The following is a 226,288-nucleotide window of genomic DNA, read 5'->3' as shown; positions in this document are numbered from 1 at the left end:
TCAACCTGGTGCTCGCGATCCTGAGGGCTCGTCAGATCTGGGGCGGCACCGCCGCGTTGCCGGGACTGCGCGAGGCGCTCGGGCTCGACGAGTCCGCCGCGACCCGGGTCACCGCCGACGAGGCCGAGGAACGGGCCCGCGCCCTGGTCCAGGCGATGGAGGACGCCGACTGGTCCCCGGACGCCGTCGCCGGGGTGGCGGCCGGACATCCGCAGGCCGTCGCCGACATCCTCGCCTTCGCCGCCCGCGAGGTGGTGCCGAGGCTGGCCGCCACGACCGACGAACTCGACCACGCGCTCCACGCGCTGAACGGCGGATTCGTTCCCGCCGGACCCTCCGGCTCCCCGCTGCGCGGCCTGGTCAACGTGCTGCCGACCGGGCGCAACTTCTACTCCGTCGACCCCAAGGCGGTGCCCTCCCGGCTCGCCTGGGAGACCGGCCAGGCCCTCGCGGACTCGCTCCTGGAGCGCTACCGCGCCGACAACGGCGACTGGCCCACCTCGGTCGGCCTGTCGCTGTGGGGCACCAGCGCGATGCGCACCGCGGGCGACGACGTCGCCGAGGCCCTCGCACTGCTCGGCGTCCGCCCGGTGTGGGACGACGCCTCGCGGCGCGTCACCGGCCTGGAGGCGATCCCGCCCGCCGAACTCGGCCGCCCGCGCATCGACGTCACCCTCCGCATCAGCGGTTTCTTCCGTGACGCCTTCCCGCACACCATCGGCCTGCTCGACGACGCGGTCCGCCTCGTCGCCGCCCTGGACGAACCGGCCGAGCAGAACCACGTACGCGCCCACGCCCAGGCGGACCTGGCCGCCCACGGCGACGAACGCCGCGCCACCACCCGCATCTTCGGCTCCCGCCCCGGCACGTACGGCGCCGGACTGCTCCAGCTCATCGACTCCCGTGACTGGCGCACCGACGCGGACCTCGCCGAGGTCTACACGGTGTGGGGCGGCTACGCCTACGGCCGCGAACTGGACGGCCGCCCGGCCCGCGAGGAGATGGAGACGGCGTACAAGCGGATCGCGGTCGCCGCCAAGAACACCGACACCCGCGAGCACGACATCGCCGACTCGGACGACTACTTCCAGTACCACGGCGGCATGGTCGCCACCGTCCGGGCACTGCGCGGCACCGCCCCGGAGGCGTACATCGGCGACTCCACCCGCCCCGAGACGGTCCGCACCCGCACCCTGGTCGAGGAGACGTCCCGGGTCTTCCGCGCCCGGGTGGTGAACCCCAAGTGGATCGAGGCGATGCGGCGGCACGGCTACAAGGGCGCCTTCGAACTCGCCGCCACCGTCGACTACCTCTTCGGCTACGACGCGACGACGGGCGTGGTCGCCGACTGGATGTACGACAAGCTCACCGAGACGTACGTCCTGGACCCGACCAACCGCGAGTTCCTCCAGCAGGCCAACCCCTGGGCCCTGCACGGCATCGCGGAACGTCTCCTGGAGGCGGAGTCCCGCGGCATGTGGGCCGAGCCCGACCCGGAGATCCTCGCCGCCCTGCGCGAGGCGTACCTGGAGACGGAGGGCAACCTGGAGGGCGAGGACTGACCTCCGCGTGCGCGCCCGGGGCCGCCCGTCCCACCGGACGGGCCCCGGGCGGTCACTCCTGGCCGGAAGTTCCCGTGGTGCGGGTCATGTTGAAGGTGGGGCCGAAGAAGTCTCGCCCCTGGAGCACCGGGCCGTTCTGGGTTCCGCCGCTGACGGAGTTGTGCACCTCGCCGCCCGGGGAACCGGACCGGGCCTGCCGCCACCACTCCTCCAGCAGCACCCGGAACTCCCCGTCCAGGGCCGCCCGTACGCCGAGGGCCGTGGCCAGGGCCTGGGCGCGCAGCGGGTCGGCGGGATCACCCTCCAGCGCGGCGGCTTCCAATTCGCCGGAGCTGATCCGGGGCGCCCCGTCGTCCTCCGCTCCCTGCGCCGAACCCCGCCGGAACGGGCGCCGCACCAGTGCGGTGAGCCCCTGCCAGGTCTGCCGTCCGGCTTCGCTGCCGATACTGCCGGCCAGCGCGGCGAGGGCTGCCGCGGTGATCGGGTCCATGCTGGGGCCTCCTCGGTCGGAGTCGGATCGTCCTCACCCTAGGACGGTCGCCCGGGGCGGTGGAACGGTTCCGGCACATCCGGCACCTCCGGCCCCGGACACGGCCGACGGCGCCCCGACGGAACACCCCCCTCCGGACCAGGGGGTCCAGTACGGTGACCATGGACCGGAGAGGCCCGGGAGGCGGTGGGTTCATGAGCATGCGGAGCGAGCCGGAACACCCCGCGCCGGAGCAGCCTGTTCCGGAACGGCCTGCTCCGGCGGGGATCACCAACAGTTTTCCCGGTACGTCCGACGGACAGCTGGTCCAGGCGGGAAACGTGCACGGCGGCATCACCTTCAACTACCAAGCGGTGCAGGAGAAGCCCGCCGGTCGCCGCCCCGACCAGGTACCGAGACCACCGCGCGGCTTCGTCGACCGCGAGGAGCCCCTGGCGGAGCTGGACGACTTACTCGGCCACGACGATCCGGACGGCTGTCCGATCGGCGTCTTCAACGGGCTCCCCGGAATCGGCAAGACGGCCGCCGCCTGCCAGTGGGCCCACAAGAACCGGCCGCGCTTCCCCGGCGGGCAGCTCTTCGTGGACTTCGCCGGGCTGCGGGCCGGCCCCGGCGCGGACGTCTCGGAGGCGCTCGCCCGCTGCCTGCGCGCCCTGGGCGTGCACGAGCCGTACCTGCCGGCCGGCCTCGCCGACCGCACGGCCCTGTACCGTGACCTGTCCGCCGAGCGGCGGATGCTGGTGGTCCTGGACGACGTGACCCGTCCGGCCCAGGTCACCGCCCTCCTGCCGCAGGGGCCGGGCAGCGCCGTACTGGCGACCAGCACCTGGCGGCTCGGGGAGCTGGTCCTCGACGGAGCGGCCCTGCTGCAACTCGACGTCCTGGACGACGAGAACGCCCTGGAACTGCTGTCGGTGCTCTGCGGCCCCTCGCGGATCTCGGACGAACCGGAGGCCGCGGCCCGACTGGTCGAGCTGTGCGGCGGTCTGCCGCTGGCCCTGCGCATCTGCGCCGCACGACTGGTGACCCACCGCCGTCTGACGGTCGGCGCGCTGGTCGACGAACTGTCCGACGAGCAGAGCCGCCTCGGCCGCATCGTCGTGTCCTCAGCCCACGAGGAGCGCACCGTGTCCGCCACTCTCGAACTGGCCTACCGGGACCTCCCCGTCCCCGCCGCACGCATGTACCGGGCCCTGGGCTTCCTGCCCGGCCTCAGTTTCGACACCGCCGTGGCGGCGGTGGCCGCCGGACTGCGGTCGGCCGACGAGGCCCAGGAAGCACTGGACGTACTGGAAACCGCCAGCCTGCTGGCCGTCATGGACGACCGCAGATACGTGCTGCACGGCCTGGTCCGGCTCCACGCCCGGGAAACCGCCCGAACCCTCGACCCGCCCGGGACCGAACGGGACACGGTCCGCAGGATCGCCGGCCACTACCTCGCGCTGACCACGGCGGCGGACCACGCCATCCGGGCCGACCGGTTCCGGGTCCCCGTACCCGCCGACGAAACCGGCACGGCCGATGTACCCGCGGATCGGACCGGTACGGCCGCCCCGGCCGCCACGGCCGCTTCCGAACCGTTCGCCGACGCGGCCGATCCCGGACCGTTCATCGACGCGGCCGATCCCGGCGGCGCCGCGATCAACTGGATGGAGGCCGAACGGGCCAACATCCTCGCCGTGCTCAGGGCCGCCTCCGGGTTCGGCCTCGACCGGCCGGTGTGGCGGACGGCCGAGGCGTTCACCGCCCTCTTCTTCCACCACCGGCACCTCGCGGACTGGCGGGAGTCGCTCGAACTGGGCGCCGAAGCGGCACGGCGGGACGGGAACCCGGCGGCCGAGGCACGGCTGCGCAGCCTGCTGTCCCGGCCACTGCTCGACCTGGGGCAGGACGATCGGGCCAAGTCGGAGCTGGACAGGGCCGAGCAACTGGCCGTGGAGTCGGGGCAGCCGGTGCTCCAGGCATCGGTGCAGGAGTTTCTCGGCCGTTACTGGGACCTGCACGACCCGGCCCGAGCGGTGGACGCGTACCGCACCTCGCTCGCCCTCAACACCGAGGCGGGGGAGGAGCGGGGCCAGGCCCTGGCCCACTACTTCCTGGGCCGCGCGCAGAGCGCGTCCGGCGACCACACCACCGCCCTGGCCGCCCTCGACCAGGCCCGGGAGGCGTTCCTCGCCCTGCGGGACCGGCGGATGGCGGCCCGGGCGCTGGCCGACACCGGCCGGGTCCTGGCCCGGCAGGGCGCCCGCGTGGAGGCGGTGGCGGCTCTGTCCCGGGCCGCCGACGACCTGAACCGGAGCGAGGCCTCGCACTACGAGGCCCAGGCGCTGGAGGACCTGGCAGACCTGCTGGTGGACGACCCGGACGCCGCCCGGCGCTGCCTGCGCCGGGCCCTCGCGGTCTACGAGGAGGGCGGCAGCCCGAGGGCGGCCGAGGTCCTGGCCCGGCTTGCCCCCGGCTGATCCGAGGCGCCTGCCCGGCTTGCCCCCGGCTGATCCGAGGCGCCTGCCCGGCTTGCCCCCGGCTGATCCGACCGGAGCCGCACCTCGCGGAGCAGCAGCCGCTGCCGGCACGCTCCGTGCCGCAGGACCAGCGCCGTGCCGTCCACCGGCACACCGAGACGCAGACAGGAGTAGACAGCCGCCGCGGCAGTGCCGGGGTCGAGGCCCGGCAGGCCGGTGGCGCGGACATGCACACGCCGTCCGTCACGCAGCCCGAGAACACAGCCGTCCTCACTGGTCAGCGCGGCGATCCGGGCGCCCGGAAAGTCGGCCAGAAGATCCGTCGCGCGAAGGAGGCCCGCCTCCGGGGCGAGGATCTCCGACGCCGAGCTCACGACGGCGGCACTCTCGACGAGACGGGTGTCCGGCTCATCGACATCGCAGGCCAGGTGCCAGAAGGAGGTCTCGTCCTCGGCGGTCTCCTCGGCCAGCGCGGCCGGGAAACGGCGGACCTCCACCTGCAATTCGTCCCCGGCGCTCCGGGCGACGGAGGTGTGCACCATCAGCGACAGGGCTCGCGCGGCGTCCGGGGCGGGGAGGGGGAACACCTGCGGACCCCGGGCGGGCCGCTCGGGCCGGGCCAGCCCGAGCAGGTCGTAGACCAGCGCGCGCAACCGGGGCAGGGCCTTCCCCGGGTCCGCGAAGGCCCCGGCGGTGATCGCCTCGTACCGGTCCGCCCGGTGACCGGCCGTCGCCGCCTCCAGCTGTGCCCGCAACGGCTTTCCCGCCTCCAGCGGTTCCGCGACGGTACGGAGCGCGTGCCCCGCCGTACCGGGAACGGCCTCCGAACCGAACGTGCCGAGCAGGACCGGACGCCCGAGCGCCGCGCCGTAGAGCGTCACCGACCCGTGATCCCCGATCACCAGGTCGGAGGCCACCAGGGTTTGCTGCCAGCCGTCCGTGGGGTCGACGGCGATCAGGCCGGCCTCCAGCGCGCTCTGCTGCATGACCCGGACCTGCCAGGAGCCGTGGCCGGACCAGACGTTCGGATGCAGGACCAGGGCCACCCGGAACTCGTCGGCGGGGAGCTGGGCCAGAAGATCCGCGGGGAGCCCCGGCCACGACCCGGCGAGCGACTCCTCGCCCCAGGTCGAACTCACGAGGACCAGTCGCTGGCCGGGAAGCACCCCGAGGGCGGAGCGGTAGCGCTCCCGCCACCGGACGCTGGCCCGGAGCCGGTCGAGGCAGGGGTCGCCGACGAGCACGGTCCTTCCGGCCGCGCCGGGGTGGGCGGCCGCCAGCTGGGCCTCCTGGTCCGGATGGGACACCGCGAGCCAGGCGCGCCGGGCCGTCAGGAGGTCGTCATGGACCAGACCGGAAAGCCTGGTGCCCGGCCCCGCGGAATCGGGGACCTGTTTGTGGAAGCCGACCCCGTGCGGCAGCACCAGCACCGGATAGTCGCCGGGCGGCACCTTGATGTTCTCGGAGGCGGAGATCAACAGGTCGGGCGAGAGCTCCGCGAGCTGGGGCCATGGCAGGGTGCGGCATCCCGACGCCCGGAGCAGGTCGAGCACGCCGTCGTTGAAGGCGGACGTCGGATCGTACGCGAACACCACGGTGATCCGCGGATCGTCGTGCACGATCTCGGGCACCACGTCCAGCACGCGGACCAGCGAGGTCACCGTCCTCGCGGCGACCACCAGCGTCCGCTCGCTGCCGAAGGTCCGCCAACGCGCGGCGTCGGGCCCCACGGGGACGAGAATGCGCTCGTCGGACTTCATCGCACACCTCCGCCCGACCGCAGGATCGCACACAACCTGGTCGGACGGCTCCCGGCTCCCGGCTCCCGGCTCCCGGCTCCCGGCTCCCGGCTCCCGGCTCCCGGCTCCCGGCTCCCGGCTCCCGGCTCCCGGCTCCCGGCTCCCGGCTCCCGGCTCCCGGCTCCCGGCTCCCGGCCAGCCTTCTAGCATGCCCATGGGTGCTTGGCAACCGTTTCACCACCTTCTTCCCCCGGAAGGCTACTTGCCGGACGGGGCCCGGACAGCCGAAGTACTGAAGCCGAAGCGCCCAACCCGATGGTGGGTCCGTCACATCCGGCGCCGGCCGTCCCGACGGCGGGGTCGGGCGATGACCCAGGTGCCACCGATGACGAGCAGGGCGAACAGCGCATGGGCGACACCCCACGCGCCGATGAGCAGAAGCCGGTCGCGGAGGGAGAAGTCACCGGTCAGCGTCACCTGCAGGGAGCCGACGGCGAAGGCGATGACGGAGGCGAAGAGGGCGACGAGTTCGACCGAACGTACGTGGTTGGCCCGTGCCGATTCCTCGCTCTCCTTGAGCGCCCGGCCCAACTGCTCGTCGCGGCGCCTCATCTCTTCCTCCGCGCGCGCCCATCGTTCCTGGTGGCGGGCTTCCTGGTCGGCGAGCCTCCGGCGGTGCTCCGCGTCGAGTTCGGCGCGGTACCGGCCCTCCAGGATCACCTCCCGCTTGGTGAGGTACTGCTCCTGGATCAGCTTGTGACTGCCCCGGCCTCCGATGGCCGGCAGCAGGCGGAGGGCGGTGTCGATGCTCTTGAGCGCGGCGTCGTGGTCGCGGGTCATGTGCTGGCCGGTCGCGAGCCTGAAGTGGAACATGTGGTCGCCGGGGTGGTCCCGTACGGCCTCGGAGGCGCGGTCGCGCAGCAGCGCGCCATCTCCGTCGAAGGAGGTGGCGAACTGGATGCCGTTGAGGCAGATGTCGATGACGTGGCGGGTGCGGTCGGGGGAGTTCCACGCCTGGTCGAGCAGGCCGATCGCGTACTGGGCGGTGATGGCCGGGCTCCCGAACGCGGCGAAGGCGCGCAGCGCCGTGAAGAGGGCCGACTGCCGGTGCGCGCCGGCGGCGAGCGCGAGCAGCGAGGCGTCGAGGAACTGGTGGAGCTCGTCGGAGGCGAAGTTCGCCCGGAGTTTGCCCGCGTGGTAGAGGGTGGCGAAGTAGGCGACGTCCCCGGCCGAGGTGTCGCCGGAAACGATCTCCTCGATCCCCTGGGAGAGTTCGAAGGCCGACTCGATGCTGTCCTTGGTGATGAAGGCGTACCCCAGCGACCACTTCTCCAGCACTTCGGTACGTGCCTCGCGGGACACGTGCGCGCCGATCCACCGGGAACACGCGGCTGCGGTCCGGATGCCCGGGTGCTCCAGGAACCGCAGCCGCCAGTAGCGGTCGGCACAGATCAGGTACGGATCGGTGGCGAAGTCGGCGGAGGCCACGTCGAAGGGCGGCTCCGTTCCGTCCCGGTGCAGGGCGAGCGCGACCTCCTCGCACACCCGGTCCAGCTCCCGCGAATCCGAGGCCCTCACCTCGTTCAGACGCGTCAGGTACGACCCCGAGTCCATCCGTCTCCCCCCTGCTGCTCGACAGTGCCCTGAACGTGCCTACCACGGCACGGCCGAACGGGTGGACCATATGATCGGATCATGCAGGTAGACGTGGTGACGGCGGTGCACGCCTCCTATGCGGCCTTCCTTCCGGCCGCATGGCGCTCGCTGCTCGACCAGAGCCACACCCAGTGGCGCTGGCTCGTCCAGATCGACGGTCCACCGGACGAGGTACGGGCTGTCCTGGACAACTGCGCCGCCACGGAGGACCCGAGAGTGGTCGTCGCCTCCCACGGCACCTCCGAAGGGCCGGCCGTCACCCGCAACATCGCCCTGGGACGCACCGCAGCACCCCTCGTCCAGAACGTCGACGCGGACGACGAACTCGAACCCGATGCCCTGGCCGTCCTCGCCACCGCGCTGAGCACCCACCCGGACGCCGGCTACGCCGTGGGCCATGCCCGCGACCTGATGGCCGACGGCATGCTGGTCGATCACTCCTTGCCGGTCGGCCCCGGAGTGCTGCCCCGAGGCGCGCTCCTGCCCACCTGGAAGACGACTTCCACCGAATACCGCCTCCCCGTCCACCCGGCGGGAGTGATGTGGAAGCGCCCCCTGCTCCTCGGCCTCGGCGGATGGTCCGCCCTCCAGGGGATGGAGGACACCGGGCTCCTCATGGCCGCCTCGGCAGTCGCGGAAGGGATCCTGGTCGACGCCCCCACCCTCCGCTACCGTCGGCACGCCGCTCAGAGGTCGAAGCAGACCTCGAAATTCGCCGGGGGAGGGGAGCAGATTGCGCTCATCCGGGATCGAGCGGCGTTGTTGAGCTCTCTCCCGCCGTGGAGCCGGTCCTGATCTCCCGGATTCGCCCGCAGATACGAGCCGGCTACTTTGCACCCGATCTTGCGATCCAGCGAGCCACACCTTCGAAGGCATTGAGCACTCGGGTGTCATACGGTCCGAAGTACTCCTGACAGTCACGACCGAGACGGTTGTACAGGGCCGCGGCTCCTCGTGTGTCGCCCGACTGACCGGTGAGTTCGGCATGCTCCATGCGCGTTTCGATCACTGCCTGACCATACGGGCCGAATCGGAGTTCCAATTCGAAGATACGCTGATCCAGTTCCCGAATGCGATCCGAGTGACCCGCATTACTTTCCGTGGCGTCAGATAGGTCTGTCCGCCCCAATGCAGTGGATAAATCCTCGGAGCCCAGGGAATGTTGGATGTCACTCATCGCCCGGGCTACCGCTTCGGCGCTTTGCGGACGCTCTCCCGGATCCTTGGCCAGAAGAATTCGGACGATGTGGTCGATTTGATCGGGCACGCCTGGACGGTGAGCGCTGGGGGGAGCCGGCAAGGTGTCCTGGTGCATTCTGCCCACAGTCATGGAGTCGTCCTGAGGACTGCCGAAGGGCGGGCGCCGCGTCAGCATCTCATACAGGACGCAGCCCACGGAGTACAGGTCACTGCTCACGCTGCCTGCGCTGCCGCACCACCTCTCAGGTGCCTTGTACAGCGCGGTGCCGACCCCCGTGTGGGACTGGGTGGCATCGGCGAAGGACGCGAGTCCGAAGTCCACGATCTTCACTTTGCCCTCATGCGTGATCATGATGTTGTCGGGCTTGATGTCGTGGTGGATCACTTCGCGTGAGTGCGCGGCGTCCAGGCCCTCGCAGATCTCCTGGGTCCATCGCACGGTTCGCTCAAGAGGGAGGGCGGGGCCTTCCCTCAGATGGCCGGCGAGAGATTTGCCCTGGATGTACTCCATGACGATGTAGAGCTCACCCTCATGTTCGCCCGTGTCGTAGATCTGCGCGACGTGGGCATGGCTGACCCGGGCCATGGCCACGCTCTCCCGCTCAAACTTTTTCACCGTCCAATCGGTGAACTCGGTGGGAGCTCCCTGATGGCGGAGGCGTTTTCGTGCGAGGAACTTCAGGGCCACGGTACGGCCGAGCCTCGTGTCCTCGGCCGGCCAGACGTCCCCCATGGCCCCACTGACCGGGCGGTCCTTCACTCTGAAGCGGCCGCCGATCAGTTTGGAGGTATCCATCCGATTCCTTTTTCTGATTTCTTGCCGGATTTCCGCCTCCGGCAGTCACGCTCGCTCGTGGCTCTCTCCCCATCGAGTGAGGAGGTCCAGTTGCTCCGCCGCATCGCGCCAGTCCTCGAGAAGGCATTCGTACTCGCGGAGTGCCTTGTCCATTGTCGTGACGGCCTCATGTCGCAATCGATCCCCGTGATCACGTACGAGTCTCTTACGGAACGGAACGCTCCCGAACTCCCAAATCGCCCCAGCGAACAGGGCGATCGTGAGCATCGCAAAGAACCACCGGGCCGGGCCTTCGACGAAAGGCACCACCAGCGCCAGGGTGAAGACACCGATTGCCGAGGCGGCCATCACGCGTGGCCACCTGCGCACGACAGCGTCCGACTGGACCTGAGTCCGTCGCTCGACGTGGGCTGCGAGCTCCTTGACAAGCCGACGCGGCTGCACAGTCTGCCGGGGGTCCGTGGGGACGGAGCACTTTGAACCGCCCCGGGTGAAGTGGAGACTCGATTTCATGAAAGGATCGAGTCATGGCACGACCTTCCCGTTACCCGCTTGAGCTGCGCCGACGTGCGGTGCGCATGGTCGCCGAGGTCCGCGGCGACCACCCGACCGAGACCGCGGCCTTGCAGGCGGTGGTCGAGAAGCTGGACATCGGCTCCCGCGAGACGCTGCGGAACTGGGTGAAGCAGCACGAGATCGACGCGGGGACCCGTCCGGGGACCACGACGGAGGAGTCCGCCCAGGTCAAGGCTCTGAAGAAGGAAGTCGCCGAGCTGAAGCGGGCCAACGGGATCCTGAAGGCCGCGGCGTCTTTCTTCGCGGCCGAGCTCGACCGGCCACACACACGCTCGTAGCGTTCATCGACGAGCACCGGGACCGCTTCGGCGGCGTCGAGCCGATCTGCCGTGTGCTGAGCGCACACGACTGCAAGATCGCCCCCTCCACCTACTACGCCCACCACAAGCGCCGGACCGTGCCGTCCGCCAGGACCGTGCGGGACGGCGAGCTGAAGGAACTGATCCAGCACGTCCACGACTCCAACTACCGTGTCTACGGGGCGAGGAAGATCTGGAGGGAGCTGAACCGGCAGGGCCACGTCGTGGCCCGCTGCACCGTCGAACGCCTGATGCGCGAGCTCGGCATCGCCGGCGCGGTCCGCGGCAGACGTGTGATCACCACGCTTCCCGGCGGCCAGGCCGAGCGGGCCCCGGACCTGGTGGACCGCGACTTCGTCGCGAGCGCCCCGAACCGCTGCTGGGTCGCGGACTTCACGCATGTAAAGACCTGGGCCAGTGTCGTCTATGTCGCCTTCGTCGTGGACACCTTCTCCCGCCGGATCGTCGGCTGGTCCGCGGCCACCGTGAAGGAGACGGTCTTCGTGCTGGACGCCCTGGAGATGGCGATCTGGCAACGCGACCGCGACCAACACCCCATTCGGCCGGGAGAGTTGATCCATCACAGCGATGCGGGTTCGCAGTACACGAGTTTCCGGCTCGCCGAGCACCTGGACGCCGCCGGCATCGCCGCCTCGATCGGATCGGTCGGGGACGCCTACGACAATGCCCTGATGGAGAGCACGATCGGCCTGTTCAAGACCGAGCTGATCAAGCCCCAGAGGCCCTGGAAGACGCTCTCGCAGGTCGAGCTCGCCACCGCCGAGTACGTCGACTGGTACAACCACCGCCGACTTCACGGTGAGATAGGCCACGTCCCGCCCGCCGAATACGAGGCCAATCACTACATGGAATCCACGAAACCCCAGGTCACAACCACAATCTGAGATCTCTATCGAACCCGGGGCGGTTCACTTCCAGTCCGCGATGCCCAGCGTGATCTGGTGGGGAAGACGGTTCCGCGAGGCGGTGACCAGGCGCTGTGCAGTCTCCTCCAGATCCGGCCAGATGGCCCGCAGGGCCATGCGACGAGCCGGCTGACTGAGCGGCATTTCATCCGGCTCGAAAACAGCCTGGTCGAGGAGCGTCATGAGCGTGACCGGGGCGGAGTCGGGAGCCATGGACGATTCGTTCGCCCTGGCGGCTGCCACAAGGTCGCCGCCGTGCTCGATGACACGCTCAAGCCGTCGCATCTTGTCGCGCATATCCGCTTCATCCGGATCGAGCTGGTCGATGAGGCGTTCGAGGGCGCTTTCCAAGTGGCCGCCGTTGGCAACGGCCGTGTCGGCTCCGGCAGCTCCATCGAAACCATCCGGGAACATGTCATCGAGGTGGGACAAGACCTTGTCAGGCACGGTCGACAGTTCCCAAGCGTTCCGGAGAGCCTCCCACTGGTCGCCACATGTCTTGCGCAGAGCCGCATATCGATTCTGAGCAAGGCGATTGCGCAAGTTCAGCAGTCGGGACTCCAGGTGGGCGCCACCGCGTACGCCGGACGATGCATGTGTGGCGGTTGTTGAGGGGGGCGAGCCGTCCCGGTTCCATCCCGTCATGGCCTGCTGGGTGTAACCAAGCGCCTCCTCCCCGAGTTCCTTGCCGGCGATCGCGTCCAGAACGACCAGAAAGTCCTGGCCCAGTTCATCGGGGTCGAGTGACTGGAGGTACAGGTCCATCCATGCAGCGGCTCCACTCTCGTCTCCGAGCCGAGAACACGTCAACGCGAAGAAGAGGTGGGACTTGGCGGCGTTCAAGGTGCAGGCGTGCGCCTGGGCGCTCTTGCCCTGCTTTTCCTCCTTGCGGAACTTGGCCGCGACCGCCATGGTCGCAGGCGCAAGCCAGTAGGTTGGTTCGAGGAGCAGTCGCTCCTCGGAGCATGCCTGCAACGTGGCTGGATTCACCACCTTTTTGTAGACGGCCTGAGCGGTGAGGGTGTGCACCAGGCTGCGGGCCAGAGCACGGGTCTGCTTTCGCTGTGCGAAGTTCGCGTGCCACTCGGTTGTAAGGCGGGACAGTTCTGCCTGGGCCCTGGAGACCTCGCGGTCGCGCCCGTACTGTTCGATGAAGGTGTCGAGGGCCTGGCGTGTTTCGGTGACCGAGTTCTCCAGCCCTGCGACCTCCTGACGTACCTCACTGACCTCGGCGCCGAGTCTTGCGACGTCCGCCCCCACGCCTTGTAGGACTTCTCTGAAGTTGTCCAGCTTCTCCTCGTGACGGCCTTGCCCTCGGTCCAACTCTTCGATTCGCTCGCCGAGTCGGTCCAGTGCGCAGTCCGGTTCAAGCTCGTCTTCCATGGCGCCCCCGAGATCACCACCGCGTGCAGTTCATGCCGCTCATTGTCGGCTCTGAATGAGCAGCTGGTCCGCAAGTGGCTTGATTTGTGCCGAGATTGAGCTGTTTCGGTCGGTGTCAGAGGTGCGTGGCAGTATGACGTGTCACGTCACCAGCGAACCGGACGGAGTGCCCCTTGCGTGAGATCGTTTACTTGTCGGAGGGCAAGCTGCGGCAGTTCGTGCCCGAGCCTCGTCGTGTACCGCGCGCCGGCGCTCTCCGCGTGACCTCGCCGTTCGGCGGTATCGACATGGACGCGCCTGTGGCGGATTCGGAGCAAGGGCAGCTGCGCCATCTGCGTGACGTCTGCAGGTGCGTTGAGCTTGTGGCGGATTGGTACACAGCGCCTGGCCTCCGTCCTGGCCAGTGGGTGCAATTCGAAGCGCCACTTCGATGCGTGACGCTCAGCGGCGCCCATCAGGATCTCGCTCTGTTCGTGGATCCAGCAGGCGGCAGAGGAACGGATCCTGTGGCTGACGGAGGTTGTCGCCTGCTCATGCACGGGTCGGTCAGGCATTTGAGAGGTTGGACCCCGGTGGCGGTGGACGGCCCTGCGCTGGAAGCGGGGGATTGGTGTTCCAGTCTGGGCACTGCATTCGTCACCAGAGCCGGGCAGGTCGTCGAGGCTCTCACCAGGCACCGCGATCCTCTGCCCGCGGAGCAGACTCCGTCCCGGACAGCCGTGCGGCTGCATGATCGCGGCGTGCAGGAGTTGCTGGATGCGTTGGACGGTGAGGACGGCAGCATCGACATGTCCGCGATGATGGGCGGGTACGCACGTGTCACGGGGGTCCTTCCGAGCACTCCGACCACCCCTCGTTGCGTAGTGGCAAGTCCTCTTGTTGTCGAGTACGCAATGGTCGACTCCCGGTAAGGGCTGGTCGTTCGGAGCGGCGTGGGGTCAGCCCGCGAGGCGGGCTGCCTGCTCGCGGAGTTCCTGAGCTTCCGGCAGCCGCCGTATCGACGGAGACGGACGCGCATGTCCTGGAGTGCGGCCCGAACCTTCACCGAGCGGATGCCGTCGGCGCAGTCCAGGAAGTCGCGCCAGGTGGTCAGGGCGCCGTCGGCGTCGCCCTGACGGAGGCGGACGCCGCCGAGGTCGGCGAGGACGATGGTCAACGCGCTCGGACTTCCCGTGCACCTGGAGTCCTACCTGGCCGAGTTCCTCGACCGCACCACCGGCCTGCGCCCGCCGATCGACCTTATGGCCGTCACCGGCAGCGGCGCCCGGGGCAAGTACCAGCACGGCTGGGGCGACCTCGACATCCTGGTCGTGGCCGAGACCTCCTCCCTCGACGAGATGCGCCAGATCCTCGCGGAACTGGGGACCGAACTCGGCGGGATCAAACTGGGCATGACCGTACTCACCCGGGCCGAGTGCCGGGCCGGCGCCGTCACCTCCCGACTCCTCCACGTCCTCGCGCTCATCGGCCGAGGGGCGCTGGTCCCCCTGTGGTCCACCCCCGGTCTGGCCCTACCCGCTCCGGACGCGGCCACCGATTCGCCGTGAGCCTGCGCGACGGCGTCCAGGCCGCCATCGAGATCCGCCGCCAGCTCCTCAAGGGAAACCCCGACCTCCGCGGCTTCTACAAGGTCACCGAGCTGCTCGCGAAGATCCAGCTCCGCTTCAGCGGGATCGAGTGTCCCTCCGACGGCGACGCCCTCACCGTCCTCCTCGACGCCACACGGCAGGACACGAGCCTGGTCACCACCGCCCGTACCGAGCAGTCCGCTGCCGAAGTGCTCGCGCGCCTCGTTCTCCAGTCTTGGCTGGACACCCTCCCCGGGGAGACACGGTGAGTACCCGACGGTTTTCGACGACAGCGGGCGTCTTCCACAAGCCGGTGGCGACCCGTGAGCAGGCCGAAGCCGAGGTGAAGGGATGGGCGCGGCTTGCTCCCCGCATCGCGGTTCCGGTCCTCCACGGACAGATCGCGTTACCGGACAGGCAGCTCCTCGCCTACGAGGACGTCTTCGCCACCGGCCGGTGCGAGCTGCTCCTGGGCGACGTGATCGCCCTCGCCGCTCGCGACCCGGCCGTGCGGCCCCGCTTGGACCGCCTCGTGGACGGCGTCTGTGCCGACCTGCGGGCGGCGACCGGGAAGAGCGTGCCGCTGGCCGAGTGCGTCCCGGACCTCTACCTCGACCGCATCCGCCCCGGGGGCCGACTGGACCGCTGGTATCTGTGCCGTGACCTGCCGCTCGCCCTGCCCCGCACGATACGACCCTCGCCCTCCGGGAACTGGCCGGCTTCACCCTCACCGCCAACGGCAGACCGCTGACGGTGAACCTCGCCGACACCATCGACAGCCTCCGCCGCACCCTGGCTCCCGACCGCCGTCGGCTCGCCGCTCTGACGCAGGGCGATCCCACGGAACCCAACATTGCCGATCCGCTGTGCTGGCTCGACTTCGAGTTCGCCGGCCGCAACACCGTCGTGGGTGAGGCCGCCAACCTGCTCTGGTACCTGATGGCCCTGGGCGGCTGGCTCGTCCCCCGCTACCAGCCCTACGCGTACGCCCGCACCCTCCGGCTCGCTCTGCTGCCGCTGTCCCGCCCGCACATTGAGCACCTGGAACTGCACCGGGACAGTCGGCACATCGACGTCCGGTACTCCTGGAACATCGGCCCCGGCCGCACCGCGGCCCTCACTCGCGCCCTGCACGGTCTCGCGGCGAGCACGGCGGCGGCCTGGAGGAGATCCGTGCCTTCCTCGCCCTGCGCATCCTCGGCGTCATCCCGCCCTGCCGGCTCACCGGACACGACCTCCTGCTCGTCCTGATCAAGCTCGCCGAGAGCCAGGACCCCCACACGACGCTCGACACCTTCTTCACCACCACGTAGGCCACCCACTCCCACCTCGGTGAACGGAGCAGCAATGTCCCTGCGCCTGCTTGAGACCCCTCTCCGGACCCGGCCGCTCCAGGGCCGCAACGCCCTCGTCACCGGCGGGGCCACCGGCATCGGAGCCGGGATCGGACGGGCGCTCGCCGCCGCCGGAGCGACCGTAGCGGTCAACCACCTCGGCCAGGACCCCGACGCCCACGCCCTCCTCGCCGCCTTCGAACGCGCCGGCAGCCCCGGGATCGCGGTCAACGCCGACCTCACCGACCCGGGCTCCGTCCAGGCCATGGCCGACCTCGTCCGCGCCGAGATCGGACCCGTCGACATCCTGGTGAACAACGCCGGGGCCCACCCCCGCGTGGCCTGGCAGGACACCGACGAAGCCGCCTGGAACCACTCCCTCGACGTCAACCTCACCGCCCACTACCGCACCTGCCACGCGCTCACCCCCGGCATGGTCGAACGCCGCTGGGGCCGGATCGTGAACATCGGCAGCATCAACGCCCGCGTCGGCCGGACGAACCTCGTCGCGTACAGCACCGCGAAGGCCGGGCTGCTGGGCCTGACCCGCTCCCTCGCCCGCGAGCTGGGCCCGTACGGGGTCTGCGTCAACACGGTCATGCCCGGAGCCATCCAGGTCGAGGCCGAGAACGCCCTCCCCACCCGGCACCGGGCACGGCCGGAGGACCAGATCAAGCGCCAGTACGTCCCGCGCCGTGGCCGGCCCGAGGACGTCGCCGCCCTGGTGGCGTTCCTCGGGGGCCCCTCCGCCTCGTTCATCACGGGGCAGTCCGTCCACGTCGACGGCGGCTGGCTGCTGCACTGACACCATCAACAAGCAAGGAGACGAACCGAAATGCTCGAACGAGTCCGTGCCGTCCTCGTCACCGCTGACGACACGATGCTGGTCATCCGCCGCACCAGGCCCGGCATCCCCGAGTACTGGGTCCTGCCCGGCGGTGGCGTCGAACCCGGCGACGAGTCCCGGGAGGCCGCCCTCCACCGGGAGATCCATGAGGAGATCGCGGGAAAGGCCGACATCATCCGCCTCCTCCACACGATGGAGTCCGACGACGAGCGCCAGCTCTTCTATCTCGCCCGCATCGCGACCTGGTCCTTCGACGACCGCACCGGTCCCGAGTTCAGCGCCGAAGGCCGCGGCGAATACGCGCTGGAGGAGGTCCAGCTGACCGCGGAGGGGCTCGACGGCATCGACCTCAAGCCGGAGGAGATCGCCCATGTCCTGCGGGGCGCCCTCAGCGCCGGAAACCTCGGAGTCGAGGCATCGCTCTGAGCCCTCGGGCATCAGCAAGCCACCAGGACCGGAACCGAGACGTGCCGGCCCTGGTGGCTGTCCGCGGTTCATGGCTGGACGCATACTTCGTGCTGTCCCTCCTGACCGGGATCCGCACGGAGGAAACGCGTCCTCTCACCTGGGGCCACGTCCACCTCGCGACCGAGAACGAGGTTCTGCCCCACGTCGCGGTATGGCGGCCCGCCCGACGGCACGGGGACGCCAAGACCCGGAAGAGCTGGCGGACGATCGCGCTGCCGAAACAGGTGGTGGAAGTCCTCGAAGAACACCTGCGCCGGCAGAAGCAGGAGCGAGCAACCCGCGGAATCGAACGGAGTCCGGCAGGCGCGTCTTCACCACCAAGAGTGGGGAGCCTCTGGACGCGGCCAATGTGCGCCGCGATTTCCGGGCCATCGTGAAGAGGACCAGCCTTGAGCCGGAGCGGACGCCCCGGGAACTCCGACACAGCTTTGTGTCACTGCTTCCGGATCATGACATTCCGCTGAAGCGCATCGTCATGTCGGTGAGGCATAGCAGCCAGGCAACGACGGAAGCGGTCTGTCACCGGCAGCCCCGCCCCGTGATCACACAGGGAGCGGAGGCGATGGATGAGATCTTCGAGTACAAGCCCGCCCGTACCACCGACAAGGCTTGATCGAAAGCCTTTGGCCCCCTGTTTGGCGCCCCCGGGCATGACAGAGGCCCATTCGCAATCAAGCGAATGGGCCTCTGACCAGTGTCGGGGTGGCGGGATTTGAACCCACGACCTCTTCGTCCCGAATGAGGTTCGGCCGTGATCACGACCAGGGGTGGTCAATATCCGCGCTGGTCACAGGCTTGGTGAGGGGTGGCCCCGCGTGGTCTTCGAGGGTCTCTGGGAGAAGATCATCTCCCAGATTTCTCCCAGCGAGGGGAGCCCGGGACGCCCTGCTCGGCTTCCGGCGTGGGTTGCGGGAGCGAGTTTGCGCATGGTGGAGCTTCCGTCAGGTCAGGGACTTGCGGTCGGTGCGCAGTCGCACGGCGGCGCTCTGTCACCTGCCAGCGTCGGCGTCGGTGTTCGAGGACTGCCTTCCACAGTTCCAGGCGATGCCGAGAGTCCTTCGGGAACGTGAAGCGGAGGACTCCGAGGACGATGGTGGCCACCAGCACGGATACGGACTCCGGATGGTCGGTGAGAAGCGACACGGATCAGCCCTCCCCCTCGCACAGATCCAGCGAGGCGGTGCCCAACAGTACCCGGAAGGCATCGCCGTGGCGGGTGACTCTCGCGCCCTTGATTCCGGCCTCCCGGTGGGTCAAGGCTCGGGCCAGGTCGTGGGGTTCGGGGTAGCCAGTCCAGTGGAACTCCCACGAATCCCCAGCTCCCCACAGTCGGCGCACGGCACCATCCCGGAGCACAGCCGGCTCCCTCCTGCGCTCGACTCCGGGGCGCTCCAGAGGATCCCAGGACAAGCTGGTCGCCCAGCGCCCCCGTCGGTCCACCAGGTTGTAGCGGGATACGAGGCCGGCCAACAGGGTGGCGGCATCACCCGAGATCGGGGGAACCTCCGCCAGTGCACGACGCTCGTGCGCCATGAGGTCTTGGTCGACGGTGAGAGAGCGGTCCCGGGGCCCGATGCTGCGTTTGTTGCCGCGGGGGCAGCCAGCCGGGTCCCCGGTGATCGTCAGCCGTGCACCAGTCGGCAGATGACGCAGGAGGACAGAGACATGTTCATGGCAGATGTAGGTGTCCTCGTACCGCAGGCCAGGAACACCGCGTGAACTGCCCCTAGCAGCGGGCAGCAGCCGGGTGGCCACGTTCTCCGGGGCGCGCTCCGCCACCATCACCAACCGGTCCCGACGGGGCGACATCACCGGGTCGTACGAGGCGACAACCGCGTAGTTCCACCTCGCCGTCGGGCCTGTGTATACGTTGCCGTTGAAGAGCGCCAGGGCCAACAAGGCTCGAAAGGACCGCTGTTCGTCCGAGCAGTGATCCAGGCCCAGCCCGTGAATACCGCCGCGGATCGCGAACCCGGCGGCGTCCACGCTCTCGCCGGTGTACTGGGCACGGAGCTCAATTCGGTCCTCGGCCGAAAGGCTGTGGATGGGCAGTCCGCCCAACTCCTTGGCGGCGGCCAACCTTGCCCTCTGGTAGGGGACAGTGTTCCGCGACTCGTCCTGGATTTGGCGTGCGAGTTCGGTGATGTCCCTGTCGAGCGTCATGTCCGACTCCTTGCGGGCGCGCCTCAGTGCTCCCGCCCACTGCGCCCCGTAGGAGGACTACAGCTCTAGTTCACGCGCGCCCGACGGCACTTTGCGCCCTCAACCCTGGACGGCTGCGGGAGGAGTCCAGGTCCGACGTAACGGCGAGCGTGATCGCCTCATCGGATTATAGCGCCTTCGTGGCAAGCGGACGGCATGTGGAACTATCCGCAATGATCCCGCAGCTGGCGAATTCTCGAAATCCTCCACCCAGTAGTCGCTCGCCAGTTTGGCGAGTTCGGTAGCGCCGGGCGCGGCGCCGGCAGAGCGCGAGCCCGTATCTCGGCCCCGCGTGAAGTTGACGGCTACTGCTCGTATGCCCAGGCCCTGCCGGTCTGCCGGTACTCCTCGACGGGGATCGGCTCGACGCCGGCCCGCATGCGTGCGGTGTAGAGCAGGCCGTCAAGGTGGTCGATCTCGTGGTGGATGAGGCGGGCGAGGCCGCGTTCGTACGCGGTGGTGACGGTCTCGCCGGTCAGGGTCGTGGTCTGGACGGTGATCTTCAGGGGGCGGGGGACGAGGCCGCGGACGTCGAAGAAGCTCAGGCAGCCCTCGTACTGCTCGTCCAGCTCGTCGGAGCGGTCGGTGATCTTCGGGTTGAGCAGGATGACGGCGGGTGCGTCGCCGGGCGGCTGGACGACGGCTGCGGAGCGGCCGATGCCGATCTGCGTGGCGGCGATGCCCATGCCCTTGGCGAAGGGGTGGACCTGGCCGATCCGTTCCATCGCGGCGAACAGCTCGTCGGTGATGCGCTCGGCCTCGTCGCGCTCGGCGGGCAGAGTGAAGGCGCGGGCCGGTTCGGCCAGGATGCCGGCGCCGTGCTGGACGACTCCGAGGTCGCGCATCTGCTGGCTGGGCCGCACGTCAATCACCTGAAGTCCCCTTGTTCCGTGTTGTGTTCGGGCCGTGCCCGGAACCTCCACTCAAGACGGTACCGAGCGTGGAGGGCGGGCGTGGCCGTGATCCAGGTGAATTGCCTCAGTTCACCGTCGTCGCTGCGGACGGGCGGGGTCCGCAGGGGCGAGGCTTCGGCGGTCATGGAGGTCTCGGTGCCCCACACGACGGGGTCGAGGGCGGCGGGGAAGGCAAGCTGGACTTCGAGCTGTTCGGTGGGCAGACGGACCGCCCGCTGGAACCAGTTTCCCCATTTGTCGTCGCCGACGGTGTAGGCGTACTCGATCCACACGGACTCGCCGGGGTAGAGCGGGAAGCGGCCGTGTTCGTTGTCGAACAGCAGCCAGACTTCCTTGAAGGCGTCGCGGTCGTGCTTGGCCTGCCAGCGCATCGTCTCGCCGCGGCAGGTGGCGGTGAGGTCGAGTTCGTCCCAGGTCAGCGGGTGGACTCGGTAGTGGGCGTTGGACTGCTCGGGGTCGCCGGGGTAGCGGTCGACGGAGATGCGGATCAGGTAGCGGGTCACCGGTTCGTCGCCGGTGTTCCGCAGCAGCCGTCTCATGGTGAGCCGGTAGGAGTGGCCGTCGTACTTCAGGTGGGCGGCGTCGTGTTCGACGACGAGGGCGGACCCGGTGGCGTACGGCTGCTCGGGCCTGCGCTGGGCCGGTGGGGCCGTGGGCTGACGCCGGGACTTCGTCCGGGCCTGTTCGTAGTCGCACCAGCGCCGCCAGATCGCCTTCCCGGCGTTCAGGTGCTCGTCGGCGAGCCGGGCGAACTCCTCGGTGGGCTTGTGACGGCCGGACTCGACGTGGCTGACGTACGACGGGTCGAAGCCCATGGCCAGCGCTAATGCCCGCTTGGACATGCCGCGTACTTCTCGCCATCTGGCTACCTCGGCCGCGAAGTCCTCGGCCGCCTGCTCGACGGTGATCTCTTCGCTGTGCGCGTCCATCGAAAGACCTGCCCTGCGTCATGGTCAGTGAGCATGAATGAACCGTGAGTGATCCAAGTTCATCATCCCGTCACGGCGTGCGTCGCCGTTTTCCTTCCCTCAGCGGCCCGGATCGACCCCCGGGCGGATGAGGGAGGCGACGCAACCATGCGCGTGCTGTACCTGCTCAATATCTCCAACCCCGACCGGCTGTCGGCGGATTCGGGGTGGATCTTCGCGGATCTGCTGGCCCCGTCCCTGGCCGACGCCGGGTCGGAAGTGACCGTCGCGGCCCCGGCTGCGGCCGGGGATGCCCGCTGCGGATTCCACCGGACGAAGGTGCCCGGGACGAAGTACCGGGCCCGCTTCTCGGCGGACATCGACGAGTTGGTGGCTCTGATCGGTTCGGAGAAGCCGGATGTGGTGGTGGCCAACCAGATCGAGGAGGCCCCGGCCATCCGCACGGCTCTGTTGGAGGCCCGGTCGGATGCGCTGCTGGCCGGGTACTGCCACTACCTGCCGTTCTCGTTCGCGGGTGGTGGGCAGATGCTGCTCGACCCGTCGCTGGACGACGCGGGGCTCGGGCGGCCAGTGCTGCTGGCGTTCGCCGCGGGCCTGGCCGCGTGCGACCGGGTGATGGTCCACTCCTCCACGGCTGCCTCGTGGGTGTCGGCCGCTGCTGCCCGGATGACGGTGGACCTCGGCGACCGGCTGCGGGTGGTGCCCGCACCACGTGACGAGAGCCTGGTCCGCGACCCTGCCACGGTCCAGGCCGCCTCCGGCACGGGCGGCGCGATCGGTGTCTACAACCACCGGCTGTACGCGCACTACGGCACCGAGCAGTTCGTGGACCTGGCCCGCCGGCTCAGCGGCTCCGGTGCCGTGCGGCTGCGGGTCATGGACCTGTTCGGGCAGCGCCGGGCCGAGCGCAAGGGCCTGGACGACAGCCCCGAAAAGATGCGCGAGAAGCTCGCCGCGCTGCCGCACGTGCAGGTCGTCTCCGACCGAGGCGACCGCGTCCGCTACAAGAACCTGCTGGCCAGCGCCTGCTTCGGCATCGCCCCGTTCCGGCCCGGCTGCCCCTGGTCGATGAGCGTCATCGACTGCCAAGGCATGGGCCTGCCGGTCATCTCGCCCCGCCTGGGCTGGCTCGCCGAACACATCGACCCCGAGCTGTGCTTCACCACCCCGGACGAAGCCGTCGCCCTGGCCGAACGCCTCGCCACGGACGACGAGTTCCACGCCGTCCACGCCAAGCGGGCGCACGCCTCCACCGCCGACTTCACCCCCGCCCTGGTCGCCGCCCGCTACCTGGAGGCGATCTCGTGACCGGCTTCGACGCCGTGCTCCTCTCCTACGACGAGCCGATGGCCAACTCCCTGCACTCCCGCCTCCAGCGGACGCTCGGCGGCACGGTCAAGCGCCTGCACGGGGTGCACGGGATGCGCCGGGCCTACCGGCTGTGCGCCGAGGTCGTCGAGCGCGAGCAGTTCTTCCTCGCCGACGGAGACTTCGCCATCGACACTGACTTCGATCCGGCCACCGTCGACCCGCTGGACGAGGGCGTCTCCATGCGGGTGTGGCGGGCGGTCAACCCGGTCAACGGCCTGACCTACGGCTACGGCGGCCTGAAACTGATCCGCCGCAGTGCCCTGCGGGAGATGAGCGACGCCGTGGACGTACTCGCTGCCCTGCCCGGCCGGATCGAATTCACCCAGCACACCGCTGGAATCACGCGGTTCAACCAGAGCCCCTTCCACGCCTGGAAGGCCGGTTTCCGCGAGTGCGCGATGCTCGCCCGTGGCAGCGAGTACGGCATGGCCGACGACGACGCCCACCAGCGCGTCGATGCCTGGATGCTCAGCCGCAACGGCGAGTTCGCCTCCTACGCCGCCGCCGGGGCCCGGGAGGGCGTCTCCTTCGCCCGCCAGGCCGCACGTGGCCCGCAGCAGTTCGACCACCTCAACGACCCCACCTGGCTGCGGGAGAGGTTCACCGCCGCCCACGGGGACCAGGCGGTGTCCGGATGACCGGCCCGCTCGTACTCATCGAGCCGTACGCGAACCGCCTGGGCGGGCACCACCAGCGCACGCTGGTGGCCCTCGCCCAGGCCCGGCCCGGCAGCCTCGTCATCGCCCCGCACGGGATCGCCGCCGAGGCGGTACGTGCCTTGCGCGAGGCGGACGCCCGGCTGGTGACCGCACCGGCCGGGCTGGCGGCAACCGTGCTGGGGGCCGTCTCCCGGCTGGCGGCCGGGCTCTCCTCGGCCGGACAGCGTGTGTTCCGCTCGCGCCGCTGGCCCCGCTGTCTGCGGAGGATGCCGCACCAGATCACCCTCGTCGCCCGCTGCCTGACCGAGGCGTCCGCGCTGCGGTCCGCGCGCCGGTTGGAGTCCGGCGCCGACGCGGTGGTGATCCTGACCGCGAGCGAGGCCCTGCACGGGGCCGCCGCCCTCCTCGGCGGGCAGCCGCACCTGAGGTTTGTCCACGAGGCGGTCACTACCGAGGACGCCGTCGTGCGGCTGCTGGGTCGGCTTGCCCGCCGGGGCGAGCAACAGGTGATCGCTGTGTACCCGACGCAGGTTGTCGGCGATCAGTTCGCTTCGACCTTCGCCGACCTGCCCGCGGTGGTGGGTGCCTTCGTGGTCGACGACGGCCGCCGCCTGAGTGCTGCTGAGCGTGATGGAGGCCGGGCCGCGTTCGACATCCCCGCCGCCGAGGTCGTGGTCTGCCTGGTCGGCGGCTGGTGGCCTTACAAGGACATCACCGTCGTCGACGCTGCCCTGGACCGGCTCAAGGAGCCCCTGCACTTGGTGGTCACCGGCTCTCCGCTCGACGAGGCCGTCCTGCAGCGGTGGCGGTCCCTGCCCAATCTGTGGGTGCACACCGTGCCCGGCCCCGTCAGCGAGTCGGTGCTGCGGCTGGTGTACGCCGCCGCTGACGCCGCCCTCGTCACCCGCCGCCCCGGCACCGGCAAGGAGTCCGGACTCGTCATGGACGCCGCCCGCCTCGGCATCCCCCTGGTCATCTCCGAACACGACGACGCCCTCACCGCCCGCCTGCACGGCCAGCCCTGGGCCCTGACGTTCTCCGCCGGCGACCCGGACGCTCTCGCGGACGCCCTGTACACCGTCATCCGTCAGCCGCCCCCTCTGCCCGGCCCGGAGGCCCCGGGCCTGCTCGGGATGCGGTCGGCCGCCGCGCAGGCCGACTTCCTCACCCGCACCTTCGCCCCCTTGCGCATGAAGGAGTCCTGAATGCCGAGCACGCCTCCCGCGCTGATCGCCGTCGTCGGCCCCGTCGAGCCGCCGCTGCTGGCTGCCTGGACCCGCCACTACCGGTGGTTGGGCGTCGAGCGATTCCTGATCGCCTTCCACTTCCCCGACCACGTACCCGACCGGCAACGACATGAGCTCCAGGCCGCGTGCCGGGAGCTGGGCATCATCCCCACCGACACCAGCACCGGCCCGTGGCACGAGCACACCAACACCCAGCTCCGCGACGCCCTGCGGCACCGAGCCGGTCCAGGCTGGCACCTGCTTGCCGACGCCGACGAGTTCCAGCAGTACCCCGCCCCGCTGAACGAGGTGATCGCCCAGGCCGAGAAGTCCGGACACCGGGTGGTGGGCGGTCTGATGCTCGACCGCGTCGCCGCGAGCGGACGCCTGACCGGCTGGCGGCCCGAAGGCGGCCTCGATCTCGCCTATCCCCTCGGTGGTCACCTCACCCACCGGCTTCTGCATGGCGACCCGAGGAAGATCGTCCTCGCCCGCCACGACGTCACCGTCTCCTCCGGCAACCACCGTGCTCCGGGCCACCGGCCGGATGCGGACCGCATCTGCGCGGTTCACCATTTCAAGTGGCGCTCGGGCGTCCTGGACGACCTGCGCCGCCGGGTCCAGCACTTCACCACCGGCACCTGGCAGGAACACACCCCGGCCGTCCGCGACGAAGCCGGACGCCTGCTGGCCCACGTCGGCCAGCAGGGCGGTGCGATCAACACCAGCGATCCCCGGTTCGCCTTCCGCCGGGTGGGCCTGGACCGGATGCCGTTCAGCTGGTCCTCTGAAGCCCGCAGCATCTTCACTACCTGGCGTCCGCACGCCCACAGCGGCCAGGATTGACACACGACGCTCTCACGCGCGGACAGCATGTCGCGGAAGGATGACCACGTGCCCCTCGCCGTACTCCTGGCCGGTCTCGCCGGCTCCGGGAAGACCACCGTCGCCCAGGCCCTGGCCGACCGCGGCTACCTCCGGCTGTCCGTGGACGAGGAGGTCCACCGCCTGCATGGCCGGTACGGCGTGGACTATCCCGAGCACACCTACTTCGAGCGGGAACGGCCCGTGGTCGAAGCGACCCGGGACAGGTTCAGCAAGGAGATCGAAGCCGGGAACGACGTCGTCCTGGACCACGGCCTGTGGCGCCGTGCCGAGCGTGACGCCTGGCGGCAGGCCGCCCGTGAAGCGGGCGGCCTGCCCGTTGTCGTCTACCTCCCCGCCGACCGCGACGAGCTGCTGCGGCGCCTGGCCGAGCGCAACGAACGCGAGGACGCCAACGCGCTGACCGTCACCCCCGAGGCTCTGGATGACTTCTTCGCCCGCTTCGACCTCCCGGCCGACGACGAAGACGTGATTGTCTACACCGGCGACCTGGACGTACTGGTGGCGGCACTCACCGAGGCCCGGGGGCGGTAAGGCCGCCAGGGTCTTGGTCCGGAGGCCGTCAGCGGCACGACCCGTACGAGGCCGGGCCGCTGCGGTCGGCGGGCAGGCGGCGGACGTACCCGACTCCACGTGCGGCTCGTGGTGGGTGTGTCAGCGTCGCCGCGCCTGGGGCGACTGTGCTTGAGCGGCCGGAGCAGCCGGTGGTGAATGCACCGGCGTGCTCGAACGCCGTGCCGCGCTTTGCGCCTGTGCCGCACGCGCGTGGGCGCTGGGCGCCGACCTCGTACTGAGGCGTTCGACGCGCCACGTCAGGACCCGCGCGGGGCGGCGGGCATCGTCGAGCGCGCATTGGTCGACGGCCTGTTGCAGGAGCTGCTTCGGGTCGTGTCCGGCCTTCTGGGCGTCTGCGAGTACGGCTGCGAGTGCGTCGAAGGCCGGGTCCTGCAGGATCTGTTCCGCGCGATCGGGCACTGTCTGCCGGATGAGGAGGATGTGCCGCTCCACCACCTGACTGGGTGGCCTGCGCTGGGCGAGCACGGTCAGTGGCGCGACGGCGGTTTGTTCGTAGACGGCCTGGAGGTGGGCCAGGGCCTGGTGGGCGGCGGCCACCTGTTGGTCGTGGTGGCGGAGCTGGTGCCAGCGGGCGGGCATGGTGTTCCCGGCCGACTACCGGGCCGGATTCGCGAACGCGCAGGTCCGAGTGCCCTCAGCCGCCGCGCTCCAGACGGTCTCACCAGGCACCCTCTGGGAGAAGCCGACCAAGATCTTCTCCCAGATTTCTCCCAAACGATCTCCAGGAACGAGTCAGGGGCCTGATCCACTAAGTGGATCAGGCCCCTGACCTGGTACTTCGGCTGTCGGGGTGGCGGGATTTGAACCCACGACCTCTTCGTCCCGAACGAAGCGCGCTGCCAAGCTGCGCTACACCCCGATCGCCGCCGGTGTCCCGGCGACATCGATTACTTTAGCCCACCCGCGCCCGCAGACGAAATCCGGTTTTCGTGCAGCTGCGGGCGGGGGAGGGAGCGGGGTCAGTCCCGGGCCGTCAGGGTCAGCAGGGTCGCCTCGGGCGGGCAGGCGAAGCGGACCGGGGTGTAGCGGTTGGTGCCGCAGCCCGCGGAGACGTGGAGGTAAGCGCGGTTGTCCCCGACGGAGTGGGTGGACAGGCCCTTGACCCGGTCGGTGTCCAGGTCGCAGTTGGTGACCAGGGCCCCGTAGAAGGGGATGCAGAGCTGGCCGCCGTGGGTGTGGCCGGCCAGGATCAGGGGGTAGCCGTCCCTGGTGAAGGCGTCCAGGGAGCGCAGGTAGGGGGCGTGGACCACGCCGATGGAGAGGTCGGCGCCCGTCTCGGGGCCGCCCGCCACCTCCGCGTAGCGGTCGCGCTTGATGTGCGGGTCGTCCAGGCCGGTGAAGGCGAGCTCCAGACCGTCGATCTTGAGGCGGCCCCGGGTGTTGGACAGGTCCAGCCAGCCCGCCTCGTCGAAGGCGTCGCGCATCGGCTCCCACGGGTTGTGGACGACGCCCACCGCGGGGGCGTTCCCGTTGAGGCCGTGCTTGCCCCGGGCCTTCTCCACCAGGTAGCGGGCGGGGTTGCGGAGCTTGGGGCCGTAGTAGTCGTTGGAGCCGAAGACGTACACGCCCGGGAACTCCATCAGCGGGCCGAGCGCGTCGAGCAGCTCGGGCACCGCCCCGGGATCGGAGAGGTTGTCGCCGGTGTTCACGACGAAGTCCGGACGCAGGCCGGCCAGCGACTGCAGCCAGGCGCGCTTCTTGCGCTGTCCGCTCACCATGTGGATGTCGGAGACCTGGAGCACGCGCAACGGGCGTGCCCCCGGCGGGAGTACGGGGACGGTGATCCGTCGCAGCCGGAACGAGCGGGCCTCGAACCCGGCCGCGTAGGCGAGACCGGCCGCGCCGATCGCCGCGCCGACTGCCGTGACTTTCAGGGGTACTCCGTAGCGTGCGCGCATGCGCCCATCGTCGCAGAAACCGCGCGGCGAGCAGAAAACCGGCGGGCGCGGGCTGCCCCGTACCTGCCACAATCAGCACATGACCACGCTCAAGTCCAGGCTCAAGGAAGACCTCACCTCCGCCATGAAGGCGCGGGACGAGCTGACCTCGTCCACGCTCCGGCTGACCCTCACCGCCATCACCAAGGAGGAGGTCAGCGGCAAGTCGGCGCGTGAACTCTCCGACGACGAGGTGCAGAAGGTGATCGCCAGGGAGGCGAAGAAGCGCCGCGAGGCGGCCGAAGCCTTCGCCCAGGGCGGCCGGGCCGAGCAGGCCGAGCGTGAGAGGGCGGAGGGCGCGATCCTCGACGCGTACCTGCCCAAGCAGCTGAGCGACGACGAGCTGGGCGCGATCGTGTCCGCCGCCGTCGAGGAGGCCAGGGCCGCCGGGGCCGAGGGCCCGCGCGCGATGGGCGCCGTCATGAAGATCGTGAACCCGAAGGTCGCGGGGCGTGCCGACGGCGGCCGGGTGGCCGCCTCGGTGAAGAAGCTCCTCGCGGGCTGACCCGGGGCTCCGGCCCGCGCCCGGCCGGACGCGCGGTCGCCCCGGCGCATGAAGCCCAGCGCATGGAGTCCGGCACATGAGGGTGGGGCCCGGATCGATGCCGATCCGGGCCCCACCCTCGTTCATTCGTGCGGTGTGCGGCTCAGGGGCCCTGCGTGCCGCCGTTGGTCTGGCCGCGGTGACCGCCGCCGTTGTTGCCGCCGATCAGGTCCGGCGTGATGCTGATGCCGGGGAACGGGGTCTTGTCACCGGGCTTCTTGCCGCCCGGGCCCGGCCTTCCCCGGTCGCCGCCCCGGTCCCGGTCCCCCCGGTCGCCCTCGTCCTCTTCGTCCCCTCCGTCCGTCGGGGAGTCGGGGATGTGCACGGTATTGAAGGGGGGAGCGGCCACGCCGGCGAGGGCGCCCGTCATCGCGTCGCGCCAGATGGGTCCGGGGACCTGTCCGCCGTACACCTTGGCCTGGTACACGCCGCCGATCGTGATGTTTTCCATCTCGACGTTCTGGGCCGGGCTGCCGACCCAGACCGCGCCGGACATGTTCGGCGTGTACCCGACGAACCAGGCGTTCTTGCGGGCGTCGGTCGTACCGGTCTTGCCCGCGTTGTCGCGGCTCTGGAGACCCGCCTCCTGACCGGTACCGGAGTCCACCACTCCGCGCAGCAGGGTGTTGATCGTGTCGGCCGTCGTCTGCGACATGGCCTGCGAGCAGGAGGTGCGGGGCACGGGCAGCGAGCTGCCGTCCGCCTTCTTGACCGACAGGACGGCGACCGGCGTGCAGTACGTGCCGCGGTTGGCGAAGGCGGCGTACGCGCTCGCCATCGTCAGGGGCGACAGGCCGTTGGAGCCGAGGGTCAGCGTGGACGGGTTCTGCGGCAGCTTGGTGCCGTCGCCCTGCACCATGCCCAGCTTGTCGGTCATCTTCGAGACCGGGCACATGCCGATGTCCTGGAGCATCTGCACGAAGTAGGTGTTGACCGACATCTCCATGGCCTCACGCAGCGCGTACGGGCCCTTCTCGGACTCGTTCTCGTTCTCCACGTGGTACTTCGGCACGCCGTCGTTGACCCACGGCTTCCCGCAGGACTGCACCGTGTCCGGGTAGTCCATGTCGTACGGCGACGGGTAGACCTGGGTGGCCGGCTTGCCGCCCTCTATGGCGGCGGCGGCGAGGAACGGCTTGAACGTCGAACCGGTCGGGAAGCCGTAGTTCGAGCCGCCCATGCTCTTGTTGACCGAGTAGTTGTACTGCGTCTCGTCGGGCCCGAAACCGTACGGCTTGGACTGGCCCATGCCCATGATCCGGCCGGTGCCCGGCTGGACCAGGGTGACGGCCGTCGCGACCTTGTCCTTCTTGTAGACGTGGCTCTTGATCGAGCTCTGCACCGACTGCTGGGACTGCGGGTCGAGCGTCGTCCTGATCGTCAGGCCGCCCTGGTTCCAGATCTTGGCCCGGTCCTCCTTGGTCTTGCCGAAGACCGGGTCGTTGAGGAAGACGTGGCGCACGTAGTCGCAGAAGAAGCCCGCGCCGTTGACGGCGGTGATGCAGCCGTTCTGCGGCTTCTTGACCTTCAGTTTGACCGGGTTCGCCTTCGCCTTGTCGGCCTCGGCCTGCGAGATGTTCCCGACGTCCGCCATGCGCTGGAGGACGGTGTTGCGGCGCTTGGTCGCCTCGGCCGCGTCGTTGACCGGGTCGTAGCGGCTCGGCGACTGCACGAGGCCGGCCAGCAGTGCGGCCTCCTCCAGAGTCAGGTGCTTCGCCGACTTGGAGAAGTAGCGCTGGGAGGCGGCCTCGATGCCGTACGCCTGCTGGCCGAAGAAGGTGATGTTGAGGTAGTTCTCCAGGATCCTCTTCTTGCCGAGCTCCTCCTCGACCTGGATCGCGTACTTCAGCTCCTGGATCTTGCGGCCCAGGGTCTGCTGGGTGGCCTGGGCGACCTTGTCCGGGTCGTCACCCGCCTCCTCGACGAAGACGTTCTTCACGTACTGCTGGGTGAGGGTCGAGGCGCCCTGCGCGGTCCCGCCCGCCTGTACGTTGCGGTTCAGCGCGCGCAGGATGCCCTTGAGGTCGATCGCCCCGTGCTTGTAGAAGCGGGCGTCCTCGATCGCCACGATCGCCTGCTGCATGTAGGGAGAGATGTCCTTCAGGGGGACCACCGTGCGGTCGCGCGAGTACACCGAGGCGATCGTGCCGCCCTTGCTGTCCAGGATCGTGGTGCGCTGGCTCAGCGGCGGGGTCTTGAGGTTGGCCGGGATCTCGTCGAATCCCTCGACCGTCCCCTTGGTGGCGAGCCCCAGTGCTCCGGCGGCCGGCAGCGCGATGCCCGCGAGTACGACTCCGGAGAGTGCGGCGACACCGAGGAACTTGGCGGCCTGCTGGGTCGTCGAGAGACCCCCGCCCGAGCGCTTCTTTGGCATGGGGGCAGCCTACGTTCTCATTCGCCGGACACACGTATATGCCTTGGCCTAAGCTGCTCCCAACTGTCACAGCAGTCCGGTCCCGCATCAACCCCCGTGCACACCCGACCACGAACCAAGGCGTTCCCGAATTCGCCTCGTGTGTCGTTGAAAGTCCGTTGTGATCCAGGTGAACTGTCCCTATTTCGCCGGGATGGTCGCGCATGTCCTCACCTCACTCCCCTGGGTGATCTGCCGCATACTCATAGTCCGTTCGGGCCATCCAAGATTGGGCCCGACGGGGGTGTTGTGCTGTCGCCACCTTCCGTAACGTCCTCAACTGGCAGCGGTGAATATGCCGCTGCCGCCGTGGGGGAGCCTCGATTCGGGAGAGGACGGCGCCGTGATGGGCTGGGTAACCGACTGGAGTGCGCAGGCAGCCTGCCGCACTACCGATCCGGATGAACTGTTCGTACAAGGAGCAGCGCAGAACAGAGCCAAGGCGGTGTGCACCGGATGCCCGGTGCGGACCGAGTGCCTGGCCGACGCGCTGGACAATCGCGTCGAGTTCGGCGTGTGGGGCGGAATGACCGAGCGGGAGCGTCGTGCGCTGTTGCGCAGACGGCCCACCGTCACGTCCTGGCGCCGGCTGCTGGAGACCGCGCGCAGCGAGTACGAGCAGTCCGCGGGCATCCTGCCCGTGGCGATCGGACTGGACGACGAACTGCACGAGAGGTACGCCGCGGTGGGGTAGCGCGAACGAACGACCGGGCAGCTCAGACCGGGGCGGAACCGGTCGCGAGCCGGTGCCCGACGGCCCGAAGGCCTTCGAGATCATGTACATCACCGGGCAGTGCGGCCACTTCGGTCACGGCGACCTCGGGGTGCAGCGCGGTGAAGCGGTCGCGTGTGTGCTGTTCGCGCGCGACCACCTGCATCCGCTCGGCATGCAGACGCAGCAGGCCGGCGGTCAGCTGATCGACATGGCTCGCGTGGTCCTGGTGGTCCTCGTGGTCCATGTGCTCGGCAGGATCGGGAGTGGTGTCGGTGGTGGTGCCGGCTTCGGGCGGGGCGTCCGACCGGTCGGACGGGTCACGATGTCCAGCCTTCCCGGTCGTCTGATCCACAATGCCGACCCCGTCAAGATTTTCTGCGGCGGCCAGGGCGCGCTCGGCCGAGAGCCGGGCGGCTTCGCTGCCGTGGACGCGGTTGAGCACCAGGCCGGCCAGCGGCATGTCCTCCGCGGCGAGCCGTTCCACGAAGTAGGCGGCCTCGCGCAACGCGTCCCGCTCGGGGGTCGCGACCACGAGGAACGCCGTGCCGGGCGCCTGGAGCAGGGTGTACGTGGCGTCGGCCCGGGTCCGGAAGCCGCCGAACATGGTGTCCATCGCCGCGACGAAGGTCTGTACGTCACGCAGGAGTTGACCGCCGAGCAGCTTGCCGAGGGTGCCGGTCATCATCGACATGCCCACGTTCAGGAATTTCATGCCGGCCCGGCCGCCCATCTTCGCCGGGGCCATCAGCACCTTGATGAACTTCCCGTCCAGGAAGGAACCGAGCCGCTTCGGCGCGTCCAGGAAGTCCAGGGCGGAGCGGGACGGAGGGGTGTCGACGATGATCAGGTCCCACTCGTCCCGGGCGCGCAGCTGCCCGAGCTTCTCCATCGCCATGTACTCCTGCGTGCCCGCGAAACCGGCCGACAGGGACTGGTAGAAGGGGTTCTCCAGGATCGCGCGGGCCCGCTCGGCGTCCGTGTGCGCCTCGACGACCTCGTCGAAGGTCCGCTTCATGTCGAGCATCATGGCGTGCAGCTCCCCGCCGCCCTCGCTCTCGATGCCCGGGACCCGGCGCGGGATGTTGTCCAGCGAGTCGATGCCCATGGACTGGGCGAGCCTGCGGGCCGGGTCGATGGTGAGGACGACGACCTTGCGGCCGCGCTCGGCCGCCCGTACGCCCAGGGCCGCGGCGGTCGTGGTCTTGCCGACGCCGCCCGAACCGCAGCACACGACGATCCGGATGGCGGGGTCGTCGAGCAGCGCGTCGGCGTCCAGCGCGGGCGCGGACAGCGGGGACGGCGGGGACGGCGGGGACGGCGGGGACGGCGGGGGCGGGGCGGTGGCCGCGGAGGAGCTTCGGGGTGCGGAAGAGCCCCGGGTTGCGGAGGAGCTCCGGGGCGTGGACGTGGTCGGTTGCCGGCCCGCGGACGTGGCCGCGTCCGGTCTCGTGCGCTGTGTCATGTACCCACCCCTTGTGCCGCCCCTTGTGCAGGCCCTTCGCCCACGCCCTGCTTGCGCAGTTCGCCCGCCAGGTCGTAGAGACCGGCCGGGTCGATGCCCTCGCCGATCAACGGGAGTTCGTACCCCGGCAGTTCCAGGCCCGCGAGCACCGCGCGCTGATCGCGCTCCAGCTCGACCCGCTGGGCGTGCTCGGCGGCCTGCTCGACCAGGGGGCGCACCAGCGCCGCGGAGCCCGTCACCCCGGCCCGGGTCAGGGCCTTGGCGATCTCCTTGCGGCGGCTGCCCGAGGCGGTGCGCAGGGCGTCCTCGTCCAGCAGGTGCGGCCGCACCATGTTCACGATGACCCGGCCCACCCCGAGCCCGGCGGCCCGCAGCTCCGCGATGCCGTCCGCGGTCTCCTGCACCGGCATCTCCTCCAGGAGCGTCACCAGATGGACCGCGGTCTCGGGCGACTTGAGCACCCGCATCACGGCCTGGGCCTGATTGTGTATCGGGCCGATCCGGGCCAGCCCGGCCACCTCGTCGTTCACGTTGAGGAAGCGGGTGATGCGGCCGGTGGGCGGGGCGTCCATGATCACGTGGTCGTAGACGTACCGGTTCTGCTTGTCCTTGCGGCGGACGGCCTCGCAGGCCTTGCCGGTCAGCAGCACGTCCCGCACGCCGGGCGCGATCGTGGTGGCGAAGTCGATGGCGCCGAGCTTCTTGAGCGCCCGGCCCGCGCTGCCGAGCTTGTAGAACATCTGGAGGTAGTCGAGGAGCGCGCGCTCGGCGTCGATCGCGAGGGCGTACACCTCGCCGCCGCCCGGCGCGACGGCGATCTTGCGCTCCTCGTACGGGAGGGACTCCGTCTCGAAGAGCTGGGCGATGCCCTGCCTGCCCTCGACCTCCACGAGGAGGGTGCGCCTGCCCTCGGCCGCGAGGGCGAGCGCGAGGGCGGCGGCGACCGTGGTCTTACCGGTACCGCCCTTGCCGCTGACGACCTGGAACCTGCTCACGTATTCGAGCCTAACCAGTCGCACCGCGGGCTACGCACGAGGCTGCGCGTGCCGGGGATCACGCAGGCACTACAGTCGGGCCATGACCAAGTGGGAATACGCGACCGTGCCCCTTCTCGTGCACGCGACCAAGCAGATTCTGGACACCTGGGGCGAGGACGGCTGGGAGCTGGTCCAGGTCGTTCCCGGCCCGAACAACCCCGAGCAGCTCGTGGCCTACCTGAAGCGGGAGAAGGCGTAGTGGCGGGCGCAGTCGAGGCGAAGCTCGCCGAGCTCGGGCTGACGCTGCCGGCCGTCGTCCCGCCGCTGGCCTCGTACCAGCCGGCCGTGCAGTCGGGGGTGTACGTGTACACGTCCGGCCAGCTGCCGATGGTGGACGGCAAGCTTCCGGTCACCGGCAAGGTCGGGGCGGAGGTCACGCCCGAGGAGGCCAAGGAGCTGGCGCGGACCTGCGCCCTCAACGCGCTGGCCGCGGTGAAGTCCGTCGCGGGCGACCTGGACCGGATCGCCCGGGTCGTGAAGGTCGTGGGCTTCGTGGCGTCGGCGTCCGACTTCACCGGGCAGCCCGCCGTGATCAACGGCGCCAGCGAGCTGCTGGGCGAGGTGCTGGGCGACAAGGGCGTGCACGCGCGCAGCGCGGTGGGCGTCGCGGTGCTGCCGCTGGACGCGCCGGTGGAGGTCGAGGTCCAGGTCGAGCTGGCCGAGGCCTGAGCCGTACGTTCCGGCCGGGGCCCGAGCTGTACGGGACTGGGGTCCGAGCCGTACGTCGGCCGGGGCCTGAGCAGTACGTTCCGGTCGGGGTCCGAGCCGTACGTCGGCTGGCTACCCGACTTCCGGACCTGTTGATTCCGTTGATCCCGTCCGGTCATGGCGACCGGGCGGGATCAGCCGTGTACAGGGGCGGGCGCCTCCGGGGAGTGGATCAGTGCACCTCTCGAACATCGGCGCGGTTCCGGATAGCCTCCGGCCATGTCCAATGGTCAGTGGTACCCACCGGAATGGCCCGACCGGATCAGGGCACTCGCCGCGGGCGAGCTGAGCGCCGCGACCCCGAAGCGGGCCGCCACCGTGATGCTGCTCCGGAATCCCGTCGCCGACACCGGGGGCGGTCCCGCCGTCCACATGCTGCGCCGCCGCGCCTCCATGGCTTTTGCCGGCGGGGCGTACGCCTATCCGGGTGGCGGGGTGGACCCGCGCGACGACGACCGGCTCGTCGCCTGGGCCGGGCCCGCGCTGGACACCTGGGCCGACCGGCTCGGCGTCGGTACGCCGGCCGAGGCCCAGGCCATCGTCTGCGCGGCGGTGCGCGAGACGTACGAGGAGGCGGGCGTCCTGCTCGCGGGGCCGAGCGCGGACACGGTGGTCGGCGACATCACCGGCGCGGACTGGGAGGCCGACCGGCAGGCGCTGGTGGCCCGGGAGATCTCCTTCGCCGAGTTCCTGGACCGGCGCGGCCTGGTGCTGCGTTCCGACCTGCTGGGCGCCTGGGCGCGCTGGATCACCCCCGAGTTCGAGCCCCGCCGCTACGACACCTGGTTCTTCGTCGCCGCACTCCCCGAGGGCCAGCGCACCCGCAACGCCTCCACGGAGGCCGATCGCACGGTGTGGATCGCTCCCGGCGAGGCGGCCGACGGGTACGACCGGGGCGAGCTGCTGATGATGCCGCCGACCGTGTCGACGCTGCGGACGCTGAGGCCGTACGGGACGGTCGCGGAGGTCCTGAAGGCGGCGGATTCCCAGGACCTCACCCCCATACTCGCACAGGCGAGGCTGGAGGGTGACGAATTGGTGCTGAGCTGGCCGGGGCACGACGAGTTCACCAAGCACATCCCGGGCAGGGCGGACGGCAGCGACGCCGGTGCGGGGGTCGGTTCCGCTTCTGGCGCGGGCGGCGAGGCCGGCGCGGGGGGTGGGGCCATATGAGCGATGCGGCAGCGCTGCCCGGACAGCCGCGCGGTGCGGTCCTGTCCGGCCCCGCCACCACCCGGACCGTCAACGTCCTCGCCCCCAACGCCTCGCCGATGACGCTGGACGGCACCAACACCTGGATCGTCGCCGAACCCGACTCCGATCTCGCGGTCGTCATCGACCCGGGCCCGCTGGACGACGCGCACCTGCGGGCCGTCATGGAGACCGCCGAGCGGGCGGGCCGCCGGATCGCGCTCACCCTCCTCACCCACGGCCACCCCGACCACGCGGAGGGCGCGGCGCGCTTCGCCGAACTGACCCGGACGAAGGTGCGCGCCCTGGACCCGGCGCTGCGCCTCGGCGACGAGGGGCTCACCGCGGGCGACGTGGTCACCACCGGAGGGCTGGAGCTGCGGGTCGTGCCGACCCCGGGACACACCGCGGACTCGCTCTCCTTCCACCTGCCGGCCGACCGGGCCGTGCTGACGGGCGACACGATCCTCGGCCGGGGCACCACGGTCGTCGCGCATCCGGACGGGCGGCTCGGCGACTACCTGGACTCGCTGCGGCGGCTGCGCTCGCTGACCGTCGACGACGGCGTGCACACGGTGCTGCCGGGCCACGGGCCGGTGCTGGACGACGCACAGGGCGCGGTCGAGTTCTACCTCGCGCACCGGGCGCACCGGCTGGCCCAGGTGGAGACGGCGGTCGAGGCCGGACACCGTACGGCGTCGCAGGTGGTGGCGCACGTGTACGCGGACGTGGACCGGTCCCTGTGGCCCGCCGCGGAGCTCTCGGTGCGGGCCCAGCTGGAGTACCTGGGCGAGCACGGCCTGACAGAGACCGCGTGAGGCGTGAGGCCCCGCCGGGCGGCGGGGCCAGGCCCGGTCCGGGCCGACGCGGGCCGGACCGGGACCGCGCTCGGCGGGACCGGGCGGAAGGGCCGGGGGGAAGGGCCGGGGGGAAAGACCCCTCAGCCGGACCGGTCGGAAGGATCAGGCAGCGGGGCCCGTCAGCGGGACCGCTTCGCCAGGCGCTCCACGTCCAGCAGGATCACGGCGCGCGCCTCCAGGCGCAGCCAGCCGCGTCCGGCGAAGTCGGCGAGGGCCTTGTTGACCGTCTCGCGGGAGGCGCCGACCAGCTGGGCCAGCTCTTCCTGGGTCAGGTCGTGGACGACGTGGATGCCTTCCTCCGACTGGACGCCGAAGCGGCGCGACAGGTCGAGGAGGGCGCGGGCGACACGGCCCGGAACGTCCGAGAAGACCAGGTCGGACATCTGGTCGTTGGTCTTGCGCAGGCGACGGGCGATGGCGCGCAGCAGGGCCGCGGCCACCTCGGGGCGGGCGTTCAGCCAGGGCTGGAGGTCGCCGTGTCCGAGGCCGAGGAGCTTGACCTCGGTCAGCGCGGTCGCGGTGGCGGTGCGGGGGCCCGGGTCGAAGAGGGACAGCTCGCCGATCAGCTCGCCGGGGCCGAGGACCGCCAGCATGTTCTCGCGCCCGTCGGGGGAGGTGCGGTGGAGCTTCACCTTGCCCTCGGTGACCACGTAGAGGCGGTCGCCCGGGTCGCCCTCGTGGAAGAGCGCGTCGCCGCGTGCGAGGGTCACCTCACTCATCGAGGCGCGGAGCTCCGCGGCCTGCTCGTCATCGAGCGCCGCGAAAAGCGGGGCGCGCCGCAGAACGTCGTCCACGAGTTCTCTCCTTGTCGGCCTGTTCCGGGAACCGTGGTCCCCATCATGCCGGACGGTAAAACAGTGCGATCAATCACAAACCAGTTTGACGCACGGACGTGCCGAATCGTGCGGCAGGGGGCCGATCGGGGGCGGATGCACGGTGACCGGGGCGGATGTCGGTGCGTGGCTCTAGGCTGGTCGGGTGTCCAAGTCGCCGGTGAGAGCGCAGGCCGAGGGGGCTGATGGGGTGTCGGAAGGCCGTGATTCCGCTGTGGGCGAACAGGGCGTGAATCGTCCGGAACGGGGCGTGATCCGCCCGGGAAAAGCGACAAAAGACCCAGGGGGCGAGTCGATGGGCCTCACGGAGGAGTCGACGCCGAAGCCGAAGCCCGCCGTCGGGCGGGCCGGCCGGAAGCCGGAATCGCGTCTGGCGATGGTCCGCCGTGCCCGCAGGATCAACCGTGAGCTCGCCGAGCTCTACCCGTACGCCCATCCCGAGCTGGACTTCAGGAATCCCTTCGAGCTCCTCGTCGCCACGGTGCTGTCCGCCCAGACCACCGATCTGAGGGTCAACCAGACCACTCCCGCGCTCTTCGCCGCCTACCCCACCCCCGAGGACATGGCCGCGGCCGTCCCGGAGGAGCTGGAGGAGATCATCCGGCCGACCGGTTTCTTCCGGGCCAAGGCCAAGTCGCTGATAGGGCTCTCCGCGGCGCTCCGGGACGACTTCGGCGGCGAGGTGCCGGGCAGGCTCGCCGACCTCGTCACGCTTCCGGGTGTGGGCCGCAAGACCGCCAACGTTGTTCTGGGCAATGCTTTCGGTGTTCCGGGAATCACTGTGGACACCCATTTCGGACGTCTCGTACGCCGTTGGAAGTGGACGGAGCAGGAGGACCCGGAGAAGGTCGAGGCGGAGATCTGCGCGATCTTCCCCAAGAGCGAGTGGACGTTGCTCTCGCACCGCGTCATCTTCCACGGCCGTCGCATCTGCCACGCCCGCAAGCCCGCCTGCGGTGCCTGTCCGATCGCCCCGCTCTGTCCCGCGTACGGGGAGGGCGAGACCGATCCGGAGAAGGCCAGGAAGCTGCTGAAGTACGAGATGGGCGGTCGGCCGGGCCAGCGACTGAGCCCACCGGCGGACTACCCGGGCAGGCCCGCGCCGGCTCCGGGGGCCGACTGACACGCGGCGCCCGCCACGGCGCCGCCGGGGAACGAAACGCGTGACCACAGGCGTTGTGAGACGAGGGGTGCCCATGAGGACGCACGAACAGAGCAAGGAAGCGACAACCGAACCCGCCGTATCCGCAGTATCCGCCGCGGGAAACCGTTCCCCGAACGGTCCCGCGGCCGCCGCGAGGACCGGCACCATGGCCGCCACGACGACCGGCACCGGGGCCACTGCGGCCGGGGCCGGCCACGGCATCGGGCGCGACGCCGGGGTCACCGTCACGGCCGATGGCCTGCCCGCCTGGCTCGACCCCGTGGCCGAGGCCGCACGGACCGTCGCGCCCGATCAGCTCAGCCGCTTCCTGCCGCCCGAGAGCGGGGCCGGCCGGCAGTCCGCCGTGCTCGTGCTCTTCGGCGAGGGTGGGCAGGGCCCCGAGCTGCTCCTCATGGAGCGGGCCGGAAGCCTGCGCTCCCATGCGGGGCAGCCGTCCTTCCCGGGCGGCTCCCTGGACCCGGAGGACGGCGACCCGGCGACGACGGGGCCGCTCAGAGCCGCGTTGCGGGAGGCCCAGGAGGAGACCGGTCTCGATCCGCGCGGGGTGCAGCTCTTCGGAGTGCTGCCCCGGCTCTACATCCCGGTGAGCAGCTTCGTCGTGACGCCGGTCCTCGGCTGGTGGCACTCGCCGAGCCCGGTCGGTGTCGTCGATCCGGGTGAGACGGCCCGCGTCTTCACCGTTCCCGTGGCGGATCTCACGGATCCGGAAAATCGCGCGACCGCCGTCCATCCGAGCGGTCACCAGGGCCCGGCATTTCTGGTCGAATCTGCCTTGGTCTGGGGTTTCACCGCCGGAGTGATCGACCGGATTCTGCACTTCGCGGGCTGGGAGCGCCCCTGGGACACCACCAGGCAGGTGCCGCTCGACTGGCGCGCATGACAGGCTGGCTCCCGTGCTGACCCGTCCGGCCCCGTCCGGACCCAGCCGAAGGAAATGGGCCCGGTGACGAATCTGCGAGGCTATAGACGGTGAACGTGCTGGACATCCTGCTGCTGGCCGCCGCCGTGTGGTTCGCGGTCATCGGCTACAGACAGGGGTTCGTCGTCGGCATCCTGTCGGTGATCGGGTTCCTGGGCGGCGGTCTCGTCGCCGTCTACCTGCTGCCGGTCCTGTGGGACCAGCTGACGAACGGCTCCGAGGTCTCGTCCTCGGCGGCCGTCGTGGCCGTCGTCATCGTGATCGTCTGCGCCTCGGTGGGGCAGGCGTTCACCACCCACCTCGGCAACAAACTCCGCCGGTACATCACGTGGTCGCCCGCGCGCGCCCTCGACGCGACCGGCGGCGCCCTGGTCAACGTCGTCGCGATGCTGCTGGTCGCCTGGCTGATCGGCTCCGCGCTGGCCGGCACCTCGCTGCCGACCCTGGGCAAGGAGGTCCGCAACTCCTCGGTCCTGCTCGGGGTCTCCCGGGTGATGCCCGCGCAGGCGTCCACCTGGTTCACGGACTTCTCCTCCGTCCTCGCGCAGAACGGCTTCCCGCAGGTCTTCAGCCCGTTCGCCAACGAGCCGATCACCGAGGTCCGGCCCCCGGACCCGGCGCTGGTGGGCAGCCCCGTCGCGGCCCGCGCCAAGAAGTCCATCGTCAAGGTCGTCGGCACGGCGCCGAGCTGCGGCAAGGTCCTCGAAGGCACCGGCTTCGTCTTCTCCGACCGCCGGGTGATGACCAACGCGCACGTCGTCGGCGGGGTCGACGAGCCGACCGTCCAGATCGGCGGCCAGGGACGGCTGTACGACGCGAAGGTCGTCCTGTACGACTGGCGGCGGGACATCGCCGTGCTCGACGTGCCGGACCTCGACGCGAAGCCGCTGAAGTTCACCGGCGGTGACGACGACGCCCGCACGGGGAACGACGCCATCGTCGCGGGCTTCCCGGAGAACGGCTCGTACGACGTCCGGTCCGCGCGCGTCCGGGGCCGCATAGACGCCGACGGGCCGGACATCTACCACCGGGGCACCGTCCGCCGCGACGTGTACTCGCTCTACGCGACCGTCCGTCAGGGCAACTCCGGCGGACCGCTGCTGACCCCCGACGGCAAGGTGTACGGAGTCGTCTTCGCGAAGTCGCTCGACGACCCGGACACCGGTTACGCCCTGACGGCCGACGAGATCCGCCAGGACATCGAGCGCGGCCGTTCCGCCAACCAGCAGGTCGACAGCCAGGGGTGTGCCCTGTAGCCGTCCGCCACGGCGCAGCCCAGCGACAGCAGCCTCGCGACCGAAGCCCCGCAACCTCAGCCCTGCGGTGAAGTGGCCGAGCGGCGAAACGGTCGAGCGGTGAAGTGGCCGCGATGAAGTTTCGCGGTGAGGCCCCGCCCGTCCGGTCACCGTTCACCGGGCGGGCGGGGCGGGAGTCATCCGCGTGGATGGCGCAACCGCGCCGAGACCCAACGGGCCCTGCGGCGCAGAATGCGCGGGATTCCGAGCCGGGGATCATGCAGAACATGCATGTCGTGCACCCGGCCCCGGGGACCGTCCCCCTCATGAGTGCTCGGACCAGCCATGGCGGTCGAGCGGCGGTTGCGTGCTGCGTCACCGAAGTCGTGCGTCCAGCCCATACCCGGACGTCTGCCCGGGCCTCATGGTCGGTAACCGCCCATCCGTCAGCCAATTGGCCTATGCGCCGGGCAAGTGGCTGTCCGCCGGACATGTGTGCGCACAAGGCTACCGATCGGGCTCGGGATCCTTGAGCCAGTCGATGAGTTCGGTCGAGAAACCGACCGGGTCCTCCTCGTGGGGGAAGTGCCCCAGACCGTCGAAAAGTCGCCAACGGTACGGCGCTTCGACGTACTCGCCGGACCCCGCCGCACTGCGCGTCCGGATCGCCGGATCGAGTGAACCGTGCAGGTGCAGCGTGGGCACCCGTACTGGTCGCTTCATCCGGCGGTTGAACTGGATCCCGTCCGGACGGGCCAGGGAACGCACCATCCAGCGGTAGGGCTCTATCGAGCAGTGCGCCGTCGACGGGATGCACATCGCGTGCCGGTAGACGTCCACCGTCGCGTCGTCGGGGAACTCCGGGGTGCGGGGGCCCGCCCAGTCGTGGATCAGCCGGCCGACCAACGCCGCGTCGTCCGCCATGAGCTGACGCTCCGGCACCCAGGGACGCTGGAAGCCCCAGATGTGCGAACCCGCCCGGGTCTGGGCGAAGTCGGAGAGCATCGAGGAGCGCCAGCGGCGCGGATGCGGCATCGAGGAGACCACGAGGCGGCGCACCAGCTTCGGCCGCATCACCGCAGCCGTCCAGGCGAGGTAGCCGCCCATGTCGTGGCCGACCAGCGCCGCGTCCGGTTCGCCGAGCGAGCGGATCACGCCGGTGACGTCGAGCGCCAGGTTGGCGGGGTCGTACCCGCGCGGCGTGCGGTCGCTGCCGCCGACGCCGCGCAGGTCCATCGCGACGGCACGGAAACCGGCGTCGGCGAGTGCGGTGAGCTGGTGGCGCCAGGTCCACCAGAACTGCGGGAAGCCGTGCAGCAGCAGCACCAGCGGTCCCTCGCCGAGCTCGGCGATGTGGAAGCGGGCGCCGTTGGCGGCCACGTCCCGGTGGGTCCACGGCCCGTCGATCCGCACGGGGCCCCCGGGCAGGACCGGGCCGGGAGCGGTGGGCGGGGCATCTGCGCCGGACGAGGAGAGGGAGATCGGCCGCCGGGACGATCCGGACGAGCCCGGTCCATCCGCAGCCGCCGAACCGTCGCCGACGCCGGGACTCGAACCGCTGCCCGCGGGCCTCGAACCGCCCTCCGGGTCGGGCTCCGGAGCAGGAACGCCGTCCGGGGCCGAAGAGCCGTCCGTACCCGAGCCCAGGTCCGCACTCGTGCTCGTGTCCGAGCCCAGGCCCGTACCCGCACCCGTGCTCGTGCCCAGGCCCTCCGTACCCGTACCCGTGCCCGAGCCCGAGTCCGAGGAGCCGTCCGGGCTGGAAGAACCGTGCGGGCCGGGACGGCCGACCGGACTCGCCGGGCCGGCTGAATCTTCCGGACTTACTGGACCCACGGGGCTCAGTGGGCTCAGTGGGCCGAATGCGCTGGAATCGGGGACCGTCATGTGGACGAGCGTGCCACAGCGGACGCCTTGTCCTGGACCGGCGCCCTCTCCACGGCCCGGTCGGCCGACGTGCTGCCGACGGCGGCCGGGCGGCTCGCCCCCGCCGCGACCTCCGGACGCGGATGCGGCTTGACGCCCTGCAGCACGGCCGCAGTCTGCTTCGCCGAGGCGATGGACTTCTGCGGCGGCTTCACCTTCTTGAACTTGGCGACGGCGAACAGCGCGAGCAGCCCGCCCAGGATGACGAAGGCGCTGCCCACGATCAGGAACGACCAGGCCAGCCCGAGCCCCAGGTTGTGGATGCCGTACGCCGCCGCAAAACTCAGCACCGGGATCGCGAACAGGACCAGCACGCCCGCGATGATGAGCACAATGCTGCCGACGACGCCGCGCTTGACGTCCTGTCGTACTTCCGCCTTGGCCAGGGCGATCTCGTCGTGCACCAGTGCGGACATCTCGGCCGTCGCTGCGGCGACCAGTTGTCCGAGACTGCGCTCGGCACCGCCCGCGTTGTTGCCGGGGTCGCTCATCCCTGACTCCCTCTCCAGTCCTGCTGCTCAACACATCTGGTGTCAGATCATGCCGGACTGTCCGGCTCGTTGCGCGTTGCCCCCGCCAGTTCGGCAAGGCGGCGGTGTTCGGCCGCCTTCCTCTCGTGTATCGCGGCCATCCGCAGGTGGTACTCCGGGTCACCCTGCTCGTAGATGTCGGGCACCCCGTCCTCGTCCTCGTCGCGCTCCTCCGCCTCGTGCAGTGCCCGGTACCTGCGGACCCGGAGCCTGAGCAGTACGGCGGAGAACAACGCGGCCGTCAGCGAACCGATCAGCACCGCGGCCTTGATCTCGTTGATCGTCTCCTCGTCACCGGCGAAGGCCAGCTCGCCGATGAGCAGCGAGACGGTGAAGCCGATTCCGGCGAGCGAGGAGACCGCGAAGACATCCGCCCAGGCCAGCTCCTTGTTCAATTCCGCCTTGGTGAAACGGGTGGCCAGCCACGTACCGCCGAAGATGCCCAGCGCCTTGCCGACGACGAGGCCCAGGACGACGCCGAGCGTCTCGGGCCGGGCGAAGACGTTCGCCAGCGCGCTGCCGGAGAGGGAGACCCCGGCCGAGAAGAGCGCGAACACCGGAACGGCGAAACCGGCCGACAACGGGCGGACGAGGTGCTCGATGTGCTCGCCGGGGGACTGGCTCTCGTCCTCCCGCCGGGTGCAGCGGAGCATCAGGCCCATGGCCACACCGGCGATCGTGGCGTGGATGCCGCTGTTGTACATCAGGCCCCAGATGACCAGGGCGAGCGGTACGTAGATGTACCAGCCGCGCACGTTCTTGCGCAGCAGCAGGTAGAAGACGGCGAGACCGACGAAGGCACCGCCGAGGGCCAGGAAGTCGATCTGCTCGGTGAAGAAGACCGCGATGATCAGGATCGCGAAGAGGTCGTCGACGACGGCGAGGGTCAGCAGGAAGGCGCGCAGCGCGTTCGGCAGCGAGGCGCCGATGACGGCGAGCACGGCGAGCGCGAAGGCGATGTCGGTGGCGGTGGGTACGGCCCAGCCGTCCATCGAGCCTCCGCCGATCACGTTCACCAGCGTGTAGACGAGGGCCGGAGCCGCCATTCCGCACAGCGCGGCGACGACCGGGAGGGCGGCAGCCTTGGGGTCGCGCAGTTCGCCCGCGACCAGTTCCCGCTTGAGCTCGACACCCGCGACGAAGAAGAAGATCGCGAGCAGTCCGTCCGCCGCCCAGTGCTCCACGGAGAGGTTGAGGCCCAGTGACGCCGGTCCGAAGTGGAAATCGCTGACGGCCTCGTAACCGGAACCGAAGATGTTCGCCCACAGCAGGGCGGCTATCGCGGCGACGAGCAGGATGACGCCGCCGACGGTCTCGGTGCGCAGGGCCTCCGTGAGGTAGTTCCGCTCGGGCAGGGACAGACGGCCGAGCAAGGTGCGGCGGGGCGGGGGGGGCGCGGGGGCGGGCGCGGGCACGAGTGAAGACCTCCGGGTCGGTACGGCAGCGATGACATGGCTGATGCACTTGCCGACCAGACTTCCCGGCACACCCTGGGGTTTTTCTATGCGTCCTGTTCTGCTTTTTCTGCTCGCTCTGCTCTGTTTATGTAACAACCACCTTACCCGGGGTGCGCGCGGGACTCTATGCGGTGATCTTCACCCCGGACGCCCGAGGGGCGCCCGGCGCGTTGCCGGACGCCCCTCGGGGACGCACAAAATCGCAGGTGAAGGCGCGTGGTGCGTGCGTACGCGGCGTACGCGCGTGCGGACGCCCGACGCCGTCGGTCCTTCGACGCCGTCAGTCCTCGGAGGAGGTGGACGGCAGCTGGTTCTGGATGAGGTCCATCACCGAGGAGTCGGTGAGCGTCGTCACGTCGCCCAGCTCGCGGTTCTCGGCGACGTCGCGCAGCAGACGCCGCATGATCTTGCCGGAGCGGGTCTTCGGCAGCTCGGCGACGGGCAGGATCCGCTTCGGCTTGGCGATCGGGCCGAGCGTGGCCCCGACGTGGTTGCGCAGCTCGGCGACGAGCTCGTCGGAGGCGTCGGCCGTACCGCGCAGTATCACGAAGGCGACGATGGCCTGGCCGGTCGTCTCGTCGGCGGCACCGACCACGGCGGCCTCGGCGACCGACGGGTGCGACACGAGCGCCGACTCGACCTCGGTGGTCGAGATGTTGTGCCCGGAGACGAGCATCACGTCGTCGACCCGGCCGAGCAGCCAGATGTCGCCGTCCTCGTCCTTCTTGGCGCCGTCGCCCGCGAAGTACTTGCCCTCGAAACGCGACCAGTAGGTGTCGATGAAGCGCTGGTCGTCGCCCCAGATGGTGCGGAGCATCGACGGCCACGGCTCGGTGAGGACGAGGTAGCCGCCCCCGCCGTTCGGAACCTCGTTGGCCTCGTCGTCGACGACGGTGGCCGAGATCCCGGGCAGGGCGCGCTGGGCGCTGCCCGGCTTGGTGGCCGTCACGCCCGGCAGCGGGGCGATCATCATGGCCCCGGTCTCGGTCTGCCACCAGGTGTCCACGATCGGGCACTTGTCGGCGCCGATGTGCTTGCGATACCACATCCACGCCTCGGGGTTGATCGGCTCACCGACCGAACCGAGGACCCGGAGGCTACTCAGGTCGAACTTGGCGGGGATGTCGTCACCCCACTTCATGAACGTCCGGATCGCGGTCGGCGCGGTGTAGAGGATCGTGACGGCGTACTTCTGCACGATCTCCCAGAACCGCCCCTGGTGCGGGGTGTCGGGCGTGCCCTCGTACATGACCTGGGTCGCGCCGTTGGCCAGCGGGCCGTAGACGATGTACGAGTGGCCGGTCACCCAGCCGATGTCGGCGGTGCACCAGAAGACGTCGGACTCCGGCTTGAGGTCGAAGACCGCGCTGTGGGTGTAGGCCGCCTGCGTGAGGTAGCCGCCGGAGGTGTGCAGGATGCCCTTCGGCTTACCCGTGGTGCCGGAGGTGTAGAGGATGAAGAGCGGCTGCTCCGCCTCGAAGGCCTCGGGGGTGTGCTCGGCGGACTGCCGGGCGGTGATCTCGTGCCACCAGACGTCGCGGCCCTCGGTCCACGCGGTGTCCTGGCCGGTGCGCCGCACCACGAGGACGTGCTCGACACCGTCGATGCGGGAGACCGCGTCGTCCACGGCGGGCTTGAGCGCGGACGGCTTGCCGCGACGGTAGCCGCCGTCGGCGGTGATGACGACCTTGGCGTCCGCGTCCTGGATGCGGGCGGCGATGGCGTCGGCGGAGAAACCGCCGAAGACCACCGAGTGGGCGGCGCCGATGCGGGCGCAGGCCAGCATCGCGATGGCCGCCTCGGGGATCATCGGCAGGTAGACCGCGACCCGGTCGCCCTTGCCGACGCCGAGCTCGGTGAGCGCGTTGGCCGCGCGGGAGACCTCGTCCTTGAGCTGGGCGTAGGTGATGGTGCGGCCGTCGCCGGGCTCGCCCTCGAAGTGGATGGCGACCCGGTCGCCGTTGCCGGCCTCGACGTGCCGGTCCACGCAGTTGTACGCGACGTTGAGCTTGCCGTCCGCGAACCACTTCGCGAAGGGCGGGTTGCTCCAGTCGAGCGTCTCGGTCGGCTCCGTGGCCCAGGTCAGGCGCCGGGCCTGCTCGGCCCAGAAGCCCAGCCGGTCCGCTTCGGCCTGCTCGTACGCCTCCGCTTTGACGTTGGCATTGGCGGCCAGATCGGCAGGCGGTGCGAACCGCCGCTCCTCCTTGAGCAGGTTGGAGAGGGAAGGACTTTCGTTGCTGGCCATGCTGGGCACCGTCCCGAGTGGTGTAGACCAATAGCTAGTGGGCAATTCTCTGGCGGCCAAGGGGGCGGGTCAAGCCCCCCTTCGGGCCGATCCTCGCACTGCTCGCCGCCCTCCAGGAAGCACGACAGCCCCTGAACGAAAGTTCAGGGGCTGTTGCCTGGCGCTCACGGCTCGCGACCACGGCGTCAGATTTGCAGTGAATCATGCTGGCCAAGATCGATCAATATACGGTTCCCTGTAACGACAAATGATCATGGTCCGCAGACCATCAGACTGTGCGCCCCCATCCGCCCTCCGACCGCGCGGCCTACCGGCGCCACGTCGGCGAGCAGATCCGTGCCCACCGGCTCGCCGCGAACCTCACGCAACAGGCCCTGGCCGAGTCGGCCGGCCTCGAAAAACAGACGGTCTCCCTCATCGAGAACGGCCACCAGTCGCCGAGGATCGATACCGTGTGGCGTATCGCGCGGGCGCTCGGTGTCAGCGTGGCCGACCTCGTGCGCGAGTAGGGCCCCGCAGGTGCGTCCTGCGAGGCCCCGGCTGGTACTACTCGACGTTCCCGCAACCCCCGCACACGAACTGTGTCTCGCTCGTCGGGACGCCGTTGTCGTCGGTCTCGACCGTCTTGTACATCGTGCCGCCGCACCTGGAACAGCCGCGCGTCTGGATCATCTGGCCCATTCTGGCCTCCATCTCGTCGGTGATCGTCCGGTCGTGCTTCCGCTGCTCGTCCGTGTGGGCGAGAGCGGCGTCCAGGAGCGACAGGGCGGCCCGTCGCTCGGCTTCGCGCTGCTCAATCACATCAGGGGGGTCGCCGGCCCTGGCAACGCACGAACAGGTCGCGCACTGCCAGTAATCGCCGCCCCCGCCGGGGTGCATGCCGGTGTGGCAGTGGGGACACATCACAGCCTGTTCCTACCTGTTCTCCGTGTCTCGCATGCCTCAAGGGCGGCTGCCATTGCCATGCTGGTGCTCCCCGAGAGCTGAGCTGGGTATATCAGCCCAGCTCCCGGGGAGCGTCCGCGCGGCCCGGCCCGCCGGGAGTTGAAGCAGCGGGGCGGGCGCGCGGAGTCTCAGAGGGTGAGCGCGAGAGCGACCACGAGAACACAGGCCGCGGTCATGGTGGCGGCGAAAAGGGGGCCGGCATACCGGCCGACGGCCTTCACCTTGTACCCCGGGTGCAGCGCATGTTGCTCAAGGCGGCACACAGGTCGTTGTGCAGCTCTTCAGCCTCAAGGCGGCTCATCCATAGGCCGCTGTCGGGGGCCCGCAGGTGCCCGTTGTAGAACACCATGAGCGGGAGCCGTAGCCTCTCAAGAGCATCAAGCCCAGCCACGCCGGAGTACAGCTCGAAAGTAGTGGAGGGGATGCGGTCGACCCGCCATCCATTCGCGGGGTCAAACGCAGTGGTGCGGGGGATCATCACTGGCCTCTCTTTGTCCCGGGGGAGCGGACAAGTCGGGGAGGGGCAGTTGCACGGCCCGAGGTCGGACCGGCCAGGTACCCAATCCCCTTCGGGAGAGCCGCGTAGCAGGCCGCGGCCGGGAGGCGCAACAGTGGCATATCGAGCCAGCTGAGCGCGGGCGGTAGACCGGGCCATGTCTCCTGCTCCTTCTACCCGAGGGGGGATGCCCCGGTAGGCGGACGGGGGCGTCCATGCGTACTGCGCCTACCGGGGCGGGGTGTGCCCGGCTCCGGGTGGGATTGCTGCCGGGCACATCACAAGAGTGGCCCCCGCTGGGTACGCTCGGAAGCCGGTGCGTGTTTACAGTCGCTGGTAAACGGGAGATCACGTGGTGTTTGCTTCGAAAGAACTGGACCCGACCGAGAGCCCGTTCAAGTTCCTGGGGAGCGAGATTCGCCGCGTGCGCGGCGACCGAGGCCTGACAGTCGAGCAGTTAGCGGACCTGGTGTTCGTATCGAAGGGCTACATCAGTCAGTTCGAAACCGCGGCCCGTACGCCAGACCAGCCCATGATCCAGCGAATCGACGCCGCGCTACAGGCAGAAGGCCATCTGCTGGTCGTCTACCGGATGGCGACGCGGGCGGGCGCCGCGACCGGCATGGCCGACTACTTCGCGGCCGTCGGCGAGTTGGAGCCGACAGCCAAACGCATCGACTGGTACGGCGGGTCGCTGTTCCCTGGCCTGCTCCAAACACCGGAGTACGCCACGGCGATCACGCGGGCGGCCGGTCCGTTCCGAACGCCCGAGGAGGTTCAGGATCTGGTCGACGCCCGACTGAAGCGGGCGCAGATACTCGACCGCGCGGGGGGCCCGCAACTCCTCACGATCCTCGACGAGTCCGTTCTGAAACGGCGCATCGGCACCCCGGCCGTGATGCGCGGCCAGCTGCTGCACGTCGCCTCGCTCATCAGGGCTTCCAAAGTGGTGCTACAGGTACTTCCGTTCGCTGCTGGGGCACATCCGTTGCTGAGTGGCCAGCTCATCATCATGCGGTTCCGGGATGCCCCGCCGATCGCTTACGTGGAGGCCCCCCACACTGGGACGATGATGGAGAAGGAGGAGACGGTAGACGCCTGTCTCCTGTCATACGATCTCGCGAGGGCCGCCGCTCTGTCGCCGGAGGCGTCCCTACAGCTCATCGAGTCGGCGGCGGAGGAGTACAGATCATGATCGAAACCCCCGACCTCACCGCGGCTGCATGGCGGAAGTCGACCTACAGCGACGGCAACGGCGGCGCGTGTGTGGAGGTGGCCGACGGCTTTACCGGCATCATCCCCGTCCGCGACTCGAAGGTGGCCGACGGCCCCGCCGTGATTTTCGGCAACTCGGCCTGGACGGCGTTCGTCGCCACCCTCTGACCGCTGCACGGCGGGCGCCCCTGGAACGCGAGAAACCGCCCCCTCCCGCATGGTGCGGGAGGGGGCGGTGCTGTTTCGCATCCCCGCAGGTGCGGGGTCAACTGCTTCGTGAAACAGAGAAGCAGATCATCCCCGCTCATGCGGGGACAAAGCGCCTGACATGTGCCGCACGTGCACGCGCCGGGCCAACTCCGCTCGCGCGGAGAGACCGCCCCCGCAGGAACGGGGCCGATGGGAAAACCGTACCCCACAGGGGCCTGCGCGCGCAGAACTTCCGGAGAGTCTGCCGCCCTCTGTACCCCACACATGACGAAACCGCCCCCCTCCCGCACGGCGCGGAAGGGGGGCGGTTTCGTCGGGGTCAGGTGTCGGTACCTGCTGCGATCTGCTGTGTCCGGGCGTCGACTCGGTCGACCGCATCCCGCAAGCTGCGGCCGGAATTGGGATGCAGCTCATGCTCGATCCGGTCTAGCCGCTCCATCACCCCCGGACGGGCCGGTACTCCCGGCCGGGATGGCGTCCCCTGCCAGTCGTCGATGAACTCGTCGACCCGCGACACGATGCGCCGGGCACCGCGGGTGATCCGCCACAGCAGGCCGAGCCCGGCCGCAACGGCGGCGGCGGCCACGGACCAGATAACCGCCGCGTCCACAGCCGCGATGCCGGTGGTGCCCTCGCTCACTCGCGGCCCTCCTCTGCGTGCAGGCCGATGCCGAGCAGGTCGAGCCATTGCTCGACGACCGGGAGCGCCATCACGCGGGAGATGCCGGCCGCGATAGCGAGCGCACCCGCGACCCACGGCAGGGACTCGGGCACACCGGTCGCGGCGACGATCGCGGGGAGCGCGGCGGCCAGACCGACAGCGGCCTGAATGGCGGTACGGATGGCGCGCTTGGTGGTCGGGGTCACCGTAGTCACCGCCCCCGCGTGACGGTGCCGAGAGCCCGCTCGATACGGGCGGCGGCAGCTTCGACCCGCACGGCGGCGGCCTCGGCCCGGATGGCGTAGGAGGCCGCGTCACGGAGCACGGACTCGGCCGCCCAGGTGGGGTTGTCCTTTGTGGCGCGTCCTTCCGGCGGGGTCATCCGGTCGGTACGCCACACGGCGTCGTAGATCTGCTCTCGGGTCAGGCCTGCCATGGGGTCCTCTTCCGTGCTCGGCGTGGTGGGGGTGGTGGGGGTGGTGGGGGTGGGCGACCACCCGGCGGGGTGCTTCAGCCGCTCGGCCACGTCGGCGCGCAAATCGGCCATCGAGAACCCGCGGGGGTCGACCTTGTCGCTCGACCACTCCAGGTGGCCGATCACGGACTTCGCCGACCAGCCGTGCGCCCGGCACAACGCGGCCTGCACCCGGACGATCGCCTCGTACTGCGCCTTGGGCCAGGGGTCCTTGCCGTCGCCGAGGTTCTCGCACTCCCAGCCGTAGAACCGGGCGTTGCCGTCGACCCCGTTCGCGTTGCCCTTCGTGGGCGGGGTCGGGCGTGTGCCGTAGGACTCGGCGATGACCTGGTCCAGGACCCGCGGGTCGCCGCCGCCGGCGTGGTTGGCGCGGCCCCAGCCGACCATGTGCACCCGGCCGTCCTTCGCGATCATCCCGTGGCACAGCGGGCCGGGCAGGCCTGAGTAGCCGTCGCGGACCATGGCGACGGTGGACGCGGTGCCCTTGGTGACGGTGTGGTGGACGATGCTGCCGTTGACCGGCCCCCACGCACCCTTCTGGTTGCGGTTGTGGGTGCGCCAGTTGCCGACTTCGACGACGCGTACACCCTCCGCGCGGAGGGCCGCGAGGACAGCGGCTGCGGTGAGGGGGGTGGCCATATGGTCTCCAGACGTGGAAGAGCCCCGGCCGGGCGGCGCGGGGCTGAGGGGTGAGGGGCGGGTCAGACCAGGGCCAGGGCCATGACCGGCACGTCGTGGTCGGTGAGGACTCCGGCGGCGGACTGGTTGAGCGTGGGCGGGGTGGTGGTTTGCCCCGCGAGGTACCAGGCCCTGGCGAACGGGGTGCCCAGGAAGAAGTTCGCGGGCGCCACCGGCGATTCGTTCTGCACGTGGAAGAACGCGTAATCGCTCGTACTGCCGGTGGTGAGTACCCACGTGATCCAGTACCGGCCGGGGGCCAGGGTGACGGTCGACGGCATCGGGATGGCCGTGGCGCCGATGTGGCTGCTGATCATCTGCGGCGGACTGCCCGCCGTCTGCCCGGCCGCGGCGAGCGCCACGGGGGCCGTGGTTGCGGTGACGTTGCTGCCGTCCTCGCGGTAGATGCCGGCCGCGAACCGGGCCGACGGGACGCCGCCGTACCCGCGCGCGAACATCACTACCGAGTTGACGTCGGTCGGTTCGGTGATGTTGATGCCGCACACGTAGAGCCGTTGCAAAGTCAGGTACTTCGTGGTCGGGTTCGCGACGGTGTACGGGTCGCAGGTCCACGCCTGAAACCCGAGGCTCTGCGGGGTCCAGGTGTTCTGTGGGGCGCTGCCCACGGTGACGGTCCGGCCGTCGCTCTGGAGAACGCGGAGCCGTCCGGCCTGCGAGTAGGCGACGACGCCGGAGGCCGGTGTGGTCGTGGGCACGGTGGCGGCGTTCTGCATGCCGAGCACGTACGTGCCGCCGCCGAACGGGGCACTGGTGGGGCCGATGCCGAGGTTGTAGACGGTGTTCGCGGTGGCGTCGCTGTAGATGCTGCCGCTCGGCAGCACCGAGAACCGGGATCCGCCCGACGGCGCCCCGTAGACGGTCAGCGGGGGGTTCGTACCGCCGCCCCGGATGATGGTCCATACCCCGGTCAGGGTGCCCACCGTCGGCCATCCGCCCGTTCCGGCGGGGCCGCGGATGTTTGCCTTCAGCGCCCACGCCGTGCCGTCGTAGGAGAACAGGTCACCAGTGGTCGTGTTCAGGTAGATGTCGCCCGCCACCGGCGTGATCCCGGTGGCGTCCTCGGGCGAGCCCGCACCGAAATGCCAGTGCGCGCCCGGGTCGCCGGGCTCGCCCTTGCCGCCGCTGTGTGCGTACAGCCAGGCGCGGCGTCCGCCCCCGGCATCCGCCCACATTCCGAAAACGTCGTCGGGGCCCTGGAATCCGGGAAGTTGGCCCATGTCGTCGCTGGTGACCGAGGTGACCGGTGTGCCGCCGAGGTCGAGCAGATCGGTGTACTGGGTGCCGTCGACCGGGGCGGTCCAGAATGTGACCGTGGTGTTCGGGGCCACCATCCAGATGCCGTCCGCCGGGGCCACCACGAAATCGGCGACACCTCGGCCGAAGTCGAACCTTGCCACGTCAGCTCACCACCCAACTCACTGTGGAGCCAAGCACGTTCTGACCGGTGCTGACGCCGGGGTGCTGGGACAGCCACACCTGCCCCGGTCGATCGCTGGCCTTCGAGTAGATGGTGACTCTCCCGATCTGTGAGCCGGTGATGTAGACGATCCCGTATTGGTCACGGGTGGGGTGCCGGTACGCGGCCGGCACGAGCATGGGTAGACGGCTCTCTCCGCCGGCCGCCAAGTTGCCGGCCGCCCGAGTGCAGGACCCAAGCCGCATGTGGACGTTGCCGGAGTGGGCTTCGATGACGGCCTGTGTGCCGAGCGTCCACGCGGATAGCGCCGAGTCGACGGTCACCGGGTCGGCCCGGTCGTAGAGGCTGCGCCAGGCCGCCCCGTCCCAGACCCGTACCCGGCCGGTGTCCGTCTCGTAGGCCATCTCGCCCCGGGCCGGGCGGGGGTTGAGGCGGGTCGACAGCGACGGGCGGACCCGGGCCCCGACGTACAGCTCGGCGCGGGACACGGTCACGGTGCCCGCGCCGTTCGCGACAGTGACCGTGGCGAGCGGGATTTCCCACACCCCGGTCGGGCCCGCGCTCTGCGTGGGCGCCGGGGCCGTGGCCCCGGTGCCCTGCTTGACAACGGCGCGTACGGTCCAGTCGGCGCGGTCAAGGCGCAGCACTACCGCGTCTGCCCGCGTCGAGCCGGACGAGTTCGCGGCGATGGTGAGGGTGTCGGCGGTGGTGCCGGACGACCAGGCGTGCCCGCGCAGCGAGGCGTACACCCCGGCCCGGACCGTGACCGTCAGCCCCGTGCCCGCCGTCACCACCGCGGCGTCGGCCGGTGACCCGTACACCCCGTCGCCGGAGAACGCGGCGGCCAGCTGCTCGTACTCGGCGTCGGTCACCGCCCGGGAGTTGTGGGCCGGTGAGGGCCAGGAGTCCTGAGCCATCTGCTACCTCGCTTCGAGCCGCCCGAGGCGGCGGGTCAGGGTGCGCACCAGGCGCACCATCTGGGGGTCGGTCGTGGCAGCCGGGGACCCGATGACGGCAGACACGTACTCACCGGAATCAGGCGTAGCTTGCAGGTGGATGGAGCGCACCACGTCGGTGACCTCCAGACCGTGCGGCAGAGCGACCGTGACCCGGTCGCCGAGGTCGTAGTCGAGCCCGGCCCGCAGATCCTCGGTATCGACGGTGACCGTAGCCAGCTCGACCGTCGGTCCGGACTCCGCCAGCTCCGCGTCTCCGGCTGCGGACAGTTCGCTGTCGGCGTCAGTGTCGGCGCCGCCGTCGAGATACTGCTCGACCCGCCACCAGGCCGCAGCCGATGCGGGGTCGGTCCGCTCCAGGTAGATGCGGGTCGAGCTCGACTCGGTCTCGGTCCCGGCCACCAGCACGTGTGTGGCCGTCGGCGCCGACAACTTGTACTGGAGAGAGCGCAGGTTACCGAGCCCGGTCGAGAACCGAGCGACCTGGGTGAGGTCGGCGGGGGCGTAGGTCTCGAACAGGATCTGCCCGCCGGACTGGACGGTGCGGAACCCGAGGCCGCCGAAGACGGCGACGCGGCGGCAGAACTCCAACAGCGGCTCGAACCGGGTGGTGGCCGACCAGGTGACGCCGGCTCCGGCGGCCGGGGCGAGCGCGAGGGACGGGATGCGGCGCTCGCTCCGCGCGCCGGGCCCGCACGTCTCGTTCACGATCGCCCGTACGGCCGTCTCGCTGTTGGTGCTGCGGAACTCCCTGCGGGTGTGCGCGGGCTGCGCCGACCAGGCCGCGGCCGGGTTGGGCCAGGTGATGTATCCGGCGAGGCGCGCCAGGTCGTCACTGAACGACACCTCGACCGTGCCGACTCCGGCCCCGACCGACCATGAGTAGTCGGTCGGGATCTCCAGCGGGCCGGCCATCCAGATTTGCCCGTCCCGGATCACGACCAGCCGGGCCCCGGGCTGAAGCTGCGCCATCACCTCTGGGGTGGCGGGCATCTGCACCGCGCCGGTGCCGGGCTCGTTGAACCGGCGCGTGACGTCCAGGGACGTCCAGTTTACGATCGGGTCGCCCTGCACCGTCAGGTTCTCGTCGGTGATCAAGAGGTGGATCATGCGGTCTCGTACCTCGGGTGAAAGGTGAGGTCCACGGCCGACCCTGCCGCGGCACCGTCGAGCTGGAACACGACCGGGGTCTCGCCCGGCGGCAGGGCCCACAGGACCGCGGTCGGCCAGTTGAGGCCGCCGATCAGGTTTTCGCCGGTGTCGGAGCGGACACGGGGCGGGTCGGTCGAGACGGTCACGGTCTCGCCCGCGAGGAGCGGGCCATGCACGGTGTCGGCCATGTCCAGGGTGAAGGACTCGTTGGTGTCCTCCCGGGTGAACGTGATGACCGACGCGGGGCCCGTGATGACCCACGTCGGCCATACCTCGACATCGCCCGGATTCGTCACCGCGCTGGCGCCGAGCACCTGACCGGACGACAGCGACGGGTACGGCACCAGGAAATCGACCTGCGCGCCGGTCTCGCGGTGCACCACCACCGGCACCGCGTCAGCCCAATACGGGTCCTCACACCACAGGGTGACTACCGCACTGTCCCAGGTGATGCCGGTGGCATGCTGGCCGCGCCCGTCCCACCCGTCCGAGTAGTACACGGCGATGCGCCGCGTCGACCCGGACGGCCGGGTGATCTCCAGCGTGCCGGGCCCGTCCCTCAACGTCCTGGTGAACGCCCGCGCCAACCGCCGCCAGTTCGTAGTGAACCGGCTGTGGTCGGCGCCCTTTACGAGCACCGGCCACACGATCGTGCGGGGCTGCGGCTGGGCATGCCGCAGCCGGGCGCCGCCCCGCGGGTGCGGGTCCGACGTCAGCGTGTACGGCGCCGCACCCATACCGGACACCCCGTCGGCCAGGGCGTACCAGTCGGCCGACACGTCCGTCATCGGCCACCGGCCGCCCACCGGATCGATGTACGTAATCGACGCATAGCCGACCTCCGGAATCTCTACCGGGGGTGGTGTCTCCGGTCCCCCCGGTCCCTCTACCGGCGCTGCGATCAGGGGCATTTATCGGGGCCTCCCCACGCGCTGCCGCGCTTCTTCCTGCCGCTGAATCAGCCGCAGGTCATCCACGTTGATTACCGACTGCCGGGGGTAGACGTTGTACGTCACCGCCTGCCGGTCGCTGCCCGTGCCGGGTGCCGGTGCCGGCACGGCTGCCGGGCGGCCGGGCGACGGCGCGCCCCGGCCCACCGGCAACCGGCCCTCGTTGAGGGCGTCCATGAACTTGGTGCCGTACTTCTGCACGGAGCTGGCCTTGATCATGTATTCGCCGGTCGAGCCCCACAGCAGGATGCTGTCGGACGTCGTGGTACCCGGCCCGTGCAGCAGACCACCGCCCGGGTACCCGGGGATGGGGCCGCCTGCTGCCCGGCGGATCAGGCCGCCGTCCGCGCGGGCCTGCGCGGGCAGACCGCCCAGCGCAAGAATCGCGGCCTGCGCGGCGGCGAAACCGGCGGTCCGGACGGAGACCGTGACGGTCTTGCCGTGCAGGCCATTGATGTCCGCCTGCGCAATGCTGAGCTTGCGCTGTAGGTCCCGGATCTCACCGCGGATGTGGGCCTTCTTCTCGCTCGGCGCCTTCCGCAACCGCTCCTTGGCGTCGGCGATCTTCTGCTCCAAGTCCTTGATGTCGCCCCGCAGAAACGCGGTCTTGTTCGGGGTGGCGAGGATCTGGTCGGCAAGGGCCTTGGCCTGGTCCCGGTTGAGGCCCATCTGGTCGGCGTTCCGGATGAGTTGCTGCCGGCCGCGCTCGTAGATGCCGGACACCTCGGACCAGGACGCGCCCGACTCGCGGGCAGCCCCGGTCGCCGCGTCGGTCTTCGCCGCCAAGTCGTTCAACGCGGTTGCGGCGGCGCGCTGTTTCTCCGTGTTGAGAACGAGCTGCCCGCCCTGCATGGTGAGCACACCCGCGTTCTCCTTCGCGGCCTTGGTCGCGGCGTCGAGCGCGGCCTCGAACCCGATCATCCCGGACAGACCCTGACGGTTCACGTCGTTCAGGGCCTGGATGCTCTGCCTCAGCCCGTCGGCGCTGGACTTCTGCGCGTCGAGCCTCGCCTGTACCTCCTGCGCCTGGCGGCCGAACAGGCCCATGGACTCGGCGGCCAGCTGCTGTTCCAGCGCCTGGCCCTTCAACGCGTTCTGGTAGTCGTCGAGCTGGGCGGTGATCTCCTTGCTGGAGAGACCCTGTTCTTTCATGCCCGCGACGATGCGGTCCAGGGCGGCGGCGGCCAAGTCGGCCTTCCCGCCGGACACCATGCCGGCCAGAGCTTCATCCAGGGCCTGGACGTCCTCCTTCGCGTTCTTCACCGGCGTGGAGTCCATGCCGATCAGTGACGTCAGCGACTGCTGGACCTGGTCCCACCCCGTGGGATCGATGGCCAGCTGCATCGCCTCGGTCAGACCGGCGAGGTCTTTGCCCCACGCCTGGAGCGCTTCACCGGAGACGGCGCCCGTACGGCCGAGCGTGGCCAGTGACGTGCTGAGCTTGTCGACGTCCGGCGGGGTGTGCCTGCTCTTCGAGCCGATCGCGTCGAGCCCGATCAGCAGCAGCCCGATACCGGTGCCGGCCATCGCCAGCTTCGCGCCGCGGGACAGACCGCTGATCGCTGCGGTCACCCCACCGATCGCACCGGGCGCTCCGGCCGCCGCCGTGCGCATGGCCATGATCTGTGTGCCCATGACCATCAGCCCGGCCTGCGCCGCGGCCCCGGCCGCCGCCGCCAGGCGCACGGCCTTGATGGCGATGGCCAGTTGCAGCAGCGTCGCGATCGCGTCGGGCGGCACCGCGGCCACGACGCCCGACAGGACGTTGATGACTTCCAGCATGCCGATGCCCACACCGGACCCGGCCTCAAGGATGTGGGCCAGTGCCTCGGCGACGTTTTCCAGGGTGTCCCATACCACCGGGCCGGCCGACTGGGCGTAGTCGAAGAACTGGGCGAGGGGGCCGCCGTCGACCTCGCCTGCTTGCAGCCGGGCGAAGAAGAGCGTCAGGCCGTCGATTCCCTTCCGCAGGGTCCGTTCGGTGAAGTTGGTGAAGCGCTGGTTCAGGGCGTCGAACCCCGGGGTGCTGATGGCGCCGCCCACCATCGTGATCAGCCGGTCGAACTGGGCAGAGCTTCCCTTGACCAGGCCGGTTGTACGGGGAAGCAGCGCGTTGGCGACGGCGATGCCCTTGTTGAAGGGCCCCATGACGTCACCGGCGAGACTGTCCGACCAGTCCTGGTAGGCGTCCTTCAGCAGGCCGACCGCGGCGGCGGCCTGCTGCGTCTCAGGCGGCAGTTTGGCCAGTTGCTTTTGGTAGGCCACCTGCGCTTTCACGGCTTCTTGTGACGCGGCCCCCGACTCGGCGACCGCGTCCTGCCACTTCTTCTCCGCCTCGGCGGCCTCGCCGATCGCGCTGATCTGCGGACCGAGAGCGAGCGCGTAGACGCCTGCGGCCACGGCGACCGCACCGAACTGGGCGGCGACCGCCGCAGCCGATCCGGCCAGCCCTGCCGCGGCGGGAATGGCTGCCGGGGCGAGGCTGATGAGATTGGCTTTCAGCGCCTCGCCCAGCTTGCCCGCGGCGTCGGACATGTTGGCGAGCGAGTCACGCGTGCCGTGCGACGAGTCGGTGAGGCGGCGGGCCGCATCGTCCGCGCCGAGGAACCGCCCGCGCAGGTCCCGCAGCTGCCCGTCGGAGTCGGCGGTGATCCCGGACAGCCGCAGCCGCAGCCGGTCCGCGCTGTCGGCAGTGCCGTTCAGGACGCGGGACAGTTCGTCGCGGCCGGTCAGGGTGAAGGTAAGACGCTCCGCCACCGGTCCACCCCCTATCGTCTGGTGCTACTGGGTAGCCGACCGGATGTGCTGGTCGAGCCACGCGACCGCCGAATGCAGCTCGCCAGGCGACAGGTGGCGGATTTCCCACGGGCGGATGTGCAGGTAGTGCGCGAGGAGCCACCGGTACTCCGTGATCAGTCCCCGGATTCCGTCAGGCCCTGCACCAGGTGGCCTTTTCCCAGATCGTTCAGGGCCCGGTCGACGTCGGCCCGGTCGGCCGCCAGCTTCCGCAGGTGCGGCACCACCGAGTCGATCGCGGCGTCTTCGGACTTGGCCAGAGCTTCGGCGAGGATGTTGGACAGGACTTCGTCGATCTCGGCCCGCTCGATGCGCGCGCTCAGCCGCCGCCGCCACCCCGGCACGTCGAACGTGGCGAACTCCAGGTCCTTCTGTTCCCGGCGCCGGTGCGCCCACAGGACCGCGCGCATTGCGGTGGGGTCCTGCGCGCGCAGCAGGTCTTCGACCCGCCGCCACTGAGTGCCGTCCATCGCTTCCTCGATGGCGGCGGCCTCGATCGCGGACAGGTCATCCGTCGACACCCGCTCTACGGTGCCGTCGTCCTGCGTGTACGAAACGATCACGGTGGTGCTCTCCTATTCCAGGTCTCTGCGTACGTCGCGCAGGACTCTTTCGATCTCGGCCCGCATCCGCGGGGTTCCTGCCTGCACGGTGCGCGACCACCATCCGGTCGGCCGCGCCCACTGAGTCGCCCATCGGCGCCGGTTCCCGAACACCGGGTGCCGCACTCGGCCGTTCTCGATGACCCACGGCATGTTCCGCAGGTCGGCCGGCAGCCGGGTCCGGTCCATCCACACCCGTGCGCCCGGACTGGCGCCCTGGCGGACGCTGATCCGTACTCCGCGCGCGAGCGTCGCCCGCAGCGGGCGTGTGGTCGGCGACGGGCCGCCCCGGGTGCTGCGGCCCGGTCCGGGCAGCTGCACGTTCCGGATCGCCTGTTGCAGGTCCCGGTGCAGGGGCTCGGCCGCGCGCCGGATACGGCGGGAGGTGTTCTGCCGCAGCCGGGCACCGCCCGCCGCCCGCATCCGGCGCGACAGCTCGATCAGCTGCCCCGTTCCCAGGATCTGAACGCTGCCAGCCATCAGCCGCCGGCCGCGGCCGGGATCGTGACGTTCTCCGCAGGCTCGGACGTGATCGCGACCTGCACCATGATCTGCGCGGCCTGGTCGAGTTCCCTCACCTTGGCCTGCGAGGTGATCGTCACCGGGTAGACGTCCATGGTCTGAGTGGGCACGTCGCCCTCGTCCATCCACACGACGAACCCGGCCGACTCGCGGACCAGGAGCGACCGCACGTCGTCGCCGTCCTTCGACGCCCAGAACGTGAGGCTGGAGTCGGCGGCGGTGATCGCGCCGCCCACCACTGCGGTGAACCGGCTACCGAGCACCGGGGTCGGGACCGTCTCTGAGGTGGTCTGCCACCCCGCCATTGCCCCGGTCTCGCCCTCCAGCGCCGTACCCGCGTCCAGCTCGGCCCGCGTCGGGGCCGCCTTGTTCGCGATCGTCGGCACCCACAGAACCCGGGTGATGCCGCGGCGGTAGTACCTCGTCGACGGGTTGATCGGAGTCGCCATCAGTCCTGCTCCTTCTCGGTACGCCGACGGCCCTTTGCCGCGGCCGTGGTCATGCCGGGCTGGCCGTCAACGACCTGCCAGCCCGACCGCTCGTAGTGGGTTACCGAGATCTCCGGGACCTCGATTTCCTGCTCCACTCCGACGCGTCGCATCCGCACACTCACCGCGTGCTCCGTTCTCTATGTGAAGGCGCGGCCGGCCACCGTCAGCAGCAGCGTGGCCTGGGCGCCCTGGGTCGTCTGGTCCTGCATCAGCTGTGTGGCGACGATGGCGGCCTCCACCGACCGGAGTCCGAGGCCCGGGTCGGTGCGCAGCCACGTTTCGACGTGGGCGGCGATCTCGTACGCCCGCCGCCGCGCGGCTGGCACGTCGGTGTCGCCGCGCTGCGCGATTGCCGCGACGGTGACCTGCCACTCCTCCTCGCGGCCGGTGCCGAGGTCGGCCCAGCCGCCCACGGTCTGCGCCGCCTGAAAGTCGCCGCCCGGGTCGCCGTCGAACCCGACGATCAGCCAGTCCGGTGCGGTGTCGCCGGTGACCTCGGGCCCGTCGGACACCCGCACGTCGAGCAGGCCCTGATCGGCCGTGCCAAGTTGCACCAGGCGCTCGATGACCTCGGGTACTCGTGATCCCATCTACGCCACTCCCGGGGGAAGTCGGTCCGGCTCCAGCAGCTGCAACGCCCGGTTGGGGACGGCGTAGCCGAGCCCCGGAATGGGCTCTGTGACGCTGTAGTCCTGGCCGCCGCCGGCCAGGCCCCCGCGGCTGCCGCGTTGGGTGAGCCAGAGGTGTTCGAGGATGATCCGGGCCCCGGCGGTGATGTTCTCCGTGACGGCGGTGCGCCCGGCCCGGTAGGTGATGCGCAGCCGCCCGGCCATCCGCCCGCCGTCGAGCCGGAACAGCTCCCCGGTGCTCTCGTCCACGGCCAGGCCGTCGACCGGGTAGGCGGCACCGGACGGCACCGAGTCGACCGCGGTCACGGCGATGACGGGGGTGCGCAGCAGCACGACGGCCGCGGCGTCCCGTACGTCGTGCTGCTCGATGAACACCCTGGGGACCACGGGCCCTACGTAGTACTCCACCGCCCGGGTGGTGGCCGCGTTCCAGAACTGGACCTCGGCGTCATCCCGGCCGGTGGTGAGGTTGAGGTGCTGCCGGGCGTCGGCCAGCGACAGGATCGTGGCCGGGGTCTCGTCCTGGACGTCGAGCACGTCGACCACCGCAGCGGCCGGGCCGGTGAAGACCCAGCGCACCGCGTGCCGGCCAGGCACCGTGGTGACGTAGTCGGCCTGGTAGCGGCCGGTGTCCGTCTCGACGGCGGCCGGGGTGGCGGTCGTACCGTCCGGCAGGGTGACCGTCACGGCCGCGGTGACGGCGGTGGTGAGGGTGCCGCCCGGGTCACGGCACTCTCCGGTCAGGCGCACCGTGGCGCCGAGCGCGTACGGCACGGCCCGCCCCCTACTTGCTGGAGCGGCTGCCGCGCGGGCGCCGCGACGGCTTGCCGTCGACCAAGGTCAGGTTGCGCTGCTCGCCGGGCTCGGCCGTGGCCTGCTCGACCTGCGGGCGCCGCGAGGCCAGATGGGCGTCCACGGATTCGAACGCGGTCTCGCGGCCCTTCACGATCGGGTCGTTGTCCTCGACCAGCTGCCCCGCCCGCACGACGCGCGGGGCGCCGTTGGCGTAGGCCGAGAACGAGCGCGTGCACCGAAGTGCCATGGGTGTACTCCTCTCCGGGCATGCTGCAGGCCCCACCCCGGAGTCGTGGGATGGGGCCCGCAGCAACAGCCCTTGATCAGACCGTGGTCGCGACGTTGAGCATCCGGAACGCACCGTCGAGAACGCTGTCGGCTCCGACGCGGTACCAGGCGTACCAGCCGCGCTGACCGGTCGGGCGCCGGTTCGCGCCGACCAGGTGCGGCAGGAACTCGATCGACATGCCGATCCGGTCCGCGATCACGTAGTTCTGGAAGTCGCCGTAGATTGCGATGCGGTTGTCACCGGCGGCGGCCGGGTCGAACCCGGCCGCCATGGCCTCGGCCTCCAGCGCCGGACGGCCGAGCAGCTGCGGCGGCACGTCCGCGCCGATCCGCTCCCACAGGTCCGCACCGCCCTGCGTGTCGAACTGCCGGACCAGGTTGTAGATGCTGCGGTTCGCCAGCCACGACGCCCCGGCACGGTGGCGGGCGGGCAGCGCCCCGTCCATCGCGTAGATGTCCGCGGCGCCGAACGTCTCCGCCGTCGCCGGGCCCATCTCGGCGGCGGTACCAGCCAGCGCGGTCACGATGCCGGTGGGCTGACCGGTGCCCGTGCCGTTGATGAACGCGGCGGCCTCCAGCGAGTCCTTACCGAACGCCAGGAGCCGGCCGACCTCGGTCGTCACGTTCTCGGCGTCGTCCATCGCCTCGATGCTGATCGGCACGAACCCGTCCGCCTTGTGGACCGGAACGCTCGGCTGCCCGAACTCCGGGGCGTTGTCCCCGGCCTCGGTGCCCTCTGCGGCCCACCGCCACTGAACGGAACCGGCGGAAACGCCGTGCCACACATCGCCGGTGGCGACCACCTGCCGGGCAGCCTGGCGGATCTGGTTCCGGGAGCCGTCCGACGTGATGATGACGGTCGGGTCGAGCTGGAACGGCACCAGGTAGCCGCCCTGGTTGTCCGTGAGGGACATCGCCCGCTCCAGGGCCCGCTGCTCCTCCGGGCTCACCATGTGCGATCGGCCGGACGCCAGCTTGGACCAGGCGCGCATGTACTCCGGCGAGGACGTCGCCAGGGCCTGCCGAGCGATCGAACCGCGCTTGTCGTCCCACCGCTCGATGATGTCCGTCGCGGCCGACCGGATGCGGTCGTTCGTGCCGGCCATCTTCTCGATGGCACACAGCGCGCGGGCCCGCAGCTCCTGGCCGACCTGCTCGGGAGAGCGGTCGTACGTCCGCATCTCGCCGAGGTCCCACGGGTTACGGAACCGCCGGTCCTCCACGCTGTCGGGGTTCAGGATCGGGTCCAGGTCGTAGGCGCTGCCCGAGCCGGACGGGGTGCCCCGCTCGACGGAAAGCGCGGCCGGGCGCCGCTCGGTGGCCTGCGTCGCCGACCGCACCCGCTCCAGCGCGGAACGGCGCTCCAGCTGGCGGCGGTGGTCGTCGACCTCGGCGAACTCGCGGGTGAGCTCGTCGAACGTCTGCTCGTCATCAGACGTGAGAGTGTCGCGCTTCTCCAGGTCTTCGAGCTGGGCGCGGATGTCGCGCAGGCGGATGACCGCCTGGCCGTGCGAGAGCTGAAGTGCCTTGGGCATCAGCGGGTCTCCTTCGTGGTGTCGATGGACGCCAGTACGCCGTCCATCAGCGCGCCGATCTCGGCGAGCTGCGGGCGCATGCGTTCTGTGCGCGGGGAGGGTGACGGGTGCCCATCGGCGGGCGGCGCGTCGGTGCTGCTGGGAATCGGCGGGTGGCCGTCGGTGGCCGGCGCGCCGCTGGTGCGCTCGACGTCCGGGTGCCCGGGGACGGGCGGCGCGGACGGGGCCAGGCCGCGCACGGCGGCCGGGCCCTGGTCGGTGGGGTCGGGGGCCGCGGGGCGGCCGGGGTAGAGGAGCGCGGCAGCGACTTCGCGGCGCAGCTCCGGGTCGGTGGGTACCTGCGCGGTGGTGGCCGCGTCGCGGGCGAGGGAAGCGCGGATGCGGCGGGTCATCTCGCCGTCGCGGGTCAGGCCGTCCGCCATGTCCCGGGCCCGGACGGACACGCTGGTGCCGCCGTACGCCGGGAAGACGACCGGCCCGAGTTCCCGCATGCGGACCTCGATCAGTTCCCGCTGGAGCGGGCCGCGGTCGCCCGGCATCCATAGCAGTTCCGGGACCTCCTCGGGCTTGAGGAGCTTCCCGGCGGCGTCGCGCCACTCCTCGCGGACGACCTCGAACCGGAAGGACATGCCGTTCACGGTCTGCTCGGCGATCGCGTCGCGGATCGGCTGCATCAGCCAGTTGTCCGTGATACGGCCCTTGATGAACAGACCCTGGTCATCCTCCCGCAGCTCGACGATGGAGCCGATCGGGATGCTGCCGATCAACGGATGTCGCCCGTGATCGAACTGCATGACCGGGGTGTGCTCGCGGATCGTCTTGCGGAACGCGCCCTTGCGGATGCTCTCGAAGAAGTTGCCTTCCCACGAGTTGATTTCGGTGGCCTCGCCGAAGGTGGCGGCGTACCCGGACAGGGTGCGGCCGTCGGCCTCGCCGGTGTCGTCCTCGGCTCGGGCCAGGGTGAAGGACGCGGACCGCTCCAGGTCCCGCGCCACAGCGGTCATGGTGGGCATCAGGAACCCTCCTCGGTAGGAACTGGGAGCGCGCTCCCGGCCGCCTCGCCGGGGCGTTGGAGCTGGACGGAGAACAGACCGGTGTGCACCAGCAGGGACCAGTCGCTGGCGGTCACGGCGGCCATGACGGACTCCGGGGTGTACCCGGCGTCGACCAGGGTTCGGATCGTGCGGGACTGCACGCCCTGGATCTCGGCGGCGTCCCGGGCGTCCTCGCGGAGGAATGGCACGTCGCGGGCGTCGTACCAGAGCCGCACGGCCCCGGACATGCCGCCGCCGGGCGGCCGGACCAGGTGGCCGAAGGACCCGGCCGCGTTCTGCCACAGCGGGTGAATCGTGCCGTCCGCGAATCGGCGGCGGGCTTGGCCGTAGTTCGAGTAGGTGGCCGCTTTCAGGCCCTCCGACAGGCCGACGATGATCGGCGGCACGCCGGCCGCCGCAGCAATCCGGGTCTCGCCCGCACCCTGCACAGAGCTGAAATCGAGCTGCTGGAAATCGGCGCCGACAACCGTGACGTCTGCGCCGCCGCCCAAGTAGAGCGTCTTGTACGCGTTCTCGACGCCGCGGTGGTTGGCCTCCATCTTGGCCTTGAACTTGGCGAATGCGTCGGGGCTGACCTCGCGGGCCAGCTTCACGACCATGTTCGGCGTGGCCGCGTTCTCCATGAACCGCCGCTTGTGCGAGGCCATCAGGTTGTCGTTCTGCGTCTCCCGGATGACCGGAGTCAGCCACGACATGCCCCGGTACGTGGCGAGCGGGTCCGGGACCGGAGCGAAGTGCACCACCTCGTCCGTGAGGAGCGGCACCGGCTCCTCGCCGGGCTCCTGGTAGACGAACCCGACCTTCCGCCAGCCGAGGTTCCCGCCGCGGTACTCGCGACGTTCCAGCACGATGGACACCCAGTCGGGCCGCAGCCGCACCAGTTCGTCACCGGCCCGCGTCCAGTACGAGTTGCCGGTCAGGTCGGCGTCCTGAATGACGCGCGAGAGCAGATCCTGCGTCGTCCCGCCCGCCCACGGCTCTTCCAGCACCCGCAGGTCCGTGTTCCCGAACATCGCCGACGGGACGCCGTTGTTGAGGCGCTGCCAGATGAACCGCGGCGCGGAGAACACCATCTGGCGCGCGACCATGCACGCCCACACCACAGGGTTCGTCGCGAACAGCTGCGCGTACCCGGGTAGGTCCCCGGGGGCCCGCTCGGCGACCTGTCCGGGCTGCGTCTGCGTGATCCCCAGCGCCGACCACCCGCCGTACCCCAACGACTGCTGGAGCGCCGTCGCGTAGTCGTCCACGGTGCTGATCGCCCGTTCCGCCGGCGTACGGCGGCGGGACTGCCACAGGCTCGTCACGGGCCACCTCCATCACCGGGGCCGCCCACGTCCATCAGGACCAGGCAGTACGCCACCAGCAGCACGCCGGCCGTCATGAGCGCGGCAGCGGGGCCGACGCCGAGCCCGATTCCTGCGGTGAACGCCCCGCCGCCCGTCACAACGCCCGTACGGGCGAGAGCGGCGCGCGTCAGCCGAAGTCGGCCCACGGCTCAACCTCCTCTTCTGGTTCCTCGATCTCGGCGTTCAGGCCCCAGCGGGCGAGCGTCACCGCGACGAGCGGGCTGATGTCGACGCCGACGGTGCGGCGCGACCACGCCCATGCCTCGCCGAGGTCGCGTTTCCTCGCCCCCGCCAGCGCAGTCGCCAACGGCGCCTGGTCCAGGTGCACCAGCTGCCCCGCCACCACGGCGTCGTAGAGCTGGCCCGTGGCCTGCGCGATCTCCCGGACCTTCGGCGTCACCACCGGCGCCAGGAGCGCCACATCGTCCCCGTCGCCCCAGGACTCCTCGTCGTCCTGCTCGGGCCGCAGGGCCCTTTTCAGGTCGTCCAGGAGCGACCCGGCCGGACTGCCCGCGTCCACCACCCAGCACCGGGGACCCCACTTCTCCGTCAACTCCCGAGCCCGCCCCGCCACCCAGCCGGTGCCGGGGCGGTTGTCGATGACCTCCACGTGCACGGCCTGGCCGTTGTACCCGGCCGCGCAGATGCTGGCGTGCGACCGCTCCGGGGTGACATCGATGGCGAACACGACCGGGTCCGACATGCTGCTGTCGCCATCGGTCAGGGCCCGCCAGGCGTCCTCGGCGATGACCTGCCACGTGTCGGCGCCGTCGCTCGGGTACGTTCCGACGCCGAGCCGTTCACGCTCGAAGATGCCGCCGCTGCCCATCGACAGCTGCTCGTTCCGCACGTGCTCCGCAGAGATCCGGATACCGAGCGCCGGGTTCGCGACGGCCCACGCACGGGGGTCGTCGGCGCTGGCGTGCTCGGTGCAGCCGGGGCCGCATTCGTCCCGGTGCGGGTCGACGGACCACTCGAAGTAGGCCAGCGACGGGTCAGGTTCCCCGGACTCCACAGCGGCCATGGCGCGGGCCCGCAGACGGCCGAGCTGCATCGACGGTGCCCCGATGCCCGCGCTCCCGAGGTACCAGAGCTGCGGGTTCGGGACGGCACTCATGGTAGGCATGAGCGCGCCCATGGCGTCGTCGCCGAGAATCATCGCCTCATCCAGGATGTTGCAGTCGCCGGTGAAGCCACGGCCACTGCCGCCGGACCGGGCCAGGAAGCGGAGAATCTGCCCGGTGACCAGCTCGATCGCTTCTTCACCGGTCGTGCGCCGCACCCGCAGTACGCGTTTCCGCAGGTCAGGGCACCCCATGATGAGCTGTTCGATCCGGCGGAACGCGACGATGCTCGTCTTGAACTCGTGCGCCGAATGCAAGATCAATTTCTCGCCGAGGAGGAACAGGCCGGCCAGCTGGCGGGCCTCGATGATCCCGCCCTTCCCGTTCTGCCTCGGCACGTTCACCGCGACCTCGAACGCGGCCCATCGGCCGTCGTCCCGCTCTGACAGCCCCATGTCGAGCACGTGTTGCTGCCACGGGTCCAGCTCCAGCCCTGCAAGTGCGGCCAGCTCGACCGCTTCCTGACCGGCAGATGAGACCCGCGTCGGCGGCACGGTCGTGATCCGGGGAAGCTGCGAGCCGAGGAGCGGGGAGTCAGGCGCCGCGGCGGGCGGCCCGTCGAGCAGCGAGGTCATCGAGCGCGTCCCCCTTCGTCTCCGGCGGCGCGAGCGCCCGCAGCTTCGTGAGGACTCCGGCGAGCTTGTCGGCGACGACCGCTTGTGATGTCGGAGAGTCACCGTCGCCGATGGCGTCGAGAGCAGCGGCCAGCTTGAGCGCAACAGCCGCGAGGCCCGGGGAAACACTGGTCACGCCGAGTTTGTCAAGCTCGGCGCGCACGTCGTCAGCGATCATCACCTCACCCCCGTCACTCTGCGTTATGTCACTGTGAGTAGTGATGATCTTGGGGTCGATTCGAGAGATCGGGTCAAGATCGTCTTTAAAATCGGCCACGCAAAAAAACGGGCGACAAGGGCTTTTGGGTCGCCCGCCTCCCGGATTTCACGATGGGGTCGGGCCCCCCTCCCCTGGGCGGTCCGGTCGGTTCCGGCGCGGGCCGAAGCTTCGCTGTGACGATCGGTGAAGGGTGATCGCGGGGTGGCGCGGCCGTGGCCGGGTGGTGGCCGGCCCTGCCCGGGGGTGGGGTGCGGTGGAGCTGCCCTGCCTGCCCGGGGGTGGCTACCAGTTGCGGGATGCCTGGCGGCCGGCTGGTGTGCCGATGCGCTGCTTGGCCTGCTGGCTGTACCAGCGGGATGCGACGGCGAGGAGTCCGGGTGACCGCATGTCCCGGACGCGCTGCATGACGATGTCCCGTCCGGGGTCCACCGCAATGATCTTGGCGTGGTGGCGCTGGTAGCGGGCAAGCCACTTGCGGCTCGGCATGGTGTGGATCAGGTAGACGTCGACCTGGTCGAGGTGCTTGAGCGCTTCGTCGATGGCGGCGTACCGGGCGCGGTGGGCAACCTTGACGGCGATGGTGTCCTGGTTCCACGCGGGGGCGCCGGGGCCGGTGAGGGCCTGCGTGATGCGGTCCAGGTCGATGACGATGTCCGTGGCGCGGGCGCGGGCGGTGATCCACGAGGTCTTGCCTGCGGCCGGCGGGCCGGTGACGACGTACAGCACGGCGTCACCCCCGGTTCAGGTCAGTGGCAACGGCGGTGTGAACCGTGGGGGCTCGGTGAGCCCGGCCGCGGCGAGCGCCACGCGTAGTACCTCGGTCATGGGAACTTCGACGTGTTCGGGGGTGAGGGCCGGTGCGGGGGCTCGACCGGCCCATGCTTCGGTCACGTCGGTCCCGTTCACGGTCTCTGCCCTGATCGGGTTATGGATCGTCTCGATGTCGACCACGGCCACGTCCTGCTCGATGACGGGTACGAGGTGCTGGCGGACCAGCGCGGCCCATGGGAAGTCGAGCACGGTGTGGTCGATGCCCTGTGTCTCGCACCAGTCGAGCCACTGCTCGGGGGTGTCGCCGTCGTTGAAGCCCCACTTGGACAGCAGGCCATCGCTGAACAGGGTCACGCTCGGTTCGGTCATGGCCGCCATTCCTCGCGGTAGTCGGGGTGGTCGGCGTAGGGCAGTGCGAGGAGGCGCGCGGCCACACCGAGGCCGTTGGCCCAGCCGTAGGCGTACTCGTAAGGCTCGTCGACGTCGTTGTCGGCGGCCTCGGCGTACTGGTCCACGAGCTTCCGTTTGGCGTCGACTTCGCGCAGGACGCGGGCCGGATCGTGGCGGGCGATGTGTGCGCGGGTTGCCTCGTGGGGGATGTGCGCGACGGTGCCCGCGTTGGCGTCGTCGCGAAGCTCGCCGTCCATGGTGAGGTTTTGCCACGACATGCCCCACTGGCCGGTGTTCCGCGCCAGCGTCTCGTCTTCGTCAAGGCGGTCGCGGAGGAACTGCACCAGGTCCATGCTGCTCATACTCTCACCATCTTCGGGAGTGTCGGGTGACGGTGGCGGTGGTGCTGCGGTTGCCCCGGACCGAGTTGCAGCTGCGGTGTGCGCTGCGGGCGTTGGCGGGGTCGAGCAGGGCGCCGCCGCGTGAGAGCGGGACGGCGTGGTCGAGGGTGAAGCTGAGCGGGTGCCGGGCGTCGAGGCTGGGCGGGATGTCGTGGCCGCAGATCCAGCAGGGGTCACCGCGGCGGCGGAGTTCGTCGACGAGTCGGCGGTAGGGGCGCCCGTTGCGGGGGTTGCCGGCCACGGGCACCACCTCCTACATGTCGTCGCCGAGGACTTCGCGGCGGGCGGCGTTGGCTCGGCGGTTGAGCGCGTTGGTCATCCTTACCGCGGTAATGGTGGCGAGGATGCCGAGGATCGCCCACAGGATCTGGGTGGCGGAGTTGACGTACTCGATGTCGCGGAGAGCGTTGCAGATGATCGCGCCGCCGATTCCGCCGGCCAGCCAGGCAAGCCAGATGCGGAACTTCTCGGTGCGCACGGCTGATTGGACGTCGCGGTATTCGCTCATCTGTCCCCCCTAGGACTGGATTGGTGGGGGCAGTGTGTCATGCCCGCGGGCAGGGGGTGACGGTCTCGTGCCGGTCGGTTTCGGTGATGGGTCGGCGTGGTCCGTCGTCCCCCTGGCCGGGGCGAACTGGGGGCGGGCATGCGGAACGCCCCGTCGCAGTGAGGGTGCGACGGGGCGTTCGGGGCGGTCGGCTTGGGCCGCTGTGCGCGGGTGCCGCCGTTGCCGGTGGCAGTCGACCATCCGTTTCCGGGCATGCCGGGGTCGCCCTGATTAGATCACGGATAGGTAACGGCGGGCAACGTGGCTTACGGCCGTGCCCCGCCGCGTCGGACGGCGGGGCACGGGAGTGATTACGTGTGCACGGCAGGTGTGACGACCGGGCCGGCCGATGGGCGCGGCTGTCCGCCAGGCAGCGGGCGGTCGACGCGCGGTGTCGGACGGGGGTCGGACGGGGCGTCATACCGGCTGGTCAGGGGCGTGTGCGGCGTCGGACGCTGCTGAAGCTGGTAGGCGAGGAGGGTGGGGGCGGTGCCGTGCGGAACGACGCCGCGGGCCCATGCGGTGCGGTACATGTCGGCCAGCTGTCCGACGGCGGTACGGATGGCGTCGGACACAGTGCCGCCGGGGGTCATGAGTACGGCGAGGTCGTCGGACAGTTGGTCGTCCACGCGGATGCTGGTGCGGGTGCCGGTCTTGGGCGGGGTGGGCTTAGGCTGCTTGGTGGCCATGGTCGGGGGTTGCTCCCGTTCTGTGGTGAGGGCCCGTTCCGGCATGTGGAGTGCCGGGCGGGCCCGTGGTGGGTCAGGTGGTGGTGTTGCGGTTCCGCAGGATTCGGTAGACGTAGGACTCGGTGAGTCCGAGGTCATCAGCGGTGGTTGCGGGGCTGATGCCGTGGTCGGCGTCGGCGTAGATGAGCCGCGGGGTGATGGCGGTGGCGGCCTCGGCGGCGAGGCGGAGCGCGCGTACCTCGCTGGTGTCGAGCATGTCGGTGAGGTGGTCGAGCAGCTGTTCGCGGCTGTCGGGGTCGTCGGTGGTGGTGGCCCAGTTGTCGGCGATGGCGTGGACGGTCTCGAACGGGTCGCGGTCGTCATCGGGGTTGCCGCTGCGGGCGATGATTTCGGCGCGGTGTTCTTGCTCGAACTGCTCGAAGGCGGCGGACAGCTGCTCTCGCAGTCTGGTGATGGCGGATGGCCGCTTGTTGTTCATGCGGTAGTGCTCCTGTCGGTCGGGGCCCAACGCGACGCACTGTACTGAGTTCTGAACCCGGTACACAAGTGGGTGGGGGGAAGGGCGCTGGGTAACTTCCCAGCGCCTTTCCGGTTGTTCAGCGGTGCGCCGACTCCAGGGCCACGTACAGGGTGACCAGGTCGGCCCCGGTCCATGTCCGCCGGCCGTGGTCGAGCAGCACGGGTGCGGGGCAGGGTTCCCCGGTGCTGCACACGATGGTGGCTGCCATGGGGTCGCCGGTGCGGGTGTGGGCGGTGAGCCGGCCGCGGCAGTACGGGCACGGCCGGTCGAGCACGGTGGGTCGTCCGTCGCGGCCGAGTGCGGTCTCGACGCGGGCGCGGGCCCGGCGGGCGACAGTGGCGAGGTCGACGAGTACGGGCTCGGGCAGGGGGCGGAAGAGGTCGCCGGACTGCTCGTCGAGTGCCCGCCCTTCCAGCCAGACGGCGGCCCAGTGGAGGCCGTAGGCGCGGCTGCCGGGGGAGGTGGGTGCGGGGTAGTGCCATCGGGCGGGGTCGTCGCGGTCGGCCTGGTCCTCGCGTATGACGGTGCGGGGCGGGGTGCTGCGCAGTGCCACGCGGCGGCGCCGTATGGGGCGCTGTACGGCGGCGGCGATCGCGTCGCACGCCGTGAACAGCGCCTGCTCGACCGATACGGCGGCGTCCAGGGCGGTGAGGTTGGCGGGGGCGGGGTGCTCGCGGAGCACGAGGGGGAGTCGGCCGACGGCCGGTTCGTCGTCCGGCTCGGCGACGGCTCCGAGTGCGCGGGAGTCGCGCGGGGGCCACTCAGCACGCGGGGGCCGGCCGATGGCGGCGAGGAGGTCGCCCCACTGCTCGCGGATGGCGCGCAGGTCGTACGCGGCCACGGTGGCGGTCGGGGTGTTCACGGGCGCGGCTCCTTGGTCGTGGGGGTGGACTCGGTAGTGGGCGGGTGGCCGCATCCTTCGAACCAGGCGCCGCAGGTGCACTTGTGGGGCATTGGGTGGCCCGGTTCCAGGGAGCAGACGCAGGTCTCGCCGTCCGCCTTCCAGATCGGGCCCACCCACCAGCCACAGACGGTGCTCATCGGCCCGGCTCCTCGGTCACGGCGGGAGCGGTCGGCTCGAAGGGGCGGCGCAGCGCCCACTGGTGGCCGCAGGTCGGGCAGTAGGCGCGGGCGCGGATCGGGCGGGGGTCGTGCTTGTGGCCGCCGCTGTCGTCGGGGCTCTGGGGCCGGACGACACCGTGCTCGTCGATGACGGCGGGTCCCCAGTCGCTGTACGACTCGTAGTCCTCGGCGACGCCGCACTGCTGGCCGCATTGGGTGCAGGCGAGCGGGCGGGCGCTCATCGGCCCGGCTCCTCGGTGAGGCTGTAGCCGGGGCACCAGACGTGCGGGAGATCGGCCCACTCGTGGGCGTCGTGGTAGTCGTCATGGCCGCACTGGCGCGGTCCAGCAGACTCGGGCTCCTCGGTAGCGCGCTCCTTGGCGAGTGCCTGCTCGGCTGCGCGGGCGCGGTCGGCCCAGTGCGTCAGCCACCCGCGTACGCGCTGCTGCTCCGCGAGGGCGGAGCGGGCGCGGTGGCGGGCGCTGTACCACGCGGCCCGGTACCGGTCGGCGGAGCGGGCGCGGCGGCGGGCGGACTGCCACGCGGTCCGGTACCGGTCGGCGGAGCGGGCGGCGTCGGTGGCGCGCTGACGGGTGGTCTCGGCGCGCTCCTCGGCAATGCGTTCGTCGGCGGTGCGCAGGGCGCGGGCTCGGCGGCCGGCCTCCTCGGGCGTCGTGCCGTAGTACATGCCGAGCGCGGCCCACGCGTCGGCCGCGGTGCGGGCGTTCCATATGCGGGCGAGGGTGGCTTCGGCGCGGCGGGCGGCCTGCTCGGCCCGATCGACGCGCTGTTCCCACGCTGCGGCGGCGCTGTGGGTGAGCCGGAGCGCGGAGGCGTCGCCCTGCTCAACGTGGGCACGGTCGGTCATGGCCTGGCGGATGACGTCGGCCAGGTCGGCGTGCCTGTACGGGTCGCCGTCCTCGATCACGCCGGTGTCGAGCAGAGCGCGGTGCACTTCGTCGAGATGGCCGATCTTCGTGCGTCGGGCTTCGTGGGCGAGCCTGACGCGGCTCTCGGCGGCCTCGGCGCGCTCGCGCAGCTGGCGCACGGTGTCGGCGAGGCTCGGCCAGTCCGGGGCGCCACACGCGTTGCGGATGTCGGTGAGCCACTGGGAGTAGCGGGCGGTGCGCTCCTCCTCGACGGCGAGAGCCTGGCGGGTGTCGTCGGCGGTGGTGGCGCGGTCTGCCACGGTGTGGGCGAGGGTGGCAAGAGCGTCCACGACGGCGGCGAGGGCCTGTTCGGGGGTGGTGGTCACGGCTGCGGCTCCGGGGTCGGGGCGGTCGGGATGGTGGTGCCCTCAATGGCCTGCTCGACTTGGTGGGCGTAGTCGGCGGCGATGCCGTGCGGTGAGCACCAGGTGCGCATGTCGGCGGCCAGTGCGCGGACGCGGGCGATGGTGGCTTCGGCCTGCTCGGCGCGGCGCTGTGCCTGGTCGCGTTCGTCCATGACGCGTCGGGCTCCGTAGGCGCGGCCTTCGTTTACGGTGTGCAGGATGCGGTTTGTGTGCTCCGCTCGCTCGGCGCGCTGCTCGGCTTCGACGATCGCGGCGTCGGCGGCGGCCCGGTGCCGGGCGAGGGCCTGGGTCGTGCCCGCCATCGCCGTGCGGGTGTCGTCGGCGAGGCGCTGTTCCTCGTGGACGTGCTCGGCGAGCAGTGCGGCTTCGGTCGGGGTGAGGGCGCCTCGCTGGGCGCGGGCGAGGAGGACGTCGACGATGGCGCGGCGGTCGGCGCGGTCGCGGTCGCGGCCCTTCGGTGCGCGGCCCATCAGACACGCTCCCATGTGGTCGTGGCCTTCTCGATGTGGCCGGTGGCGCTGCCGCCGCTGCACGCCATGCGGTTGGACCAGTACGTGACGCGGGCGCGGGCGGCGCCGGGCGTGGCGTACGGGCCTTCGTACTCGGTCCACGTCTGCCCGACGCGGTTGATGTAGCGGATGACGGCGCGGTAGACGTCGCCGTTTCGGTCGGCTCCGATGCGGCGGCTCATCAGGACACGTCCGGGATAGCGATCCAGCCGGGGGCGTCCAGGTCCCGGATGTGGCCGTAGCCGAGGTGGTCGACGGCGTTGGCCAGCTGGCGGTTCCAGTCGGCGACTTGCTCGGCGGTGGCCGTGGTCGTGCGGCCGTACGTGCCCAGCTCGATTTCGGTGTACTGGGTGACGAGGAAAACCATGTCCTGGTCGTACTGGCCGGCCGTCAGGTGGCCGACGTCGGGGCACAGGTCGCGGATGGTGGTGAGTCCGGCGTCGATGCGGCCGGATTCGTGCCAGGGGTGCGCGTCGGTGGGGATGCGCAGGCCGTAGGCGAGGTAGGTGGAGGTGATGTATCCCATGGGTGGCTCCCGGGGGGTGGGGGCGCCGCGTGGTGGCGGCGCCCCGGGGTGGGCTAGGTCAGTGCTGGGGGCACTGAGAGCGGTGGCACTGGTGCGTCCAGCACCATTCCGGGGAGCGCATCTCGTCCTCCGTGGCCGGTACGGGGACCGGGGGGAGCGCGGCGAGGATGCGTCGCTGGAGGCGGGCGGCGAGGCGTTCGCGGTACGTCATCGACCGGCCTGCTCGCGGTGGGTCTTGGTGCGGGCCTGGTGGACGTCGTGACGGCGCTGCCGGGTGCCGTTGTGGCTGGTGCAGAACTGTCCGGCGGGGGACTCGCACGCGGGGCAGTCGACGGCGAGGGCGGCGGCGTGTGCGGCGGTGAGGGTGTGCTCGGCGGCCGGGGCCGCGGGCTGCTCCTCGGGCGGTGCGGCAAGCTGGTCGGCGTGGGAGTCGAGCACGCGGACGACGCGGAGCATGCCGTGGATGATGCCCGTACGCCTACGGTCACCTTCCGCGCGCAGCTCGGCGTTCAGCTGGTCGGCGTTTACGCGGGCGGCGGTGGCGAGTTGGCGGGCGTGGGCGGCGAGCAGCACGTAGGCGGCGGCGGTGGCGCTGGCGGGGGTGTGCCGGGCCGGGTCGAGCAGGGCGTCACGGAGGGCGGCCACCATGTTGCCGCGGTTGAAGCTGATGTTGTCGCGCTGCTCGCGGGCGACCTCGGCGGCGGGGCGCTCGGTAGGGGCGGTGATGTGCAGCCGGGCAAGAAGGTAGTCGGCGGCGATGGCGTACCCGGCGCGGCCGTCCGGGTGGAGCTCCCACCATGTGGGGCAGTCGCTGTCAGCCTCAATGTCGGCGGCGTTGAGCATGCGGGCGAGCTTGTCGGGGCTGACGAGCCCGGCCTCGGTACGCAGGTCATTGGCGGGCATGGCGGCGGTCTTGCTGGCCATCTCCCCGCAGCCGGGGCATCGGATGGTGTCCGTGTCCGTGGGCGCGGTCATCGTGGCGTCGCAGTCGTCGCAGTGGTAGGTCATGGGGGCCTCTCAGGGTGTGGAGTGGGAGGGTGCGCGGGTGCTCGCGCGCGGTGCGGGCGGCGGCCGGGCCCGGGGTCAGAACGGGGGTTCGTCGCTGCTGGTCTGGCTGGTGTCCCACGGGTTGTTGGCGGGGGACTGCTGGGCGCCGTATCCGCCGGTGGCGGGCTGCTGCTGGCGCTGTGTCGGGCCCTGGTTGCCGTTGGTCCGGGTGACGGCGGCGGTCGCGGTCTTCAGCGACGGGCCGACCTCCTCGGCCTCCAGCTCGTACACGGTGCGCTTCACGCCCTCGCGGTCCTCGTACGAGCGCTGCTTGAGGGCGCCGCGGACGATGACGCGCATGCCCCGCTGGAGCGATCCGGCGCAGTTCTCGCCGAGCGACCGCCAGGCCGTGACGGTGAGGAAAAGCGACTCGCCGTCGCGCCATTCGTTCGTCGACTTGTCGAACGTGCGGGGGGTGGACGCGACGCGGAAGCGGGCCACGGCGTGCCCGGCCGGGGTGAAGCGAAGTTCGGGGTCATCAACCAGGTTGCCGGTGAGCGTGAGAACGGTCTCGCCTGCCATCAGGCGGCCTGCCTTTCGGTGGTGGGGTGGAGCTGGATGACGGGGGTGGTGGGGCGTCGGCGGCATGTGCGGCACTGCCGGTGTCCGGCGGGGGTGCGGTAGGTGTTCTCGCTGTCGTACGGGTGGCCGGCCGGGCAGTGCGTGGCGCGGGCGGCGCGGGCGGCGGGGCCCATGCTGCGCAGCGTGTTGACGCGGTGGGTGACGGGCTCGGTGTGGTCCGGGCGGACACAAGCCCGGTTGCGGCAGAGGTGGTCGAGCTCCAGGCCGGCCGGTATCGGGCCGAGCGACTGCTCGTACGACCAGCGGTGCGCGCCGGTGACGGTGGCGCCCGCGCGGAAGCTGCCGTAGCCGCGGTTGTTGATTGCGCCGGTCCAGGTCCAGCAGCGGCCGGGGGCCTGCCGGTGGAGGGTGAGGGGTCCGTCGAAGCGGACGCGGGACCAGTAGCGCCATGCGGCGGTGGGGCGGGGCCGGGCCATGGGCGGGTCCTCTCTGGTCTGAGCAGGGCTCACTGTTCCGTGCGTGCATGAACTTTGATCGTGCACGCATGAAACATAGCGTGCAGGGGGGTGCGCTGGCTACTCGTGGCGCACCCCCCTGGCGGGGTTATGCGGCCCGTAGGGCGGCGGCGATGACGTCGGGGGCGGCGATGTGCCATCCCTCGCGGGCAAGGGCTGCTACGGCGGCGCGGGCGACCGCCTCGGGTGCGCTGGCGGGGTGGTCGCGGATGGTCGCGGCGATGACCGCGGCAACGGCATCGGGGATCATCGCTGCGCTCCGGTGATGTGGCGGGCGGTGGCCTGGCCGGTGGCGGCAAGGTCGATCGGCGGGCGCCGCATCAGGCGGGCCATGGTGTCGTGCTCGACCATGGCGTCGAGCGCGGCGGCAAGGGTGTTGCGCGCGGCCTGCTGCTCGTAGTCGGCGCGGTGCCGCTGCTCTCGCTGCTCGGCGGCGGCCTGGTCCCGCGCGGCGCGCAGCCGGGCGGCGAGGAGGGCGGGACCGTCGACCTCCCGCACGGTGCGCCACTCGGCTCCGCGGGCCTCCTCAACGATGACGTACCCGCCCTGGTCGACGAACTCGGCGACCATGCGGTCGCGGGCCTTGCGGTCGGTGGTGGTGCGAACGGCCGGCCGGTCGGGGCGGGCGTCCCACGACGCGGTGATGCGCCAGGTGCGCCCGCCGCGGGTGCGGTCGCCGGTGTTCGGCTTCCGCTTGTACGGGCGGTCGGGGTGCTTGGTGTTGCGGTTCATGCGGCGGGCTCCTGCTGTGCGGTGGCCAGGTCGAGCCGGGTCGGGTGGGGGGTGGTGCGGCGGCGGGCGCCGTTCTTGCCCATGCGGCAGGGCTGGCCGGGGTCGGCGTGGCACGGCTCGTACGGGCACCGGACGTTGAGCGGGTCGGGCAGGCCGTGCCGGGCCAGGGACTCGCGTTCGGCACGGACGGGCCGCAGGGCAACGAGGTCGTCGGCCACGCGCTGCGGGATGTAGTTGCCGAGCGCGGCCAGGCGCTCGGCGGCGAACGCTTCGCGCTCCTCGCGGGTGGCGCCGCCGGGAAGGGCCGGCCGATCCTCGCTGAATCCGACGGCGAGGCTTGCGGACTGCGGGGTGACCCGGCCGTCGGCAATGGCTTCGAGCATGGCGCGGCGGCGGGCAATCGACTGGGCGCCGGTCTCGCCGGGGTGTCCGTCGTAGACCACGGTGGCCGCGGCGACCCGCTCGCGGCGGATGGTGGCGCGCTGCTGGCGGACGTGCGCGGGGGTCAGCCACTTGTCGGTCTCGGAGTAGTGGCGGGCGACGGCGGCGCGGGCGTCGTCGTCGTAGGGGGTCTGGTGGAGCGCGGCGGCCCATGCGCGGGAGTCGGCCTCGCCGACGGTGCGGCGGTCGAACGCGGCGGCCAGGGTGAGCAGTTCGGCGGCGTCTGCGGGTGTCACTGTGCGGCCTCCTCGGCGCGGAGACGCGCGGCCAGGGACATGCCCTCGGCTACGCGCTGATCGGTTGTGGACGGTCGGCCGGTAGCGATGGGAACGACGTTGCTGCCGGGGGCGGGCTGGCGGCGGATGTCCGCCAACGCGAACTGCAGGGTGCCGCCGGTGACCGGCTTGCTGGTCTGGCCAAGACGGTCGAGTGCGGCGGCGAGCAGCTGCTCGTCGAGTCCGTTGGTGAGGGCGTCGGCGACGGCGCGGCGAATCGCGGTGCGGGACTGTGCGGTGCTGCGGCCGTACGTCGACCACCAGGAGTCGACAAGGGCGGCTGCTGCTGCCCGCTCTCCCTGGGGGGAAGGGGGGGTTGTACTTCCGAAGGAAGTACTACGGGACGGGTCGGGTCGGGGGGACCGTGACGGTCCCGTACCGTCACGGTGTGACTGCATGCCCTGACCTGCGAAAAGGTCTGGAAACTCGATGTTTTCCGGAGCGGTTTCAGAATTTTCGTCCGACGTTTCACCCGTAAAAGAGTTCTTTTTCGGGGGTGATTCGCGGCGCGTTTCCCGCTCGGCGCGCTTCTCTGAGGCCCGGTCACGGGCCCGCTGCTGACGATCCGCAGCAGCGGCACGGCCCTGCTCGACCTTCGCCCGCGACGGGTTGTAGACCAAGAAGTCGTGCATGTAGAAGTCACCGGCGGGGACGTCCGGGCACCGGGCGCAGCCGTGCCCATGCTCGTGCCACAGCCCGGCCGCGACCAGCTTCCGGGCCTGCGGGGCGGTGCCGTACAGCTGCGCGACGACCCCGGGCACGGCGCCCTCGGTGAGGTGCTGCGCGGCGTAACTGCCCGCGCGCAGCCACAACCCGAGCCCGCCGTTTCCGGCCTTGATCAGCTTCGGATGCATGTGCGCGGTGTCGTCGATCTTGAACCAAGTCACTGGTGCTCCTGCGGGTGGGGCACCCGGGGCGAGAGGCTGTCGGCCGGTCTCGCCCCGGGGCGTGCTGGGGTTACTGCGGGGAGGTGAGGGGGCGTCCGCAGACGCACACGAGGCGGCCATCGGCCACGGCGGGGTGACGCCACCGGTGGAACGGGCACGGCTCGAACAGGGCGGGGCCGGGCGGGTGCTGGACGATCGCGACTCGTCCCGCGTACGGGCCGCCCATGGCCCGGATCGGGTGCGAGTCCGAGCAGGCGAGACACCGGCCGGTGGTCCCGCCGGGCAGCGGCTCGTACAGTCCCCGCCGGGAACCGGGGCACCACCGGGGCGGGGTGAGCGACCGCGGCCCGAACACCAGCCGTCGGCCAGCCGGGCCGTTCTCCTCCTGCCCGGCCCCGACCGCCCGCCCATCGCACGTCGCGCAGACCGGCAATCCGTCCGTCACGGTCTCGGTGGTGAGCAGCGGCCGGGCCCGGTGGAGTCCGCCGACCTGCGGCCCGCACCACACCGAGTACACAGTGCGGTCGTCGGCCGTGCGGACGCCGGACCGGGGCCGGTGCCACCGGGACATCCCGCCGGTGCGCACGAACCGCGGCGCGGTGTCGAGCGGTTCGGCGTCGGTGCGGCCGATGCCGTACGTGATCGGCGGCAGCAGCGTCACAGGCACGGTGCCCCCTTGTGGGCGTGCCGCTCGATCTCCTCGCCCGTGATGGCTTCGACGAGAGCGCACACCAGCACTTCGGCCGCGTTCGGAGTGACGGCGTTGCCGTACTGGCGGACCCGCTGCCGCTTGTTGCCCAGCACCACGTAGTCGTCGGCGAAACTCATGGCCCGGCCGATTTCCCCGGGCTCCAGCATCCGGAACAGCACGTCGTCGATGTCGACGCTGCCACGGACCAGGGCGTACCGGTCCCGTGTCGTGAGCGCGCCGATGGGGTCGCTTACCTGCCGGGCGGTGCCGTTGCCGTAGTAGGGGACGAGCATGTGCTCGGACGCACCCCGGGGGAGACACAGGCCGTGGTGGTTGCCGGACGCAGTGACCGTAGCCAGGGACTCGGACACCGCACGGGCCGTCGAGTTCCCGCCGCGCAGCTCCGCGATAAACGGGAGCCAGGCGAGACCGGTCTCGTTCCGGGTTGTCATGGTGCGCAGCGGGCCTAGCGCCGATGCGGCGTCCTTCCCGTCCCGCCCTTCGACCGGCACCATCAGCGGCGGCACCATCAGCGCGTCGTTCTCACGGGTCGTGCGCGCGGGCATCGGGTCGGCCACGGACACAGCGTCGTTCCGCCACGTCCCGCCGGACGGGACCAGCATGGGCACCGGCTGGGAGAACCGGGCCAGGCCGGCTTCGATCCGGGCCAGGGTCTTGGCCGCGAGCGGCCGGGCCCGGTCGCCGATCCGTCGCCCCGGAATGCTCCAGTCGATCGCCACCGCGGCGGGCAGAGCCTCGGGCTCGACGACCTGCATGCCGCAGCTGCCGTTCGGGCACCGGTAGACGTATTGCTGCCGGTATCGGCCCATGTCTCGGCCGGGCTTGAACGACTGCACGGCACGGACCTGCACCCCGCACGTGGGGCACCAGGCCCGGGGCCGCAGCCACTTGTCCCAGTCCGGGCGGCGGCCGAGGCTCTTGTGCCAGTAGCCGACGTACAGCCGGTCGCGGGACTGCGGAGCGCCGTGCACGCTGCGCGGGTCGGCGTGCATCGAGTTGAGCGCGATCAAGCGGGTCTCGTACCCCAGTTTGTGAATCTCGCCGATCCACCGATCCCACTCGGCCCACGCCCGGACGTCGGTGACGTTCTCGACGATTCCGGCCTTGACGAGTCCGCCGCGCTCGATCACCCCGCGCAGGTAGAGCGGCACTTCCTCCATCAGCGCGCGGGACTCTTCCTCGGCGGACTCCTGCGGGTCGGCCAGGTCGGCATCCGCGTACTGCTCGGCCTCCAGCTCGGCGTACAGGTCGAGCAGATCACCCTGCACCGCGTGCTCGAAACTGCGCTTGCGGCCCTTGGCGATGGACCAGTTGGTGCACTCCGGCGACGCCCAGAACAGGTCAGTGACCGGCCAGCTCCAGACGGGCGCCTTCCGAATGTCGCCGCGGTAGTGCGAAGCGCCGGGGAAGTTCGCTTCGTGGCTGTCCAGCGCCAAGTCCCAGTGGTTCGCGGCCCGCTCGACCCGCACACCGGGCACCGCGTGCATCCCCTGCGACGACCCGCCCGCACCCGCGAACCAGTCCATGACCGTGATGGCGTCGTTGTCGTGGCGGTAGGCCATGGTCAGTTCTCCGTTCGGGTGTAGAAGGGGCGCGTGAGGGCCGGCTGGTGCTCCTCGCACCGCGGCCCGCAGATGTACGGCCGGGTCGGGAGCGCACCGCACTGCGGGTTGCCGTGCTGGCACGGGCGCGGCGGCCGGTCGGTAGCGGTCATGTCATGCACCACCCGGAGTCACACAGGCCGTCGGCCTCGTCGAACATCGGGAGCAGGTCCACGCCGTCCGGGATCGCCTCACGGAGCGGGCGGCCGAACCGGGTCAGGTAGACGTGGTCCTTGCCGAGTTCGTCGCGCCGCTCGTTGAGGAGTTCTTCGAGCTGGCACGACTTCTCGAACAGGTCCGGCTCGTTGCGGCGCATGTCGTGCCACGTCTCGGGCCGGTGGAACGGGCAGAAGTAACAGCTGCTCTTCGGCGGGACGGGAAGGCCGGCCTCGCTGATGATCCGCACGCAGTCGGTTCGACGGAGCCCGAGGTCAAGCAGCGGGTACGTGATCAGCTCGTGAGGCTCGGTGCGCCGGTTGTTCGCCCGGTGAATCTCGTCCACGCTGATTCCGATCCCGATCGTCGCCGGGGCCGCCGCAGTCGCGCCGCGCCGCTTCAGCTCCTTCGCGGTCACCTTGATCTTGAAATCGGCGGTGCATCTGCGGGTGCCAGGCGCTCCGTTGGACATGCGGACCGGGATCGGGAGGGACCGCGACCCTTCACGGGTGAGGCGGCCGAGCAGCGTTTCCGTAGTGCCGTCCCGCTTCACGCGGTCCAGCACGACCAGCTCAATGCCGTGCTCGGCGGCGTACGGCCGGGCGTACTCCTCGACATACCGGAGCGTCCCGGGGTTCTCCGAGTCGTCTCCGACGTTCGCCATGAGGAAGAGAGGGAAGTCGATACGGCGCTGTGCGGCCAGCACGAGTAGCGCAGTGGACTGCACCCCTCCGCCATAGCTGATGGATCGGATGGGCTCGGGCATGGGGAGTTGCCCGGCAACCGGATCAGCCGGCGGGGTGTCCAGGTGGCGGCGGGCCCGGTCGAGCCGGGCGGCGGCGGTCACCGGCAGCCGTTCAGGTCGGCGAGCAGTTCGGCCGTGCGAGCGCGGCCGGGCCGGTCATCGACGCACCGGGGGGCAACGCACCCGGGCACGTCGCACTCCGCCTTGACGTAGCCGACCGGTGCGCGGCCGGTGCGCAGCTGGAAGGCCACGGCGCGGGCGGACAGCTGGCGGGCGCGGTAGCTGATCGTGGGGACGCCTGCGTTGTTCAGGTTCCCGGTCCATTCCATGTGGCCGTTGGCGAGCGGGCGGACGTTGGCCTGCCAGACCTCTTCCAGGGTGGCCGTGGTGCGGTGCGCGGGGGGCAGCGGGGTGGCCGGGGCGATGCCGAGCATGCGCCGGTACCGGGCCGGGGTGCTCTTGTCGAGCCTCAGCTCGGTGGCGATGGCGCGGTTGGTGGCGCCGCTCTCCAGCAGGGCGATCATGCGGTTACGGGTGGCAGGGGTGAGCACGGTCATCGCAGCGACTCCGCTCGGGCCTCAACCTCGGCGGCGGCCTCCGCGTCGTTCAGGTCCTCGGCGGTGAGACCGGCCCCAGCCCGCTCCAGCTCCCACAACAGGTCGGACATGTCGTAGTCGTAGCCGTCGTTGGCCGCGCAGATGACGGAGGAGAGGGTGCGACGGGTGGTGTCGAGCAGCTGCTCGACGGCGACCAGCCGGGCGGCCAGGGCGAGCATGTCGGCGGCGAGGAGACGGCCGACGGCGGCGCCGCTGTACCCGGAACGGTGAACACCTGCGGCAGCAGCCACGGCGTCGGCAACGGCCAGCATGGCGGCCGGGGTGGTGGTGCCGAGAAGTTCGGCGAGTACGGCCCGCTCGTCGGCGGTCATCAGGGTGATGCTCATGGGGTGGTGGTCCTTCCCGGGGCCCGCCCGCGCGGAGCGGGCCCCACGGGGCTACTCGGCGGCGGGGCGGTTTGGGGCGAGGGCGGGCAGCACGCGGGTGGCGAGGTCGGTCGTCCGCCACGCGTCCGCGATCAGCTCGGCGCCCGTGCGCGGCGACGTCTTCGACTTCCGCCGGTACGTGATCCGGGTGGACGCGGCCCCGGCCGGGGTGATGGAGACGCCAGGCACGTCGTGAATCTCGCCGGTGGCCGGGTCGGTGTACTGCGCGCGGCCGGCCGCGGTCATCGCCGCGAGCAGCAGCGCCGCGAACGACGGCCTGACCTCCGCGACGACCTGCATGGGGATGGTCCGCACGACGTGCTCGGCGGGGTAGGTGTCCCGGACCCACGTCCTGAACGCCTCGGTGTCGACGACCTGCGCGACGGTCTCGCCCGGGGCCCGGGTGATACTGCCGACCTTCGTGCCGTCCGGCAGCAGCGCATCCACCTGCGTGGCACCGGTCGCCTGGTACTGCTCGCCGAGCAGCTGCTCGGCGGTGTCCCGCGCATCGGCGTACGCCCGCTTGACCTCGGTGAGCAGCGCACCGAGCACAGCTTGCTTCGTGACGGCCTCGCGCACCGTGGCGGCGGCCGGGGCCGTGGGCTGCTCGGTCATCGGGCACCCCCGGCGGCCTCGATCTGCTGCCGGAACCGGTCGAGCACGGCGACCGGGGCCTGCCCGATCGGCATGCCGTGTACGCGCTCGAACTCGGCGTCGAGCGCTCCCAGCCCGGCCGCCGCCGCGGCGCGGCGCAACCGCTGCTCGGCGGCGTTGTCAGGGGCAGGGGAAGCCGTGGCACGATCCGTCGCAGCGACGGCCGTCGTGCCAGATGCGGCCGTGCTCGGCGTAGGGACCGGGGCGGCAGGCTCGGGCGCAGTCTCCGGCTTCACCGGTTCGTCCTGCGCGGCAGCCGTCTCCGGGTCCTTCGCCGGGGTGTGCACGGCCGACCACATGATGACCGCACGGCGCGAACCGTCGTTGTAGAGGGACAACCCGAACTGGTCGCCGAGGTTGGTCGCGCACCGCTTGAGAGCCTGCGACAGGGCGGTCTTCATCGCCATGTCGTGTGCGTCGCCGAGCCGCGGCTGATTCTGCGCGGCCCCGGCCGCAGCGTCGTCCCACGACGACAGGTGACGGCCGTCAGGGGTGCAGATGGTGAGTCGGACCTGTGCGCGGTAGACGACGGTCCACCGTCCCGGCTTGATCTCGGTCTGTGCGACGCAGGCGAGTTCAAGCGTTTCGTCGCTCCACCCACCGAACCCGAACACGCGGTTCAGCCAACGGCGGATGTCCCACGCCTCCACGTGCGACTGTCCGTTGAGGGTCTGGACGCGGGTGGGGTTGATCTGGGCGAGCAGGGTTTTCACCTGCGCGGGGGTGAGGTCGGCGGGCCCGGAACGGGCGGCGGGGAGGGCGGTCACGAGTGAGGGCCTTTCGGGGTGGTGTGGCGGATGTGCCCGGCAAGGCGGGTGATCCGGCCGGCGAGAGTGATTGCGACGTCCGGCGTCAGGCGCGGGTCGAGCACGCACTCGGCGGGCAACTCGTCCAGCAGCAGTTCGCGGGTGGCGTCGGCCCCGGCCGCGCGCATTGCCCGCTCGTAGTCGGGCATCGAGTCGTCGGCAACGGCGTGGTCCAGGCGGCGCACCGACTCGGCGTGCACCCGCAGCAGCGTGCTGATCGTCGTCGGGTCCGCGACGTACGCGGTCGCCAACTCGTCGAGCAGCGGCGCGAGCAGGGCGTCACGAACCGGGAGACGTACGGCGTCCCCAGCGGCGGTGAGGGTCGGGCGGATCACCGGGCCACCTCCGCGGTGTCGATGCCGAGCGCGGCCGGGACGTTCGGCGCGTCCGGGGTGAGGCGGCCGTCCCGGACGCTGTAGCGCTGCGGGGCGGACCAGTCGGCGCGGGGGTACATGTGGCGCAGCAGTCGGGCGGCGGCGCCGTGCGCCTCGCGGTCGGTGGCCAGGGGCAGGGCGAGTGCGTCGAGCAGCTGCACGTGTGTGCGCGGGGTGTCGTCCACGGTGACCGGCGTGATGCAGATGTCGGTGGTGCCGGGGGCGATCAGCTCGAGCTGCCGGGCGATGACGGCGGTGCGGGCGATGTGCTGCCGTGCGCTGCGGGCGCCGTAGATGGCGAGGCCGGCGCGAAATCGGCGGCGGGTAGGCTGCGGGGTGTTCACGATTCGTGTCTCCTACGGGTCGTGGTGGGCCGTCCGGGTCGCGACCGGGCGGCCCTTTGGTTTTCAGGCGGCAGTGCGGCGGTCGGCCGGGCTCCTGCGGGCGGCCCGGTCCTCGGTGATGCGTTGCTCCAGGTCGGCGAGCGAGGGACCACCGGGCTGGTGGCAGGCGCGGGCGGCGTCGGCGACGGTCATCCGGTCCATGGCGTCAAGGCCGTGACGCCAGATGCGTGCCGCGTCTCGTATCGCCTGGCGGCGGCGCAGCGCGGTCATTCCGCGGCCGGGTACAGCGATGCTGCGGTGACGCCGTAGGTGCGCTCGATGTTGGCGAGCGCGGGGCCGTTGGGCTCGCCCTGGCCGCCGGTCCACCGGCGGACCGTGGAGTAGGGCGCCCGCAGCCGCGCGGCGATCTGGGTGACCTGGTTGTCGCCGCAGGCGGCGGCGGCGGTCCGGAGCGGTCGGGGGTCAAAGGCCACAGCACACCTCGATTGTTCATGCGTGATCGGCGATCGATCACGCATGAAACATAGCATGTATCGATCGTGCGTGGAATATTCGTGAGGGAAGCGTGGAGCTCGACTTGAGTCTGCCGTGATGGGATAGTGACTGTGAGCGAGCAAAAAGCGTCGTACGCATAGTTAGTCGCTCGTGTGTGCGATACCGTGGCTGCTCGCCCAAGGGGAACCGGCGTGGGGGGCTACGCATGTGTAAGAAGTGTGCGCAGGGATCGAGGAATCGCTCATGCGCGATACATTGGTGCCATGACCACGGCTCGCACCCCCGAACCCCCACTCGACGCTGGTGTCGACGAGTGGCTGCGCTGGGCACTTCCCCGCCACGGATACGACCCAGACGAGAGAGGCACCCCCGCCAGACTCGCTGAGGCCGCCGACCTCCCCCCGGCCACTGTCTCGCGACTCCTCCGCGGCAAGGGGCGCCCTGACGCGCGCACCTTGCTGGCGGTGGCAAAGACGCTCGGTGAACCGGTTCTCCCCCTGCTCGTACGGGCCGGCTTCCTGCCCCCCGAGGAGCTTTCAGGCGAATTCCGCCCCCGCACCATCACCAAGGACGAAGCACTCGAAGCCCTCGGGGCCACCGATGCGGCCGACCAAAACGCGGTGCTGAGTCTGCTCAGCGCCCTCCACGCCAAGGGGGGCACCACCTAGAAAGGCTTGCTCGTGTCTGCTCGCACCACCTACCTGACCGCCTCATACTCGGCCGGACTCCTCGTTGTCGGCCTCACCATCCTGCTCACCAGCATCGCCACAGTCGAAATGGTGGGCCCATGCGTGGTAACCGGGGCCGTAGTCACCACCGCCGGCTCCGCCGCATCGGCAGTCACCGGCACCCGAGCAGCACGTGAATACGCCGCCGAGCAGGTAGCGCAGGCCGACAGCGCCGCTCTCGCCCGCGCCGTCATCCAGCACGACGCCAAACTTGCAGCCGCGCCGCCCGAACGCTCCGTCGTGGCATTCCAGCGACGCACTACCCGGGAGACCCCGTGATCCCACGACACGACCGCCCCCGCCCGAAGGGCTCACGCAGCACCATGCGTGAGCCCTTCGTGGCATATATCCGTGTCAGCACCTACTACGAGGAGAAGATCAGCGACGAAATCCAGCGCACCGCAATTACGGCGTGGGCCGAGCGCAACAACAAGGAAATCGTGCACTGGATCGAAGACCTCGACGTGTCGGGCCGCCTGCTCAAGCGGCGCATCGCCGAAGGAATTCGGTGGGTCGAAGAACGGCAGGCCCGCGGTATCGCCGTCTGGCGATACAGCCGGTTCGGTCGGTCCCGCCGCGGCAACGCCCTCAACCTGGCCCGGTTGGAAGCTGCGGGCGGCACTCTCGAATCGGCGACCGAGGCGGCCGATACCCGGACCCCCTTCGGCCGTTTCCAGCAGGGAATCAGCCTGAAATTCGCTGAGTACGAATCCGACCTCATCGGCCAGTCATGGGCGGAGACCCGTGGCCACCGCCGCGCCGCCGGCCTCCCTGCCACGGGCGGGAAGCGGTGGGGGTACGTCTGGCACCGCCGCCGCATCGACGAGACGACAGGCACGATCAGCCGCGAGTGGTACGAGCCAGACGACACCGGGCGGATTGTCACCGACCTGTACGAGCGCGTGGCCGACGGGGCGTCCATGGGGTCGGTGACGCAGTGGCTCGGCTCCCGCGGGTACATGGGCACCAAGGGCAAACCGTGGCTTCAGTCGGGGCTCACCCGCTACATGGACAGCGGCTTCGCAGCCGGCTGGATTCGGTACCACCCCGATGACTGCGACTGCCCTCCCAAGGACCCCGACAGCACTGCATCACGCGGCGAGAAGTGCCCCGCCCGAATTTGGGTGCCAGGAGACCACGAGCCCATTGTTCCCGAGGACGTGTGGGAGGCGTACAAGGAAAAGCGGGAAAGGGCGCGCAACACCCCCAGCGGCAACCGGCAACCGGCCTACAGCACATCCGGCCTCATGCGTTGCATACGCTGCGGCGGCACCGCATCAGCCGCCGGCGGTGCCACCTACGGCGCCGGGAAAGTATTGATCAGGAAGCCGGGATACATGTTCCGGTGCTCGGCCATGAAGGACAACGGCACCTGCGACGGGGCGTACATCCTGCGCAGCGTTGCCGAGGACGCCGTAAAAAAGCGACTGCGCCAATGGGCCAACGAGATTGAGACCGAGGCGGCGAAGATTCCGCAGCAGCTCGGCGAGGAGGTCGCCAGTCCCCATGAGCGGCTGAATGCCGCCCGCCAGCGCCTGAATGGCCGACTCGGGGAAATTCAGGAGGAAATCGACCGGCAGACCAGCTTGGTCAGCCGCAACATCATTCCCGAGGACTCATACATTCGCGAGCGCGACCGACTCGTGAAGGAGCAGGAGGGCGTAACGGCTGAGCTGGCCGAATTGGATCAGAGCGCGGATCAGGATGAGGTCAATCCGGCCGACTACCTGCCCGTTGTTCGCGGCCTTATCGACCGGTGGGAGATTACTCCGGTCGAGACGCGTCGGTCGATGCTGCGGACCGTGCTCCGTGGGGTGTGGATCTACCCGAAGTCGACCGCGCCGAGCGGGGCGAAGATTCCCGCATACGCGGTCCCGGTAGCCGTCTGGGAAGGTGATCCGCAGCTACTCGGCCGCCGCGCCAATGCATAACCGCAGGTCACAACCATGTTGGTAACGAGCGTCCTTCCCTTTCCTCCTTGAGCAGGTTGGCCAGGCTTTCGTTGCTCACGACATCTCCCATTCCCAGGGTGTCCGTTGTGTCCCGGGCATAGCTCATCAGGCCGGGGGCCGGGTGACAAGTGTCTGCCGGGAATTGGTTTAGACCTGTGTCTCGTGTATGGGGACCGTCCCGCATCCGCGTGCGGTGCGAGCCGTGCCGCGCATGACCGCGCAATGCGGAGCGGAGCCGGGCATTGCGGTGTCATGCGGGGCAGAACGACGCGGAGCCGCGCGGAGGCGGGACCACAAGGTCTCACGGACCGGGGACGAAACCGGTTCAGGCCTTGGTGTGTTCCGGCGCGCCCGGACCGGTATCGGAAGGACCACCCGGAACGGTGGGTGATGCGCCGGTGGGTGACATGGCGGCGGGCGAGGCGGTGATGGGTGGGATGGTGAGGGGCGGGAGGGTGAGGGGTGCGGTGGAGCACACAGGTCTGCGGGAGTCGGTGGCCTCGGGGCCCACGGGGTCGAAGACCTCGTCCAGGGCCAGCCCGCTGCTCGCCTCCTCGGTCAGCAGATACGCCTGCGCCTCGCCCACATGGAAGTACATCCCGTGCAACTGGAGCGTCCCCTCGGCGAGCCGCCGAGCCACCGCTTCGTGGGACCGCAAATGGTCCAGCTGCTGGACCACATTGGTGAGGCACAGCTGTTCGAGCGCATCGGCCGGAAGCCGTCCGGAGATCCGGGCCCAGGCGTGATTCCGGGACGTCATTCTGTTGAGGCTCGGCAGCCCGTGTCTCAGCCACCGCCACAGCGCGGTGGGGGGAGCGTCCTGGTCCGGTTCGCCGCCGAGGAGGGCCTGCATCGCGCCGCAGCCGGAGTGCCCGCAGACGGTGATGGACTCGACCTTCAGCACGTCCACCGCGTACTCGATCGCGGCGCCCACCGAATCGTCCCCCGACTCGGTGTCCGGCAGGGGCACCAGATTGCCGATGTTCCGCACGGTGAACAGGTCCCCCGGGCCGCTCGCCGTGATCATGCTGGTGACCAGCCGGGAATCGGCGCAGGTGATGAAGAGCTGGGACGGGCGCTGTCCCTCGAGGGCCAGCCGGGCCAGCTCACCGCGCACCAACGGGGCGGTGTTGCGCTGGAACGAACTCAGACCGCTGACCAGCCGGTCGCCCCCCGTCCTGCGTGGCGTGCCGCCTGCTGGGACGCCACCGGTGGGGATGCCGCCGATCGGGACGCTGCCGATGGGGGCTCCGTAGGCCTGGACACCACCGGACGAGGCGTTTCCGGTCGAGGCTCCACGGGGCGATGTGCTGTCGGTCGGGGTGCCAGCGGACGATGCGCCATCGGTCGGGGCGTTGGGTGCGGTGATGCGTGGGGTGCTTGGGGCGGCCACCGGGGCGGCGGACGGAACGATGGGTGAGCCGGTGGACGAGCCGGGAGAAAGACCGGCTGTTCGGCTGCTGATGCCGGGCGGGGCGTGGCCCGCCGGGGCGTCGGCTGTGACGGGACCGGCGGGTTCGACGGGGCCTGTGGGAGCAGTGGGTTCGACGGGGCCCGGGGCGTTGTCGAGCGCATTGCCGGGGGAGGCGCTCCAGCCCGTGCCGGCATCGTGGGCAGGGGCCGTGCCGATGCCGATGCCGATGTCGAGGACGGAGACGGGACCCGAGCCGGAGAGGGCCTCGGCGAAAGGAGCCTTGGCGAAGGAGGCTTTGGCGAAGGGTGCACCGGTGTCATGGCGGAGCGCGGGCACGCGGGTGGGCTCGTCGTGGCAGTGATGGTTGCGCCACGGCGTCCACGGGCGGCAGCAGGAGTGCGCCGCCGAGGCCGGCTCGGCGATCCGGCCGCCGGACCTCCCGGTGAACACAACCCTGCCGCCATGGGCGGTCTGGGCGTTGCTCCAGTCCTGGATCGCCTCGTACGCCGCATGGTCCATGAAGAAGCCGTCCAGCTCGACGACGGCGTCACCGCCCTGGGGCAGCTGGCCGAGCGTCCGGCTGAGCCGGGGCACCGCGAGGAACGTCAACTGCCCCCGCACGACGACCAGATGCTGCCCGCCTTGTTCGGTCACCGTGATCCGGGTCCGGCCCAACCGGTGCAGTGCCATGGCCACGGCCGCAGCGATGCCGATCGCCACCCCCTTGAGCACCCCGAAGAGCAGGACACCGGTGATCGTCGCCCCGTACACCAGGAACTCGCGGTGCTTGTGGACATTGCGGATGTGGGCGAAATTCACCATCTGGATGCCGACCATCATCACCAGTGCGGCGAGCGCCGCCAGCGGGATCCACTCCAGCACGGTGACGAGCAGCACGGTGGCGAGCAGCATCCAGACCCCGTGCAGCACGGTGGAGGCACGTCCCGTGGCCCCGGCACGCACATTCGCCGAGCTGCGCACCGCGCCACCGGACACCGCCAGCCCGCCCACCAGCCCGGACAGGGCGTTGGCGATGCCCTGGGCCCGTAGTTCGCGGTCGAGGTCGGAACGCTTGAGGGGCGGAACGGGAAGGCCGGTCGAGCCGGGCGACGGACCCCTGCCCGACGCCGGAGCCACAGGTGCAGTGGGCGTGGGCGCCGTCGGTGAGCTGGTATCGGGCCGGGCGGCCGTTCGCTCGGCGGCGCGGCCGGCCGACAGCTTGTCCACGGCGACCGCGGCGAGCAACGACTCCAGGCTGGCCACCAGCATCACCGTGAACACCGCAGTGGCCAGGGCCAGTACGGGCCCGTGCGGCATCTCCGGGAAGGCGTGCGACCGCCAGGAGGGCAGGTCGACGCGGGCGATGCCGGGTGCGGCGACCGCGGCCACCGCCGTGGCGGTCACCACGGCGGCGAGGGCGGCCGGGATTCTCCGTACCGCTCGGCCGCCCCGTCCCGGAAGTCTTGGCCACAGGACCAGAACGGCGATGGTCAGGACGCCGATCAATGGAGCGGCGGGGGAGAACCGGCTCAACTGGTCCGGCAGGGAAAGCACATTGGCCACTGCTGAGCTCTGTGGCGAGCCGCCGAGCACGATGTGCAACTGGGCGAGCGCGATGGCCACGCCGATTCCGGCGAGGGTCCCGTGCACGATGGCGGGGCTGACGGCGAGGGCGCTGCGTGCTGCCCGGATCGAACCCAGCAGGATCTGCAGCAGTCCGGCACCGATGGTGATCGCGCAGGTGGTGCGCCAGCCGTAGAGGTGGATCAACTCGGCTGTCACCACGGTCAGTCCGGCGGACGGGCCGCTGACCTGGAGAGGGGTGCCGCCGAGCAGCCCGGCGACGATACCGCCGATGGCGGCGGAGATGAGCCCGGCCTGGAGCGGGGCGTCCATGGCGACGGCGAGGCCGAGCGACATGGGGACGGCAAGCAGGAAGACAGTGATCGAGGCGGACAGATCGGAGCCCGCGATGTGGAACCGCCTTTTGGCAGGCGGTCGCGGCGGGCTGTGCGGTCGCTTGACTCCCGAGGCGCGCGGTGGGCGCGAGCTGCGGGACGTGCGGTTATGACGAATGGGGGCGCAAGCGGACATGTTCCCGTCTCCTCCGGGCAGCGCGGTCGCGGAATGTGGGACGCGGCCGTGGGTCACGGCGTGCAGCGGCGGGATTTCTCAACTCTCGGTAAACAGATCGTAATGGAGAGTAAAGATTCATGTCCACGGTTGGGATCAAATAGACGATTTATAAACCCAATCGGGTGAATAAGTAGCTTTTCATATGGCCTGTCGTGCTGATTCTGGTGGGCCCCATGCGACCTTGGCCGCGCCGCGTGGGCACTTTCAGCGCAAATCACTTGCAAGGAAGAGGGTGGGCGGATGATGGCCGCCACGAAGAAGGCCGCCACGAGGGGAGCCGTCCGGGGAAGGGTCGCCAGGAGGGGAACCGTCACGAGGAAGGCCGCCACGGCGAGGACCGCCCGGCGGGTCGCCCTGGGTGTCACGGTCGTTGCGCTGACCGCAGGAATGGCGGGTTGTTCCTCCGGTCCGGACGTCGGCGCCGCCGGTCCGGAAGCCGCGAAGCGCGCCCCGGGGGCGGAGAAGGCTGCCGGGGCGAAGAAGAAGGCCCCCGAGGCTGCGCCCAAGAGCGTGTTCCGGCTCATCGGCGACGGGTCCACCGCCTTCACCGGCAGCCAGCCGAAGCAGCCCGTGCCCGAACGCCTGGCGCCTGGTCAGAAGCCCCCGCAATTCGTGGTGTTCTCCTGGGACGGTGCGGGCGAGGACAGCCAGAAGCTGTTCTCGCACTTCCGTGAGGTGGGCAAGAAGTACCACGCGAACATGACGTACTTCCTCAGCGGCGTGTACCTGCTGCCGGAGGACAAGCGGGAGCTCTACGACCCGCCGAAGCACAACGCCGGCAGCTCCGACATCGGCTTCAACGACCTCGAGGGCATCCGGAACACCCTCACTCAGGTGCGTGGTGCCTGGGAGGACGGCGACGAGATCGGCACCCACTTCAACGGCCACTTCTGCGGCCCGGAGGGCGGGGTCGGCACCTGGTCCGTGGAGCAGTGGAAGAGCGAGATCAACCAGGCCAAGTCCTTCGTGAAGAGCTGGAAGAGCAACACGCCCGGCCTCAAGGAGGAGAAGCCGCTCCCCTTCGACTACGACGAGGAACTCATCGGCGGCCGCACCCCCTGCCTGGAGGGGCGGAAGAACATGGTGGCCGCGGCGCGGACGATGGGATTCCGCTACGACTCCAGCGGGGTCAACAACCAGGTCTGGCCGAAGAAGAAGGACGGGATCTGGGACCTGTCGATGCAGCTCGTCCCCGTGCCGGGCCGCGGGTTCGAGACCCTCTCGATGGACTACAACTTCATGTTCAACCAATCCGGTACGACGCAGGGCGACCCGGACCGGCACGAGTACTGGGGCAACCAGATGCGCGATGGCCTGCTCCAGGCCTTCGACCGCTCCTACGACGGCAACCGCGCCCCGTTGATCATCGGCAACCACTTCGAGTCGTGGAACGGCGGCACCTACATGCGCGCCATCGAGGAGACCATCGCGGCCGTCTGCACCAAGGAAGAGGTGCGCTGCGTGTCCTTCCGGCAACTGGCCGACTGGCTGGACGCGCAGGATCCGGCGACGCTGGAGAAGCTCGGCACGCTGGGTGTCGGCCAGGCGCCCGAGCGGGGCTGGGCCGCTTTCCTCGGCGGAACGTCGGCCTCCAGGACCGGCGGCGCGGCAGGCGCGGCAGGTGCGGCAGGTGCGGTCCGTACGGAAGCCCGCCCGGACGAGAGCTGAGCGAACCCGCCGACGGGCCGACCGAACCACCCGGACTTCGACACGCCCGGCGCTCCGTACGCCGGGCGGGTCCGGGTGACGGAGTCGCGCGTCGGGCGCCGGCCGGGATGGAACACCGATCCCGGCCGGCGCCCGAGCGGACACCCGGAGGCGTCACGGCTCACGGCAGGCCCTCGGCGGGGGAGCCGGCGGGACCGAACGGGAACCGGCGGGGCGCGGCCGGCCCGGAGGACCGGCCGAACGGGAACCGCCGGTTCAGGCGGCCGGGAACCGCCGGTTCAGGTCCCGGGAACCACTGGCTCAGGCGGGCTGGACGGCGCCGTCCTGCGCGTACCGCTCGTCGAGAACGAAGGCGGGGTCGACCTGGGCGGCCAGATCGGCCCCCGTCTTCTCGTTGCCCCAGCTCTCCGCGTTCTTCAGGTGGAAGTGCACCATCTGCCGTGTGTAACGCTCCCAGTCCCGCTGCCCGTACGAGTCCTCCGCCGCGTTCTGCAGGGCCTGCAGCGCCATCCGGTTGTCGGCCTCCAGCAGTTCGAAGCGGGAGGGGCGCCCCTTCTCCATCGCCCGCACCCAGTCGGAGTGCCCGACGCTGACCAGCAGGTCGTCGCCCACCTCGGCGCGCAGGAAGTCCAGGTCGTCCTGGCCCTGCACCTTGTTGCCGATCACCTTCAACGCGACGCCGAAGTCCCGCGCGTACTCCTTGTACTGGCGATAGACGGAGACCCCCTTGCGGGTCGGTTCGGCGACCAGGAACGTCATGTCGAAGCGGGTGAACATCCCCGAGGCGAAAGAGTCCGAACCCGCCGTCATGTCGACGACGACGTACTCGTCGGGGCCGTCCACAAGGTGGTTGAGGCAGAGCTCGACCGCGCCGACCTTGGAGTGGTAGCAGGCGACCCCCAGATCCGACTCGGTGAACGGCCCGGTGGCCATCAACCGGATCTCCCCGTCGTCGAGCCGCACCGTACGGGCGCACGCGTCGTAGATCGGGTTGTCCTCGCCGATCCGCAACAGCCGCGATCCCTCACCCGGCGGAGTCGTTTTGATCATCGTCTCGGCGGAGGCGATACGGGGGTTGCTGCCGCGCAGGTACTCCTTGATCAAGGGCAGGTGGGCGCCCATGGCGGGCAGCGCCGCGGCCTCCTGGTCGTCCAGGCCGAGCGCGGCCCCGAGGTGCTGGTTGATGTCGGCGTCCACCGCGACGACGTGGGCTTCATTGGCGGCGAGGTGGCGGATGAAGAGCGAGGACAACGTGGTCTTGCCGCTGCCGCCCTTCCCTACGAAAGCGATCTTCATGTTCACCTAGGGTAGCGGTGCAATTGCTTTCCGCTGTCGCACTTCGTGAAGAAGGCCACTCCCGGTCGGTATCGGCGCAGGGGGCGCGTAGCCTCGCTGCTTATGAGTACGACTGCCTCTGATCCGCTCGCCGCCCTGGGCTCCTTGCCGGGGGTCGCCGATGCGGTGGACTCCGTACGCAAGGCCGTCGACCGGGTCTACGGTCACCGGGTCATGCGGCGCCGCAGCAACGAGGTCACCGCCGAAGCGGCCCTGCGCGGCGCTCGCGGCTCGGCGGCGCTGTCGGGTGCCGACTGGAGCCTGGAAGAGGTGCGTCGACGTACCGACTTCAGCGGTGACGACGAGGCGCGGGTGATCGGCGCGGCCCTGAGGCTGACCGCCGAAGCGGGTCAACTCCTTTCCATCTGGCGGCAGTCACCGCTGCGGGTGCTGGCCCGGCTGCACCTGGTCGCCGCCGGCGGGGCGGAGCCCGAGGACTCCATCGGCCGGCCGAGACTGGCGGGCGAGCCCGTGGCCGAACCGTTGGTCGAAGCGCCGCTGCCGGACGCCGACGAGGTGGCCGGACGGCTGGAGGGGCTCTCCGGGCTGATCCTCTCCGGCACTTCGGCGCCCGCGCTGGTGACGGCGGCGGTCGTGCACGGCGAACTGCTGGCCCTGCGTCCCTTCGGCTCGCACAACGGCCTCGTCGCGCGGACCGCCGAACGGATCGTGCTGATCGGGAGCGGGCTCGACCCCAAGTCGATCTGCCCGGCCGAGGTGGGTCATGCCGAACAGGGGCGGGCGGCGTACCTCGCGGCATTCGAGGGCTATCTGTCGGGTACGCCGGACGGGATGGCGGCCTGGATCACCCACTGCGGGCGCTCCGTGGAACTGGGCGTCCGGGAGTCGACGGCGGTGTGCGAGGCGCTGCAGCGGGGCGCGGCATGAAGCAGGGCGTGGCATGAAGTAGGACGCGGTATGAGGCAGGGTGCTCGGAGTGGCGTGAGCCGTGCGCCCGGGAAGCCCGGTTTCGCGCATCTCGAAGCCGGGAGCTCGTGAAGCCATGGGGTCAGGGGCTCATGGGTTCACGAGGGCGCCGGGTGTGAGGGGGAGTGCCGCGAAATGGATGACCCGTCGGTGTGGTCCCGGGACGGGACTTCGTCGAGCGAGGTTCGATGGCACGGCGCCACCGGCGTAAAAAGCGTCGAAGCGACTTCGCGGCGGTGACTTCCGGGAGCGGCTTCGTCGCATCGACTTCACGGTCCCGGAAAAGGGTTGCGGCGGTACCGTCCTCGGTACCGCCGCTGGCATGTCTGCCCAGTTACCATGCGTCCTCGATATGTGCCCATCAGGGCGGGTTCTTTGCCCGGTCCCTGGTGCGGCTGGCCCGTAATCGACGGGTCGACGTCGCGTGGGTGCTCGGCTTTCATGCTTCGGTCCGTGGGGCCTTCTCTGCGTTACTGGTAATCCTCTCGGATGTCCTTGGTCTCGCGGGCCGTTGAGTCCTTTGTACTCCAGAGGTGGTGCGAACGGTAGTGCTGGCCACACTTCTTTACTTTTAGGTTCAATTACGGGCGAGTCGGATAATTCGCGCGGGTGGTCCGGAATGCGGATTCCCGGCGCGCCCGACCGGCGGGCCGGCCCCCGCGACCGGCCCTGCGGGGTGCCCGGCCGCGGGAGTCGATGGCGGGAGCCGGGGGTGTGTGCGTCGGGTTTGTTGTGCCGGGGATCGTCAGGCCGAGGTCGGGGCGCCTCGGCGGCGGGAGGTGTACCAGACCAGCCCCGCCGTGACGGCGGCCGCGCCCACTGCCGCGGCGACCAGTGCCGGACGTGGCGGCATGGAGAACGCGGGCAGGCGTTGCTTGAGGCGGACCGGTCGGTTGAAGACGAGAATCGGCCACTCGCGAAGGGTCGCTTCGCGCCGTAGCGCGCGGTCCGGATTGACTGCGTGCGGATGGCCGACCGACTCCAGCATCGGCACGTCGGTGGCGGAGTCGCTGTAGGCGTAGCAGCGCGAGAGGTCGTACCCCTCCGACACCGCGAGGCTCCTGATCGCCTCGGCCTTGGTCGGGCCGTACGCGTAGTACTCCACCTCGCCGGTGAAGCAGCCGTCGTCGCCGACCACCATTCGGGTGGCGACGACCCGGTCGGCACCGAGCATCTCGCCGATGGGTTCGACGACCTCGGCGCCCGAGGTCGAGACGATCACCACGTCGCGCCCGGCGGTGTGATGCTCCTCGATGAGCGTCGCCGCTTCGTCGTAGATGATGGGGTCGATCAGATCGTGCAGGGTCTCGGCGACGATTTCTCTCACCTGCTGGACGTTCCAGCCCTTGCAGAGTGCGGAGAGATATTCTCGCATCCGTTCCATCTGATCGTGATCTGCGCCCCCGGCAAGGAACACGAACTGTGCGTACGCAGTGCGCAGTACGGCACGGCGGTTGATCAGTCCGCCTTGGTAGAAGGACTTGCTGAAGGCCAGTGTCGAAGACTTCGCAATGACCGTCTTGTCCAGGTCAAAGAAGGCTGCTGTGCGCGGCAAGAAGCGGTTTTCCACAAGGCAGAGCATAGGGGCCGACCATTCGGCGTAAACTCCGGCGCGTGGGTTTGCCTGAGAGGGCTCTCGGGTACACCATGGAAGTCACGGATCGTTCGCGACCGTGCTAACCCGGTCCGGCTCCTCCCCCCCCCGAGTCGGCCGTGGGGACGACCCCCGCTCTCCCCCCCGGCGGGGGTCGTCGCATGTCCGGGCGCGTTTCTTCCGTTCGGAATCAAGCATTCCGCCTCCATTTCGGTCGTGACGGCCCATCTCTTGCTCCGTCTCCATCACTCTGATTCGTCACGTTGCGTAGCGGAAGGGGTGCGCTGCGAAAGTCGCCGGTATGAGTGACGAAGTTATTCACAGGGGCGGAGTTGTCCCCAGCTTTTGAGCAAGATCCACATCTTTTCCCGAAGCGCTGCACGGTGATTCCTGCCGCGAAGTCCGCGGATTGCGGAATCGCTGGCCCCGGAACGATCCGAGAGCATCGCGAACCGCGATGAGGGTGCAGGGGGAAGGGAGTGGAGATCTTGGCCGGGTCCATCGCGTGGGATCGTCCGCCGGCCGCCGGAGCAGGGCGGGGCGGGCCACTGATCGTGACCGAGGATGTGGAACTGCTCGATGATCTGCTGCGCCTGTGCGCGGCGGCCGGGGCAGAACCGGAAGTCCATCACTCGCTGCCCGAGAACAGGGGAAGTTGGGAACAGGCCCCGATGGTTCTCGTGGGCGATGACGCCGCCCGGCGGTGCCGCGGGGCGGCGCGCAGACAGGGCGTGATGCTTGTCGGCCGGGAGCAGGACGCCCCGGACGTCTGGCGCCGTGCGGTGGAGATCGGGGCCGAATACGTACTGAGGCTGCCCGATTCGGAGGGGTGGCTGGTCGACCAGATCGCCAATGCGGTGGAAGGCGTGGGCCGGTCGGCGCTCACCGTGGGGGTGATCGGCGGGCGGGGCGGATCCGGTGCTTCCACGCTGGCCTGCGCCCTTGCGGTGACCGCCGCCAGGGCGGGTCGGCGGACGATGCTGATCGACGGCGACCCGCTCGGCGGAGGCATCGACGTGCTGCTCGGGGGCGAACGGGCCGAAGGGATGCGATGGCCGGATTTCGCCCATTCGAAGGGGCGGGTCGGCGGAGGCGCGCTGGAGGAGTCGCTGCCCGCGTTGCACGGGCTGCGGGTGCTCAGCTGGGGCCGTGACGACTGGGTGGTCGTCCCGCCCCGGGCCATGCAGGCCGTGCTGGCCGCCGCCCGCAGGCTCGGCGGGGTGGTCGTCGTCGATCTGCCCCGCCGGGTCGACGAGTCGGTGGCCGAGGCCCTTGCCCAGCTGGACCTGGGGCTGCTGGTGGTTCCGGGGGAACTCCGCGCGGTCGCGGCGGCTAAGCGGGTGGCCTCGATGGCCGGGATGGTCCTGGACGACCTGCGGGTCGTGGCCCGGGGCCCGTACGCGGCGGGTCTCGACGAGCGGTGGGTGGCCCAGGCACTGGGGCTGCCGCTCGTCGGTGAGCTGCCGATCGACTCCGGTCTGCTGGCCGATCAGGACAACGGATCACCGCCGGGCGGAAGCGCTCGCGGCCCATTGGCCAGGTTCTGTGCGGCGTTCTGGGAGCGGGCGCTCGCCGCGGAGAGCGCGGGGGGACGCACCGGCGGAGGTGCGTCATGACGGAGACGCTGCTCGACGCCGTGAGGCAACGGCTGGCGCAGAGCGGCGCGGCACCGACCCCGGCCGGAGTGGCGGCCGCGTTACGGGCCCAGGGGCGGTTGCTGGGGGACGTCGAAGTGCTCGGCGCGGCCGAGGAGTTGCGGGGCGAACTGGTCGGGACCGGGGTGCTGGAGCCGCTGCTCGCCGATCCGATGGTGACGGACGTACTGGTCTCCGCTCCGGACCGGGTGTGGGTGGACCGGGGCGGTGGGCTCGAACTGACCGGGGTGACCTTCGCGGACGCCGCCGCGGTGCGCAGGCTGGCGCAGCGGCTGGCGGCCGTGGCGGGACGGCGGCTGGACGACGCCCGCCCCTGGGTGGATGCCCGGCTGCCGGACGGCACCCGTATGCATGCCGTGCTGCCACCGGTGTCGGTCGGTTCGACGTGCCTGTCGCTGCGGGTGGTGCGGCCCAGGGCCTTCTCGCTGGCGGAACTGGTCGCGGCGGGGACCGTGCCGCCCGGCGGCGAGCGGGTGCTGCGGGCCCTGGTGGAGGCCCGTGTCTCGTACCTGATCAGCGGAGGGACGGGAGCGGGGAAGACGACTCTTCTGTCGAGTCTGCTGGGCGCGGTCGGGGAACGCGAGCGCATCGTGCTGGCCGAGGACTCGGCGGAGCTGCGGCCGGACCATCCGCATGTGGTGCGGCTGGAGTCGCGCCCCGCCAACCAGGAAGGGGCGGGGCGGGTGACGCTCCGGGACCTGGTGCGGCAGGCGCTGCGCATGAGGCCCGACCGACTGGTGGTCGGAGAGGTCCGCGGTGCCGAGGTCACGGAACTCCTGGCCGCCCTCAACACAGGTCATGAAGGTGGTTGCGGGACGGTCCACGCCAACGCGGCCGAGCACGTGCCGGCCCGTCTCGAAGCGCTGGGAACGGCGGCGGGGCTGGAGCGGACGGCGCTCCACAGCCAGCTGGCGGCAGCCCTGTCGGTGGTGGTCCACCTCGTGCGCGACCGGGCCGGGCAACGGCGGATCGCCGAGGTGCACGTTCTGGAGCGGGACACGGCGGGGCTGGTGGTGGCGGTGCCCGCCCTGCGCTGGGGCGTCGACGGTTTTGTACGGGAACGGGGCTGGGAACGGCTGCGCTCGCTGATCGGAGGCGCGCCGTGAGCGGTGGCGGTGCGTCGGTGGGGTCGGCGCCGGGCGTGGCCTGCGCGGCCGCTCTGTGCGCCGGAGCGGCGGCCTGGTTGGTGATGGCGCGGGACCACGGGCGGCAGAGGGCGCGGGTGCTGTTCGTCGACGGGCCGGTCCGCTCGCCGCTGCGTGTGTGGTGGGAGCGGGCCCGGGCACGGCTGCTGGGGCACTTGAGGGAGCGGAGGGAATGGCTCTGTCTTCCGGTGGCGCTGCTCGTCGCAGTGCTGGGGGAATCCGTGCTGCCGCTGCTCGCCGGGGCGGCGGCGGTCCCCCTGATGCGCCGGTGGCTGCGCGGGCGGGCCCGGAGACAGGAGCGGGAACGCCGCGAGGCAGGGGTGGCGGCACTGTGCGGCGCGGTCGTGGGCGAGCTGCGGGCCGGGCGCGAGCCGGGGCAGGCGCTGCTGGCCGCGGTCCGGGAAACGGGGGCGCTGGGGGCGGCGGAGGCCGGTGTGTCGGCGGCGGCCCGGTTCGGTGGTGATGTGTCGGCGGCACTCGGGCAGGCGGCGCGGGAGCCCGGCCTGGACGGGCTCGCCGGGGTGGCGGCCTGCTGGCGGGTGGCGGTGGACGGCGGGGCAGGGCTCGCGGCGGGCCTGGACCGCCTGGAAGGCGCGCTGCGGGCCGAGCGGCGCAGACGGGAGGAGTTACGGGCCCGGCTGGCGGGCGCCTGGTCGACGGTCGCCGTACTGGCCCTGCTGCCGGTGCTGGGCCTGGGCCTGGGAGCGGCGCTCGGAGCCGACCCGCTGAGGGTGCTGCTCCACACCCCGGCCGGCCTGGCCTGCGTGGTGGTGGGTGGCCTGTTGGAAGCCGCGGGGCTCTGGTGGGCCGGCCGGATCGTACGGGCGGGGGAGACGGCATGAGCGGAATCACCGGTGGGTTCGGGGCGGCGGTGTGCGCGATTCTCGGCCCGGCGGCCTTCTGGTCGGCCCTGGCCCTGGCAGGAACACGGCGGAGGCGGGCGGGGTGCCGTCGGGGCGCCGCGCTGCTGGCAGTTCCTCTGGAGAGACGCCGACGCCGACGCGGGCCCACGGTGTCCGGCGACCGGGCGAAGGAATGGATCGCACCCCTGGCGGCCGTGGTGACGGGCTGGGCCCTGATCGGTGGCCCGCTGGGGTGCGCGGCAGGGCTGACAGGGGGTTACGGCGCCTGGCGATGGCAGCGGGCCCGCAAGGGACACGAGCAGCGGGACGGGAAGGAGGAGCAGGCGTGGGCCGCACGCCAACTCCCGCTGGCGGCCGATCTGCTGGCGGCCTGCGTCTCTGCCGGTGCCGGGCCGGGAGAGGCGGCCGAAGCAGTGGGGGAGTCGCTCGGCGGGCCGGTCGGTACGAGCCTGGCACAGGTGGCCGCGGAGATCCGCCTCGGCGGTGAACCCGCGGCGGCCTGGGGGAGGTTCGGCGAGATCCCGGGGGCGGGCGCGCTGGCCCGCTGCCTGGACCGGGCAGGCTCGACCGGGGCCCCGGCGGCCGAACCGGTGGCGAGGCTGGCCGAGGTGATGCGGGCGGAGCGGGCGAGCGCCGCCATGGCGCGCGCACAACGCGCGGGCGTACTGATCACCGGTCCGGTCGGACTCTGCTTTCTGCCCGCCTTCCTGGCGGTGGGCGTGGCCCCGGTGGTGATGGGCCTGGCGACCGGACTGCTTCACACCGGGTGAACCAAAAGATCGGGCACCTGAATTTTTTCCTACGAGAACGAGCAGTCAGCGGGGGTTGAAATGGCACGGCGAATCAGGGACTGGGCACGTGGCGTGGCACGTCGGGTCCGGTCCGACAACGGCATGACGACATCCGAATACGCGGTGGGAACGATCGCGGCCTGCGCGTTCGCGGCGGTGCTCTACAAGGTGGTCACCAGTCAGCCGGTCATGTCCGCACTGCAGTCACTGCTGAAGGAAGCGCTCGATGCGAAGTTCTGAGCGCGGCCACGGGCGACGACCTGCCGGGTGTCGTTCCCGGAGCGCGGACGGAAGAGCCGGGGAGGGGCGGGACCGGGGCGCGGTGACGGCCGAAGCGGCCATGGCGGTTCCGGTGCTGGTGGTGTTCGCCCTGACGTTGGTCTGGGCTCTGATGGCGGCCTCCGCCCAGATCCGGTGCGTGGACGCGGCGAGAGCCGGGGCGAGGGCCGCGGCCCGCTCCGAACCGGAGGCACAGGCGCTGGGCGTCGCCCGGTCGGCGGCCCCCGAAGGGGCCGAGGTCGCGATGGAGCGGACCGGGGAGCTGTGGCGGGTGCGGGTCGAGGTTTCGACGCCGGGCCCCGGCCCGCTGGCCCTGACGCTCCACGCGGAGGCGGCGGCACTGGCCGAGGACACGGTGGGGGTGGGGCAGTGACCGGTGTACGGAAACGGGAACGGGCGCGGGCGCGGGGCAGCGGCAGGGGCGGAGGAGAGAGGGCGGGCGGGGACAGGGGGCTGGCGACGGTGTGGGTGGCGATGACCACGGCCACGTTGTGCGCGGTGTTCGCGGTGGTACTGGCGATCGGGCAGGTGGTGGTCGTTCGGCACCGGGCCGGCGGTGCGGCGGACCTGGCGGCCCTGGCAGCGGCTGACCGGGCCCTGCAAGGGCCCGGTGCGGCCTGCGGCATCGCCGGGAAGGTGGCCGAGGCACAGGGGGCGGTGCTGGTGCGGTGCGTGGTGGATGGGGAGATCGCCGATGTGACGGCCCGGGTGGGGTTCGGGCCGTACGAGTCGGAGATCAGGTCCCGGGCCGGTCCTCCGACCGCCACTCCGGGGCCGGTCGCCGCTCCGGGTCCGGGTTCGGCTCCTGCTCCGGGTCCGGCCCCTGCCCCGGCTCCGGGTCCTGCTCCGGGGCCGGTCGCCGCTCCGGGTCCGGCCCCTGTCCAGGCCTCGGCTCCGGATCCGGGTCCTACTCCGACTCCTGCTCCGGGGCCGGCTTCGATGGGGCCGGATCCGGGGGACCCGGGTCTTCGGGGGGCTGCGGGGTGGAGCGGAGGAGTTCCGTGAGGAGACGCACGGCGCCGCGCTTGTGCAGCGGTTCGTTGCCGTTGCCGCACTTGGGGGACTGGATGCAGGAGGGGCAGCCCGCCTCGCACTCGCAGGACGCGATGGCCCGGCGGGTCGCGGCCAGCCAGGCCCGGGCGGTGTGGAAGGCCCGCTCGGCGAATCCGGCGCCGCCCGGGTGGCCGTCGTACACGAAGACGGTGGGCAGCAGGGTGTCCGGATGCAGCGGCACGGAGACGCCACCGATGTCCCACCGGTCGCAGGTGGCGAAGAGCGGCAGCATCCCGATCGATGCGTGCTCCGCGGCGTGCAGGGCCCCGCCCAGGATCTCCGGATTGATCCGGGCGGCGTCGAGCTGGTCCTCGGTGACCGTCCACCACACGGCCCGGGTGCGCAGGGTGCGGGGCGGCAGGTCCAGTTTGGTCTCGCCGAGGACCTCGCCGGTGAGCAGTTTGCGGCGCAGGAAGGAGACGACCTGGTTGGTCACTTCGACGGAGCCGTAACAGAGCCGTCCGTCGCCCCAGGGGATCTCGGTGTCGGTCTCCAGGACGGCGATGGAGGTGGTGTCGCGCGCGGTGGTGGAGTAGGGCGGGACGGCCTCTTCGACCAGGGCCACCGAGTCCTCCAGGTCCAGTTTCCGGACCAGGTAGGTGCGTCCCTGGTGGAGGTGGACGGCGCCTTCGTGGACAGCGGTGTGCGCGGCCGATTCGTCGATGGTGCCCAGGAGCCGACCGGTGCCCTCCTCGACGATCTGGACGGGGCGTCCGCCCTCGCCGCGGATGTCGGTGAGATCGACGGCGCGTTCGCGGCGGGTCCAGTGCCAGCCCGTCGCCCGTCTGCGCAGCAGCTTCGCCGCTTCCAGCTGCGGCAGCAGTTCGGCCCCGGCGGGGCCGAAGAGATCCAGGTCGGGCCGGGTGAGGGGGAGCTCGGCCGCGGCGGCGCACAGATGGGGGGCGAGGACGTACGGGTTGTCCGGGTCGAGGACGGTCGACTCCACCGGCTGCTGGAACAGCGCCTCGGGGTGGTGGACGAGGAAGGTGTCCAGCGGGTCGTCGCGGGCCACCAGGACGGCCAGGGCGCCCTGGCCGGCGCGCCCGGCCCGACCGGCCTGCTGCCACAGCGACGCCCTGGTGCCGGGGTAGCCGGCGATGACGACGGCGTCCAGCCCGGAGACGTCCACGCCGAGTTCCAGGGCGGTGGTGGCGGCCAGGCCGAGCAGCTGTCCGGAGTGCAGGGCGCGTTCCAGGGCGCGGCGTTCCTCGGGGAGGTAGCCCCCGCGGTAGGCGGCGACCCGGTCGGGCAGGGAGCGGTCCACCTCGGCGAGGCGTTCCTTGGCGATGACGGAGATCAGCTCGGCGCCGCGCCGGGAGCGCACGAAGGCGACCGAGCGGACGCCCTGGACGGTCAGATCGGTGAGGAGGTCGGCGGTCTCGGCGGTGGCGGTGCGGCGTACGGGCGCGCCCTTCTCCCCGTGCAGCTCGGTCAGGGGCGGCTCCCACAGGGCGAAGACGAGTTCGCCGCGGGGCGAGGCGTCGTCGGCGATCTCCGTGACCCGGAGGCCGGTGAGGCGGCCTGCGGCGACGGAGGGCTCCGCCGCCGTGGCGGAGGCGAGGAGGAAGACCGGATCCGCGCCGTAGCGGGCGCACAGACGGCGGAGGCGGCGCACCACCTGGGCGACGTGGGAGCCGAAGACACCGCGGTAGGTGTGGCACTCGTCGATGACGACGAAGCGCAGGGCGCGCAGGAAGGAGGACCAACGCGGGTGGGACGGGAGTATGCCGCGGTGCAGCATGTCGGGGTTGGTCAGGACGTAGTTGGCGTACTGGCGCACCCATTCGCGTTCCTCGACCGGCGTGTCGCCGTCGTAGAGCGCAGGTCTGACGGCGTTGCCGAGCGGTGCCGCGAGTTCCTTCACCGCCCGCCTCTGGTCGGCGGCCAGGGCCTTGGTGGGGGCCAGGTACAGGGCGGTGGAGCCGCGGCCGTTCGGGGCCTCGGAGCCGTCGAGCAGGGTGCTGAGGACGGGGGCGAGGTAGGCGAGCGACTTGCCGGAGGCGGTGCCGGTGGCGATGACCACGGATTCGCCGTCCAGGGCGTGCTCGGCGGCCGCCGCCTGATGTGCCCACGGATGGTCGATTCCGGCCTTCCGGATCGCGGCGACGACTTCCGGCCGGATGCGATCGGGCCAGATGGCATGGGTTCCCGCACGCGGGGGCAAGTGCTCCGTATGAGTGATGCGCGCGGACCGGCCCGCCACTGCGGCGAGCCGGTCGAGGACCATGGCGGGAGAGGGGCTGGAGTCCTCGTTCCCGAGTGGTCGGCTGAGGCGGTGATTCTTGGCCATCGGCACCGAGTGTGTCACTGGCGTGACGGACAATGGCCCCAAGGCGTCGTGCATGCCTGCTGGTAAGTGATTGAATGCCATCGCGGCTGGCGATCCGTTCCCCGGCTCCGCCGGGGAGACCGAGGGGCGACCGCTCGATAGCAAGGTGCTGGAGGATCCGTGGACCTGTCCTTGTCGACTCGCAATGTGTCCGGCCCTGGTGGCGACCGTACGGTCGTCGAGGTCGGTGGCGAGATTGATGTGTATACCGCGCCCAAGCTGCGCGAGCAGTTGGTCGAGTTGGTGAATGACGGCAGCTACCACCTGGTTGTCGACATGGAAGGCGTCGACTTCCTCGACTCCACCGGCCTCGGCGTGCTGGTGGGCGGCCTGAAGCGTGTCCGGGCCCACGAGGGCTCGCTGCGCCTGGTCTGCAACCAGGAGCGCATTCTCAAGATCTTCCGGATCACCGGTCTGACCAAGGTGTTCCCGATCCACACCACGGTCGACGAGGCCGTGGCGGCCACCGACTGACGTCCGGTTCCACCGTTCGGGCCGGCCGAGGGGCCGGTCCGGCACCGGATCGGCGCACGGCCCGGGTGCCGGGCCCCGGCAGGCGGGACCGTCCGATATGGACGGGCTTCGCCGTCGGGCGGCCGGTTGCCGTGGCCGGACCCCCGGGCGGTCGCGCGGCTTTCCTGCCGGGCGGCCGGTCGGACGGTCGGACGGGTGCGGTTCCATCGGCCGGGCATGGGCGAGCGGTGGCCGGGAAACCGGCGCCGGGAGCCCTGAACGGCCGAAGGAGGAGCCGGAACGATCCGGTGCCTCGGTACCGGAACGATTCGGTGCCCCGCCATGGGGTCGGACGGTCGGGCCCTTTGGTGTCCGGGCGGCCTGCCAGGTGGTCCGGGGCGACCGGGGCAGCCGTTGGTCGGGGTTCGCCGATCGGGTCGGTTGCCCGCCGGGTGGCCGGGCCGTCTGCCGGTCGGACGGGTGATCGTGTTGCCGGGGGTCGGCGTGGCTGTCCGCCGGTCGGGTCATCGCCCGGCCGGACCGTCGGCCGACGCCCGGCCGACCGGTGGTCGGGCGCACGTCGGGCCGTCGGCGGCTTGCCGTTCGGCAGGTGGTGGCCGGTCTGCCCCCCCCGAGGTTTGTGGGTCGGCGCGGACCGGTGTGTGATGGTCGGTGGCGGCCTGCCGGCCGGGCTGTACGTTCGGTGTCCGGTCGGCTCGGAAGCGGGCCGGTCACCGGGTGGACGTCCGCGGATGTCTGCCGTTGGTGAATGTCTGTCGTCGGCCGGGGGCCGTACGTCGATGGTCCGGTTCGCCCGGCGGTCGACGGACAGGTCGGCCGGTCGTCGATCCCTGCAGGTTCCGGGAAGAGAAGTCCGTTCCTGCAGGTTCCGGAAGAAGAGCAGGGGCGTCGGGCAGTGGGCCCGGAACCCTGGGATGCACGCCCGTACGTCTGAGGGGGATCGCATGGCCACCGTTGAACTCCGCTTCAGTGCCCAGCCCGAACATGTCAGGACGGCCCGCCTCGTGGCCGCCGCCGTGGCACGCCGGGCGGGTATCGACGAAGCCGTGCTCGACGAGGTCAGACTCGCCGTCGGTGAGGCCTGCAGCCGCGCCGTGGGGCTGCACCGCAGCCATGGCATCACCGCTCCCGTCACCGTCGCCCTGATCGAGGAGGAGAAGTCCTTCGCCGTGGAGGTCGGCGACGAGGTGCCGGGGCCGGGCGCCGAGCCCACCCTCGGCGGGCGGCCCGGAGCGTCCGAGGCACACGGCGCCACGCCCGGCGCGGGACTCGACGAACCGGACCACGAGAGCGACGCGGACGGCGAGGACCAGATGGGTCTCGCGGTCATCAGCGGCCTCGTCGACGACGTGGAGGTCCGGTCGGGGATCAACGGTGGAGTGATCCGCATGACCTGGCCGAAGGCACCCGTGGACGCCCTTCCCTGAAGACACGGAAGGCACAGAAGACACGGAAAGGCGCAGAAAGCACGGAAGACACGGGAAGGGACGGGAAGGCACGTGGGATGCGGAAGGCGCGAGAGGCACTTCTCTGAAGACTCCCGGGGGCGAGCTCCGGGGCGCACACCGCCGTCTCCGTCGGGGTGCGGTCCGCCCGTCAGGACGCGGCTCCACCCCTCTTCCGGCCCATTTCTCGTTTCTCGATCCACCATTTGAGGCCCTGCTGAGCAGGGCCTTTATTTATTTCTCTGCGACCGGTGATCCCGGGAAAATGCGCCTGCCCCATTACTGCATTCGGGTCGATCTCGTGCCTCGATCATTTAATGACCGGCCGACTGTGGGCAATCGGATTAACCCTGCACTGTTTTGATCGGCTCCCGCTCCTTACAATTCGTCCACGACTTGAGCGCTGAGCGTCAAGGAGGACGTATGGCGGAGATCCTCAACACCCCACTGGTAGGAATGGCGCAAGATTCCGCATTCTCCGGCCTCTCCGGCCGCCCCGATTCCCTGGCCGCCGCGGTACTCACCGACGGCAATCGGGCGATCGTGGTCGTCGTCGCGGTCGTGGCCGTCGCCGCCCTGGTGGTGGCCCGATTGCTGGTGCGCCAGGTGCTGGCGGCCGGCGAGGGCACCGAGCGCATGAAAGAGATCGCGGCCGCCGTCCAGGAAGGCGCGAACGCCTATCTGGCCCGACAGCTGCGTACGGTGGGCGTCTTTGCCGTCGTGGTCTTCTTCCTTCTGTTGCTGCTGCCGGCCGACAACTGGTCGCAACGCGCGGGACGTTCGCTGTTCTTCCTCATCGGTGCGCTTTTCTCGGCGGCCACCGGATACATCGGTATGCGGCTTGCCGTGCGCAGTAATGTCCGTGTGGCTGCTGCTGCGCGTGAGGCGACGCCCGCGGGGGGAGAACCGGAAAAAGACCTCACCACCGTTTCGCACAAGGCAATGAAGATCGCTTTTCGTACCGGTGGTGTGGTCGGCATGATCACCGTGGGTCTCGGTCTGCTCGGCGCTTCCTGCGTCGTACTCGTCTATGCCGCCGACGCCCCGAAGGTGCTGGAGGGCTTCGGCCTCGGTGCCGCGCTGATCGCCATGTTCATGAGGGTCGGCGGCGGGATCTTCACCAAGGCGGCGGACGTCGGCGCCGACCTGGTGGGCAAGGTCGAACAGGGCATTCCGGAGGACGATCCGCGCAACGCGGCCACCATTGCCGACAACGTGGGCGACAACGTCGGTGACTGCGCAGGCATGGCGGCCGACCTCTTCGAGTCGTACGCCGTGACGCTCGTCGCCGCGCTGATCCTGGGCAAGGCCGCCTTCGGCGACTCGGGACTGGCCTTCCCGCTGATCGTCCCGGCGATCGGAGTGATCACCGCGATGATCGGGATCTTCGCGGTCGCCCCGCGCCGCGCCGATCGCAGCGGAATGACCGCCATCAACCGCGGGTTCTTCGTCTCCGCGGTGATCTCGTTGGTGCTGGTGGCCGTGGCCGTCTTCCTCTACCTGCCCTCCTCGTACGCGGAGCTGGCCGGGGTCGGCGACAGCTCGATCACCTCGCACGGCGGCGACCCGCGGCTCCTCGCGCTGGTCGCCGTCGCCATCGGCATCGTGCTGGCGGCCCTGATCCAGCAGCTGACCGGTTACTTCACCGAGACCGGCCGACGCCCCGTCCAGGACATCGGCAAGTCCTCGCTGACCGGACCGGCCACCGTCGTGCTCGCCGGCATCTCCATCGGACTGGAGTCCGCCGTCTACACGGCGCTGCTGATCGGACTCGGCGTCTACGGGGCGTTCCTGCTCGGCGGTACGTCGATCATGCTGGCGCTCTTCGCGGTGGCCCTCGCGGGGACCGGGCTGCTCACCACCGTCGGCGTCATCGTCGCCATGGACACCTTCGGGCCGGTCTCGGACAACGCACAGGGCATCGCCGAGATGTCGGGCGACGTCACGGGGGCCGGGGCGCAGGTCCTCACCGACCTCGACGCCGTCGGCAACACCACGAAGGCCATCACCAAGGGCATTGCCATCGCCACCGCGGTCCTGGCGGCCTCGGCGCTCTTCGGCTCGTACCGCGACGCGATCGCCACGGCGGTCGACGACGTGGCGGCCGGGGCGGGGGAGATGACGCTCAGCCTGGACATCTCGCAGCCGAACAACCTGGTGGGCCTGATCCTCGGCGCCGCGGTCGTCTTCCTCTTCTCGGGGCTCGCGATCAACGCGGTGTCGCGGTCCGCCGGAGCGGTGGTCTACGAGGTGCGGCGGCAGTTCCGCGAGCACCCGGGGATCATGGACCGCGGTGAGCGGCCCGAGTACGGGCGCGTCGTCGACATCTGCACCAAGGACGCCCTGCGCGAACTCGCCACGCCCGGCCTGCTCGCCGTCCTGGCGCCGATCGCCGTCGGGTTCACGCTCGGTGTCGGGGCGCTCGGTTCGTACCTCGCGGGCGCCATCGGGACGGGCACCCTGATGGCGGTCTTCCTCGCCAACTCCGGCGGGGCGTGGGACAACGCCAAGAAACTCGTCGAGGACGGTCATCACGGCGGCAAGGGCAGCGAGGCCCATGCCGCGACCGTCATCGGCGACACGGTCGGCGACCCGTTCAAGGACACGGCGGGTCCGGCGATCAACCCCCTGCTCAAGGTGATGAACCTGGTCGCGCTGCTCATCGCCCCGGCCGTGGTGCAGTTCAGCTACGGGCAGGACGCGAGCGCCGGTGTGCGGGTCCTGGTGGCGGCGATCGCCGTCGCGGTCGTCGTCGGGGCGGTCTACGTCTCCAAGCGGCGTGGCATCGCCGTGGAGGACGGGGAGGACGGGGAGAACCCCGGTGACGGGGACCGGTCCTCGGGGCCGCGGGGGCAGGCGGCCGTCTCGTGAGGCGGCGGAGGCGGAGGCGGAGGCGGCGACGAAGGGTGCTGCGAAGAGGGTGGGCCGAGGGAGCCCGGGAGGCCCCGGGCCAATGAGCGGGCGGGCGGCGCATCCTGATGTGCCGTCCGCTTCTTCGTCCCTCTGCCCTCTGCTTCTCTGCTTGCTCCTCTGCCTGCTCCTCCGTGTTTGCTTCTTTCTCTGCCGCTCCGGCCGTTCTTCCGGCCGCTCCTTCGCCCCCTGACCGATCTGCCCGATCTGCCCGGTCGTCCGTCCGGCCGTATCGTGGCGGTGGTGCCGCAGGCCGGTTCAGGCCGTCGAATCCGTACTCCGTTCGAGTGGTTGCTCGTTCAGGTGTTCGCGGCTTCCAGGGGCTGTGCGGGTGAGTTGTATCTCCCTCATTTCCCTTGGTGCAAATGGCTGCAAAAGGCCATTCACCGGACGTCCGGCTCGCGGAAGGAGGGCGCCCGCCGTGTAAGTTCCGGGGCCGAGAGCCTTGGAAGGGACCGATCCGGTGAACAAGAAGCTAGCGGCCGCACTGTCCGGCGGTGCGGTACTGGTGATCACGCTGTCGGGCTGCAGCAGCGACGACGACAAGAGCGAGAAGGTGAACGCCTGGGCCAAGCAGGTCTGCGACCAGGTCCAGCCCCAGCTCCAGAAGATCGCGAACGCGAACGCCGACATCCAGCAGCAGACCGCCGACAACAGCAAGCCCGTCGACGTGCAGCGCACCGACTCGGCCGCCTTCCAGCAGATCTCGCAGGCGTACAAGGCGCTGGGCGCGGCCGTCGAGTCGGCCGGTCCGCCGCCGGTCGACGGCGGCGAGACCACGCAGAAGGAGGCCGTCAAGGAACTCAACGCCTCCTCCGCGGCGTACGCGGACCTGCAGAAGAAGGTCGACGCCCTGGACACGAAGGACCAGGCGAAGTTCGCCGACGGGCTCAAGGGCATCGCGGACGAACTGGACAAGATCAGCAACAGCGGTGACAAGGCGCTGAAGAAGCTCCAGTCCGGAGAGGTCGGCGCCGCGATGGCCAAGCAGAAGGGCTGTCAGAAGCCGACGGCCTCGACGCAGCCGAAGTCCTCCACCACGCCATCCGGATCACCCAGCAAGAAGGCGTGACCCGGCGACGGGCGGGAGCCCCGCCGGAACGCGGAACCGGCTGTGCGGACGGCCCGGCGGCCCCGATGGGCGCCGGGCCGCTGCCGTTGTCGGTGGGAGCGGCCACAATGGGCGGGTGAGTACGACCAGCCTCCCCGCGCCCGACCGTTCGCCCCTGCTCCGCGAGGCCCTGCTCGCCGCGGACTTCACCGCCGACGGGCTCCTCGACCTGCTCGGCGCGCCCGCCTACGCGGCGCTCGCCCGCAGCGAGACGGTCCCGGCGCTGCGCGCCACCCGGGGCGAATCGCCGCTCGACACGCTGGTCCGGCTCTTCCTGCTCCAGCACCCGGTGCCGTACGAGCGGGCCCGTGCGGCGCTGCCGCTGGCCGAGTGCGTCGAGGACGGCTGGGTGACCCGCACCGGCGACGAGGTGCGGGCCGCGGTCGACGTGCGGCCGTACGGCGGGCCCGAGGGGCAGGACTGGTACATCGTCTCGGACCTGGGCTGCGCGGTCGGCGGCGCGGGCGGCATCGGCTCGCGCGAGGAGGGCGTGGTCCTCGGCGTCGGCGGGGCGTCCACCACGCTCGCCGGAATCACCGTCCGTACGCCTGTCGCCTCCGCGCTCGACGTCGGTACGGGCTCGGGCATCCAGGCGCTGCACGCCTCGCAGCACGCCACCCGGGTCACGGCCACCGACGTCAACCCCCGGGCGCTGGAGTTCACCCGGCTGACGCTCGCCCTGTCCGGCGTCGCCCCGGCCGAGCTGCGCGAGGGCTCCCTCTACGAACCGGTGGGCACGGAGACGTACGACCTGATCGTCTCCAACCCGCCGTTCGTCATCTCGCCCGGTGCCCGGCTCACCTACCGCGACGGCGGGATGGGCGGCGACGACCTGTGCCGGACCCTGGTGCGGCAGACGGGCGACCGGCTGAACGAGGGCGGGTACGCCCACTTCCTGGCCAACTGGCAGCACGTCGAGGGCGAGGAGTGGCAGAGCCGGGTGAGCTCCTGGATCCCGCACGGCTGCGATGCCTGGATCGTGCAGCGCGAGGTCCAGGACGTCACGCAGTACGCGGAGCTGTGGCTGCGCGACGGCGGCGACCACCGTACGGACCCCGCCGAGTACGCGGCGCGGTACGACGCCTGGCTGGACGAGTTCGAGGCCCGCAAGACCAAGGGCGTCGGCTTCGGCTGGATCACCCTGCGCAGGTCCGCCGCGGCCGCCGCCGGGAATCCGTCCATCGTGATCGAGGAGTGGCCGCACGCGGTGGAGCAGCCGCTCGGACCGGCCGTCGAGGCCCACTTCGCCCGCCAGGACTACCTCCGTGAGCAGGACGACGCCGCGCTCCTGGCCGGGCGCTTCACGCTGGCCGCCGAGGTGGTGCAGGAACAGGTGGGGCTGCCGGGCGCGGAGGACCCCGAGCACGTGGTGCTCCGTCAGAACCGGGGCATGCGACGCGCGACGAAGGTCGACGCCGTCGGAGCGGGCTTCGCGGGCGTGTGCGACGGGACGCTGCCGGCGGGCCGGATCCTGGACGCGATCGCCCAGCTGATGAACGAGGACCCGGTGCTGCTGCGTGACCGGACCCCGCAGGCGATCCGGCTGCTGGTGGAGGAGGGCTTCCTGGAGCCGGTGCCGCCGTCGGCGGGATGAGCGCGTGACTCCGGTTCCGGTTTCCGGCCGCTGGGACCGGGGCGCCGGACCACGGGGCCGCTGGGCCGACGGGCGGCTGGGCCGCCACAGTCGGCGACCCTACGGGCTCCGTTCCCGTTCGGACCCGTTTCGCCGTACGCGCGGACCCGGGTCGCCGTAGGTGACGAGCCGCCCCGTCGGCAGCGGGCGCGGGCCGATTGCCGCCCGCGTCGCGCCGGGGTCGCGGATTCCGGTTGGTTCCGGCCGGTGCGCGGCCCGGGATGCCCGGAAGTACGGGCCGGGACGCCCGGTGGTACGTGACCGGGGCGGTGGAGCGGTGTGGGCCGGGGTGCCCGGGGGTGCGTGATCGGGAGGCCCGGCGGTACGTGACCGGGGCGGTGGAGCGGTGTGGGCCGGGACGGTCCGGCGACGCGTGCCGGGACGGCGAATCCGGTCATTCACCCGGGGTTCGCGTCGACGACGTCCAGGAGTGGCAGCCTCCCCCTGGACGGATGGCACACCCCCGACCGGATGGGGAACCCGTGCACGGGACCGGGGCACGGGACCGGGGCACCGGCCCCGGATACCGGGATACCCGGACACGGGGATACCCGGATGCCGGAGGTACGGGACAAGGGAGGCGTACGGACATGGAGAGCGGACCCGCGGTCTTCGCCGGAATGGCGTTCGCGCTGTTCGGAGCCGTACTGCTGCTGTGGACGGGGGCGCGCGTGCTGCACCGCGCGCCGGTCGCGCACGGCGTGAGCCCCGTGGCTTCCGCCGCTCTTGCCACCGGGTTCGGCGTACTCTTTCTCGCTCTCGGTGTGTGGTGCTTCACCCGCGTCTGATCCACTCCCGTCCGGCACCGGACGGGGAGCACGGGGCGCGACGGACCGTGGCGGGGAACACGCCCGGGTCGTCCGCATCTCGCCCCCGGTGCCCGTAACGCCGTCACCGCGCCCCGAAACCCGCAGGCAGCGGCCGTGCGCACGGGGGACGGGGTGGTCCGGGCGGCAGGAATGGCGGAAGTCGGGTTACCGTTCGAGTGGCCGTTGCGGGCTTTTGCCGTTTGACACGGGGGCGGGTTGTACCGTCACACTCCGCAGCGACAGCACCGTGGGCAGCGTCATCGCGCTGCCCGGATGCCCACCGAGTGTCGACCGGAGAGAAGAGCGAAGTTGTCCCCGACCAGCGAGACCGCACAGGGCGGCCGCCGACTCGTCATCGTCGAGTCGCCTGCCAAGGCGAAGACGATCAAGGGCTACCTCGGCCCCGGATACGTGGTCGAGGCGAGCGTCGGGCACATCCGCGACCTGCCGAACGGCGCCGCAGAGGTCCCGGACGAGTACACCGGTGAGGTCCGCCGGCTCGGCGTCGACGTCGAGCACGACTTCCAGCCCGTCTACGTCGTCAACGCGGACAAGAAGGCCCAGGTCAGGAAGCTGAAGCAGCTCCTTGCCGAGTCCGACGAACTCTTCCTCGCCACCGATGAGGACCGCGAGGGCGAAGCCATCGCGTGGCACCTGCAGGAAGTCCTGAAGCCCAAGGTCCCGGTCCACCGGATGGTCTTCCACGAGATCACCAAGGACGCGATCCGGGCCGCCGTCGCCAACCCGCGCGAGCTCAACCAGCGCATGGTCGACGCCCAGGAGACCCGCCGCATCCTCGACCGGCTCTACGGTTACGAGGTCTCGCCGGTCCTGTGGAAGAAGGTCATGCCGCGCCTGTCGGCCGGCCGCGTCCAGTCCGTGGCGACCCGGCTCGTCGTCGAGCGGGAGCGCGAGCGCATCGCCTTCCGCTCCGCCGAGTACTGGGACCTCACCGGAACCTTCGCCACCGGCCGCGCCGGTGACTCCTCCGACCCCTCGACGCTCGCTGCCCGGCTCAGCACGGTCGACGGCCGCCGCGTCGCGCAGGGCCGTGACTTCGGCCCGGACGGGCAGCTGAAGCCCGGCTCCGGCCAGGTGCTGCACCTGGACGAGGCGAACGCCCGCGCCCTGGCCGCCGCGCTCGCCGACACCGCGTTCACCGTGCGGTCCGTCGAGTCGAAGCCGTACCGCCGCTCCCCGTACGCCCCGTTCCGGACGACGACCCTCCAGCAGGAGGCGAGCCGGAAGCTGGGCTTCGGCGCCAAGGCCACCATGCAGGTCGCGCAGAAGCTGTACGAGAACGGCTTCATCACCTACATGCGCACCGACTCCACGATCCTCTCGGACACCGCGGTCGCCGCGGCGCGGGCGCAGGTCACGCAGCTGTACGGCGCCGACTACCTGCCGGACAAGCCGCGCACGTACGCCGGGAAGGTCAAGAACGCGCAGGAGGCGCACGAGGCGATCCGCCCCTCCGGCGACCGCTTCCGCACCCCCGCGGAGACCGGCCTCACCGGCGACCAGTTCCGGCTGTACGAGCTGATCTGGAAGCGGACCGTCGCCTCCCAGATGAAGGACGCGGTCGGCAACTCCGTCACCGTCAAGATCGGCGGCCGGGCCGGCGACGGCCGGGACGCCGAGTTCTCCGCGTCCGGCAAGACGATCACCTTCCACGGCTTCATGAAGGCGTACGTCGAGGGCGCCGACGACCCGAACGCCGAGCTCGACGACCGTGAGCGGCGGCTGCCGCAGGTCGCCGAGGGCGACGCGCTGTCCGCCGAGGAGATCTCGGCCGACGGCCACGCCACCAAGCCGCCGGCCCGCTACACCGAGGCCTCGCTGGTCAAGGAGCTGGAGGAGCGCGAGATCGGCCGCCCGTCGACGTACGCGTCGATCATCGGCACGATCCTGGACCGCGGCTACGTCTTCAAGAAGGGCACGGCGCTCGTCCCGTCGTTCCTCTCCTTCGCCGTCGTCAACCTGCTGGAGAAGCACTTCGGCCGACTCGTCGACTACGACTTCACCGCGAAGATGGAGGACGACCTCGACCGCATCGCGCGCGGCGAGGCCCAGGCCGTCCCGTGGCTGAAGCGTTTCTACTTCGGCGCCGGGGACGACACGGCCGGCGCGGGCGCGGCCTCCGACGCGGGCAACGGCGACGGCGACCACCTCGGCGGTCTGAAGGAGCTCGTCACCGACCTCGGCGCGATCGACGCGCGCGAGATCTCCTCCTTCCCCGTCGGCAACGACATCAAGCTGCGGGTCGGCCGCTACGGGCCGTACATCGAGCGCGGCGAGAAGGACGCCGAGGGCCACCAGCGCGCGGACGTGCCGGAGGACCTGGCGCCCGACGAGCTCTCGGTCGAGTACGCGGAGGAACTGCTGGCCAGGCCCAGCGGCGCCTTCGAACTCGGCACGGACCCGGTCACCGGGCACCAGATCATCGCGAAGGACGGGCGTTACGGCCCGTACGTCACCGAGGTGCTGCCCGAGGGCACCCCGAAGACCGGCAAGAACGCGGTGAAGCCGCGCACCGCCTCGCTCTTCAAGTCCATGTCCCTGGACACGGTGACGCTGGCCGACGCACTCAGGCTGATGTCGCTGCCGCGCGTCGTGGGCGAGGACGCCGATGGCGTCGAGATCACCGCGCAGAACGGCCGCTACGGCCCGTACCTGAAGAAGGGGACGGACTCGCGGTCGCTCACCAGCGAGGAGCAGCTCTTCGACATCACGCTCGAAGAGGCCCTCGCGATCTACGCCCAGCCCAAGCAGCGCGGCCGGGCCGCCGCCAAGCCGCCGCTGAAGGAACTGGGCACGGACCCGGTGAGCGGGGCCCCGGTCGTGGTCAAGGACGGCCGGTTCGGCCCGTACGTCACCGACGGCGAGACGAACGCGACGCTGCGCACCGGCGACAGCGTCGAGACCATCACGCCGGAACGCGGCTACGAGCTGCTCGCCGAGAAGCGCGCCAAGGGGCCCGCCAAGAAGAAGACGGCGAAGAAGGCCCCGGCCAAGAAGACGGCCGCGAAGAAGACGACCGCCAAGAAGACCACGGCGGCGGCCAAGAAGACGGCGGCGAAGAAGACCACGACCGCGAAGAAGACCACGACGGCGAAGAAGGCGACGGCCGCGAAGAAGGCGACGGCCGCGGCGTCCGTGGAGGACTGAGGCCCGGGGGCCGGAGTGGCCCTCCGCGTCGGATCACTGCGGAAACGGCGGTCGGACAGGGCGGCCGGGTGCGCGGGCTGGGTACGCCAAATGGCCGGGTACGTCAATGGGGGGCCGGGGAGACCCGGCCCCTTCGGCGTGGGCGTCGGCGTGCGCGCCGGCGCCCGCGCGCATCGGGCCGGGCGGCCGGAAAGCACAGGCCGGGGCGGGACGCTCCGGGTGGACCGCGGACGCCGGAACTGCTCGGGCGCCCGTATGTTCGGACGGGGCCTCCGGGGACCCCGCAGCTCCGGATAGGCTGGGCGGATGACGCGAGCCGAGCAGCCAACGGTCGTGAGCCCCACCTCCGACACACTTGCCGCAGACTCACGCGAGCGCGCCGTACGAGCCCTGTTGCGTGTTCCCCCGCTGAAGCGGTTGTGGAGCGCGCAGCTCGTCGGCGGTATCGGCGATGCACTCGCCCTTCTCGTGCTGGTGCTGATGTCGCTGCAAGCGGCGGTCCAGGAGGGCTCATTCGGGACCGGGTACCGAGGGGCGGCCTTTGCCGTCGCCGCGGTGTTCGGCGCCCGGATCCTCGCCACCCTCCTCTTCGGGGCCGTCCTCCTGGGCCCGCTGACGACGCTCACCGCGCCCGGCGGATCGCTGGACCGGCGGTGGCTGATGATCGGCACGGACGGGCTGCGGCTCGCGCTGCTGGTCGTCGCGCCGCTGTGGATCGACTGGATGCCCGACAAGGCGCTCATGATGATCCTCATCACTGTCTTCGTGACCGGCGCCGCCGAACGCCTGTGGACGGTCGCCAAGGACGGCGCGGCCCCCGCGCTGCTGCCCGCCCCGCCCATCGAGGGCGCCGCCGTGCGCCCGCTGCCCGACCACCTCGACGCACTGCGCCGGCTCTCCATCCGCACCGACTTCGCCGCGATCCCCGTGGCCGCGGCCGTCCTGCTGGTCGCCACGCTCATCGGCAACCTGCTGGGCTCGGGCCTGGAGTGGTTCTCGATCCACCAGGCGGCCCTCGGTTCGTACCTCGCCGCCGGGCTCTTCTCGGCCTCGATCTCCGTCCTGTACTTCCTGGAGCTGCCCGGCACGCAGACGCCCCGCCCGCGCTCGCCGCTGGAGGGCCTGCGCCGCCCGTCGAGCGGCAACGGACCCGACAAGGGCCGCACCGGGGCCGTCCCGCTGGTCGTCGCCGCCTCGGCCACGGTCGCGGGGGGCATCGCCGCCGCTGCCGCCGTCGCCGTGCTGCACGCCGCCGACCTGGGCGGCGGACCCGCCACCTTCGCCCTGCTGGTCCTCGGCCTGACCGGCGCCACCGGCCTCGGCATCCGCACCGCCGGGAAGGTCCTGCCGACCCTGTCGCGGCGCCGGCTGCTCGCCCTGGCCACCGCCACCACCGGCATCGCGCTCCTCGCGATGGGCCTCGTGCCGGACACGGCGACCGTGCTGATGATCGCGGTGCTCGCCGGGTACGCGGCCGGGGTCGCCGCCCACACCGGTCACGTCCTGGTCGACCAGGAGACCGAGGAGACCCGCCGGGCCAGGACCACCGAACACCTCCAGGCCGTCGCCCGGGTCCTCATCGCGCTCGGGGCGCTCGGCGGTCCGCTGCTGGCCGCCGCGATCGGCACCCACCGGCTGACCGCCGGGGACTTCGTCTTCGCCCACGGCGGGGCGGCCTTCACCCTGATGCTGATCGGCGCGCTGCTGCTGCCCGTCGCCGCGATCGTGCTCGCCAAGACGGACGACCGCTCCGGCGTGCCGCTGCGCCGCGACCTGCGCGAGGCGCTGCGCGGCGGCGACCCGGCCGTCGCCCCCGCCGCGAACGGGTTCTTCATCGCCCTGGAGGGCGGTGACGGCGCCGGCAAGTCCACCCAGGTCGAGGCGCTCGCCGCGTGGATCCGGGCCAAGGGCCACGAGGTCGTCGTCACCCGGGAGCCGGGGGCGACCCCGGTCGGCAAGCGGCTGCGCTCGATCCTGCTCGACGTGTCGTCGGCCGGGCTCTCCAACCGGGCCGAGGCACTGCTGTACGCCGCCGACCGGGCCGAGCACATCGACTCGCTCGTCCGCCCGGCGCTGGAGCGCGGCGCGATCGTCATCTCCGACCGCTACATCGACTCGTCCGTCGCCTACCAGGGCGCCGGCCGCGATCTGTCCCCGACCGAGATCGCCCGGATCTCGCGCTGGGCGACGAGCGGACTCGTACCGCATCTGACGGTGCTGCTGGACGTGGACCCGGAGACGGCGCGGGAGCGGTTCACCGAGGCGCCCGACCGGCTGGAGTCCGAGCCGCCGGAGTTCCACGCCCGGGTGCGGGCCGGTTTCCTGACGCTGGCCGCCGCCGACCCGACCCGCTACCTGGTGGTGGACGCGGGCCAGGACCCGGAGGCCGTCACCACGGTCGTACGCCACCGGCTCGACCAGCTCCTCCCGCTCTCCGAGGCCGAGATCAAGGCTCAGGAGGAGGCGCGCCGGGCGGCCGAGGAGGAGGCCAGGCGCAAGGCCGAGGAAGAGGCGGCGCGCAAGGCCGAGGAGGAGCGGCTGGAGCGCGAGCGGCAGGCGCAGCTGGCCAAGCTCCGTGCCGAGGAGGAGGAGCGCAAGGCCCGCGAGCTGGAGGAGGCACGCCGCCGCGAGGCCGAACGCCTGGCGGAGGAGGCCCGGCAGCGGGCCGAGGAAGCCCGGCGCGTGGCCGAGGAGGAGCGGATCCGCCGCGAGGCCGAGGAAGCTGCCCGGGAGGCCGAACAGGCCCGGCTGCGCCGTCAGGCCGAGGAGGAGGCACGGCAGCGCAAGGAGGCCGAGGCGCTGCGGCTGGAGAAGCAGCGCAAGGCCGAGGAGGCGCTGCTGAGGGCCGAGGAGGCGCGCCGTCGGGCCGAGGCCGAGGCCGCCGAGGCGGCGGAACGGGCCAGGGCGGAGGCCGCCGCGGCCGCCTCCGTGCCGGAGAACGAGATCACGGTCCCGACGCCGATCGTCAACCCGAACGACGTGACGCAGCAGGTGCCCTCGCCGGCCGCCCCGGCCACGGGTTCCGACGAGGCCGAGACGGCGATGCTCCCGAAGGTCGACGACCGGCCCGGTACGCCGGGTGCCGCGGACGAGACGGCGGTCCTTCCGCCGGTGCGGGACGCCGCGCAGCCGCGCGAGACGCGGTCGGCGCGTCCGGAGGACCGGGTCCCGCGGGGCATTTTCCGCGACGAGCAGCCGGCGGACTCCGCCCCGGAGGGCGAGAACGAGCGCACCCGTGAGCTCCCGCAGATCGGCGACCCGCAGGCGGCGCAGGGCCGGTGGGAGGACGAGCAGCGCAGCCGGCGGCCCCGCCCCGACTGGGCCGAGGAGACCCCGCTGGACGACCTGCCGACGCTGGCGGACGAGCTGCTGGGCGACCGGCGCGACCTCGACGACGGGGACCAGGGCCGCTCCGGCAGGGGCCGCCGCCCGCGCCGCTGAGGAACGGACCGGACGGCGACGGGACGGACGGGACGGCGACGGCGCCAGCCGACGGCGACGGGACAGCGGGACAGCGGGACGACCGGGTGGGGCAGTCGTGACGGATGAGACCGTCGGGCTGCCCCACCCGTCCGTTCGGGCGACCTGTTCGCGGGGATCGGGGCCGGTCCGGGCGCACGGTCCGCAGGAGTCGGGGCCGGTCCGGGCGTATGGCCTTGGGCACAGGACCTCTGGACGCAGGACCCGGGCGGTTGGCGGGCCGGGCGGCCTTGATGGCGGCTCCCTGCCGGGATTGTCAGACCCGTCCCCCACAATGGATGCCGGATCATGGAAGCCGGACCGGAGACCGCCGTGCCGTGCGGCGTCCCCGGCCGGCGGACGGCGACACCACGGCCGCGCGGCCGTACCGCACGACAGCCGCGCGGCGCACACCATCGGAAGGGCGGTGCCCCATGACCGTATGGGACGACCTGGTCGGGCAGGACCGTGTGCAGGAGCAGCTCGCGGCCGCCGCCCGGGACGCCGATGCGCTGGTCACCGCCGACGGGGCGGGGGAGCCGGCGCCCCCGGGGTCGAAGATGACCCACGCCTGGCTGTTCACCGGGCCGCCGGGTTCCGGCCGCTCCACCGCGGCCCGCGCCTTCGCCGCCGCCCTCCAGTGCACCAGCCCGGACCGCGCCCTGGGCGGCGCACCGGGCTGCGGCTTCTGCGACGGCTGCCACACCAGCCTGATCGGCACGCACGCCGACGTCGAGGTGGTCCGTACGGACCTGCTCTCCATCGGCGTGAAGGAGACCCGCGAGCTGGTCCGCCGCGCCCAGCTCTCACCGGCCGTCGGCCGCTGGCAGGTCATCGTCCTGGAGGACGCCGACCGGCTCACCGAGGGCGCGGGGAACGTCCTGCTGAAGGCGGTCGAGGAGCCCGCACCCCGCACGGTGTGGCTGCTCTGCGCGCCCTCCCTCGAGGACGTGCTGCCCACCATCCGTTCCCGGTGCCGCCACCTCACGCTGCGCACGCCCCCGGTCGACGCGGTGGCCGACGTCCTGATCCGGCGCGACGGCATCGACCCGGAGCGGGCCGCGTCCGCCGCGCGGGCCACCCAGGGGCACATCGACCGGGCCCGTCGCCTCGCCACCGACGAGCGGGCCCGGTCGCGCCGCGCCGCCGTGCTCAAGCTCCCGCTGCGGGTCGAGGAGATCGGGGGGTGCCTCAAGGCCGCCCAGGAGCTGATCGACACCGCGACCGACGACGCCAAGCAGGTCTCGGAGGAGGTCGACGCCAAGGAGACGGAGGAGATGAAGGCCGCGCTCGGGGCCGCGGCCGGAGGGCGGCTGCCGCGCGGCACCGCCGGGGTGATGAAGGAGCTGGAGGACCGGCAGAAGCGCCGCAAGACCCGTACCCAGCGCGACAGCCTCGACCTCGCGCTCACGGACCTGACCGGCTTCTACCGCGACGTGCTGGCCATCCAGCTGGGTTCGCGGATCGCCCTCGCCAACACGGACGTGGAGGACGCCCTCGACCGGGTCGCCCGCTCCTCCACCCCCGAGCGCACCCTGCGCCGGATAGAGGCGGTGATCGCCTGCCGTCGGGCGCTGGACCGCAACGTGGCACCGCTGCTCGCGGTGGAGGCGATGACGATGGCACTCCGCGCGGGCTGACCCGCCCGCGCCGGCCGCGTCACACCGTTCCCGTCACGCCCCGTTCCCGTCGCGCCGTTTCCCCATCCCGTTTCCGCCGACTCGTTTCCCCCGCCCCGTTCTCACCGCGCCGTTTTCCCACCCCGTTCCCGGCGAACCGGGCACCGGAACCCGGCGGGCCGCGTACCGGCGCCCCCTCCCACCCCTGCCGCTTTTCGCCGCTTTTCACCCGTACGGGCAGGTGGCAGGGCGGTCCGCCGCTCGGCGACTACGCTCCGGGGGATGGACACCAGGCGCTCGCTCCGCATTCTCGCCGCCGCACTCGGCGCAGCCGGCCTCCTCGTCTCCGGCTGTACGGGCGGGAGCCCGACGAACGCCTCGTCGTCCGCGCCGGCGACGGCGTCCGTACCGCCCGTGCCGGAGGAGCTGAAGCGGTACTACGGGCAGACGCTGAAGTGGCGGGAGTGCGGCGTCGAGGGCTTCCAGTGCGCGACGATGAAGGCGCCGCTGGACTACGCGGAGCCGGACGGCGAGGAGATCGATCTGGCCGTCTCCCGCAAGAGGGCCACCGGGCCCGGCAAGCGGATCGGCTCCCTCCTGGTGAACCCGGGCGGCCCCGGCGGCTCCGCCATCGACTACCTCCAGGGCTACGCGGCGATCGGCTACCCCGCCCCGGTCCGGGCCCGCTACGACATGGTCGCCGTGGACCCGCGCGGAGTGGCCCGCAGCGAGCCCGTCGAATGCCTCACCGGCCCGCAGATGGACACCTACACCCAGGTCGACCAGACCCCGGACGACGCCACCGAGGTCACCGGGCTGAGCAGCGCCTACGAGCGGTTCGCGAGCGGCTGCGAGAAGCGCTCCGGCACGATCCTCCCGCACGTCTCCACCGTCGAGACCGCCCGCGACATGGACATGCTGCGGGCCCTCCTCGGCGACGAGAAGCTGCACTACCTCGGGGCGTCGTACGGCACCCTCCTCGGCGCGACGTACGCCGGGCTCTTCCCCGGCCGGGTCGGCCGCCTGGTCCTGGACGGCGCGATGGACCCGTCGCTCCCCTCCGTCGAGATGAACCGCGACCAGACGGCGGGCTTCGAGACCGCGTTCCAGTCCTTCGCCGCCGACTGCGTGAAGAAGGCGGACTGCCCGCTCGGCACCACCTCCACCGCCGACGCGGCCGCCCATCTGAAGCGGCTCTTCACCGACCTCGACGCCCACCCGATCGACACCGGTGAGTCCCGCCGGCTCACCGAGTCCCTCGCCACCACGGGGGTCATCGCCGCGATGTACGACGAATCGGCCTGGCCCCGGCTCCGCGAGGCCCTCGCCGCGGCCCAGGACGGCGACGGCTCCGGCCTGCTCTCCCTGTCGGACAGCTACTACGAGCGCCAGCCGAACGGCACGTACGCGAACCTCATGGCCGCCAACGCCGCCGTGAACTGCCTGGACCTCCCGCCCGCCTTCACCGACGCCGAGGCCGTCGAGCGGGCGGTCCCCGGTTTCGAGAAGGCGTCCCCGGTCTTCGGCCGCGCCTTCGCCTGGTCCGCCCTGAACTGCGCCCACTGGCCGGCCCCGCCCACCGGCACCCCCCACCGCATCGAGGCGAAGGGCGCGGCCCCGATCGTCGTGGTCGGCACGACCCGCGACCCGGCCACCCCGTACAAGTGGGCCGAGTCCCTGGCCGACCAGCTCTCCTCCGGCACCCTCCTCAGCTACCACGGCGACGGCCACACGGCGTACGGCCGCGGCAGCGACTGCATCGACACGGCGATCAACACCTACCTCCTGGAAGGCACCCCGCCGAGCGACGGCAAGAAATGCTCCTGAGCCCCCCGCCCCCCTGCTGACCTGCGAGGACGGCTCGAAACGAAGGTGGTGCGGAGCACCCCCGGAAACTGTGTAGACTTGGCGACGCCGCTGATCGCACCATGGTGCGACAGGGCATGCCGCCTTAGCTCAGTTGGCCAGAGCAACGCACTCGTAATGCGTAGGTCTCGGGTTCGAATCCCGAAGGCGGCTCAGTGAAAGACCAGGTCGGATCTCACCCGCCCTGGTCTTTTTCGTTGTCGGCAGGGGGTCGTCAGGCCGGTGCCGTGATCCGCGGGTCTCCCTGGGCCACCTCCCGGGCCACCCGGCGGGCCGCGCCGGCGAAGGCCTCCACCGCGCCGGTGTCGTCGCCGGTGCGCCACACCAGGCCGTATCCGACCGGTTCCGCGTCGACGAAGGGGAGGTACGCGACCCCCGGACGTGTGTGGTACGTCGCCGTGTGCGCGGGGGTGAGCAGGGCGCCCCTCCCGCCCGCGACCAGCATCAACGCCTCCTGCATGTTGGTCACGGCGGGCCCCCGCCCGATCGGCCGGCCCGCCGGGGTGCGCGCGGGGACGTGGTGCTCCAGCCAGTAGTCCGGCAGTTCGCCCTCGATCGTGAGCAGCGGTACGTCGGCGAGGTCCTCCATGGACACCGAGTCGCGCGCGGCGAGGGGGTGCGTCGAGGCCACGGCGAGGACGCGCTCCTCGGTGATCAGTGGCGGGCCGCCGCCCAGGTCCTCCTCGCGGACCGGGAACTCCTGGAACTGGACGTCGAATTCGCCGTTGCGCAGCTGCCCGTACGGGTCGGACAGGGGCACCTCGCAGATCTCCACGGCGAGTTGGGGGTGGCTGATCCGCAGCGACTCCGTCACCTTCATCACGATCTCGCCGGTCAGCGGGTTGGAGAACCCGACGTGCAGCACGGCGTCGATGCCGCGTGCGGTGGCGGCGGCGCGGGCGAGGGCGGCCTGCATCGCGCGGTGGGCCGGTTCGAGGTCGGCCCGCAGCTGCCTGCCCAGCGAGGTGGGGGCGACGCGGCGGCTGGTACGTATGAACAGCGGTGCCCCGACGCGCCGTTCGAGCCGCTGCACCAGTTGGCTCACCCGGGCGCGGGAGAGCCGCATCCGGTCGGCGGTGCGGCCGAAGTGCAGTTCCTCGGCGAGCAGCAGAAAGCACTCGACCTCGTCGTGTTCCATCGGATTCCCCCAGGTGGATCCGGAACGGTAAGCCTGGTTGAACGAACGTTGAGATCTTCGCCGTTGTTCCGTTCCCGGGCCCGGCGGATGGTGGACGAGCCGCCCGACGAAGCCCCGACGGCATGAAGGTCCCGGGGCCCGATGGTCCAGGGGGCCGACGGTTCCGGGGGCCGTTGGCCTCAAGGCCCGACGGCTCGAAGTTCCGAAGTTCCGAAGTTCCGAAGTCTCGAAGTCTCGAAGTTCCTTTGGCACGGCGGCGATTCCCTCTTCCTCCCTCCTCAGGTGAACCAGGAGTTGAACCGGCATGCGAACACAGAAGCCACCGGCGGCCGTCCCGCTGAGCGCCCGTGAACGGGGCGTGCTGCTCGCCCTGTGCGGCGCGATCTTCCTCGAAGGCATCGACGTGGCGATGCTCAACGTGGCCCTGCCCGCCATCCGCGCCGATCTCGGCCTGTCCACCGGCTCGCTGCAGTGGGTCATGAGCGCGTACGTCCTCGGCTACGGCGGCTTCATGCTGGTCGGCGGGCGAGCGGCCGACCTCTTCGGGCGGCGCCGGATGTTCGTCCTCTGGCTCTCGGTCTTCCTGGTCTTCTCCGGACTCGGCGGACTCGCCACGGAGGGCTGGATGCTGGTCACGGCCCGCTTCGTCACCGGTGTCGCGGCGGCTTTCATGACCCCGGCCGGTCTGTCCATCATCACCACCGGCTTCGAGGAGGGCCCGCGGCGCAACAAGGCACTGCTCTTCTACTCCGGCACCGCGGCGGGCGGCTTCTCGATCGGCCTGGTCGTGGGCGGTCTGCTCGCCTCGGCCGACTGGCGCTGGGTGTTCTTCGCCCCGGTCGTGCTCTCGGCACTGATCCTGTTCGCCGCGCTCGCCCTCGTACCCAGGGCGCCGCGGCCCGACCGCACCGGGCAGGGCCTCGACCTGGCCGGCGGTCTCGCCGTCACCGCGGCCATCCTGCTCCTGGTCCTCGGCGTCGAGCGCGCCGGTCACGCCCCGCTCGTCCAGACCCTCGCCACCCTCGGCGCGGGCCTCGCCGCCCTCGCCGGGTTCATCGTGGTCGAACGCCGCTCGGCGGCCCCCCTGGTCCGTCCGGGCATCTTCCGCAACACCGCCCTGGTGCGCGCCAACGCCGTGGGGCTGCTCTTCGCGGCGGGTTTCTTCGGTTTCCAGTTCCTCGTCGTCCTCTACCTCCAGGAACTGCGCGGCTGGTCCACCCTCCGGACCAGCTTCGCGATGATCGTCATCGGTATCGATGCGATCCTCTCGCCGGTCCTCGTGCCCAAGCTGGTCGCCCGTTTCGGCAACGCCAGGCTGATCCTCGGCGGTCTGGTTCTCGCCTCCCTGGCGTACGGGCTCTTCCTGCCGGTCGGCGCCGACTGGACCTATCCGGTCATGCTCCCGAGCCTGCTCCTGCTCGGCCTCGCCTTCGCCCTGACCTACGGCCCGCTCACCATCGTCGCCACCGAAGGCGTCGGCGAGGAGGAACAGGGCCTGGCCGGCGGGCTGCTCTACACCTCGTTCCAGTTCGGCGCGGCCCTCGGTCTCTCGGCCGCCGCGGCCGTCAACGTCTCCGCCACCGTGTCGAGTTCACCGGTCGCGCTCCTCGACGGTTACCGGGCCGCGCTCTGGGTGCCGCTGGTCGCGGCCCTGCTCGCGGCGCTGGTCAGCGGCTTCGGAGTGCGCTTTCGCCGGGCCGCCCGCCCCGACGGCACGCCGAGCGGCCGAGGACGGTGTTCAGCGGGCTGCCGGACACCGGATACGGCCCCGGGGTCTTCGAAGTCCACGGCCGGATCGGCCACGACGGTTCGCTGACGGGCTACGAATCGCTGGTCGTGTACCTGCTGGAAGCGAGGACGATGCTGGTCGTGCTCCTCGAAACGGCCCCCGGCAATCCCTGCGCACGCCCACCCCATAACGCGAAGTGAGGGGGAGAACGGGATCTCCTGGCGGTGACGTGTCCACGGCTACCTTGGCGGCAATTCCCCCGAAGTCAAGGAGAGTTCCGTGGAGAGATCCATGCTCCGCAGACGCGCCCTGGCCGCGTGTACCGCCACCGTGGCCGTCGGTGCGCTCGCGCTCGCCGGTCTGACCGGCACCGCGTCCGCCGACCCCGCCCCCCGCACCCCCACCGCCGCGGGTTCCGAACAGCTCTCGCCCGGTCTGCTGGAGGCCATGCGGCGCGACCTCGGTCTCACGGACGCCGAGGCGCGCAGCAGGATCGGCCACGAAACCCGTGCGACGGCCGTCGCCGCGGGGCTGAAGCGCACCCTCGGCGCGGACTTCGCCGGCGCCCGGGTGAGCGGTGACGACGCGGCCCTGACCGTCGCCACCACCGACGCGGCGGACGCCGCCGAGATCCGCAAGGCCGGTGCCGAGCCCGTCGTCGTCGCCCACACCCTGGCCGAACTGGACGCCGCGAAGGCGAAGTTGGACCGGGTGGCGCTGCGCGACGCTCCCGAGGGCGTGCCCGTCTGGTACGTCGACGTGGCCACCAACCGGGTCGTCGTGCAGGCCGCCGACAGCTCGGCCGCCGACAGCTTCCTGGCCGCCGCCGGGGTCTCGCGCGAACTGGTGAAGGTGAACCGGGCCACGGAACAGCCGCGCACCTTCGCGGACCTGCGGGGCGGTGACGCGTACTACATGAACGGCTCGGGGCGCTGCTCCATAGGCTTCCCCGTGAAGCGCGGCACCCAGTCCGGCTTCGTCAGCGCCGGCCACTGCGGAAGGCCCGGGGTCAGCACCAGCGGCTACAATCAGCAGGCGCAGGGCTCGTTCCAGGGCTCCACGTTCCCCGGCCGCGACTACGCCTGGGTCGCCACCAACAGCAACTGGACGCCGCGCCCCCTGGTGAACGGCTACGGCAACGGCGACGTCACGGTCACCGGGGCCACCGAGGCGCTGGAGGGCTCGTCGATCTGCCGCTCCGGTTCGACGACCGGCTGGCACTGCGGAACGGTCCAGCAGCGCAACACCAGCGTCACCTACCAGGAGGGCACCGTCTCCGGGGTCACCCGCACCAATGTGTGCGCCGAACCCGGTGACTCCGGCGGCTCGTTCATCTCCGGCAGCCAGGCGCAGGGCATCACCTCCGGCGGCTCCGGCGACTGCTCCCGGGGCGGTACGACGTACTTCCAGCCGCTGAACCCGGCGCTCCAGGCGTACGGGCTCACCCTGGTCACCAACGGCACCCCGACCGACCCGCCGGACCCGACGGACCCGCCGGAGCCGGGCGGCACCTGGAAGGTGGGCACGTCGTACACGACGGGCGACGTCGTGACGTACGGCTCCGAGAGCTTCCGCTGCCTCCAGCCGCACCTGGCGCAGCCCGGCTGGACGCCGCCGAACGTGCCGGCCCTCTGGCAGCGGGTCTAGCACCTCCCGCGTACCCCGCGTATCCCCGCACACCCCGCTACTCCTCGCGGGATCCGGTGCCGGTGCCGGTGCCGGTGTCCCTTCCGGTCCGGTCCTGGTTCCGCGGCGCCGATGACCGCGCTGCCCGGCCTGCGCTTCGGCCTCCCTGCCGGGCGGCGCGCACCATCGCCCCGCACACCGCACACCGCTCCACGTCATGTCATGCCCGTGCCCTTCCCCCCATATCGAGGAATCAGCCATGACTCCAGAAGTGCCCGAAGGTTCCGGCGACCCCCGCGGGATCAGCCGCAAGACCCTGCTCAAGGCCGCCCTGGTCGCCGGTACCGTCCCGCTGCTCGCGGGCGGCGGCGTCGCGCTGGCCCGGGACACCGCTGCCAGCGGCCAATCGCTGGCACCCACGCCGAACTGCGACGACGGCGACGGCCCGACCCACGAGCAGATGGAGGGGCCCTACTTCAAGCCCAACTCCCCGCTCCGCACCAGCCTGATCACCGACAGTACCCCCGGCGTCCGGCTGACCGTGAGCGGCTACGTCTTCGGGCGGGGCTGCAAGCCCATCCCCGGAGTGCTCCTGGACTTCTGGCAGGCCGACACCAACGGCGCGTACGACATGAGCGGATACGCCTTCCGCGGCCACCAGTTCACCGACAAGTCGGGGGCCTTCAAGCTGACCACGATCGTGGCGGGGCTCTACCCGGGCCGTACCCGGCACATCCACGTGAAGGCCCAGGCGCCCGGCTCGCGCATCCTGACCACCCAGCTCTACTTCCCCGGTGAGCCGCGCAACAACACCGACATGCTCTTCGACCCGGCGCTCCTGATGAACGTCCGGGACGTCGGCTCCGGGAAGGAGGGGACCTTCGACTTCGTCCTCGACGTCGAGGGGCCGAGCGTGCCGCCCACCGACCCGCCCGGCTCCACCACCTGGGCGATCGGCAGCTCCTACAACGCGGGAGACCGCGTCACGTACGGCGGGGTCACGTACCGCTGTCTGCAGGCGCACTCGGCCGTGGCCGGCTGGGAACCGCCTAACGTCCCCGCCTTGTGGGAACGCGGGTAGACGCGCAGCACGGCGCAGGCGTACCACCGCCGCGCGGTGCGCACCCCGGACTTGCCTCGCGGGGGGTGCGCACCGCGCCGGGTCCGGGCCGACGGCACCATCGGCCCGGACCCTCTTTCCTTCCTTTTGTCCTCCGGCCTTTTGTCCTCCGGGACGGGTCCGTTCTCCGGGGACGGGTGCGGGGCCGCGGAGTAGCCTGGATGTGTACGGCTCCCGGTGAGCCGGTTCTGTCGGCCTGCGCATCGAAGGGGGCCGGAACCGCATGGACACTCTGGTCACCGTCGTGGTCGTCCTCGCGATGATCGCGTTCGCGGCGTGCGTCATCCATCTGCTCAACGCCCGTCACCGGCACCAGCACCTGCCTCCCGTGCACTACGACCACGGCCTGGCCGGGTTCGACGAGAACGGGCGGAGAAGCGGCGGAGAGACCGGTTCCAGTTCCGGTTCCGGCACCGGTTCCGGTTCCAGTTCCGGGAGGTGAGTGGTCCGGGGCGGGGGCGGGGGTGTTTCCGGGGGGACTACTTCGCGTCCGAGTAGCGTTCCACCACCGCCGTCGTGAACGGGAAACGTACCGGTGTCTCGCCGAAGGCGGTCCGGCCGGCCAGCTCACCGGCCGCCCGGATCGCCGCCACCACCGCCTCCGCCTCCTCCTGCGGGCAGTGCACGATCACCTCGTCGTGCTGGAAGAAGACCAGCTCGGCCCGGAGCCCCGCGGTGCGGAGCGACCGGCGCAGGGCGGCCAGGAGCAGCAGCGCCCAGTCCGCGGCGCTGCCCTGCACCACGAAGTTGCGGGTGAAACGGCCCCGCGCGCGGGCGTTCGTCGAGGCGTAGCCGGGGGTGAACTCGTCGTCGGCGGAGGAGGGCGGGTCGATGCCCTCCTGTGGGAGGCCCGCCTCCCCGTCCTCCCCGCTCCCGGCCGCGGGAGGGCTGGTCCGGCCCAGCCACGTCCGTACGAGGCGGCCCTCCTCGCCCGCCTTCGCCGCCTCGTCGACATGGGCGACGGCCAGCGGGAACCTGCGGCGCAGGGCGGCGAGGTTCTTCAGCCCGTCGCCCGAGGTCTGCCCGTAGATCGCGCCGAGCAGGGCGAGCTTGGCGTGTTCCCGGTCGCCGTGGAAGGCCCGGTCGGACAGGGACGTGTACAGGTCGCCGTCGTGGCCCGCGACCTCCATCAGGCCCCGGTCGCGGGAGATCGCGGCGAGCACCCGGGGCTCCATCTGGTCGGCGTCCGCGACGACCAGGCGCCAGCCCTCGTCGGCGACGACCGCCCGCCGTATCACCTTGGGGATCTGGAGCGCCCCGCCGCCGTTGGTCGTCCAGCGGCCGCTGACCGTGCCGCCCGGCAGGTACTCGGGGCGGAAGCGGCCGTCGCGCACCCAGTCCTGGAGCCAGCTCCAGCCGTGCGCCGTCCAGATCCGGTACAGCTTCTTGTACCGGACGAGGGGTTCCACCGCCGGATGGTCCAGTTCCTCCAGCTCCCAGCGCCGGGTGGACCTGATCTTGATGCCGGCCTGCGCGAACGCCTTCACCACGTCGGCGGGGAGGTCGGGGCGGACCCGTCTGCCGAAGGCGGCCGAGACCTCGTCGGCCAGCTCGGCCAGTCTGCGGGGCTCGCCGCCGCCCGCGTACCGCTCGCCGAGCAGTTCGTCCAGCACCTCCCGGTGGACGTCGGCGCGCCAGGGGAGGCCCGCCCGGTTCATCTCGGCGGCGACCAGCATGCCGGCCGACTCGGCGGCCGTGAGCAGCCGCATCCGGGCCGGGTGCTCGGCGGCCTCGTGGCGGCGGAGCTGGTCGGCGTACACCTGGAGCAGGTCGTCGAAGGGCAGCTCGGTGCCGGTGCGGGGTTCGAAGAGGGAGGACTGCGCGCCGGGCTCCGCCGTGCGGGGCGGGGGGTCGGGGGGTACGGGGGCGTTGTGCAGGCGGGCGTGGGCGGCGGCTGCGGAGCGGGGTTCGCCGAGGCGGCCCTCGTGGGCGAGGAGGAGGGACTCGGCGACCTCGATGTCGTAGCAACGGTCCACAAGGACCCCGGCCGCGAGCAGGCGCGGGTAGATCTCGGCGGTGGACCGCCAGACCCAGCGCGTGACGTCCGGACGGGAACGGACCGCGGCCACGAGATCGGGCTCGGCCACGACCGGGGCGGCGGGCAGGCCGGTGGGGGCCAGCGGGGCGAGGAGCGCACCGCCGGTCTCCGTCATGGCCAGAGCCCAACGTTCGGTCACGCCGACGAGTCTGGCACCCGGCACTGACAACGGCGTCCGGGCACGCGGGTCGGAGGGGCCCCCTCCCCGGTCCCGGTCCCTGTCCCGGTCCGGCCCCGGCTCAGGGCTCGGAGGCCGGGGCCGGGACCGGGACGCAGGGGAGGGGGGGAAGAGGGGATGGGGAGGGGGAAGAGGGGAGGACGGGCGGGGTGGCGGGTGCGGTCAGGACTCGGCCTCGCTCGTCCAGGTGCCCAGGGAGATCTCGGCGGTGATGCCGGGACCGAAGCCGGCCATCAGACCGCGGTGGCCGTCGAGGGCCGAAGCCTCGTCGAACATGCGGCCGAGGGCGTCCAGCACCACGGCGCTGGCGATGTTGCCGTACTCGGTGAGCGTGGCGCGGCTGAAGCGGAACGCCTCGGGCGGCACGTCCAGGAAGTGGCTCAGGTCGTCCAGGATGCGCGGGCCGCCCGCGTGGATGATGTAGAAGTCCATCTTCCCCGCGTTCCACTGATGCTCCTCGGCGACCGCCTCCAGGGCGGGCGCGAGGGGTTCCATGGTGCCGGGCACCCGCTTGTCGAGCTGGAAGTGGAACCCGGTGGAGCGGACCGCGTAGGAGATCCAGTCCTCGGTGTCCGGGATGATGAACGAGCCGTTGCGCTCCAGCCGCACTCCCGTGCCGCCGCTGCCCCGCAGCACGACGGCGGCTATGCCGTCGCCGAACAGCCCGTTGGACAGCAGCGACCCCACACCCAGGTCGGTGGGCTGATAGCACAGCGAGCAGAACTCGCAGGCCACGATCAGCACATTGGCGTCGGGGTAGGCCGTGCAGTAGTCATGGGCCCGGTTCACCGCCGCACCGCCCGCCGCGCAGCCGAGTTGGGCGATCGGCAGCTGCCGGGTCTCCGGACGGAAGCCCATCTCGCCGATGAGCCACGAGGTGGCCGGCGGCATCATGAAGCCGGTGCAGGAGACGTAGACGATCAAGTCGATCTGATCCGGCTCCAGTTCGGCGTGATCGAGCGCCCGGCGCACCACCGCCGGCACCCGGGCCTTGGTGTGCTCCTCGTAGGTGACGCTGCGGGCGTCGAAACCCGGGTGCTGCAACACCTTCTCGATCGGCTGGATCAGATGCCGTTTCTGCACCCCGGTGTGTTCGATCAGGCGAAGAACCAGATCGATCTGCGGGTGGTCACCGTGCAACCGCCGGGCCAGATCGAGGGTTTCCTCGTTGGTGATGACGTACTCGGGAACCGCGATGGCCGGCTTGCAGAGAACCGCCATGGAACTCCTCCTAGCGGGCATGGTCCACACGGCCGGGCCCGAAGGTTTTTGGGGTGTTCGGCGGCCGGAGGCGGCCACCACGGCTTTGTGCACGCGGCATCGCGTCGGCATACGCGGTCGCGCGGGATGGAGCACTGGTGGATTCCGGCGCCGTGCAGATACCCCTGGAACGGGCGCGGACGGGCCGACCGTCGAAGACTGAGTTCTAGCCGTTCGTGGGCGGACGTTGTTCCGCCACGGGATGGGTGGCCGTCGGGTTCACGTTACGGCAGGCGGATCGGGGTCGCATGTCGGGACGGCGAGGACCGCGAGGACTGCGGGGCGGCGCGGACTGCGGGGCGGGCGGAGCACCGCGGGGCGGGCACGGGCGCCGGAGACGCGGCGTGGCGCGGGGGGCGGGGGAGGTGCGGGCGGGGCGTGCCGGATGGGTGCGGGGGCACGGCGGAACGCTCCGGTTGCCGCCCGTCCGTCACGGACGCATCATCGATGACGGCTTGCCGTCGGCCGGCTCCGGCCACGGCTGGTCAGGTTCGGCCAGGTCCGGCCCGGTCCGGCCCGGTCCCGGCCGTGCGCGCCGTACGCCGTACACGTACGACAGCCGTACACGTACGACGTACGAAGGCGCGCACGGCGGTCCGGGGCGTGCACGGCGGTTTCGTGGCGCGAGCCGGAGCGCTCCTGGTCCTCGGGGGTGCCGGAGCGCGTCCGGTCGGCGGGCGTTGTCGGGCGTTGTTATGGGACCTTCCCGGTCACCAGGTGACGGGGAGTTCGAGGGGATAGCGCCAGATCGATGTCTTGTTCCAGCGCACGTCCTCGGCCGGGACCGCCAGTTTCAGGGCGGGGAAACGCTCCAGCAGCGTTCCGATGGCGACCTGGAGCTCCGTGGCCGCGAGCGGGGCGCCGAGACAGTGGTGTCCGCCCCAGCCGAAGGTCATGTGGGACGGTCCCGTGCGTTCCAGGTCCAGCTCGTCGGGGCGGTCGAACTTCCGGCCGTCGCGGTTGGCCGTCAGATAGGAGACGTGCACGATGTCCCCCTTCCGGATTTGTACCCCGCTCAGCTCCACGTCCTCGGTGGCGACCCGGGGGATGCCGACCCCCTTGCGGAAGGGGATGAAACGCAGCAGCTCCTCGATGGCCTGGGGGAGCATGTCGGGCTGATCGCGCACCATGGCGAGCTCGTCCGGCCTGGTGAGCAGCGTGTAGGCGATGTTCCCGATCTCGTACGTGGTGGTGTCCTGGCCGGTGATGAGCAGGACCATGGCCATGACGGTCAGTTCCTGCTCGTTGAGGATCTCGTCCCCGTCGCGGGCGGTGGCCAGCGCGCTGATCAGGTCGTCGCCCGGCTCCGCCCGCCGCTGTGCCGTCAGCGTGGCGAAGTAGGCGCGGAGATCGGCCTTGGAGCGGATCGCCGCGTCCTTGTTCTCGACGGTGGTGTCCATCATGGTCCGGGCGTGGGCGCGCAGTTGCGCGCGGTCCGCCTCGGGAATGTCGAGGACCTCGCAGATCGTGGTCAGCGGCAGCGGGGCCGCCAGGTGCTCGAACAGGTCGGCCGGGGAGCCCTGCTCCTCCATCCGGTCCAGCAACTCGTCGACGACGTGCTGGGTGCGCACCCGCATGCGCTCCATGTGGCGGGGTGCGAAGCCCTTGGAGATCAGGCTGCGCAGTCGGCTGCTGCCCGGCGGGTCCATCACGTTGATCGCCTCGTCCTGGACGATCGGTTCGGGGGTCATGCGCGGGAAGTTCCGGCCGATGACAGCGCTGCGGCTGAAGCGCCGGTCGGTGGTCACCGTGCGGACGTCGTCGTAGCCGGTGACGAGCCACGCCTCGCCGTCGCCGTGCGGAAGACGGATGCGGGACACCGGTCCCTCGTTCATCAACTCCCTGAGCACCGGGTCGAATTCAAGGGCTTCGGCGTAGTCGAACGGGCAGTGCCGGGCGTCGGCGGCTGGTTCCATGCGGAGCTCCAGGTGGGGGGTCTGACAGTCGGTTCGTGGAGTGGAGGGTGGGGGTCGGGCTCCGTCCGGGCGGGGGTGCGGGCCGGACGGGACATGGGTGCCCGGTCGTCGGCCCGGACACGCGCCGCTCCCGGGCGATTGGTCCATATGCAGAAGAGATCCACGGCCCCGGTCGCTGGACCGGCGCAATACGGCCCGGCGACCGGGGGCGTGCACTCGTCCGGGCCCGTCGGGTTCTGCCCGGGCCCGTCGGGTTCCTCCGGTCCGTGCGGTCGAGGTCAGGTGGTCGGTACGACGTTGGTGGCGTCCACCGCCGGGCGCAGTGCCCGCGCGAGCTCGACGCCGTCGCCCACGGCCCAGAAGTGGATGAAGAACAGGCGGGGGTTCTCCGACAGGTGGTGGTTGTGCAGCTCGACGAGTTCGATCCCGCCGCGCCGCAGGGCCCTCAACACCTGCGGGACCTCGTCGGCGATCATGGCGCAGTCGCCGCTGAGCGCGGCCCGGCCGCCGCCCAGCGGCTGGAAGCTGAACGCACTGGTCGACCCCAGGCCCGGCGGCAGGACCAGGTGACCGTCCATGACGGTCTCGCGGCGGAGGAAGAGGATCTTGTAGATCCCGTCGTTGGCGGTGCCCTTCGTGCCCATCGCGGCGTCCATCGCGGCGGTGTCCAGGTCGATCGGCGGCTGCGGGCGCGGCGGCCGGGCGGGCGGGGTGGCGGTGCGGTCGATCCCCGCGCGCAGCCCGCGGGCCAGGGCCGACGCGTCGTGGCCGTGCGCGTGGACGTGGGTCCACCAGATGTCGGGGGTGTGGGAGAGCAGGTGCTTGTGCAGCGCGGTCTGCTCGATCCCGTGCTCCTGCCAGGCGTCGGTCACCCGCTGGAGCTCCTTCTCGGTGACCGCCACGTCGCCCATCATCATCGTGCTGCCGTCGGCGTAACGGATGAAGGCCACGTGCGTGCCCAGCGCGAGCCCCGGGGTGACGACGACGCCCCCGGAGACCACTCGCAGGTCCTGCCGGGGGAAGCTCGTGTGGTACGCCGTGTCGCGCAGCATGCTGCCGGGGCGGCCCAGCGCCCGTGCCACGCCCGCCCAGTCCGCCGGGGTGGTCCGCACGGGCTCGATCCGTTCGTCGTGCCCGGTTGCCGTCCCGGTGCGGGCCGCTCCGGCCGCCCCTGTGGTTCCGGTCGCCTTTGCGGTTCCGGCGGTTCCGGTCGCGGTCAGTACCGGGGCGAGCGCGGCGGCGGCCAGTACGCGCCGTCGCGAGGTGACCGCCCGTGCGCCCGCGCCCGTACCCCCGTCCGTCTTCCCGCCCGGGTTTTTGCTCGTGTCCTGCTGTCGGTCTCCGGTCATTCCTCGATCGCCTCCGTCGGCGGCCTCTGGGATAGGACAGGAAGCACGCTAAAGCGTGACGAAAGGGGAAAGCGGATGCACCGTCAGCAAGTGCCGCTGGATGGACCACACACGTTGCCCGGCCGGGTTCGGCGGCCCGGCCGGACCGGGCCGCCGAACCCGGTCACCGGCAGCGCGTGCGGCGCACCGCCCCCGGCAGCAGCGCCGCCCCCACCGCGACCACCGCGCACACCCCCGCCGCACCGCCCATCAGCGACCACGGCACCGCCACCTCGACCGGCGCGGCCAGCGAGGCCAGGGCGGCGGCCGGACCCGCCAGGTTCACCGCGGTCACGGCGAGGCCGAGCAGTGCCCCGAGCCCGACCGCGAAGAGGGTCTCCCCGGCCACCACCGCGAGGACCTGCGGCCGGGTGGCGCCGGCCAGCCGGAGCGCGTCCAGCTCCCGGGCCCGTACGGACCCCGCCATCAGCAGCGTGTTGGCCAGGGCGATCACCGTGTAGACCAGCGCGATGCCCAGGACCACGGCCAGGCCGAACCGGGTCTGCGCACTCGTACGGGGATGCGTCGCGGCCGCCCACCGCTCCACCGGCCGCACCGTGCCGCCCGTCCCGCGCAGCCGCGCGGTGACGGCGGCCCGGTCGGCGCCCGGCGAGAGGCGCACGTCGATCCGGTCCACCCCGGCCGCCGGAGCGTTCGCCCTGGTCACATAGACCCCGTTGGTCCCGGTCCCGAGCGCCAGCACCGCCACGATCCGCAGCTTCGCCGGCCGCCCGTCGCCCAGCCACACCCGTACCGTCGAGCCCACCGTGTGCTGTTCCCACTCCTCGTTCACCACGATCGAGCGGTCGTCCAGGTCATCGATGTCGCCCGCCACCACCGGCAGTCGGCCGACCGTCGCGAGGGCCTTCGGGTCGTCCACCGCGCGGGCTTCGGACGTGACGAGGGCGGAGCCCTCCTCCCGTACGTGGACGGCGGTGGGGGCCGAGGCGGAGAGCGTCGCGCCCGGCACCGGACGGGGCCTCAGGTTCCGTCCCGTCACGACCAGGTCGGCCCGGGTGTGCTCGCGGGCCTCCGCCGCCCGCGCCGCCGACACCGTCGTCGCCGAACCGGCCACCGAACCGGCCAGCCCCACGGTGACCAGCACCGGGGCGACGATCGCGGTCGTGCGCCGCAATGCCGCCGAGGTGTTCGCGGACACGAGCGTCCCGGTCGCCCCGGGCAGCCTGACCAGTCGCGCCGACAGGCGCACCAGCAGCGGCGCGAGCAGGGCGACGGCCGTGATCAGGACCATCGGCTGAGTGATGTACGTCTTCCGCTTCAGCAGCGCGGACGGGTCGGTGACCAGGGACTTCGCCATCAGGAACGCGGCTCCCGCGAGCAGCGCGAAGCCGAGCAGACGGCGGACCGGCGGGAGCACGCCCGTATCGACGTCGGCCTCGCGCAGCGCCTCCGCGGGGCCGGTTCGGCCCGCCCGCCGCGAGGCCGCCCGGACCCCCGCGAGCGCCACGGCCTGCCCGGTCCAGAAGGCGACGTGGAGCGGCCAGGCGGCCGGGCGGATCGCGAACCAGGACGGCGCCATGCCCTCGGTCACCAGCAGCTCGGCGAGCACCGGTGCGGCCAGGCGGCCCAGCGCGCACCCGGCGGCGGAGGCGAGCACACCGATCACGGCGGCCTCCGTCAGCAGCAGCCGCCGCAACTGGCCGGGCGTCGCCCCCGCCGTGCGCAGCAGCCCGAACTCGCGGCGGCGCAGGGCCACCGAGAAGGCGAACGTCGACGCGACGACGAAGGCCGAGACGAAGGCGGTGACGCCCCCGGCCGTGCCGAGCAGGGCGTTCACGGTCACCAGCCCCTCGGCGTCCCGCTCCGTGTCCGGGTCGGCGCGGCGCCGGTCGTCCCCGGTGAGAACCTGGGCGCGGTCGCCGACGACGCGGCGCACCTCGTCGGCGGGGGCGTCCACCCCCACGGCGTCCGGGCCGCGGGTCGCACCCCGGCCGGTGGCGGAGGGCGGTCCGACGAGCTCCGGGCCGTCGTCCCGGGTCACCGGACCGAGCGCCCGGAGTTCGCGCAGGAGTTCGGTATCCACAGGGTGTGGATGGGCGAGCCCGTGGCCCACCTCGGTTGTGGACGGCCCGCGCCGCACCCGTACGGTCAGGGTGTCGACGCCCATCACGACCACCGGTGATCCGGCGAACCGCTGCGGCGCCCGGTCCGGCGCGTCGAGGGTCGAGGCGAGCCCGAGGCCCATGGTCGCGATCAGCCCCACGCCCAGCGCGAGCGCGACGAAGGTGCCGATGAGCGTGGTCCAGCGGGTGCGCAGGGAGGCGAGGGCGACGGTCAGCACGACGCCTCCGGGGCCCGGGTTCCGGTGCTGGTGCTGATTCCGGTTCCGGTGCCGGCTCTGGTGCTGGTGCTGGTGTTGTTGTGTCCGGGGCCGTGCCCGTCGCCGTGCCAGGCGCGTTCGTGTCCCGTCGTGAGCCGGGCCGCGATCCGCTCGGCGCCGGGAGCGGTCAGATCGTCCGCCACCCGCCCGTCGACCAGGAAGACCACCCGGTCCGCGTACGCCGCGGCCACCGGGTCGTGGGTGACCATCACGATCGTCTGCCCCTCCAGGTCCATTAGTTCCCGCAGCATCTCCATCACCCACCGGCTCGTCGTGGTGTCCAGCGCGCCGGTCGGTTCGTCGCCGAAGAGCACCGGGGGCCGGGTGATCAGGGCCCGCGCCAGGGCCACCCGCTGCTGCTGGCCGCCGGACAGCTCGGCGGGCCGGTGTCCCGCCCGGTCCGCGAGGCCGACCCGGGCCAGGGCCTCCCGCACCTCGGCGCGGGACGGGCGGCGGCCCGCGAGGCGCAGCGGCAGCGCGACGTTCTGCGCGGCGGTCAGCGAGGGGACGAGGTTGAACGACTGGAAGACGAAGCCGATCAGGTCCCGGCGCAGCAGCGTCAGCCGGCGCTCGCTCAGCCCGGTCAGTTCCGTCCCGCCCACCTCGACGGTGCCGGACGTCGGCCGGTCCAGCCCGGCCGCGCAGTGCAGCAGCGTGGACTTGCCGGACCCGGACGGGCCCATGACGGCGGTGAAGGTGCCGGCGCGGACGGTGAGGTCGACGCCGGCGAGGGCCTCGACCCGGTCGTAGGCCCGGCGCAGGGAACGCAGCCGCACGGCGTCGGCACCGGCCACGGACACATCGGCCACGGACGCGCCGGCCATGGACGTTGCGGTGAGCGGGGCGGACCCAGCGGACCCAGCGGATACGGCGGCTGCGGTCGAGGTGGTCGATGCGGTCGACGCGGTGGGCGGGTGCAGGGAGGTCATGCCTGCGATCGAACCGTTTCCGCACCCCGCGATCACGACCACCAGGGCCCGTCCGCACGGTGGGGCCAGCCCCACCCCTCCCTTCCGTCCTGCCTACCCTGACCTCATGGAACCGGTGATCGACCAGGCATTCGCGGCGGCCCTCTACTCGGACGGCGACGCCGGACTCGACACCGGCGCCTCGCTGCTCGCCGCCGATCCGACGGCCGACGCGGAACTGTTCCGGCGCGGCGAGGAGTTCGTCCGCCGGGCCTGGGAGCGCGGCTGGCAGCCCGCCGACGTCGTACGCACCGTCCGCCGCGAGCTCGACGAGACCGCGGCCGGGATCGCCGCCGGGCTGATCGGCTCGGAGACCGGGCGGTACGAACCGCTGCCGCCGCGCTGGCGCGCCCAGCTCGACGGGCTCCCGGACGCCCCGCCCCGTAACCGGCCGGACCGTTTCTCCTACGCGTCCGCCGTCCTCGGGCTGTACCGGCTGCTGCTCCGGCTCCCCGCCATCGAGCCGGTCGGTCCGCCGCCCGGCGCCTCCCCGCACGACCTCCGCCTGCCGCCCGCGCACGACGAACCCCGGATGCTGACCCGGATCCGGGCCCTGCTCGCCAAGGCCGAGGCGACCGGCTTCCCCGAGGAGGCGGAGGCCCTGACCACCAAGGCCCAGGAGCTGATGGCCCGGCACTCCATCGACGAGGCCCTGCTCGCCGCCCGCACGCACAGCAAGGAGGCGCCCGGGGCGTGCCGGGTCGGGGTGGACGCGCCGTACGAGACGGCGAAGGCGATCCTGCTCGACGCGGTCGCCTCCGCGAACCGCTGCCGCGCGGTGTGGAACAGTGACCTCGGCTTCTCCACGGTGGTCGGCTTCGAACCGGACCTGGACGCCGTGGAGCTGCTGTACACCTCCCTGCTGGTCCAGGGCACGGTGGCGATGACGAAGGCGGAGGCGGGCCAGCGGGCCGGCGGGCGCAAGCGGACCAAGACGTTCCGGCAGTCCTTCCTGATGGCGTACGCCCAGCGCCTGGGCAGCCGGCTCGCCGCCGACACCGCCCGCGTCACCGCGGCCGCCGAGGCCGAGGCGGGGGCCGGTTCCGGCGCGGGGGACGGGGGAGGCGGTGACCCGCAGCTGCTCCCGGTGCTCGCCGCCCGCGACATGGCGGTCACGGACACCGCCGAGCGGATGTTCCCCCGGACCACGACCACCCGGGTCAGGGGCGCCGCGGACCTGGACGGATGGACCCACGGCACGGCCGCCGCGGACCGGGCGCGGATGGGCGGGCCCGCCGGTCCGGAGCTGCGCGACCGGCGCGGAAAGCGCTGACCGCCGACCCCGCCAGGACCTGTCGACCGCTGACCGCTGACCGCCGACCCCGGCCGCCCGGCAGGAACCACCGACCCCCGATCAGGAACCACCCACCCCCGACCGCCGGGCAGGAACCACCGACCCCCGGCCCCAGGCCGCGGAGACCCGGGTGACTTTCTCGGGCCCGGAGGATTCGGACCCTCCTGACTCGGGGCAAAACGGGAATTCCGGTTAGGCTCTGGGCATGAGCTGGCTCCGGGCGCTGAAGGAGACCGCCCGCTCGGGGCTGAAGATCGAGCGGCAACGTCTCGAACCGCTCATCGCGATCCGCGGCGCGGCCGGTCTCGCCCTCGTCATCGGGATCTCCCTCGCGCTCTTCGGCCCCGTGGTCGCCGCGAGTTCCGCGTTCGGCGCGTTCCAGGCGGCCATCGCCACGTTCCAGCGCAGCTGGCGCCCCCGGCCGGTGCTCGCGCTGGTCTCCGGGGCGAGCCTCGCCGTGTCCACGTTCCTCGGCTACCTCACCGGCTCCCGGCTGCCGCTCTTCCTGGCCCTGCTGGTGATCTGGACGTTCGTCGCGGGCCTGGCCTGGGCGGCGGGCCCCACCGGTGGCCTCATCGCGGCCTCCAACGTGGCGATCATGCTGGTCACGATCACCTTGCCGACCTCCCTCGCGGACTCGGCCGTGCACGCCGTGATGATCCTGGTCGGCGGGGTCGTGCAGGCGGCGCTGATCGTCCTGTTCCCGGTACGGAGATGGGGCGCCCAGCGCGACGCCCTCGCCGACGCGCTGGCCGCCGAGGCCGACTACGCCCGGCGGCTGCGCCACGACCCGGTCGCCCCCTTCGACCCGGTGCCGCTGATGACGGCCCGCAACGCGGCGGCGGTCACCCCGCGGCAGGCCCGCCGCCGCCCGCCCGAACTGCGGGGCTCCCGGGGCATCGCCGAACGCATCCGGCCGGTCCTCGCCTCGCTCGCCGACCCGTCGATGGGCGTGCCGTCCGAGGGGCCCGAGCGGGACCGGGTCCGCGAACTCCTGGCCGCCGCCGGATCGGTGCTCGACTCGGCGGCCCGCGCGATCCGCCACGGCGACCCGGTCGAACTGTCCCCGGCCGCCGTGGCCGTGCTGCGGACCCCGGACACCGGAACGCTGCTCACCGGCCCGCCGCGCCGGGCCGCCGACCGGCTCGGCGCACTGCTCTCCGACGTCATCGAGACGGCCGACGGCGAGGGGACGAAGGAGGAGAAGGCCGAGGCGGACCGGGCCGCCGAGTCGATCAAGGCCGCCGCGGGCAGAACCTCCTCCGCCGCGGACGGAACCCCCTCCGGGACCGGAACCCCCGCCCCCGCACCGCACCGCCGCCGCCCCACCCTCCTGCGGCTGATCCCCGTCGTGGTGAAGGCGATGCGCGCCGAACTGCGCCCCGGTTCACCGATCCTGCGGCACGCCGTCCGGGTCTCCGCCGTCACGGCCGTCGGCTACCTCATCGGCACCGCGCTGCCGTTCGGGCACGGCTACTGGGCGCCCATGGCGGCCGTCATGGTGATGCGGCCGGAGTTCTCCCAGACGTACGGGCGCTCCGTGGCCCGGTTCGGCGGCACGATCGTCGGGGTGTCGCTCGCCACGGGGATCGCCCAGGCCACCCGTCCGGGCACGGGCCTGGCCGCGGCGCTCGCCGTGCTCTGCGCCCTGCTGATGTACCTGCTGATGCGCACCGGGTACGTGGTCGGCCAGGCGTGCATCTCCGCGTACGTGGTCTTCCTGCTCGGCATGGCGGGCGACGACTGGTCGCAGACCGTGCTGGAACGGGTCGTCCTCACCCTCGTCGGCGGACTGCTCGCGATGATCTCGTACGCGCTCTACCCCGCCTGGGAGACGCCGCGGCTGCGCGGCAGGCTCGGGGACTGGCTGAAGGCGGACGGACGGTACGCCGCCTCGGTCGTCGACCAGTACGCCGCACCGGCCGAACGCGGCCATGACGACGTCCGCTCGGCGCTGCTCGACACCCGCGAGGCCCGGGTCGCCTGGCAGGAGGCGCTGGCGATCGCCCAGCACGAACCGGTGCGCAACCGCGGCCTCTCCCGCGCCGCCGCCGACGACACCCAGCACGCGCTCGCCGAACTCGGCCGGGCCGCGATGCTGCTGGAGGCCCACCTCCCCTGCGGCGGCGACGCCACCCCCGTACCGGACGCCGCCCGTCTCGCCCGAGCGCTGCGCCGGGCCACCGAACAGGGTGCGAAGGAGGTGCGGGAACGGCGCGTACCGGACTGGTCCGAGGTGCGCGAGGCACTGGCGGAATGGGACGCGCGGCAGGCCGCGGACGAGAGGAGGGCGGGCGACCCCTTCGTACGGGAAGGGGCCCACCTCCTCCTCGACGCCCTGGAGGAATTCTCCCGGGGCCTGGACGGATCGCCGAAGCCGAAGCCGAAGCCGAAGCCGAAGCCGAAGCCGGAACCGGGGCCGGGTTCGAAGCCCGACCCCGGGTCCGGGCCGGATTCGGATCGGCCCGGTGGCCGGGCGGGGTGAGGCGGTCACCCGCATCGCGTGCGGGGCCGCCCGCCGCATCGGAGTCCGGAGGCTTCGACGACTCCAGCGCCTCGGGAACCCCACGACTCCGGCGGCCCGGCAGCTCCGACCGGAGCCGCCGGGCCGGTCGGTTCGTCAGGACGTCGGCATCTCCGGCATCTCCGGCATCTCCGGCAGCTCGGGCAGGCCCGACGGCAGGGCGCCCGGGTCGGTCTTGGTCAGGGTGTCCTTGACCCCGCTGTCCCAGGAGATCACGACGGTCTTGCCGTCGTTGGACTCGACGGACCCCGAGGAGCGGTCGGTGCCACCGCTGACGCACTTCAGCGCGATCACCACCTTGTCCGTGTCCTGCACGGTGCCCGTGCAGGCGCGTTCCTCGGTGACGAGCGCCGCCTTGCCCGAGGACACGGACAGGACGATCGACTTGCCGTCGGTCTTCCCGACCCAGCCGCCCTCCAGTGTCGAGGCGTCGCCCGCGGAAGCGCCGTCGTCCCCGCTGTCGCCGGAACCCTGACCGGGCGTCTCCTGCCCCGCGGCGGAGTCCTTGCCCGGGTCGCTCTTCCCGCTGTCGCTGCTGCAGCCCGTCAGTGCGACGGTGGCGAGGATTCCGGTCGCGAGCACCGCACCGGCACGTACGACTCTGTGCATCTGTAATTCCCCCTTGTCGATGAAAGTCCGAGCCAAGTTATCAGCGCGCTCCACCGGTGTGATGCGTTCATCTCGGGGCAGACGGAGCCGAAGAGCCGTTCCATGCGTCTATCCCTGTGAGTAAAGCTGTAATCGTGGGAACACCCCGCGTGCACGTGCATCCGCGCATGCATCTGCTCATGCAGGGAAATTTGAACAGAGCTATGATCCGGGACAGTTGACACTTGCACCTTGCAACTCGGGGAGCGTCCTGTGCACCACGTGTACAACGGCATGGCGGCCACAGAGCTTCGCGGAGTCGTCTGGCAGAAGAGCAGACACAGCAACTCCCAGGGGTCCTGCGTGGAGTTCGCGAAACTGCCCGACGGAGATGTGGCGATGCGGAATTCGCGCCACCCCGACGGGCCCGCCCTGGTCTATACGCCGGCCGAGATAGAGGCGTTGCTGCTCGGTGTGAAGGACGGGGAGTTCGACCACTTGGTCGCGGGCGGCTGACCGTCCCGGACCCGGGTGCCCGTCACCGCACCTCTCGGCAGCGCACCACGGAAATCCCGTACGTGTCGCAGGTGGCATCCCGCCCGAACGCACCTCGGCGCACACCCGAAGAGGCGTGCGCCGTCAGCTCGTCATCCGACGGTCGGCCGGCAATCATCCATCGGACCGATGTCGGACCGACGCCGAACCGGCGCTGAACCGACGCCGAACCGGAACCGAGCGGCTGGCAGCTTCTGGCGGCCCCTGCCGACCCCTGACAGACCCGTTGCCGACCGGCCCCTGGCAGATCCGTCACGGATCCGCCAGGGGCCGGCCGGCGCTCTCATCTGCCGTCGGAGAGCCGGAACAGCGCCCAGACCACCTTGCCGCACGTCGCCGAGCCGTCCGGTCCGACGCCGTCCGGCGCGGGGGACGGGTGCCAGCCCCACGAGTCGCTGAAGGACTCCACGAGGAAGAGGCCGCGACCGGACTCCGCCGAGTCCGGCGCCTCGGAGGCGATCGGGCTCTCCTGGCTGGGGTCGCGCACCGCGCACACCAGGCGTGAGCTCCACCGCATCAAGTGCAGCCGTACGGACGGATCCTGGGGGTTTGGTGCGTTGTCCCCGGGCAGGGCGTGCCGCAGGGCGTTCGTGACGAGTTCGGAGACGACCAGTGCGACGTCGTCGAAGCGCTCGCCCAGCCCCCATCCGTTCAGCGTCGTCCGGGTGAACTTCCGCGCACCGCTCACGGCTTCGTAGCGGGCGGGCAGTGTGCAGGTGGCTGACCCGGAGGCGGCTGAGGGATCGATGGGGGGAAGCCCCTGCCTTAACGGCTCGAGCATCGTCGATCCATTCGTCCCCATGCGAGGCACTCCCGGGATTCGCGGCTGTATCGGTACTGCGGGGGGTACAGCGGCACAACACGAACGAGCACGCAGGTGCGCGGGCTCCATCGTTCCCAATGCGCAGGGCAGATGCAAGGGCAGATGCACGTGCACGCGCCTGACCTGTCCGAACCCGTGCCGGTTCTTGGTCATTTCTTCCCTTGCGTATTTTTGCAGCTTTACGGAAGTCTTCCCATTTCCGTAATCGAATGAGTACGGGCTGAAGCGTTTTGGTGGCAGAATCCGGCACTTGGGGATCGGGGGGAGCCCCGATGCCCAGGAAGCGAAGGGAAGGACCGGACCGGTGGCGGCAGGCGAGTCGAGTGGATCTGTGGTGCGGCGCATCCTGCTGGGCTCCCAGCTCAGGCGGTTGCGCGACTCGCGCGGCATCACGCGTGAGGCGGCGGGCTACTCCATCCGGGCCTCCGAATCGAAGATCAGCCGCATGGAGTTGGGACGGGTGAGCTTCAAGGCCAGGGACGTCGAGGACCTGCTCACGCTCTACGGCGTCACGGACGAGGCGGAACGGGACGCCCTGCTCGGGCTGGCCCGCGAGGCCAACGTGGCGGGCTGGTGGCACAGTTACGGCGACGTGCTGCCCGGGTGGTTCCAGACCTACATCGGCCTGGAGGGGGCGGCCTCGCTCATCCGGGTGTACGAAGTCCAGTTCATCCACGGTCTGTTGCAGACCGAGGCGTACGCGCACGCGGTCGTCACCCGGGGCATGGGCGATGCCCCCGCCGTCGAGATCGACCGCCGCGTGGCGCTGCGGCTGGAACGCCAGAAGACCCTCGTCTCCGAGAACGCGCCCAGCTTCCACGCCGTGCTGGACGAGGCCGCGCTGCGCCGCCCGTACGGCGACCGGGAAGTGATGCGGGGGCAATTGCGGCATCTGATCGAAATGTCGGAGCGGCCCAACGTCACCCTCCAGGTGATGCCGTTCAGTTTCGGCGGGCATGCCGGCGAGGGCGGTTCCTTCACGATGCTGCGATTCCCGGAATCCGATCTGTCGGACATTGTCTATTTGGAGCAGCTGACAAGTGCGCTCTATCTGGACAAGGCCGAAGAAGTCGCTCAGTACGAAAAGGCCATGGTGCGGCTGCACGAGGACAGTCCGGATGCCGAAGAGAGTCGCGATCTGCTCCGCGGACTGCTCCAACTCATCTGATTCATCAGTAACATGACGGTTCGACGGAAGTCTGCGGATGAGTTAAGGGATCGTATGTCCTTCTTCCACGAGCTGGCCCACCAATACATCGACGGTGAATGGCGGACCGGTACCGGATCGTGGGACATCATCGATTTCAACCCCTACAACGGGGAGAAACTCGCCGAGATCCCCATCGCCACCGCGCACGAGGTCGACCTCGCCTACCGCGCCGCGGAACGTGCCCAGCGGAGCTGGGCCACCACCAACCCGTACGAGCGCCGGGCCGTCCTGGAACGCGCCCTGCGCATCACCGAGGAACGGCGCGCTGAGATCGTCGACGCGATCATCGACGAGCTGGGCGGCACCCGCATCAAGGCGGAGTACGAGTTCCGCGCCGCCCTGGAATTCCTGCGCGACGCGATCCACCGGGCCCTGCGCCCGCAGGGCAGCCTCCTGCCCTCCCCGGGGGACAGCAGGGAGAACCGCCTCCACCGGCTGCCCGTCGGTGTCATCGGCGTGATCGCCCCCTACAACTTCCCGTTCCTGGTGATGATGAAGTCCGTCGCGCCGGCCCTCGCGCTCGGCAACGCGGTCGTCGTCAAGCCCAACCAGAACGCCCCGGTCGTCGGCGGCGGGCTGGTCGCCCGGATCTTCGAGGACGCCGGGCTGCCCGCCGGGCTGCTCAACGTCCTGATCACCGACGTCGCCGAGATCGGGAACGCGTTCATCGAGCACCCCGTGCCCGCGGTGATCTCCTTCGCCGGATCGGACCGGGCCGGCCGTCAGGTCGCCGCGGTCGCGGCCGGGCACTTCAAGCGGACGATCCTCGAACTCAGCGGCAACAGCGCCCTGGTGGTGCTGGAGGACGCGGACATCGACTACGCGGTCGAGGCGGCCGTCTTCAGCCGCTTCGTGTACCAGGGGCAGGTCTGCATGGCCGCCAACCGCATCCTGGTGGACCGCCGGATCGAGCGGGAGTTCACCGAGAAGTTCACCGCCGCGGTGGCCGCGCTGACCACCGGCGACCCGCGCGACCCGGAGACCCGGATCGGCCCGGTCATCAACACCTTCCGGGCCGACGCCCTGACCGCGCTCGTCGACCAGGCGATCGCCGACGGGGCGACCGCGCTCGTCCGCGGCCGGACCCGGGGCAACCTCGTGGAACCGACCGTGCTCACCGGGCTCCCCGAGGACTCCCCGCTGCCGTCCCAGGAGATATTCGGCCCGGTGGTGCTGCTGATGACGTTCGACGGCGAGGACGACGCCGTACGGATCGCCAATGACACCCCGTACGGGCTGAGCGGCGCCGTGCACACCCGGGACGTCGAGCGCGGGGTGCGGTTCGCCCGGCGCGTCGTCAGCGGGATGTTCCACGTCAACGACTCCACCGTCCAGGACGACCCGCTGGTGGCCTTCGGCGGCGAGAAGTTCTCCGGGCTCGGCCGGCTGAACGGCGAGGCGACCGTCGACGCCTTCACCACCCAGCGGTGGATCTCCGTCCAGCACGAACGGGCCGTCTTCCCCTTCTGACCCCCTGGCTCCTGCTTCTGCTCCTGCCTCCTCGCTCCCGACTTCCCTCGCTCCCGACCTTCCTCGCTCCTGCCTCCTGGCCTTCCTCGCTCCTGTCTCCTCCTCGGGCTGCCCGCCTCCACGGGCGGCCCGTTTTTTCAGTGCCCTTCTTTTCGTCGCCCCTTCCCTGATTCAGGACAGAAGCTGACCTCGATGGGTCATAGCTTGATCCGTGTCAGGAAGAACCGGCACCGAGCATCAAGGCGGACATCATGGTCACTCACGTTCCCGCAGGAGCCCCCGGCGACGAGCGCGGCCTTCTCCTCTCCTTCGTCGAGGCCCAGCGCGGCGGCATCCGGCGCGCGCTGCTCGGACTGACCGAGGAGCAGGCGGCGAGCCGCCCCAGCGCCAGCGAACTGTCCCTGTCCGGACTGCTCAAGCACGTCGCCGAGACCGAGCTGAACTGGCTGCGGATGGCTCAGCACCGGCTGGGCGAGACCGTCCGCGATGCGGAGACCTGGGCGGACAGCTTCCGGCTCGTCGGGGACGAGACGGTGCCGCGGATCCTGGAGTTCTGGGACGGCGTCGCGGCCGAGACGGAGAAGTTCATCCGCTCGGTGCCCAGCATGGACGACACCTTCTCGCTGCCCGAGGCGCCCTGGTTCCCGAAGGGGGAGCAGTGCTCGATGCGGTGGCTGCTGGTCCACCTCGTCGAGGAGCTGGCCCGGCACGCCGGGCACGCCGACATCATCCGGGAGTCCCTGGACGGCCGTACCGCGTTCGAGCTGGTCGCCGAGGCGGGCGGTTACTCTGGTCAAAGTTGACCAGAAGGGGTGCGTGCGATGTCCGCGATCCGGCTGCTGGTTCTCTGTGCCGTCCGGCAGCACGGCCGGGCGCACGGCTACCAGATCCGCAACGACCTGGAGTACTGGGGCGCCCACGAGTGGTCCAACGCCAAGCCCGGATCGATCTACCACGCGCTGAAGCAGATGGCGAAACAGGGCCTGCTGGTCGAGCACGAGGCCGCCCCGAGCTCGGCCGGCGGCCCGCCCCGCACCGAGTACGAGGTCACCGGGGCGGGCAACGAGGAGTACCTGGCGCTGGTGCGCGCCGCGCTGACCTCGTACGACCAGAGGCCGGACGTGCTGTCGGCGGGCCTGGGCGGCATCGTCGACCTGGAGCGGGCCGAGGTGGTCGCGCTGCTCAAGGAGCGGGTGGCCGGCCTCGCGGCCTGGCGGGACGCGGTCACCGGCCACTACCTGCCGGAGTCCGGCCCCGAGTCGCTCGGCCACATCGGCGAGATCATGAACCTGTGGGTCCACTCGGCGGACGCCGGGGCGGAGTGGACGCGCGGGCTGATCGCCCGCATCGAGGGGGGCGCGTACACCTTCGCGGGGGAGGAGGGCGAGCCCTTCGTCGGCGTGCTCGCCGAGGGACAGGAGAACCCGTACGCGACGGGCATCCCCGACCCCGGCGACGAGGAGTAGCACCCTTCACCCTTCGCCCGAGCCCGACCCCGCGCCCGAGCCCGCCCCGACCGGGCCAGGGCAGGGGGCGGTCCGGCATCAGTGGTGGCCGGCATCAGTGGTGGAAGGACGACACCACCTGCTTGTCGCGGCTCAACGGGTGCGGCTGGCGGCGCAGGTCGGGCAGGATCCGCCGGAGGTCCCCCACCAGCAGTTCGGCGAGGTCCGACGAGAAGCCGTTGCGGCACACCACCCGCAGCACCGCCAGATCCTGCCGGTTGGCCGGGAACGTGTACGCGGGCACCAGCCAGCCGTGCTCGCGCAGCCGCCGCGACACGTCGAAGACGTCGTACGCCTCCACGTCCGGCGCGGTCGTCAGCGCGAACACCGGCAACTGGTCGCCGCGGGTGAGGAGGCGGAAGTCGCCGAGGCCCTCGATGCGCTCCGCGAGAGTGCGGGCCACGTCCCGGGATGCCTGCTGGACGGCCCGGTAGCCGTCCCGCCCCAGCCGCAGGAAGGTGTAGTACTGCGCCACCACCTGGGCGCCGGGCCGGGAGAAGTTCAGTGCGAAGGTGGGCATCTCGCCGCCCAGGTAGTTGACCCGGAACACCAGTTCCTCGGGCAGTTCGGCCGGGGAGCGCCACAGCGCCCAGCCGATGCCCGGATAGACCAGGCCGTACTTGTGCCCGGAGGTGTTGATGGAGGACACCCTCGGCAGCCGGAAGTCCCACACCAGGTCCTCGTCGAGGAACGGCGCCACCATCCCCCCGGACGCCCCGTCCACATGGACGGGGACGTCGAGCCCGGTGCGTTCCTGGAGGGCGTCCAGGGCGGCGCACAGCTCCGCGATCGGCTCGTACGAACCGTCGAAGGTGGAGCCGAGGATGCCGATGGCGCCGATGGTGTTCTCGTCGCAGAGCTCGGCCGCGGCCTGCGGGTCGATGTGGAAGCGGTCGCCCTCCATCGGGACCTGCCGCGCCTCGATCTCCCAGAAGTTGCAGAACTTCTCCCAGCAGACCTGGACGTTGGCGCCCATGACCAGGTTCGGCCGGGCCGCCGCCGGATAGCGGTCGGCGTTCCTGGCCGCCCAGCGGCGCTTGAGCGCCATCCCCGCGAGCATGCAGGCCTCGCTGGAACCGGTCGTCGAACACCCCACGGCCGCCGCGGGATCGGGGGCGTGCCAGAGGTCGGCGAGCATCGCCACGCAGCGCCGTTCCAGCTCGGCGGTGCGCGGGTACTCGTCCTTGTCGATCATGTTCTTGTCGCTGCACTCGCTCATCAGCACCCCCGCCTGGGGCTCCATCCAGGTGGTGACGAAGGTGGCGAGGTTGAGCCGCGAGTTGCCGTCGAGCATCAGCTCGTCATGGACCAGGTGGTACGCGGTCGAGGGCGACATGGGCCCGTCGGGCAGCCGGTGCCGGGGCGGCGCCAGCTCCATGCCGGCGACCGGGTCGGCCTCCCCGAAGAACGGGTTGAGGGCGAGCCTGCGGCGTTTCGCGGACGGTTCCGCGGTGGGGGAGGAACCTTCGTGGAGCGGCATCGGCGGACGGCCCTTCTCGGCTCTCGGCGGCCCGGGCGCCCCGACGGGGTCGGACGGGCCACGCGTCTGTCGGTACGTCAGGTGGCGGACGGGCGGCGGAGGTTCAGCCCTCGGCGGCGAGGCCGTCCTTGATGGCCCGGGTGAACTTCACGACCCGTTCGGCCTGGACCCGGGCGGCGGTCAGGGTCTGCTCGCCGACCGGGATGTCGCCCTGGCCGGCGACGTGCGAGGTGCCGTACGGGTTGCCGTCGACGAACTTCGACGGGTCCGTGTAGCCGGGGGCGACCAGGATGCCGCCGAAGTGGTGGATCGTGTTGTAGAGCGCGAGCAGCGTGGACTCCTGGCCGCCGTGCGCGGTGCTGGTGGCGGTGAAGCCGCTGTAGACCTTGTCGGCGAGGTGGCCCGCCTGCCAGAGCCCGCCGAGGGTGTCGATGAACTGTTTGAGCTGGGAGGTGACGTTCCCGAACCGGGTCGGCGTCCCGAAGATCACGGCGTCCGCCCAGACCATGTCGTCGGGCGAGGCGACGGGGATGTCCGCGGTGGCCTTCACGTTGGCCGCCCAGGCCGGGTTGGAGTCGATGGCCGCCCGCGGGGCAAGCTCCCCGGCCCTGCGCAGCCGGACCTCCGCCCCGGCCTTCTCGGCGTACTCCGCGACGGCCTTGGCGATCGTGGCGATGGTGCCGGTCGCGGAGTAGTAGATGACGGCGACCTTGACGGGCGTGGGCATGACCAGACCTCCGGAGGGGCTTACAGGACTTGTGCATGCGAATGCGACGATACGTAAATCTCGGGCATCCGGCGCGCCGGGCGAGGCGTCGGGCGGTGCGCGGGGAGGGGATACGGGGCGGGGCACAGGGAGGCGGGCTGGACAGGGTGCCGGGCTCACCTCCGCGGCGTACCGTCCTCGTGCAGCTGCATCTGGAGGCGTCCGGTCACCAGCAGCCAGGCCGGCAGCGAGGCGACGCACAGGACCGGGAGCACGGCCGAGTCGCCGACCAGAACCGCCGCGGTGAACAGGCTCAGCCAGCCCTGCCGGGTGATGGCCAGCAACACCCCCAGCACCCCGCAGGTCACCGCGAGCGCCGGTGGCACCCGGTCGACGAGGGCGTGGGCGCAGAGCCCCAGCGCGACCCCCATGAAGACGGCGGGGAAGATCCGCCCGCCCCGGAAGCCGCAGGTCGCCGCGATCAGCAGGGCGGCCGTCTTCACCGCGGCCATGCCGGCGAACTCCCCGGCCGACCAGCCCGTCGGATCGGCGGCGAGGACCTTCATCTCGTCGAGCCCCTTGAACAGGGTCAGACGGCCGCCCAGCGCGCCCAGCAGGCCGAGCAGCAGCCCGCCGAGCGTCAGGGTCGGGACGGGGTGGCGCAGGGCCCGGAAGGCCCGGTGCACGTGCGGGAAGGCGTACACCGCCAGCAGGCCCAGCGCCGCCCCCGCCAGGGCGATGACGACCGCGGACAGCAGATCGCCCCGGTGCGGACGGGTGTAGGGCGGCAGCGACAGGTCGAAGCTGGGGTGCGCCAGCAGGGTCATGGTGAGCGCCCCGGCGGCGCCGGCCGCGAGCGGCCCGAACAGCCGGTCCCACAGGGCCCCCGGCCCGGGGCGGGAGGCGAGGGTCTCCGAGAGGATCAGCGCGGCGGCGACCGGGGTGCCGAAGAGTGCGCCGATGGTGCCGGCCGCGGCCAGGGAGAGCCACAGCTCCGCGGAGGAGCCGGGGACGAACCGGCGGCCGAGCCAGAAGGCCAGCGCGATGTTGGCGGCCGTGATCGGGTTCTCCGGGCCGAGGCTGATCCCGCCCGCCAGGGTGAGCACCGTGACGAGCAGCAGCCCCGGCACCACCCCCGGCGGCAGCGGCGGGTCGACCAGTCCCGTGGTCGCCGGATCGGGCCCCGCGTGACCGGGCACCGCCCGGATCAGCAGACCGGCCACCAGCCCGCTCGCGGTCAGCACCGCGATCGTCCAGAAGGCGGAGTGACGGCCGACGGAGAGCGCGTCGGGAAGCGTCTCCCAGAGCACGTCCTGCAGTTTCTCCGCGAGCAGGCTCACGCCGAGCAGGACGAGGGCGGAGGCGACCCCGACGACCAGTGCGGGCACGATGACGGGCAGCAGCCGGCGCGCGGGGGTGGGCCCCGGGGCCGGTTCGGCGGGTGGGGGAGAATCGGTGACCACCGGCTCACCATAACGACGCAAAAGCCGCATAGCGCCCACTGTGATGGCGAACGTGACGGCGCTGTCGGACGCGACGGGGTTCCGGCTTGCACCTCACGCGACGTCAGGACCCAGCATCGGGACGTACCCGGGACGGAGAAGGGAGCGGGGAGTCGTGGACTACTCCGTGGGACAGGTCGCCGAATTCGCCGGAGTCACGGTGCGCACCCTGCACCACTACGACGGCATCGGACTGCTCTCGCCCGGCGGGCGCAGCCACGCCGGTCACCGCCGTTACGACGACGGCGACCTCGACCGGCTCCAGCAGATCCTGTTCTACCGGGAGCTGGGCTTCCCGCTCGACCGGATCGCGGTACTGCTCGACGACCCGGAGGCGGACCCGCAGGAGCACCTGCACCGCCAGCACCGGTTGCTGACCGACCGGATCGCCGAGCTCCGGAAGATGGCCGAGGCCGTCGAGAAAGCCATGGAGGCACGGAAGATGGGCATCAACCTCACACCCGAGGAGCGGTTCGAGGTCTTCGGGGACCAGGACCCCGAGAGGTACGCGGAGGAGGCCGAGCGCCGCTGGGGCGGCACCGACGCGTACGCCGAGTCGCAGCGCCGCGCCGCGTCGTACACCAAGGACGACTGGAAGCGGATGCAGGCGGAGGCCGCCGAATGGGGCGCCGCCTACAGCGCGCTGATGGAGGCCGGCGAACCGGCCACCGGCGAGCGCGCGATGGATCTGGCCGAGGAGCACCGGCGCCGCATCATCGGCCGGTTCTACGAGTGCGGCCCCGAGGCGCACCGGGGGCTCGGCGAGATGTACGTGTCGGACCCGAGGTTCCGCGCGTACTACGAGGCGATACGGCCCGGGATGGCCGAGCACCTGCGGGACGCGATCGAGGCCAACGCCGCACGTCTGGCGTGAGCGGGTGGTGTGACCGGGTGATGTGACCAGGCGGCACGGTCCGCGGCGGGACGCTCCGGGGCGTCCCGCCGCGGACCGCGCACCTGTCACCGGACACGGCCGCGCGGCCGTCTCGGACCGTGCGTCCCGCCGCGGACCGCGCACCCGTCGCCGGGCACGGCCGCGCGGTCCGGTCCGTCGCCGGGCACGGCGGGCACGGGCTCCGGTCCGCCGCCATGACCGGCGGAGATCGCCGTACGGCGTCTTCCGGGAGCGGCTTTGTCCCGGTTGACCCGGAGTGCGCACCCTCTCGACCCGGTGCGCATCCCCGTGCGGGCCATCTGGAACCCGGGGCACTCCTCCGGCGTTGATAGCTTGGGGCGGCCACGCAGCCGTCATCGATCGATCCAGGAGCCCGGACCCTTGAATACGCTTGCGCTCGGACCGAGCTGGCTGGACCCGGACTATCTCATCGGGCAGTTCGGACTGCTCGGTGTGCTGGTCATCGTCTTCGCTGAATCCGGTCTGCTGATCGGTTTCTTCCTGCCCGGAGACTCCCTGCTGTTCACCACCGGTCTGCTGGTGACCGCGGGCAAGCTGCACGCGCCGCTCTGGCTGGTCTGCGTCCTGGTGGCGCTGGCGGCGATCATCGGCGACCAGGTGGGCTACCTCTTCGGCCGCAAGGTCGGCCCGGCGCTCTTCAACCGCCCGGACTCCCGCCTCTTCAAGCAGGAGAACGTCGAGAAGGCGCACGAATTCTTCGAGAAGTACGGCCCGAAGTCGCTGATCCTGGCCCGCTTCGTGCCCGTGGTGCGTACGTTCACCCCGATCATCGCCGGTGTGAGCCGGATGAACTACCGCTCGTTCATCATGTTCAACATCATCGGCGGGATACTCTGGGGCGTCGGCGTCACGCTGCTCGGCGCGGCCCTCGGCAAGGTCGAGTTCGTCCACCAGAACATCGAGGCGATCCTCATCCTGATCGTGCTCATCTCGGTGGTGCCGATCGCGATCGAGTTCCTGCGGGCCCGCTCCAAGTCGAAGAAGGAAGCGGCGGAGGGCGGCGGCGAGGGCCGGGCCCCGGCCGCCGGAAACGCCCCCGCCCCGGGCCAGCGCGGCCGCCACGCCAAGCGCTGACCCGGCCACCACACCCCCGGGCCGATCCGCAGCACACGAGCGGGTCGGCCCGAGCCGTACGCACGGGCCAGGGGCCGGGGCCGGAGTCCGAGCCGTACGTACGGGCCAGGGAACCAGGAACGGTCAGAAGCCGCGCGTCCGCTTGGCCGCGCGGCGGTTCGCCCCGCCGACCGCTCCCGGCACCCGCATGAACAGCCGGGAGATCTCGCCCCCCAGGTTCACCCCGATCGCGATGGCCAGCGCCGTGGCCACCGCGGTCGACAGCGAGGCGAGCCCGGTGTTCACCCGCCCCTGGGCCACGGCCAGCAGGCCGAAGTACGTGGCCGAACCCGGCAGCAGCGGGCCGATCGCCGCCGTGATGAACGGCAACGACGAGGTGTACCGGTAGCGCGAGAACAGCTGCCCGAACAGGCCCACCAGTCCGGCCGCCGTCGCGGTCGCCAGCACCGGCGAGATGCCGCCGGTCCTGGCCATCGCCCCGTAGATCACCCAGGCCACGGCGCCGTTGAGGGTCACCGCGAGCACCGTGGACCGGTCCTGCTGGAGCAGGATCGCGAAGGCGAAACAGAGCGCCATCGACGCCAGGATCTGCACCACCGGCCGGTCGTGGGGGACGAACCTGGCCTCGGGGTTCAGCTGGGCACCCAGCTGGAGCCCCAGGTACAGCACGAGCAGCACGCCGACGACGATGCCGATGAACAGGTACATGACTTCGAGCAGCCGCGCGGCCGCGGTGATGTAGAAACCGGTCAGTCCGTCCTGCACGCCCGCCACCAGGGCCCGCCCCGGCAGCAGCGCGAACAGCCCACCGGTGATCACCGCCGAGGGCCGTACGTCCGACCAGTGGGTGAGGGTCAGCGCCACGCCCATCGCGGCGGGCGGCATCGCGGCCACCACGAACTGGTAGAACTCCGGCAGCCCCCGCCCGGCGCAGAGCCAGGCGAGCCGGTCGCCGAGCATCGCGCCGACCGCGGCCACCACGAACACCAGCGGACCACCGCCCACCAGCACCGAGGCCGCCCCCGCGAGCCCGCCGGCGGCCAGCGTCAGCACCCAGCCGGAGTACGGGTGGCGGTTGCGGCGGATCTCCGCCAGCCGCCGGTAGGCCTCCTCCAGGGAGACCTCGACGTCCTCCGCGGTGATGTCGTCGATGAGCCGGAAGACCGCGGCCAGCCGGGTGTAGTCGGTGCCGCGCCGGCGCACGGTACGGCTCGCCGTCACCGGGTCGTCGACCAGCGAGGGCTGGTGCGAGATCGACAGCAGGGTGAAGGTGACGGTCGGTTCGCAGCGGTCCAGGCCGTAGCTGCGGGTCACCGCGAACATGGCCGCCTCGACGTCCTCGGCGCCCTCGCCGCCCGCCAGCAGCAGCTCCCCGATGCGCAGCGTCAGGTCGAGCACGCGCGGCACCGCGGGCCCCGCCTCGTCGGACTTCTGCACCAGCTCGGGCGCCGGGCGCTCGGCGACCGGCATCCGCAGCATCGTGCGCATCCGGTCCTGCCAGGGAGCCTCCTTGGTCAGCCGGACCATCGGTATGCCCTGGGCCGGGGTGAAGGCGGGCGACGGGTGCCGGTCGCCGTAGGTACTCGGCGGGGCGAAGGCGGAGCCGATCGTGTCCTGTCCCGAGCCCTGCCCCGAACCCGGACCGGAACCGGAAGCGGAACCGGTGCCCGTCCCCGGGGCGTCCGCCAGACCGGCCGGAAGGGCGAACTCCGACGTCGGATGGTCGTCCTCGGGCCCGGGCGCGCGCTGCTCCACCCCGGCAGGCGGGACGAAGGCGCTGCGCGCCTCGTCGGACTGGGGCTTCTGGTCCTCCGGACCGCCCGGTTCCGCCACCACTGACCCTCGCTCCTCGTCACTACCGCGCGTCCATGGCTGCGCTTGTGCCCAGTATGGCCACGGACAAGCCCGCGGACGCCAGAAGATCCGGAACGGGACCGGGAGGGGCCTTCCAGGAGCCGGCCCGCAGGACCCGGCGCACCCGCGGACCGGGTGCGCGGGGCGGTACGCGGAACGGGCGGCACTCCCATGGAAGGAGTACCGCCCGTTCCCGTACGGAACCGCAAACGGAACCGTGTCGCGTACTTCGGTCACGTGCCTCGGTTCACGCGCCGAAGCCCACGTGCACCGGCTCGTGCACGTCGGCTCGCGTACCTCGGCTCACGCACCCGGCCCATGCGCACGGGCCCGTTCGTACGAACCCGTGCGGCCGGACCCGCGCGCCGCGGCCGGACACCGGCCGCGAGCCGGTGTCAGTGCGCGCCGCCCTGCGCCTCGAGACGCTTGTAGGAGGCCTCGATCTCGGCCTCGGCCTCGGCGCGGCCGACCCAGTCGGCGCCCTCGACCGACTTGCCGGGCTCCAGGTCCTTGTAGACCTCGAAGAAGTGCTGGATCTCCAGGCGGTCGAACTCCGACACGTGGTGGATGTCGCGCAGGTGCTCCACCCGGGGGTCGGAGGCCGGCACGCACAGCAGCTTGTCGTCGCCGCCGGCCTCGTCCGTCATCCGGAACATGCCGATGGCGCGGCACTTGATGAGGCAGCCGGGGAAGGTCGGCTCGTCCAGGATGACCAGCGCGTCCAGCGGGTCGCCGTCCTCGCCGAGGGTGTTCTCGACGAAGCCGTAGTCCGCCGGGTAGCTGGTCGAGGTGAAGAGTCGACGGTCCAGGCGGATCCGACCGGTCTCGTGGTCCACCTCGTACTTGTTCCGCGAACCCTTCGGAATCTCGATGGTGACGTCGAACTCCACGGGTGGCTCCTCCATGATCAACACATACGACTGGTGATTAAGTGTCCCCCACGCAGATGTGTGCTCGCGAAAGGGGCTGGTCAACGGTGGACGAGCCGGTGAAAAGACCGTCGGTCAATCCGTTGGACAGGCTGGGCCGACTCACCCCTCGGGGTGCCGTGCTCAGGCTGAAGGGACTGAACGACCGACAGTTCACCGCCGTCTCCGCCGGGCTCGGCCTGGTGCTCGCGGCCGGCGTCGTCCTTGCCGCCGGCCCCTGGGACTCGGGTCAGCGTAAGGCCGAGCAGGACTGGGCCGCCGCCCGGAGCCGCACAGGTGGCGCACATCACGGCACCGGCACCCCCGACGGGCCCGCGCCCGCGCCCAGCGCCCCGGCCGTTCTCGCCGCCCTCACCCCCGCCGACAACGCCGCCCCGGACGCCCGGCACACCCCCGACAGTGCGGCCCCGGACCTCCGCGCCGTCCTCGACCCGCTGCTGAAGGCCCCCGCCCTGGGCACCCGGCACACCGCCGTCGTCATCGACACCGCCGACGGCACCCGGCTGTACGGCAAGGGCGCCGACCTGCCCATGACCCCCGCCTCCACCGTCAAGATCGCCACCGCGGCCGCCGCGCTGAGCGCCCTCGGCCCCGACCACCGCATCGCCACGAAGGTCCTGGTCTCCCCCGACCACCGCCGGATCACCCTGGTCGGCGGCGGCGACCCCACCCTCGACCGGGCGGGCCTGCGCGCGCTCGCCACCGGCACCGCGCGCGCCCTGAAGGCCCACGGCGTCGACCGGGCCCGCCTCTCGTACGACACCTCCCGCTACTCCGGACCCGCCCGCCACCCGATCGGCCCCAACGAGAACATCGCGCCGGTCAGCGCCCTGATGATCGACGAGGGCAGGCTCGACGACACCGACAGCGGACCCGCCCCGCGCAGCGACGACCCGGCGAAGGACGCCGCCGAAGCCTTCGCGAAGCTCCTCGACGACGCCGGGATCGACACCGGGTCCGGGCCGGGGCACGGCCGCCCGGCCGCCGGGTCCCGGCAGGTCGCCCAGCACCTCTCCGCCCCGATCTCCGCCCTGGTCGAACGGGCCCTGACCAACAGCGACAACGACATCGCCGAGGCGCTCGCCCGGCAAACCGCCATCAAGGCGGGCCGGCCCGCCGACTTCGCCGGTGCCCGACGGGCCGTCACCGAGCAGCTCGGGAAGCTCCGCCTCCCGCTGACCGGCGCCGTCCTCGCCGACGGCAGCGGACTGGACCGCAAGGACAAGGTCACCGCCCGGCTGCTGGCCGGCCTCCTCGCCCGCGCCGCCGACCCGGCCCACCCCGAACTGCGCCCCGTCCTCACCGGCCTGCCCGTGGCCGGCTTCACCGGCACGCTCAGCGACCGCTACAGCGGGAAGTCCGCGGGAACCGGCCTGGTCCGCGCCAAGACCGGCACCCTCACCGGCGTGAACACCCTCGCCGGAACGGTCGTCGACGGACAGGGCCGGCTGCTCGCCTTCGCCTTCCTGGCATCCGGCACCACCTCCCCCTCCGAGGCCCAGTCCTCCCTCGACGCGCTCGCCACCGGCCTGGTCGCCCGCGCCCGTTGAGGGCCCGCCGGACGACCCCGGCCGGGCCGCCCCGGCCGGATCCGGGCCGGTCGACACCGCACCGCGGACGGGGCCGAGCACGTACGGTTGACGCATGACGAGCATCGGTGGTGCCCAGATGGTCGACTGGAACCTCGCGGTCGCGACCGCGACCCGACTGGTCCGGCCGGGGCCGGAGATCAGCCGGGAGGAGGCCCGTGAGGTCGTCGCCGAGCTGCGCCGGCACGCCAGGGCCTCGGAGGAGCACGTCCGCTCCTTCACCCGGATGATCCCCGAGGGGACCGAACCGGAGGACACCCCGGTCCTGGTGGTGGACCGGGCGGGCTGGATCAAGGCCAACGTCGCGGGCTTCCGCGAACTGCTCGGCCCGCTCCTGGGCAAGATGCAGGACCGGCGCGCGGGCACCGCCGGCGGCGCCGTGCTGGGCGCGGTCGGCGGCAAGGTGACCGGCGTCGAGGTGGGGATGCTGCTGTCGTTCCTGGCCTCCCGGGTCCTCGGCCAGTACGAGACCTTCGCCCCCGCCACCCGCGAGCTGCCCGCCTCGGCCGGCGGCGGCAGGCTCCTGCTGGTCGCCCCCAACATCGTCCACGTCGAGCGCGAACTCGACGTGGACCCGCACGACTTCCGGCTCTGGGTCGCGCTCCACGAGGAGACCCACCGCACCCAGTTCACCGGGGTGCCCTGGCTCCGCGACCACCTCCAGGGCGAGATCCAGTCATTCCTCGACGAGACCGACGTCGACCCGATGACCGTCCTGGAACGGCTCCGCGAGGCCGCCCAGTCGCTGGCCGGGGGCCGCCCCGAGGGCGAGGCCGGCGAGGACGGCGGACGCAGCCTGGTCGAACTCGTCCAGACCCCCTCGCAGCGGGAGATCCTCGGCCGGCTCACCGCCGTGATGTCCCTGCTCGAAGGCCATGCCGACTACGTGATGGACGGGGTCGGGCCCGACGTCGTCTCCTCCGTCGGCGAGATCCGGGAGAAGTTCCAGCAGCGCAGGGCACGCGGCGCCGGCCGCCTCGACCAGGCGCTGCGCAAGCTCCTCGGGCTCGACGCGAAGCTGCGCCAGTACCGCGACGGCGAGCGGTTCGTCCGCGCCGTGGTCGACGAGGTCGGCATGGACGGCTTCAACCGGGTGTGGACCTCGCCGAACACCCTGCCGACGAAGGCGGAGATCGCGAAACCGGCGGACTGGGTCGCGAGGGTGCACCGCAGGGCGGAGCCGTGAGCACCACGGGCCCGACGGCGGACGACGGGGAACGCCCGGCAGCGGGGACCGCGACGCCGCGGTCCCCGCTGCCGGGCGCCCGTCGGCAGGTGCCGAGGCGGCGCGGCCCGACGACGGGCCCCGGCAGCAGGTGTTGCGGCCTCGCGGCCCGACGGTGGGCGCCCTGAACGAGAACGCGCCGGTAATCACCCATCCGAGGGACCGTAGGGGCACGGGAAGGCGTGCAATGCTCGATGGACGTCTTGCCTCTGTCACCATCGACGCACTCTGAGTGACGGCCCGTCTTCCGTCCGCCACTTCGAGGCATCTCCCGAAACTTCACGAAGGGCACCGGACATGGGTCCCCATCCTGCGGTCGCGGCGATACGCCTGGCGGTCCGCCGCGTACTCCACGACGTACTCACCGAGCACACCCGAAACGCCGGACACCTCCGGCACACCCCGCACCCCGAGCTCGCCGAAGCCGGTGCGGGCAGGCAGCGCGCCGCACTCCCCGAACGCCCCGACACCCCGCTGGTGCTGGTGGCCTGTTCCGGCGGCGCCGACTCCATGGCGCTCGCCTCCGCCCTCGCCTTCGAGGCCCGCAAACTCGACATCCGGGCCGGTGGCATCACCGTCGACCACGGCCTCCAGGACGGCTCCGGGGCCCGCGCCGCCGAGGTCGTCGACCGCCTCACCGCCATGCACCTCGACCCGGTCGAGGCCGTGGCCGTGCGGGTCGGCCGGGAGGGCGGCCCCGAGGCCGCCGCCCGTGAGGCCCGCTACGCCGCCCTGGACGCGGCGGCCGAGCGGCACGGCGCCGCCGCCGTCCTGCTCGGGCACACCCGTGACGACCAGGCGGAGACCGTGCTGCTCGGTCTCGCCCGAGGCTCCGGCATCCGCTCGCTCTCCGGCATGGCCGCCGCGTCCGGACCGGCCGGCCGCTACCGCCGCCCCTTCCTCCAGCTCGACCGCCAGACCGCCCGCAAGGCCTGCCTCGTCCAGTCCCTGCCCGTCTGGGACGACCCGCACAACACCGACCCCGCCTACACCCGCTCCCGACTGCGCCACGAGGGTCTGCCCGCCCTGGAGAAGGCGCTCGGGAAAGGGGTGGTCGAGGCCCTCGCCCGTACGGCCCAGCTCTCCCGCGACGACGCGGACGCCCTGGACACCTGGGCCGCCGAGGCCGAGCGGACCGTACGGGACGAGGCCGGCCGCCTGGAGTGCGCCAAGCTCTTCGCCCTGCCCCCCGCCGTGCGCCGCCGGGTGCTGCGCCGGGCCGTCATGGAGGCGGGTTCCCCGGCCGGATCGCTCTTCGCCCGCCACATCGAGGAAGTCGACCGGCTGATCACCGGATGGCGCGGCCAGCAGGCCATCAACCTGCCCGGACGGGTCGAAGCCCGGCGGCAGGGTGGCAGACTGGTCATTCGGCAGAGCTGAAGCACGAGCGGTCGGCACGCAGCGGACGGCCGCACAGGCCACGGGCGGCGCCCCGTGACCGGCAGGCAGAGAAAGAGACGCGGGTGAACGAGAAGGACATGGGCACCGACCTCCAGTCGGTGCTCCTCACCAAGGAAGAGATCGACGCGAAGCTCGTCGAGCTGGCCGCGAAGATCGACGCGGAGTACGCGGGCAAGGACCTGCTCATCGTCGGCGTCCTCAAGGGCGCGGTCATGGTGATGGCGGACCTGGCGCGCGCGCTGTCCACCCCCGTCACCATGGACTGGATGGCCGTCTCGTCGTACGGCGCGGGCACCCAGTCCTCCGGCGTGGTCCGGATCCTCAAGGACCTGGACACCGACATCAAGGGCAAGCACGTCCTGATCGTCGAGGACATCATCGACTCGGGCCTGACCCTGTCCTGGCTGATGTCGAACCTCGGCTCGCGCGAGCCGGCGTCCCTGGAGATCTGCACCCTGCTGCGCAAGCCGGACGCGGCCAAGGTCGCGCTCGACTGCAAGTGGGTCGGTTTCGACATCCCCAACGAGTTCGTCGTCGGATACGGGCTGGACTACGCGGAGAAGTACCGCAACCTCCCCTTCGTCGCCACCCTCGCCCCGCACGTCTACGGCGGCTGACGCCCCGCGCGTCCCCGGCGGCCCGCACCCCGCGCGTCCGCGGGACCGGCCGCCGTCGCCCGGCCTCCCACCCTCGCCCGGCCCGGACGCCCGGACCGGCCGGGACCGGCGGGGAACCTTTCACCGGATTCCCGTCGTTGAGCTCTGGAAGGCGGGTTTTGACAGACGTACCCGGCGGTCCCGAGTGACAATGCTGGGGTACCGTCCGAAGAAACAGTCTTTTCTCACAGCAGCATTTACCTACGGGCAGGAGGGACGGGGCGGCTTCGCCCCGTATGGATGGACGTGAAGCGATACTTCCGTGGGCCGGTCATGTGGATCGTGCTGGCCGTCCTCGCCGTGGTCGTGTTGATGCAGGTCGTCGGCTCGTCGGGCGGCTACAAATCGGTGGACACCGGCAAGGTGATCCAGGCGATCAGCAAGGACCAGGTGGAGCAGGCCAAGCTGACCACCGGTGACGAACAGATCATCAAGATCGAGTTGAAGAAGGGCCAGAAGCTCCCGGGCGAGTCCGGAAGCAAGTTCCAGGCGAACTACATCGGCAACCAGGGCGTCGACCTCGCCGACACGCTGCAGCAGAAGTTCGAGAGCGGCGCGATCGACGAGGGCTACACCGTCTCGCCGTCGAAGCAGTCCCCGTTCATCTCGATCCTCCTGACGCTGCTGCCCTTCATCCTGATCGTGGTCGTCTTCCTGTTCCTGATGAATCAGATGCAGGGCGGCGGCTCCCGGGTGATGCAGTTCGGGAAGTCCAAGGCCAAGCTGATCACCAAGGACACCCCCAAGACGACGTTCGCCGACGTGGCGGGGTCGGACGAGGCCGTCGAGGAGCTCCAGGAGATCAAGGAGTTCCTCCAGGAGCCGGCGAAGTTCCAGGCCGTCGGCGCCAAGATCCCCAAGGGCGTCCTGCTGTACGGGCCTCCCGGTACCGGCAAGACGCTGCTCGCGCGCGCCGTCGCCGGCGAGGCGGGCGTTCCCTTCTACTCGATCTCCGGCTCCGACTTCGTCGAGATGTTCGTGGGTGTCGGCGCCAGCCGGGTCCGCGACCTCTTCGAGCAGGCCAAGGCGAACGCCCCGGCGATCGTCTTCGTCGACGAGATCGACGCCGTCGGCCGGCACCGCGGCGCCGGCATGGGCGGCGGTCACGACGAGCGCGAGCAGACGCTCAACCAGCTGCTCGTCGAGATGGACGGCTTCGACGTGAAGGGCGGCGTCATCCTGATCGCCGCCACGAACCGGCCGGACATCCTCGACCCGGCGCTGCTGCGTCCGGGCCGCTTCGACCGGCAGATCGCGGTCGACAGGCCGGACATGCAGGGCCGTCTGGAGATCCTCAAGGTGCACCAGAAGGGCAAGCCGGTCGCGAAGGACGTCGATCTCGGCGCCGTCGCCCGCCGCACGCCCGGCTTCACCGGTGCCGATCTGTCGAACGTGCTGAACGAGGCGGCGCTCCTCACGGCGCGCGGCAACCAGAAGCTGATCGACAACAAGATGCTCGACGAGGCCATCGACCGCGTCGTGGCGGGCCCGCAGAAGCGGACCCGGATCATGTCCGAGAAGGAGAAGAAGATCACCGCGTACCACGAGGGCGGACACGCTCTGGTCGCGGCGGCCTCTCCCCAGGCGGACCCGGTCCACAAGATCACGATCCTCTCCCGCGGCCGTGCCCTCGGTTACACGATGGTGCTCCCGGAGGAGGACAAGTACTCCACGACGCGCAACGAGATGCTCGACCAGCTGGCCTACATGCTGGGCGGGCGCGCGGCCGAGGAGCTGGTCTTCCACGACCCGACCACCGGCGCGGCCAACGACATCGAGAAGGCCACCGCGACGGCCCGGGCGATGGTCACGCAGTACGGCATGACGGAGCGGCTCGGCGCGATCAAGTTCGGCGGCGACAACACCGAACCCTTCGTGGGCCGTGAGATGGGCCACCAGCGCGACTACTCGGAAGAGGTCGCGGCGCTCGTCGACGAAGAGGTCAAGAAGCTCATCGAGACCGCCCACAACGACGCGTGGGAGATCCTCGTCGAGAACCGCGACGTGCTGGACAACCTGGTCCTCCAGCTCCTGGAGAAGGAGACGCTCGGCAAGGAGGAGATCGCCGAGATCTTCGCCCCGATCGTGAAGCGCCCGGCCCGCCCGGCGTGGACCGGTTCCTCCCGGCGCACCCCGTCGACGCGCCCGCCGGTGCTCTCGCCGAAGGAGCTCGCCCTCACCAACGGCGCCACCACGGCGAACGGCTCGGCCGTCCCCACGGACACCGCCCCGAGCACCGAGGCGGTCCCCGAGGAGCGTCCCGAGGTCTGACCCGTCCCCCGGTGTGGCCCCTCTCACGGAGCCGCTCGGGGACCGGAATGGAAGCCGCGCCCCCACAGGTTCTAGCCTGTGGGGGCGCGGCTTTTCCGTACAACCGTGCGGAGACGTGCGCGAGTGACAGCTCAGAGGAACGAGGCACAGATGACCGACCCGGTGACGCTGGACGGCCAGGGCTCGATCGGCGAGTTCGACGAGAAGCGGGCCGAGGCGGCGGTACGCGAACTCCTCATCGCGGTGGGCGAGGACCCGGACCGCGAGGGACTGCGCGAGACGCCGGGGCGGGTGGCGCGGGCGTACAAGGAGATATTCGCGGGCCTGTACCAGGAGCCCGAGGACGTCCTCACGACCACGTTCGACCTGGGTCACGACGAGATGGTCCTGGTCAAGGACATCGAAGTGTTCTCGACCTGTGAACACCATCTGGTGCCGTTCCGGGGCGTCGCGCACGTCGGGTACATCCCGGCCACCACCGGGAAGATCACCGGTCTGTCGAAGCTGGCCCGGCTCGTCGACGTCTACGCCCGTCGTCCGCAGGTGCAGGAGCGGCTGACCACCCAGATCGCCGAGTCCCTGATGGAGATCCTGGAGCCGCGCGGGGTCATCGTCGTCATCGAGTGCGAGCACATGTGCATGTCGATGCGCGGCATCCGCAAGCCGGGGGCGAAGACGCTGACCTCGGCGGTGCGCGGGCAGCTGCGCGATCCCGCGACGCGCGCCGAGGCCATGAGCCTGATCATGGCGAGCTGACCCGGAGCGGCCGGGCGGGCGCCGAGGGCACCCGCCCGCAGGGCCGTCCGGGGCTCGGACCCGCTCGGGCTCGGACCCGCTCGGTGGGTGGCCCGTCCCGGCCGGAGAGGGTCCTACGCGGCCGCCGAGCCCCTGCCGCCGTCGTCGTGGTCGTCGTCGTCCGGGAGCTTGCAGATGCGTTCCAGCCAGAGGGCCGCGGCGACGACCGCGATGCCGGCCAGGACCGAGAAGCCCGCGTAGATCGCCTGGTCGCGGCGGGCCGGTACGTCGAGGGAGCCGAGCAGGAAGACGCCGACGCCGCCGTACATGCCGGAGACCAGGGCGACGACCAGGGCGCTGGCCTGGCCGAAGACGACCGCTCGGGCGGCCATCAGGGGTTCGACGCCCTTGGCTCCCGGTCGGCGCTCGCGCTGGGCGCGCAGCCGGGAGCGGATCGAGAACGCCGTGGCCAGCAGGATGACGGCGATCACCGCGAGCACGATCGGTGCGGCGAGGGGCACGCTCGGCAGGGTGCCCAGGGAGTCCCAGAGCCGGGCGCCGCTCCAGGAGAGCACCCCGGCCGCGGCGAAGAGGCCCGCCAGTACCCCGAGCCGTAGTTGCTTCACCGAGTGGTCCGCCCTTCGCCGCAGTGGTCCGTGTGCCGGTGGCCGGTCCCGGCCGGCCCGCGCGGTGTCGCGCCGTCGGGACCGGGCCCGCCCGCGGCGGACCCTTTCCGTGTCCGTCGAGCCTAACGACTACTCGGGCAGACGGAGTTCCAGATCGGGCCGGGGCAGCACGCCCTCCCGGCCGACGGCGGCCAGCAGCTCCGCGACGGGTCCGGCGCCGGGCAGCTGGGCCCCGGGGTCGATGTCGTGCCACGGGGCGAGGACGAAGGCCCGCTCGTGGGCCCTGGGGTGGGGGAGGGTGAGCACCGGGTCGTCGGAGACGACGTCCGCGTACGTCACGATGTCGACGTCTATGGTGCGCGGTCCCCAGCGCTCCTCGCGGACCCGGTCGAAGGCCTCCTCGACGGCCTGGCCGCGCTCCAGGAGGGACGACGGGGGCAGGGTCGTCCGCACGATGATCACCGCGTTGAAGTACGAGGGCTGCGAGCCGGGGTCGACGCCCCAGGGCTCCGTCTCGTACACCGGGGAGACCGCCTTGACCCGCAGGCCGGGGGTGTCCTCCAGGGCGTCGACGGCCCCCTGGAGGGTCTCCAGGCGGTTGCCCAGGCTGGACCCCAGGGAGATCACGGCGAGCTTGGGGTTGGACAGGGTGGTGTCCGCGGCGTCGACCTGCTCGACCACGGAGGCGGGTACCGGCTGCACGGTCGGGTCGCTCTGCCCCTTGGCGGAAAACGCGGTCATGTCCGACTCCGGGTGATGGTGATGGTGACGTCGTCGAAGGGGACGGTGATCGGCGCGTCCGGCTTGTGCACCACGACCTCCACCTCCTCGACCCCTTCGTGCTCGAGGCACGTCCGGGCGATGCGTTCCGCGAGCGTCTCGATCAGGTCGACGGGTTCCCCCTGCACCACCTTGACGACCTCCTCCGCGACGATGCCGTAGTGCACCGTCTTGGCCAGGTCGTCGGTGGCCGCCGCGGGGCGGGTGTCGAGGCCGAGCACCAGGTCCACGATGAACGTCTGGCCCTCTTCCCGTTCCCGGGGAAAAACGCCGTGGTGTCCACGGGCCTTGAGGCCGCGCAGCGCGACACGATCCACGCGAATCACTCCTGCTGTCGTTGGGCGTAGAGACACGGGGCCGCGTGCGGACGGCGAGGTGCCCTCTTTCGAATCTACCTGCGGGCACCGACAGTGCCCGCCCGTGGGGGCCGTGGGCAGGACCTCACGGGGCTGGTAGCCGCGTATACCCACCTCGCCGGATTCCAACCGCTTTCCGGGGCGCGGCCGTCCGGCCGTCCCCCGCCGGAGGGGCGTTTTCCGGCCGGGGACACGGGGTTCTCCGGGTCAGGAGGAGGACTCCTCGCCCTCCTCCTCGCCGGTCTCGGCCAGCACGGGCGAGCCGTGGTGGGACCAGAGTTTCCAGCCGTCGGGTGTGTGACGGAACACATTGGTGGCCACGACGAGTTGGCCGACCAGCGGGCCGAGCGCGTTGCCGTCCTCCGCGGGGCCGCCACTGAGGATGTTCTCGGTGCAGGTCACCAGGGCGGTGTCCCCGGTCATGGCGACCACGACGTCGGTCAGGAAGAACTGGATGTACTCGGTGTTCGCCATGATCAGGGCGTAACTGCGCAGCACCTCGCCGCGCCCGGTCAGCACCGGCCAGCCGGGGTGGACGCAGGAGACGGTGAGGTCCTCGCCGGGCAGCCAGAGCCGGGAGAGCTCCTCGAAGTCGCCGCGTTCCACCGCCTCGTAGAAGGCGGTGTTGGCCTCTTCGACGGCCGCGATGTCGGCGGCCGCCTCCGCGTGCTCGTCGCGGCCCCCGCTCACGCGGCTCCCTCGACGGCGCGGGCGACCCGTACGGCGTCGGCGGTGGCCCGTACCTCGTGGACCCGGACGGCCCAGGCGCCCGCGTGGGCGGAGAGCGCGGAGACCGCCGCGGTGGCGGCGTCGCGTTCGCGGGCGGGCGGTGGCGCGAGGCCCTCGCCGGCCAGTACGTGGCCGAGGAACCGCTTGCGGGAGGCGGCGACCAGCAGCGGGCGGCCCAGGGCGCGCAGCGCGTCGAGGTGGGCGACCAGGGCGAGGTCGTGGGCGGCCTCCTTGGCGAAGCCGAGACCGGGGTCGATCACGATCCGTTCCGGCGCGATGCCGCCCGCCACCACGGCGTCCATCCGCTCCCGCAGCTCGGCGACGACCTCGGCGACCACGTCCCCGTACACCGCCCGGCTGTTCATGGACTCGCTGAAGCCGCGCCAGTGCATCACCACGAACGGGGCGCCGGACGCGGCGACGACCGGGACCATGTCCGGGTCGGCGAGGCCGCCGCTCACGTCGTTGACCAGGGCGGCCCCGGCCGCGACGGCCTCCTCGGCGACCCGGGCCCGCATGGTGTCCACGGAGACCGTGACCCCTTCGGCCGCCAGGCCCCGGACCACCGGGACGACGCGCCGCAGCTCCTCCGAGGCGTCCACCCGACTGGCGCCGGGGCGGGTGGACTCGCCGCCGACGTCGATCAGGTCGGCGCCCTCGGCGACCAGGTCGAGGCCGTGTTTGACCGCGGCCGTGGTGTCGAACCAGCGGCCCCCGTCGGAGAAGGAGTCCGGGGTGACGTTCACGACACCCATGACCGCACAGCGGTCCCACTCCGGCAGGCCCCGGACCGTGCCTCGTCCACGCAACGTACTCATGCGACCAGCGTAGGCCCCGTACGGCGCGGTGCTACGCCGCGCGTACGTGCTGCTCCTGCCCGGAGGCCGGGGCGTGGGCGCAGGGCCGGGGGGCCGGGGCCGGGAAACGCCGGGCGAGGGGGCGGGGCAGCGAGACGTTCACGAAGCCCTCCGCCCGCATGGCGGCGAGCGAGATGCGGGGCAGGTCGCGGGCGGTCCGGTAGACCACGAAGCGGGGCTCCCAGCGGGGCCGGAACTTGGCGTTGAACTTGTACAGCGACTCGATCTGGAACCAGCGCGACAGGAAGATCAGCAGTCCGCGCCAGACGCGCAGCACCGGTCCGGCGCCCAGCTTCTCGCCCCGGGCGAGCGCCGAGCGGAACATCGCGAAGTTCAGCGAGACGCGTTCGACCGAGAGCCGGGGGGCCGCCTGGAGGGCGGCGACGATCAGCAGTTCGTTCATGCCGGGGTCGGCGGAGCGGTCGCGGCGCATCAGGTCGAGGGACATGCCGTCCTCGCCCCACGGGACGAAGTGGAGCACGGCCTTCAGGTCGCCGTACGGGGAGTCGGCGGGGTGCTCGCCGGCCTTGTGGGCGGTCGCGACGACGCAGTCCCCGTCGGCGGGGTCGCCGATCCGGCCGAGCGCCATGGAGAAGCCGCGCTCGGTGTCGGTGCCGCGCCAGTCGGCGGCGGCGCGGCGGATGCGGTCCAGTTCGGCCCCGCCGATGTCACGGACGCGGCGGACCCGGGTCTCGTAGCCGAGCCGTTCGATGCGCTTCACCATCTGGCGTACGTTGCGCATCGGCCGCCCGGCGAGCGAGAAATCCGCGACGTCCACCACCGCCTCGTCGCCGAGTTCCAGTGCGTCGAGGCCGGTCTCGCGGGTCCAGACCTCGCCGCCGGTCTCGCTGCAGCCCATCACGGCGGGGGTCCAGGAGTGGGCCCGGGCCTCGTCCATGAACCGTTCGATCGCGCCGGGCCACGCCTCCACGTCGCCGATCGGGTCGCCGCTGGCCAGCATCACCCCGGACACGACGCGGTAGCAGACGGCGGCCTTGCCGCTGGGGGAGAAGACGACGCCCTTGTCGCGGCGGAGCGCGAAGTGGCCGAGCGAGTCCCGGCCGCCGTGCTTCTCCAGCAGGGCGCGCAGCCGGGCCTCGTCGTCCTCGGTGAGGCGGGCCGCCGGGTGCTCGGGGCGGAAGGCGAGGTAGATGGTGGTGACGGCGGTCAGCAGGCCGAGGGCGCCGAGGGAGTACGCCACGGTCCAGGAGGTGTCCCCGGAGTAGTCGACGGGGCCTTCGAGGCCGAACATCCCGTACAGCACGTGCTGGAGGCGGTCGGCGATGCTGGGGCTGCCCACGACCCGGCCCGGGTGGGCGCTGACGACGACGAGGCCGAGGGCGATCGAGCCCGCGCCGAGGAGCACGAAGTTGGCCAGGGCCCGCCAGCGGCTCCGGGGGTCGGGCAGGGCGGCGAACTCGCCGCGGTGCCGGACCAGCAGCAGGCACAGGGTCAGCGAGACGAGGGTGCCGAGGACCGAGTGCCGGTAGGTGAACTGCGCCAGCGCCCCGGCCGGCAGCAGGACGACGGCGGCCCGCCAGGCCCGCCGCTTGCGCCGTTTGAGGCCGTGGGCGAGCAGCAGCAGGAGGATGCCCGTGCTCAGCGAGAGGGCGGCGGCGAACGGCCCGAGGGCGCCGGGCAGCACCTCGGCCAGGGTGTGCATCCGGCTGTGCCGGAAGCGCGGGAAGACACCCGCGGCGATGTCGATCAGGCCGACGACGGTGCAGGCGGTGCCGACCAGGGCCGGTACGGACTCGGGGCGCGGGCCGCGTACGAACCTGCGGACCGGACCCGGAACCGATCCTGATTTATCCCCATCTAGCGTGACAGACATCGCTTCCCGTGGTTCCGCGAGAGATTCTTGTGTCCTTCGGTCGTAGCCCTCCGGACGATGTGCAACCTGTAGGACGAGGCTTCCGGAGTGAGGGTTCACCCGTCGGCCGGAAATTTCCAGACAAGAAAGCTCACGCATGGGCCTCACCAGCAATGTGTTCCTGGGTCTGGTCGCCGCGCTGGCGGTGGCGTTCTTCGCCGCCACGGTCTGGCTCTGGCCCCGGCTGGCCCGGCGCGGCGTGCGCGCGGTGCTCGGCCGGATCGGTCTGCTGCTGGCGACCCAGGTGACGCTCTTCGCCTCGGTCGGTCTGCTGGCCAACAATTCCTTCCTCTTCTACGGCTCGTGGGACGACCTGCTCGGCCGGGAACAGGACCTGGGGGTCGTCACGGACCACGCCGCCGGGACCCTGGCCACCAGGAACATCGTCCGGGTGGGGGTGCAGCTGCCGGACGTGCCGGGCGCCCCGCGGCCGGAGCGGAAGGGCCGGATCGACAAGGTCGTGATCTCGGGCCGGGAGTCGGGGATCGAGAGCCCGGCGTACGTGTACCTGCCGCCGGAGTACTTCCAGCCGGAGTTCGCCCGCCGGAAGTTCCCCGCCGTCGTCGTCCTCACCGGTTACCCGGGCACCGCGGAGAACCTGCTGAAAGGCCTCAAGTACCCGCGCACGGCGTACGAACGGGTGAAGGCCGGCCGGGCGCAGCCGATGGTCCTGGTGATGCTGCGGCCGACGGTGGCGCCGCCGAGGGACACCGAGTGCGTGGACATCGAGAACGGGCCGCAGACCGAGACGTTCTTCGCCGAGGACCTGCCGCGGGTGGTCTCGGACACGTACCGGGTCGGCAGGCTCCCCCGCAACTGGGGCATCATGGGCAACTCGACCGGCGGTTACTGCGCGCTGAAGATCGGGCTCCACCATCCGGACCGGTTCGCCGCGAGCGCCGGGCTCTCCGCGTACTACAAGGCGGCCGAGGACCCGACGACCGGCGACCTCTTCCACGGCGACCAGGGGGCGCGCGACCGGGCCGATCTGCTGTGGAGCCTGGACCACCTGCCGAAGCAGCCCGCCTCGTCCTTCCTGGTCACCACGTCCCGGCGGGGTGAGGACAACTACCGCTCCACGCAGCGGTTCATCGAGAAGGTGAAGCCGCCCGCCCAGGTCTCGTCGATCGTGCTGGACAGCGGGGGGCACAACTTCAACACCTGGCGGCGGGAGATCCCCCCGGCGCTGGACTGGATGAGCAGCCGGCTCAGCGAGAACTGACGGGGGGCCGGGACCGGGGGAGGGCGCCGGGGCTCAGGACGAGCGGGTGCTCGCCACGCTCTCGACCGCCACCCCGGCGCGCGGGACGTCCCGGGCGTCCGCGTCGATCGAGCGGCGCAGCGCCTCGTGCAGCCGGGTCGGGGTGAGCACGCCGAGGAAACGGCCGCCGTCGCTCCCGTCCACGACGGCGATCCAGCCGGCGTCGTGCTGGAGCATGGTGGCGAACGCCTGCTTGAGCGGGGCGCCGAGGGGCAGCCGCGCCTCCATCGTGCGGGCGTGGGCGCGCACCGTCCCGTCGGTGGGTGCGCCGGGGGCGGGGGCGGGGGTGGTGGCGGTGGCCGGGAGCCAGCCGTACAGGTTGTCCTCGCGGTCCAGCACGACGGCCCAGCGCGCCCCCTCGGCCCGCAGCCGTCCGGTCGCCTCCGCCAGGGGGTCGTCGAGGCGGACGACCGGCGGGTGGTCGAGGTCGCTCTCCTCGACGGGGGTCACGGACAGCCGCTTGAGGCCGCGGTCGGCGCCGACGAAGTCCGCGACGTACGGGGTGGCCGGGGCGCCGAGCACGGTGGCCGGGGAGTCGAACTGCTCGATGGAGCCCTGCCCGTAGACGGCGATGCGGTCCCCGAGCCGGACCGCCTCCTCGATGTCGTGGGTGACGAACAGCACGGTTTTGCGGACCTTTTCCTGGAGTTTCAGGAATTCGTTCTGCAGGCGTTCCCGCACGACCGGATCGACCGCGCCGAAAGGCTCGTCCATCAGCAGTACCGGCGGATCCGCGGCCAGCGCACGGGCCACGCCGACGCGTTGGCGCTGACCGCCGGAGAGCTGTTCCGGATAGCGGTCGCCATAAACGGAAGGATCGAGTCCGACAAGGTCGAGGAGTTCCGCGGCACGCTCCCGCCCCTTTCCCCGTTTCCAGCCCAGGAGATGGGGGACGGTCGCGGTGTTCTCCAGGATCGTGCGGTGCGGGAAGAGTCCCACCTGCTGGATCACATAGCCGATACGGCGGCGCAGCCGGACGGGATCGATGGCGGATATGTCGTCCCCGTCGAGGAATATCCGTCCCTCGGTCGGTTCGGTCAGCCGGTTCACCATCTTCATGGTGGTCGTCTTGCCGCATCCCGAGGGTCCGACGAGCGTGACCAGTTCACCCTCGGCGACCTCGAAGGAAAGGTCGTCGACGGCGGTGGTGCCGTCCGCGTACCGCTTGGTGACGTGCTCGAATCGGATCATGGTTCCCCATTGTGGCGCGTGTTCCGTGAAGGACGTGTTGCTGAAATGCGACGGGCCTCGGTGATTGTCAGTGGTCGAGGATAGGCTCGCCGGAGTTCGGTGCGAGTGGGTAATGCGGGAGGGGGACCGATGGCCGCGGGACAGAACTGCCTGGTGACGAACGACTGGATCTGCGGGGAGTATCTCCGTTCCCGGAGCCAGGAGTTGACCGATGCGACGGTCCAGCACATCTGGATCACGGCGGTATCGGTGCTGATCGGACTCGTGGTGGCCTTTCCGCTGGCGCTGCTCGCGCGCCGCGGCCGCCGTTTCGCCGGGCCCGTGCTCGGGCTGACGACGGTGCTCTACACGGTGCCCTCGCTCGCCATGTTCTCGTTGCTGCTGCCGCTGTTCGGGCTCTCCGCCGCGCTGGTGGTCACCGGACTGGTGCTGTATTCGCTGACCGTCCTGGTGCGGAACATCCTGGCGGGCCTGGAGGCTGTTCCGCCGGAGGCGAAGGAAGCCGCGAGAGGCATGGGCTACGGGCCGGTGCGGCTGCTGTGGGAGGTGGAAGTCCCGCTGGCGCTGCCCGCGTTGATGGCCGGGGTGCGAATCGCCACGGTCTCGACGATCGCGCTGACGACGGTCGGGTCGATCATCGGAAAGGGCGGCCTCGGCAATCTCATCGGGGACGCGCTGCCCAGCTTTTTCAAGGCCCAGGTGCTCACGGCCTCGGTGCTGTGCGTGCTGCTCGCGGTGGCCGCGGACCTGCTGCTGCTCGGTGTGCAGCGGCTGCTGACCCCCTGGACCCGCATACGCACCCCGCGGGCGGACACCGCCGCCGCGGCCGAGGCGGTCTGAAGCCATGGGAGTTCTCGGCGAGGCATGGACCTGGCTCACCACCGGCGCCAACTGGTCGGGGGAGAGCGGCGTGTCCCACCGGCTCGGTGAGCACCTGTACGTCAGCGGCGTCGCGCTCGTCCTGGCGTGCGCGATCGCGCTGCCGGTGGGGCTGTACCTCGGGCACATCGGGAAGGGCGGCGCACTGGCCGTCAACATCTCCAACGTGGGGCGGGCGATCCCGGTCTTCGCGGTGCTGTCCCTCTTCATGGTCTCGCCGCTGCGCAACGCCGGATACGCGCCGACGATCATCGCGCTGGTGCTGTTCGCCGTGCCGCCCCTGCTGACCAACGCCTACGTCGGGATGACGGAGGTGGACCGGTCGGTGACCGAGGCGGCGCGCGGCATGGGGATGTCCGGCCGGCAGCTCTTCGTACGGGTCGAGCTCCCGCTGGCCCACCCGATGATCATGACCGGGGTGCGGTCCGCGGCGGTCCAGGTGGTGGCCACGGCCACGATCGCCGCACTGGCCGGTCTGGGCGGCCTGGGCCGGATCATCACCGCCGGGTTCAACACCTACAACACCCCCCAGGTGGTCGCCGGGGCGCTGCTGGTCGCCGTGCTCGCGCTGCTGGTGGAGGCGGTGCTGATGGGCCTGGACCGGCTGCTGTCGCCGCTGCGCCGCCGCCGGACGGCGTAACGGGCCGGATGACAGCCCGCCGTCGCCCGCACCCGTGCCCCACACGCCCCGCACACCCCACACGCCCCGCACACCTCGCACCGACCTGCCCGGATCACATCTCGTACAGCCCTGTCGCTGTGGACGGAGAACAACAACGATGAGCAAGACCTCGCGCATAGCCGGTGCGGTCATCGGCATGGTCGCGCTGGCCGGGTCGCTCGCCGCCTGCGGCGGCGACAGCCTGGAGAAGGAGAAGAACGGCCGGGGCTCCTCCGGCGCCTCCGCGGGCTCGGGCTCGGGAAAGAAGGGGTCGCTCGTCGTCGGCGCGGCCTCCTTCACCGAGTCCAAGGTGCTCGCGGAGCTGTACGCGCAGATCCTGCGCGACACCGGATACCGCACCTCCGTCACCACGGTGGCCAACCGGGAACTGTACGAACCGTCCCTGGAGAAGGGCGAGATCGACATCGTCCCGGAATACGCCGCCACGATCGCCGAATTCCTCAATGCCAAGGTGAACGGTGCGAAGGAGGCGGCGAAGAAGCCGGTCGCCTCCGGTGACCCGGTGGCCACCGTCGCGGCGCTGGAGAAGCTCGCCGGCCCGCGCGGACTGAAGGTGCTCCCGGCCGGCCGGGCCGTCGACCAGAACGCCTTCGCGGTGACGCGGGAATTCGCCGGGAAGAACAAGCTCAAGACCCTTTCCGACCTCGGCCGGGCGAAGATCGGGGTGAAGATCGCGGCGGGCGACGAGTGCGAGGTGCGGCCGTTCTGCGCACCGGGTCTGAAGAAGACCTACGGCATCGACGTCACCGGTATCGATCCCAAGGGAGTCGGTACGCCGCAGGCCAAACAGGCCGTCAAGGACGGCAAGGACCAGTTGGTCCTCACCACGACCACGGACGCGGTGCTGGACAGTTACGACCTGGTGTTCCTGGAGGACGACAAGAAGCTCCAGAACGCGGACAACGTACTGCCGGTGGTCAATGCGAAGGACGCGGGCGCACAGGACATCGCCGACACCCTCGGCAAGCTCACCGAGGCGCTCACCACCGAGGATCTCGCGGAACTGAACCGCAAGGTCGATGCGGAGCGCGCAAAACCCGCCGATGTGGCCGCGGACTATCTGCGGTCGAAGGGCCTTGTCGGTAAGTAGGAACGGAAGCGGGAATCGAGGAGAACGGGGGCCGTCGGGCAAGAGGACCGGGGCCGTCAGGTAACCGGCCGGGCACAGATTGCCGGGCGGCCCCCCAAGTTCCCCGCACACACGGTAAATTTCAGGCCATGCCACGTGGACGTCATCGCCATTCGCCACCTCTGCACAGAATCCTTCCGCCTTCGGTGGTCGTCGGGGTCTCGGTCCTGAGCGCCGGGGGCGCCTGGCTTTTCGCCGAGCCCCTGGCCCTGCGCGCTCTGGTGGGCGTCGCGGCGGCTTCAGCCGTGACCGGCGCGTATCTGATGCGCAGCTGGGACCGGGAGGCGGGACGTCGGGTCGCGGAGCTGACCCGGGCCCGTGCCGGTGACGAGTGGCGGGCCGAGGAGCGGCTGGCCGAGCTGGAGTCCGACCTGGAGGAGTCGCGGGAGCTGCGCGTACGGCTGGAGACGAAGCTGCGCCGCAAGCGCGTGGAGCTCGCGAACCTGCGCGGGGAGCACGCCGCGCTGCTGCGCCGGTACGCCAACGCCGAGACCGAGCGGGCCAGCGCGCTCGAAGGCCGTCGCCGGCTCGCCATCGAGGCGGCCTCCGCGCCCCGGGAGCTCCCGGCCGCGCGCAGCACGCCGACGCCGGGCGCCTATCTGCGGGCCGCCCAGGCGCTGGAGGACCTCTCGCGCAACCGGACGCTCCAGGAGGCGCGCCGCACCGCCGAGCAGGCCAGGAGGCGTGATCTCGCCGAGCGCGCCCGGGACACCGAGGATCGGTCCGGCAGGCACGCGGCGGACCGGGACGTGCCGGGCCAGGACGCCACAGGCCGGGGCACGGCGGACCAGGACGTGACCGGTCAGGACGCCCCGGGCCGGGACGCGGCGGGCGGGGAGGCCCCGGGCCAGGACGCCACGGGTGCCCAGAACCTGCGTCCCACCGCCGCGCTGCCCGCCGCCCGGCAGTCGGCCCCGCTGCCGTCCGCCCCCCGGCCGTCCGCCGCGCTCCCCGCCGTGCCGACCGCGAGCCCCGTGGCCCCGCAGACGGCCCCCCGCCGCCAGCCGGTGCCGCAGGGCAGCTTCGACTTCTTCGGCACGCAGAAGGCGGCGAGGACCGCGAGGGCCGCGATCGAGTCCGTGCAGGACGAGGACCTCGCGGACGTGGTCGGCGAGGAGGCCCTGGCCGACCACCGCACGGACCCGGCCGCGGACCGGGCCGTCGGCAAGGTCATCGACCTCACCGCGCACGACGAGACCGAGCAGCTCGACGTGGTGGAGCTGCGCAGCGCGATCTCGTAGCGGCCACCGACCGCCGGGGCCCGGGGCACCGGCCCCGGCCCCCGGCGGTCGGGTGGGCCACTTGCCGCTTACTTGTCGATGTCGCCGACGACGAAGAAGAGCGAGCCCAGGATCGCCACCATGTCGGCGACCAGCGTGCCCGGCAGCAGCTCGGTGAGCGCCTGGATGTTGTTGTACGAGGCGGAGCGGAGCTTCAGCCGGTACGGGGTCTTCTCGCCCTTGGACACCAGGTAGTAGCCGTTGATGCCGAGCGGGTTCTCGGTCCAGGCGTAGGTGTGGCCCTCGGGGGCCTTCAGCACCTTGGGCAGCCGCTGGTTGACCGGACCGGGCGGCAGGTCCGCCAGCCGGTCCAGGCAGGCGTCCGCCAGGTCCAGGGAGTTGTGCGTCTGCTCCAGCAGGCACTCGAAGCGGGCCAGGCAGTCGCCCGCGTCGCGGGTGACCACCTTCAGGGTGTCCCGCAGCTCCCCGTACGCGAGGTACGGCTCGTCGCGCCGCAGGTCGAAGTCGACGCCCGAGGCGCGGGCGATCGGCCCGGACACCCCGTACGCGTGCACCGCGTCGGCGGACAGCACCCCCACGCCGCGGGTGCGGCCCCGGAAGATCTCGTTGCCGAGCACCAGGTCGTCGTACACGTCCATCCGGGACCGGGCTGCGGCGACGGCGTCCCGCACCCGGCCGGTCCACCCCGCCGGGAGGTCCTCCTTGAGGCCGCCGACGCGGTTGAACATGTAGTGCATCCGGCCGCCGGAGATCTCCTCCATCACGGCCTGGAGGTCCTCGCGCTCCCGGAACGCGTGGAACACCGGGGTGATGCCGCCGAGTTCGAGCGGGTACGAGCCGAGGAACATCAGGTGGTTCAGGACCCGGTTCAGCTCGGCGAGCAGGGTGCGGGTCCAGACCGCGCGTTCGGGGACCTCCATGCCGAGCATCCGCTCCACGGCCATCACGACGCCCAGCTCGTTGGAGAACGCCGACAGCCAGTCGTGGCGGTTGGCGAGCATCACGATCTGCCGGTAGTCGCGGGCCTCGAACAGCTTCTCCGCGCCCCGGTGCATGTAGCCGACGACCGGTTCGGCGTGCTGCACGCGTTCGCCGTCGAGGACGATGCGCAGACGGAGCACGCCGTGGGTGGAAGGGTGCTGGGGGCCGATGTTGAGCACCATGTCGGTGCTCTCCGCCGCGCCGCCGATGCCGACTGTCGTCTCCGTCATGCGGCCAGTATCGCGTGAACGGGCCCGGACCCGGGTCCGGGGCACCGGTTCTCAGCCCCTGCGCTGCATCAGCCAGCCGAAGTCGCCCAGGCCGCCCCGGGCCGTCAGTTCCGCCGCCTCGCCCGCCGAGGCGAGGGCCCGCAGGTAACCGGCCGGGTCGCTCGACGCCAGGGCCAGCGGCGGGCGCCCGCCGTCGATGCCGAGCCCGCGCAGCGCCTCGCGCTGGGTCAGGATCTCGGGCGGCGCGCCGGCCGCCTCCCCGCCCGCCGCCGCGCACGCGTCCAGGGCCACGTGCGAGGTGAGGTCGCAGCGGCCGTCCGGCACCGGCCGGACCTCGCGCCCGGCCCGGAAGCCGGTGAGCGTGCCGAAGGGGGGCCGGGCCTCCCGCCGGTGCGCGTAGTCCACCGCCACCGCGAGCCCCGCGGCCAGCGTGGACACCGCCGCCGCCCACGCCTCGTCGCGGGGGCGGCCGATCTCCGCCCGGCCGCCCGGCCCGGCCGACGGCCACCAGCGGCGCAGCCACTCGGCGTCCGCCCCGGTCACCGGTGCGCCCAGCCGCTCCGCGCCGTCCGCCGCCCGTACGAGGACGTACCGCTCGACGCCGTCCGCGTCGGTCTCGGCCACCTCCGTCGGGACGTTGTCCAGCCACTCGTTGGCGAACAGCAGGCCGCGCGTCCCCGGCGGCGGTGCGGCGCGCCACTCGATCCGGGGATCCAGGCCGGGCGGCCGGCCGGCCAGCTCCACGGCGTACGCCCGTACGGTGAGGTCCCCGGCGCCCGCGGCCGGCAGCGCGGCCAGCACCCCGGTCAGCAGCTCGCCCCGCCCGGCCCCCAGATCCACCAGGTCGACCTCGCCGGTGCCCAGCTCCCGCGCCGTCCGGACCAGCAGCGCGGCCACGGCGGAGGCGAAGAGCGGGCCCGTGTGGACGGAGGTGCGGAAGTGGCCCGCAGGCCCCTCGGGGCTCCGGTAGAACCCCCCGTCCCCGTACAGGGCGGTCTCCGCCGCCACACGCCACCCACGCCACTCATCCGTCACGGGGCCAAGTCTCCACCTTGGGGAGTACGGGCCCGGAAGCCGGATCGACCCTCCGACTGACCCCGGCACCCGTCGCCTGTCCCTACGCTGGGTCACGTGCAGCGTCTCTACGATTTTCTCCGCAGACACCCGCTGGGCGTCGACTGCTTCTGGGCCGTCGTCCTCTTCGGGGTCTCCGGCATGTCCATGGTGGGCATCCGGGAGAGCGGTACGGCGCGGGCCGCTGCCTTCCCGATCATCCTCGGCCTCTGCGTCGTCGTCGCGCTGCGCCGGCGCGCGCCGGAGAAGATGCTGCTGCTCGCCATCGCGATGGGGGTGGCGCAGCTGGTCACGGGGTTCGGGCCCGGCCTCCAGAACTTCGCCATGCTGGTCATCGTCTTCACCGTGGCCACCGTGGGGGAGCGCTGGGCGTCCCGGCTCGCGCTGATCTGCAGCCTGGGCGCGGCGGGCCTGGCCAAGCTGCGCTGGCAGGACGAGGTGCAGCAGACCAGCTGGGCCGAGGCGGTCTTCGTGGTCATCGTGCTGACCGTGCCGTTCGTGCTCGCCTGGGTGCTCGGCGACTCGATGCGGACCCGGCGGGCCTACTTCGACCAGCTGGAGGAGCGGGCCGCCCGGCTGGAGCGGGAGCGCGAGGCGCAGGCGAAGGTCGCGGTGGCGGCCGAGCGGGCCCGGATCGCCCGCGAGCTCCACGACGTCGTGGCGCACAACGTGTCGGTGATGGTGGTGCAGGCCGACGGCGCGGCGTACGTCATGGACGTGGCCCCCGACCAGGCCAAACAGGCCCTGGAGACGATCTCCGGCACCGGCCGGCAGGCGCTCGCCGAGATGCGGCGGCTGCTCGGGGTGCTGCGGACCGGTGACGCCCCGGAGAGCGGGGAGTACGTCCCGCAGCCCGACGTGGAGCAGATCGAGGACCTGATCGAACAGGTCCGGCAGACCGGCCTGCCCGTCGACTTCAAGGTCGAGGGGACCCCGCGCCCGCTGCCCAGCGGCGTCGAGCTGACCGCGTACCGCATCGTGCAGGAGGCCCTGACCAACACCCGCAAGCACGGCGGCCCGGACGCCGGGGCCAGCGTGCGGCTGGTCTACTTCGACGACGGGCTCGGGCTGCTCGTCGAGGACGACGGACGGGGCGCGGCGCACGAGCTGTACGCGGACGGCGGCGCCGACGGCGCGGGGCACGGCATGATCGGCATGCGGGAGCGGGTCGGCATGGTCGGCGGCACACTGGACGCCGGGCCACGGCCGGGCGGCGGCTTCCGGATCAGCGCGCTGCTGCCGCTGAAACCGGCCCACTAGACGTTCCCGTCCCGGCCGGCCCCGGGACCGGACCGCGCCCCCGGGACCGGACAGCGAGCCCGACCCCGGACCATGGAACCGCACGACGGGCCCGGCCCGTGCGCCACCGCGAGCCCCACCGCGAGCCCGATCCCCGGGCCGCGGGACAGACAGGAGACAGGACACCTCATGGCGATCCGCGTGATGCTCGTCGACGACCAGGTGCTGCTGCGCACCGGCTTCCGGATGGTGCTCGCGGCCCAGCCGGACATGGAGGTCGTGGCCGAGGCCGGTGACGGCGCGGAGGCGATCGAGAACCTCCGCGCCACCGCCGTCGACGTGGTGCTGATGGACGTGCGGATGCCGAGGCTGGACGGCGTCGAGGCCACCCGCCGCATCTGCGCGCAGCCGAACGCCCCCAAGGTGCTCATCCTGACCACCTTCGACCTCGACGAGTACGCGTTCTCCGGGCTGAAGGCCGGGGCGAGCGGCTTCATGCTCAAGGACGTGCCGCCCGCCGAACTGCTCACCGCCATCCGCTCCGTGCACAGCGGCGACGCGGTCGTCGCCCCCTCCACCACCCGCCGGCTGCTCGACCGGTTCTCCGCGCTGCTGCCGACCGGCAACAGCGAGCCGCAGCACAAGGACATCGCCAGGCTCACCGAACGCGAGCGCGAGGTGATGCTGCTGGTCGCCCAGGGCCTGTCGAACGGCGAGATCGCGGCGCGTCTGGTGCTCTCCGAGGCGACCGTGAAGACGCACGTCGGCCGCATCCTCACCAAGCTGGGCCTGCGCGACCGGGTGCAGGTCGTGGTCCTCGCGTACGAGACGGGACTGGTCCGGGCCGGGGGCGGGGCGGGCTGAACGAGCTGGACGGGATGAACCACGGGCCGTCCGGCGGGGCCGGGGCCGGGTGCGGACAGGGTCCGGCGGGCCCGGAGCCGGGTGAGGTCCGGCGGCTCCGGATGCGGTCCCGCGGGCCCGGGCTCGTACCCGCCCCGTCAGCCGTCGGCCGTCAGCGCAGGATGCCCTCCAGGAAGTCGCTGCCGAGCCGCGCCACCGAGGTCAGGTCCAGCTGGTGCAGCACGTACCGGCCGCGCCGCCGGGTGATGACCAGACCCGCCTTCTTCAGCACCGCGAGGTGCCGGGAGACCTCGGGCGCCGTGATGCCGTGCGTGTCGGCGAGCTCCCCGGTCGTGTACGGGGAACGGGCGAGGTGGCGGCACAGGCGCATCCGCATCGGGTGGGCCAGCGCCTCCATGCGCAGCTGGAGCAGTTCCACGGAGGCGGGGGAGGGCAGCTCGGGCTGGTGCACCGGGTAGTGGATCACCGGCCGCCAGCCCGGCGCGTGCAGCAGGTTCAGGTGCGGCCAGCCGAAGGTGGACGGGATGAGGGTGAGCCCGGGGCCGGTGGCCGGGTCGACCGCGCTGGTCCGGCCCTCGATCAGCTTGTCGGCGTTGATCCGGGTCCCGGTCTCGTCGAGCGACAGCGCCGGGGAGACCGCCGCCATCGCCTCGCCGATGCCCTTGCGCCGCAGCAGGTCCGTCTTGTGCCGGGCGTCGGCGACCAGCTGGACCCGCACCCGCTGCCAGGTCTCGGCGAAGAACGCCTGGTCGCAGTCCTCGAAGAGGCGCCGGATCCAGCGGCGCACGGGGGCGGGGCCGGCCAGCAGCTGCTGGGTGAACTCCACCTGCCGGGGGCCGCGCGCCGCCGCCATGTCCAGGGCGCGGGCCCGCATCGTCGCGTCGCCCAGCGGGGAGGGCGCGCCCTCCCCGTACCGCCGGGAGCAGGTGAACTCCAGGGCGGCGGCGACGAACCGCTCGTCGTCCATCCGGTCGAGGATGTCCAGGTCCTCGGCGAGGGTCGCGCCCGTCCTGCCGCCGCTGCCGGGGACCCCGGCGAACGCCATGAAGACGTCCGAGAACGTGTTGCGCCACAGGAACTCGGCCTCGTGGAGCCGGTCGGCGAGGTCGGGCTCCAGCGCGCTGGCGGTCGCCGTCGCCCAGCCGTGCAGCCCCGGGTGGTGGCCGGGCTCGGCGAGGGCGTGCAGGGCAAGCCCCAGTTCGGCCAGGGGAGAGGTCCGGAAGACGATGTGCTCGGGCGCCAGCCCGGCGATGTCGATGTGCACGCTCACCCCTCCATGGTGCGGGGTGCCCGGGCAAGTGCCCCGGTCGTTTGACGGGGCTCGTCAAGTGAGGGGCCGTCCCGGCCGGCCCGGACGACGCTGAGGCCATGGACGCCATTCAGCAGCACATGTTCGACAGCTACCGCGCGGCCCGGCTGGGGCAGGCGCCGCCGCCGGAACCGGGACGGCACGACTGGGCGGTGGCGCGCGGCATCCGGGACCACCGCCGCTTCGAGGCGGTGATCGCGGGCCGCCCGGCGCGCGGCCGACTGCGGGCGGCCCTGCGGGCGCTGCTGCGGACCCGCCCGGCCCGGGGCGGAACCCCGGGCCGCCCCGGTGACCTACCGCCCGGGCCCGGGGCGCCCGCTAGACCAGCCGCTTCACGAACTCCCCCACCGCCTCCCGCACGTCCCCCGTCGTCCACTCCAGCCCCGCCTGCCGCACCGTGACCTCGGTGAAGGACAGGCCGGGCGGGCCGGAGGGCGCGGGGTACCACGCGCGGAAGAGCGAGACGCCCGTCTCCTCCGCCTGCCGTACCGCCGCCTCCGTCAGGGCCTCGGCCCCGTACGGCAGCCACACCTGGAACTGGTGCGTGTGCGGCGGCTCCGGATGCACCCGGAACCATCCGACGCCGGCCGCCGCGAAGCCCTCGGCCAGCGCCCCGGCCACCGTCCGCGCCTGCGTCACGTACGACGGCAGGCGCGGAAGCTCCTGGTCCAGCCCGATCAGCGCGGCGATCGCCGCCGGGAACTGCTGGAAGACCTGGCCGCCGTACCGGTGGCGCCAGGTGCGGGCCTCCTCGACCAGGGAGGCGGTACCGGCCAGCGCGGCCCCGGAGATCCCGCCGAGGGTCTTGTAGAACGACACGTACACGCTGTCCGCGAGCGCCGCGATCTCCGGCAGCTCCCGCCCGAAGTGGGGGGCGCACTCCCACAGCCGCGCGCCGTCGAAGTGCACCACCGCGTCCCGCTCCCGCGCGGCCGCCACCACGTCCTCCAGCTCGTCCCAGGTGGGCAGCACGAAACCGGCGTCGCGCAACGGCAGCTCCAGCATCAGGGTGCCGAACGGCTCGGCGAAGTCGCGGACCTCCTGCGCCGTGGGCAGCCGGGGCTCGTGCGTCGGGTGGACGGTGCGCAGCCCGCTCAGCGCCTCCAGCGCCCCGCGCTCGTGCACCTCGGGGTGGGCGAGCGGGTGCAGCGCCACCGCGGAGTTGCCGGTCCGCCCCGCCCAGCAGCGCAGCGCGACCTGCTGCGCCATCGTCCCGGTCGGGAAGAACGCGGCGGCCTCCGTGCCCAGCAGGCCGGCGACCCGCTCCTCCAGGTCGGCGACGACGCCGTCGCCGTAGAAGTCCGTGGACCGGTCGAGCGCGGTGACCGTACCGGCCCCGGCCGCCAGCCCGGCCAGCCGCTCACCGAGCGGAAGGTCCGAGGAGAGCCGGGCCAGGGACCGCTCGGCCGTCCGCCAGGCGGTCAGCCTGCGCAGCCGCTGGGCGTCCTCCGGGTCCTGTCCGGTCTCCGGCTCCGTCCCCTGGTCCCGCCCCTGCTCCGGACTCCGCTCCCGTCCCTCTTCGGGCCCCTGTTCCGGCCCCTGCTCCCGCCGCTGCCGTGCCTGCTCGTCCGTCTCGGTCATGGGAGGATCCTCACGCAGGACCCGGCGGGAATCACCTGGTTTCCGCGGTCACCGGCCATCGGCCCGGGCGGCGGACGCCCCGGAGTTTCCCACAGGCTGTGGACGGCCGGGGATCCGGTGAAAACGCTGGCGTAGCATGCAAAGAAATCGTCCGGTACCCCCTGCGGACTGGAACGGAAGGCCATCGCCGCGTGAATGCAACAGGTCCCAAGGAACCCCTCGACGCGAGGGACCGCCCCGCCCGTCTGACCGTCGGCGTCGTGGGTGCGGGCCGGGTGGGCCCCGCCCTCGCCGCGTCCCTGCAGCTCGCCGGGCACCGGCCGGTCGCCGTGTCGGGCGTCTCGGACGCCTCCCGGCGCAGGGCCGCCGCCCTGCTCCCCGACGTCCCCCTGGTGCCGCCCGCCGAGGTCCTCGCGCGGGCCGAGCTGGTCCTGCTGACCGTTCCCGACGACACCCTGCCCGGCCTGGTCGAGGGCCTCGCCGGGACCGGCGCGGTACGGCCGGGCCAGCTGATCGTCCACACGTCGGGGCGGTACGGCACCCGGGTCCTGGACCCGGCGCTGCGGGCCGGGGCCCTGCCGCTGGCCCTGCACCCGGCGATGACGTTCACCGGCAGCCCCGTCGACGTCCAGCGACTGGCCGGCTGCTCCTTCGGCGTGACCGCCCCCGAGGAGCTGCGGCTCGCCGCCGAGGCGCTGGTCATCGAGATGGGCGGCGAACCCGAGTGGATCGCGGAGGAGTCCCGTCCGCTCTACCACGCGGCGCTCGCCCTCGGCGCGAACCACCTGGTCACCCTGGTCGCCCAGGCGATGGAGCTGCTGCGCACGGCGGGCGTCTCGGCCCCCGACCGGATGCTCGGCCCGCTGCTGGGCGCCGCGCTCGACAACGCCCTGCGCTCCGGCGACGACGCCCTGACTGGCCCGGTGGCCCGCGGCGACGCCGGCACGGTCGCCGCGCACCTCGACGAGCTGCGCAGGCACGCGCCGCAGACCGTCGCCGGGTACGTGGCGATGGCCCGCGCCACCGCCGACCGCGCACTCGCCCACGGCATGCTCAAGCCGGAGCCGGCCGAGGCCCTGCTCGGGGTCCTGGCCGACGGCACGGGCAGCACCGGCCCCCAGGAGTCCCGATGACCCGCACGACAGGCACGACCGGAACGACCGGCGCCCCCGCGCCCGCCCTGCTCCGCACCGCCGCCGAACTCGGCGCCTTCGCCCCCCTGCGGGGGCCGCGCGCCGTCGTCATGACCATGGGCGCCCTGCACGAGGGGCACGCCACGCTGATCCGCGCCGCCCGGCGGGCCGCAGGCCCGGACGGCCAGGTCGTCGTCACGGTCTTCGTCAACCCGCTCCAGTTCGGCGAGGCCGCCGACCTGGAGCGCTACCCCCGCACCCTGGACGCCGACCTCGCCGTGGCGGGCGCCGCCGGGGCCGACGTGGTCTTCGCGCCGTCCGTCGACGAGGTCTACCCCGGCGGCGAACCGCAGGTCCGGATCTCCGCGGGCCCCATGGGCGAGCGGCTCGAAGGGGCCTCGCGCCCCGGCCACTTCGACGGGATGCTCACCGTCGTCGCCAAGCTCCTCCACCTGACCCGCCCCGACCTCGCGTTCTACGGGCAGAAGGACGCCCAGCAGCTGGCACTGATCCGCCGCATGGTGCGCGACCTGAACTTCCCCGTGGAGATCGTCGGCGTGGCGACGGTCCGCGAGCCGGACGGCCTCGCGCTCTCCAGCCGCAACCGCTTCCTGGACGCGGCGGAGCGGCGCACCGCCCTGGCCCTGTCCCGGGCCCTGTTCGCGGCCCGCGACCGGCTCGCCGCCCAGCAGGCGCTGCACGCCCGCGCGCAGATCACCACCGCCACCACCGGCCGGGCCGCCGCGCTCACCGCGCTCGGCGAGGCCCGCGCCGCCGCCGACACCCAGGCGGTGGCCCTGGCCCGCCCGGTCGACGGGCCGTCGGCGGTGCGCGCCGCGGCGTCCCTCGTCCTCGAGGACGCGGCGGCCGCCCAGCCGCCGCTCGTCCTGGACTACCTGGCGCTCGTGGACCCGGCCGACTTCACCGAGATCCCCGACGACCGGACCACCGGCGACGCGATCCTCGCGGTCGCCGCACGGGTGGGCCGCACCCGCCTGATCGACAACATCCCGCTGACCTTCGGAGCCACCCCGTGACCGGAATACGGCTGACCGCCCCCGCCCCCGGCTGGTCCATCGACGCCGACGTCGTGGTGGTCGGTTCCGGCGTGGCCGGTCTCACCGCCGCACTGCGCTGCGCCGCCGCGGGCCTCGCCACCGTCGTCGTCACCAAGGCCCGCCTCGACGACGGTTCCACCCGCTGGGCGCAGGGCGGCATCGCGGCGGCCCTCGGCGAGGGCGACACCCCCCGGCAGCACCTGGACGACACCCTGGTCGCGGGCGCCGGGCTGTGCGACGAGGACGCGGTGCGCACCCTGGTCACCGAGGGCCCCGACGCGGTGCGCCGGCTGATCGCGACGGGCGCCCGCTTCGACACCACGGACGGCGGCGACATCGCGCTGACCCGCGAGGGCGGCCACCACCGCAACCGCATCGCCCACGCCGGCGGCGACGCGACGGGCGCCGAGATCTCCCGCGCCCTGGTAGACGCGGTCCGCGCGGCCGCCCTGCACACCGTCGAGAACGCGCTCGTCCTGGACCTCCTCACCGACGCCGAGGGCCGCACCGCGGGCGTCACCCTGCACGTCATGGGCGAGGGCCAGCACGACGGCGTCGGCGCGGTCCGGGCCCCCGCGGTGGTCCTCGCCACCGGCGGCATGGGCCAGGTCTTCTCCGCCACGACCAACCCGGCGGTCTCCACCGGCGACGGCGTGGCCCTGGCGCTGCGGGCCGGCGCGGAGGTCTCCGACCTGGAATTCGTCCAGTTCCATCCCACGGTCCTCTTCCTCGGCGCCGACTCCGAGGGCCAGCAGCCCCTGGTGTCGGAGGCGGTACGGGGCGAGGGCGCCCATCTCGTCGACGCGTCCGGCACGCGCTTCATGCTCGGACAGCACGAACTGGCGGAGCTGGCGCCGCGCGACATCGTCGCCAAGGCCATCACCCGCCGGATGGAACTGCGCGGCACCGAGCACATGTACCTCGACGCCCGCCACTTCGGCGCCGAGATGTGGGAGCGCCGCTTCCCCACGATCCTGGCCGCCTGCCGCGCCCACGGCATCGACCCGGTCACCGAACCGATTCCGGTCGCCCCCGCCGCGCACTACGCCTCCGGCGGCGTCCGCACCGACCTGCGGGGCCGTACGACGGTGCCCGGCCTGTACGCCTGCGGCGAGGTCGCCTGCACCGGGGTGCACGGCGCGAACCGGCTGGCGTCCAACTCCCTCCTGGAGGGGCTGGTCTTCGCCGAGCGCATCGCGGCGGACATCGTCGCGGACCGGCCCCGCGCGGGCGCCCCGGTCACCGGGTCCGGCTCCGCCCCCGCCCCGCTGATCACCCCCGAGTCCCGGACCGCGATCCAGCGGATCATGACCCGGGGCGCCGGGGTGCTGCGCTCCGCCGCGAGCCTGACCGCCGCCGCGGCCGAGCTGGAGGCCCTGCACGAGGGCGCCGCCTCGGCGGTGGAGACGGCCGAGCCCAAGGTCGCGGTGCCCGGCGTCGAGGCGTGGGAGGCCACCAACCTGCTGCTCGTCTCGCGCGTCCTGGTCGCCGCCGCCCTGCGGCGCGAGGAGACCCGCGGCTGCCACTGGCGCGAGGACCTGCCCGAGCGCGACGACGAGAACTGGCGCCGCCACGTCGTCGTCCGGATCGCCCCGGGGCGCCGGCCGGTCCTCACCACGACCCGGACCGAGGCCTTCGGCCCCGTAGATTCCGCGCGGGAACCAGACCGCGCGGCCGCACCCCAGACCCACCCCGCCGACGTCACCGAGGAGCCGTAACCGTGAGCACGCCCGAAGAGAACCCGCACCCCACCCCCGTGGACGTACCGCTGATCCAGATCGGCGCGTCCGCAGCCTCCGAGGGCGGCTGCGGGGACGGCTGCGGCTGCGGCGGCGACGAGTCCTACGGGCCCGACGCCATGGAGTGCGGCCTGGACCCGGCCCTCGCGCGGCTGCTGGCCGACGCGGGCCTGGACCCGGTGGAGGTCGAGGACATCGCGCACGTCGCGATCGAGGAGGACCTGGACGGCGGGGTGGACGTCACCACCGTCGCCACGGTCGCCGAGGACGCCATGGCCACCGGCGACTTCACCGCCCGCGAGGCGGGCGTGGTGGCCGGGCTGCGCGTCGCCGAGGCCGTCCTGTCCATCGTCTGCACCGAGGAGTTCGAGGTCGAGCGCCACGTCGAGGACGGCGACCGCGTCGTCCCCGGCCAGAAGCTGCTGACGGTCACCACCCGCACCCGCGACCTGCTCACCGGCGAGCGCAGCGCGCTCAACCTGCTCTGCCGGCTCTCCGGCATCGCGACCGCCACCCGCGCCTGGGCCGACGCGCTCGAAGGAACCAAGGCCGAGGTCCGCGACACCCGCAAGACCACCCCGGGCCTGCGCGCCCTGGAGAAGTACGCGGTCCGCTGCGGCGGCGGCGTCAACCACCGGATGTCCCTCGCGGACGCGGCGCTGGTCAAGGACAACCACGTGGTCGCCGCGGGCGGCGTGGCCGAGGCGTTCAAGCGGGTGCGGGACGAGTTCCCCGAGGTGCCGATCGAGGTCGAGGTCGACACGCTCCAGCAGGTCCGCGAGGTCCTCGACGCGGGCGCCGACCTGATCCTGCTGGACAACTTCACGCCGCTCCAGACGGCCGAGGCGGTCGCCCTGGTCGCCGGGCGCGCGGTCCTGGAGTCCTCCGGGCGGCTCTCCCTCGACAACGCCCGCGCCTACGCCGAGGCGGGCGTCGACTACCTGGCCGTCGGCGCGCTCACCCACTCCTCGCCGATCCTCGACATCGGCCTGGACTTCCGTGACGCGGACGACGACGCCGACGGGACCGACACCGACGGGGCCGACGCCTGATGCTGCTCACCATCGACGTCGGCAACACCCACACCGTCCTCGGCCTGTTCGACGGCGAGGAGATCGTCGAGCACTGGCGGATCTCCACCGACGCCCGCCGCACCGCCGACGAGCTCGCCGTCCTCCTCCAGGGCCTGATGGGCATGCACCCGCTGCTGGGCATGGAGCTGGGCGACGGCATCGAGGGCATCGCGATCTGCTCCACGGTCCCGACCGTGCTGCACGAGCTGCGCGAGGTGACCCGCCGCTACTACGGCGACGTCCCCGCGGTCCTCGTCGAGCCCGGCATCAAGACCGGGGTGCCGATCCTGATGGACAACCCGAAGGAGGTCGGCGCGGACCGCATCGTCAACGCGGTCGCCGCCGTCGACCTGTACGGCGGTCCGGCGATCGTCGTCGACTTCGGCACGGCCACCACCTTCGACGCGGTCTCCGCCCGGGGCGAGTACACCGGCGGCGTCATCGCGCCCGGCATCGAGATCTCCGTCGAGGCGCTCGGCGTCCGGGGCGCCCAGCTCCGCAAGATCGAGCTGGCCCGGCCGCGCAGCGTGATCGGCAAGAACACGGTCGAGGCGATGCAGTCGGGCATCATCCACGGCTTCGCCGGCCAGGTCGACGGCGTCGTCACCCGGATGAAGAAGGAACTGGCGGCCGACCCCGAGGACGTCACCGTCATCGCGACCGGGGGCCTTGCTCCGATGGTGTTGGGCGAGTCCTCCGTGATCGACGAGCACGAGCCCTGGCTGACCCTCATCGGCCTGCGCCTGGTGTACGAGCGCAACGCCTCCCGGCTGTAGCGGAAACGGGTCGTACCTGCGGGAACGCGGCGCGGGGCGGGATGCCGCCGCCGCGCCGCCGACGACCCGTTAAGCCGATTTTGTCCATTTAGCACGTATTGTCGCTTCATGCCCACGCCTTACGGAACACGGGGCGGCATGGCGTTCGGCGCGGACGAGCTGCGTGTGCTCCGACGCGCCCTCGCCACCGTCCTCCACCCCATGCCCCTGCCCGACGAGGACGTCCAGGACTGCCTGCGCCTGGCCGGCGCCGTGGACGAGGCGGTCGGCGAGGCGGGACGGATGCGCGCCTTCCTCCTCGCCGACCTCGCCCGCTACCGGGGCGCCCTCCCCGGCTCCGCCGCCGGCTACCTGGAGCTCCTCCAGGACGCCCTGGCCGGCGGGTACGACCCGGTTCCCGACGACCTCGCCGCGCTGCGCGCCCTGCGCCACCGGCCGGTGGCCGCGGCGCTCCTGGAACGCTGCCGGACGGCCGCGGAACGGTCGGTGCGCTCCCGCCTCGCCGGCCGCGCCGTCCCGGCCCCGCGCCGCGCGGGCGGCTGCTCGCCCTGCCGGGCGGCCGGGCGGCGGACGGCGAACCCGAACGGCCGAAGACCCCGGCCGCGCCGCCCGGTCCCGCCGTGCCGCCCGAGCGTCCCGCGCCGAAGCCCTCGGAGGTCTTCCCGCCCCGCCGCCGCCCGGTCCCGCCGGTGGGCCGGCGCGTCGCGGGCTGAGGGCCGCGACGCGGGAGGGGGTGCGCGGGCGGCCCGCCCCCGCCTCGCTACTCTGGATGCCATGGACTACGTAGCCGCGCTCGTGCCCCCCGTGGTGATGGCCGCCTTCTTCATCGGCCTCGTCGTGACGATCGTCAAGAGCCAGGGCGGTCCCAACAAGACGAAGGAGGACGCGATCGTGGACGCGGCGGCCGGGAGCGTCGGATCGCCCCGGCAGTCCTCGGCGGGCGACAGCGACTGATCGTCCCGCACCCCGCAGCACCCGAAAGGCGCACGGCTCGTCTTGAGCCGTGCGCCTTTTGTCGCACGAATAACCGGTCATTCCGGGCGTATGGCACTAAAGTGACATTGTGCCCCGCCAATTGGGAGATCTCGAAGACGCCGTGATGACACGGGTCTGGCAATGGAACCGTCCGGTCACCGTGCGGGAAGTCCTGGAGGACCTTCAGCAGGAACGCTCCATCGCCTACACCACCGTCATGACGGTAATGGACAATCTCCATCAGAAGGGCTGGGTGCGCAGGGAAGTGGACGGCCGCGCATATAGATATACGGCGGTCTCCACCCGGGCCGCCTACTCGGCCGCACTGATGAACGAAGCATGGTCGCGCAGTGACAACCCGGCGGCTGCTCTTGTCGCCTTCTTCGGCATGATGTCCCCCGAGCAGCGCGAGGCCCTTCAGGACGCCATGCGGATCATTCTTCCCGATCTCGCCGGACCTTCCGGCGCGTCGGCCGGTGAACCCGGCGACGCACCCGCGGACGCACCCGCGGACGAACCGGCGGACGAGGGCGGACGGGCCGGGGAACGCGAAGGCGCGACCGCCCCCGGACCGGCCGGCGGAAACAACGGGGGCCGGAACGGGGCCCCGGCCGCAGGGGCATCCGGTACGGCGTCCGGAGATCCGGCCGATGGGGCGGGCGCGGAGGCCGGGCGATAGCGTCGGGGGTATGTCCTCAGAGCTTCCCTCGGCCGATTCCCGTACCGAACCGTCCGCCATAAACGTAGCCGTCACGGTCCGCCGCGCCAGGACCAGTGATGTGGCATCGGTCCGCCGTCTCCTCGACGGGTACGTACGCGAAGGGATCCTGCTCGACAAAGCGACGGTGACGCTTTACGAGGACATCCAGGAGTTCTGGATCGCGGAACGCGACGAGGACGCCCGGGTCATCGGCTGCGGCGCACTGCACGTCATGTGGGAAGACCTCGCCGAAGTGCGTACTCTCGCCGTGGATCACAGCATCAGGGGTGCCGGAGTCGGACATCAAGTGCTCGACAAGTTGTTGCAGACCGCTCGCTGGCTGGGTGTGCGCAGGGTTTTCTGCCTCACCTTCGAAGTGGACTTCTTCGCGAAGCACGGCTTCGTGGAGATCGGAGAGACGCCGGTCGACGGAGATGTCTACAGTGAGCTGCTGCGTTCCTATGACGAGGGCGTAGCGGAGTTCCTGGGGCTCGAACGAGTGAAGCCGAACACCTTGGGCAACAGCCGGATGCTTCTGCATCTGTGAGCGCCATCTGCGAGCACCACAAGAAGCCGGAACCCTATGTCCGAATCGCGCACGTTTCCCGTGCCCCCGGGATCCTGAACCTCTCCCGGGGGTTTGTGTTTTTCGGGGAAAAGCGGTTTCCTTTCCGCGTACTGCATTTTCGATGAAAGGGAATCCAGTGGCACAGAAGGTTCAGGTCCTTCTTGTCGATGACCTCGACGGCGGCGAGGCGGACGAGACGGTCACGTTCGCCCTCGATGGCAAGACGTACGAGATTGACCTCACCACCAGCAACGCGGACAAGCTCCGTGGCCTTCTCGAGCCGTACACCAAGGGTGGCCGGCGGACGGGTGGCCGTGCGGCGTCCGGTCGCGGCAAGGGCCGCGCCGCCACGGGCGGCAACAAGGACACCGCGGAGATCCGTAAGTGGGCCCGCGAGAACGGCCACAACGTGAATGACCGTGGCCGTGTTCCCGCGGAGATCCGCGAAGCTTACGAGAAGGCCAACGGCTGAGCGGCCGATCCATCGGTCGACCGCCCCGTTCGGGCACGCAACAACCGGGCGCGGTGGCATTCCGTGGCCACCGAGTCCACCAGCCGCACGAGATCGGGAGCACTCCCGCCCCTGCTCCCGAGACCGGTGAGGGCCGGGAGTCCCGACCCCTCCTCGTGCCGCAGCCCGGGGGGCCGCAGCCACACGGCGGCCCCCGGCCGGCCCGCCGCCCGTCCCGGCGGCGCGGGGGCGGTGATCCGGCCACCCGCGCCGAAGACGGTCAGCGAGAGGGCGACGCCTCCCCACTCCAGCCAATCGAGCAGCCCGGGCAGCTCCTCGGCGCTCCCCGCCGCCACCAGCAGGTTCATCCGCGCCCCCGACAGCGCCACGGGCCCGGTGCGGTCCACCCGCCGCAGCACCGCGTGGCCGACGGCCGCGGGCACCTGGAGCACGTCGAACCGCAGCCCGGTCAGCAGGCGCACCGGCTCGGTGCCCGCCGTCGCCCAGCCGAGCTCTCGTTCGTACCATTGCGCCCACCGGGCGCGGTCGCCATGGATCTCCCGCCCGCCGCTGACCGACGGCGGGGGAGACGGGACGGTGAGGGCCATGCCGGAAGAACGGCCCGGAGGCCCCGGGGGTTACGCAGAGTTCACCGCCGGGTGCGCAATGTGTCCGGGATGGGGGCGTAGGGGCGTATTCGGGAGCGCGAAGATGTTCGCCCGTAGCGGAGGGAACCGGCACGCGCCGCATGGACTGTCTGTAATTGCGGGTAAGACATCCCTAGTGGGGAGGGACGACACGCAGGTTCGGGCGTCTCACGTTCGCCATCGGCGTACTGGCGAAAGGGGTATCTGCCTGGCCTGCGGGAACATCGTCTCGCACCATCGGGTTGGAGAAGTTGTCGGCGTTCGGGGCAGGAGGCCAAGGACGGTGTCGGCAGTTGGAATGAGCGGTCCCCGCTTGCGGGACTAAGCTGCGGAAGGACAGGGAGGGGACCGACCCCTAACTGCCTGACCGCTCTGAGGAGCGATTAACGATGTTCGAGAGGTTCACCGACCGCGCGCGGCGGGTTGTCGTCCTGGCTCAGGAAGAAGCCCGGATGCTCAACCACAACTACATCGGCACCGAGCACATCCTCCTGGGCCTTATCCACGAGGGTGAGGGTGTCGCCGCTAAGGCCCTGGAGAGCCTCGGGATTTCGCTCGAGGCGGTCCGCCAGCAGGTGGAGGAGATCATCGGCCAGGGCCAGCAGGCCCCGTCCGGGCACATCCCCTTCACGCCCCGGGCCAAGAAGGTCCTGGAGCTCTCGCTCCGTGAGGCCCTCCAGCTCGGCCACAACTACATCGGCACCGAGCACATCCTGCTCGGCCTGATCCGCGAGGGCGAGGGCGTCGCCGCCCAGGTCCTCGTGAAGCTGGGCGCCGACCTGAACCGGGTGCGGCAGCAGGTCATCCAGCTGCTCTCCGGGTACTCGGGCAGCAAGGAGGCGGCGACCGCGGGCGGCCCCGCGGAAGGCACGCCCTCCACGTCCCTGGTGCTCGACCAGTTCGGCCGGAACCTCACCCAGGCCGCCCGCGAATCCAAGCTCGACCCGGTCATCGGGCGCGAGAAGGAGATCGAGCGGGTCATGCAGGTGCTGTCCCGCCGTACCAAGAACAACCCGGTCCTCATCGGCGAGCCCGGCGTCGGCAAGACGGCGGTCGTCGAGGGCCTGGCGCAGGCCATCGTCAAGGGCGAGGTGCCCGAGACCCTCAAGGACAAGCACCTCTACACCCTCGACCTCGGCGCGCTGGTCGCCGGCTCCCGCTACCGCGGTGACTTCGAGGAGCGCCTGAAGAAGGTCCTCAAGGAGATCCGCACCCGCGGCGACATCATCCTGTTCATCGACGAGCTCCACACGCTGGTCGGTGCGGGTGCCGCCGAGGGCGCCATCGACGCGGCCTCGATCCTGAAGCCCATGCTGGCCCGCGGCGAGCTGCAGACCATCGGCGCCACCACGCTCGACGAGTACCGCAAGCACCTGGAGAAGGACGCCGCGCTGGAGCGCCGCTTCCAGCCCATCCAGGTCGCCGAGCCCTCGCTGCCGCACACCATCGAGATCCTCAAGGGTCTGCGCGACCGCTACGAGGCCCACCACCGCGTCTCCATCACGGACGAGGCGCTGGTCCAGGCCGCGACGCTGGCCGACCGGTACATCTCGGACCGCTTCCTGCCGGACAAGGCGATCGACCTGATCGACGAGGCCGGTTCCCGGATGCGCATCCGCCGGATGACCGCGCCGCCGGACCTCCGCGAGTTCGACGAGAAGATCGCGGGCGTCCGCCGCGACAAGGAGTCGGCCATCGACTCCCAGGACTTCGAGAAGGCGGCTTCCCTCCGCGACAAGGAGAAGCAGCTGCTGGCGGCGAAGGCCAAGCGCGAGAAGGAGTGGAAGGCCGGCGACATGGACGTCGTGGCCGAGGTCGACGGCGAGCTGATCGCCGAGGTCCTGGCCACCGCCACCGGCATCCCGGTCTTCAAGCTGACGGAGGAGGAGTCCTCCCGCCTGCTGCGCATGGAGGACGAGCTCCACAAGCGCGTCATCGGGCAGAAGGACGCCATCAAGGCCCTCTCGCAGGCGATCCGCCGTACGCGGGCCGGTCTGAAGGACCCGAAGCGCCCCGGTGGCTCGTTCATCTTCGCCGGCCCGTCCGGTGTCGGTAAGACGGAGCTCTCCAAGACGCTCGCCGAATTCCTCTTCGGTGACGAGGACGCGCTGATCTCCCTCGACATGTCGGAATTCAGCGAGAAGCACACGGTTTCCCGGCTCTTCGGTTCTCCCCCCGGTTACGTGGGTTACGAAGAGGGCGGGCAGCTCACCGAGAAGGTGCGCCGCAAGCCGTTCTCCGTCGTCCTCTTCGACGAGGTCGAGAAGGCCCACCCCGATATCTTCAATTCCCTGCTCCAGATTCTGGAGGACGGTCGCCTGACCGACTCCCAGGGTCGGGTCGTGGACTTCAAGAACACGGTCATCATCATGACGACCAACCTCGGGACGCGGGACATCTCGAAGGGCTTCAACCTGGGCTTCGCCGCCCAGGGCGACGTCAAGACCGGCTACGAGCGGATGAAGAACAAGGTCAACGAAGAGCTGAAGCAGCACTTCCGCCCCGAGTTCCTCAACCGTGTCGACGACACGGTCGTCTTCCACCAGCTCAGCCAGGAAGACATCATCCAGATCGTCGACCTGATGATCGCCAAGGTGGACGAGCGCCTGAAGGACCGCGACATGGGCATCGAGCTCAGCGCGGAGGCCAAGACGCTCCTCGCCAAGAAGGGCTACGACCCCGTGATGGGCGCCCGGCCGCTGCGCCGGACGATCCAGCGCGAGATCGAGGACGTCCTCTCCGAGAAGATCCTCTTCGGCGAGCTGCGTCCCGGCCACATCGTGGTCGTCGGCACCGAGGGCGAGGGTGAGGAGAAGAAGTTCACCTTCCGCGGCGAGGAGAAGTCGGCCCTGCCCGACGTCCCGCCGATCGAGCAGGCCGCCGGTGGCACGGGCCCGAACATGTCGAAGGACGTGTGAGGCTCCGCCGCCGAGCCGAGCTGAGCGACTGAAGGGGGCTGCCCCGGACCGTGCGAACGGTCCGGGGCAGCCCCTTTTCCGGCGTGGGGCGGGGCAGCCCCTTTTCCGGCGTGGGGCGGGGTCAGGGGGCGGGGGAGCCGCTGGTGCGCCTGCTCGCGGCCCTCGGCCGGGACCTCGGCCAGGTCGTCGACCAGCAGCAGGGCCCGGCCGGACTCCGGCATCCGGCCCACCCGGCCCTCGGGGCCCGGCCGACCGTCGGCCGGGCCCCGAGGGCCGGGCGGGCGCGGGAGGGTGTGCCGTTCCGTTCGCGGACCCGCCGGAGTCGCTGGTGCCTGCGGTGTCACGGGTCATGGTCCTGTTCCCCCTGGTGGAACCGAGCTGGTTCCGTCACCCCAGCCAGGGGCCGGGCCGAAGGTCCTGAAACGGACAGGCCTCCGGCCCACCGGCGGTGACAAGGCGCACAGCCCGTTCCGGGCCTACTAGCGGCGGTAGGAGGAGGCGCCGGGTCCGGGGCGGGGGGCTTCGGGGCCGGGGCGGCGCGGGTGTCCGACCCCGGAGGGGCAGGGGGCCGGATCGCTGGCATCCGTCCGTTCGGGCGGTTTGGAAGTGGAGGCCGAACCTGTTCGCGGCAAGGCTTTCGACGGTCGCGAGCGGGGGGTGGGCCCGGCGGGTGCGGGCGAATTTCCGATGTGCCACATACGGCTTTTGTTCGTAGATGGGGTGTTTGAGTGGAAGTGGGGGTGGGGGTTACCAAGGGATGGCCAGCCCGGCCGGAGCGCCGGGACCAGTCGTTCCTGGAGGATTCCCGCCCATGTCGAAGCGCGTCCCGTTCCAGCACTCCCGCCGCCCGTCCCTGTCCCGTGTCCGTGGTGCCGTCGTGGTGGCCGGTCTGGGCACGTCGATGGTCCTCGGCGCGGGCGCTGCGTTCGCGGCCGGCACGGCGGGTGCCCCGGGGCTGAACCTCGCGGAGCTGACCGGCGCCCCCGCAGCCGCGTCGGTCGCCGAGCAGGCGGCCGTGCAGGGCAAGGCGGCGGCCAAGAAGGCCGCCGCGGCCAAGGAGGCGGCGAAGAAGGCGGCCGCGGCGAAGAAGGCCGACCTGAAGAAGGCCCACGGCTGGTCGGCCCCGGTGGACCGCTACGAGCTCAGCGCGAGCTTCGGCAACGACGGCAGCCGCTGGGCCCACAAGCACTCCGGCCAGGACTTCGCCGTGCCGGTCGGCACCGAGGTCGGGGCCGCGCACGGCGGCACCGTCGTGAAGGCCGGCCCGAACGGCGGCGGCGACGGTCCCGCGTACGGCAACGCCGTCGTGATCAAGCACGCCAACGGTACGTACTCGCAGTACGCCCACCTGTCGAAGATCGAGGTGCGCGTCGGCGAGGCCGTGAAGACCGGCGAGAAGATCGCGCTCTCCGGTAACACCGGCAACTCCAGCGGCCCGCACCTGCACTTCGAGATCCGGCACACCGCCGACTACGGCTCCGCGGTCAACCCGGTCGGCTTCCTGAACAAGAAGGGCGTGAACGTCTGACCCGGGGCCGGCCCGGCCCGGCCTGCTGGGCCCACCGGGCCCGTACCTCCCGGGCCGTACCTTCCGGGTCGGCTCGGGCCCCGTACCTCCGGGGCCGTACCTTCCGGGTCGGCTCGGGCCCCGTACCTCCGGGGCCGTACCTTCCGGGTCGGCTCGGGCCCCCGTATCCTCCGCGCCGTACCCCCGGGCCCGCCCCTCGCCCGCGCTACTCCCCGGCCCCCGCTTCCGGGGAGTGCGCCCGGGTGATCAGCTCGAAGGCGACTTCGCGGACGGCCGCGCGCTTCTCCTCGGCGCTGCCCTCGACGTCCTTGAGGGCGAACATGCCGGAGTGCATCGCCAGCAGCGCGGTGAAGCAGCGCATCTGGTCGGCCAGTGACGCGCCGGGGTCCACGAACAGCTCGGCCAGGTCCAGGACGCGCTTCTTGACGGTCCGGCCGATGCTCAGCTCCCGCACGGACGCCTGGTTCTCCTGCACGAACTGGAAGAGCGGGGCGGCGCCCTTCAGCGTCTCGCTGTAGCGCTGGAGGATCTCCTTCTTCGTCTCCAGGGTGCGGGGCTGCTCCTTGCCCCAGGCGATCAGCTCCCTGAGCGGACGGTCGAGGTCCTCGAAGATGCTGATCAGGATGTCTTCCTTGGTCTTGAAGTGGTAATACAGTGCGGCCTTCGTCACATCCAGCCGCTCGGAGATCTCCCGGAGCGAGGTCTTCTCGTAGCCCTGTTCGGCGAAGAGTTCCAGGGCAACGTCCTGAATGCGCTGACGCGTGTTGCCACGGCGCGGCTGCGGCGTGCTGCCCATGAAGCTCTCCCTCGAAAACTTACTTGACGCCCGGCTAGTCAGGAGTCTACTTTCCCCAGTGTAGTCAACTAGCCGGTCGGCAAGTAAGTCCGTGGGCCGGTGCAGGGGAGCAGGGGGAGTGGGGACCGAATGACCGATCTGAAGAAGGCGGCCGACGGGAAGGCGGCAGGCGCCGACCGTCCGGAGGGGGAGCCCGGGGCGCCGCAACGCAGCGTCCGGGTGGTGATGCTCGCCCTGATGATCACGATGCTGCTCGCCATGCTGGACAACCTGATCGTCGGCACGGCCATGCCGACCATCGTCGGCGACCTCGGCGGTCTGGAGCACTTGTCCTGGGTCGTCACCGCGTACACCCTGGCCACCGCCGCCGCCACCCCGATCTGGGGCAAGCTCGGCGACCTGTACGGACGCAAGGGCATCTTCCTCACGTCCATAGTGATCTTCCTGATCGGCTCGGTGCTGAGCGGGATGGCCCAGGACATGGGCCAGCTGATCGGCTTCCGGGCGGTCCAGGGGCTCGGCGCGGGCGGCCTGATGGTCGGCGTCATGGCGATCATCGGCGACCTCGTGCCGCCCCGTGAGCGCGGCAAGTACCAGGGCATGATGGCCGGCGTCATGGCCATCGCCATGATCGGCGGACCGCTGGTCGGCGGCACCATCACCGACCACCTCGGCTGGCGCTGGAGCTTCTACATCAACCTTCCGCTGGGCGCGGTCGCCCTCGCCATGGTCACCGCCGTGCTGCACCTGCCGAAGCGGGAGCGCACCGAGGTCAAGGTCGACTACCTCGGCGCGGCGCTGCTGACCATCGGCATCACCGCGATCGTACTGGTCACCACCTGGGGCGGTTCGGAGTACGACTGGAACTCCGCCGTGATCATGGAGCTCATCGCGATCGGCGTCGCCTCGCTCGTCGGCTTCCTCTTCGTCGAGACGAAGGCGGCCGAACCGATCATGCCGCTGCACATCTTCCACAACCGCAACTTCACCCTGATGTCCGTCCTCGGCTTCATCTCGGGGTTCGTGATGTTCGGCGCGGTGCTCTTCCTGCCCCTGTACCAGCAGTCCGTCCAGGGCGCGTCGGCGACCAACTCGGGCCTGCTGCTCCTGCCGATGCTGCTGGCGATGATGGTCGTCTCGCTGGTCGCGGGGCGGATCACCACCAACACCGGCAAGTACAAGGTCTTCCCCGTCGCGGGCTCCGCCCTGATGGTGGCCGGCCTGTTCCTGCTCTCGCGGATGGACGTCGGGACCACGCGGCTCACCTCCGGCGTCTACATGGCGGTGCTCGGCGCGGGCATGGGCTTCCTGATGCAGATCACGATGCTCGTCGCGCAGAACAGCGTGGAGATGCGGGACATGGGCGTCGCCTCCTCCGCGACCACCCTCTTCCGCACGCTCGGCAGCTCCTTCGGCGTCGCGATCATGGGCGCGCTGTTCACCGGCCGGGTGCAGGACGAGATGGTGGCCCGCGGCGGCGGTGCGGCCACCCAGCAGTCCGCGCAGCTGGACGCGGACAGCCTGGCGAAGCTGCCGGAGGCGGTGCGCGAGGCCTACCAGTTCGCGGTCTCGTCCGGGACCCACATCGCGTTCCTGGTGGCCGCCTCGGTCGGTGTGATCGCGCTGGTCGCCTCGGTCTTCGTCAAGGAGGTGCCGCTGCGCGGGGCGGGCCCGGAGGCCAAGTCGCCGGCGGACGTCCCGCCCGCCGGGGCCAGGCAGGCCGAGTCCGTCTGACGACCGCCACCGCGCGCGGGCGCGGAGACCGGTGACGGGTCGTACGAGGAGGCTCCCGGGGCACGCCCCGGGAGCCTCCTTCCGTCGTACGGCCCCTGACCGGCGCCCGGCAACAGACGACAGGCGACAGATGCCCGGCGTCCGGCTCCGGGTCAGCCGCCGGACCGCGACTTCCGGCCGGCCGGCTCCTTGCCGCTCCTGCCCGCCTTACCTGCTTTGATCGCCCTGATCGACTTGCCTGCCCTGCCGGTCCTCTTCGTCCTCGTCCCGTCGGTCCCGTCGTCTTCATCGGACTTGCGCTGCTCGGCCAGCGGGAGCATCGGGAAGCTGCCGGTGTTCGTCGGCGCGTGTTCGGGCAGCCACAGCACGGCGATCGCCCCGCCCGTGCCCTGCGCCGCCCCTTCGGGCGCCGCGTTGCGGAAGGTCAGCCGGGCCCCGAGGACCCGGGCCTGACCGGCGGCGATCGTCAGCCCGAGGCCGTGCCCGCGCCCGGCCCGGTCGCTGCTCCCGGTACGGAACCGGCTCGGCCCCTCGCGCAGCAGCGCCGCCGGGAACCCGGTGCCGTGGTCGCGGATCCGCACCACCCGGCCCTCGACCGTGACCTCCACCGGGGTGGCGCCGTGCTTGGCGGCGTTGCCCAGCAGATTGCCGAGGATGCGCTCCAGCCTGCGCGGGTCGGTGTTGACCCAGGACTCGTGGACGACCCGTACCTGCACGTCCGGGTCCAGCAGCGCGATCCGCCGGCTGACGAACTCGCCCAGCGCGATCTCCTGGAGCTCGGCCCGCTCCGACGCGCTGTCCAGCCGGGCCACCTCCAGCACGTCCTCGACGAGGGTCCGCATCGCCTGCGCCCGGTCCCGCACCAGCTCCGTGGGGCGGCCCGGCGGCAGCAGCTCGGCCGCCGTCAGCAGACCCGTCACCGGGGTGCGCAGCTCGTGCGCGATGTCCGCGGTGACCCGCCGTTCCGCCTCGATCCGCTCGTTCAGCGCGTCGGTCAGCGCGTCCACGGCACCGGCCAGCTCATCGGTCTCGTCCTGGACGACCCCGCCGACGGCCTCCCTGACCCGTACGTCCGTGTTGCCCTGCGCGACCCGGCCCGCCGCGGCCGCCGCCTTGCGCAGCCGGCGCGAGATCTGCCCGCCGATCAGCACGCCCAGCGCGCAGCCGCCGAACACCACCGAGACCGAACCGATGATCAGCGCCCGGTCGAGGTCGCTCATGATCGTGGCGCTGCGGTCCGCGAACGGGGTGTGCAGCGAGAGCACGTTGCCGTTGCCGACGGGCACGGCCGCCCACACGTCGGGGGTGCCGTTCCCGAGCTCCTCGACATGGGTGGCGCGCCGGTTCCGGTTGGTCTCCGCGCGCAGGCTGCGCGGCATCGTCGGGTCGTTGAGCTTGGCACCGAAGCGGGGATCGGCCTTGCGGGGCTTCGTCGCCTCGTACAGCAACTGCGCGTGCGTCAGCCGTTCCAGCTGCACCTCGCGGGCGTTCTCCAGCATCGAGACCCGGGCGGCGTTGTGGACGACGAAGCTGAGGGCGACCGCGGTCAGCGCGCCGACCGCCGCGATCGCGATGCTGATCTTCCAGCGGACCCCGGTCCGCAGCGTCGGCAGCCTCATGGCCTCAGCTTGTAGCCGAAGCCGCGGACCGTCTCGATCCGGTCCTGGCCGATCTTGGTGCGCAGCCGCTGCACATGGACGTCCACGACCCGGGTGTCACCGCCCCAGCCGTAGTCCCAGACCCGTTCCAGGAGCTTGTCGCGGGAGAGGACCGTGCCGGGCGCCGCGGAGAACTCCAGCAGCAGCCGCATCTCGGTCGGCGTCAACGACACCCGCTCGCCGCCGCGGTGCACCGCCATGCCCTCGGTGTCGACCTCCAGGTCGCCGAAGACCAGCACCCCGCCCACGGCCTGCGACTCCGCTTCCCCGTTGCCCGGCTGCCCGCCCGACGCGTGGCCGAAGCGGCGCAGCACGGCCCGGATGCGGGCGACCAGGACCGCCCCGTCGAAGGGCTTGGTGACGTAGTCGTCCGCGCCGGCCTCCAGGCCGAGGACCACGTCGATCGAGTCGGCCCGGGCCGACAGCATGATCACGGGGACGGTCGACTCGTCGCGGATGCGGCGGCAGAGGCTGACCCCGTCCAGCCCCGGCACCATCACGTCGAGCAGGGCGATGTCCGGGCGGTTCGCCCGGAACGCGTCGAGGCCCGACAGTCCGTCGGGCATCGCGGTGACCGCGAAGCCGTCGCGCTCCAGCGCCAGCTGGGTGGCCTCGCGGATGACGTCGTCGTCCTCGACGAACAGGACGTGGGTCTCGGCCATCGAACAGCTCTCAGTTCTCCGCCGGTTCGGCGGAGAGCCCGGGGTCCCCGTTGCCGACGGCTCGGTTGAAGTCGTTGTGCACCCGGTCGTGTTCGGTGAAGCGGTTGGTGGTCCAGCGGTAGGTGATCACTTCCTCGCCGGAGGGGTAGGCGACCGAGTCCTTCTGCCCGTACACCTGCGTCGTCACCACGAGGTCGCCGCGGTCGATGGTGCCGTACACCGCGGGCTGCTCGATGGCGAAGACGTTCTCGTACGAGCCGCTGCCCCGCGAGCGGTACACGTACGTGCCGACGCCCACCGAGTCCCCGCAGGTCATCACGTTCACCACGACATCGGCCGAGGGGCCACCGGTCATGGTGCCGTACGAGGTGTCCACCGGGTACTCGGAGCCGGTGCAGGGCTTCAGGTCCGTCCTGACCCGCTCGCTGACCTTGGGGTCGCCCTTGAGCAGCGCCACGGCGTCGACCCGCGGGGGCCGGGCCGGCGACGAGGCGTCGGCGCTGGGGGTGGCCTGCATGATCGGCTGGGTGCCGGCCGGGCCCTCGTCCCGGGTGCCGGTCCCGCCGGTGGAACAGCCGGCGGTGAACAGCCCGAGGGCGGCGAGCCCGACCAGGGTCGTGGCACTCGCCGCCCGGCCGGTCAGCGACCGGCTCCGTCTGCCGGTGGCCGTGCGGCCACCGTTGTCTCTCCCGCCGCCACGGTCGTCACCGTGGCCGCTGTCATCGCTGGCTGTCAGGCCGCGCACCGCTCCCGCCCCCGTTCGTCCATACGCCTGCCCGCCTGCGCCCGTACCCGCGCGGTCTCCCGCGCACGTGCCGGGGTGCCGGCGGCCGGAGCACGGTCGGCCGTCCTGGCCCGCTCCTCGCGGAGCCGGTCCTCCCTGCTCGCCGCCTCACGGCTCTCCAGTTCCTGGCGCAGCCGTGCCAACGCGCGGTGCAGGGTGCTCTTCACCGTACCGGCCGACATGCCGAGCGCCGCGGCCGTCTCCTCCGTGCTCATCTGCTCCCAGTGTCGCAGCACGACGACACTGCGCTGCTTGGGAGCCAGCACGCCCAGCACGTCCATCAGCAGGGCGCGGTCGGCACGCTGCTCGGTGCCGTCCTCGACGCTGGCGTCGGGCAGCTGCTCGGTGGGGACCTCGTCCAGCTTGCGGGCCCGCCACCACTCGGTACGGGTGTTGATCATGACGCGGCGCAGGTAGGCGTCGGCGAGGGACTTGTCGGCGATGCCGTCCCAGCGGCCGTACGTGCGGGCCAGCGCGGTCTGCAGCAGGTCCTGCGCGTCCACGGGGTCGGGCACCAGCCGACGCGCGCTGCGCAGCAGCGCGTCCTGCCGGGTGCGTACGTACTCCTCGAATTCGAGCACCTCGCCGTGCGCCATTCCAACCGCCTCCGTCCCCGTGTATCCCCGTCGAACCGCCGTCAGCCATCGTTCGGTCGGGCTGACGTCGAAGACGCTACGGAGCTGTTGTCACGAGGTTGTGCGGAGCAGCCATACGCCGACGCACGGCTGTCCATCGGTTGTGTAACAGTGCCGGCCCGGTGGGGGTACGAACCCCGGAACACGAACATGAGGGGGTACGGGTCCGGGAACGCGAGGGGTACGGATCAGGGTTCGCAGGAGACGCTGGTCACGGGTCGCACGGGGACGGGGCTCAGGTCATCGGCAACCGGTACAGCCCGCCGGCCAGCGGTTCGACCAGGCCGTCGGCGACCAGGCCGTCCAGCGCGCGGGCGCGCTGCACCGGTTCGTCCCACACCGCGTCCAACGCCGACTGCGGCACCGGTGTCACCGCCTCGCGCAACACGGCGAGCAGCCGTCCGCGCACCTGCCGGTCGGTTCCGGCGTAGGTCTGGCCGCGCCGCGGGGGCCCCTGGTGGGCGGGCTTCCCGGCCAGCCGCCAGGCGCACTGCGCGGCGATCGGGCACCGGGCGCAGTCCTCGTTCTTGGCGGTGCAGACGAGGGCGCCGAGCTCCATCGTCGCGGCGGCCCAGCGGGCCGCCCGTTCGTCCTCGTCGGGCAGCAGCGCGCGGGCCAGCTTGCGCTCGGCGGCCGTGGTCGCGTTCGGCGGGTACTGGATGCCGGTCGCGGCCCGTGCGAACACCCGGCGGACGTTCGTGTCGAGCACGGCGTGCCGCTGCCCGTACGCGAACGAGGCCACGGCCGCGGCGGTGTACTCGCCGATGCCGGGCAGGGCGAGCAGCTGGCCGTGCTCGCTCGGTACGTCGCCGCCGTGCCGCTCCGTTATGGCCTGCGCGGCCCCGTGCAGCCGCAGCGCCCGGCGCGGGTAGCCGAGCCGGCCCCAGGCGCGGACCGCCTCGCCGGGCGGTTCGGCGGCCAGGTCGGCGGGGCGGGGCCAGCGGGCCAGCCACTGTTCGTACACCGGGAGGACCCGGTTGACGGGGGTCTGCTGCAGCATGAACTCGCTCACCATCACACCCCAGGCGCCCGCTTCGGGGCGGCGCCAGGGCAGATCGCGGGCGTGCTGTTCGAACCACCCGATCACGGGGGAGTGGAGGGAAGTGGGGGGCGTCTGTGTCGCAGTCATGGCAGTCATCGCACTGTCGATCCTGGCACGGAAGAACGGAAGACGGTTCCGCGTACGGTGGTGTCGCCCCTGCCTGAGGGCCCTTGGGGTGATAACGCCACCCATCCGCGCCCCGAAGTCCGGCAACCGGCCCAAACGGCTCCGGCCAACCGGCCCAAGCCGCTCCGCCCGCCTTCCCGCCACCTTCCCGCCGGCCGCTTTCCGCCGGCTTCCGCCCCTCCCCGGCCGCCCCGCTCCGGGGGTGTCAGCTCCGCCCGTGCCGTCGCCGGGAACGCCCGTCCGTGCCGCCCGCGCCGGGCCCCGACGCCCAGGCGGCAACCGGTGCGGCACTGCCCCGTACGGTCCGGGCGAGCGCCCGCGCCGGGCGGTTCAGCACGGCGATCACGGCGGCCGCCACCACGGCCCCCAGCACCAGGCCGACGGCCACGTCGTGCGGGTAGTGCACCCCGACGAAGACCCGGGAGAAGGCCATCAGCAGGGCCAGCGGCGCGGTGAGCCAGGCCAGCCGGGGCCGGGCGACGGCGATGGCGACGGCCGCCGCCCCGGCGATCGCGGAGTGGTTGCTGGGGAACGACCAGTCGCCCGTCGGCGGGCACGTCACCAGCGAGGCCGCCGCCCCGGCGACCGTCCGGCAGGGGCGTTCCTCGTCCACCACCGACTTGAGCGCCTCGCTGCACACGTAGCCGAAGGCCGTCGCGACGGGGGCGAGCACCGCCAGCGCCAGGGCGCCGTCCCCCTGCCGGCGGGCCCGCCACCATCCGGTGACGAACAGGACACCGAAGACCAGAAGCCCGAGCTCCGTCCATATCTCGGCGAGGTGCTGGACCCATGACGGCATGTCATGCGCGAAGTCGGTGATGTCCCGGTAGAGCGGGGCGGTAACTGAACTATCCATGTCCACAGAGGGTAGTGAGTGGAAACGGGAGTCCGACCGGGGCCGTCGGACAAGGCCCGGGGACGAGGACATCCGGGCCTCCGGAGCACGGGAATCAGGGGCTCCGCCCGACGGGCGCAGAGGCGTCGGGCGACGGAGGCAGGCGCTCCGGTCTGCGGGCGCAAGGGCTCCGACCGGCGGAGACAGGGGTTCCGAGTAGTGGAGTTCGAGGCTCCGGTCGGTCGAACTCAGGGGCGAGAACCGGCCATCCCGGGATGATGATCCGTAAAACTTGGGATTCGGGACGGTGGGTGGGCGGGAGAGCCCGCCGATCTCTCGTACAGTTTGAGCCGTGGGATCTTTGCGTAATCCGATCGGGCCGCTTCCCTCCAGCATCTACTGGCGGCGGAGGGCGGTGGCGGCGACGCTGGTCGCGCTGCTCGCCCTGCTGATCGTGTGGGTCGTCACCTCCGGCAGCGGCAAGGAGGACAAGGACGACTCGCGGCCGAGCGGCTCGGGTCCCGCGCATGCGATCACGCCCGGACCGAGCGGTTCCGGCCCGGCCATCACCCAACAGCCGGGCGGACGCGACGAGCCGGACGAGTCGGACGGAAGCGACGGCGGTGCGTCCGCGGGCTCCGGCGACGGCACGACCGGGGGTTCCGGCGGCAGCGGCGGTACGGGCACCGGCGACGGCACGGACGCCGGGTCCGGCGGTACGGGCGGCGACGGCGCGACGGCCGGCCGTCGCGTCCCCGCGTCCTCCCCGCTCCCCGACTGCGTCCCCGCGGCACTCCAGCTGAGCCTGCGCACCGAACTCGACTACGCCCCCGGCGAGAAGCCGGAGTTCCGGCTGATCGCCAAGAACACCTCGGCCACCGCATGCAAGGCCGACCTCGGCCCGAAGAGCACGGTGCTCACCGTCACCGAGGCAGGTGGCGACGACAACCAGGTGTGGTCCTCCGCGGACTGCCCGGGCGACGGGAGCCTGCTGCTGGAGGTCCCGGCGGGCCGGACCGTCGTGCACGTCGTGGAGTGGGACCGCCGGAAGAGCTCCCCGAAGTGCGCGACGCCGTCCGCGGCGACGGTGGGCCCGGGGACGTACCTGGTCGAGGCGAAGGCGCCGGGCGAGCCGGTGCAGCGCGCCTCGTTCGTCCTCGCGAAGGACTGACCACCGGCACCGACGGAGCCCGGTCCGGGACGAACTCCCGGACGGCGCGGGGGACTACGGGTTCACGACGCGCACGGGTTCACGGCACGGGGGCTACGGGTTCACGGCACGTACGTACGGGTACGCGCGCGTCGTACGGGTACGGGCGCGGCGTACGAGACGCGTGCGACGTACGGGTACGCGCGCGACGTACGGGTACGCGCGCGACGTCACACGTACCGTTCGAGGATCGACGACTCGGCCAGCCGGGACAGGCCCTCGCGCACGCTCCGGGCCCGCGCCTCGCCGACGCCGTCCACGGTCTGGAGGTCGTCCACGCTGGCAGCGAGCAGCTTCTGCAGGCCGCCGAAGTGCTCCACCAGCCGGTCGATGATCGCCCCGGGCAGCCGGGGCACCTTCGCCAGCAGCCGGAAACCGCGCGGCGAGACCGCCGAGTCCAGCGTCTCGGGCGAGCCGCTGTAGCCCAGCGCCCGTGCCACGACCGGGAGTTCGAGCAGTTCGGTGTGGGAGAGCGCGTCGAGCTCGGTCAGCGCCTCGGCGACCGTGCGGGAGCGCTTCGCGGTCGGCTCCGGCACGTAATCGCGCACGACCAGCTCGCGCTCCGGCTCGACGCCCGCGATCAACTCGTCGAGCTGGAGCGAGAGAAGCCGGCCGTCGGTGCCCAACTCGACCACGTACTCCGCGATCTCGGTCGCGATCCGGCGGACCATTTCGAGCCGTTGGGCGACGGCCGTGACGTCCCGGACCGTCACCAGGTCCTCGATCTCCAGCGCGGAGAGCGTGCCCGCGACCTCGTCGAGCCGGAGCTTGTACCGCTCCAGGGTCGCGAGCGCCTGGTTGGCCCGGGAGAGGATCGCGGCGGACTCCTCCAGGACCCGGCGCTCCCCGTCCACGTAGAGCGCGATCAGGCGCATCGACTGCGAGACCGAGACGACCGGGAAGTTGCACTGCTTGGAGACCCGGTCCGCCGTGCGGTGGCGGGTGCCGGTCTCCTCGGTGGGGATGGAGGCGTCCGGGACCAGCTGCACGCCGGCCCGCAGGATCTTGGTCATGTCCTTGTCGAGGATCAGGGCACCGTCGAGCTTGGCCAGCTCACGCAGGCGCGTCGCGGTGAACTCCACGTCCAGCACGAATCCGCCGGTGCACATCGACTCGACGGTCTTGTCCATGCCGAGCACGATCAGCCCGCCGGTGTTGCCGCGGAGGATGCGCTCCAGGCCGTCCCGCAGCGCCATTCCGGGCGCGACGGCGCTCAGCGAGGTGCGCATCAGCGCCTCGTTACCGGTGCCTTGGCCGGACTTTCCGGGCGCTGCTGCCCGGTCGTTGGCTGCCACTGCACTCCTCCGGTCACAGGTTCGCGGTGCCCTTGCGTCCCTCGTTCCGTTCGTACGGACGGTCGAGACCAGGGCAAAGTCTACCGGCGCGCGTTCTCCTCCTGCGGGGCCTGTGCGCGGGGTCGGCGCGGGAGGACCCTCAGCGCATCACCCATGTTGGCGACTTCTGTGACCTTCATACCGGCCGGGACCCTGCCCGGGTCGGTCGGGACCAGCGCGTGCGTGAAGCCCAGCCGGTGCGCCTCGGCCAGCCTGCGCTGGACGCCCGTGACCCGTCTGACCTCGCCCGCGAGGCCCACCTCGCCGATCGCGACGAGGTTCTTGGGCAGGGGGGTGTCGCTCGCCGCGCTGGCCAGTGCCAGCGCGACCGCGAGGTCCGCCGCGGGCTCGGAGAGCTTCACGCCGCCGACCGTCGCGCTGTAGATGTCCCGCTTGCCGAGCGCGCTGATCCGGCCGCGCTGCTCCAGCACGGCGAGCATCATCGACACCCGGGACGTCTCCAGGCCCGAGGTGGTGCGCCGGGGCGAGGGGATCTGGGAATCGACCGTCAGCGCCTGCACTTCGGCGACCAGCGGGCGCTTGCCCTCCAGGGTGACGGTGAGGCAGGTGCCGGGCACGGGCTCGTCGCGCCGGGTGAGGAAGAGACCGGAGGGGTCGGCGAGGCCGGTGATGCCCTCGTCGTGCAGCTCGAAGCAGCCGACCTCGTCGGTCGCGCCGTACCTGTTCTTGACGCCGCGCACGAGCCGCAGGCGGGCGTGGCGGTCGCCCTCGAAGGACAGCACCACGTCGACGAGGTGCTCCAGCAGCCGGGGGCCCGCGATCGCCCCGTCCTTGGTGACGTGACCGACCAGCAGCGTGGACATGCCGCGCTCCTTGGAGGCCCGGATGAGGGCCCCGGCGACCTCCCGGACCTGCGCCATGCCGCCCGGCGCCCCGTCGATCTCGGGCGACGCGACGGTCTGCACGGAGTCGAGGATGAGGAGCGAGGGCTTGACCGCGTCCAGATGACCGAGGACGGCGGACAGGTCCGTCTCCGCGGCGAGGTAGAGGTGGTCGTTGATCGCCCGGATCCGGTCGGCGCGCAGCCGCACCTGGCTCGCGGACTCTTCGGCCGTGACGTAGAGCGTGCGGTGGTCGTCGCTCGCCGCCTTCGCCGCGACGTCCAGCAGCAGCGTCGACTTGCCGACGCCCGGCTCGCCCGCCAGGAGCACCACGGCCCCGGGCACGAGGCCGCCGCCGAGCACCCGGTCCAGCTCGCCGACGCCGGTCGATCTGGCGGTGGCCTGCCGGCTGTCGACCTGGCCGATGGGGAGCGCGGCGGCACTGACCCGGCCCGCCGCGGTGGTCCGCACGGCGGGGGCGCCGCCGAACTCCTCGACCGTCCCCCACGCCTGGCATTCGGGGCAACGGCCGAGCCATTTGGCGGTCGTCCAGCCGCACTCGGTGCAGCGGTAAGACGGCCGGTCCTTCGCGGATTTCGTACGGGCAGCCATGTCGCAACCGTATAGGTGGGGTCCGACAGTCCCGCCGGGTGCCGCCGGGTGCCGCCGGGTGCCCGCCGGTCCGGAGGCCGTCCGGGAGGCCGTCCGGAGCTGTCCGTGGCCGCCCAGAGCCGCCCCGCGCGGGTGGATGTGCGCGCCGGAGCGGACGGGGGCGCGCCCCGGAGCCCGCTCGGCTTCGACGGAATGAGGTATTCCTGTCCCCTTTCGAGGGATACGTTCACCCGTAAGGCTTAAAACTGCCGAAGGATGGCCAAAGATGTGCCTTGCGCTGCCTACGGTCGCAAGGTGACGAGCAGCAGTCTGGAGCCACCCACGCACACCACCGGCGCACACCGGGCGAGGCACGGTGCGCCCCACCTCTCGACGCACTCCTCGCCATGCCGCCCGCCCGCTCGTTACGAACCACATCTCGACGGCCTGTTCACCTACTGCCTCTCCGTGCTCTGCGACCACGACGCCGCCATCGAGGCGCTCGGCGGGGTGCTCGCGATCGCGGAACGACAGGAGGGCCGGTGCCCGCCGGGCGAGGAGGAACGTAAATCCTGGCTGTACGCCCTGGCCAGGTGGATGTGCATGCGCAGGCTCGCCGACCAGAAGCAGGGCAGCAGGCCGCACCGGCACAAGGCCGGGAAGCGGCCGGGGCGGCTGCCGGTGCAGCAGGAGACCAAGGGGGCGGGCGGCCCGCCCGGCAAGCAGCCGGGCGGCTCCCCGGGCGGTCCCTCGGCCAGGCAGCCGGGCGGTACGGCCGCCCCGGGGTCGCGGACCGGACGCCGTGCGTCCCCGACCGCCGCCGCGAAGACCCCCGCCGCCCCTCTCGTGCAGGCCGGTGCGCAGGGCGGTCCGGGGTGCGCCCCCGAGTCCGAGGCCGCAGCCGAGGCGCACCGCCGCGAACTCGCCCAGCTGGCCTGGCCCGAGGCCGCGGGCACCACCCCCGAACAGCGCGAGGCGCTCGAACTGGCGGTGCGCCACCGCCTTGCCCCGGCCGCCGTCGCCTCCGTGCTGGGCCTCGCCCCGGCGGCCGCCCGCGAGCTCCTGGCCGCCGCGTCCTGCGAGGTGGAACGCACCCGCGCCGCCCTCGCCGTCGCCGAGACCGGCAACTGTCCGCTCGTCGCCCGGCTCACCGGCGACCGCCGCGTCCTGCTCTCCACCACCCTGCGCCGCGAGCTCGTCCGGCACGTCGACGACTGCCCCCGCTGCCGCGGGGCCGCCGAGCGGGCCGGCGCCCGGGGGCCGTGGCCGGGCGCCGCGGTCGCCCCGGCCGCCGCGCTGCCGGTCGTCGAGGCGCCCCGGCCCTCCGCGTACGTCGCGCTGGCGCACGCCCGGCGCAACCGCTCGGGCGGCCCCCGGTTCGACCGGGCGGGCTTCCCCATGAACCCGAAGGACCACGCCGCGCGCCGCGACCGGCTGCGGGCCGGGGTCGTCACGACGACGGTGGTCGCGACGGTCGTCGCGGCCCCGATGATCGCGCTGTGGACGGCCTACCGGGGCGCGCCGCAGGCCGGTGGGGGCCGCGAGGGCTCGTCGGTCGCCGCCACCGAGACCGACACCCGGCACGAGCACGACGGCGCCTCGGACGGTCATTACGAGAACACGGGCAACGCCCGGCCCCGGCCCGAGGCCCGCTTCGGGGACGGCCGGGCCCCGGACGTCTCGGCGGAGGTGGTCAGCGCGGGCCGGGACGGCGCCGGCGGGCTCACCGTCGAGGCCCGTTCGTCCGGCGGCACGACCCTGATCCGGCTGACCGCGTCGGGCGGCGCCCCCGTCGCCTGGTCGGCCCGCGCCAACGCGTCCTGGCTGGGCCTGAGCCGTGGCTCGGGCACGCTCGCCGCGGGCGAGAGCGTCACGGTCCGCGTCCTCGTGGACCACCGGCGGGAACCGTCCGGCCCGTGGAGCGCGCGCGTCGGACTCGCCCCGTCGGGGGCCGCGGTGGTGATCAGGGGGCACGGGGCGGCGGAGCCGGCGCCCGGCGAACCCGGGCCGGCCGCACCCTCCGTCACTCCCCGCCCGTCCGCCCCGCCCGCCTCCTCGCCGCGGCCCACGCAGTCGACCGGGCCGACCCCCGGCCCCAGCGACACCGCGCCGTCACCGACGGACCCGGGCCCGACCGGCCCGTCGTCCCCGGACCCGTCCCACCCCCCGACCCCCACCGGCCCGGGCGGCTCCACCCCACCGGACTGAGGACGCCGGGCCCGCCCGGACCCTTGGGGCCCGTCCGGATCCCCGGGCCGGTCGTGCCCTCGGGCCCGTACGGTCATGCCGTCATGCCGTCATGCCGTCATGCCGTCATGCCGTCATGCCGTTACGCCGGATCGACCGGGTCCGCCGGGTGCGGGGCCATCGGCAGGAGCGCGGACAGCCGCTCCTCGCACAGCTCGACCAGGCGGGCGTACGCCTTCTTGCCCATCAGCTCGACGAGTTCGGGGCGGTAGGACACGTAGACCGGCTCCCCGGCCCCGTGCGCCGAGGTCGCCGACGTGCACCACCAGTGCAGGTCGTGGCCGCCCGGGCCCCAGCCCCTGCGGTCGTACTCGCCGATCGACACCTGGAGCACCCGGGTGTCGTCGGGCCGGTCGATCCAGTCGTACGTGCGCCGGATCGGCAGCTGCCAGCAGACGTCCGGCTTGGTCTCCAGGGGCTCCCGGCCCTCCCGCAGTGCCAGGATGTGCAGCGAACAGCCCGCGCCCGCCGCGAAGCCGGGGCGGTTCTGGAAGATGCAGGAGCCCTTCCAGCGCCGCGTCTGGCGTTCCCCGTCGTCGTCGACCTGGACCCAGCCCGTCTCCGTACCGACGTCGTGGAACTGCCACAGCTCGGGGGTCAGCCGTGCGACGTGGCCCGCCACCCGCTCCTCGTCGTCCTCGTCCGAGAAGTGCGCGCCCAGCGTGCAGCACCCGTCGTCCGCGCGCCCCGCCTGGATGCCCTGGCAGCCGCTGCCGAAGACGCAGGTCCACCTGGAGGTCAGCCAGGTCAGGTCGCAGCGGAAGATCTGTTCGTCGTCCGCGGGGTCCGGGAACTCGACCCAGGCGCGTGCGAAATCGATCCCCTTCTCGTCCTCGACCCGGTCCCCGGCCCGGTCCGGCCCGTTCACTTCCTGCCGCATCTCCTGCTTCGTTCTCTGCTTCTTCGTGTTTTTGCCCGGCTTCGCCTTTTTCGTCTTTGGCACGCGCCAAGGGTAAGGCCGACCGGCAATTGGGGGGTGGGAGAAGGAGCGGAGCTGGGTGCGTGCAGATGCAAGGCGGAGGATTGAGGCAACGCGGAGCGTTGTTGATTGACGACAACGCCGCAGATGTGCGTGCCCGGCCCCGCGACGCCGCCTCCCGATTGTCGGTCGGCCTGAGTCCGCGGGGCCGGTAGCGTTCCGGGTATGAGACTCGGAGTCCTCGACGTGGGTTCGAACACGGTGCACCTGCTGGTGGTGGACGCGCACCCCGGGGCCCGCCCCCTGCCCGCGCACTCGCACAAGGCGGAACTGCGCCTGGCCGAACTCCTCGACGAGGACGGGGCGATAGGCCCCGAGGGCGTGGACCGGCTGGTGGCGACGATCACCGACGCGCTCCAGGCCGCCGAGGACAAGGGCTGCGAGGACGTGCTGCCGTTCGCCACGTCCGCGGTGCGCGAGGCGAGCAACGTCGACCAGGTGCTGGCCCGGGTGCGCGAGGAGACGGGCGTCGAACTCGCCGTCCTCAGCGGCGCGGAGGAGGCCCGGCTCACCTTCCTCGCCGCCCGCCGCTGGTACGGCTGGTCGTCGGGGCGGCTGCTGGTGCTGGACATCGGGGGCGGTTCGCTGGAGATCGCCTACGGCATGGACGAGGAGCCGGCCGCCGCGGTGTCGCTGCCGCTCGGGGCCGGCCGGCTCACCGCCGGATGGCTGCCGGGCGACCCGCCGGACCCGGCGGAGGTGAAGGCGCTGCGCCGCCACGTGCGGGCCGGCATCGCCCGCAGCGTCGGGGAGTTCACCCGCCTCGGCCGCCCGGACCACGTCGTGGCCACCTCCAAGACCTTCAAGCAGCTCGCCAGGATCGCGGGCGCCGCGCGCTCCACCGAGGGCCTGTACGTGCAGCGCGGCCTCACCCGCAAGGCGCTGGAGGACTGGGTGCCGAAGCTGGCGACGATGACCGTCGAGCAGCGGAGCACCCTGCCAGGCGTCTCCGAGGGCCGGGCCGGCCAGCTGCTCGCCGGGGCGCTGGTCGCCGAGGGAGCCATGGACCTGTTCGAGGTCGAGGAGCTGGAGATCTGCCCCTGGGCGCTGCGCGAGGGCGTCATCCTGCGCCGCCTGGACCACCTGCCGGCGGAGCGGGCCGCGCTGAGCTGAGCGGGGGCGCGCCGAGCCGCGCGGTGGCGTGCCGAGTGCGCGGGGTACGCCGGGCCCGTACGCGAGGCGGCCCCGGAGGTCGTACGGGACGTGCCGAGCCCGTACGAAAAGGCCGGTCGTGGGCCGTACGGAAGGGCCGGTCGGGACCGGGCGGGAGGCCGGCCGGGGCCGGGCGGGAGGCGGTCCGGGGGTCGTGCGGCGGCCGGAATCCGCCACATGGCCCTGCTCACTTTCCGCCCGGAACCCTCGGTCCGGCGTACGGCTGCCCGTACGCTGTTCCAGTGGCAGAACCAGTGGTGCGCATCCCGGATGCGAAGGTCGCCCTGTCGACGGCCTCCGTCTACCCGGAGTCGACGGCGACGGCCTTCGAGATCGCCGCGCGTCTCGGTTACGACGGCGTCGAGGTCATGGTGTGGACCGATCCGGTCAGCCAGGACATCGAGGCGCTGCGCAGGCTCTCGGACCACCACCGGGTACCGATCCTCGCCGTCCACGCGCCCTGCCTGCTGATCACCCAGCGCGTCTGGTCCACCGATCCGTGGGTGAAGCTCCAGCGGGCCCGGAACGCGGCGGAGAAGCTGGGGGCGACGACCGTGGTCGTCCACCCGCCGTTCCGGTGGCAGCGCAACTACGCGCGCGACTTCGTCACCGGGATCTGGCGCATGGCCGACGAGACCGACGTGCGGTTCGCCGTCGAGAACATGTACCCCTGGCGCTACCGGGACCGCGAGATGCTCGCGTACGCCCCCGAGTGGGACGTCACCGACAACGACTACCGCCACTTCACCGTGGACCTCTCGCACACCGCGACGGCCCGCACCGACGGCATGGCCATGGTCGGGCGGATGGGCGACCGCCTCGCCCACGTCCACCTCGCCGACGGCAAGGGCTCCAACAAGGACGAGCACCTCGTACCCGGCCGCGGCGACCAGCCCTGCGCCGAACTCCTGGAGCACCTGGCCCGCACCGGCTTCGACGGCCACGTCGTCATCGAGGTCAATACCCGCCGCGCCATGTCCACCGCCGAACGCGAGGCCGACCTGGCGGAGGCCCTGGCCTTCACCCGGCTCCACCTGGCGTCGTCCCCGGACCGGGCGCCGCGCCCGTGACCGACGGCCCCAAGCGCCGCGGCCGCCCCTCCCGCACCACCGGTCCCGACGGCCCGGACGCGCGCACCCGCATCCTCGACGCGGCCCGCACCGAATTCGCGGAGCGCGGCTACGACAAGACGTCGATCCGGGGCGTGGCCAGGGCGGCGGGCGTGGACGCCGCCCTGGTCCACCACTACTTCGGTACGAAGGACGAGGTCTTCGCCGCCGCCGTCGAGCTGTCCTTCGAACCGGCCCTGGTGATCCCGGCCGTCCTGGGCGAGGGCCCGGACGGCCTGGGGGAACGGCTGGCCCGCTACTTCCTCTCCGTGTGGGAGAACCCGGCGTCCAGGGCCCCGCTGCTGGCGATCATGCGGTCCGCGCTGACGCACGAGGCGGCGGCGAAGGTGCTGCGGGGCTTCGTGCTGCGCCGGCTCCTGGAGCGCGTGGCGGAGACGCTGGACGTACCGGACCCCACGTTCCGCGCGGAACTGGCGGCCTCGCACATGATCGGGATCGTGATGATGCGTTACGTGCTCCGGACGGAGCCGCTGGCCTCGGCGCCGCCCGAGAAGATCGTCGGGATGGTCGCGCCGACGCTCCAGCGCTATCTGACGGAGACCTGAGCCCCGCGGCCCACCCCCACGGCGCGGCCCCCGCTCCCACCTGCTCGGTCGCCCGCCCCGCCCCCGGTCCCGTAGCGTTTCCGTACCGACCACCCACCGAGCACCCCGTCCCGCATGGCGGACGATGTGTCCAGATCTTGGAGCCGGGGGCGTACGCTCGGAAACAGTCTTTGATGTCGAAGGAGCGAGAGACGATGCCCCAGCTGAGGTCCCGCACTGTCACCCACGGCCGGAACATGGCGGGCGCCCGCGCCCTTATGCGGGCCTCGGGCGTAGCGAGCGAGGACATCGGCAAGCCGATCATCGCGGTCGCCAACTCCTTCACCGAGTTCGTCCCCGGCCACACCCACCTGGCGCCGGTCGGCCGGATCGTCTCCGAGGCCATCAGGGCCGCGGGCGCCGTGCCGCGCGAGTTCAACACCATCGCCGTCGACGACGGCATCGCGATGGGCCACGGCGGGATGCTGTACAGCCTCCCCTCCCGCGACCTGATCGCCGATTCCGTCGAGTACATGGTCGAGGCGCACTGCGCGGACGCGCTGATCTGCATCTCCAACTGCGACAAGATCACCCCCGGCATGCTGATGGCCGCGATGCGCCTCGACATCCCGACGGTCTTCGTCTCCGGCGGTCCGATGGAGGCCGGCAAGGCCACCCTCGTCGACGGCACGGTCCGCAAGCTCGACCTGGTCAACGCGATCAGCGACGCCGTGGACGAGAGCATCTCGGACGAGGACATCCTCCGCATCGAGGAGAACGCCTGCCCCACCTGCGGCAGTTGTTCCGGCATGTTCACCGCCAACTCGATGAACTGCCTGACCGAGGCCCTGGGCCTGTCCCTGCCGGGCAACGGCTCAGTCCTCGCCACGCACACCGCCCGCCGGGCGCTGTACGAGGAGGCGGGCCGCACGGTCGTCGAGATCACCAGGCGTTACTACGAGCAGGACGACGCGACGGTCCTGCCCCGCTCCATCGGCACCCGTGCCGCGTTCGACAACGCGATGGCGCTCGACATCGCGATGGGCGGCTCCACCAACACGATCCTGCACCTGCTGGCCGCCGCGCAGGAGGCCGAGCTGGACTACGACCTCGCCGACATCGACGCGGTCTCGCGCCGCGTCCCCTGTCTGGCGAAGGTCGCGCCCAACGTGGCCCCCGGCGGCACGTACTACATGGAGGACGTGCACCGGGCCGGCGGCATCCCCGCCATCCTCGGCGAGCTGCACCGCGGCGGACTGCTCGACGAGAACGTGCACTCGGTCCACTCCGACTCCCTCGCCGAGTGGCTGAAGAACTGGGACGTCCGCGGCGGCTCGCCGTCCCCCGAGGCCGTCGAGCTGTGGCACGCGGCCCCCGGATGCGTCCGTTCCGCCACCGCCTTCTCGCAGTCCGAGCGCTGGGACTCCCTCGACCTCGACGCCGCCGGCGGCTGCATCCGCGACCTGGCGCACGCGTACTCCAAGGACGGCGGCCTGGCGGTCCTCAAGGGGAACCTCGCGGTGGACGGCTGCGTCGTGAAGACGGCGGGCGTCGACGAGTCGATCTGGACCTTCGAGGGCCCGGCGGTCGTCTGCGAGTCGCAGGACGAGGCCGTGGACAAGATCCTCCGCAAGGAGATCAAGGAGGGCGACGTCGTCGTCATCCGCTACGAGGGCCCGCGCGGCGGCCCCGGCATGCAGGAGATGCTCTACCCCACCTCCTTCCTCAAGGGCCGCGGCCTCGGCAAGAGCTGCGCCCTGGTGACCGACGGCCGTTTCTCCGGCGGCACGTCGGGCCTGTCCATCGGCCACGCGTCGCCGGAGGCCGCGTCGGGCGGCACGATCGCGCTGGTCGAGGACGGCGACCGGATCAGGATCGACATCCCGAACCGCTCGATCGAGCTGCTGGTCCCCGAGGCCGAGCTGGCCGGTCGCCGCGAGGCGCTGAACGGCGTGTACGCGCCGAAGAACCGCGAGCGCAAGGTCTCGGTGGCGCTGCGCGCGTACGCCGCGATGGCCACGAGCGCGGACCGGGGCGCGGTGCGGGACGTGACCAAGCTCGGCTGACGTCCCGCCGACGGCTCGCCGACGCCCTTCACGGCCTCACGGCCCGTCGACTCATCGACCGGGAAGGCCCGGCCCCGCTTCCACCCGGGGTCCGGGCCTCTCCCACGAGCGCTCCCGGGGTCCGGTGCCGCCGCCCGTCTGCTCCACCCGCCCCGTCTGCTCCACCCGCCCCGCTCATCCCGCTCGCCCCGTGCTCACCAGCCGGCGGGGTCCTTCCCGTCCACGGCGAACACCGACCCGTCGGGCGCCGTCCCGAAGACGGTCCGCTCGGCGGCCACGGGGGCGGGCAGGAGCGAGGAGTACGTGAGCTTCCCGCCCCGCAGCCGCGGGCCCGTCTGGCCCAGCAACGTGCCGCGCTCGGTGTCCACGGCGAGCAGCCGCCCGTCCGCCGCGGAGAAGTACAGCCGGTTCCCGGCGGCGAGCACGGGGGCCGACGTCCGTCCGGCGGCGGTCTCCAGCTGCCAGCGCACCGCCTTCTCGCCCCCGGCCCGGGTGTCGACGGCGACCAGGGTGCCGCCGTGCGCCAGCAGATAGGCGGTGTCACCGCCCACCACGACCTCCGGCTCGTTCATCCGGAACGGCAGCGCCACCCGTTCGACGTGCCGCCGCCCGGGGTCGTAGCGGACCAGCCCGACCGTCTGGGCGTCCCCGTTCATGGCGGTCAGGACGAGCGCGCCGGCGGCGGACCCCACCGGGGTCAGCATCCCGTCCAGCCGCCGCTGCCACCTCGCGCGCCCCGTCTTCGCGTCCACGGCCGTGATCAGCGTGGTGGACCCGTAGGCCGAGTGCTCGAACGCGTAGGCCAGCCCCGTCGTCCCGTCGTACAGCGCGTAGTCCGGGCGCTGGTGGCCGGTGAGCGGATGCCGCCACAGGGACACCCCGGTCGCCGCGTCGAGCGCCTCGGTCGTGCCGTCCTCGGCGACGAGCAGCAGTGAGTCGCCCGCGGCGAACGGGGTGCCCACGTACGCGGAGAGGTCCGTGTCCCAGACCTGCTCGCCCCGGGCGGGGTCGTACGCCCGGAGCCTCCCGCCCGGCACCGCCGTGTGCACCAGACCGCCGGAGACCGACACGACACCGACCGCCGGGACGTCGCCGGCACCGGCACCGGCATCGGTGCCGGAATCGGCCTCGGCCTCGGCATCGGCCGCCGCAGCGGTACGGGACCACAGCACCCGGCCGTCCGAGGGGTCCAGCCGGGCGACCCCGACACCGCCCGCCGCGCAGTACAGCGCGACGGGACCGCCGCCGTCGCCTTCCGTCCCCCCGGAGTCGCCCGGTGCCTCCGCCCCATCGACCCCGCCCGCCGGGGAACAGACCGGCGTCGAGCTTCCGGCGGTACGCAGCGACGTCCGCCACGGCGCGAACGCATCCGCCACCCCCTTGGCCCCGCCGGTCCCACCCGACTCACCAGTACCGCCCGAACCGCCCGAGCCGCCCACCGCACCGGCCGCCCACACCCCACCGGCCCCCACGACCAGCAGCGCCGCGGTGGCCGCCAGCCACCGCCGCCCGGACCCTTTCCCCGCCGCCCCGCCGGTCCGCTCCCTCCTGCCCGACGCACCCGCACCCACGTGCGTGTCAGCGTCCGGGCCCGGGGCGGTTTCCGCGTCGCTCCCCGGCACGTTCCCCGGCACCAGCGCCGACACCGCAGCCGTCGGCTCGAAGGCCGCCGCCGGTCGCCGCTGCGACGGTATGAACGCGGCGGCCTCGTACGACGGAGGGCGCAGCGCCCGCATGATCTCGTCCGGGGTGGGCCGCCCGGCGGGGTCCTTCGCCAGGCACTGCCCGATCAGCGGGACCAGGTCCTCCGGCACGCCCGTCAGATCGGCCTCGTCGTGCACCACCTGGTAGGCCACGATGTACGGGCTGGCCGAGTCGAAGGGCCCCCGGCCGGTCGCCGCGTGGACGAGCACGCCCCCCAGGGCGAACACATCGGCGGCGGGCCCGACCTCGCGCGGTCGCTGGAACTGCTCGGGCGCCATGTACGGCGGCGAGCCGATCAACTTGCCCGTCTCGGTGCGCAGATCGCTGTCGTACGGCCGGGAGATCCCGAAGTCGATGACCTTGGGGCCGGAGTCGGAGAGCAGCACGTTGCTCGGCTTGAGGTCGCGGTGGATCACCCCGGCCCGGTGGATGTCGCGCAGCGCCTCGGCGAGCCCCGCCGTCAGCCTGCGCAGTTCCGCGGGGGCCATCGGCCCGTTCCGCTTCACCTGGTCGGCGAGGGTGGGGCCGGGTACGTAGAGGGTGGCCATCCAGGGCAGCACCGCGTCCGGATCGGCGTCGACCACCGGTGCCGTGAAGGCGCCGCTGACCCGCCGGGCGGCCCCGACCTCCTGCCGGAAACGCGCCCTGAACTCGGGATCCGCCGCGTACTGCTGGTGCACCACCTTGACGGCGAGCTGAAGGCCGGAGGCGGAGCGCGCCAGATGCACCACGCCCATGCCGCCCGCGCCGAGACGTGCCTCGAGGCAGTACTGCCCGGCGTACTCCGGATGCTCCGCTTCCGGATCGGTCCCGGTCCCTCGCAGCGGCGGCATCGCCCACCCCCGTGTGTTCGTCCGCAAGCGCGACGCACGGAGCCTAGTCGATGGTGCGTGAGATCCGGGGGGAGCTATGTAGCCTGCGCGTCGTACACCCAACTCTCAACGGGGGAGGGCCACATGGCCACGGAAGAGCGCACGGAAGAGCACACGGAAAAGCGCGTGGAAGAGCGCACGGGGGAGCACGCCGACGACACCGCCACGGTCACGGCCACCGCCGCCGACGGCGCCGAGGAGGTGGAGGCGCTCGCCGGTTCCGGCGACGTCCCCAGGTACCCGATCGCGCCCGGCTACCGCGTCAACGTCCGCCGGGGACCGGGCACCAAGTACGGGATCGTCAGGACCCTCCCGTACGGAATGCGGGTCCCGGTCTACTGCCAGAAGCCGGGGGAGCGGGTCACCGGCCCGTACGGCACCTCGAACCTCTGGGACAACATCGCCAACGGCCAGTTCGTCTCGGACGCCTACGTCCACACCGGCAGCGACGGCTACATCGCCCCGCGCTGCGACTGACGACGCCCGGCGGATACGGGGCACCGCGGGGTACGGGGACGGGCGCGGGCGTGACGGGGATCGCGGCAGGGGCGGCGACGGCGCGGGGATAATCGACCTCGTGAGCGAGAACAGCGAAGCCCCCGGTTCCGGCCCCGCGCCCGGCAGCACCGCGCCCGGTTCCACCCCCGGCCCGCAGCCCGAGCCCCTGCGCTTCTTCGGTACGACCTGGGTCGACCACAGCGGGGGTTACGGGCTGCGCCGGGTCGGGGTCTCGATCGGCTCCCTGGTCGCGGCGGTCGCCGCCTGCTTCGTGCTCCGCTTCGCCTACCAGGGGCTGGAGATCGCCGACGTGGGCGGTTTCGTCGGCATGCTGGTGGTCCTGATGTTCGCCATCTGCAGCGCCATCGCCTTCCGCAAGACGTGGGAAGGGTTCAACCGCCGCCCCACCGACCCGGTGCGCGAGGCCAACCTGCGCGGCCTCAAGACGATCGGCTTCGTCGGCTCGCTGCTCGCGTACTTCCTCCGTACGTTCCGGGAGGCACCGGGCGAGCGGCTGCACCGCACGGAGTACGAGACGGCCCTGGCCCGTTACGAGAAGCGTCGCTCGGCCCGCACCGGGAACCCGGCGGCCCGCAAGAACACCAAGGGCAAGCGCCCCAAGCGCAAGTAACCCCGCGCTTCCGCCTCCCTTCCTCCGCACTGCTGGACCCCCGCGTTCCCGCCGCCCGCGCTTCCGCGCTTCCGCGCTCCCGCCGCCCGTGCCTTCGCACCCCCGCACGCCCTCCGCCCGGCCCTCCCCTGGTCCTGCCCCGACTCCGCCCGGCCCCGTCCTGTCCTGTTCGTTTCCTTGACGGGTGGATGAGCCGGGAGAAAAATTCATCGCATGATGAATTCTTCGGGCGTCGCCGTCGAGGCCCGTGGCCTCACCGTCGTACGAGGCAACCGCACCGTCCTCCGCGGCCTCGACTTCACCGTCCGGCCCGGCAGGATCACCGGCCTCCTCGGCCCCTCCGGCTGCGGCAAATCCACCCTGATGCGTGCCGTCGTGGGCACCCAGGCCAAGGTCACCGGCACCCTCCTCGTGCTCGGCAGCCCCGCGGGCCACCCCACCCTCCGCCCGCGCGTCGGCTACGTCACCCAGAACCCGTCGGTCCACACCGACCTGACCGTCCGGCAGAACCTCGATCACTTCGCGGCGATCCTCCGGCCGGGACGCCGGCACCGGGATGCCCGCCGCACCGACGTCGCGCGCGTCCTCACCGAGGTCGACCTGGCCGACCGCGCCGACGCCCTCGCCGGAGCCCTCTCCGGCGGCCAGCTCACCCGCGTCTCCCTGGCCGTCGCCCTGCTCGGCGCCCCGGAACTCCTGGTCCTCGACGAACCGACCGTGGGCCTGGACCCCGTGCTCCGCCGCGACCTGTGGAGCCTCTTCCACCGCCTCGCCGACGAGCACGGCACCACCCTCCTCGTCTCCTCCCACGTCATGGACGAGGCCGAACGCTGCCACCGGCTGCTCCTCATGCGCGAGGGCGCGATCCTCGCCGACGGCACTCCCGAGGCACTGCGCACCGTCGCCCGCTCCGACACCGTCGAAGCGGCCTTCCTCCACCTGGTCGACCGCGCCGCCACCCGTCAGGAGACCGCCGAATGAGCCCGGCCCGCACCCTCGCCACCGCCGCCCGGGTCCTGCGCCAACTGGCCCACGACCCCCGTACCGTCGCCCTGCTGCTCCTGGTCCCGGTCCTGATGATCACGCTGCTCCGGTACGTGTTCGACGGCAGCCCCAGCACCTTCGACGCCATCGGCGCCTCGCTCCTCGGCATCTTCCCGCTGATCACGATGTTCCTGGTGACCTCGATCGCCACCCTGCGCGAACGCACCTCCGGCACCCTCGAACGCCTCCTCGCGATGCCGCTCGGCAAGGGCGACCTGATCGCCGGCTACGCCCTCGCGTTCGGCGCCGTCGCGGTCCTCCAGTCCCTGCTGGCCACCGCGGTCTCGGTGTGGGCGCTCGGCCTGGACGTCCTCGGCTCCCCATGGCTGCTGCTCCTCGTCGCCCTGCTCGGCACGGCCCTGGGCCTGTTCGTCTCGGCCTTCGCCGCATCCGAGTTCCAGGCCGTCCAATTCATGCCCGCCGTGATCTTCCCGCAGCTCCTGCTCTGCGGACTCTTCGTCCCCCGCGACCGGATGGCCCCAGCCCTCGAAGCCCTCTCGAACGTCCTGCCCATGTCGTACGCGGTCGACGGCATGAACGAGGTCCGCCACCACGCCGACATCACCGGCGACTTCGTCCGCGACATCGTGGTCGTCGCGGGCTGCGCCGTCCTGGTCCTCGTCCTCGGCGCCGCCACCCTCCGCCGCCGCACGGCCTGAGCCGCCCCGGTGCGAGGATGACGGCGTCGGCACGACGCCCCGTCGCCACAGCACGTCGTCGCCGTCGGCACACGCACCGAGATCCGCGAGCACCGCCCGGAGGGTGAACCACATGACCCAGACAGTTGCAGTCCTCGGCACCGGAAAGATCGGCGAGGCCCTGCTCAGCGGCATGATCCGGGCAGGCTGGCGCCCGGGGAACCTGCTGGTCACCACCCGCCGCTCCGAGCGCGCCGAGGAACTCCACAACCGCTACGGCGTCGAGTCCGTCACCAACGCCGAGGCCGCCGCCCGCGCCGACATCCTCATCCTCGCGGTCAAGCCCCAGGACATGGGCCGGCTGCTCGACGAACTCGCCCCGCACGTCACCGCCGACCGCCTGGTCATCAGCGCCGCAGCGGGCATCACGACCGCCTCCATCGAGGACCGCCTCACCGGGGGGACCCCGGTCGTGCGCGTCATGCCGAACACCCCCGTCCTGGTCGACGAGGGCATGTCCGTCATCTCCGCGGGCAGCCACGCCACCACCGGCCACCTCGACGCCGCCGAGGCGATCTTCGGCGGCGTCGGCAAGACCCTCCGCGTCCCCGAGTCCCAGCAGGACGCGGCGACCGCCCTCTCCGGCTCCGGCCCCGCCTACTTCTACTTCCTCGTCGAGGCGATGACCGACGCGGGCATCCTGCTCGGCCTGCCCCGCGCCCAGGCCCACGAACTGATCGTCCAGGCCGCCATCGGCGCCGCCGTCATGCTCCGCGACAGCGGCGAGCACCCGGTCAAGCTCCGCGAGGCCGTCACCAGCCCGGCCGGCACCACCATCAGCGCCATCCGCGAGCTGGAGAACCACGGCGTGCGCGCCGCCCTCATCGCCGCCCTCGAAGCCGCCCGCGACCGCAGCCGCGAACTCGCCTCCGGCAACGGCTGAGCCCCTACCGGGCTGAGCCCCTACTGGGCGGATACGCCCTTCAACACGTCCGCCGTGGTCACGACCCGGGCGAACCGCCCGCCGTGCAGCGACACCGCCGTCGCCCGGGTCAGCTCCTCCGCGGTCTGCGTCCAGCCGAAGGGCCCGGCCAGGTCGAAGGTGTGCATCGCGTCCAGCGGGAACAGCACGTCGTACCCGAGGTTCCCGCCCATCCGCGCGGTCGTCTCGTTGCACATGTTCGTCTGGATGCCCACGACCACGAACTGCGAGACCCCCGCGCCCTTCAGCCAGGCGCCCAGATCCGGCTCGCCGTAGAACGCCGAGTTCACGGTCTTCCGGACCAGCACCTCCGG

General features: G+C 71.7%; 215 protein-coding genes, 2 tRNA genes and 3 pseudogenes (2 of these 220 only partly in view). 102 read left to right on the top strand and 118 right to left on the bottom strand.

The window, feature by feature from the left end; genetic code table 11:
* Positions 1-1,562, top strand: the 3' portion of a protein-coding gene (gene cobN / locus OCT49_RS15445) for a cobaltochelatase subunit CobN (RefSeq protein WP_283855810.1). The gene continues 2,035 nt to the left of window position 1, outside the view; the window shows 1,562 of its 3,597 coding nt (coding positions 2,036-3,597); the start codon falls outside the window, past its left edge; the stop codon is at positions 1,560-1,562.
* Between the two features lie 52 nt (positions 1,563-1,614).
* Here the strand turns inward: cobN and OCT49_RS15440 are convergent, their stop codons facing one another.
* Positions 1,615-2,052: a hypothetical protein gene (locus tag OCT49_RS15440; RefSeq protein WP_283852462.1), complete on the bottom strand. Its 438-nt coding sequence runs from the start codon at positions 2,050-2,052 to the stop codon at positions 1,615-1,617.
* A gap of 194 nt (positions 2,053-2,246) precedes the next feature.
* On the opposite strand from OCT49_RS15440, the gene OCT49_RS15435 reads away from it, so the two are divergent.
* Complete coding sequence (locus tag OCT49_RS15435) at positions 2,247-4,514, top strand: ATP-binding protein (protein WP_283852461.1); 2,268 nt, start codon at positions 2,247-2,249, stop codon at positions 4,512-4,514.
* Here OCT49_RS15435 and OCT49_RS15430 read toward each other — a convergent pair.
* Positions 4,454-6,274 (bottom strand): CDP-glycerol glycerophosphotransferase family protein, encoded by a 1,821-nt coding sequence (locus tag OCT49_RS15430; RefSeq protein ID WP_283852460.1) that lies wholly within the window; start codon positions 6,272-6,274, stop codon positions 4,454-4,456. The two genes, OCT49_RS15435 and OCT49_RS15430, sit on opposite strands and share 61 nt — an antisense overlap.
* Positions 6,275-6,580: 306 nt before the next feature.
* A complete protein-coding gene (locus OCT49_RS15425) occupies positions 6,581-7,867 on the bottom strand; it encodes a hypothetical protein (protein WP_283852459.1) in 1,287 nt (428 codons plus the stop codon).
* Between the two features lie 81 nt (positions 7,868-7,948).
* On the opposite strand from OCT49_RS15425, the gene OCT49_RS15420 reads away from it, so the two are divergent.
* Positions 7,949-8,704 (top strand): glycosyltransferase family 2 protein, encoded by a 756-nt coding sequence (locus OCT49_RS15420; protein WP_283852458.1) that lies wholly within the window; start codon positions 7,949-7,951, stop codon positions 8,702-8,704.
* A 31-nt stretch (positions 8,705-8,735) separates the two neighbouring features.
* Here the strand turns inward: OCT49_RS15420 and OCT49_RS15415 are convergent, their stop codons facing one another.
* Together OCT49_RS15415 and OCT49_RS15410 are read right to left on the bottom strand one after the other, a co-directional pair.
* Entirely contained in the window at positions 8,736-9,905 is a 1,170-nt protein-coding gene (locus OCT49_RS15415; RefSeq protein WP_283852457.1) for a serine/threonine protein kinase, read from the bottom strand.
* A gap of 45 nt (positions 9,906-9,950) precedes the next feature.
* Positions 9,951-10,256, bottom strand: coding sequence for a hypothetical protein (locus OCT49_RS15410; RefSeq protein ID WP_283852456.1), 306 nt, complete (start codon positions 10,254-10,256; stop codon positions 9,951-9,953).
* Positions 10,257-10,432: 176 nt separating this feature from the next.
* Between OCT49_RS15410 and OCT49_RS15405 the strand changes: the two genes are divergently transcribed.
* Positions 10,433-11,685, top strand: a protein-coding gene (locus OCT49_RS15405; RefSeq protein ID WP_283852455.1) for an IS3 family transposase whose coding sequence is annotated in 2 segments (ribosomal slippage) — positions 10,433-10,715 and positions 10,715-11,685 — 1,254 coding nt in all. Because the reading frame shifts where the segments join, the coding sequence is not laid out codon by codon here.
* Positions 11,686-11,709: 24 nt separating this feature from the next.
* On the opposite strand, the gene OCT49_RS15400 is transcribed toward OCT49_RS15405, so the two are convergent.
* Positions 11,710-13,089 (bottom strand): hypothetical protein, encoded by a 1,380-nt coding sequence (locus OCT49_RS15400; protein ID WP_283852454.1) that lies wholly within the window; start codon positions 13,087-13,089, stop codon positions 11,710-11,712.
* Positions 13,090-13,262: 173 nt separating this feature from the next.
* On the opposite strand from OCT49_RS15400, the gene OCT49_RS40105 reads away from it, so the two are divergent.
* From OCT49_RS40105 to OCT49_RS39830, 8 genes are all read left to right on the top strand, one after another.
* Complete coding sequence (locus OCT49_RS40105) at positions 13,263-14,000, top strand: SAVMC3_10250 family protein (protein ID WP_502963381.1); 738 nt, start codon at positions 13,263-13,265, stop codon at positions 13,998-14,000.
* Positions 14,001-14,237: 237 nt separating this feature from the next.
* Positions 14,238-14,636, top strand: coding sequence for a nucleotidyltransferase domain-containing protein (locus OCT49_RS15395; protein WP_283852453.1), 399 nt, complete (start codon positions 14,238-14,240; stop codon positions 14,634-14,636).
* A complete protein-coding gene (locus OCT49_RS15390; protein WP_283852452.1) occupies positions 14,633-14,926 on the top strand; it encodes a hypothetical protein in 294 nt (97 codons plus the stop codon). The genes OCT49_RS15395 and OCT49_RS15390 overlap by 4 nt, the downstream gene beginning before the upstream one ends.
* Positions 14,923-15,408, top strand: coding sequence for a hypothetical protein (locus OCT49_RS15385; RefSeq protein ID WP_283852451.1), 486 nt, complete (start codon positions 14,923-14,925; stop codon positions 15,406-15,408). The genes OCT49_RS15390 and OCT49_RS15385 overlap by 4 nt, the downstream gene beginning before the upstream one ends.
* Positions 15,409-15,410: 2 nt before the next feature.
* The gene (locus tag OCT49_RS15380; protein ID WP_283852450.1) at positions 15,411-15,908 is read left to right on the top strand and encodes a hypothetical protein; all 498 of its coding nucleotides are present in this window, start codon (positions 15,411-15,413) and stop codon (positions 15,906-15,908) included.
* 96 nt (positions 15,909-16,004) lie between these two features.
* Positions 16,005-16,796 carry an SDR family NAD(P)-dependent oxidoreductase gene (locus OCT49_RS15375; RefSeq protein ID WP_283852449.1) on the top strand — a complete coding sequence of 264 codons (792 nt, stop codon included), beginning with the start codon at positions 16,005-16,007 and terminating at the stop codon, positions 16,794-16,796.
* Between the two features lie 30 nt (positions 16,797-16,826).
* Positions 16,827-17,264, top strand: a complete 438-nt coding sequence (locus OCT49_RS15370; RefSeq protein WP_283852448.1) for an NUDIX hydrolase — start codon at positions 16,827-16,829, stop codon at positions 17,262-17,264.
* Entirely contained in the window at positions 17,209-17,919 is a 711-nt protein-coding gene (locus tag OCT49_RS39830) for a tyrosine-type recombinase/integrase (protein ID WP_349632790.1), read from the top strand. The genes OCT49_RS15370 and OCT49_RS39830 overlap by 56 nt, the downstream gene beginning before the upstream one ends.
* Before the next feature lie 533 nt (positions 17,920-18,452).
* Here OCT49_RS39830 and OCT49_RS15360 read toward each other — a convergent pair.
* From OCT49_RS15360 to OCT49_RS15350, 3 genes are all read right to left on the bottom strand, one after another.
* The gene (locus tag OCT49_RS15360; RefSeq protein ID WP_283852446.1) at positions 18,453-19,469 is read right to left on the bottom strand and encodes a hypothetical protein; all 1,017 of its coding nucleotides are present in this window, start codon (positions 19,467-19,469) and stop codon (positions 18,453-18,455) included.
* Positions 19,470-19,813: 344 nt separating this feature from the next.
* The gene (locus tag OCT49_RS15355) at positions 19,814-20,380 is read right to left on the bottom strand and encodes a peptide deformylase (RefSeq protein ID WP_283852445.1); all 567 of its coding nucleotides are present in this window, start codon (positions 20,378-20,380) and stop codon (positions 19,814-19,816) included.
* Positions 20,377-21,351: a helix-turn-helix domain-containing protein gene (locus OCT49_RS15350; protein ID WP_283852444.1), complete on the bottom strand. Its 975-nt coding sequence runs from the start codon at positions 21,349-21,351 to the stop codon at positions 20,377-20,379. Before OCT49_RS15350 ends, OCT49_RS15355 begins: the two co-directional genes overlap by 4 nt.
* 147 nt (positions 21,352-21,498) lie before the next feature.
* On the opposite strand from OCT49_RS15350, the gene OCT49_RS15345 reads away from it, so the two are divergent.
* Genes OCT49_RS15345 through OCT49_RS15325 form a run of 5 tightly spaced genes read left to right on the top strand, consistent with a single transcriptional unit; the run spans position 21,499 to position 26,026 of the window.
* Entirely contained in the window at positions 21,499-22,659 is a 1,161-nt protein-coding gene (locus OCT49_RS15345) for a glycosyltransferase (RefSeq protein WP_283852443.1), read from the top strand.
* Entirely contained in the window at positions 22,656-23,360 is a 705-nt protein-coding gene (locus OCT49_RS15340) for a hypothetical protein (protein WP_283852442.1), read from the top strand. The genes OCT49_RS15345 and OCT49_RS15340 overlap by 4 nt, the downstream gene beginning before the upstream one ends.
* Entirely contained in the window at positions 23,357-24,586 is a 1,230-nt protein-coding gene (locus OCT49_RS15335; RefSeq protein ID WP_283852441.1) for a glycosyltransferase, read from the top strand. Before OCT49_RS15340 ends, OCT49_RS15335 begins: the two co-directional genes overlap by 4 nt.
* Positions 24,587-25,453 carry a glycosyltransferase family protein gene (locus OCT49_RS15330; protein WP_283852440.1) on the top strand — a complete coding sequence of 289 codons (867 nt, stop codon included), beginning with the start codon at positions 24,587-24,589 and terminating at the stop codon, positions 25,451-25,453.
* Positions 25,454-25,501: 48 nt separating this feature from the next.
* Positions 25,502-26,026, top strand: a complete 525-nt coding sequence (locus OCT49_RS15325; protein WP_283852439.1) for a P-loop nucleotide/nucleoside kinase family protein — start codon at positions 25,502-25,504, stop codon at positions 26,024-26,026.
* Positions 26,027-26,146: 120 nt separating this feature from the next.
* Here the strand turns inward: OCT49_RS15325 and OCT49_RS15320 are convergent.
* The 3 genes and pseudogenes from OCT49_RS15320 to OCT49_RS15310 form a co-directional block, all read right to left on the bottom strand.
* Positions 26,147-26,641, bottom strand: a pseudogene (locus OCT49_RS15320) (mobilization protein); the annotation flags it as partial.
* Between the two features lie 212 nt (positions 26,642-26,853).
* Positions 26,854-26,927: transfer RNA gene (locus OCT49_RS15315), tRNA-Pro, on the bottom strand.
* Between the two features lie 100 nt (positions 26,928-27,027).
* Positions 27,028-27,966 carry a metallophosphoesterase gene (locus tag OCT49_RS15310; protein ID WP_283852438.1) on the bottom strand — a complete coding sequence of 313 codons (939 nt, stop codon included), beginning with the start codon at positions 27,964-27,966 and terminating at the stop codon, positions 27,028-27,030.
* 79 nt (positions 27,967-28,045) lie between these two features.
* Between OCT49_RS15310 and OCT49_RS15305 the strand changes: the two genes are divergently transcribed.
* On the top strand, positions 28,046-28,510 hold the full coding sequence (locus OCT49_RS15305; protein ID WP_283852437.1) for a GatB/YqeY domain-containing protein: 465 nt from the start codon (positions 28,046-28,048) through the stop codon (positions 28,508-28,510).
* 142 nt (positions 28,511-28,652) lie between these two features.
* Here the strand turns inward: OCT49_RS15305 and OCT49_RS15300 are convergent, their stop codons facing one another.
* Complete coding sequence (locus OCT49_RS15300; protein WP_283852436.1) at positions 28,653-30,923, bottom strand: transglycosylase domain-containing protein; 2,271 nt, start codon at positions 30,921-30,923, stop codon at positions 28,653-28,655.
* A gap of 385 nt (positions 30,924-31,308) precedes the next feature.
* Between OCT49_RS15300 and OCT49_RS15295 the strand changes: the two genes are divergently transcribed.
* Entirely contained in the window at positions 31,309-31,656 is a 348-nt protein-coding gene (locus tag OCT49_RS15295; protein ID WP_283855809.1) for a WhiB family transcriptional regulator, read from the top strand.
* A gap of 22 nt (positions 31,657-31,678) precedes the next feature.
* On the opposite strand, the gene bagB is transcribed toward OCT49_RS15295, so the two are convergent.
* Together bagB and bagA are read right to left on the bottom strand one after the other, a co-directional pair.
* Positions 31,679-33,139: an ATPase BagB gene (gene bagB, locus OCT49_RS15290; protein ID WP_283852435.1), complete on the bottom strand. Its 1,461-nt coding sequence runs from the start codon at positions 33,137-33,139 to the stop codon at positions 31,679-31,681.
* Complete coding sequence (gene bagA, locus OCT49_RS15285) at positions 33,136-34,134, bottom strand: ATPase BagA (RefSeq protein WP_283852434.1); 999 nt, start codon at positions 34,132-34,134, stop codon at positions 33,136-33,138. Before bagA ends, bagB begins: the two co-directional genes overlap by 4 nt.
* Positions 34,135-34,216: 82 nt before the next feature.
* Between bagA and sp36 the strand changes: the two genes are divergently transcribed.
* The 4 genes from sp36 to OCT49_RS15265 all read left to right on the top strand — a co-directional run bounded on the left by sp36 (position 34,217) and on the right by OCT49_RS15265 (position 36,893).
* Positions 34,217-34,375 (top strand): Sp36 family protein, encoded by a 159-nt coding sequence (sp36, locus tag OCT49_RS15280; RefSeq protein ID WP_003967454.1) that lies wholly within the window; start codon positions 34,217-34,219, stop codon positions 34,373-34,375.
* The gene (locus tag OCT49_RS15275; protein ID WP_283852433.1) at positions 34,375-34,845 is read left to right on the top strand and encodes a RidA family protein; all 471 of its coding nucleotides are present in this window, start codon (positions 34,375-34,377) and stop codon (positions 34,843-34,845) included. The genes sp36 and OCT49_RS15275 overlap by 1 nt, the downstream gene beginning before the upstream one ends.
* Positions 34,846-35,103: 258 nt before the next feature.
* Positions 35,104-36,057, top strand: a complete 954-nt coding sequence (locus OCT49_RS15270) for an NUDIX hydrolase (RefSeq protein ID WP_283852432.1) — start codon at positions 35,104-35,106, stop codon at positions 36,055-36,057.
* Complete coding sequence (locus OCT49_RS15265; protein WP_283852431.1) at positions 36,054-36,893, top strand: MBL fold metallo-hydrolase; 840 nt, start codon at positions 36,054-36,056, stop codon at positions 36,891-36,893. The genes OCT49_RS15270 and OCT49_RS15265 overlap by 4 nt, the downstream gene beginning before the upstream one ends.
* Before the next feature lie 161 nt (positions 36,894-37,054).
* Here the strand turns inward: OCT49_RS15265 and OCT49_RS15260 are convergent, their stop codons facing one another.
* The gene (locus OCT49_RS15260; RefSeq protein ID WP_148840632.1) at positions 37,055-37,729 is read right to left on the bottom strand and encodes a Crp/Fnr family transcriptional regulator; all 675 of its coding nucleotides are present in this window, start codon (positions 37,727-37,729) and stop codon (positions 37,055-37,057) included.
* Positions 37,730-37,958: 229 nt separating this feature from the next.
* Here OCT49_RS15260 and nth point away from each other — a divergent pair, with 229 nt between their 5' ends.
* The 3 genes from nth (at position 37,959) to OCT49_RS15245 (ending at position 41,108) form a co-directional block, all read left to right on the top strand.
* Positions 37,959-38,891, top strand: coding sequence for an endonuclease III (nth, locus tag OCT49_RS15255; RefSeq protein ID WP_502963468.1), 933 nt, complete (start codon positions 37,959-37,961; stop codon positions 38,889-38,891).
* Between the two features lie 187 nt (positions 38,892-39,078).
* A complete protein-coding gene (locus OCT49_RS15250) occupies positions 39,079-39,813 on the top strand; it encodes an NUDIX hydrolase (RefSeq protein ID WP_283852429.1) in 735 nt (244 codons plus the stop codon).
* An 89-nt stretch (positions 39,814-39,902) separates the two neighbouring features.
* Positions 39,903-41,108 carry a MarP family serine protease gene (locus OCT49_RS15245; protein WP_283852428.1) on the top strand — a complete coding sequence of 402 codons (1,206 nt, stop codon included), beginning with the start codon at positions 39,903-39,905 and terminating at the stop codon, positions 41,106-41,108.
* A 176-nt stretch (positions 41,109-41,284) separates the two neighbouring features.
* On the opposite strand, the gene OCT49_RS15240 is transcribed toward OCT49_RS15245, so the two are convergent.
* From OCT49_RS15240 to acs, 5 genes are all read right to left on the bottom strand, one after another.
* Entirely contained in the window at positions 41,285-41,488 is a 204-nt protein-coding gene (locus OCT49_RS15240; protein WP_283852427.1) for a hypothetical protein, read from the bottom strand.
* 106 nt (positions 41,489-41,594) lie between these two features.
* Positions 41,595-42,569 (bottom strand): alpha/beta fold hydrolase, encoded by a 975-nt coding sequence (locus OCT49_RS15235; protein ID WP_283855808.1) that lies wholly within the window; start codon positions 42,567-42,569, stop codon positions 41,595-41,597.
* A 401-nt stretch (positions 42,570-42,970) separates the two neighbouring features.
* Entirely contained in the window at positions 42,971-43,504 is a 534-nt protein-coding gene (locus OCT49_RS15230; RefSeq protein ID WP_283852426.1) for a phage holin family protein, read from the bottom strand.
* A 47-nt stretch (positions 43,505-43,551) separates the two neighbouring features.
* On the bottom strand, positions 43,552-44,958 hold the full coding sequence (gene nhaA / locus OCT49_RS15225; protein ID WP_283852425.1) for a Na+/H+ antiporter NhaA: 1,407 nt from the start codon (positions 44,956-44,958) through the stop codon (positions 43,552-43,554).
* Between the two features lie 322 nt (positions 44,959-45,280).
* Entirely contained in the window at positions 45,281-47,245 is a 1,965-nt protein-coding gene (acs, locus tag OCT49_RS15220) for an acetate--CoA ligase (RefSeq protein WP_283852424.1), read from the bottom strand.
* Positions 47,246-47,520: 275 nt separating this feature from the next.
* On the opposite strand from acs, the gene OCT49_RS15215 reads away from it, so the two are divergent.
* Complete coding sequence (locus tag OCT49_RS15215) at positions 47,521-47,754, top strand: helix-turn-helix transcriptional regulator (protein ID WP_283852423.1); 234 nt, start codon at positions 47,521-47,523, stop codon at positions 47,752-47,754.
* A 37-nt stretch (positions 47,755-47,791) separates the two neighbouring features.
* On the opposite strand, the gene OCT49_RS15210 is transcribed toward OCT49_RS15215, so the two are convergent.
* Complete coding sequence (locus tag OCT49_RS15210) at positions 47,792-48,046, bottom strand: hypothetical protein (RefSeq protein ID WP_283852422.1); 255 nt, start codon at positions 48,044-48,046, stop codon at positions 47,792-47,794.
* Positions 48,047-49,038: 992 nt separating this feature from the next.
* Here OCT49_RS15210 and OCT49_RS15205 point away from each other — a divergent pair.
* The gene (locus OCT49_RS15205; RefSeq protein WP_283852421.1) at positions 49,039-49,881 is read left to right on the top strand and encodes a helix-turn-helix domain-containing protein; all 843 of its coding nucleotides are present in this window, start codon (positions 49,039-49,041) and stop codon (positions 49,879-49,881) included.
* Entirely contained in the window at positions 49,878-50,069 is a 192-nt protein-coding gene (locus OCT49_RS15200) for a DUF397 domain-containing protein (protein WP_283852420.1), read from the top strand. The genes OCT49_RS15205 and OCT49_RS15200 overlap by 4 nt, the downstream gene beginning before the upstream one ends.
* Positions 50,070-50,430: 361 nt before the next feature.
* Here OCT49_RS15200 and OCT49_RS15195 read toward each other — a convergent pair whose 3' ends face one another.
* The 54 genes from OCT49_RS15195 to OCT49_RS14930 all read right to left on the bottom strand — a co-directional run bounded on the left by OCT49_RS15195 (position 50,431) and on the right by OCT49_RS14930 (position 86,416).
* A complete protein-coding gene (locus tag OCT49_RS15195) occupies positions 50,431-50,751 on the bottom strand; it encodes a hypothetical protein (protein WP_283852419.1) in 321 nt (106 codons plus the stop codon).
* On the bottom strand, positions 50,748-50,978 hold the full coding sequence (locus OCT49_RS15190) for a hypothetical protein (RefSeq protein ID WP_283855807.1): 231 nt from the start codon (positions 50,976-50,978) through the stop codon (positions 50,748-50,750). The genes OCT49_RS15195 and OCT49_RS15190 overlap by 4 nt, the downstream gene beginning before the upstream one ends.
* Positions 50,979-50,983: 5 nt before the next feature.
* A complete protein-coding gene (locus OCT49_RS15185; RefSeq protein WP_283852418.1) occupies positions 50,984-51,886 on the bottom strand; it encodes an N-acetylmuramoyl-L-alanine amidase in 903 nt (300 codons plus the stop codon).
* Between the two features lie 62 nt (positions 51,887-51,948).
* Positions 51,949-53,343 (bottom strand): hypothetical protein, encoded by a 1,395-nt coding sequence (locus OCT49_RS15180; protein WP_283852417.1) that lies wholly within the window; start codon positions 53,341-53,343, stop codon positions 51,949-51,951.
* A 1-nt stretch (position 53,344) separates the two neighbouring features.
* Positions 53,345-54,280, bottom strand: coding sequence for a hypothetical protein (locus OCT49_RS15175; RefSeq protein WP_283852416.1), 936 nt, complete (start codon positions 54,278-54,280; stop codon positions 53,345-53,347).
* 3 nt (positions 54,281-54,283) lie between these two features.
* Positions 54,284-55,429 carry a siphovirus ReqiPepy6 Gp37-like family protein gene (locus OCT49_RS15170; protein ID WP_283852415.1) on the bottom strand — a complete coding sequence of 382 codons (1,146 nt, stop codon included), beginning with the start codon at positions 55,427-55,429 and terminating at the stop codon, positions 54,284-54,286.
* Positions 55,426-56,259 carry a phage tail family protein gene (locus OCT49_RS15165; protein ID WP_283852414.1) on the bottom strand — a complete coding sequence of 278 codons (834 nt, stop codon included), beginning with the start codon at positions 56,257-56,259 and terminating at the stop codon, positions 55,426-55,428. Before OCT49_RS15165 ends, OCT49_RS15170 begins: the two co-directional genes overlap by 4 nt.
* 123 nt (positions 56,260-56,382) lie before the next feature.
* Positions 56,383-59,178 (bottom strand): coiled-coil domain-containing protein, encoded by a 2,796-nt coding sequence (locus OCT49_RS15160; protein WP_283852413.1) that lies wholly within the window; start codon positions 59,176-59,178, stop codon positions 56,383-56,385.
* A 155-nt stretch (positions 59,179-59,333) separates the two neighbouring features.
* Complete coding sequence (locus tag OCT49_RS15155; RefSeq protein WP_283852412.1) at positions 59,334-59,780, bottom strand: hypothetical protein; 447 nt, start codon at positions 59,778-59,780, stop codon at positions 59,334-59,336.
* A 12-nt stretch (positions 59,781-59,792) separates the two neighbouring features.
* Positions 59,793-60,299 carry a hypothetical protein gene (locus OCT49_RS15150; RefSeq protein WP_283852411.1) on the bottom strand — a complete coding sequence of 169 codons (507 nt, stop codon included), beginning with the start codon at positions 60,297-60,299 and terminating at the stop codon, positions 59,793-59,795.
* Positions 60,299-60,790, bottom strand: a complete 492-nt coding sequence (locus tag OCT49_RS15145; protein WP_283852410.1) for a phage tail tube protein — start codon at positions 60,788-60,790, stop codon at positions 60,299-60,301. Before OCT49_RS15145 ends, OCT49_RS15150 begins: the two co-directional genes overlap by 1 nt.
* Positions 60,790-60,954, bottom strand: coding sequence for a hypothetical protein (locus OCT49_RS15140; RefSeq protein ID WP_283852409.1), 165 nt, complete (start codon positions 60,952-60,954; stop codon positions 60,790-60,792). Before OCT49_RS15140 ends, OCT49_RS15145 begins: the two co-directional genes overlap by 1 nt.
* A gap of 15 nt (positions 60,955-60,969) precedes the next feature.
* Entirely contained in the window at positions 60,970-61,422 is a 453-nt protein-coding gene (locus OCT49_RS15135; protein ID WP_283852408.1) for a hypothetical protein, read from the bottom strand.
* Complete coding sequence (locus OCT49_RS15130; protein WP_283852407.1) at positions 61,423-62,235, bottom strand: hypothetical protein; 813 nt, start codon at positions 62,233-62,235, stop codon at positions 61,423-61,425.
* Between the two features lie 10 nt (positions 62,236-62,245).
* Positions 62,246-62,503, bottom strand: coding sequence for a hypothetical protein (locus tag OCT49_RS15125; protein ID WP_283852406.1), 258 nt, complete (start codon positions 62,501-62,503; stop codon positions 62,246-62,248).
* A 76-nt stretch (positions 62,504-62,579) separates the two neighbouring features.
* Positions 62,580-64,079, bottom strand: a complete 1,500-nt coding sequence (locus tag OCT49_RS15120; protein WP_283852405.1) for a phage major capsid protein — start codon at positions 64,077-64,079, stop codon at positions 62,580-62,582.
* The gene (locus tag OCT49_RS15115) at positions 64,079-65,092 is read right to left on the bottom strand and encodes an HK97 family phage prohead protease (RefSeq protein ID WP_283852404.1); all 1,014 of its coding nucleotides are present in this window, start codon (positions 65,090-65,092) and stop codon (positions 64,079-64,081) included. Before OCT49_RS15115 ends, OCT49_RS15120 begins: the two co-directional genes overlap by 1 nt.
* Entirely contained in the window at positions 65,092-66,441 is a 1,350-nt protein-coding gene (locus OCT49_RS15110) for a phage portal protein (protein ID WP_283852403.1), read from the bottom strand. Before OCT49_RS15110 ends, OCT49_RS15115 begins: the two co-directional genes overlap by 1 nt.
* Positions 66,438-66,629 (bottom strand): hypothetical protein, encoded by a 192-nt coding sequence (locus OCT49_RS15105; RefSeq protein ID WP_283852402.1) that lies wholly within the window; start codon positions 66,627-66,629, stop codon positions 66,438-66,440. Before OCT49_RS15105 ends, OCT49_RS15110 begins: the two co-directional genes overlap by 4 nt.
* Positions 66,611-68,182, bottom strand: coding sequence for a terminase large subunit domain-containing protein (locus OCT49_RS15100; protein WP_283852401.1), 1,572 nt, complete (start codon positions 68,180-68,182; stop codon positions 66,611-66,613). The genes OCT49_RS15105 and OCT49_RS15100 overlap by 19 nt, the downstream gene beginning before the upstream one ends.
* Positions 68,142-68,399: a hypothetical protein gene (locus OCT49_RS15095; RefSeq protein ID WP_283852400.1), complete on the bottom strand. Its 258-nt coding sequence runs from the start codon at positions 68,397-68,399 to the stop codon at positions 68,142-68,144. Before OCT49_RS15095 ends, OCT49_RS15100 begins: the two co-directional genes overlap by 41 nt.
* A 324-nt stretch (positions 68,400-68,723) precedes the next feature.
* On the bottom strand, positions 68,724-69,167 hold the full coding sequence (locus OCT49_RS15090; protein WP_283852399.1) for an ATP-binding protein: 444 nt from the start codon (positions 69,165-69,167) through the stop codon (positions 68,724-68,726).
* 15 nt (positions 69,168-69,182) lie between these two features.
* Positions 69,183-69,581 carry a hypothetical protein gene (locus tag OCT49_RS15085; RefSeq protein WP_283852398.1) on the bottom strand — a complete coding sequence of 133 codons (399 nt, stop codon included), beginning with the start codon at positions 69,579-69,581 and terminating at the stop codon, positions 69,183-69,185.
* Positions 69,578-69,964 carry a DUF6221 family protein gene (locus OCT49_RS15080; RefSeq protein WP_283852397.1) on the bottom strand — a complete coding sequence of 129 codons (387 nt, stop codon included), beginning with the start codon at positions 69,962-69,964 and terminating at the stop codon, positions 69,578-69,580. Before OCT49_RS15080 ends, OCT49_RS15085 begins: the two co-directional genes overlap by 4 nt.
* Positions 69,965-69,968: 4 nt before the next feature.
* The gene (locus tag OCT49_RS15075; RefSeq protein ID WP_283852396.1) at positions 69,969-70,244 is read right to left on the bottom strand and encodes an HNH endonuclease; all 276 of its coding nucleotides are present in this window, start codon (positions 70,242-70,244) and stop codon (positions 69,969-69,971) included.
* A gap of 12 nt (positions 70,245-70,256) precedes the next feature.
* Complete coding sequence (locus OCT49_RS15070; RefSeq protein ID WP_283852395.1) at positions 70,257-70,511, bottom strand: hypothetical protein; 255 nt, start codon at positions 70,509-70,511, stop codon at positions 70,257-70,259.
* 350 nt (positions 70,512-70,861) lie between these two features.
* The gene (locus OCT49_RS15065; RefSeq protein WP_283852394.1) at positions 70,862-71,239 is read right to left on the bottom strand and encodes a hypothetical protein; all 378 of its coding nucleotides are present in this window, start codon (positions 71,237-71,239) and stop codon (positions 70,862-70,864) included.
* 73 nt (positions 71,240-71,312) lie between these two features.
* Positions 71,313-71,717, bottom strand: a complete 405-nt coding sequence (locus OCT49_RS15060; protein WP_283852393.1) for a hypothetical protein — start codon at positions 71,715-71,717, stop codon at positions 71,313-71,315.
* Between the two features lie 118 nt (positions 71,718-71,835).
* Entirely contained in the window at positions 71,836-72,621 is a 786-nt protein-coding gene (locus OCT49_RS15055) for a serine/threonine-protein kinase (RefSeq protein WP_283852392.1), read from the bottom strand.
* Entirely contained in the window at positions 72,618-72,800 is a 183-nt protein-coding gene (locus OCT49_RS15050) for a hypothetical protein (protein ID WP_283852391.1), read from the bottom strand. Before OCT49_RS15050 ends, OCT49_RS15055 begins: the two co-directional genes overlap by 4 nt.
* Entirely contained in the window at positions 72,797-73,063 is a 267-nt protein-coding gene (locus OCT49_RS15045) for a hypothetical protein (protein WP_283852390.1), read from the bottom strand. The genes OCT49_RS15050 and OCT49_RS15045 overlap by 4 nt, the downstream gene beginning before the upstream one ends.
* On the bottom strand, positions 73,060-74,076 hold the full coding sequence (locus tag OCT49_RS15040; protein WP_283852389.1) for a hypothetical protein: 1,017 nt from the start codon (positions 74,074-74,076) through the stop codon (positions 73,060-73,062). The genes OCT49_RS15045 and OCT49_RS15040 overlap by 4 nt, the downstream gene beginning before the upstream one ends.
* Positions 74,073-74,585, bottom strand: coding sequence for a hypothetical protein (locus tag OCT49_RS15035; protein WP_283852388.1), 513 nt, complete (start codon positions 74,583-74,585; stop codon positions 74,073-74,075). The genes OCT49_RS15040 and OCT49_RS15035 overlap by 4 nt, the downstream gene beginning before the upstream one ends.
* A complete protein-coding gene (locus OCT49_RS15030) occupies positions 74,585-74,806 on the bottom strand; it encodes a hypothetical protein (RefSeq protein WP_283852387.1) in 222 nt (73 codons plus the stop codon). Before OCT49_RS15030 ends, OCT49_RS15035 begins: the two co-directional genes overlap by 1 nt.
* Positions 74,806-75,150 (bottom strand): hypothetical protein, encoded by a 345-nt coding sequence (locus tag OCT49_RS15025; protein ID WP_283852386.1) that lies wholly within the window; start codon positions 75,148-75,150, stop codon positions 74,806-74,808. Before OCT49_RS15025 ends, OCT49_RS15030 begins: the two co-directional genes overlap by 1 nt.
* Before the next feature lie 58 nt (positions 75,151-75,208).
* Positions 75,209-75,361, bottom strand: a complete 153-nt coding sequence (locus OCT49_RS15020; RefSeq protein ID WP_283852385.1) for a hypothetical protein — start codon at positions 75,359-75,361, stop codon at positions 75,209-75,211.
* The gene (locus tag OCT49_RS15015; RefSeq protein WP_283852384.1) at positions 75,358-76,158 is read right to left on the bottom strand and encodes a TFIIB-type zinc ribbon-containing protein; all 801 of its coding nucleotides are present in this window, start codon (positions 76,156-76,158) and stop codon (positions 75,358-75,360) included. Before OCT49_RS15015 ends, OCT49_RS15020 begins: the two co-directional genes overlap by 4 nt.
* A 75-nt stretch (positions 76,159-76,233) precedes the next feature.
* Entirely contained in the window at positions 76,234-76,719 is a 486-nt protein-coding gene (locus tag OCT49_RS15010) for a single-stranded DNA-binding protein (RefSeq protein ID WP_283852383.1), read from the bottom strand.
* On the bottom strand, positions 76,719-77,195 hold the full coding sequence (locus tag OCT49_RS15005) for an HNH endonuclease signature motif containing protein (protein WP_283852382.1): 477 nt from the start codon (positions 77,193-77,195) through the stop codon (positions 76,719-76,721). Before OCT49_RS15005 ends, OCT49_RS15010 begins: the two co-directional genes overlap by 1 nt.
* A gap of 127 nt (positions 77,196-77,322) precedes the next feature.
* Complete coding sequence (locus tag OCT49_RS15000; RefSeq protein ID WP_283852381.1) at positions 77,323-77,484, bottom strand: hypothetical protein; 162 nt, start codon at positions 77,482-77,484, stop codon at positions 77,323-77,325.
* A complete protein-coding gene (locus tag OCT49_RS14995; RefSeq protein ID WP_283852380.1) occupies positions 77,481-77,966 on the bottom strand; it encodes a hypothetical protein in 486 nt (161 codons plus the stop codon). The genes OCT49_RS15000 and OCT49_RS14995 overlap by 4 nt, the downstream gene beginning before the upstream one ends.
* The gene (locus OCT49_RS14990; RefSeq protein ID WP_283852379.1) at positions 77,963-78,643 is read right to left on the bottom strand and encodes a zinc finger domain-containing protein; all 681 of its coding nucleotides are present in this window, start codon (positions 78,641-78,643) and stop codon (positions 77,963-77,965) included. The genes OCT49_RS14995 and OCT49_RS14990 overlap by 4 nt, the downstream gene beginning before the upstream one ends.
* A complete protein-coding gene (locus OCT49_RS14985) occupies positions 78,640-79,536 on the bottom strand; it encodes a mucin-2 (protein ID WP_283852378.1) in 897 nt (298 codons plus the stop codon). The genes OCT49_RS14990 and OCT49_RS14985 overlap by 4 nt, the downstream gene beginning before the upstream one ends.
* A gap of 103 nt (positions 79,537-79,639) precedes the next feature.
* Positions 79,640-80,236 carry a hypothetical protein gene (locus OCT49_RS14980; protein ID WP_283852377.1) on the bottom strand — a complete coding sequence of 199 codons (597 nt, stop codon included), beginning with the start codon at positions 80,234-80,236 and terminating at the stop codon, positions 79,640-79,642.
* Positions 80,227-81,843: a DNA cytosine methyltransferase gene (locus tag OCT49_RS14975; protein WP_283852376.1), complete on the bottom strand. Its 1,617-nt coding sequence runs from the start codon at positions 81,841-81,843 to the stop codon at positions 80,227-80,229. The genes OCT49_RS14980 and OCT49_RS14975 overlap by 10 nt, the downstream gene beginning before the upstream one ends.
* A 148-nt stretch (positions 81,844-81,991) precedes the next feature.
* Positions 81,992-82,765, bottom strand: a complete 774-nt coding sequence (locus OCT49_RS14970; protein ID WP_283852375.1) for a phosphoadenosine phosphosulfate reductase — start codon at positions 82,763-82,765, stop codon at positions 81,992-81,994.
* A 116-nt stretch (positions 82,766-82,881) separates the two neighbouring features.
* Positions 82,882-83,340 (bottom strand): hypothetical protein, encoded by a 459-nt coding sequence (locus tag OCT49_RS14965; protein WP_283852374.1) that lies wholly within the window; start codon positions 83,338-83,340, stop codon positions 82,882-82,884.
* Positions 83,337-83,726: a hypothetical protein gene (locus OCT49_RS14960; RefSeq protein WP_283852373.1), complete on the bottom strand. Its 390-nt coding sequence runs from the start codon at positions 83,724-83,726 to the stop codon at positions 83,337-83,339. The genes OCT49_RS14965 and OCT49_RS14960 overlap by 4 nt, the downstream gene beginning before the upstream one ends.
* A gap of 51 nt (positions 83,727-83,777) precedes the next feature.
* Positions 83,778-84,380 carry a hypothetical protein gene (locus OCT49_RS14955; RefSeq protein WP_283852372.1) on the bottom strand — a complete coding sequence of 201 codons (603 nt, stop codon included), beginning with the start codon at positions 84,378-84,380 and terminating at the stop codon, positions 83,778-83,780.
* Complete coding sequence (locus tag OCT49_RS14950) at positions 84,377-85,186, bottom strand: Rad52/Rad22 family DNA repair protein (protein WP_283852371.1); 810 nt, start codon at positions 85,184-85,186, stop codon at positions 84,377-84,379. The genes OCT49_RS14955 and OCT49_RS14950 overlap by 4 nt, the downstream gene beginning before the upstream one ends.
* Entirely contained in the window at positions 85,183-85,560 is a 378-nt protein-coding gene (locus OCT49_RS14945; RefSeq protein ID WP_283852370.1) for a hypothetical protein, read from the bottom strand. Before OCT49_RS14945 ends, OCT49_RS14950 begins: the two co-directional genes overlap by 4 nt.
* Positions 85,557-85,943, bottom strand: coding sequence for a hypothetical protein (locus OCT49_RS14940; protein ID WP_283852369.1), 387 nt, complete (start codon positions 85,941-85,943; stop codon positions 85,557-85,559). The genes OCT49_RS14945 and OCT49_RS14940 overlap by 4 nt, the downstream gene beginning before the upstream one ends.
* Positions 85,944-86,006: 63 nt before the next feature.
* The gene (locus tag OCT49_RS14935) at positions 86,007-86,213 is read right to left on the bottom strand and encodes a hypothetical protein (protein WP_283852368.1); all 207 of its coding nucleotides are present in this window, start codon (positions 86,211-86,213) and stop codon (positions 86,007-86,009) included.
* Positions 86,210-86,416 carry a helix-turn-helix domain-containing protein gene (locus OCT49_RS14930; RefSeq protein ID WP_283852367.1) on the bottom strand — a complete coding sequence of 69 codons (207 nt, stop codon included), beginning with the start codon at positions 86,414-86,416 and terminating at the stop codon, positions 86,210-86,212. Before OCT49_RS14930 ends, OCT49_RS14935 begins: the two co-directional genes overlap by 4 nt.
* Positions 86,417-86,701: 285 nt before the next feature.
* Here OCT49_RS14930 and OCT49_RS14925 point away from each other — a divergent pair, with 285 nt between their 5' ends.
* The 3 genes from OCT49_RS14925 to OCT49_RS14915 are packed head-to-tail and all read left to right on the top strand — an operon-like array spanning position 86,702 to position 89,097.
* Complete coding sequence (locus tag OCT49_RS14925; protein WP_283852366.1) at positions 86,702-87,106, top strand: helix-turn-helix domain-containing protein; 405 nt, start codon at positions 86,702-86,704, stop codon at positions 87,104-87,106.
* Positions 87,107-87,118: 12 nt separating this feature from the next.
* On the top strand, positions 87,119-87,445 hold the full coding sequence (locus OCT49_RS14920; protein WP_283852365.1) for a hypothetical protein: 327 nt from the start codon (positions 87,119-87,121) through the stop codon (positions 87,443-87,445).
* Between the two features lie 44 nt (positions 87,446-87,489).
* Positions 87,490-89,097: a recombinase family protein gene (locus OCT49_RS14915; protein WP_283852364.1), complete on the top strand. Its 1,608-nt coding sequence runs from the start codon at positions 87,490-87,492 to the stop codon at positions 89,095-89,097.
* A gap of 346 nt (positions 89,098-89,443) precedes the next feature.
* Here the strand turns inward: OCT49_RS14915 and OCT49_RS14910 are convergent, their stop codons facing one another.
* The gene (locus tag OCT49_RS14910) at positions 89,444-92,626 is read right to left on the bottom strand and encodes a SulP family inorganic anion transporter (protein ID WP_283852363.1); all 3,183 of its coding nucleotides are present in this window, start codon (positions 92,624-92,626) and stop codon (positions 89,444-89,446) included.
* Positions 92,627-93,055: 429 nt separating this feature from the next.
* On the opposite strand from OCT49_RS14910, the gene OCT49_RS14905 reads away from it, so the two are divergent.
* A complete protein-coding gene (locus OCT49_RS14905; protein ID WP_283855806.1) occupies positions 93,056-94,336 on the top strand; it encodes a polysaccharide deacetylase family protein in 1,281 nt (426 codons plus the stop codon).
* A 300-nt stretch (positions 94,337-94,636) separates the two neighbouring features.
* On the opposite strand, the gene OCT49_RS14900 is transcribed toward OCT49_RS14905, so the two are convergent.
* Positions 94,637-95,632, bottom strand: coding sequence for an ATP-binding protein (locus tag OCT49_RS14900; protein WP_283852362.1), 996 nt, complete (start codon positions 95,630-95,632; stop codon positions 94,637-94,639).
* 102 nt (positions 95,633-95,734) lie between these two features.
* On the opposite strand from OCT49_RS14900, the gene OCT49_RS14895 reads away from it, so the two are divergent.
* The gene (locus OCT49_RS14895) at positions 95,735-96,559 is read left to right on the top strand and encodes a Fic family protein (protein ID WP_283852361.1); all 825 of its coding nucleotides are present in this window, start codon (positions 95,735-95,737) and stop codon (positions 96,557-96,559) included.
* A 784-nt stretch (positions 96,560-97,343) separates the two neighbouring features.
* Here OCT49_RS14895 and OCT49_RS14890 read toward each other — a convergent pair.
* Positions 97,344-98,180 carry an HAD family hydrolase gene (locus tag OCT49_RS14890; RefSeq protein WP_283852360.1) on the bottom strand — a complete coding sequence of 279 codons (837 nt, stop codon included), beginning with the start codon at positions 98,178-98,180 and terminating at the stop codon, positions 97,344-97,346.
* A gap of 500 nt (positions 98,181-98,680) precedes the next feature.
* On the opposite strand from OCT49_RS14890, the gene ssd reads away from it, so the two are divergent.
* The 7 genes from ssd to OCT49_RS40100 all read left to right on the top strand — a co-directional run bounded on the left by ssd (position 98,681) and on the right by OCT49_RS40100 (position 103,930).
* The gene (gene ssd / locus OCT49_RS14885) at positions 98,681-99,808 is read left to right on the top strand and encodes a septum site-determining protein Ssd (RefSeq protein WP_502963380.1); all 1,128 of its coding nucleotides are present in this window, start codon (positions 98,681-98,683) and stop codon (positions 99,806-99,808) included.
* A complete protein-coding gene (locus OCT49_RS14880) occupies positions 99,805-100,953 on the top strand; it encodes a TadA family conjugal transfer-associated ATPase (protein WP_283852358.1) in 1,149 nt (382 codons plus the stop codon). Before ssd ends, OCT49_RS14880 begins: the two co-directional genes overlap by 4 nt.
* On the top strand, positions 100,950-101,834 hold the full coding sequence (locus OCT49_RS14875; RefSeq protein ID WP_502963379.1) for a type II secretion system F family protein: 885 nt from the start codon (positions 100,950-100,952) through the stop codon (positions 101,832-101,834). The genes OCT49_RS14880 and OCT49_RS14875 overlap by 4 nt, the downstream gene beginning before the upstream one ends.
* Entirely contained in the window at positions 101,831-102,625 is a 795-nt protein-coding gene (locus tag OCT49_RS14870) for a type II secretion system F family protein (RefSeq protein ID WP_283852357.1), read from the top strand. Before OCT49_RS14875 ends, OCT49_RS14870 begins: the two co-directional genes overlap by 4 nt.
* Positions 102,626-102,685: 60 nt before the next feature.
* The gene (locus OCT49_RS14865) at positions 102,686-102,886 is read left to right on the top strand and encodes a DUF4244 domain-containing protein (RefSeq protein WP_187438947.1); all 201 of its coding nucleotides are present in this window, start codon (positions 102,686-102,688) and stop codon (positions 102,884-102,886) included.
* Positions 102,873-103,298: a TadE family type IV pilus minor pilin gene (locus OCT49_RS14860; protein WP_283852355.1), complete on the top strand. Its 426-nt coding sequence runs from the start codon at positions 102,873-102,875 to the stop codon at positions 103,296-103,298. The genes OCT49_RS14865 and OCT49_RS14860 overlap by 14 nt, the downstream gene beginning before the upstream one ends.
* 101 nt (positions 103,299-103,399) lie before the next feature.
* Positions 103,400-103,930, top strand: coding sequence for an Rv3654c family TadE-like protein (locus OCT49_RS40100; protein WP_502963378.1), 531 nt, complete (start codon positions 103,400-103,402; stop codon positions 103,928-103,930).
* On the opposite strand, the gene OCT49_RS14850 is transcribed toward OCT49_RS40100, so the two are convergent.
* The gene (locus OCT49_RS14850) at positions 103,833-106,349 is read right to left on the bottom strand and encodes a DEAD/DEAH box helicase (RefSeq protein ID WP_283852354.1); all 2,517 of its coding nucleotides are present in this window, start codon (positions 106,347-106,349) and stop codon (positions 103,833-103,835) included. The genes OCT49_RS40100 and OCT49_RS14850 overlap by 98 nt on opposite strands.
* A 78-nt stretch (positions 106,350-106,427) precedes the next feature.
* On the opposite strand from OCT49_RS14850, the gene OCT49_RS14845 reads away from it, so the two are divergent.
* The 11 genes from OCT49_RS14845 to OCT49_RS14795 all read left to right on the top strand — a co-directional run bounded on the left by OCT49_RS14845 (position 106,428) and on the right by OCT49_RS14795 (position 124,954).
* Positions 106,428-106,781 (top strand): STAS domain-containing protein, encoded by a 354-nt coding sequence (locus OCT49_RS14845; RefSeq protein WP_003967428.1) that lies wholly within the window; start codon positions 106,428-106,430, stop codon positions 106,779-106,781.
* Positions 106,782-107,725: 944 nt separating this feature from the next.
* Entirely contained in the window at positions 107,726-108,208 is a 483-nt protein-coding gene (locus OCT49_RS14840) for an ATP-binding protein (protein WP_283852353.1), read from the top strand.
* Between the two features lie 441 nt (positions 108,209-108,649).
* Positions 108,650-111,097, top strand: a complete 2,448-nt coding sequence (locus OCT49_RS14835; protein ID WP_283852352.1) for a sodium-translocating pyrophosphatase — start codon at positions 108,650-108,652, stop codon at positions 111,095-111,097.
* 502 nt (positions 111,098-111,599) lie between these two features.
* Positions 111,600-112,208: a small secreted protein gene (locus OCT49_RS14830; protein ID WP_283852351.1), complete on the top strand. Its 609-nt coding sequence runs from the start codon at positions 111,600-111,602 to the stop codon at positions 112,206-112,208.
* Positions 112,209-112,323: 115 nt separating this feature from the next.
* Complete coding sequence (locus tag OCT49_RS14825) at positions 112,324-113,841, top strand: DUF7059 domain-containing protein (protein WP_283852350.1); 1,518 nt, start codon at positions 112,324-112,326, stop codon at positions 113,839-113,841.
* 629 nt (positions 113,842-114,470) lie between these two features.
* The gene (locus OCT49_RS14820; RefSeq protein ID WP_283852349.1) at positions 114,471-114,668 is read left to right on the top strand and encodes a hypothetical protein; all 198 of its coding nucleotides are present in this window, start codon (positions 114,471-114,473) and stop codon (positions 114,666-114,668) included.
* Positions 114,669-114,998: 330 nt separating this feature from the next.
* The gene (gene topA, locus OCT49_RS14815; protein WP_283852348.1) at positions 114,999-117,857 is read left to right on the top strand and encodes a type I DNA topoisomerase; all 2,859 of its coding nucleotides are present in this window, start codon (positions 114,999-115,001) and stop codon (positions 117,855-117,857) included.
* Positions 117,858-118,163: 306 nt separating this feature from the next.
* The gene (gene tmk, locus OCT49_RS14810; protein ID WP_283852347.1) at positions 118,164-121,298 is read left to right on the top strand and encodes a dTMP kinase; all 3,135 of its coding nucleotides are present in this window, start codon (positions 118,164-118,166) and stop codon (positions 121,296-121,298) included.
* A 452-nt stretch (positions 121,299-121,750) separates the two neighbouring features.
* A complete protein-coding gene (locus OCT49_RS14805; protein WP_283852346.1) occupies positions 121,751-122,956 on the top strand; it encodes a DNA polymerase III subunit delta' in 1,206 nt (401 codons plus the stop codon).
* A gap of 261 nt (positions 122,957-123,217) precedes the next feature.
* Complete coding sequence (locus tag OCT49_RS14800; protein ID WP_283852345.1) at positions 123,218-124,762, top strand: alpha/beta hydrolase; 1,545 nt, start codon at positions 123,218-123,220, stop codon at positions 124,760-124,762.
* Positions 124,763-124,880: 118 nt separating this feature from the next.
* Positions 124,881-124,954 (top strand) — tRNA-Thr (locus OCT49_RS14795).
* A 61-nt stretch (positions 124,955-125,015) separates the two neighbouring features.
* Here the strand turns inward: OCT49_RS14795 and OCT49_RS14790 are convergent.
* The gene (locus OCT49_RS14790; protein WP_283852344.1) at positions 125,016-125,939 is read right to left on the bottom strand and encodes a LysR family transcriptional regulator; all 924 of its coding nucleotides are present in this window, start codon (positions 125,937-125,939) and stop codon (positions 125,016-125,018) included.
* 304 nt (positions 125,940-126,243) lie between these two features.
* Between OCT49_RS14790 and OCT49_RS14785 the strand changes: the two genes are divergently transcribed.
* The 4 genes from OCT49_RS14785 to OCT49_RS14770 all read left to right on the top strand — a co-directional run bounded on the left by OCT49_RS14785 (position 126,244) and on the right by OCT49_RS14770 (position 130,856).
* On the top strand, positions 126,244-127,755 hold the full coding sequence (locus OCT49_RS14785; RefSeq protein WP_283852343.1) for an MFS transporter: 1,512 nt from the start codon (positions 126,244-126,246) through the stop codon (positions 127,753-127,755).
* A gap of 192 nt (positions 127,756-127,947) precedes the next feature.
* Positions 127,948-129,315 (top strand): alpha-lytic protease prodomain-containing protein, encoded by a 1,368-nt coding sequence (locus tag OCT49_RS14780; RefSeq protein ID WP_283852342.1) that lies wholly within the window; start codon positions 127,948-127,950, stop codon positions 129,313-129,315.
* A gap of 238 nt (positions 129,316-129,553) precedes the next feature.
* Complete coding sequence (locus OCT49_RS14775) at positions 129,554-130,375, top strand: dioxygenase family protein (protein WP_283852341.1); 822 nt, start codon at positions 129,554-129,556, stop codon at positions 130,373-130,375.
* Positions 130,376-130,637: 262 nt separating this feature from the next.
* Entirely contained in the window at positions 130,638-130,856 is a 219-nt protein-coding gene (locus tag OCT49_RS14770) for a hypothetical protein (protein WP_283852340.1), read from the top strand.
* A gap of 37 nt (positions 130,857-130,893) precedes the next feature.
* Here the strand turns inward: OCT49_RS14770 and OCT49_RS14765 are convergent, their stop codons facing one another.
* The 6 genes from OCT49_RS14765 to OCT49_RS14740 all read right to left on the bottom strand — a co-directional run bounded on the left by OCT49_RS14765 (position 130,894) and on the right by OCT49_RS14740 (position 140,359).
* Positions 130,894-132,591 carry a bifunctional 3'-5' exonuclease/DNA polymerase gene (locus OCT49_RS14765; protein WP_283852339.1) on the bottom strand — a complete coding sequence of 566 codons (1,698 nt, stop codon included), beginning with the start codon at positions 132,589-132,591 and terminating at the stop codon, positions 130,894-130,896.
* A 201-nt stretch (positions 132,592-132,792) separates the two neighbouring features.
* The gene (locus tag OCT49_RS14760) at positions 132,793-133,851 is read right to left on the bottom strand and encodes a type III polyketide synthase (protein WP_283852338.1); all 1,059 of its coding nucleotides are present in this window, start codon (positions 133,849-133,851) and stop codon (positions 132,793-132,795) included.
* A gap of 749 nt (positions 133,852-134,600) precedes the next feature.
* Positions 134,601-135,806, bottom strand: coding sequence for a cytochrome P450 (locus OCT49_RS14755; RefSeq protein WP_283852337.1), 1,206 nt, complete (start codon positions 135,804-135,806; stop codon positions 134,601-134,603).
* Between the two features lie 278 nt (positions 135,807-136,084).
* Positions 136,085-137,155: a DUF1259 domain-containing protein gene (locus OCT49_RS14750; RefSeq protein WP_283852336.1), complete on the bottom strand. Its 1,071-nt coding sequence runs from the start codon at positions 137,153-137,155 to the stop codon at positions 136,085-136,087.
* A gap of 163 nt (positions 137,156-137,318) precedes the next feature.
* The gene (locus OCT49_RS14745) at positions 137,319-139,496 is read right to left on the bottom strand and encodes an ABC transporter permease (RefSeq protein ID WP_283852335.1); all 2,178 of its coding nucleotides are present in this window, start codon (positions 139,494-139,496) and stop codon (positions 137,319-137,321) included.
* Positions 139,490-140,359, bottom strand: coding sequence for an ABC transporter ATP-binding protein (locus OCT49_RS14740; RefSeq protein ID WP_283852334.1), 870 nt, complete (start codon positions 140,357-140,359; stop codon positions 139,490-139,492). Before OCT49_RS14740 ends, OCT49_RS14745 begins: the two co-directional genes overlap by 7 nt.
* A 211-nt stretch (positions 140,360-140,570) precedes the next feature.
* On the opposite strand from OCT49_RS14740, the gene OCT49_RS14735 reads away from it, so the two are divergent.
* Positions 140,571-141,776 carry a DUF2786 domain-containing protein gene (locus tag OCT49_RS14735; RefSeq protein ID WP_283852333.1) on the top strand — a complete coding sequence of 402 codons (1,206 nt, stop codon included), beginning with the start codon at positions 140,571-140,573 and terminating at the stop codon, positions 141,774-141,776.
* A gap of 226 nt (positions 141,777-142,002) precedes the next feature.
* On the top strand, positions 142,003-144,282 hold the full coding sequence (locus OCT49_RS14730; protein ID WP_283852332.1) for an FUSC family protein: 2,280 nt from the start codon (positions 142,003-142,005) through the stop codon (positions 144,280-144,282).
* A gap of 135 nt (positions 144,283-144,417) precedes the next feature.
* Here OCT49_RS14730 and OCT49_RS14725 read toward each other — a convergent pair whose 3' ends face one another.
* Positions 144,418-144,930 carry a hypothetical protein gene (locus OCT49_RS14725; protein ID WP_283852331.1) on the bottom strand — a complete coding sequence of 171 codons (513 nt, stop codon included), beginning with the start codon at positions 144,928-144,930 and terminating at the stop codon, positions 144,418-144,420.
* A 252-nt stretch (positions 144,931-145,182) separates the two neighbouring features.
* Here OCT49_RS14725 and OCT49_RS14720 point away from each other — a divergent pair, with 252 nt between their 5' ends.
* On the top strand, positions 145,183-145,425 hold the full coding sequence (locus OCT49_RS14720; protein ID WP_266690134.1) for a DUF397 domain-containing protein: 243 nt from the start codon (positions 145,183-145,185) through the stop codon (positions 145,423-145,425).
* A 322-nt stretch (positions 145,426-145,747) separates the two neighbouring features.
* Here OCT49_RS14720 and OCT49_RS14715 read toward each other — a convergent pair whose 3' ends face one another.
* On the bottom strand, positions 145,748-146,245 hold the full coding sequence (locus OCT49_RS14715) for an ATP-binding protein (protein ID WP_283852330.1): 498 nt from the start codon (positions 146,243-146,245) through the stop codon (positions 145,748-145,750).
* 346 nt (positions 146,246-146,591) lie between these two features.
* Between OCT49_RS14715 and OCT49_RS14710 the strand changes: the two genes are divergently transcribed.
* The 4 genes from OCT49_RS14710 (at position 146,592) to OCT49_RS14695 (ending at position 150,433) form a co-directional block, all read left to right on the top strand.
* Entirely contained in the window at positions 146,592-147,455 is an 864-nt protein-coding gene (locus OCT49_RS14710) for a Sco1979 family transcriptional regulator (protein ID WP_283852329.1), read from the top strand.
* 54 nt (positions 147,456-147,509) lie between these two features.
* Positions 147,510-148,967: an aldehyde dehydrogenase family protein gene (locus tag OCT49_RS14705; protein WP_283852328.1), complete on the top strand. Its 1,458-nt coding sequence runs from the start codon at positions 147,510-147,512 to the stop codon at positions 148,965-148,967.
* Positions 148,968-149,218: 251 nt separating this feature from the next.
* Positions 149,219-149,770 carry a DinB family protein gene (locus OCT49_RS14700; protein ID WP_283852327.1) on the top strand — a complete coding sequence of 184 codons (552 nt, stop codon included), beginning with the start codon at positions 149,219-149,221 and terminating at the stop codon, positions 149,768-149,770.
* 18 nt (positions 149,771-149,788) lie between these two features.
* On the top strand, positions 149,789-150,433 hold the full coding sequence (locus tag OCT49_RS14695; protein WP_283852326.1) for a PadR family transcriptional regulator: 645 nt from the start codon (positions 149,789-149,791) through the stop codon (positions 150,431-150,433).
* 94 nt (positions 150,434-150,527) lie between these two features.
* On the opposite strand, the gene gad is transcribed toward OCT49_RS14695, so the two are convergent.
* From gad to OCT49_RS14680, 3 genes are all read right to left on the bottom strand, one after another.
* Positions 150,528-151,952, bottom strand: a complete 1,425-nt coding sequence (gene gad / locus OCT49_RS14690; RefSeq protein ID WP_283852325.1) for a glutamate decarboxylase — start codon at positions 151,950-151,952, stop codon at positions 150,528-150,530.
* A 103-nt stretch (positions 151,953-152,055) separates the two neighbouring features.
* Positions 152,056-152,679, bottom strand: coding sequence for an NAD(P)H:quinone oxidoreductase (gene wrbA, locus OCT49_RS14685; protein WP_283852324.1), 624 nt, complete (start codon positions 152,677-152,679; stop codon positions 152,056-152,058).
* A gap of 155 nt (positions 152,680-152,834) precedes the next feature.
* Positions 152,835-154,151, bottom strand: a complete 1,317-nt coding sequence (locus OCT49_RS14680) for an ion channel protein (RefSeq protein ID WP_283852323.1) — start codon at positions 154,149-154,151, stop codon at positions 152,835-152,837.
* Positions 154,152-154,275: 124 nt separating this feature from the next.
* Here OCT49_RS14680 and OCT49_RS14675 point away from each other — a divergent pair, with 124 nt between their 5' ends.
* Positions 154,276-155,034, top strand: coding sequence for a MerR family transcriptional regulator (locus tag OCT49_RS14675; protein WP_283852322.1), 759 nt, complete (start codon positions 154,276-154,278; stop codon positions 155,032-155,034).
* Between the two features lie 402 nt (positions 155,035-155,436).
* Positions 155,437-156,150: a DedA family protein gene (locus OCT49_RS14670; protein ID WP_283852321.1), complete on the top strand. Its 714-nt coding sequence runs from the start codon at positions 155,437-155,439 to the stop codon at positions 156,148-156,150.
* A 123-nt stretch (positions 156,151-156,273) separates the two neighbouring features.
* Here OCT49_RS14670 and OCT49_RS14665 read toward each other — a convergent pair whose 3' ends face one another.
* The gene (locus OCT49_RS14665) at positions 156,274-157,986 is read right to left on the bottom strand and encodes a threonine/serine exporter family protein (RefSeq protein ID WP_283852320.1); all 1,713 of its coding nucleotides are present in this window, start codon (positions 157,984-157,986) and stop codon (positions 156,274-156,276) included.
* Positions 157,987-158,399: 413 nt separating this feature from the next.
* The gene (locus tag OCT49_RS14660; RefSeq protein WP_003968257.1) at positions 158,400-158,894 is read right to left on the bottom strand and encodes an inorganic diphosphatase; all 495 of its coding nucleotides are present in this window, start codon (positions 158,892-158,894) and stop codon (positions 158,400-158,402) included.
* Positions 158,895-158,980: 86 nt separating this feature from the next.
* On the opposite strand from OCT49_RS14660, the gene dacB reads away from it, so the two are divergent.
* From dacB to folE, 6 genes are all read left to right on the top strand, one after another.
* On the top strand, positions 158,981-160,483 hold the full coding sequence (dacB, locus tag OCT49_RS14655) for a D-alanyl-D-alanine carboxypeptidase/D-alanyl-D-alanine endopeptidase (protein WP_283852319.1): 1,503 nt from the start codon (positions 158,981-158,983) through the stop codon (positions 160,481-160,483).
* A 94-nt stretch (positions 160,484-160,577) separates the two neighbouring features.
* On the top strand, positions 160,578-161,708 hold the full coding sequence (locus OCT49_RS14650) for an Rv3626c family coenzyme F420 biosynthesis-associated protein (RefSeq protein ID WP_283852318.1): 1,131 nt from the start codon (positions 160,578-160,580) through the stop codon (positions 161,706-161,708).
* Positions 161,709-162,044: 336 nt separating this feature from the next.
* Positions 162,045-163,127, top strand: a complete 1,083-nt coding sequence (gene tilS / locus OCT49_RS14645) for a tRNA lysidine(34) synthetase TilS (protein WP_283852317.1) — start codon at positions 162,045-162,047, stop codon at positions 163,125-163,127.
* Between the two features lie 98 nt (positions 163,128-163,225).
* A complete protein-coding gene (gene hpt / locus OCT49_RS14640; protein ID WP_283855804.1) occupies positions 163,226-163,765 on the top strand; it encodes a hypoxanthine phosphoribosyltransferase in 540 nt (179 codons plus the stop codon).
* A gap of 279 nt (positions 163,766-164,044) precedes the next feature.
* Complete coding sequence (ftsH, locus tag OCT49_RS14635) at positions 164,045-166,075, top strand: ATP-dependent zinc metalloprotease FtsH (RefSeq protein WP_283852316.1); 2,031 nt, start codon at positions 164,045-164,047, stop codon at positions 166,073-166,075.
* Between the two features lie 150 nt (positions 166,076-166,225).
* Positions 166,226-166,831, top strand: a complete 606-nt coding sequence (gene folE / locus OCT49_RS14630) for a GTP cyclohydrolase I FolE (RefSeq protein ID WP_283852315.1) — start codon at positions 166,226-166,228, stop codon at positions 166,829-166,831.
* A 113-nt stretch (positions 166,832-166,944) separates the two neighbouring features.
* Here the strand turns inward: folE and OCT49_RS14625 are convergent, their stop codons facing one another.
* From OCT49_RS14625 to OCT49_RS14600, 6 genes are all read right to left on the bottom strand, one after another.
* Positions 166,945-167,436: a DUF3180 domain-containing protein gene (locus OCT49_RS14625; RefSeq protein WP_283852314.1), complete on the bottom strand. Its 492-nt coding sequence runs from the start codon at positions 167,434-167,436 to the stop codon at positions 166,945-166,947.
* A 129-nt stretch (positions 167,437-167,565) separates the two neighbouring features.
* Positions 167,566-168,177, bottom strand: a complete 612-nt coding sequence (gene folK, locus OCT49_RS14620) for a 2-amino-4-hydroxy-6-hydroxymethyldihydropteridine diphosphokinase (RefSeq protein ID WP_283852313.1) — start codon at positions 168,175-168,177, stop codon at positions 167,566-167,568.
* The gene (gene folB, locus OCT49_RS14615; RefSeq protein WP_283852312.1) at positions 168,174-168,533 is read right to left on the bottom strand and encodes a dihydroneopterin aldolase; all 360 of its coding nucleotides are present in this window, start codon (positions 168,531-168,533) and stop codon (positions 168,174-168,176) included. Before folB ends, folK begins: the two co-directional genes overlap by 4 nt.
* Positions 168,534-168,779: 246 nt before the next feature.
* Entirely contained in the window at positions 168,780-169,262 is a 483-nt protein-coding gene (locus tag OCT49_RS14610; protein ID WP_283852311.1) for a nuclear transport factor 2 family protein, read from the bottom strand.
* On the bottom strand, positions 169,259-170,119 hold the full coding sequence (gene folP, locus OCT49_RS14605) for a dihydropteroate synthase (protein ID WP_502963377.1): 861 nt from the start codon (positions 170,117-170,119) through the stop codon (positions 169,259-169,261). Before folP ends, OCT49_RS14610 begins: the two co-directional genes overlap by 4 nt.
* 31 nt (positions 170,120-170,150) lie before the next feature.
* A complete protein-coding gene (locus OCT49_RS14600; protein WP_283852310.1) occupies positions 170,151-171,992 on the bottom strand; it encodes a phosphatidylglycerol lysyltransferase domain-containing protein in 1,842 nt (613 codons plus the stop codon).
* A 136-nt stretch (positions 171,993-172,128) separates the two neighbouring features.
* On the opposite strand from OCT49_RS14600, the gene OCT49_RS14595 reads away from it, so the two are divergent.
* The gene (locus OCT49_RS14595; protein WP_283852309.1) at positions 172,129-173,253 is read left to right on the top strand and encodes an alpha/beta hydrolase; all 1,125 of its coding nucleotides are present in this window, start codon (positions 172,129-172,131) and stop codon (positions 173,251-173,253) included.
* A gap of 33 nt (positions 173,254-173,286) precedes the next feature.
* Here OCT49_RS14595 and OCT49_RS14590 read toward each other — a convergent pair whose 3' ends face one another.
* Complete coding sequence (locus tag OCT49_RS14590) at positions 173,287-174,483, bottom strand: ABC transporter ATP-binding protein (protein WP_283852308.1); 1,197 nt, start codon at positions 174,481-174,483, stop codon at positions 173,287-173,289.
* A 129-nt stretch (positions 174,484-174,612) separates the two neighbouring features.
* Between OCT49_RS14590 and OCT49_RS14585 the strand changes: the two genes are divergently transcribed.
* The 4 genes from OCT49_RS14585 (at position 174,613) to OCT49_RS14570 (ending at position 178,414) form a co-directional block, all read left to right on the top strand.
* Entirely contained in the window at positions 174,613-175,323 is a 711-nt protein-coding gene (locus tag OCT49_RS14585; RefSeq protein WP_283852307.1) for an ABC transporter permease, read from the top strand.
* 4 nt (positions 175,324-175,327) lie between these two features.
* Complete coding sequence (locus OCT49_RS14580) at positions 175,328-176,002, top strand: ABC transporter permease (protein ID WP_283852306.1); 675 nt, start codon at positions 175,328-175,330, stop codon at positions 176,000-176,002.
* Positions 176,003-176,141: 139 nt separating this feature from the next.
* Complete coding sequence (locus tag OCT49_RS14575; protein WP_283852305.1) at positions 176,142-177,134, top strand: ABC transporter substrate-binding protein; 993 nt, start codon at positions 176,142-176,144, stop codon at positions 177,132-177,134.
* Positions 177,135-177,262: 128 nt separating this feature from the next.
* Positions 177,263-178,414, top strand: a complete 1,152-nt coding sequence (locus OCT49_RS14570; protein ID WP_283852304.1) for a hypothetical protein — start codon at positions 177,263-177,265, stop codon at positions 178,412-178,414.
* 68 nt (positions 178,415-178,482) lie between these two features.
* Here OCT49_RS14570 and OCT49_RS14565 read toward each other — a convergent pair whose 3' ends face one another.
* Both OCT49_RS14565 and OCT49_RS14560 read right to left on the bottom strand, forming a co-directional pair.
* Positions 178,483-179,625: an NADH-quinone oxidoreductase subunit D gene (locus OCT49_RS14565; RefSeq protein WP_283852303.1), complete on the bottom strand. Its 1,143-nt coding sequence runs from the start codon at positions 179,623-179,625 to the stop codon at positions 178,483-178,485.
* 51 nt (positions 179,626-179,676) lie between these two features.
* Positions 179,677-180,660, bottom strand: a complete 984-nt coding sequence (locus OCT49_RS14560; RefSeq protein WP_283852302.1) for an SAM-dependent methyltransferase — start codon at positions 180,658-180,660, stop codon at positions 179,677-179,679.
* Positions 180,661-180,756: 96 nt separating this feature from the next.
* Between OCT49_RS14560 and OCT49_RS14555 the strand changes: the two genes are divergently transcribed.
* Together OCT49_RS14555 and OCT49_RS14550 are read left to right on the top strand one after the other, a co-directional pair.
* Entirely contained in the window at positions 180,757-181,959 is a 1,203-nt protein-coding gene (locus OCT49_RS14555; RefSeq protein ID WP_283852301.1) for a sensor histidine kinase, read from the top strand.
* Between the two features lie 168 nt (positions 181,960-182,127).
* Positions 182,128-182,802, top strand: coding sequence for a response regulator (locus tag OCT49_RS14550; RefSeq protein WP_283852300.1), 675 nt, complete (start codon positions 182,128-182,130; stop codon positions 182,800-182,802).
* Positions 182,803-182,953: 151 nt separating this feature from the next.
* Here the strand turns inward: OCT49_RS14550 and OCT49_RS14545 are convergent, their stop codons facing one another.
* Both OCT49_RS14545 and OCT49_RS14535 read right to left on the bottom strand, forming a co-directional pair.
* Entirely contained in the window at positions 182,954-184,066 is a 1,113-nt protein-coding gene (locus OCT49_RS14545; RefSeq protein ID WP_283855802.1) for a DUF5937 family protein, read from the bottom strand.
* A gap of 363 nt (positions 184,067-184,429) precedes the next feature.
* Positions 184,430-185,692 (bottom strand): threonine aldolase family protein, encoded by a 1,263-nt coding sequence (locus tag OCT49_RS14535; protein WP_283852299.1) that lies wholly within the window; start codon positions 185,690-185,692, stop codon positions 184,430-184,432.
* Positions 185,693-185,883: 191 nt separating this feature from the next.
* Here OCT49_RS14535 and OCT49_RS14530 point away from each other — a divergent pair, with 191 nt between their 5' ends.
* The 10 genes and pseudogenes from OCT49_RS14530 to OCT49_RS14485 all read left to right on the top strand — a co-directional run bounded on the left by OCT49_RS14530 (position 185,884) and on the right by OCT49_RS14485 (position 194,186).
* On the top strand, positions 185,884-186,825 hold the full coding sequence (locus tag OCT49_RS14530; RefSeq protein WP_283852298.1) for a Rossmann-like and DUF2520 domain-containing protein: 942 nt from the start codon (positions 185,884-185,886) through the stop codon (positions 186,823-186,825).
* Positions 186,822-187,862, top strand: a complete 1,041-nt coding sequence (gene panC, locus OCT49_RS14525) for a pantoate--beta-alanine ligase (RefSeq protein ID WP_283852297.1) — start codon at positions 186,822-186,824, stop codon at positions 187,860-187,862. Before OCT49_RS14530 ends, panC begins: the two co-directional genes overlap by 4 nt.
* Positions 187,859-189,601: an L-aspartate oxidase gene (locus OCT49_RS14520; protein WP_283852296.1), complete on the top strand. Its 1,743-nt coding sequence runs from the start codon at positions 187,859-187,861 to the stop codon at positions 189,599-189,601. Before panC ends, OCT49_RS14520 begins: the two co-directional genes overlap by 4 nt.
* Before the next feature lie 2 nt (positions 189,602-189,603).
* Positions 189,604-190,674 (top strand): carboxylating nicotinate-nucleotide diphosphorylase, encoded by a 1,071-nt coding sequence (nadC, locus tag OCT49_RS14515; RefSeq protein WP_283852295.1) that lies wholly within the window; start codon positions 189,604-189,606, stop codon positions 190,672-190,674.
* Positions 190,674-191,471 (top strand): type III pantothenate kinase, encoded by a 798-nt coding sequence (locus tag OCT49_RS14510; protein ID WP_283852294.1) that lies wholly within the window; start codon positions 190,674-190,676, stop codon positions 191,469-191,471. The genes nadC and OCT49_RS14510 overlap by 1 nt, the downstream gene beginning before the upstream one ends.
* 138 nt (positions 191,472-191,609) lie before the next feature.
* Positions 191,610-192,184, top strand: a pseudogene (locus OCT49_RS14505) (hypothetical protein).
* A gap of 61 nt (positions 192,185-192,245) precedes the next feature.
* The gene (locus OCT49_RS14500) at positions 192,246-192,425 is read left to right on the top strand and encodes a hypothetical protein (RefSeq protein ID WP_283852293.1); all 180 of its coding nucleotides are present in this window, start codon (positions 192,246-192,248) and stop codon (positions 192,423-192,425) included.
* A 145-nt stretch (positions 192,426-192,570) separates the two neighbouring features.
* The gene (locus OCT49_RS14495; protein WP_502963467.1) at positions 192,571-193,125 is read left to right on the top strand and encodes a BlaI/MecI/CopY family transcriptional regulator; all 555 of its coding nucleotides are present in this window, start codon (positions 192,571-192,573) and stop codon (positions 193,123-193,125) included.
* A gap of 10 nt (positions 193,126-193,135) precedes the next feature.
* On the top strand, positions 193,136-193,693 hold the full coding sequence (locus OCT49_RS14490; protein ID WP_283852291.1) for an amino-acid N-acetyltransferase: 558 nt from the start codon (positions 193,136-193,138) through the stop codon (positions 193,691-193,693).
* A 157-nt stretch (positions 193,694-193,850) separates the two neighbouring features.
* A complete protein-coding gene (locus OCT49_RS14485) occupies positions 193,851-194,186 on the top strand; it encodes a histone-like nucleoid-structuring protein Lsr2 (RefSeq protein ID WP_283852290.1) in 336 nt (111 codons plus the stop codon).
* On the opposite strand, the gene OCT49_RS14480 is transcribed toward OCT49_RS14485, so the two are convergent.
* A complete protein-coding gene (locus OCT49_RS14480; RefSeq protein WP_283852289.1) occupies positions 194,165-194,773 on the bottom strand; it encodes an SCO3374 family protein in 609 nt (202 codons plus the stop codon). The two genes, OCT49_RS14485 and OCT49_RS14480, sit on opposite strands and share 22 nt — an antisense overlap.
* Positions 194,774-195,201: 428 nt before the next feature.
* On the opposite strand from OCT49_RS14480, the gene OCT49_RS14475 reads away from it, so the two are divergent.
* A complete protein-coding gene (locus OCT49_RS14475) occupies positions 195,202-197,730 on the top strand; it encodes an ATP-dependent Clp protease ATP-binding subunit (RefSeq protein WP_283852288.1) in 2,529 nt (842 codons plus the stop codon).
* 811 nt (positions 197,731-198,541) lie between these two features.
* Complete coding sequence (locus OCT49_RS14470; RefSeq protein WP_283852287.1) at positions 198,542-199,258, top strand: M23 family metallopeptidase; 717 nt, start codon at positions 198,542-198,544, stop codon at positions 199,256-199,258.
* A gap of 205 nt (positions 199,259-199,463) precedes the next feature.
* On the opposite strand, the gene OCT49_RS14465 is transcribed toward OCT49_RS14470, so the two are convergent.
* Positions 199,464-200,054 (bottom strand): TetR/AcrR family transcriptional regulator, encoded by a 591-nt coding sequence (locus OCT49_RS14465; protein ID WP_283852286.1) that lies wholly within the window; start codon positions 200,052-200,054, stop codon positions 199,464-199,466.
* A 129-nt stretch (positions 200,055-200,183) separates the two neighbouring features.
* Here OCT49_RS14465 and OCT49_RS14460 point away from each other — a divergent pair, with 129 nt between their 5' ends.
* Positions 200,184-201,788 carry an MDR family MFS transporter gene (locus OCT49_RS14460; protein WP_283852285.1) on the top strand — a complete coding sequence of 535 codons (1,605 nt, stop codon included), beginning with the start codon at positions 200,184-200,186 and terminating at the stop codon, positions 201,786-201,788.
* Positions 201,789-202,075: 287 nt separating this feature from the next.
* Here the strand turns inward: OCT49_RS14460 and cseC are convergent.
* The 6 genes and pseudogenes from cseC to OCT49_RS14430 form a co-directional block, all read right to left on the bottom strand.
* A pseudogene (cseC, locus tag OCT49_RS14455) lies at positions 202,076-203,407 on the bottom strand (two-component system sensor histidine kinase CseC); the annotation flags it as partial.
* Positions 203,404-204,108, bottom strand: a complete 705-nt coding sequence (gene cseB / locus OCT49_RS14450; protein WP_283852284.1) for a two-component system response regulator CseB — start codon at positions 204,106-204,108, stop codon at positions 203,404-203,406. The pseudogene cseC and the gene cseB, both read right to left, overlap by 4 nt.
* Before the next feature lie 10 nt (positions 204,109-204,118).
* Positions 204,119-204,853: a hypothetical protein gene (locus OCT49_RS14445; protein ID WP_502963376.1), complete on the bottom strand. Its 735-nt coding sequence runs from the start codon at positions 204,851-204,853 to the stop codon at positions 204,119-204,121.
* On the bottom strand, positions 204,841-205,488 hold the full coding sequence (locus OCT49_RS14440; protein WP_283852283.1) for a SigE family RNA polymerase sigma factor: 648 nt from the start codon (positions 205,486-205,488) through the stop codon (positions 204,841-204,843). The genes OCT49_RS14445 and OCT49_RS14440 overlap by 13 nt, the downstream gene beginning before the upstream one ends.
* A 274-nt stretch (positions 205,489-205,762) precedes the next feature.
* On the bottom strand, positions 205,763-206,665 hold the full coding sequence (locus tag OCT49_RS14435) for an HhH-GPD family protein (RefSeq protein ID WP_283852282.1): 903 nt from the start codon (positions 206,663-206,665) through the stop codon (positions 205,763-205,765).
* Between the two features lie 235 nt (positions 206,666-206,900).
* Positions 206,901-207,551 carry a phosphatase PAP2 family protein gene (locus tag OCT49_RS14430; protein WP_283852281.1) on the bottom strand — a complete coding sequence of 217 codons (651 nt, stop codon included), beginning with the start codon at positions 207,549-207,551 and terminating at the stop codon, positions 206,901-206,903.
* 331 nt (positions 207,552-207,882) lie between these two features.
* On the opposite strand from OCT49_RS14430, the gene OCT49_RS14425 reads away from it, so the two are divergent.
* Positions 207,883-208,701 (top strand): hypothetical protein, encoded by an 819-nt coding sequence (locus OCT49_RS14425; RefSeq protein ID WP_283852280.1) that lies wholly within the window; start codon positions 207,883-207,885, stop codon positions 208,699-208,701.
* Positions 208,702-208,910: 209 nt separating this feature from the next.
* Here the strand turns inward: OCT49_RS14425 and disA are convergent, their stop codons facing one another.
* Positions 208,911-210,035 (bottom strand): DNA integrity scanning diadenylate cyclase DisA, encoded by a 1,125-nt coding sequence (gene disA, locus OCT49_RS14420; protein WP_283852279.1) that lies wholly within the window; start codon positions 210,033-210,035, stop codon positions 208,911-208,913.
* Between the two features lie 80 nt (positions 210,036-210,115).
* Positions 210,116-211,528: a DNA repair protein RadA gene (gene radA / locus OCT49_RS14415; RefSeq protein ID WP_283852278.1), complete on the bottom strand. Its 1,413-nt coding sequence runs from the start codon at positions 211,526-211,528 to the stop codon at positions 210,116-210,118.
* A 294-nt stretch (positions 211,529-211,822) separates the two neighbouring features.
* Between radA and OCT49_RS14410 the strand changes: the two genes are divergently transcribed.
* Positions 211,823-213,715 (top strand): BACON domain-containing protein, encoded by a 1,893-nt coding sequence (locus tag OCT49_RS14410; RefSeq protein ID WP_283852277.1) that lies wholly within the window; start codon positions 211,823-211,825, stop codon positions 213,713-213,715.
* 121 nt (positions 213,716-213,836) lie between these two features.
* Here OCT49_RS14410 and OCT49_RS14405 read toward each other — a convergent pair whose 3' ends face one another.
* The gene (locus OCT49_RS14405) at positions 213,837-214,697 is read right to left on the bottom strand and encodes a DUF3109 family protein (RefSeq protein WP_283852276.1); all 861 of its coding nucleotides are present in this window, start codon (positions 214,695-214,697) and stop codon (positions 213,837-213,839) included.
* A 201-nt stretch (positions 214,698-214,898) separates the two neighbouring features.
* On the opposite strand from OCT49_RS14405, the gene OCT49_RS14400 reads away from it, so the two are divergent.
* The 4 genes from OCT49_RS14400 (at position 214,899) to ilvD (ending at position 219,605) form a co-directional block, all read left to right on the top strand.
* Entirely contained in the window at positions 214,899-215,846 is a 948-nt protein-coding gene (locus tag OCT49_RS14400; RefSeq protein WP_283852275.1) for a Ppx/GppA family phosphatase, read from the top strand.
* A 281-nt stretch (positions 215,847-216,127) separates the two neighbouring features.
* Positions 216,128-216,955: a sugar phosphate isomerase/epimerase family protein gene (locus OCT49_RS14395; protein WP_283852274.1), complete on the top strand. Its 828-nt coding sequence runs from the start codon at positions 216,128-216,130 to the stop codon at positions 216,953-216,955.
* A complete protein-coding gene (locus tag OCT49_RS14390) occupies positions 216,952-217,560 on the top strand; it encodes a TetR/AcrR family transcriptional regulator (protein ID WP_283852273.1) in 609 nt (202 codons plus the stop codon). Before OCT49_RS14395 ends, OCT49_RS14390 begins: the two co-directional genes overlap by 4 nt.
* 194 nt (positions 217,561-217,754) lie before the next feature.
* Entirely contained in the window at positions 217,755-219,605 is a 1,851-nt protein-coding gene (gene ilvD, locus OCT49_RS14385) for a dihydroxy-acid dehydratase (RefSeq protein ID WP_283852272.1), read from the top strand.
* Positions 219,606-219,799: 194 nt separating this feature from the next.
* On the opposite strand, the gene OCT49_RS14380 is transcribed toward ilvD, so the two are convergent.
* Entirely contained in the window at positions 219,800-222,142 is a 2,343-nt protein-coding gene (locus tag OCT49_RS14380; protein WP_283852271.1) for a serine/threonine-protein kinase, read from the bottom strand.
* Positions 222,143-222,265: 123 nt separating this feature from the next.
* Between OCT49_RS14380 and OCT49_RS14375 the strand changes: the two genes are divergently transcribed.
* The 5 genes from OCT49_RS14375 (at position 222,266) to proC (ending at position 225,935) form a co-directional block, all read left to right on the top strand.
* On the top strand, positions 222,266-222,658 hold the full coding sequence (locus tag OCT49_RS14375; protein WP_283852270.1) for an SH3 domain-containing protein: 393 nt from the start codon (positions 222,266-222,268) through the stop codon (positions 222,656-222,658).
* A gap of 100 nt (positions 222,659-222,758) precedes the next feature.
* Entirely contained in the window at positions 222,759-223,310 is a 552-nt protein-coding gene (locus OCT49_RS14370; RefSeq protein ID WP_283852269.1) for a hypothetical protein, read from the top strand.
* A 213-nt stretch (positions 223,311-223,523) separates the two neighbouring features.
* Complete coding sequence (locus OCT49_RS14365; protein ID WP_283852268.1) at positions 223,524-224,291, top strand: ABC transporter ATP-binding protein; 768 nt, start codon at positions 223,524-223,526, stop codon at positions 224,289-224,291.
* Positions 224,288-225,013: an ABC transporter permease gene (locus OCT49_RS14360; RefSeq protein ID WP_283852267.1), complete on the top strand. Its 726-nt coding sequence runs from the start codon at positions 224,288-224,290 to the stop codon at positions 225,011-225,013. Before OCT49_RS14365 ends, OCT49_RS14360 begins: the two co-directional genes overlap by 4 nt.
* A gap of 112 nt (positions 225,014-225,125) precedes the next feature.
* Positions 225,126-225,935: a pyrroline-5-carboxylate reductase gene (gene proC, locus OCT49_RS14355; protein WP_283852266.1), complete on the top strand. Its 810-nt coding sequence runs from the start codon at positions 225,126-225,128 to the stop codon at positions 225,933-225,935.
* A 20-nt stretch (positions 225,936-225,955) separates the two neighbouring features.
* Here proC and OCT49_RS14350 read toward each other — a convergent pair whose 3' ends face one another.
* Positions 225,956-226,288: the 3' portion of a cysteine hydrolase family protein gene (locus OCT49_RS14350; RefSeq protein ID WP_283852265.1), read on the bottom strand. Its footprint extends 282 nt past the window's final position; 333 of the gene's 615 nt are visible here — the last part of the coding sequence; the start codon falls outside the window, past its right edge; the stop codon is at positions 225,956-225,958.

Origin of the sequence: Streptomyces sp. ML-6 (assembly GCF_030116705.1) — a bacterium.
In the GTDB taxonomy this organism is placed as follows: Bacteria; Actinomycetota; Actinomycetes; order Streptomycetales; family Streptomycetaceae; genus Streptomyces.
Note: the sequence above shows the minus strand (reverse complement) of the source record. Positions and strands in the feature narration are given on the sequence as shown.

What these genes read in the sequence shown, in the direction of transcription:
- tmk (WP_283852347.1), top strand. Translation starts at nt 118,164, where the DNA reads ATGACGCGAGCCGAGCAGCCAACGGTCGTGAGCCCCACCTCCGACACA.
- OCT49_RS15440 (WP_283852462.1), bottom strand. Translation starts at nt 2,052, where the DNA reads ATGGACCCGATCACCGCGGCAGCCCTCGCCGCGCTGGCCGGCAGTATC.
- OCT49_RS14575 (WP_283852305.1), top strand. Translation starts at nt 176,142, where the DNA reads ATGAGCAAGACCTCGCGCATAGCCGGTGCGGTCATCGGCATGGTCGCG.
- OCT49_RS14755 (WP_283852337.1), bottom strand. Translation starts at nt 135,806, where the DNA reads ATGGAACCAGCCGCCGACGCCCGGCACTGCCCGTTCGACTACGCCGAA.
- OCT49_RS15115 (WP_283852404.1), bottom strand. Translation starts at nt 65,092, where the DNA reads ATGCCCACCATGACCGCTGTGGCGCGGGACCTGGAGCGGTCCGCGTCC.
- OCT49_RS14585 (WP_283852307.1), top strand. Translation starts at nt 174,613, where the DNA reads ATGGCCGCGGGACAGAACTGCCTGGTGACGAACGACTGGATCTGCGGG.
- ilvD (WP_283852272.1), top strand. Translation starts at nt 217,755, where the DNA reads ATGCCCCAGCTGAGGTCCCGCACTGTCACCCACGGCCGGAACATGGCG.
- OCT49_RS15010 (WP_283852383.1), bottom strand. Translation starts at nt 76,719, where the DNA reads ATGGCAGGCGAGACCGTTCTCACGCTCACCGGCAACCTGGTTGATGAC.
- OCT49_RS14955 (WP_283852372.1), bottom strand. Translation starts at nt 84,380, where the DNA reads ATGACCGAGCAGCCCACGGCCCCGGCCGCCGCCACGGTGCGCGAGGCC.
- OCT49_RS15125 (WP_283852406.1), bottom strand. Translation starts at nt 62,503, where the DNA reads ATGGCACTTCGGTGCACGCGCTCGTTCTCGGCCTACGCCAACGGCGCC.
- OCT49_RS14365 (WP_283852268.1), top strand. Translation starts at nt 223,524, where the DNA reads ATGATGAATTCTTCGGGCGTCGCCGTCGAGGCCCGTGGCCTCACCGTC.
- OCT49_RS15185 (WP_283852418.1), bottom strand. Translation starts at nt 51,886, where the DNA reads ATGGCCACCCCCCTCACCGCAGCCGCTGTCCTCGCGGCCCTCCGCGCG.
- OCT49_RS14400 (WP_283852275.1), top strand. Translation starts at nt 214,899, where the DNA reads ATGAGACTCGGAGTCCTCGACGTGGGTTCGAACACGGTGCACCTGCTG.
- OCT49_RS14890 (WP_283852360.1), bottom strand. Translation starts at nt 98,180, where the DNA reads ATGCTCTGCCTTGTGGAAAACCGCTTCTTGCCGCGCACAGCAGCCTTC.
- OCT49_RS15000 (WP_283852381.1), bottom strand. Translation starts at nt 77,484, where the DNA reads ATGATCCCCGATGCCGTTGCCGCGGTCATCGCCGCGACCATCCGCGAC.
- wrbA (WP_283852324.1), bottom strand. Translation starts at nt 152,679, where the DNA reads ATGCCCACGCCCGTCAAGGTCGCCGTCATCTACTACTCCGCGACCGGC.
- OCT49_RS15150 (WP_283852411.1), bottom strand. Translation starts at nt 60,299, where the DNA reads ATGGCTGGCAGCGTTCAGATCCTGGGAACGGGGCAGCTGATCGAGCTG.
- OCT49_RS14800 (WP_283852345.1), top strand. Translation starts at nt 123,218, where the DNA reads ATGGACACCAGGCGCTCGCTCCGCATTCTCGCCGCCGCACTCGGCGCA.
- OCT49_RS15100 (WP_283852401.1), bottom strand. Translation starts at nt 68,182, where the DNA reads ATGACCTCGCTGCTCGACGGGCCGCCCGCCGCGGCGCCTGACTCCCCG.
- OCT49_RS15420 (WP_283852458.1), top strand. Translation starts at nt 7,949, where the DNA reads ATGCAGGTAGACGTGGTGACGGCGGTGCACGCCTCCTATGCGGCCTTC.
- gad (WP_283852325.1), bottom strand. Translation starts at nt 151,952, where the DNA reads ATGCCGCTCCACGAAGGTTCCTCCCCCACCGCGGAACCGTCCGCGAAA.
- OCT49_RS15375 (WP_283852449.1), top strand. Translation starts at nt 16,005, where the DNA reads ATGTCCCTGCGCCTGCTTGAGACCCCTCTCCGGACCCGGCCGCTCCAG.
- OCT49_RS14900 (WP_283852362.1), bottom strand. Translation starts at nt 95,632, where the DNA reads ATGAAGATCGCTTTCGTAGGGAAGGGCGGCAGCGGCAAGACCACGTTG.
- acs (WP_283852424.1), bottom strand. Translation starts at nt 47,245, where the DNA reads ATGGCCAGCAACGAAAGTCCTTCCCTCTCCAACCTGCTCAAGGAGGAG.
- OCT49_RS14835 (WP_283852352.1), top strand. Translation starts at nt 108,650, where the DNA reads ATGGCGGAGATCCTCAACACCCCACTGGTAGGAATGGCGCAAGATTCC.
- OCT49_RS14910 (WP_283852363.1), bottom strand. Translation starts at nt 92,626, where the DNA reads ATGTCCGCTTGCGCCCCCATTCGTCATAACCGCACGTCCCGCAGCTCG.
- OCT49_RS14915 (WP_283852364.1), top strand. Translation starts at nt 87,490, where the DNA reads ATGCGTGAGCCCTTCGTGGCATATATCCGTGTCAGCACCTACTACGAG.
- OCT49_RS14495 (WP_502963467.1), top strand. Translation starts at nt 192,571, where the DNA reads ATGACACGGGTCTGGCAATGGAACCGTCCGGTCACCGTGCGGGAAGTC.
- OCT49_RS14705 (WP_283852328.1), top strand. Translation starts at nt 147,510, where the DNA reads ATGTCCTTCTTCCACGAGCTGGCCCACCAATACATCGACGGTGAATGG.
- tilS (WP_283852317.1), top strand. Translation starts at nt 162,045, where the DNA reads ATGGGTCCCCATCCTGCGGTCGCGGCGATACGCCTGGCGGTCCGCCGC.
- OCT49_RS15035 (WP_283852388.1), bottom strand. Translation starts at nt 74,585, where the DNA reads ATGGGCCGCGCACCGAAGGGCCGCGACCGCGACCGCGCCGACCGCCGC.
- OCT49_RS15310 (WP_283852438.1), bottom strand. Translation starts at nt 27,966, where the DNA reads ATGCGCGCACGCTACGGAGTACCCCTGAAAGTCACGGCAGTCGGCGCG.
- OCT49_RS14535 (WP_283852299.1), bottom strand. Translation starts at nt 185,692, where the DNA reads ATGACCGAGACGGACGAGCAGGCACGGCAGCGGCGGGAGCAGGGGCCG.
- OCT49_RS14735 (WP_283852333.1), top strand. Translation starts at nt 140,571, where the DNA reads ATGGAACCGGTGATCGACCAGGCATTCGCGGCGGCCCTCTACTCGGAC.
- OCT49_RS14510 (WP_283852294.1), top strand. Translation starts at nt 190,674, where the DNA reads ATGCTGCTCACCATCGACGTCGGCAACACCCACACCGTCCTCGGCCTG.
- OCT49_RS15430 (WP_283852460.1), bottom strand. Translation starts at nt 6,274, where the DNA reads ATGAAGTCCGACGAGCGCATTCTCGTCCCCGTGGGGCCCGACGCCGCG.
- OCT49_RS15045 (WP_283852390.1), bottom strand. Translation starts at nt 73,063, where the DNA reads ATGAGCGCCCGCCCGCTCGCCTGCACCCAATGCGGCCAGCAGTGCGGC.
- OCT49_RS14865 (WP_187438947.1), top strand. Translation starts at nt 102,686, where the DNA reads ATGGCACGGCGAATCAGGGACTGGGCACGTGGCGTGGCACGTCGGGTC.
- OCT49_RS15270 (WP_283852432.1), top strand. Translation starts at nt 35,104, where the DNA reads ATGTCCAATGGTCAGTGGTACCCACCGGAATGGCCCGACCGGATCAGG.
- OCT49_RS15060 (WP_283852393.1), bottom strand. Translation starts at nt 71,717, where the DNA reads ATGAACAACAAGCGGCCATCCGCCATCACCAGACTGCGAGAGCAGCTG.
- OCT49_RS15250 (WP_283852429.1), top strand. Translation starts at nt 39,079, where the DNA reads ATGGCCGCCACGACGACCGGCACCGGGGCCACTGCGGCCGGGGCCGGC.
- OCT49_RS15400 (WP_283852454.1), bottom strand. Translation starts at nt 13,089, where the DNA reads ATGGAAGACGAGCTTGAACCGGACTGCGCACTGGACCGACTCGGCGAG.
- sp36 (WP_003967454.1), top strand. Translation starts at nt 34,217, where the DNA reads ATGACCAAGTGGGAATACGCGACCGTGCCCCTTCTCGTGCACGCGACC.
- OCT49_RS14460 (WP_283852285.1), top strand. Translation starts at nt 200,184, where the DNA reads ATGACCGATCTGAAGAAGGCGGCCGACGGGAAGGCGGCAGGCGCCGAC.
- OCT49_RS15135 (WP_283852408.1), bottom strand. Translation starts at nt 61,422, where the DNA reads ATGGGATCACGAGTACCCGAGGTCATCGAGCGCCTGGTGCAACTTGGC.
- OCT49_RS15425 (WP_283852459.1), bottom strand. Translation starts at nt 7,867, where the DNA reads ATGGACTCGGGGTCGTACCTGACGCGTCTGAACGAGGTGAGGGCCTCG.
- OCT49_RS14935 (WP_283852368.1), bottom strand. Translation starts at nt 86,213, where the DNA reads ATGACCGCGCTGCGCCGCCGCCAGGCGATACGAGACGCGGCACGCATC.
- OCT49_RS15370 (WP_283852448.1), top strand. Translation starts at nt 16,827, where the DNA reads ATGCTCGAACGAGTCCGTGCCGTCCTCGTCACCGCTGACGACACGATG.
- OCT49_RS14490 (WP_283852291.1), top strand. Translation starts at nt 193,136, where the DNA reads ATGTCCTCAGAGCTTCCCTCGGCCGATTCCCGTACCGAACCGTCCGCC.
- OCT49_RS14905 (WP_283855806.1), top strand. Translation starts at nt 93,056, where the DNA reads ATGGCGGGTTGTTCCTCCGGTCCGGACGTCGGCGCCGCCGGTCCGGAA.
- OCT49_RS14715 (WP_283852330.1), bottom strand. Translation starts at nt 146,245, where the DNA reads ATGCTCGAGCCGTTAAGGCAGGGGCTTCCCCCCATCGATCCCTCAGCC.
- OCT49_RS14700 (WP_283852327.1), top strand. Translation starts at nt 149,219, where the DNA reads ATGGTCACTCACGTTCCCGCAGGAGCCCCCGGCGACGAGCGCGGCCTT.
- OCT49_RS15065 (WP_283852394.1), bottom strand. Translation starts at nt 71,239, where the DNA reads ATGGCCACCAAGCAGCCTAAGCCCACCCCGCCCAAGACCGGCACCCGC.
- panC (WP_283852297.1), top strand. Translation starts at nt 186,822, where the DNA reads ATGACCCGCACGACAGGCACGACCGGAACGACCGGCGCCCCCGCGCCC.
- OCT49_RS15295 (WP_283855809.1), top strand. Translation starts at nt 31,309, where the DNA reads ATGGGCTGGGTAACCGACTGGAGTGCGCAGGCAGCCTGCCGCACTACC.
- OCT49_RS14550 (WP_283852300.1), top strand. Translation starts at nt 182,128, where the DNA reads ATGGCGATCCGCGTGATGCTCGTCGACGACCAGGTGCTGCTGCGCACC.
- OCT49_RS14995 (WP_283852380.1), bottom strand. Translation starts at nt 77,966, where the DNA reads ATGAACCGCAACACCAAGCACCCCGACCGCCCGTACAAGCGGAAGCCG.
- radA (WP_283852278.1), bottom strand. Translation starts at nt 211,528, where the DNA reads ATGGCTGCCCGTACGAAATCCGCGAAGGACCGGCCGTCTTACCGCTGC.
- OCT49_RS14860 (WP_283852355.1), top strand. Translation starts at nt 102,873, where the DNA reads ATGCGAAGTTCTGAGCGCGGCCACGGGCGACGACCTGCCGGGTGTCGT.
- OCT49_RS15335 (WP_283852441.1), top strand. Translation starts at nt 23,357, where the DNA reads ATGACCGGCCCGCTCGTACTCATCGAGCCGTACGCGAACCGCCTGGGC.
- OCT49_RS14870 (WP_283852357.1), top strand. Translation starts at nt 101,831, where the DNA reads ATGAGCGGAATCACCGGTGGGTTCGGGGCGGCGGTGTGCGCGATTCTC.
- OCT49_RS14480 (WP_283852289.1), bottom strand. Translation starts at nt 194,773, where the DNA reads ATGGCCCTCACCGTCCCGTCTCCCCCGCCGTCGGTCAGCGGCGGGCGG.
- OCT49_RS15095 (WP_283852400.1), bottom strand. Translation starts at nt 68,399, where the DNA reads ATGATCGCTGACGACGTGCGCGCCGAGCTTGACAAACTCGGCGTGACC.
- OCT49_RS14730 (WP_283852332.1), top strand. Translation starts at nt 142,003, where the DNA reads ATGAGCTGGCTCCGGGCGCTGAAGGAGACCGCCCGCTCGGGGCTGAAG.
- OCT49_RS14725 (WP_283852331.1), bottom strand. Translation starts at nt 144,930, where the DNA reads ATGCACAGAGTCGTACGTGCCGGTGCGGTGCTCGCGACCGGAATCCTC.
- cseB (WP_283852284.1), bottom strand. Translation starts at nt 204,108, where the DNA reads ATGGCCGAGACCCACGTCCTGTTCGTCGAGGACGACGACGTCATCCGC.
- OCT49_RS39830 (WP_349632790.1), top strand. Translation starts at nt 17,209, where the DNA reads ATGTCCTGCGGGGCGCCCTCAGCGCCGGAAACCTCGGAGTCGAGGCAT.
- OCT49_RS14475 (WP_283852288.1), top strand. Translation starts at nt 195,202, where the DNA reads ATGTTCGAGAGGTTCACCGACCGCGCGCGGCGGGTTGTCGTCCTGGCT.
- OCT49_RS15415 (WP_283852457.1), bottom strand. Translation starts at nt 9,905, where the DNA reads ATGGATACCTCCAAACTGATCGGCGGCCGCTTCAGAGTGAAGGACCGC.
- OCT49_RS14975 (WP_283852376.1), bottom strand. Translation starts at nt 81,843, where the DNA reads ATGGCCTACCGCCACGACAACGACGCCATCACGGTCATGGACTGGTTC.
- OCT49_RS14430 (WP_283852281.1), bottom strand. Translation starts at nt 207,551, where the DNA reads ATGGATAGTTCAGTTACCGCCCCGCTCTACCGGGACATCACCGACTTC.
- OCT49_RS14565 (WP_283852303.1), bottom strand. Translation starts at nt 179,625, where the DNA reads ATGACGGAGACGACAGTCGGCATCGGCGGCGCGGCGGAGAGCACCGAC.
- OCT49_RS14440 (WP_283852283.1), bottom strand. Translation starts at nt 205,488, where the DNA reads ATGGCGCACGGCGAGGTGCTCGAATTCGAGGAGTACGTACGCACCCGG.
- OCT49_RS14750 (WP_283852336.1), bottom strand. Translation starts at nt 137,155, where the DNA reads ATGACCGGAGACCGACAGCAGGACACGAGCAAAAACCCGGGCGGGAAG.
- OCT49_RS15020 (WP_283852385.1), bottom strand. Translation starts at nt 75,361, where the DNA reads ATGACGTACCGCGAACGCCTCGCCGCCCGCCTCCAGCGACGCATCCTC.
- OCT49_RS14925 (WP_283852366.1), top strand. Translation starts at nt 86,702, where the DNA reads ATGACCACGGCTCGCACCCCCGAACCCCCACTCGACGCTGGTGTCGAC.
- OCT49_RS15170 (WP_283852415.1), bottom strand. Translation starts at nt 55,429, where the DNA reads ATGATCCACCTCTTGATCACCGACGAGAACCTGACGGTGCAGGGCGAC.
- OCT49_RS14895 (WP_283852361.1), top strand. Translation starts at nt 95,735, where the DNA reads ATGAGTACGACTGCCTCTGATCCGCTCGCCGCCCTGGGCTCCTTGCCG.
- folP (WP_502963377.1), bottom strand. Translation starts at nt 170,119, where the DNA reads ATGAGTACGTTGCGTGGACGAGGCACGGTCCGGGGCCTGCCGGAGTGG.
- OCT49_RS14580 (WP_283852306.1), top strand. Translation starts at nt 175,328, where the DNA reads ATGGGAGTTCTCGGCGAGGCATGGACCTGGCTCACCACCGGCGCCAAC.
- OCT49_RS14465 (WP_283852286.1), bottom strand. Translation starts at nt 200,054, where the DNA reads ATGGGCAGCACGCCGCAGCCGCGCCGTGGCAACACGCGTCAGCGCATT.
- OCT49_RS15435 (WP_283852461.1), top strand. Translation starts at nt 2,247, where the DNA reads ATGAGCATGCGGAGCGAGCCGGAACACCCCGCGCCGGAGCAGCCTGTT.
- OCT49_RS15230 (WP_283852426.1), bottom strand. Translation starts at nt 43,504, where the DNA reads ATGAGCGACCCCGGCAACAACGCGGGCGGTGCCGAGCGCAGTCTCGGA.
- OCT49_RS14820 (WP_283852349.1), top strand. Translation starts at nt 114,471, where the DNA reads ATGGAGAGCGGACCCGCGGTCTTCGCCGGAATGGCGTTCGCGCTGTTC.
- OCT49_RS14805 (WP_283852346.1), top strand. Translation starts at nt 121,751, where the DNA reads ATGACCGTATGGGACGACCTGGTCGGGCAGGACCGTGTGCAGGAGCAG.
- OCT49_RS15085 (WP_283852398.1), bottom strand. Translation starts at nt 69,581, where the DNA reads ATGACCGAACCGAGCGTGACCCTGTTCAGCGATGGCCTGCTGTCCAAG.
- OCT49_RS15005 (WP_283852382.1), bottom strand. Translation starts at nt 77,195, where the DNA reads ATGGCCCGGCCCCGCCCCACCGCCGCATGGCGCTACTGGTCCCGCGTC.
- OCT49_RS15145 (WP_283852410.1), bottom strand. Translation starts at nt 60,790, where the DNA reads ATGGCGACTCCGATCAACCCGTCGACGAGGTACTACCGCCGCGGCATC.
- OCT49_RS14985 (WP_283852378.1), bottom strand. Translation starts at nt 79,536, where the DNA reads ATGCATCCGAAGCTGATCAAGGCCGGAAACGGCGGGCTCGGGTTGTGG.
- OCT49_RS40100 (WP_502963378.1), top strand. Translation starts at nt 103,400, where the DNA reads ATGACCACGGCCACGTTGTGCGCGGTGTTCGCGGTGGTACTGGCGATC.
- ftsH (WP_283852316.1), top strand. Translation starts at nt 164,045, where the DNA reads ATGGACGTGAAGCGATACTTCCGTGGGCCGGTCATGTGGATCGTGCTG.
- OCT49_RS15330 (WP_283852440.1), top strand. Translation starts at nt 24,587, where the DNA reads ATGCCGAGCACGCCTCCCGCGCTGATCGCCGTCGTCGGCCCCGTCGAG.
- OCT49_RS14435 (WP_283852282.1), bottom strand. Translation starts at nt 206,665, where the DNA reads ATGACTGCCATGACTGCGACACAGACGCCCCCCACTTCCCTCCACTCC.
- folK (WP_283852313.1), bottom strand. Translation starts at nt 168,177, where the DNA reads ATGACCGCGTTTTCCGCCAAGGGGCAGAGCGACCCGACCGTGCAGCCG.
- OCT49_RS14470 (WP_283852287.1), top strand. Translation starts at nt 198,542, where the DNA reads ATGTCGAAGCGCGTCCCGTTCCAGCACTCCCGCCGCCCGTCCCTGTCC.
- OCT49_RS15305 (WP_283852437.1), top strand. Translation starts at nt 28,046, where the DNA reads ATGACCACGCTCAAGTCCAGGCTCAAGGAAGACCTCACCTCCGCCATG.
- OCT49_RS14380 (WP_283852271.1), bottom strand. Translation starts at nt 222,142, where the DNA reads ATGCCGCCGCTGCGAGGGACCGGGACCGATCCGGAAGCGGAGCATCCG.
- OCT49_RS14740 (WP_283852334.1), bottom strand. Translation starts at nt 140,359, where the DNA reads ATGGCCGGCGCGTCCGTGGCCGATGTGTCCGTGGCCGGTGCCGACGCC.
- bagB (WP_283852435.1), bottom strand. Translation starts at nt 33,139, where the DNA reads ATGACACAGCGCACGAGACCGGACGCGGCCACGTCCGCGGGCCGGCAA.
- OCT49_RS15175 (WP_283852416.1), bottom strand. Translation starts at nt 54,280, where the DNA reads ATGGCTCAGGACTCCTGGCCCTCACCGGCCCACAACTCCCGGGCGGTG.
- OCT49_RS15080 (WP_283852397.1), bottom strand. Translation starts at nt 69,964, where the DNA reads ATGAGCAGCATGGACCTGGTGCAGTTCCTCCGCGACCGCCTTGACGAA.
- OCT49_RS15030 (WP_283852387.1), bottom strand. Translation starts at nt 74,806, where the DNA reads ATGAGCCGCCGCATCGGAGCCGACCGAAACGGCGACGTCTACCGCGCC.
- OCT49_RS15395 (WP_283852453.1), top strand. Translation starts at nt 14,238, where the DNA reads ATGGTCAACGCGCTCGGACTTCCCGTGCACCTGGAGTCCTACCTGGCC.
- proC (WP_283852266.1), top strand. Translation starts at nt 225,126, where the DNA reads ATGACCCAGACAGTTGCAGTCCTCGGCACCGGAAAGATCGGCGAGGCC.
- OCT49_RS14500 (WP_283852293.1), top strand. Translation starts at nt 192,246, where the DNA reads ATGGACTACGTAGCCGCGCTCGTGCCCCCCGTGGTGATGGCCGCCTTC.
- OCT49_RS15120 (WP_283852405.1), bottom strand. Translation starts at nt 64,079, where the DNA reads ATGCCCAAGGCACTTCAGCTCTCGCACGGCCAGGCGGTCATCCGCCTG.
- OCT49_RS14650 (WP_283852318.1), top strand. Translation starts at nt 160,578, where the DNA reads ATGACGAGCATCGGTGGTGCCCAGATGGTCGACTGGAACCTCGCGGTC.
- OCT49_RS14965 (WP_283852374.1), bottom strand. Translation starts at nt 83,340, where the DNA reads ATGACCGTGCTCACCCCTGCCACCCGTAACCGCATGATCGCCCTGCTG.
- hpt (WP_283855804.1), top strand. Translation starts at nt 163,226, where the DNA reads ATGGGCACCGACCTCCAGTCGGTGCTCCTCACCAAGGAAGAGATCGAC.
- OCT49_RS14680 (WP_283852323.1), bottom strand. Translation starts at nt 154,151, where the DNA reads ATGCGGCTTTTGCGTCGTTATGGTGAGCCGGTGGTCACCGATTCTCCC.
- OCT49_RS15025 (WP_283852386.1), bottom strand. Translation starts at nt 75,150, where the DNA reads ATGGGATACATCACCTCCACCTACCTCGCCTACGGCCTGCGCATCCCC.
- OCT49_RS14570 (WP_283852304.1), top strand. Translation starts at nt 177,263, where the DNA reads ATGCCACGTGGACGTCATCGCCATTCGCCACCTCTGCACAGAATCCTT.
- OCT49_RS14770 (WP_283852340.1), top strand. Translation starts at nt 130,638, where the DNA reads ATGGACACTCTGGTCACCGTCGTGGTCGTCCTCGCGATGATCGCGTTC.
- OCT49_RS15165 (WP_283852414.1), bottom strand. Translation starts at nt 56,259, where the DNA reads ATGACGGACGTGTCGGCCGACTGGTACGCCCTGGCCGACGGGGTGTCC.
- OCT49_RS14880 (WP_283852358.1), top strand. Translation starts at nt 99,805, where the DNA reads ATGACGGAGACGCTGCTCGACGCCGTGAGGCAACGGCTGGCGCAGAGC.
- OCT49_RS14785 (WP_283852343.1), top strand. Translation starts at nt 126,244, where the DNA reads ATGCGAACACAGAAGCCACCGGCGGCCGTCCCGCTGAGCGCCCGTGAA.
- OCT49_RS14375 (WP_283852270.1), top strand. Translation starts at nt 222,266, where the DNA reads ATGGCCACGGAAGAGCGCACGGAAGAGCACACGGAAAAGCGCGTGGAA.
- OCT49_RS14960 (WP_283852373.1), bottom strand. Translation starts at nt 83,726, where the DNA reads ATGAGCATCACCCTGATGACCGCCGACGAGCGGGCCGTACTCGCCGAA.
- OCT49_RS14775 (WP_283852341.1), top strand. Translation starts at nt 129,554, where the DNA reads ATGACTCCAGAAGTGCCCGAAGGTTCCGGCGACCCCCGCGGGATCAGC.
- OCT49_RS14840 (WP_283852353.1), top strand. Translation starts at nt 107,726, where the DNA reads ATGGCCACCGTTGAACTCCGCTTCAGTGCCCAGCCCGAACATGTCAGG.
- OCT49_RS14590 (WP_283852308.1), bottom strand. Translation starts at nt 174,483, where the DNA reads ATGATCCGATTCGAGCACGTCACCAAGCGGTACGCGGACGGCACCACC.
- OCT49_RS14600 (WP_283852310.1), bottom strand. Translation starts at nt 171,992, where the DNA reads ATGTCTGTCACGCTAGATGGGGATAAATCAGGATCGGTTCCGGGTCCG.
- OCT49_RS15360 (WP_283852446.1), bottom strand. Translation starts at nt 19,469, where the DNA reads ATGACGCTCGACAGGGACATCACCGAACTCGCACGCCAAATCCAGGAC.
- OCT49_RS15200 (WP_283852420.1), top strand. Translation starts at nt 49,878, where the DNA reads ATGATCGAAACCCCCGACCTCACCGCGGCTGCATGGCGGAAGTCGACC.
- OCT49_RS15015 (WP_283852384.1), bottom strand. Translation starts at nt 76,158, where the DNA reads ATGACCTACCACTGCGACGACTGCGACGCCACGATGACCGCGCCCACG.
- OCT49_RS14850 (WP_283852354.1), bottom strand. Translation starts at nt 106,349, where the DNA reads ATGGCATTCAATCACTTACCAGCAGGCATGCACGACGCCTTGGGGCCA.
- OCT49_RS15070 (WP_283852395.1), bottom strand. Translation starts at nt 70,511, where the DNA reads ATGAGCGAATACCGCGACGTCCAATCAGCCGTGCGCACCGAGAAGTTC.
- OCT49_RS15350 (WP_283852444.1), bottom strand. Translation starts at nt 21,351, where the DNA reads ATGGACGCGCACAGCGAAGAGATCACCGTCGAGCAGGCGGCCGAGGAC.
- OCT49_RS14695 (WP_283852326.1), top strand. Translation starts at nt 149,789, where the DNA reads ATGTCCGCGATCCGGCTGCTGGTTCTCTGTGCCGTCCGGCAGCACGGC.
- OCT49_RS15300 (WP_283852436.1), bottom strand. Translation starts at nt 30,923, where the DNA reads ATGCCAAAGAAGCGCTCGGGCGGGGGTCTCTCGACGACCCAGCAGGCC.
- OCT49_RS14360 (WP_283852267.1), top strand. Translation starts at nt 224,288, where the DNA reads ATGAGCCCGGCCCGCACCCTCGCCACCGCCGCCCGGGTCCTGCGCCAA.
- OCT49_RS15050 (WP_283852391.1), bottom strand. Translation starts at nt 72,800, where the DNA reads ATGAGCACCGTCTGTGGCTGGTGGGTGGGCCCGATCTGGAAGGCGGAC.
- folE (WP_283852315.1), top strand. Translation starts at nt 166,226, where the DNA reads ATGACCGACCCGGTGACGCTGGACGGCCAGGGCTCGATCGGCGAGTTC.
- OCT49_RS15345 (WP_283852443.1), top strand. Translation starts at nt 21,499, where the DNA reads ATGCGCGTGCTGTACCTGCTCAATATCTCCAACCCCGACCGGCTGTCG.
- OCT49_RS15240 (WP_283852427.1), bottom strand. Translation starts at nt 41,488, where the DNA reads ATGGGCTGGACGCACGACTTCGGTGACGCAGCACGCAACCGCCGCTCG.
- OCT49_RS14760 (WP_283852338.1), bottom strand. Translation starts at nt 133,851, where the DNA reads ATGGCGGTTCTCTGCAAGCCGGCCATCGCGGTTCCCGAGTACGTCATC.
- OCT49_RS14595 (WP_283852309.1), top strand. Translation starts at nt 172,129, where the DNA reads ATGGGCCTCACCAGCAATGTGTTCCTGGGTCTGGTCGCCGCGCTGGCG.
- OCT49_RS15265 (WP_283852431.1), top strand. Translation starts at nt 36,054, where the DNA reads ATGAGCGATGCGGCAGCGCTGCCCGGACAGCCGCGCGGTGCGGTCCTG.
- OCT49_RS14790 (WP_283852344.1), bottom strand. Translation starts at nt 125,939, where the DNA reads ATGGAACACGACGAGGTCGAGTGCTTTCTGCTGCTCGCCGAGGAACTG.